Source organism: Rubripirellula amarantea (genome assembly GCF_007859865.1).
Lineage (GTDB): Bacteria > Planctomycetota > Planctomycetia > Pirellulales > Pirellulaceae > Rubripirellula > Rubripirellula amarantea.
In genome coordinates this window covers 1,324,121-1,554,806 of record NZ_SJPI01000002.1, presented here as the reverse complement: position 1 = coordinate 1,554,806, position 230,686 = coordinate 1,324,121, and the positions used below count along the sequence as shown (strand labels likewise).

Genomic DNA, 230,686 nt, shown 5'->3' with positions numbered 1-230,686 from the left:
CAGATAAGTTTTCCATTGTGCGGTCGTGCTACCACAACGCGGCGGCAGTGCACGATGCGGGCTGGCAAATGATGCAAACGGGCCGCCAGTTCACCGGTGGCGTGAACTATCCTCACGCAGGAGCGGTGGTTCAGTACTTGCGCGGCCGACGAAGTGACTTGCCCGCTCATGTGGTTCTGCCCGAGACAATGGGGCGTGGCGGTGGCAACTTGCCCAATGGTCAGGCGGGTGGGTTTCTTGGAAAGGCTTACGACCCTTTCGCATTGATGGCTGACCCGAGCGTTGAAAACTTTAAGGTTCCTGATTTGTTGCCGCCTTCAACGCTGGGCGATGTACGCATCGACCGACGTCGTCGTATGCGGGCAACGATCGAGGATCATATGGCTGCGATGGAGGCAACGGAGTCCGCCAAGATGCTTGATAAGAATTTTGAGGCTGCTTATCGACTGATGAATAGTCCGCAAGCACGAGAAGCGTTTGACCTATCCAATGAACCAATTCAGGTTCGCGAGCGCTATGGAATGAATCGTTTCGGACAGTGTTGTTTGTTGTCTCGGCGACTGATCGAAGCCGGCGTTAGATTTGTGACCGTGAATACTTTTCTCACGGTTTTTGGCGAGATCACTTGGGACATCCACGGTAGTAAGCCGTTCACGACAATCGATGGGATGAAGAATATCGTCGCGCCTATGTACGACCAAGGATATTCAGCATTGATTTCGGACTTGGACCAACGGGGCATGTTGGCGGACACGATGGTTTGCGGATTGGCTGAGTTCGGCCGAACTCCCAAAGTGAATCCGGCCGGTGGTCGCGATCATTGGCCCAACGTCTTTACCTGCACGTTTGCCGGCGGCGGTGTGCAGGGCGGACGAGCGATTGGTGCCAGTGACCCGATTGGCGCCGTTCCAGCCGACCGACCGACCAACCCTGGCGAGATCATCGCGACGATTTTCAAAAGCATGGGCTTGGATCTGCACGCCGAATTGCCGGGCCCCGGCGGACGTCCGTTCCCGTTGGTCGACTTTGGTGTGCGAGAAATCAGGGAGCTGTTTGCGTGATGCTGCGGTTAGATCCTGTGCCTCTCTTTATGAATTTCCCTTCCCTACGATTAATGCTCATGCGATTCACTCTTTCACTGTTTGGCTTGCTCGCGTTGAATGCGTTTGCAGTTCACGCTTTCGCGGTCGAGTTGCGAGTGTATCCCGAGGCAGTCACTCTGCATGGTCCCGAGGGCCAGCAACGAATCAGCGTGGTGACTACTCGTGACGGATACGCCTCGGCAACGGTCGATCTAGCAGATTTGCAGATTGAATCCACTGACGCATCGGTTGCCAAGGTGAGCGGCGGCGTCGTGTTTGCCGTCGGTAATGGCGAAGCGACCATCACCGTCTCAGCGGACGATGGATCGCGAGCGACCGCAACAGTTTCGGTCGTCGGCGCCGGGGAATCGCACGAGTGGAGTTTTCGAAATGACGTGCAAAGCGTTCTCGCTAAGCAGGGGTGCAACATGGGAGCATGCCACGGCGCGTTGGCGGGGAAAGGCGGATTCCGATTATCGCTGCGTGGTTACGACAGCGATTCTGATTACGCGGCAATTGCGTTGCAGGCTCGTGGTCGTCGTATTGAAATGGGCGATCCGGGTCAAAGCTTGTTATTAGCCAAGCCAACGGGTGCCCTGCCACACAAAGGCGGTTTAAAGCTTGATGTCAATTCGCGTGACTATGAAGTGTTGGCTCAGTGGATCGCGTCCGGTGCGAAGGCTCCCAGCGATGAGGATGCCACGCTCGAACATATTAGTGTGATGCCGGAGCTAGCCTTGCTTGCTCCCGAAGAACATTCGCAAGTTCTTGTCAGTGCCCATTATGACGATGGGCGTGTCGTCGATGTCACGCACTGGTCTCAGTTCTCGGCAACTGATGAGGCGGTTGCAAGTGTCGAAGCGGACGGAAAGGTTACCGTACGCGGAAGTGGTGAAAGTGCCGTGTTGGTGTGGTTCGGCAGTAAAGTTGCACTCGCTCGTATGACGGTTCCTTACCAGAACGACATCAGCACCGATGAATTTGATGAAGCGCCGCGGAAGAATTTCATTGATGAATTGAATCTGCAACAGCTAGCGACCTTGAAATTGCCACCTTCGCCAACCTGCAGCGACGATGAATTTCTGCGTCGAGCAACGATCGACTGTATCGGCCGATTGCCACGCGCCGAAGAAATCGAACAGTACCGGGATCAACCTGAATCCACACGACGAGACTGGTTGATTGAGCACCTGTTGTCGAGCGAGGACTACGTCGACTATTGGGCTTACAAGTGGAGCGACATGCTTGTCATCAACGGAACCCGGCTTCGTCCGATCGCGGTCAAGACGTACTACCAATGGGTTCATCAGCGTGTGCGTGACAACATGCCGTGGGACCAGTTGGTGCGTGAGGTCTTAACGGCAAAGGGCAGAAGCGACGAAAATGGGGCAACAAACTTTTACGCTCTTAATCAGTCACCTGAAGAGATGACCGAGAGTGCGTGCCAAGCCTTCATGGGGCTTTCGATTGGTTGTGCAAAATGCCACAACCACCCGCTCGAAAAATGGACGAATGATCAATACTACGCCATGGCAAACCTGTTCGCCCGAGTTCGCGCTAAGGGCTGGGGTGGCGATGGGCGAAATGGCGATGGCTTACGGACATTGTACGTGGTTACCGACGGTGATTTGATTCAGCCTAAGAATGGAAAGCCGCAACCTCCGGCCCCGCTCGATGCACCGTCGCTGGCGATCGATGACCCGAACGATCGCCGCGAACCGCTCGCTCAATGGATGACAAGTCCAGAGAATCCTTACTTCGCAAGGTCGATTACAAACCGAATCTGGGCCAATTTTTTTGGGCGTGGGTTGGTGGAACAGGTCGATGATCTGCGCCACAGCAATCCCGCTTCCAATGAGCCATTGTTGGCGGCAGCGGCCGAGCATCTTATTGATGCCAAGTTTGATCTGAAGCAATTGATGCGTGCGATCATGCGAAGCGAGACCTACGCCCGAAGCAGCGTGCCGTTGGCGATGAACCGTTCCGAAGAGAAATACATGAGCCGCTATTACCCGCGGCGGATGATGGCGGAAGTGTTGCTGGATTCGATCGATCAAGTGCTTGGTACAAGTACCGACTTCACGCGACTTGCATTTCCGGGGGCCGATTATCAAGACACGGATTTCTATGAAAAAGGCACACGCGCGATCGAGCTTTATGATGCCGCGGTGGATTCGTACTTCTTGAAAACATTTGGCCGAAACCCTCGTGAAATTGTTTGCGAATGTGAACGCAGTCAAGAACCGAGCATGGTTCAGGTGCTTCACATGTCCAACGGAGAAACGATTAATCCGAAGCTGGCCGACGAAGACAATTTCGTCAATCGAGCGATCAAAGAGGGCAAGAGCGACATCGAAATCATCGAAGCGTTGTTCGAGCGTGCGTTGGTTCGAAAGCCAACGGACAATGAACTTGAGAATATGTTGTCCATAATCGCTGAGTATGGCGACGACCGAAAAACTGCGATGCAGGACGTTGCGTGGAGTGTTTTGACGAGCACCGAGTTTACGTTCAATCATTGATCACCCTTCCTCGAAAAAGAATTCGCCATCAAATGCGCTCACTTTTTACTTTGATCTTCTGGGTTACTCTTACGTTGCCCGCACTGGCTGGTGAGCCGGTGGATTTTGTGCGTGATGTGTTTCCGATTCTGGAAACGTACTGCATTGGTTGCCACACAAGTGAAGACGCGTCAGGCGAGTTTGTGATGGAAACGCACGCAGCGATAATACAAGGAGGCGAAAACGGTGTTGCGATCACCGCAGGTGTCCCCAAAAGTAGTCGCATGTTCTTGATGGCTGCGGGCAAGATGGAACCAATCATGCCTCCCGACGATCAACCTGGACTGACCGAGGATGAATTGGCAATCCTTGAAGCTTGGATTGAACAGGGCGCCGTTGGGCCAGACGGCGACATGCCGATCAAACGAGAATTGCGTATTCCGAAGATTGCTGTGGACGAGCAAGTCGTTCTGCCAGTGACTGCCATCGCGATCGCCCCTGACGGAATGCTTCGCGCAATCGCTCGGTTTGATCGGGTCGAGATCGTGGACGCGAAGGACCATGTGGTCACGACGCTCAAAGGTGAACTCGGCAAAGTCAATTCGCTACGCTTCAATCGCGATGGATCGAAGGTGTTGATTGCCTCGGGACTTACCGGCGCCTACGGTCTAGCTAGTATCTACTCGGTGAGTGATGGCGAGCTCGTTCGCGAAATGGTCGGACATCGCGATACGATCTATGCTGCGGTCTTTGCTCCAGACGAAAAAAGGGTCGCAACGGCAGGTTACGACCACGAAATCATTCTGTGGGATGCTACGACAGGTGAACCCATTCGCAAGTTCACTGGCCACAACGGTGCAATCTACGATTTGGCGTTTTCGCCTGACGGAGAGGTAATCGTCAGCGCTTGCGCCGATGAAACTTTAAAGGTTTGGAATGTCGAATCAGGCGAGCGACTTGATACGCTGGGCCAACCCGAGGGCGAAGTTTTCGCAGTAGAAGTCACTCGTGATGGAAAGTACATCATCGCGGGAAGTCGCGATAATCGATTGCGTGTTTGGAAGTTGGTCAGCCGTACCGAACCGCGAACGAACCCACTTGTGGCGACTCGCTTCGTCGATGAATCGCCGATTGTCAACTTTGTCATCACACCCGACGGCTCTACCGTTGTTGTGCTCAGCGAGGCCGGGAATTTGAAAACAATTTCGACAAACGAATGGGTTCTTGGGCCAGCCATCGAATCGCTTCCTTCGCCCGGCAGCGACCTTTGCATTTTACCCAGCGGAAAATCTTTGCTGGTGTCCTTGATGACCGGTCAAACCGTAACCCGGGAAGTTCCCGATGTGCGATCCGACGCATTAAGCGAAGGATCGGAACTATCAAAGGTCTATCTGGACTTGGGGCCACTTGCGAAAGTCAATGAGAGCGAGCGTGCAAGTGTCGATCAATCGCCCATCACAATCCCGCGCGGTGCTGAAATCAGCGGGACCGTTTCGGAAGCTGGCGAAGTGGATGTCTATTCGTGGCATGCGAATCGCGGAGAAGTATGGGCGATTGACGCTGATGCGTTAACCGATAGTCGCATCGATCCGATCGTTTCCATTCATGACCAGCAAGGCGCGCCAGTTCTGCGAACGCGTCTGCAAGCGATCCGGGATACCTACTTCACGTTTCGGGGCAAAGATAGTGTTCAAGTCAACGATTTTCGTTTGTTCAATTACGAAGAAATTCACCTGAACGACTATTTGTATGCGTCCGGTGAGGTCACGCGGATGTGGTTGCACCCTCGGGGTCCCGATTCTGGGTTTAACGTCTATCCAAATGAGGCATCTCGTTGGACTTACTTTGGAACATCGCACACGACGCACGCATTGGGTGAACCAGCTTACGTTGTTCGCCAGTTAGCCGAAGGCGAACTGCCGGTCGCAAATGGATTGCCAGTGTTCGATATCTACTACGAGAATGACGACGATCCAAGACGCGAGGCGGGGAACGCGAGCCGAATTATCTTCACCGCTCCTGTTGATGGACTCTTCCAGATTCAGATTTCTGATACTCGGGGTGAAGGCGGCCAAGGGTACGGATATCGCGTGCAAGTTCGTGCGGCGGAACCGATGTTTGAACCGAGCGTGGAACCAATAACGGCTGAACTTCTTCGCGGAGCGGGTCGAGAATTGACGGTGCGGGTCAAGCGATTGGACGACTTCGAAGGCCCGGTTGAATTTCATGTTCAAGGATTGCCGGAAGGGCTAGTCACAAACTTTCCGCTCACCATTGAAGAAAGTCAGCGGTATGCCCATGGAACCGTTTGGGTTCCTGAGGCGATTGAAGGATGGGAAGGCGAAGTCGAACCTACGCTTGTTGCGAGTGCACGAATCAATGGACGAGTGGTCGAGCGACACGTAGGAAGTATCGGCAAATTTAAACTTGGTGGTCGACCGCAGGCAGTTCCTCGAATCGAGCCTGTCGAGAAAGAGTTGATTCAGGTGAGCGACTCTACGGATTGGACACTGCAAGTGCGACGCGGCGAAACGGTGTCGGCACGGCTGGTTTTGGATCGCCAGGAAGACTTCAACAACGAAGTCAGTTTCGGAAAAGAAGGAGCCGGGCGTAACACAGCGTTTGGCGTGATCGTTGACAATATTGGCCTGAACGGTTTGCTTTTGCTTGCCGGTGAAACCGAACGAGAATTCTTTATCACGGCCGATCCGACTTCGCCGGTCGGCAAGCGATCGTTCTTCTTGACGGCCAATGTCAACGGCGGAATCACCACAACTCCGATCACGGTTGAGGTCTTGCCTTAGTTCAACGCGTGGTTTGGAATTCCAGGACATTCGTGGACTAGGGCGCGCTTGAACGGAATAAGTGACATGCTGGCGGCGTTGAAAAAATGGTTTAACCCGATCGTTCGTCACAAGCGGACCTTAAACTGTTGCTGCAATGACATTTTGTGGGCGAGTTCATGCAATGCGACCTAGGTTTTTGAATCTGGTCCCTCCCTAATCACCGACGAAGCCGGTCATGAGCTCCAATCCGATTCCTTGGAAACACGTTCGAAACATCCTTGTCCTATTCGCACCGCTTTGGGGTGGTGCCGCAATCTTGTTCGGTTGCGTGGGATTGGTGTACGCGTTGTTCAGCAGCGATTATTACACAGCTCGGCAACCGCTTGTGGTTCGCGATGAAGCGACCAGTTCGCTAGATCGTTTGGGCCGATTCGCAAGCCAGACGGATCTGAAAGCGGCGCAAGAGACAATCTTGGAAATGACCCGAAATCCGGAAGTCGTCGCGGAAGCACTGCGTCGAATCGGACCGCCCGGCGGTGGGACGGACCCAACGTGGCCAACCACTGATGACATCGACACAATCGCCACCAAGTTCGTGAATTTGGTTGCTCCTAAGGGGTCTGAATTTGGCAACACTGAAGTCGTCTATCTGTCGGTGAAGGCCAAGAGTCAAGAACGCGCCGATGCGTTCTGCAATGCGATGTACATCAGCTTGACCGACCAACTTCGCAAAGTGCGTCGTGTTCGCGCCGACAGCGTCATTGGAGAGTTAAGCCATGCTCGCGACTTAGCCGCCAGAAACCTAAACCATGTTGCCGCCAAACTTCGAGAGATCGAGATCGAGTTCGGAACTGACCTGGGTGATCTTCGTAACTTGAACGATACGATTTCCGGCGATGGTACTAATCGCAGAACCCTGGAAGAAACCACTCGGGAATTGCAAGCCGCTGAACTGGAAATGCAGAAGCTGGAATCGCTTCATTCGCTATTGGTTGCCGGTGCGGACGATCCGCAACGATTGTTGATCAGCGGAAGTGAATTACTTGACAGCCAGCCATCGCTTTCACGCTTGAAAGACGGTTTGATTGACGCTCAATTGGCAGCGAGCCAAATGGCTGGCATCTACACCGAATCGAATCCAAAATTACGCGCCGCGATGCAGACGGAGTTGGAAATTCGCGACCGTATGCAACAAGAAACCAAAGCGGCCATTGCTGCGAACGAACCTCGCTTGGCACTGCAACGAAATCGAGTAGCAACGCTGGCTGAGCGAGCCAAGATGCTGAATAACCGTCTTGGCCACTTAGCGGTGATTCGTACCGACTATTCCAAGCTGGATGCCGATGTGAAGCATCGAACCGAAATGTTGGCTGAGGCTGAACGATCGTTGGCCGAGGCCAGTGCGACTCGTTCCGCGGCTCTGTCGACTAACTTGATCTCGCCTCTTGGGCCTCCGCAAGTCAGTGATCACCCCAATGGGCCCGGCGGATCGATCATCGCTCTAGGAAGCACGATGGCCGGATTGATCTTTGGCCTGGGTACTGTGTTCATGATCGCGCCTGGACCCACCGAAGCCAGGGGAGGTCGCCGTTGGAGCGATTACCTTGGTGCCGGTCGTCGTTCATCGGACGATACTGCAGCGGCCGGGAAGGCTAATCGTCGATCGGCTGATAACGCCATTGCGGCGGAACAACCCCGTGCTGTGCCGCCGGCCAAAAGCTAACGAATCGAGATAGCTAAAATTTCGCCTGGTTTTGGGCGATTGATGACAGCGTCTGAGAACTTGGGCGGGCCCGTCAATCCGCGGGCGTCGCGGCTGTACCCGTACCGCTCACTTGGGATACCAAAGCGGTTCCTGTTGAGTTCGCCATCCAAGTTTTCGTCGTGAAACACGGCAACTGCAAATCGCTCGGGCAGTGCTTCGATAGGCAACAGGAAAACAGTTTCACCGTTAACGATCGTGGCTGACAATTTAGCCTTCGATGCGTCGATGTCGTTGAAACTTTCTGGCGAATCATAGATCGCCAACTTCATTTCGCCCTGGTCGTTCGCAGCTCCGGCGACGCCAATCAGCAGCGAATCCTTTGGCAATTGGATATCGTCGCTCGTGTTGTTGCCACTGGCAGACGTAATCGATTCGCTGTCCGGAAAACGGGGAGGAACGAATCGGTTTTGCCGATAAAGTAGAATGCCCGAGCCGATCAAAAACACGGCAAACGCAAACGCGAGCAAAATCGAAAGGTGATTTTGACGCCAAAGTTCGCGATGGGTATCCGAATAGTCCGGCTGCGTTTCGAGGTCCGTTTGATTTACCACGCGACACCTAGGGAGACGAAAAATGGGCTCTCGGTTGAGGCTACCTAAGCCCTAACATAACGATTGAAATGGTTTGTGTCACAACCCCTTGCCGAACCCCTTACCGAGACCAGCGTTGATCCCAACCGTCCCTCTCGATTCTCCTCTATTGGAAGTCTGCGACCTCAAAAAGTCGTTCGGGTCGCGGCACGCGCTAGCGGGACTGTCGTTTTCAATCGCGCCGGGCGAACGGGTTGCCTTGTTGGGGCCCAACGGAGCCGGTAAGACAACGACCATCCGATGCGTTTCAGGACGCACCAAGCCTTCGTCGGGAGAAATCCGTTTGGCGGGTTCGCCGATCGACTCGCCGCACGCACGCAGCGCGATAGGGATCGTTCCGCAAGAGATCGCGTTGTACGGCGATCTAACCACGCGAGAAAACCTAGTCGCGTTTGGGAAGTTTCACGGTCTGCGCCGCAAGGCATTAAAGGATCGCGTTGAGTGGGCGCTAGCGTGGACCGGGCTCGATGATCGAGCGGACTCGATGGTCCAATCGTTCTCGGGCGGCATGAAGCGCCGAGTGAATTTGGCGTGCGGAGTTCTACACTCACCCCAAATCCTGCTTCTCGATGAACCGACCGTTGGAGTCGATCCGCAAAGCCGAGAAAAGATTTTTTCGATGCTGGATCAATTGAATGAGCAAGGCACTTCGATCTTGTTGACCACTCACCATCTCGACGAGGCTGAAAAGCGAAGCGACCGGATCATCATTGTGGACCAAGGACGCGTTGTGGCCGATGGCACGATCAACCAATTAATCGAGCGATCCGTTGGGTCCTCGCGAATGGTCAGACTTCGGTTGGATCGTCCGCTGCCCCAATTGTTGTCGGCTCCCCACGCTGACATAGGGCAAGTCGGTAACGACCGGTTATCCACGCGGATTGATAAAGTTTCCACGGGGCTTCCCATTCTTTTGGAAGCGGTCCGCCAACAAGGATATGACGTCTCGGATATTGAAGTTCAATCGCCATCGCTGCACCACGTGTTCCTGCACCTGACCGGTCACGAACTTCGCGACTAATAATCAATGACGGATCTGAGATGGTTTGGACAGTATTCCAAGTAAGTCTACGACGCTTGATGCACAACCGCATCGAGTTGATGCTGACGTTCGTCGTACCGATCGCCTTCTTCAGCATCTTCGCGCTCATCTTTGGCAATGGTATCGGCGGCAGCACGACTCCGAAAATTAAGGTCGTCGCGATTGACGAAGTCCAGACCGAAATCAGCGCATCCGTGATGGCTACATTGCAGCAGAGCGCGGGACTACGATTCATGCGGATGTCGGATGATTCAGGCGATGTGCCGCTCGATCGCCAACGGGCTCAGGCGATGGTCCAGGAAGGCAGCTTGACCATGGCGATCGTTTTACACAACGGTGATCGTCACGCGGTTGCGGCGCTGGATTCCGATTCGGCGAAGAACATCAGTGCCGACCTGCTGTCCGATTCCTCGGATCAAGTCGCTTCGCAAGTAGCGACCGCCTTGGTGGCTCGCGCCATCATGATGGCAAGGGCGGAAGCCGAAGCCGCAGAATTTGACGTGTTCAAGTCGCCCGTCGAGGTTTCTCAGACGGTTCCTGCATCGCATATTCCGGACCCGCCCAGCTCCATTATTGCGGACCAGTCCGGTGCCATCATTGCGGACCAGTCCGGCGTCATTATTGCGGACCCGCCAGGGGCCATCAAACAGGCCACGCACGAGTCGAGTTCCCCGTTAAGTAACCCGTCGAGTAACCCGTCGAGCACCCAGTGGGAATCAGAGATCAGTGCTGGTCCCTATTCATCACCTGCCGACGACCCACAGTCGTTGAAATCGCCGCGAGCTGAAGATCCCGTTCGCGTTGTGGACGTCATTGGGGAAGGCAAAGCGAATCCGGTTGTCAGCATGTACGCTGCTGGAATCGCAGTGATGTTCTTGCTGTTTGGAGCATCGGGTGGTGGTGGCGCGTTTTTAGAAGAACGAGAAAACGAAACCCTTGACCGGTTGCTATCCACTCAGTTGACGATGGATCATCTGTTGCTTGGGAAATGGTTCTACATGACCTCTTTGGGCACCGTGCAAGTCTTTGCCATGTTCATGTGGGCTCAGTTCGTGTTCGGAGTCGATTTGTGGGGCCACCTTGATGGTTTCATTGCAATGACAATCGTAACTTCCGCTGCGGCATCAGCGTTTGGACTGCTATTGGCTACGCTTTGTAAATCCCGAGGCCAACTCAACGGGTTATCGGTGATCTTGATCTTGACCATGAGCGCGCTTGGCGGTTCCATGGTGCCACGCTACGTGATGAGCGAGCGACTTCGCGGCTTTGGCCAATGGACATTTAACGCTTGGGCTTTGGATGGGTACGACAAAGTCTTTTGGCGAGACCTACCCATCGGGTCGCTCGCACCGCAAATGATTGTGCTGATGATCTGCGGAATCGGTTTCTTGAGCTTGGCTAGGTTGTTGGCCGTCCGATGGGAATCGAACTGAACACGCATGCTTGATCCAATCAGCGCGGTAGCGAAGGCGAAAGCCTATCAACCGTTACGCGAGGATTTCTTTCACCACGTGCGCTTCTTCGACGCCGGTGAGACGTTGGTCGAGACCTTGCACACGATAGGAAAGCTTCATGTGGTCGAGGCCCAACAAGTGCAAGATTGTGGCGTGCAAGTCGCGTACGTGAACGCCCCCGTCGACGACATTGAATCCAAGTTCGTCGGTCTCACCGTAAGTCATTCCCTTCTTGAGTCCTCCCCCAGCCATCCACATGGTAAACGCGTTGGGGTGGTGATCTCGTCCGTCGCCTCCTTCGCCTTGAGTCATCGGAGTCCGACCAAATTCACCGCCCCAGATTACGAGCGTCTCGTCCAGCAGCCCACGATCGCCCAAGTCCTTTACCAAAGCCGCACAGGCCTGATCAGTGTCTTGGCAGTTCGTCTTTAACCCACTAACCAAGGCACCGTGTTGGTCCCAGGCTTCGTGATAAAGTTGCACGAATCGAACACCGCGTTCCACCAGACGTCGGGCCAGCAAGCAATCGTTCGCGAACGATGACTTGCCGGGTTCAGCACCATAAGATCGCAAAGTTTCAGCAGTCTCGTTATTGAGGTCCATCACTTCAGGAGCCGTCGCTTGCATCCGATAAGCCATTTCAAATGAATTGATCCTGGTTGCGATTTCCGGATCGAGCGTTTTGGCTAAGTGAATTCGATTAAGTTCGTTGATCGCATCAAGCGAATCCCGCTGCAGTTTACGATCCACACCCGGCGGGTCCGAAAGATAAAGCACCGGCTCGCTTCCGCTGCGAAACTGAACGCCCTGGTAGACCGAGGGCAAGAAACCGCTTCCCCAGCACGAACTGCCTCCGCTTGGGCCTTTCTTGCCACTGCTGAAAACGACAAAACCGGGCAAGTCTTTCGACTCGTTTCCTAGTCCGTACAACGACCATGCGCCCATGCTTGGCTTGCCGAACAATTGGCTGCCGGTGTTCATCATCAATTGAGCCGGCGCATGGTTAAACGCGTCAGTCTTCATCGACTTGATAATCGTAAGCTCGTCGGCAATGCTCGCTGTATGAGGCAACAGTTCACTTATCTCGGCGCCGCACTGGCCATGTTTAGCGAACTTGAATTTGGGGCCCAACAACTTGCTGCTGGGGTCAATGAAGGCGGCACGATAACCTTCGAGCAATTCCGGGGGTGGTAGCGTCCCATCAAACTCCGCAAGCTTGGGTTTATAGTCGAACAAGTCCAAGTGGCTGGGTGCGCCCGCCATGAAAAGGCAAATCACGTTCTTTACCTTGGCAGGAAAATGCGGCGGACGCACTGCCATAGGATCGCTGACGTTTGAATTGCCAGACGCCTCCTCACTAAGGAGTGACGAAAGAGCGGCTGCGCCGACGCCCAGTCCGCATTGACTCAAGAACCAGCGACGTGCAACAGGATCGGATGAATTGTTCATTGGCAAAGTTCAGTTAACCTCGAAAGGTGAAATGCAAAACGCAGTTGGATTATTCTTTGGTGATTGCTTCGTCAAGATTGAGTACCACACGGCAGATCGCCGTCCAGGCCGCCTGTTGAGCGATCGAATCGGAATCGGAGGCGATCGTCGGGTCGCCCACCAACGACTTGGCAAGATCTTGATCTTCCTTCATTCGTTCTTGCTGTTGATCAAGCATTCGCTGCATCACCTCAATCTCGCGATCATCCGGATAGCGTGAAAGGCATCGCTGATAAAGCAACTCGAATCGTTCGACATCGCTTTGCATGTCTGCCGACAAAACCTCGATCGCCAAGTGTTGAGCACATTCAAGGTAAAGCGGTTCGTTGAGCGTCACGAGGGCCTGTAGCGGCGTGTTGGATTGGCTTCGTCGAACGCATGATACTTCTCCCGTGGGAGCGTCGAACGCTTGAAATGCCGGATAAGGCACGGAGCGGAATCGGAACGTGTAAAAAGCTCGTCGATACTTTTGTTCGTCCAACTCGTCGTTCCAAGTCTTAGGTCCGTAGCTGGCCGGCGGCTCGAACAAAAAGTCGGGTGCAGGCGGATAAACCGGGAGACCACCGATCTGAGGATTAAGCAGACCGCTGGCCGATAACGCGATGTCTCGAACTGTTTCGGCCGGTACTCGAATACGAGGGGATCGTGCTAAATAGCGGTTCTGTGGATCGCGTTGAAGTAGATCTTCGTTGAAGTCAGATGATTGGCGATAGGTCGCTGACATCACAATGCGTCGATGCAGCGACTTCAACTTCCAACCACTCGCCATCAGGTCAACCGCCAGCCAATCCAACAAGTCTGGGTGCGTAGGAGGTTCGCCCTGAAGTCCCAAGTCGTCCGAAGTGAGAGTGATGCCGTTCGCGAAATACGCCTGCCAGATTCGATTGACGATCGATCGCGCGGTCGTGGGACTTTTCTTGTCAACCATCCAGTGGGCGAAGTCAAGACGATCGAGTTTGCCGTCGGCGTCTCGATCATTAATGGCGTGCAGGAACTGAGGTACTGCCGGATCCACTGATTCACGAGGGCTCAAGAAATCACCTCGCTCGAGTCGATGCGTTTGCCGCGCTTCGTCGCGAGCTTTGAGCACAAGTTGCGAGGTTCCGCTGGGGTAGATTTCCCAGGCGTCTTCCATCCGCTTCTGCCAAGAACGAAGTGAGGTTGGTTGCGCCACAAAATGATCGAACAATGCATCACGTTGGTCGGTCGACAACCGATCTTGTTCAACCGCAGACCGTAGTTTTGGCGGCAGCGAATCGACGGCGTAGTCACCCTCGGTCACACTGACGCGAAAACATCCGATATTGAAGTTTTGGTTGTCATCGCTGTTCCACCCGCCGTGCCGTTGCCTCAGTTCCACGCGTAGCAAAATCGGTTTGCCGTTTTGTGAAGCGATCGGTTGCGAGAACTTGAACCAACCCGTTTGTGGGTCATTGCGACGCCCAGGCCCCAATGATCCTGTCCAGGCCGTGTTGTCGTCCCCATCAATGGCGTATCCGACACCACCGGTAACTCGTTTGGGATTCGGCTGTTTCGCAAAGTAACGTGGGTCAAGCCGTTGTCGAGGAGGATGGATCGTCGCGTCGGCCGCGATCAATTTCGCTTTCTTCCAGTCCTTACCTTCGTTGTGAGAATAGAAAACATTGATGTCCGTCAACGCCCAGGTGCCGTCAACGCTGCGACCGGGACCGGAATGGGGAAGATTGTCATCGTTAAGCAATTCAAGACGCATCGCCGAAACCGTTGGTAGGTGAACGATCGCGTCGCCTTGCGGATTGGCCAACGTCGGAGCGTACCCTTCGCCACGATAGCTCCCGTCGGGTTTGCGAAAGAACTTCTGGCCGCCAATGGTGTTTTCCAGAAAGTCGAACTCAAGCGGGGTCCAAGTTTGCCTTTCGGAAATTGTTTCCGATGCAAGTTCTTGTTCGTCGAGCCAAGCTTGGAACGCGTCGACTACTTCCAAGTGTTCTTGACGTAGCTCTTTGCGAATCGCAACGAGTTCTTCGTGCACGCGTTGGCGTTGCTCGTTCTCTTCCGGGGTGTAAACCGTAATGCAGGCTTCGTCGCAATCATTCAAGAACGAAAGCATCGAATAATATTCAGTGTGAGAGATCGGGTCGTACTTGTGGGTGTGACATTGGGCGCATTGAATCGTCAAACCCAAAACCGATTTCCCGATAGCGTCCATTCGATCATACAGAGCTTCCATGCGGAATTGTTCAGGATCTGCGCCGCCTTCTTCGTTGATCATCGAGTTGCGCAGAAACCCCGTGGCAACGAGTTGATCCTGAGTCGGATCATCAAGCAAATCGCCCGCTATTTGTTCGATCACAAACTGATCGTAAGGCATATCGTCGTTAAGAGCGTTGACTACCCAGTCGCGATAGAAATGGACAAATCGAGGTTTGTCTTTCTCGAATCCATCGCTATCGGCATAGCGAGCCGCGTCGAGCCAAAGTCGTCCCCAACGCTCGCCATAGTGCTTCGACGCGAGCAAGCGGTCGATGAGTCTTTCATAGGCGTTGTCAGAATCGTCTTTTAAGAATGTGTCAACTTGCTCGGGCGTCGGGGGCAGTCCAATCAAGTCCAGTGATAAGCGGCGAATCAAAGTCCGGCGATTTGCCATCGGGCTGGGCTCGAGTCCTTGATGTTCAAGTCGAGCTCGTATGAAGTGATCGATCTCGGTGAGTTTTGTCGGCGATGGTTCAGCGCCTTCGCTCACTTTGGGCAGTTCAGGTTGAGTTGGCGGCGAGAAGGCCCAGTGTTCGGAATAGACAGCGCCCTCGTCGATCCATTTGCTGATTGTTTCTACATCATTTGGGGAAAGGGACTTACCAGATTCCGGCGGAGGCATTCGAAGGTCCTCGTCATCGGACCTCATGCGAGCAAGCATCTCGCTGGCGTGGGAATCGCGAGGAACGATTGCAGCATGACCACCCAGGTCTGCCGTCGCCGCGTCGAAGGAATCCAGTCGCAGCTCCGCTTCCCGCTTCGCTTCGTCGGGTCCATGGCAGTGGTAGCAGGCATCCGCCAAGATGGGGCGAATGTCGCGGGCAAAGTCAATCTCGCCAGCCCCGGTCGCACCGGAATTTGACACGTTGGCAGTGAAAGCGATGCAACTGACAGCCAAAAAGCTAAGCGAAATCTTGGGGCGGGCGATATTTCGCAGCCTGATGAGCATGATATTCAACGTCGATAGAGACACATTCTTAGTGACGAAATACGGGTCATTAGATTCTACATGAAAGCCTTTTCCACTGCCTTAGTGCCTGAGAGGTAGAAATGATGGCGCACCGAAGCTTAGCCCGCTTCATCATCAAAACGCAGGAAAAAGACAGGCAATTGGAAAGCAACAGGTTGCCTATCTTTCCCATGTTCGTAACTTATGAGGGTCCAGAACTGAAACATTGGATGATTGGTGAGGTCTTGCCAGGACGGATCGGTTGCCTTGCTGTCTGATCGCGTCCACGTCGTTACAAGACCCAGAGCCTCCCCATGCAACAGATCACTCCACGGCATCACCTGGTTGCCAACCTGGCCCCTGCTTCGAGCTATCCCAATCCACGCTCGATTCGTGATCAGCTTCCGTCGATCGCTCGCAATGCAATTCGCTGCACTTGCTTGGCAGCGATGCTTCTTTGCATGTCGAGTTCCGCCAGTGCTCAGGAGATCTTCGACTTGAACTTTAGCAAGTACGACGAAGAACAAAGCTACACGCGTGACGATTTAGACGCCGATTGGAACGAACCGATTTGGGAAGATGGCATTCGCGAAGGGTGGGTGAACATTGTCGGACCCGAGGAAGCATTTCGCGGTCGTGGCAAAGCACTGTCGATTGATTTTCCGGCCGGCAGTGTAGGCCCTAAACAAGGTGGCGCTCAGTGGCAAATGCGTTGGGATCAACCGGCAACGATGGTTCGCCTTCGCTATCGAGTTAAGTTCGGTGAGGGTTTTGATTTTGTTCGCGGCGGAAAATTACCCGGCCTCGCTGGCGGTACTGCACCTTCGGGTTCGAAACCCGCCGATGGGTACAACGGTTGGGCGGCGCGAATGATGTGGCGAACAGATCTAAGCGGAACGCCTGGGGATCCGGTTCAACATAGCGCTAAGTTGATGCAATACGTGAAGCATCCCACTTCAGGATCCAAACTTGACGGCAAGCAAGAGGACAAGTTGTATTGGAGAGACCAGGATGACGAGGACATCGAGATCGTGGCGGGAAAGTGGTACCGAATTACCAGTTTGGTCAAGCTCAACGACGTCGGTCGTGCCAACGGCATCATCCTGGGGTGGTTAGACGGAAAACGAATGTTGGCCGAACGAGGGATTGAGTTTCGATACACGGACGACCTCAAGATCGACATGTTCTACTTCACCACGTTCTTTGGTGGCAGCACATCGGCCTGGGCTGCCTCAAAAGACGAAACGATCTACTTCGACGACTTCAACATCGAAATTCGGCAATAGACAAACGTCCCTGGCTAGACGCACCGAGACGGACCGAATGAGATCTTAGTTGTTTCCGACAAGTCAATAAAAAACGCCGACCTGGGTATTCAGGTCAGCGTTGAAAATTTTGATCGTTTGACTAGTGGCTAGCGAAGAGTGAATGGCGATTGCCAAGCGACTCGTGAACGAAGAAGCGATTAAGCAATCGACGAGTCAAGCGCTTCTTGAAGCGCCGACTTCGGACGAACTCCCACGAAGCTTTCAGATACTTCGCCACCCTTGAAGACAAGCAGCGTAGGAATGCTGCTGATGCCAAACTTTTGAGCAATGCCAGGATTGTCGTCGATGTTGATCTTGCCAATCTTGACGCCCGGATTTTCCGAGGCAAGTTCGTCGATCATCGGAGCGATTTGACGGCAGGGACCGCACCAGGGAGCCCAGAAATCGACGAGCACAGGCGCGTCGGACTGCAGAACTTCCGAGTCAAAGTTGTCGTCAGTGAATTCTTTAACGGCGTCGGAGGCCATGTTCGTTTCCTTCAAAATGGTTGTGTTATGGGCAATGGAGACACTGCTGGGGACGGGTGACCACGCACCGCAATGAGAATTGTAAACAAGCTTTCCAATTTTGGCAGCCCGGAACAATTCAAAGCTTTAATGCAACATCCGTTCCAAACCTAGCCTGATTCGGCGGGCCAGTTCGTCCAAGATGATTGCCGTGGCTCCCCATATTTCGTGGTTTACACCACTGGGAGATTCAGCAGCATTTTCACCGCTTCGTTGAGAAATCAAATAGGCAGGCGCGAAAAACGTAAATTCGCGTGGTGCCCCGGTATCTTCTAGATTGCTCAATACCGGCTGTATCCGCCGCGAAACCAGTTTTCGAGACAACGGGTGACGTCTTAGCAAATGAGCCAAGGGTAGCAAAACCACGTCTGCGACTTCCGCCGGATCGGGCTGCCATGGGTGAGGCGGCGGTTGGATGACGGCAACAATCGATGACACGCGGTGGTTGCTGGCGTACACATATTGAGGCGTCAGATTCCCACAGATCGAAATCATCTCGGGCGGTAACCCCAATTCCTCTTCGTATTCTCGCTTGGCGGCTTGAAGAACACTCTCGCCTTTTTCAATCCGTCCACCCGGCAACGATATTTGTCCCCCATGATGAGACAGCGTTGGCGGACGCATGGTCAGTGGGATCGTCCACCCCAATTTGGAATCACGGTAGATCGCGACTAAGACGGCTGCTTCGCGGACGTGATGCGGCGCTGGTCCGCGATGACGTCCATAGGCGAGTTGGGGCGCTAACCGACTGCGTGCGACACGCGATGTGGGTTTGAAACGCAACGAACGCCGAGGCCAGGCAGGCGAGCTCGGTTGGTTCGCCGATCTGCCATCGTCACCCAACCACTCGGGTAAGTGGTTGGGCAGAGATTCGTTGAAGGCAAGGTCATCCACGATCGGTCAGCAGAGATTGCGTTCTGAAAGGATTGCGATCTGAAACGATTAGGTTCTGGCGAGAAAGTCTCGACGGTTCGACTTACATCAGTGTTTCGAGCAAGCGTCGCAGTTTTCGAAGCTCGACCCGGTGGTCTAGGCCTTCCATCGGAACCATGTGAACCGTCATCGCTCGGTCGTATTTCTCACGCGATAATTGCGTGACAATTTTGCCGTAGTCAACTTCGCCTTGACCGACGCTGACCTGAAACGCATCCGGCCGAGTGTCACGCAGGTGAACGTTGCAGACAAACTTTAGGATGTTGTCCAAGTTCTTGCTGTTGGTCGAACTGGTGATGTAAACGCTTGGATCCATCGTGACACCGAGACCGTCAACGTTGTTGCAGAGCACCATTAACGTATCAACGTCTTCGCTCATGCGGCCAAGTTGGCTGCGAACACTCACTCGCACGCCTTCCTTCTCGCCGATCTCGACCAGCTTTTGAAGTCGCTCGACCTCTTCGTTGAATGGGGTGCCATGTTCGGCCGATGGGACCGTGATGTTGACGACCTTGGTGGTCTTGGCCAAATGACAGATGCTGGCGAAGTCATCGTACATTTGATCGCCGGTAGACTCCAATTCGACACTGTAGCCCGAGATATCTAGTCGGTGGGTGTAGCGAAGTAACTGCACGGCACGATCTAAGTCAGCCAGCAATTCGCTAGGTTTGACTTTACCAGATTCATGAATCGCAATTTCAACAGCCGTGAATTCCAGGTCCGACAGGACCTCGATGGCCTCCGTGAGTTCCAAATCAGGCCAGCACTCAGTTGATGCTGATACAAACACTGCGTCGTCCTTCCATTAAACGTCGTTATCAACACCCCGTTTTTTCTCTACAGGGTGAAAGTCAAAGGTAGCCGTACCAATGCGATGCCCAACCAATCTGGGCACCCTACCACGGGCCTCATAGGTTACCGTGGTTCGCTATCTTGGCAACAGACCGATTTCGCGATCACTTAATCGCAGTGATTCTGACCAAGCCAATCGACGATCTGGCGGCAGATCTCTTCGATGCTCAGGTCCGAGGTATCAATCCTCAGTTGTGAAACCTGTTGATAGAGTGGGCGACGGGTTGCCAACAAGTTTTCGACTTCTTGTTCGAGCGGTAGGTCAGTCAGGCCAGGACGCTGATGCGAACTGGCGGAATCTTTCCGCAGTCGGCCAATGATGGTGGCAGTGTCCGCGTCCAGCCAAACACAGGGGCCCGATTTCGCGATCACCGCTCGATTGACCTCTCGCAAGATTGCTCCCCCGCCTAGCGAAACAATTATCGCCCGAGGTTCTCGGCCGGAAACCCGTTCGGCAAAGCGTCGCAACTGCTCGGTCTCGAGATCGCGGAAGCCAGCCTCGCCGGACTGGGAAAAAATTTCGGCAATGGAAGCCTTCGCTGAAGAAACGATCTCGGCATCCAAATCGATCACGGGCACGCCAAGTTGTTCACCCAGTCGCTTGGCGACGGACGTTTTGCCGCTGGCTCGGTACCCGGTCAAATAAACAGGAACGGCCAAAGAGGGCGCTGGATTCAATGGTGATGGCTCGGGTGATAGTTCGTGCAGGACGAGGTGATCTCGGTTTCCACTGACATTATCGAGAAGAATGGATTCGATCAACACAGTCCCTGTCTCAACGCCACACTCCAGTGCCAGATCGCATTGCCAGATCGCAGTGCCAGACGCATTGCCAGATCGCATTGCCAGATCGCATTGCCAGATCGCGCGACACTAGCCAGCACCCGCCACGAGCGTCCGCTCCCCAGTTCTTCCGACTAAGGACGCACTTTCTTGCACGCACTTCTAAGGATGTGCTGACTATGATGCTCTGTGGACAGCGCTGCCCTGATCCTTGCGGTGCGCTGCCGCTGCGACTCGCCCTTGCTTTCGCTGCGGTTGTTACAATGGGCCGGGATACGTGCGTCTACGCTGTGGTGGTCCTGTCCTAGTTTTCCGTGTTTACTTCCTGCATTTGCCTGAGGCTGCTTCGTGTTTCGCGTCACGACTTTTCTGGTTTTGTCCTGTTTCGCTTCGTCGCTGTTTTCACAAACGCCGGACGTATTAGGGCGGATCGAACGACTCGATCCCAAATTCGACGAACTGGTTCCCGCTGGTGCAGAGATCGAAGTCCTTGCCGCTGGGTTCACGTGGACCGAAGGGCCCGTGTGGGTGAACGATGACCAGGGCGGCTACCTGCTGTTCTCTGACATTCCTCGCAACAGCATCTTTCGCTGGTCCGAGTCACGAGGCGTTGAATTGTTCATGAACCCTAGTGGTTACACCGGCGTTTCTTACTACGGGCTTGAACCGGGCAGCAACGGGCTAGCGATCGACCCCAAAGGCCGATTGACCGCTTGCGAGCACGGCGATCGTCGGTTGTCCGTTCTTACGGTGGGAGGCGGTAAACGAACGATCGTCGATGCTTATCAAGGAAGTCGGCTTAACAGTCCCAACGATCTTGTTTTTGCGAAGTCAGGTGATATCTACTTCACCGACCCACCGTACGGACTTCCCGAACGTGCCTCGGATCCAAGACGAGAGCTGGATTTCTGCGGAGTGTTTCGTTGGGACACGCAAGGCAAACTCCATTTGCTCACCAAAGAACTCACACGCCCCAATGGCGTTGGCTTATCACCCGACGAGAAGCACTTGATCGTTGCGCAAAGCGATCCTGACAAACCAATATGGATGAAGTTTCCAATCCAAGACGACAAAACATTGGGGCCAGGAACCGAGCTGTTCAATGCGACTGAGGCAATGAAGGAGTTTCCGGGGTTGCCGGATGGATTGGCGATTCATCCATCGGGAATCATCTTTGGCAGCGGACCGGGTGGTATCTATGTGCTAAACATGGACGGTCAATTGCTTGGCCGTATCATCACGGGCGAGCGAACAAGCAACTGCGGTTTCAGTCACGATTTCAAAACGCTTTACATTACCGCTGACGCGTATCTTTGTCGCGTAAAGCTGTGAAGAAGGTCTTGGACTTGTAGTGATCGTCGACGACGACTAATGGTAAACACCGTTGGTTAGTGAACAGCGATTAGAAACATCAACGATCGAGATACCGACGAACGCAAGTACAAGAGATCAACAGTACCAACGATCAAGAAAGTTTCCGCTGGTCGAATCCATGCCGTCGGCCGTGACTGCTTTTTCAATGTCAGGTTGCTTGAGTTCCTCTAGCACTCGATCGGCTTGGTGAGTGCTGGACTGCAGTCGATGCAACCATAACGACTTCAGCGCCCCGACGCTGTCGAACAAGTCAGGCCGCAGCATCATCACCACCGATGCGGCAACGTTGCGGTTGGCTTGCGGAAGAGCCGTAGTCTTGGACGTGCGACGACGCAACATATCGTTCATTGCTGAGTTCATCAGCCAGTGCGTAGTTCGCTGGGCGATTCCGATGCCCGAAGAACGATACTCTTCAGCATGTTGCCTGGTTCGATCTTGATTCATGCCGTAGCGGGCGAGTTCAGGATGCTGACTCGCCAAGCACCCGATCAATGTGTCCGTCCAACGTTCGACACCTTGGCGAAGTCGATTGAGTCGCACTGCGTCCTGGACCGAGTTGCCGCGTCCAAAGAGCATGATTTGTTGAACCCGATTGCGAGCTTCCAAGTGGTTCAAATGCACCGCATGCGTGACCGGTGACAGTTCTTCGATGCCGTACTTTTTGTCCAAGCCGGCTGCTAACGCAGCTACAACGCGGGTAAGCATCTCAGTCACCAAGACTTCTTCGAGCACCGTGACATGCTCCGTCCACCAAGCTTTCAAGCGGATCGTTTCGCCGGATTGCTGAGCGCGACGATAGCGTGCCAAGGTCTGGTGCCAAAGTTCAAAGCGATTGCTCGATGCCGACCAGTATTGCGCGATCGCATGAGACGGAATCGTGTCGCGTCCACAAAGAATGGCAGGCCCGTGTTGGGACACGAGTGCAGCGAGATCGGCAACGAGAGTACAGTGCATAGGGCAACGACAAACTAGGGCGCGGACAACCGATCATCGCGTTGACCGCAATCATCGAAACCCGTGCGGTATGTTTGAAAAGCAGTTGCTGTGCCACAAACCGTGGATTGCATCCGTGAGGCCGCAAACCTCAGCAAATCACGGGGTTCAGCAGCATGGCCCGTTCATCAGGTTGCTTTATCGCTAAATCAATGTGGTCTTTTGGCAACACGATCGTTGCCTGGGAACATCACAGAGTGTGAAAGAAGTCCGCGGTTTGGTCTCTCGCCAACCGCGGTTGCACCGGTTATGGATACAACGAAAACGGCCCAGGTTCTTGTGCCCCAACAACAATGCCCCACAGCGTTGCTATTGGAAAAACCTGGGCCGTTCGAATGACAGTTTTGCTGTCGGCTTTTGCCCCACGCATAGGCCTTGAGCGTCACCTGTCTGCACTTTGATATCGGAAGTACCTGTGGTGAACTTGGACCAAAAACAGCTAAAAGTTTATTTGCTAGTCACCGGAATCTCCCTTTCTGACGGCTGAATCACTTTATTGGGTCAACAGGTGATGCATTACGAATGTCCATTCCGTCCATTGCACTTGTTCACACCGTGAAATGAGCTGTTCGTCGTTTTTGCGAAGTGCAGATTGGCAATCGTTAACAAATTCGAACGGGTCGTCGTAGCCGCCTTCGTTCTGCGACAACGACTGCAGAACTTCGTGATCGCCGACACGCCGAAACCAATATTTCGCGTTGCTGAAATCCCCTTCACGTCGGTGCATGATCCCATGCAACAGGCTTCCGTCGGCTGTCTCGATGGACTGGCTGATGTCGTGACTGCGATCGAGGTCGCCCGCCAACAACCACATCGCACTGCGGACCAGTTCAGCGGTTTGCTCTGGTGCCGATAGCTCGTTCGATTGGATCGCGCGAACTTGCTGGGCGATCGCGGGTACATCAGGACCTTCTCCCAAACTTGGCATCGGAGCGGCTTCGATGAGTGAGAAAATGGGGTCGCCAAGTCGTTGGAACGAACTGCGAAAGTCTTTAGGGATAGCAGGCATGATAGAAAGAATATGGGATGAGGAAGGTGTAACGCGTGAGTCCAGTTAGACGTGATAGGTCAACGGACGAGATGCGTCAGCGGTAGTGTATGGCGAATAAACCGTCCGGCCAGAATCGCTGGAATTTGAACTTGCGAATTCTGATCAACCGTTTGTAGCATCCCGCCAGCACGGCAACCCGAGAGCAAAGCAACCCACGATTGTGGTAACCCACGAGTGTGTTAATCAGGGGAATCGTTGCAAGCGTTGCAGTCGCTGGACCTTGACCATGATGGTGGCAAATAAAACGATCAGGCCAAGTCCGGGTTGCTCGTTTTTTTGGAACGACGTTTGCGAGATAGAATTTTACTCGCTTATTACTTCTCAGCGTGCAATTGTTTTCTTACGCCTCTTACCTGCCGCGCGTAAGGCGACAAACCACTTTGCCAAACTCGGGAGCAACAGCCATGACGCTGAACGAAATTGCAACTCGCGATCGCCGTACCCGCGAAAAAATCGCTCAAACCTTTCGTAACGATCGCATGCTGCAAGCTCACGCTGATTCGCTGCAGATCGATGTCCAGGACTCTCGAGTGGTTATCTCGGGTGAGTTACCTTCGGAAACGCTCGTGCAGTTGCTATTGCCCGCGATTCGACGTGTCGGCGTTCTGAGCCAAGTGAGCGTGAACGTCAGCATTCGCTCACAGGCCGCCTGATGATCTTCACGTAGGGCTGATGATGCTGCGTAGCATTCGCTGCCGACAAACGGCACATGCTTAATCCGGGCTGCACCTGGCAAGTTCGGTGCCGTCGTAAACCGCCCTTTCGCTGAGTCGAGTCCGTCAGATCAGAGACCAAGATCGTGAAGGCGTGAAGGTGCAAGGTGTGCCAGAATTGATCGCACCGCTGTGCTAGTTCTGATCGCACGTATGTGCCAAAGCTGCCCGCAATGCTTGGCCCGCTGCCGCGTCTATCGAAAACAGCGAAAAAAAAGCCGAATGACAATCAGCGAGTGATTGCCATTCGGCCTTAAACTTGCTTCGAGATTTCGGCGGCAAAATGGAGCCGCTGGGAGAAACGCGTAGATCTCAGCGTGCTTCTGCACAAGCCTTTTAATGATCTAGGCGAACCCTAAAAATGATCCCTCTGCCGAAAACTACTATCTCGAAGCGCGAAGGCTTTGTTCAAAGCCAACGCCTGAAGTTTAGACACGCCTAGGCGGTCAGCAAAGTGCATCGACAGAACTTTCTGGTCAGATCACCAAATTGTAGCAGCACGCTGGATAATTCACGAAAAGACCGAATATTCAGATTGCCCAGGTTCGCAATTTTTGATCGCGATTTTCTTGGTGGCTTAGCGAACAATTAATTCGGCTGCGCCTCTTTCGATCAATCGCTCACTCAATTGAGCCGCCAATTCCAGTGCGGATGACTCATCAATTGCGTCAATCTCACCCTGTTCATCTAGTCGGGTCAGGCCATCTTGCGACAACACGACGGCTGACATCTTCAGTCGTCCATCTTCGATGACGGCGTACGCTCCGATGGGTGCAAGACATCCCCCATGCAATCGCGCTAACAATGCTCGTTCAGCAACAACGGAAATCCGAGTATCGCGATGGTTTAGGAACTGCAGCGCTTCATACGCGTCGTCGTCATCACTGCGGACCTCGATCCCCAAGGCGCCTTGACCCGGCGCAGGAAGCATTTCTTCAAGCGTGCAGTGGTATCGCGGTAAATCGTTCATTTCCAGACGCACGATTCCTGCGTCAGCGAGCATGATCGCGTCGAATTCTTGGGACTCCAGTTTCGACAGTCTCGTTTGGACATTCCCACGAATGGGTTGGACATCCAGATCACTGCGGAGCGATAACAACTGGGCGGCTCGTCGGCGGCTGCCGGTGCCCACCTTAGCGCTGGCAGGCAGTTCGGCGATCGACATGCTCGAAGGGGACACAAGACAATCTGCAACGGTCTCTCGGGTTGGTACGGCGGCCAGGCGAAAATGCTCGTTAATTTCCGTGGGCAGGTCCTTGAGCGAGTGAACAGCCACATCCGCTTCGTCATCAGCCAAGGCTTGCTGAATTCGCTTGGTAAATACCCCAACCTGTCGCGTGCCATCGATGGGGGCCATGTCCACATCGCCACCGCTAACCAACGGAACGAGAATTGATTCGATACCTTGCTGATTTAGCTGGCTGGCCACAAATTCGGCCTGCCACAGCGCAAGTGGGCTCTGGCGCGTGGCAATGCGAATGGGCGTCTTCATAAATAGCTTTCGCGAGGGGTACACTCAAAGGTTTATGCTAGAATTTCAGCAGGCAGAACCTTTTCTGTCTAGCGGCACGTAAACACCTTTTCTCGCCCGTGCATCTCGCCCGTCACTTTCTTAACACTCTTTGTGATCCAACCGCGTGACCGATTTTTCTGAAGAATCGCTGCCGATCTCCGAAGAACCTACCCGGGATTTTTCCGGGATATCAGGTTCCGAAGCGGACTTTTGCGATTTTGACGGCTTTGATTTGTCGGCGAATCTCAAGGCCACTAAGAATGATTTTGGCGATACTCCTAAACGCATCGGTGATTACGAATTGCGAGGGTTGATTGGCTCGGGCGGCATGGGCAACGTCTACCTGGCCGAACATGTCCGTATGCAGCGAATCGTTGCCATCAAAATGTTGCCCATCGAGCGAATGGACAACGAAGACGCGGTGGCTCGCTTCTATGCCGAAGTGCGAGCGGCGTCGCGATTGTTGCATCCCAATATTGTTGCTGCGTTCGACGCTGGGGAAGTGGAATCCGAAGAGTTCGGGGTCGTTCACTTCTTGGCAATGGAGTACGTCGACGGAATGACGCTAACTCAGGTCATCAGCGGAAGCGGGCCAATGAGCGTTGGTGAGGCTGCCGCAACCATTCGGCAAGCCGCCCTCGGTTTACTGCATGCTCATCGCAGTGGAATTGTTCACCGTGACGTCAAACCGGGGAACCTGATGCGGTCCAAAGACGGCACTGTGAAAGTGTTGGACCTAGGTTTGGCTCAAATGCAAAACGTGGCGCTAAATTCTAACAGCGATCCCCAAGAACCGTCCGATCCCGAATCAAAGTCCGCAACTCGTGGCCGCTTGATTGGTACGTTGCCGTTCATGTCACCCGAACAACTTGAAGATCCTGACAACGTCGATTCGCGAAGTGACATTTATTCGCTCGGCGCAACGCTGTATTTCTTGTTGACGGCCAACCCACCGTTCACGGGTGAATACTTGGATCAGGTTTACGGCCATCGTCATGGCGAAATCCCTGATCTGATGCAAGCTCGCGACGACGTCGACTTGAACTTTGCCAATATCTTTTCGCGGATGATGGCAAAGTCGCCGGACCAGCGATACGCTTCGCTTGACGAGGTGATCGACGACCTGGGGAATTATGCCAGCGAATCGGACACGCCCAATTGGCTCGCCGAGTTTGCGCAGCGTCAATCCAGGCCTGACTTGTCGACCGTGTCAGGCGGATCAACCTCCGGCGCGACTGCTACCGTGCTGGGAATCGACTTTGGGATGCAGTACGCGTCGATCGCGGTTTCGTCGCCCGATGGGACGATCACTTCGCTAGCGCCTGGACGCGACGGCCATCGGCTATTTCGGATGGCCATCGCTAGTAACCCGGGTTTGGTATTTGATGCCGACGCAATGGACCTACGCGCACGATCACCCCAGGCGATGGTGCACTGCGTTCACATGTACATCGGCAATAAGCTGGTCAACCGAAGCGTCGCGAGCCGGCAATGTCCGCCGGAAGTTTTGTTGGCAATGTTGATGAAGCGAATGCTGTCGGACTCGTCCTACAAAGGTCCTGCACCGCATGCGACTGCGATTACGGTACCGTCGAGTTACGACCAATTGCATCGTCGCAGCATTTCGCAGGCGGCCGAATTGGCGGGCTTCAGTTCGGTTCGGATCGTTGATCGATCCATTGCTGCGGTCCAATCGCTTTCCATTTCTGAGTCGACGGTCGAACCATCGACAACCGCAGATCAAGAGTCGCCATCGAACGATTCAGAGCCACGTTTGACTGTGTCTCAGGACAAGAACGAGACGATCCTGTTTATCTCGGTGACGGGATCGGCAACGGAGGTCGCGCTGATTCGACGCAGTGCATTGCGGCTGCAGCAGCTTTCAACCGCAGGACATTGGTTGCAAGGGAGCCTTCCTTGGCTGCAGCGACTCGTTGATATCGCTGCGGAGCTGATCAAAGAACAAACAGGCGTCAATCCGAAGAAGAGTATTCATTCCGCGACGCAATTGCAGATCGAATGCGAGAAGGCGATGAACGCCATGTTGTTGATGACGTCGACCAGCATCGCGATCACGATGAAAGGCAAACCGGTATCGGTCACAGTCGACAGATCGGTTTGGTTGGCATCCTGCTTGGACTTGATGGAAGCGGTCGGTCAGGCAATCGAAACGTGTTGTAAAGAAGCTTCGGTAGACCCCAGTGAGATCGACCTGTGTGCGTCGCTAGGGGCGCTGCTGCGGATCAAGCAGGTCCGCGAACGAGTCTTGCCTGAAGCGATTCAGGACATCGAAATGCAGTCGATCGATCGCGCGGACGTGGCACGAGGGGCGGCGGCTTGCTTGGCCTCGGAACTACCCGGGCGTAGTGACATCATGATGCCTCCGCGCACGGTGACGAGCCATTCGATTGGGATCCTGGTCGAGGACGCGAAGGGTCGTCGCCGGATCTTGCCGATCATTCCCAAGGGCACGTTGTTGCCCGCCCGCACCAATCGACGTCTAACCGCAAGTTCTAAACGTGAATCGATGACTGTGTCGTTGGTGGAATCCGCCGGCGTCAAAGATGACAACTGGCAAACGCTCGGACGCTATGATCTCGACGTTGGGTCAGGGGCGGGCGACCAACGAACTCGCACGATTGGCTTCGAAGTGAATGTCAACGGGTTACTAACCGTCCGCGCCCCAATGCCGGTTTCAAGCACAAAGTCCAACACTGCATCGGTCCACGCCAGCACAAAGTTGTCGCCGCTTCCCGAACCGAACTTATCGGCTCAGGAAATAAGCGAATGGAAAACGTGGATCGACAAGACGATGGATGTCTAACGCACCGAAGCTGGCAAGAACCAATCGTGCGATAACGCCGGCTCGCCTTACCGCTTGCTTCATCGCTCGCGTCACCGCCGAATCGACTTAAAGCGTCGTGCTCGATTTTAGAACTGGAACGAGTAGCGAAAGGACAACGCCTAGTACTAGAATCGCCATCACGAGCAGCATGATTGGTTCGAGCAAACGAACGAACAGGTCCAAGCGGCGGAAGGTGATCTTTTCGAGCGAATCCGCGATATCGGGCAACACGGTGTCGAGTGAATTGCTTTCTTCACCAACACTGATCATTTCGATCACCGACGGTGGAAAGTAACCGGATGCACGGAGGGGCGAAGCCAGGCTTTCACCACTCTTGATGTTCTCGGTGGCTGACGTAATCGAACGCGAAAGCAGGCGGTTGCCCGCAGCAGTGCTGCTGATTTCAAGCGACTTTAATATGGGAACGCCGTTACCCAGCAGCGTACCGAGCACGCGGCAAAATCGAGCCACTGACAAGTTCATTAAGATGTTGCCCAGCACGGGGATCTTCAACTTGAAACGATCTGCGGTGTCCCGTCCCGCATCGGTCTTCAGGTGCATTCGGATCGCAATGACAAGTCCAGCCATCGCAACCAACAAGATCCAGCCGTAACTTTGTAGGAAGGCACTGAATGATAGCAGCCATTCCGTCATCACTGGCATTTGCCCCTTGGACCGCAAGCGTTCAAAAAGCATGTCGAATTTGGGAACGAAGAAGACCAACAATGCTGACAATACGACGCTGCCGACTGAAAACAGGAAGATCGGGTAAGCCATCGCGCTGACCGTACGCCCCTTCAAGTCTTCTTGCAATTCGGTGAAAGCCCCCACGCGTTCGAGCGCGTCTTCAAGAAACCCACCTTCACTGCCCGCTCGGACCATGTTGCACCCCATGTCACTGAAGATCTTGGGGTAAGCGGCCATCGCGTCGCCAAGCGATTCACCATCTTCAACGCGTCCGCGAATTTCGCTAATCACTTCACCAAGCACGGGACTACTGGATTGTTCGCCCAAAACGTTTAGCGAGCGGATCATCGGCACACCTGCGCGCAACAGGGATGCGAGTTGCGAATAGAAAACGGCCATCACTTGACCGTTGACTTTCTTTCGCCCGCCCGACATCGTCGCGACGACACCGGTCTTGGTAGAGCTGTCCTTGACGTTAACAGGAAAGAGCGACCGTTCCGAAAGCATCACCGCCACGTCTCGTTCGTTGTTCGCTTCGAGCGAACCAGTGACCAATTTGCCGGTCATGTCGCGAGCAGTGTAAGAGAAGGTTGCCATGAAAGTTGGAACGGAAATCATTCCGTTTGAATTAAGTGGATGAATGACACAGCGAGGTTAAATCGCCGATTAGAACGAGCATGGTGAAAGAAGAATTATAGCTGAGCGATCATTTCGAAGTTCACGCGTTACTGAACGTCGCCCTTGGTCACTCGCAAGAGTTCGTCAACACTGGTGTGGCCCGCGATGACCTTATCGAATGCGTCCATTCGCAACGTTCGCATTCCATTGTTGACTGCTTCACGCCGAATGTTCCAACTGCTAGCACGGTCCTGAGCCAGTTGCCGAATCGCGTCGTTGGTGACTAGTAATTCGTAAATACCCATTCGGCCGCTGTATCCAAATCCACGACATTCGCGACAACCGACGGGTTGATACAGCGTTTCACCGTTGAAGCGATCGTGGGGGAAGTCAGGGGGCAAGTCCGCTTTGGACGGCTCAACAGGTTCTTTGCAGTGAGGGCACAAACGACGCAACAACCGTTGTGCCATCACTCCTTCGACGGTTCCGGCAACCAAAAACGGCTCGACGCCCATGTCGCCCATTCGAGTGAACGCGCTTGATGCATCGTTGGTGTGCAAGGTGCTAAACACGAGGTGTCCGGTCAGCGACGCCTGGATCGCATTTTCAGCCGTTTCCAAGTCACGAATTTCACCGACGAGGACGACGTCCGGGTCATGACGCAAGATACTTCGCAGCGAGGCGGCGAAAGTAAGGCCGATCTTAGGATGGACCTGAATTTGATTGATTCCATCAAGCTGATACTCGACCGGATCTTCCGTCGTGATGATCTTCGTTTCCGGCGATCGAATCTGAAGCAGGCTGCTGTAAAGCGTTGTCGTTTTACCAGAACCGGTGGGACCCGTAACCAGCACGATACCGTGTGGCAATTGAATGATCTTGCTGAAACGATCATAAATTTCACGCGACATGCCCAAGCTTTGCAGCTCGAATACCATCGACGCCTTATCGAGAATCCGCATGACCAAGCCTTCGCCGTGGATCATCGGAATCACACTCAAGCGAATGTCGACTTCGCGGCCGTGAACGCGAAGCTTGATTCGACCGTCTTGAGGCAATCGTTTTTCGGCAATGTTCAAGTGTGCCATGATCTTCAAACGGCTGATGATCGCAGCTTGGAACCGGTTGATCTCTGGCGGCGTGGGCTGCGTATGCAGAATTCCGTCGATTCGAAAACGAACGACTAAGCCGCTACCTTGCGATTCGATGTGGACGTCACTGGTCCGCGACTGAATGGCTTCCAACAAGATCTCGTTCACCAATCGAACCACCGAGGCTTCCTGAGCCATTTCGCTCAGTTCGCTGCCGTCGGTTTCCAACTGCTCAAGCAATTCGACTTCGCTTTCGCCCTTGGCCGCCATCATGCCTTCGATGGTTTCGCTACCGACACCGAGGTGTCGATTCATCAGGCGAGCGATTTCTTCTTTCTGGGCCACGACCGGCACAATATTTCGCCCCGTGGCCGCACTCGCTTCGTCGAGCGGGTAGAGGTCAAGCGGATCGCTGGTAGCGACGACGATCGAATCATCCGAAAAGCCGATCGGAAAAAGCGAGTTACGGTAGATCAGCTTCTGTGGGAAATCTTTCAAGGCTTCGAGGTCGATGTCACGCGTGCGCAGGTCGACGTATTCCAAACCCACTTCGTCGGCGAGCGCTTCGAGTGCCTTTTGTTCATCGATGTAACCAAGCGAAACCGCTGCCTGCAATACGCCCGAGGTATCGGCCTTGATGCTCTGCTGAAGCTGTTCGTCGTTCAGCAGTCCGCGGCGATGAAGAATATTTCCAGCTTGCATGGTTTAAAAGCTAAATGAGTTTAAAAAAGATCGAATGGTCGCCTGAGAATTGCCAGTGTGAGACGATTACTGTCCGCCTCGCCGGCCTCCTCCTCCGCCACCACCGCCAGGTCGACCACCACCAAAGCCACCACCGCCGGATCGGCCGCCACCAAAGGGACTGCCTCCTCCTCCGCCACCGCCACGAAGCGAGCGGAAGAATTCGATACGTCGTTGGATATCGGCTGCGCTTTGTTCCGTGCTGGTGCTGGATCCTGACGTACTTGTGCTAGATGCGGTGGAGCCGGACTTCGAGTCGCTGCTCGATGTCGATCCCGTTTGCTTGCCCAATATTGACTCCAACGCCGCCTTCATAACGTCTGGGTTTACGTTGCCACTGATCGTATAGGTAGTAACGGTCTCCTCGGTATTCATCCCGCCAGCATCAAGTTGCCGGACGAGTTCTTCGACATCAGCAAAATCGTTGGGTGTTGCGACAACGACAAGCGAGTTGCTCTTTGCATCGACGGCAATGTTGATCTTTGTGGGTTGGCTAGTGGTCCCTTCTTTATCTTGTCCGCCACCACCACCGCCTCCACGAAGTGCTTGGAAAAAATCTCGCGGTGAGGGTCCGCCGCCTCCGCCACCGCCACCGCCTCCTCCGCCACCACCGCTTTGCTTGGAACTTTGTCCTTCGATGCGGTCGCCAAGGACTTCTTTGATCACTTTGGCAACCTCAGCAGCATCCTGGTAGATCACGGGAATGATCCCGGGGCGACCTTTGGTTTCAATGTTCTCGGGACTTTCGGCACGGTCGATTTTTTCCAAGATCATTTCAATCTTTTGCAGGTCACCGGAATTGGCTTGCACGAATAACGCATTGAGCCTCGCATCGGGAACAATGCTGATCGAACCGGTTGCGGTCAAAATTGACTTCGCTGAACTGGATTGCGATTCACCGCCGCCTCCCATGCCCATCAAGCCGCCCAGCATCCCGCCGCCAAACCCACCAGACACGCTATCGACGGCTGATGAGATTGCGCTTTCGGTTCCGCCGAGCACCTTAGAAATCAATTCCGCAGCTTCGTCGGCTTTGGTGTACTTGAGCCAGTAAATCGTGGGCAGGTCAGAGGTCGACAAGTTGGGTTCCGCAAGTGATTTCATGAGCGACTCGAAAGCATCGAGTGCCTCTGTGTCCTCCGATGCAATCAAGATTCCGGCCGGAGTCATCTGGATCACAATATCGCCGCCACCCATGGTGCTGATCGAAGTTTCCTTACCGAGGTCTTCGTCACCTGAGGTTTGATCCGGCGATTGAGGCTCGGTGACCCAGGTGTATTGAGCGGTAGGCTGTGATGCGTACTGGGGCGAATTCTTCGTGCCAGCACGATAGCTTGCTTCGGTCGTGCCCTCGAGTTCTAGGGGCGGTTGCTTGCGAGCGGGCGCACGCCGCTTGTCGTCTTCGGGTTCCGGGCGTCGGATGCGACGTTCTTGAATTCCGCCCGAAGGATTTTCGGACTGAAACTGCGAAGGTGTGATCACGCGAATCGAGTTGGATCGTCCTGTGACGGGCCACAGACTTTGCGCATGGATCAGGGCATCTTGGCCAACACGACCTGAGTACGGCAACACGCGAACCTTGTCGCTCATTTCACCCAGAGGACTGCCGCCTTCAAGTTCGCCGATCAATCGTTCCACCGTGGCGATTTGCTCAGGCGTTCCGCGAACCCATAGTTTGCCGGTTTCTGGGTCTCCGTCGATGGTTGGTCCCACGCCGCCTTCCGCGCTGACTCCGAAGAACTTGTTGATCGTCAGCAATGCTTGTGCGGGATCGAGACGTCGCAATTCTATGATCTTGAAGTCTTGACCCTTGCCTTCCATTTCAGCGATTGATTTCGAAATCATCTCGTGCGTTTGCGGACGTGCCCACGCAACGATCGAGTTCGTCTTGGGGTCGATCGCGATACGCGCGTCGGGGGTTCCAGCCAGCAAGGTTTGCAGAACGTCAAAAACCGTCGCGGTATCGGCAATGTTGATGCGGTGAGTTCTAAAGTTTGGCAAAGCAATTTCTTCGCCATCTTCCGCCGCCGCAATCACAATCGGGGTGTCGGCTTTAACCACCAACGATTTCAACAGGCCTGTTTTGCCTGGCAAACCGGTGGCGTAGATTCGGTCGGCTAATGGGCTGACCGAAATTCGAATGTCTTCGCTGGAGTTCTCGCCGGGTTCAATCCCTAAAAGGGGTCTCGCAATCTCAAGCACTTCGTCTGCGCTTCGGTGTTTGAGAACGATTTCGATCACTTCGGTGTCAGCGGTTTCCGTTGATCGAAGCAAATCTCGGATTGCGATCAACTTCGTCGCGGTCTCGGTCACTTTGACCTGTCGAGCGCTTTCAAGCACGACCACTCGGCCCCACGGCCCGATCAACTGAGCGAGCTCCTCTCGAGCCGCTTGAGCGGTAAGGCTTCCCAGTGGAAACACCGTGCTAACAATGTCGCTGCGGCCTCTCGAATCGAGTTGGTCTGGCGGAACGAGCTCGGCAATTTCGCTGATCAGCTTTTCTGCGTTCTCGGCTTCCAGGTCGATCACCTGCAACAGTCGACCTCGACGTACAACCGAGTAGCCTCGTTTCATCAAAGAAAGGTTGAGCACATCGAGTGCATCGCCAATCGAATAGCTGCGTTGTGGATCGGCGAAGGTAAAGGTGCCCAGGGGCACTTGATCGAGCTGAAGCGATAGGTCGGCTTCCTCGGCAAACCACTCGAGAACGCTACGCCAATCGGCCCCGGAAAAATTGAATTTCAACATCCCCTCGCTGTCAGTAACCCTAGATTCAGGGGCTTGCGCGGGGGCTAGGGGGCTCGTGAAGCTTCCCCAAACGAGGATTAGCGAGAGCGCCGCAGGGACGCTAAGAGAGCAGCGGTCGAAATTCATTTTCATAAATAGAGACCAATAGGCCTTGTTTTGTGCTGTAAAGAGACTGACTTATCGTAGTCACTTGAGGTAACTTCGCAGAACGTTCTTCCCGTGATCTCGATCCCGTAGAGCTTCGAGAACGGTTGACATTCGTTCTAACCCCTGCATGCGGAACAAGTTTTGCTCCCCGCGGTTGATTTTTGACTTCTTCGGGCTCGGTTTCGTGTCGCTCATTGCAAGGCTCTGCTTTCAAATCCCTAATTTTGGCCGCCCGATTTCAAGTCTTGGGCTGTGCTCGGTCGGCTGGTACCATAGGGCCATTCGTCAACGGTGCCTGGCCGTTCGGGGTTTGGGAGCACTAGGTCCTGGAAACCGGATGCTGGGACTAACTGAATTCGGGGTTTGCCTGATATCGGGGCTGCCTGATGGCGGGGCTCGCCCGACGGCGGGGCCTGCTGGGCGGCGGCTTTGCCGAAGTCGTGCTGACCCGCCGAAGTGCCCGTTGAAGTTGAAAGTAGTCGTTAAGATTTAGTGCCCGTAATATTTGAAACTGTCACGCAGCAGCGAACTAGCGACGAACCAATGACGATGATTAGCGGGCACTGAACTGAATTGTCGGATTGCCCTTCCCTCGGATCTCCTCGAACCCTTCAAGTTGATGTTGAAGAAGCAAAAGAAGCTCATCCTCACCCCTGAGCAACAAGATTCAATGCGGCGTGCTGGACGTGTGAACGCGCAGTTGATGGACTACCTGCGACCGCATGTGCATGCGGGAGTCACGACTGGGAAAATTGACCAGCTCGTCAGCGACTGGACCCGCGATCATGGTCATGTCGCTGCAACGCTGGGATATCAGAACTACCCCAAGAGCTGTTGCACGAGCGTGAACGAAGTGATCTGTCACGGGATTCCCGATGACTATGAACTCAAGGACGGCGACATTATCAACGTGGACATCACGACCATCGTCGATGGATGGCATGGCGATCAAAGCGAGACGTTCATGATCGGTGAAGTGTCCGAAGAGAAGCGTGCCGTGATGCAGTGTGCATTTGATTGCATGCACCTTGCCATCGACGCGTTGACCCCTGGATGTCGCGTTTCATTGATTGGTGAAACGGTGGTTCCCGAGGCTCATCGCCGAGGCTTCACGGTGGTTCGCGAATACGTTGGTCATGGACTGGGCCGTCAATTCCACCTGGACCCATCCATTCCTCACTTTCCCAATCGCCAAAGCCGTATCGACCGACTGTATCCCGGCATGTGTTTCACGGTCGAGCCAATGATCAATGCCGGCAGTCGCTACACTCGCAGTGACAAGTCCGATGGTTGGACTGTGCGAACGAAAGATGGACGGCCCTCCGCCCAATTCGAGCACTCCGTTTTGATGACCGAAGACGGACCCGAAATATTGACGGGCACCCAGCACGGTCCGCAAAAAGGGCACGTGTTTCATTCCGCCGCAGCGGTATCTGAATCGTAGTGAACTCTCATCCAAGACTAGCATCCAAGACTTACATCTTCATCGTAGCTAAGTTTGACATCGCAAGAACCTTGCGATGTCTAGTTGGATTGCTTGGCAGCAGCCACAACTTGGTTGAATCGTTCATGCAGCGTGTGCATCTGATCGGCGCTTAAGTTTTGGCCGATCAAGCTGGCGACATGCAGCGTTACGATTACTAATAAACAGAATGGGATCAGTACGATTGCCCACGGGCGGTCGCCCAGGAACCACTGCACGTACGCGAAGATCGCAGCACCGAAGGCAATGATCGCCATCACGCCATACACGGCCATGAACATCGTCCAAATCTCGGGCCGAGGTGAGAAGCGTGCTCGAACCTGCGATCCTTCCTCGAGCGAATGCACTTGGACGGATAAGTGCGGTGACCAGAATCGTCGTTCCTGTGGATCGATTTTGAAGTCGATACAGGTACCAGCCGTGGATACATGATCACGGAAATCAAACTGAGGAATTGAATCGCGGATTCGTTTCGCAAAGTCGGATGCCTCATCGCTTAGCTCAAGACTAAACGTGGGTTGCATCTTTAGCAGCGATCGCCAACGCGAGGTGTCTGGTTCGTTCATCGAAGCCACCTTCGGTTGAATATGATTCGGGAGCAATCGCTAACCATCGACGTTGGCATCTCCGGTAATCTTGTCTTTGTACAACGCCAAACGACCTAACACTTCGTCGACGTCCTGAGGACTTGCCCCATGACGTTCGAGTGTCTCGGCAAAATGCCCGCAGAATTTAGCAAAGTGCTGACCGGTGATTCCACGGCCGGCATGAACCGACGTCAGTTCAGCGCCCGTGTACCCAGCAGGACCGTCCAGCGCAGAAGCCAAAAACTGAAACTGCATATGATGCAGACGCTCCATCGGCGTGTTCGCGAAGAACGGGGCGAGTTCTTCGTCGCGCAAAACGCTCTCGTACATTTCTTTAACCATTATCGTCAGTGACTCTGCGCCGCCCAGGCGATCAAAAAGCGAGTCTTTGCTATTTTCCGTCATCAATCATCACTTTCATTCGAAATCACTGGTTAAGAAAGGCAACTTTCGAGTTGGCCAATTTGATTACGGTGAAAACACCGCTAGAACTTGATCGCATCTTGGTCATTGACCATCGTTGTGCTAACTACAACATAAACGATTCTTAGCTTTAGTTCATGTACTCAAGCCCAGTCGTCGTCAAGGACAACCAAGGTATCTGCTTGGATTGAGACATTACGCACACGGGGATGCGGATGATCTGTCCCTTCATGATTCAAGCGATCGACTAAATTAGTATTCGTTCCCGCGCCATCGCTAAGAATGATCGCCTAGCCAACACTAAATTTTGACTCCTCCGACGATAAGGATGACCCTATGAATCGCACGCTCGCTTCTTTCCTGTTCAGCATCATTTTGGTGTTAGGGTTCGTTCCGGGGACTTTGCTTGGTGCGGACTGGCACCCCGAGGACGACACGTTCGATCCGACCATTCATTCGGTGGTGATTGGGAACGCGTCATGGATTGGTGATCCATCGCCGTTCGTTCACACCGGCACATCCCGCACCGGATACACGTACGTGAATTCAACGAACTACGCGGGCATGGATCCTTCGGTCCAACTTTCGCTGATGGTCCCATTGAAGCCTGGTGAAGCCGCACCTCCGGCTGGTGGAATGCTGATGCTCGATGCGAATCAAACCGAAACTTTGCTCAAGGCGTTTGCCAAAGCCATTGAGTCAAAACCGACGGACAAGGTCCAGCGATCGAAAGTTGAAACGGCTTTGAAGGACGCGGAGTGGGCGTTATCGGTTGACTCGGATCAGGACGCAAGATTTCTTCAGTTGGAGAACAAAACAAAAGATAAAGTCGATACCTATCGCTTTTCGGTCAATGCGTCGAAAAAATTGGTTGGAGCGATCGAGCACTCGCTGAAAAAGCTCACCGCCGAAGCCAACAAATAGTCTGATATGCTCACGACCAACATGCCGTATCGTCGTCAGATATCTTTCTTTCGAATCATCGCGAGCTCTATTGGTATCGCTATCAACGCGAACGAGTATCCGACACCAAACCAATCGCTGAGTGCGCAACGATGAGCATCTTGAAGGACGTCTATCCGCTCTATTTGAACAATAAAGCAGAGCAACCCAACGATGATCTCGCGGTGACTGACAAGTTTACCGGTAAGGTCGCGTTTAGAGTTGCTCTTGCCAATCGTGAAATGATCAACACCGCGATTGCAGGTTGCGTGCGAGCGGTCGAGCCAATGGCGCGGATGGCAAGCTATGAACGCCAAGACGTCTTGATGCACTGCGTCGAAAGATTCAAAGACCGGTTTGACGAACTTGCATATTCTCTTTGCGTGGAAGCGGGCAAGCCGATTAAGGACAGCGAAGGCGAAGTTTCGCGGCTGATCGATACGTTTCGGATCGCTGCTGAGGAATCAGTGCGGATGACCGGTGAGGTTCAACCGCTCGATATCTCGCAGAGATCCAAGGGCTATCAGGGCATGTGGAAGCGAGTTCCCATCGGCCCATGCAGTTTTATTTCGCCATTCAATTTTCCGCTGAACTTGGCCGCCCACAAAATCGCGCCGGCCATTGCGGTTGGATGTCCGTTGGTGATGAAACCTGCCAGCCGGACGCCTTTGGGAGCGATCATGATCGGCGAGGTACTGGCTGAAACGAGCTTGCCCATTGGGGCGTTCTCGATTCTTCCCGTTCGTCGCGAAGCAGCGGATCAATTCACAGTCGATGATCGACTAAAACTATTGTCCTTCACCGGTTCGTCGGATGTGGGTTGGGAATTGAAGGCCAAGGCGGGAAAGAAGAAAGTGGTGTTGGAACTCGGTGGCAACGCTGCCGTCGTTATTGATCAGGACGCTGATTTGGACGACGCGTTGGAACGCATCATCGTGGGCGCCTTCTACCAGTCCGGGCAAAGCTGTGTGAGCGTCCAACGCATTATCATTCACGACAATATTTATGATCAGTTTCGCGATCGGCTAATCGAGCGGACCCGCGAGCTTGTTTGCGGCGATCCCAAAGATCGTTCGACATTTATCGGTCCCATGATTGACGACAAAGAGGCCGAGCGACTGGAAGGTTGGATTAGCGAAGCAGTCGCGGACGGGGCTAAACTTCTTTGCGGTGGCCAACGAACAGGGGCAATGATGACCGCGACATTGTTGGAAGATGTGCCCGCAAATGCAAAGGTGAACCGTGAAGAAGCGTTTGGCCCGCTCGCGATTCTGTCCCGCTTTTCTAATTTTGACGCGGCCCTCGATCAAGTAAACGACAGCAAGTTTGGCTTGCAGGCAGGCATCTTCACTCGCGATCTGTTCAAATCATTGGATGCCTGGGATCGACTCGAAGTTGGCGGCGTCGTTATTAACGATGTCCCCAGCTATCGCGTGGACAATATGCCTTACGGCGGAGTCAAGGATTCGGGGCTAGGACGCGAAGGAATTCGTTTCGCAATGGAAGAAATGACAGAAATTCGCAACCTGGTAATTCGAAGAAACTCGTAAGTCATGCTGATGCCTGTTTTCCAGCGTCAGTGGCTCAACCACTTATCACCAAAAAGGATTTATCTATGGCCATCTCTGAACATGTCGACTTACCCAAATTCATGCAGGGTGTGGCAAAACGAAATCCTGGACAATCCGAGTTCATACAAGCGGTCCAAGAAGTCGCCGAAGATATCTTCGAGTTTATTGCCGATAAGGAACGCTATCACGAAGCACAAATCCTAAGGCGGATTGCCGAACCGGATCGGATCATTTCTTTTCGAGTTTGCTGGGAAGACGACAACGGAAATGTGCGCGTGCAACGTGGTTGGCGAGTGCAGAACAACAATTCCATCGGTCCGTATAAAGGCGGCATTCGGTTTCATCCCTCCGTCACGGAAAGCGTGCTAAAGTTCTTAGCGTTCGAGCAGACCTTCAAGAATGCGCTCACAGGTTTGCCGATGGGTGGTGCAAAGGGCGGTGCGAACTTTAACCCTAAGGGTAAGAGCGATCGAGAAGTGATGCGCTTTTGTCAATCGTTCATGACCGAACTCTATCGCCATGTCGGTGCGGACGTGGATGTTCCAGCAGGAGACATCGGCGTGGGGGCTCGTGAGATCGGGTACATGTTCGGGCAATACAAGCGAATTACTAATCAATTCACCGGAGTGCTGACAGGCAAAGGACTCGAATATGGCGGATCGCTGATTCGAACGGAGGCAACTGGTTATGGCGCGGTGTATTTCCTTGCCAACATGCTGAAAACCAAAGACGATGACTTGCGCGGGAAAATCGCGGTCGTCTCGGGATCAGGGAACGTTGCAACTCATGCAGCCGAGAAGTTGACGCATCTAGGTGCAAGCGTGGTAACGTTGTCCGATAGTGGTGGGTTTATTCATGACCCCGATGGCATCAACCTTGAAAAACTTCGCTGGATCAAGCAGTTGAAGAATGTCCGTCGCGGTCGAATTAGTGAGTATGTTGAAGAGTTCAAAGGAGCGACCTATCACGAAGCTAAGTCGCCATGGAACGTCCCCTGCGACGTAGCGCTGCCGTGCGCTACGCAAAATGAGTTATCGAGCGAGGACGCTCAATCGCTTGTCAAGAATGGTTGCATTGCGATCAGCGAGGGGGCAAACATGCCCACGGAACTCAAAGGCGTTCACGTCTTCAAAAAGGCCAAAGTTCTTTTCGCACCTGGTAAAGCAGCGAATGCAGGCGGAGTAGCCGTGTCCGGTCTCGAAATGAGCCAGAATTCAGCCCGCATCTCTTGGAAGGAAGAGCAACTGCAACAATTGCTTGTCGACATCATGGACGGTATCCATAAGCAATGCCTTGAGTACGGTCAGATGGGCGGCGGCTATTGCGACTACGTGCGTGGTGCGAACATCGCGGGGTTCAAGAAGGTTGCCGATGCAATGTTGGCCTTCGGGGTTGTCTGATGTTTCTAGGTCGTCTGATGTTCTGACTCGAGGTGTTGACGTCGCATGTCCTCTCGGAGCCCAGGCTAAATTCATGCTGCGGCGATTTAGGCATGAGTGCCCAAAGACCTGAATCGGAAGAGTCGGTTGATGATGATGCTGAAGTTTCGTTTACCTGTACGGGTTGTGACATAGCGATGAGACGTAGGGACTCATCCTGAGACAGTACGCACACGTCGTGTCACTGATTTGCCGCGCCCGCAGGCTATGCGCTCTTTGGCACTCGGATTGCATGCGTATTGGCTAGATTCACAACCTTATGACGCCAAACTGTGGGATAGAAAGACAATGCGCCACGTACTCCTCGCCGTCGACGGCTCACCAGCTTCCGACCAAGCGGTTCGATTGCTCGCACACTTACCCCATCGCGACCGTCTTGAATTGACCATTCTGACCGTGATCGAACCGGTCTACATTCACGGTAGTTACGCCGCTACCGAGATGATTGAGCAGGTCAATTCACATGCACGCGAACTCGCTGAAGCGACGCACGCGAACGTATGTGAGAAGTTCGATGGTGCCAATGTGCTGATCCATCACGAGTATCGCCAAGGGAATATCGGTGAAACGATTGTTCAGGCGGCCAAAGAGTTGAACGTTGATTTGGTCGTGGTCGGTGCGACGGGGCGATCTCAGTTAAGTCGCGTTCTGCTTGGCAGCGTGAGCGATCACGTGGCGACCCATGCGCCATGCAGCGTTCTGGTGGTCCGTCCGAGCGGTTTAGAAGACAGCCCGCGTCCTATTCGCGTTTGCTTAGGTTACGAAGGTGGCGAACCAGCTAAGCGAGCGATTGCCGAGATCGGTGAAATTCCTTGGACGAGCGGAACCGAATTTCATGTTGTGTCAATCGTCACCTATCTTCTTGGTGTCTACGGCGAGCTGATTCACGACGAGCAATCAGTGAAGCAACATGACGAGGATTTGAAGGAATCAAAACTTCAATTGTCCGACGTCGCCTCTGACATTCGAACTCACTTGATTGAGTCAGAGCATCGCGGAGAAAGTCTGGTTAGCTTTGCCGAGAAAAATGGAATTGATCTGATGGTGGTTGGCGAAACGCCACGTGGAAATCTTTCACGTTTCTTGCTGGGCAGCACATCACGTTACGTGCTTCGACACTCTCCTTGCAGCGTTTGGATCTCTCGCGGGATCAACACCAGCAGGCGATCTGAACAAGTCTCGCAATCAGAAATGGCATCCTCTTAACGTCGCCTCTTCTTCTCTCTTGTCTCCCTTAATCGAGTGTATCAATGAGTTTGAATCTGACGACGCACTACGGTGGCCTATGTCTGCGGTCACCAATCATTGTCGGTGCTTGCCCATTAACGGCTGACGAACAGACTCGGCGTTCATTTGAAGAAGCTGGCGCGGGTGCGATCGTGCTACCATCGTTGTTCGAAGAACAGGTGGTGCGTTGGGCAATCAAAACCGATCGACCCGTATCCCAGCGCGAACGAGAGTTGCTGAACCGAAGCAACCGTTACTATGTCCACACCGCGTGTCAAAGTGCAGAGTGCTACTTGGCGCTTGTGAACCGCGCTGCCACCTATTCAACCATACCGGTGATTGCGTCGCTCAATGGATATACCGACAGCGGTTGGCTAGATTTTGCTGGCGAGTTAGAAGAAGCGGGTGCTGCTGCGATTGAGTTAAACGTGCATCACGGCCCGGTGAGCGACTACACGGGGGCGATTGACTTAGAGAACTCGGTGGTTGACGCCATTTCCGAGATCAAGCAGTCCATCACCGTACCTTTATTCATCAAACTCGAACGTGGTGGGTTGAGTATTCCGCATCTTGCTCGGCGGATTTGTTCGGGAGCCGATGGCTTGGTGATGTATGGGCGCCAACCCAACGTGGACATCTGCCTCGACTCGTTCAAGCTCAACTCTCACTGGTCGCTCACTCAACCAGGGCGAGTTGTCGATACCATTGGCCATATCATGCAAGTTCATGGTCATTGCCCGGCAATGTCGATTGCTGCCAGTGCCGGCGTTGCCTCAAGTGAGGATGTGATCAAAGTGCTGTTGGCCGGTGCCGATGTGGCGATGGTCACTTCCGAGGTCTACCGAAACGGTGCCGATACGATCCGTCGCCTGTTGGATGGCCTCATCGTTTTTCTCGAGAAGCACCATTTGCGTTCGCTCGATGAACTACATGAGCTTCGACCTTTGGAGTTTGGCAGTGAAGAAGAACGCAGCACTTACACTGCGGCACTCTCGGTTCGCCTTACTCAGGATCCTCCGGTTAGCGAATCAGTCGACGTTAAAGGCGACGCCTTCGGACACATCACGACGCCGTAGCGTGAAGGTTCGTTCTATTGAGGCGACCGAATGTCCGCCCGCGCTGCGGACTGACAGTTCGCTTCCCGCGTCGTTCGTTGGTTTGACGGACAGCCCATGGTCATTCGGCGCGTTGGCATCTCGGTAACATGCAATCGCGAGTGCTCGTGATTGTGCGATCGGTGGTGCAACTCGATTAAAACGGGCAACCACGCGGCATTGCTTCCGGTACTATGCTTGGGGAAAGACATGCCGAAGTACCCTGCCCCGTTTGCTGTGGCCGCGAATCTTGCTTGGATCAGGCATCGGTGACCGACTAATGTTTGATCGCGAGTGAGTCCAATGTCGTGAATGTGAATGAGCTAGAATGGGTGATATCATGACTCATTCACCTAGTATCTCGTCGTTGTTTCTCGTCCGACTTCGTGAAATGAACTCGCCCGCCTGGACACGTTTGGTCGAGACCTTTTCGCCTGTGATCTACCATTGGTGCCGAAAATCGGGGCTGACCGGACACGATGCCGCAGACGTTGTTCAAGACGTTTTCGCAACGATTTCCGCTAAGATTCATCAATTCGACCGTGATCGGCCCGGTGCGAGTTTCCGGGCTTGGATGGCGACGATCACGCGAACCAAAGTTGCGGACCACTATCGACGCCGGTCACGTCAGGCTCAGCCTCAAGGCGGCACCGATGCGTTGAATTGGTTACAGGCGGTGCCCGATCTCGATGCTGACCCCTCTTCCATTTCAGCGATTGAAGTCACAGTGGCTCAGCGGGTGCTTAGTTTGATCCGCGACGAGTTTGAACCGAAGACCTGGGAAGCATTCCGCATGACCGCCATCGAAAATATGCCTGCGGCCGAAGTGGCCGACCGACTGTCGTTGCGAGTATCGTCGGTTTATCAGGCCCGTTGCCGGGTGCTTCGACGGCTGAAACAGCGGCTGGGTGAATTGCCCACATAAATGGTGTCAGACCACGACGTTCTTAACTGTAGACGTTGTTTTGACTGTCATTTTGTTCAAAAAGGCTCCCTATCATGCAAGTTTCTTTATGTCCGTCCGACGAAACACTGGTTGATCTGGTCCATGGCCGGCTCGGTGAGCTTCAAGAATCGCCAGTGGTCGAGCATGTTCAACAGTGTGAGGAATGTCGGGGAAAACTGGCGAAGATCGAATCCGACTCGAGCGATTCGTTGCTTCAGCAGTTGCGACAATCGGAATCCGCCAACCCATTCATGGAGGAACCCGACTGTGACTGGGCCACTTCGTTGGCGTTGGGAGCGATTAACCGTGACAAGGACGATGATCCTCACGCCGAGCCGTTCGCATTGCCCATGGATTTGGGTGACTACCGACTGCTCGATGCGGTCGCACATGGCGGGATGGGCATTGTTTATCGAGCCGAGCACCTTCGATTGGGACGCGACGTCGCCGTCAAAATCATTTCGGGCAAACGCTTATCTGATAAGCGAGCAACTCAGCGCTTTGAAGCGGAGATGCGGGCACTTGGGCAACTCAGCCATCCTAACATCGTCTCGGCCTTGGACGCGCGTGAACTTAGCGGTCAACCCGTGTTGATCATGGAGTACGTCGACGGACTAGACCTCAGCCAGATTGTGCAACGGCTCGGTCCGTTGTCGCCTGAAGCCGTTGCCGCGATCGGCCGAGCCGTTGCCGCAGCACTTGAGTATGCTAACCGAAACGGTCTCGTGCATCGCGACGTCAAGCCGTCGAACATCATGCTCAATCGCGATGGAGAGGTGAAGCTGCTTGATCTCGGACTAGCTCGGTTTCAGTTGACGCAAGGATCGCAGGTTGATGGTACGGCAACTGGATTGGCGCTTGGAACGGCCGACTACATGTCGCCGGAACAAATTCACGATGCGCGTGACGTTGACATTCGTTCGGATCTTTATTCCCTCGGTTGTACACTGCTGAAACTACTGACTGGTTCGGCACCTTACGATGATGCAAATCACGCCACGAACTTCGCTAAGCTGACCGCCCACGTTTCGCCTGATCCAATCACGGTGCCTGATCCGTTTCGAGGAAGATCGTCTCAGCTTTCAGCGATCATCGAAGGATTGGTTGCCAAGGACCGCGCTGATCGCCCATCGTCGGCTCAGGACGTATCTCTAGCCTTGCAACCGCTCGCCCATCAGGCTGATCTGGCTAAGCTAGTTCAATTTGCTCGCACGGTTGGGCCACTCCAACATCATGCGTTTAGCCAGCCGAACGCAAACATAAATTCCCGTTCCGATGAGTCTTGGCCATCGCGTTGGCTGCTGGTTGCTTTGGCGGCCGGTGGTATTCCCGTTGGACTGCTATTGGGAACTTGGTTAACGATTCAACGTTCCGATGGAAGTGTGAACCGTATTTCGCTGCCCGAAAATTCGTCGGCGATTGTCGATTCGAACGGCAACGTTGATGTCAGCGTGACGGCAGGTACCACTGCGTTGCCGCAGGCTCATAGGGAAACGACCTCGGGTGACTCTAACGCGATCGCTAATATGCCAAGGAGTAAGTCACGGGATCTTGCGATCAAAGGCGTAGCGATCGCGACACTCGATGGTGATCGCGAAGTGGTGGCCGCGATGCATGCGGTCACGAATGCGGAAACGCCGATCTATCGAGGTTACCCCTATAACGCTTGGATGAACCTTTTCGAGAAAGATCGCAACGTTGACATCGCAGTCTCGGCTGCGACGGCACTGGTGCAGCTCGCAGACACCAAAGAGCAAAAAGGTGAAGTTGCCCGCGCTCTACTTAAACGATGTCGTGCGTGGGGTGGCCGGATCCTTAGCGACGGAAGTGAAATGGCTTCACCGAAGTGGATGAACATGATGGTAAACCAGTACCCTAACTTGATGTCAGATAGCGACGTTGAGTTTGAGTACTTGCTGGACGAACTAGAGCACGGCAACTCGAAAAGCCGAACTGCTGTAGAGATGATTTTGTCGATGCAATTCGATTCGATTTTGCCAATGACCGCAAAACTGTCTTCGAGTTCCTCGTCGGATACGATGCGTCTTCAGTTGATCCATGCTCTGGCGAAACACGCTGAAGTTAGCTCGGATAGCCCAGGATCAACCGAAGACCTGGCGATGGCAATGGCTTTATCTTCCGGGATTCCTTATGCCGATTTGCCCGCATCGCTTCAAAAGATGTCGAAGATGCAATGGATGCAGGTTAGTGAGATGCCAACTCGGGAAGTGATACGAACGATTGACTTTGGTTCGTATCAATTCCGCCTCAAGGACGCTGCATGGCTCCCCTATTGGCAAACGCTTGCGGATGAAAATCGCAAGCCACGACACGTTTTTTATCAACTATTTGAGGATCAAGTTCACTTCGTTTCCATCTATGATGCGGCAAGCGTGTTGGCGGTAATGCCCAGGCCGGCGGATGGAGATGTGACTGCATTGAAGCAGTTCCTTGTGCAACGTCTAGCCGATTCTGACTTCGATGAACGCGGTTCGGATAGTAAGGTGTGGCCGGCCCTTTCTCACTGGCTCGTGCGTGCCGATTTGCTAACCGTCGATAAAGCTGACCGCATGTTGGCCATCATCAGTGAAACCGAAGACAAAGCGATCGACGTTATCGGTCGTGATCTGTATGTACTGAACCCACCCCGAACCATCGCTCCACCGCGACGCGGCGGTACCAATGCTGGCATCAGTGCCCGCATGTCGGGCTACAACTTAGGACGAGAAAGTGATCTCTCAGATGAGCAGAACGTACAGATCAAAAAAGCTCTGAAGGAAGGTTGCGAACATCTGGCCCAGTTGTTGGGAATTGAGATCGACTTTGCCATTGACTATCGGATACCCGGCGGAACTGATGGAAGAAAGAATTTCATCAATCAGGGTGGAATGTTCTAGGCGGACAGGTCGTTTCTCATACTGCTTTATGACTTCTTCGTGGACCTGTTCTTCGCCGTACCGTTCTTCGCCGTTCCGTTCCTTATGGGCTCGTCGTCAATCAACATCCTTACCGAGGCGCCCTCGAGGTCGTCGTACTGGCCGCCTCGGATGCACTTGATACAGGCGATCATGGCAGCGGCTCCCATCAGAATCGCAACGGGTAGGGCGACATACAAAACACTCATCGTGTTGGTTTCGAGTTGGAGGAACTTAAGTCTTCGGGAAGTCGCACGCCGGCGATGGTGGCAAGGATCACCGTGAGCGAACTGATCGGCATAAGAATCGCGGCTATCAAAGGAGTAATCATGCCGTTCATCGCTAGGGCAACCGCCACAACGTTGTAGCTTATCGACAACGCCAAGTTTCGCAAAATAACACGGCGAGTCGTCCCGGCCATCGACACAAGCGTGACCAATCCACCAAGGCGGCCGTCGCCGATGATGATGGGGGCGGCCGCAAGCGATGCATTCACACCGCCGCGAATGGCGACGCCTACATCCGCCGCCGCAAGCGCCGCTGCATCGTTGAGTCCGTCGCCGACCATCATGACAATGCCATCAAGTGATGCTTTCCTTATCGCATCAAGTTTTTCGTCCGGCATCATTTCGCCTCGCGCTCGCTCGGCATCAACGCCAAGTTTCGCAGCCACCTCGGCCACCGTCGCGCGGTGGTCGCCCGACAAGATGCCAACCTTCCAACCGAGGTCCTGGAAGTGCTTCACTACCGCACGCGATTCATCGCGAATCGCGTCGGCGGTTCCAAACACGGCTCGAATCGAGTTGTTCGCGGTGACAAAGATAGGGCTGCCACCTTCCTTGCGAATCCGGCTGGCAATTTCGTTCCATGGTTCATCAATGGCGTCGCTCACCACATTCGCGTTGCCAATTTGAATGGTGCCCATCGGCGTTCCTTGGGCCTCGATGCCAATCCCTGGAAGTACGTTGATCGTCCAATCGGAATGTTCGGCGGGATCAACGTCGCAGTCCTTCGCGTATTCGATTAATGCCGCAGCAATCGGGTGACGCACATAAGTTTGAGCGGATGCAGCGATCGCCAACCATTCGGGATCACCGTGCCAGTGAATTACCTTCATGCGACCGGTCGTTAGTGTGCCGGTCTTGTCGAAAAAGATGGTTCCTTTTCCAACGATCCGTTCTAAGCACTCACCACTACGAACGAGGACTTTTCGACTCGCAAGCCTTCCGATGCTCGCAGCTATCGCCAGCGGCGTGGCAAGTGCCAGTGCGCACGGGCACGCCACGATCAGTAGCGCCACGACATGACCAACAACAGACGACGGATCGCGGTTCCACCAGTAAACCCACGTGGCGATGGCCAGCACAAGTACGATCGCAACGAACCAGCCTCCGATGCGATTGGCGAGTTGAACAATGGGCGTTCGAGAGGCGGCCGCATCGGCTACCGCAGAAGTAAGTTGCGATAAACGAGTTTGCGAACCTACCAATGTCGCCGTGATCTCAAGGGGCGATTGCAAGTTATCGGTACCCGCTTCGACGAGGCTTCCCACCACGACTTCAACCGGCACACTTTCGCCCGTCAACAGCGAGCGATCAATGGACGACTTGCCATCGACGACCACTCCATCCACGGGAACGCTTTCCCCTGGTGCAACCAGAACCGTATCGCCAATCGAAAGCGTATCACATGTGACTCGCTCGGTTGTTCCGTCGCTCTTTCGCAGAGTTGCAACAGCGGGAGCGAGTTGAATCAGTCCTGCCACTTCGTCTCCCGCCCGACGCTGTTGCCGCATTTGCAACCAACGGCCTACGAGTAAGAAGAACACTAGGGCGGCGATGGAATCAAAGTAGATTTCACGATTCGCGTCGAGTAACCCATAAAGACTGCCGCCAAGACCCGCAGCTAACCCGATGGCGACGGGTAAATCCATGTGCGGCGTTCGTGTACGAATGGACGCCAGGGCACCACGGAAGAAGGTTCGGCCTGGAAAAAGCACCGCAATGCATCCGAGAACCACACCAGCGATTCGAAACGCGTTTGCGTGCTCGGCTTCGATACCCGTGAATGCTCCCGCATACAGGGCAATTGCCAACCACATCGCATTGGCCGCACAAAATCCAGCGATCGCGATATCGACAAGCAACTGGCGACTTTCAAGAGTCGCGGCTTCAGAATGTCCTGAATCTTTACCCAATGGGGACACTTCGTACCCGAGTTTCTGCAGCAGCGACCCAATCTTCGACAATGGTACAGTCGCGGGATCGTACGTGATCTCGATGGTGCGTTCGTGCATGCGGACTCGAGACGACAACCATCCGTCAACGCGTTCGGGCGCACGTTCAAGCAGCCACAAGCATGCTGCGCAGTGCAAACCGCTGATACACAGACGTGAACGCAGTAGTTCGTTCCCATCGGAATCATGGACGAGTACCGGTGCGGATGCGCCCAAGAGCGATGGGTGGTCTAGGTCGTCAAACCGCGAGTCCTTTTCAGTCGCGGGACTGGCACCACTATCGTCGCGAATCGCGTAATAGTCTTCCAAACCCCAGCCGCGGATTAGTTCATAAGCACCGCGACAACCGTTGCAGCAAAACGCTGGGACGTCCGGTCGCGCCGGTGGCGGCGAAGGCAGCCCGCAATGAACGCAAGCCACCGAACTACGAAGAACGCTAGTCATCGGATGTCTTTGCATGCTGGCCGCATTGGCAGCAAGGCAGCGGTTCATCGCAAAGCTTTTCGAGCGTCGCTGCACTCGGATCGGCGTTGACACCGCGAACGATTGCATCAGGATTCATCTGAGTCAAGTCTGCGGTCGCTCGCCCGGTCGCGGTGTACATACCAGTTAGAATCAAAAGCACGCTCGTCGCGATTGGAATCAACGATCGGAAACGATCACTCAGCGTATGGACACCCAAGATAAGTCCTGACAATGCGGGCAGCGTTCCGATCCAAAATGCCGTCATGACAACCAAAGAAGAAACCACGTTTCCGGTTCCTCCGGCGACCAAGACGAACAAGTACAGCCATCCACAGGGCAGCCACGTCGTTAGCAGTCCGCCCAGGTAAGCGCGACCGACGGGACCTTGCGAAGCGATCAGTGGTTTTGCGGCGTGAAGGTATCCGGCGATCTTTGACGGCTTGGGGCCTTCGGTGCTGTCAGTCGTTCGATGGTAAGCACGATAGCGACCGATCAACTGTGTAAGTCCGACGACTACCAGCGTTGTTCCAGCAATTTTGGCAGCCAACGATTGGAAGCCGGCAACTTCACCAGTGATCGTTAACGTCGAACCGATCAATCCGGCCGCTAAACCCGCCGATAGGTAAGTGGTTAGACGCCCGAAATGGTAAGCCCCGATTACTGACGCACGCTTGTCGGTGCCGGTCGCCCACAAGGCGAACGGACCGCACATGCCAACACAGTGCAGGCTGCCCAACAAAGAAGCCGTGAAGATCGCTATCCCAAAAGCCAACACTGGGTTAATCCTTATTGTTGCTATTCAAAGGGTACGAACCCATTTCTACACGATGGTCAGTCGACATGACAAAATGATCGCCCAGGTCGTTCAACAAGTCCAATCGGAACGTCCAAAGACCATTGTGGGTAACTACGTCCGCAATTGAGATCGTTCCCGATGATGATGCGGTGACGTTGCGGGTGACGACATGGTTGGCTCGCGCGTGACGAAATATTTCTACGGTTCCGCTGCGTAGTTTGATCGGTAGTCCGTCCGCGTTCCGCAAGTCAATATGAAGCGTGCCGTCGGAACCGACGCTCGCTTGAACAACCCAGCCAAGTGCTTCCGAATCACGCCGCAATTTTTCGGTTTTATCCCAGTCCAAAGCTTTCTGGTAATAGTCGGGGACAATCGCCACGGATGGGTCTTGAGTGGCAAGCGTGATGGCGGCGAATCCTAAGCACAATGTAAACGTCAAGAACCCGACCACGACACCACCCCAGCGGATTGCTGCGTTGCGATTAGCGCGGGCGTCGAAAACAATTCGTTCCGGTTCGTAGGGCATAAGTGATCTTCAAAGTGGGATAATTGTCGGTCGGCTTCTGCACACCAATCAAGTGTGCAAGCGCGTGTGCGGGTGTAGCGGCTAGCTACCTCGGACCTAGTATCTGCGCGGTCACGACACGCTCGTTCTCTAAGTCGTCCGCCAGTGTGACGGAAACGTCCGCGCGTCCATTCTTAATGACCTTGGGGTCAACCGCGATCGTCATTGACAACAATTCGCTGCCACCCTTCGGCAAACTCACTTCACCAACTTCCGTAAAGGTCACCGTCGTTCCGGCAGGCTCGAAAGCCGTGACTCGGTAATTTCGGGTTTCCTCGGTGCGGTTGGTTAATCGCAAGCGGAATCGGTTGGCGACTTGTCCATCGTTTGTTCGATAGAACGGATTGCCCGTACCACGCATCAAACGGGCGTCAAATGCGTACTTCGTTGACAGCACCGTCACGAAAGCGGCTGATAGGGCGATCAAAATAAGCGGGTAAATGATCGTCCGCAGCCGAAGGAATTTTTGAGGCTTGCCGTCAATCGCATCCTGCGATGAATAACGGATCAAGCCTCGAGGGGCACCGACGCGATCCATCACATCGTTGCATGCGTCAATGCACTGAGTGCAATTGATGCATTCCATTTGTAAGCCATTGCGAATGTCGATGCCGGTAGGACACACATCCACACATCGATTGCAGTCCACACAGGAACCAGCGCCGTCGCCGGTGACATGCTTGCCTTTCTTTCGCGGTTCACCGCGCGGTTCATCATACGCGACAATCAAGCTGTTTCGGTCAAGCATCACTGATTGAAAGCGACCATACGGACAAGCGATCAGACACATTTGTTCTCGGAAGACTAAGAAGTCAAACATCATCAATGCCGTCACGCCAGCCATCACCAAAAAGGCAACGGGGTGCGTGAATGGTGACCCGGTTAGCCAGCCCGCCAATCGGTCCGTTCCGACGAAGTAAGCCAGGAACGTGTGAGCCAGTACCGTGCAGATGACTAGATAGATCGCAATTCGAAGCACCGATCGACCCGCAGATACCTGCCCCTTAGGTTTTCCACCCTTGCCGACTGTGCCCTCGATCAATCGATCAATCGGACGAAACACGAATTCCATGTAGACCGTTTGCGGACATCCCCAACCGCACCAAAGGCGTCCCGATATGGCGGTCGTTGCGACAATGACGACGAACACGAAAAGCATTGCTAACGCAAGCAAGAGTGTGTCAGTTGGCAAAAAAGTGTGCCCAAGAATGGTGAACTCGCGCGCCAATATGTCAATCAGCACAGGCGGCTTTCCGGCGATGCGCAAATGAGGCAACGCGACAAAGAAAGCAATCAATGCATAGGCGACAATTCGGCGTCGTTTCCACAAGTCACCCGTCGATAAACGCGGACGCAACCAGCGACGCGACCCGTCTGCTTCTAACGTGCTAAGCACGTGCTCGGGTGCATCGAGTAGCGGTAGCGAAGTTGACGATTCGCGAGCCGTTGGGGAAGGTTGAGGGTCGGACGCAGTCATTTCAAACTCAGAGCTATTTTGGCATGTACAATTCGAGCAGTTAGCACAACCGCCTGATTCAATCGGTAGTGCAACTGACGAGCCAACATCACGGTTGCTTCGGATTTCGCTCGGTCGATTGTCCATCGGGTCATTCAATTGAATCACCGTTGATGCAAATCGCGGTTGTGAGGATTATGATCCGACCGCGGTATGAGTCTCTGATTGATCCAGTGAGGGAATTAGAGTTCAGGTGTCTCCGGCTCGTCACTGGATACTTCTTCGTTGGTGTCGTCGCCAGTGGCTGCTTCTTCGGGTTCTTCTTCCGATTCTTCAGCTTCTTCTTCCGATTCTTCAGCGGGTGCTGGCGGCCAAGGGGCGATCTTGTTTCCTTGAGGTGCTTTTGCTGAAGCGGGAACTGTCCCACGCAAGGAAGCCACGTATGAGGAAACCATGACGATTTCGTTCGTGGAAAGTCGATTCTTCCACGCTGGCATTGCCCCAGCACCGGCTCCGTTCTCGAGCACGTTGATGAAGTCACCGATGTCTTTCACGTTCTTGTATTCTTCGTCGGTAAGGTTGGGACCAACCAAACCACCCCCATCGCTTCCGTGGCACGATGTGCAATTGGATTTGAAGACCGCTTTCCCGATCGAAAGCATGTTGGGCTTGTAGAGGAACTTGATGACGTTAGCGCGGTCGGCTTTGAGTTCGCCGATCTCGGCAAACTGCAATCGCAGGTTATCGGCTAATGCGACTTCATAACCTTCTTCGATGGAACGGCCTTCCGCACCGCCGTGATAAAACAGCGTGTAGGGAATTGAGAACAAGATGCAAAGCACGAAAATCCACTTCCACCATCCGGGCAGCGGATTATCAAATTCTTCGATCCCGTCGTATTGATGTCCGGTCAGCGGATCATCGGGAATGCCGGTGTTGTCTTGATCGGTGAGCTTCTTACTCATCGCGCGGGTCCTGAACAGAATCGGAAAGGGGAATGGAAGCAAACTTATCGGTCGCTCGACGCGATAGTCGTAGCGTCGCGAATGTCATCAACAAAAAAGCGCCGCAGAACAACGCCAAGGCGATTTCCGCACAATCGCTGTAGTCAATCGCCCGAATGACATCTTTAAGCATGAGGGTGCTTTGAAAATGAGGAAATGAACACTAAGAAAATAACGCAGCCGCTAATTCACCAACGCGACGACCGGCTCGGCTACGGTTTCAACCTCGGCCGTGGTTTCAGCCTCCGTTGATGCCGCATCCGTCGGTACAGGATCGGTGGGTTGCAGTTCGGTGGGACCTAGTTCGGTGGGTTCCGGGGGAGCAAACAAGTCGACGCCCATCCGTTGCAGGTACGCAATCAGTGCCACGGCTTGGGAATCCATGGTCATCAATTCGCCCCGCATTACCGGACCGCCCTGGGAAACAATGTCCGCTGCGATTTGCTCGGCCTGCTTCCGAGCGATCTCGGGGGCGTTGGTCAGTTCTTCGTCGTACTCGGCGCCAAGCATGTGAGCCGCGGCAACGCGGTCGGTGATCTTCTTGAAGTCGATTGACGTGTCGAGCAAGTGCACGAAGGAAGGCATGGCCGACGCTTCGTTCACCGATTGTGGGTTTTCCAGGTGAAGGTAGTGCCACAAGCTGCTCTGGCGACCGCCTTCGCGAGCCAAATCGGGACCGATTCGGCGTGATCCCCATTGGAACGGTCGGTCATAGATGAACTCACCCGCTTTGCTGTATTCGCCATAGCGTTTGGTTTCCGCCACCATCGGACGAATCATTTGTGAATGGCAGTTGTAACAACCCTCTGAAACATAAATGTCACGACCCGCCAATTCGAGCGGCGTGTATGGCTTGACGGTGGCGATCGTCGGAACGTTTCCGCGGATCAAGAACGTCGGAATAATTTCGAACAGGCTGGCAATCACGACTGCGAGCGTTGTTAGCACAGTGAACTTGACGGGCAAGCGTTCCCATTGACGGTGCCACCCCATGCCGCTCCAAACATCCAACCAGCGAGCAAAACCAAGGACGGGTGCCTCTTCGAGCTTGCTTTTGGCGGTTGGGTCAACGCCACTGTAGGTCTTGGCCAATCGGGGTGCCTGAATCACGGGCTCTTCATAGACCGATGGTCGTGATTTCCAAGTCATGATGTAGTTCAACGCCATTAGCAGCGTTCCGCCGACGTACAGCAATCCACCAAGAACTCGAAGCCACCACATCGGCTTTACAGCGGTGATCGTTTCTACGAAGTCGGGATAGACGAGTTGGCCATTAGCGTCGATGGCACGCCACATCAGGCCCTGGGTAAGACCCGCAACGTAGATGGGAACGATGTAAAGCAAAATCGCGATGGTCGCGACCCAGAAGTGCAGCGTCGCAGCTTTCGTGCTCCATAGTTTCGTCTGGAACAATCGCGGAGCCAGCCAGTACAGCATGCCGAAAGTCATCATCCCATTCCAACCCAGTGCGCCGGAGTGCACGTGAGCAATGGTCCAGTCGGTGTAGTGGCTAAGACCGTTCACGGCTTTGACCGATAACAGCGGACCTTCGAATGTTGACATGCCGTAGAAGGTGATGCCGACGACGAAGAACTTCAAAACCGGATCAATCGAAACCTTTTGCCAGGCACCGCGAAGTGTCAACAATCCGTTGATCATCCCACCCCAAGATGGCATCCAAAGCATCACGCTGAACAGCATTCCAAGTGTGGACGCCCACTGAGGCAATGCGGTGTAGTGCAAGTGGTGAGGACCAGCCCAGATGTAAATGAAGACCAACGACCAGAAGTGCAGAATCGAAAGCTTGTACGAGAAGACGGGGCGGTCGGCTGCTTTGGGTAGGAAGTAATACATCAACCCAAGGAACGGCGTCGTGAGAAAGAAAGCTACCGCGTTGTGACCGTACCACCACTGCATGAACGCGTCTTGCACACCGGCGTAGATCGGGTAGCTCTTCCAAAGGCCGATTGGAATCACCAAGTTATTGAAAACGTGAAGCACCGTGACCGTAACGATCGTGGCAATGTAGAACCACAACGCTACGTACATGTGTCGTTCGCGACGGTTGATCAACGTCATCATGAAGTTGACGCCAAAGAATCCAAGCCAAACCACTGCAATCGCCAAGTCAATCGGCCATTCAAGTTCGGCGTATTCCTTGCTTTGCGTGATTCCCAGCGGCAAGGTGATCGCGGCGGCAACGATGATGGCTTGCCAGCCCCAAAAGTGAAGACGCGATAACACGTCGCTCCACATGCGGGCTTTGCACAACCGTTGAGTGCTGTAATAGATCGCAGCGAAGATACCGTTGCCTGCGAACGCGAAAATCGCGGCGTTGGTATGCAGCGGACGCAGTCGTCCGAAAGTAAGCCACTCAAGTCCCGCAAACATTGTCGGTAGTACGAGCAGTAACGCGACTAACAGTCCCGCGGCGGTCGCAACGACAGCCCAGACTAAAGTAGCGACTGCAAACTTCCGTGAGATGTCGTCGTCGTAAACAAACGAATCTAAAACCTCGCCGGTCGATTTGGAGTGCCCGCTTTCGTCCATGGAGTTGTGATCGGAATTAGCCTGCTCGAGACTACTGATGGATGGATCAACCGTTGACACCAGGAGTTCCCTCTGTTGGTGAGATGAAGATTACGAGTCCAACGACGAATCGCTACGAAATGAGCGTATCGCCTCGTTGAGACGGTGAAGAAATGTTTGATGGGGTGCCCTACGTTCACTCTCTGTGCCAAGGAACAGCTAGCAATTGGCATCAGCAGAATACACGGGAACGGAACATCCGCGAAAGCTGGGTTTTCCGGATAGCGCTGGACATTCCGTCGCAGTCTGATTTTGAGTCTGTGTGACGCACTGCACAGTCTACCAAGTGTGCGTGTGAGCCGGGTCGCACGTCCGATGTGCTATACTGCACGCTGTTGTGATCGCACGGTTCGGTGACCTATGCAGACAACAAAAACAAAAAGATCGCATGCGAAACGTTTGTTTTTGCTGCGCGTTATTGCATGGCTTCAACGCCGCCCTGCAAAGGTTGGTGAAGATATGGCTCGGCATTTGCCAATGGTTCGCAGCGCCAGGCTTAGGTCCATCCAAGCGAAGGTTTCACTCCCCGTCCTATCGTTACGTGTTGATGATGCAATGCGATCATGTCTGTTTCAGACGAATGGTGTATCGCCGTCGCATTGTCCACCGCAGGCGTTCGCAGACGTTTTAGCGAACGCAGGCGACTTATTGATCAGTACACGTTAAGCAGTCCACCTTTTATTCGCCCCATCGTTTGTCCCGTGGTCATAGCCCAGCGACGATCGGAAACGAGCTTGAAACGACGTTATGTACTCTCGCAACCCACGCGTTCTGATTATTGAAGACGATCCTGACACTCGATCAAACCTCTGCGACATCTTAGAGATTGACGGCTACGACATTGACGTTGCCGCAACCATTGCTGAAACGATGCAGCCACGAGATTGGGAATCGTTGTTCGCGATTATCTTAGATCGACGGCTTCCCGATGGTTCCGCAGATCTATTGTTACCGATGATTCGGGATCTGGCGCCCAAAGCCGCAGTCATCGTGGTAACTGGCAACGCTGACCTCGAGGGCGCGATCGGGGTCATTCGTCACGGGATTGCGGACTTCATTCCCAAGCCGATTGATCCTGACATGTTGCGAGCTTCATTGGCTCGTACGGTCAGACTAAGGGAGATGGAAGAGCGTGCTCGGCAAGACGAGCGTTTGGCGACGATCGGACGCATGATGGCATCGGTGGCTCACGAAAGTCGCAACGCGTTGCAGCGAATCGCCGCCTCGACGGATCTACTTGAATTGTCGGTGGCCGGTGATCAAGAGGCGCTCAGGGATGTGCACAACGTTCGTTCAGCGGCCGGCGATCTACAGGCAATGCTCGAGGAAATTCGCAGCTTTGCATCGTCCATTCATTTGCACCGCCAAGAGGTGCACCTTGACCAGATTTGGGTCAAGGCTTGGGGCCACCTTTCCCCAGAGCTCAAAATAGAGTCAACGCTCACGGTGGCGCCCAATGATTTTCCACTACGGTGCTATGTCGATCCGATGCGGATGGTGCAGGTGTTTCGCAACTTGTTTGAGAACTCGATCGCTGCGTGCTCAGGCAAATCAAACATTACAATTCGATTAGAAAAGGCGAGTCGAGGGCCAGTGAAGTGCGTCCGCATTTTCGTCACCGATGATGGCCCGGGACTTACCGAATGCCAATTGGCTCAACTTTTCGAGCCGTTCTTTACCACTAAGCCGGAAGGAACGGGATTGGGGCTAGCGATTGTGCGAAGAATTATCGACGCACATGGTGGCCGAGTGTACGCCGGTGACAATTCAGAGGGAGCAACGTTTGTGATTGAGTTGCCCTGTCATCAAGACGCGAGCAATAGCGCGGCCGACTCCTCGGATCGAACTGAGGTGGCGACGTGAAAAAGTCAAAGCCGTTTCATGATCATGGTGCAGGTGAACCCGATCCAGGTGATCCTAGTTCCGATGATCCGAAGGTTCACGCGGCGCAAGCCAATGTTGGCGATACCGGTGACCCGCGAAGGCTAGCCGAATTGAAAGCGATTCTCGACAATGCGGTTGACGCGATCATCACGATCAACGAGCGAGGCCTAATTGAATCGGTGAATCCCGCTACGACCACGATGTTTGGCTATGTGCCGGACGAATTGATGGGCCGGAACATCAGCATGTTGATGCCCGAGCCTTATCGGCACCAGCATGATGGCTACCTGGATAACTATGCTCGTACTCATGAGCGAAAGATCATCGGTATCGGACGTGAAGTCGTCGCGATGCGAAAAGACGGCAGCGTATTTCCCATCGACCTTGCGGTGAGTGAATCCAATGCCGCGGGGCGAAAGTTCTTTACGGGAATGATACGCGACTTGTCGGATCGACGTCGCATTGAATCGCAATTGCGGGTTAGTGCTCGAGCGCTCACTGCTGCTCGTCAAGGCATTTGTGTGCTCGACGCACGACAACCGAATTTCCCAATCGAGTCTGCTAATCCCGCATTGACTCAGATCACTGGGCATTCCTCGTCATGGTTGTTGGGCAAGTCCATCAGCGCAATTCTTGGTGGTGATAGCGATATGTCGCTTTCCGGCATCAACGACGCAATGGTGCGTGGCGAATCGGCGAGCCTTGTGCTGCGTTGTCAACACGCGACGGGTCGTGCCTACTGGGGCCAAGTGGATGTATCTCCGGTGCATGATGACGACGATGTGCTAACTCACTACGTAGTCCTCGTTGCTGATGTGACCGATCAACAGGAACGGCAAGCTTGGCTTGAGCGGGAAGTGCGAGAACGCACACGTGAGCTCGAAGCCGCACAGGCAAAATTGGTTCAACAAGAGCGGTTGGCCGTTTTAGGACGAATTTCCGGAAGTATCGCGCATGAGATCCGAAATCCGCTCAACGCCATCAAGACTTCCGCTTACTACCTTATTAATGCGAGGCAAGCGAGCGAGGAAAAACAGCTCGAACACCTCCGCCGAATCGATCGCCAAGTTTCTCTGATCAATAATGTCGTTTCCGTGTTGTCCGATGGTGCGCGAATGCCGCAACCCAACCGGGACCCGGCGGTCGTGCAAGCGTTGATTGACGACGCTATTTCGACAATCGAAATCGCCAGTACCATCCAGGTCAAGCGTGAGCTTTCTGGCGATCTGATGCCGGTCGTGGTGGACGCCAACCAAATTGCGATTGTGTTTCGCAATCTTCTTCGCAACGCACGCGACGCGATGTCCGGTGGCGGTACGATTACGATCCAAGCCAACAATGTTGAAGGTAGCGATGGTGAAATTCATCAGGTGTTGATCAGCATCGGTGATACCGGCACCGGAATTGCAGAAGAATCCCTTCCTATGATCTGCGAACCTCTCTACACGACCAAACCTCACGGCATGGGACTTGGTTTGTCGATCTCGTACTCGATTATCGAAAACAACCGAGGCGTGATCACGGTGGACAGCAAAGTGGGAACAGGGACTACCTTTCGAATTTGGTTGCCGACTCGAGAGATAGAATCGTCCGAGTCCAGTTCTCAATCCAGCGAGGATGATCAATGACCCAAACCTCATTAAGGAAAAGTTCGTCGAGTCTTCGTGAACCGATTAGCGTTTTGGTTGTTGACGATGAAAGCGACAACGCGGCAAACCTGGCTGATATCCTCGAAGACCTGAACTATCGCGTTGACATCGCGCACAATGGCAACGAAGCGCTCGAGCTACTTAAAAAGAAGTGCTATTCGTTCGCTTTGCTTGACTACCAAATGCCCGGCATGAACGGTGCTGAGTTGTACGAAGAGATCAAAAAGGTCCAGCCATGTTTGGTTGCCTTCATGATCACTGCCTACGCCGGTAGCGATGGAGTGCAGCGCGCACTCGATTTGGGAACTTGGAAGGTGCTTCGCAAGCCGATTGATCTTTGCGAATTGCTGGGTGCGATGGGCACCGCGTGCAATCAACCGTTGGTGTTGGTGGTGGATGACGACGTTGAGTTTTCTGCGAACGCTTGGCAAGTCTTACGAGATAGCGGTTTCCGAGTGTGCACTGCCGCGAGCGAAGCGGAAGCCGTCCAGCGTATCGGTCAGATGTCGTTTGACATCGTCCTGTTAGACCTGCGTCTTGGATCGGTGGAAGAAGGCAAGAATGTTTTTTACGCAGCGCAACAAAGCGATCACTGTCCCTCGATCTATCTCGTGACGGGGCAGTCGCGGGAGGCTGGTGGGATCATCGAGCAATTAGTACGAGACAATGCATCAGGCGTGTTTACAAAGCCCGTCGACTTGGGCCAACTGTTGAAAGAAATTAAAGGCGAGGAATCCAAATGAATAACCCACTTGTTGCCGAAAGATCGGGCGCCTTTGACGCCGGTGTTGATGCAGATGCTAAAACCTTTTCCATTTTAGTCGTTGAGGACGACAACGACTTTCGCGAATCGTGTGTCCGATGGCTATCGCGTAAGGGTTACGACACATTCGGCGCTTGTGGTGGCGCCGAAGCCTTGTCCGCGCTCGATCGTCGAAACTACGACGTCGGATTGTTCGACATGGACATGCCAGGGATGTCAGGGCTGGAGCTTTTGCAACGCTTGCGCGGTGACGCGCACGATATCGAAGTTGTGATGCTAACCGGTCAAGGGTCGATCGAAACCGCTGTGCAGGCCATGAAGCTAGGTGCCAGCGACTTCCTGACCAAACCATGTCCCTTGTCTGATTTAGAACTGCATTTGCAATTGGCGTCTCGACGTGGTCGCATTCGCAAAGAGAACCTGCAACTGCGAGAAATCATTTCCAGGTCTCGACCACGAACGGATTTGATTGGCAGTTCACCAGCAATGCAGTCCGTGGTGCGAATGGTCCAGCGGATTGCAAGCACGAATGAACCAGTGCTAATCACTGGCGAGAGCGGTACGGGTAAGGAGGTGATCGCGCAGTCGATTCACGCGCAAAGTAAACGTGCGGGAAAACCCATGGTCACGATCAATTGTGCGGCGTTGCCCGAATCGCTGGTCGAAAGTGAATTGTTCGGTCATCAAAAAGGTGCTTTCACCGGGGCTACCGAAGAAAAGCCGGGTCTGTTTGAAGTCGCCGATGGGGGAACATTGTTCATCGATGAATTCGGGGAACTGCCGCCGGCCCTGCAGCCAAAGATGTTGCGGGTTCTAGAGGACGGTTCGCTCCGTCGTGTCGGATCATCCAAGGAACGTCGGGTCGATGTACGCGTCGTTGCGGCAACGAATCGAGACTTAGCGGCGGACGTCGCCAATGGTGATTTTCGTCAAGACTTGTACTACCGAGTCAACGTGCTTCCCATTCACTTGCCGCCCCTTCGCGAGCGTGGCAAGGACGTTAAGTGCTTGATTGAACACTTCCTCGCTAAGGGTTGGTCGATTGATGATGACGCGTTGACTGCGATGATAAGTTACTCGTGGCCCGGTAACGTGCGCGAGCTCATCAACGTGATCCATCGGGCAACGATCCTGGCGGACCATCATCAAATCACGATGGATGACTTGCCCAGCGAGATCGTGCATCCGGGACAACCGGTTCACTCAGGCGGATCGCCATCGTCGCCCGTGTCGTTGCGCGTGACCGCTCAAAGCGGTAGTCTCGATGACTTGACCCGTGCTCATGTGCTCGATGTCCTGGAGCAAGAATCGGGTAATAAAAGTCGCGCTGCGAAACGTTTGGGAATCCACCGTCGCAAACTCTATCGACTGCTCGAGCGTTGGCAGGAATCCTAGCAACTCGGTCCGACTCAATGAAATTCCGGCCTAACGATTTCAACAGCGTTCAGATTCTAGCAACGTTCAGATTTCAATACTGCTCAGATGTTAACACTGCTAGGCCCAGCCAAGTTCTCGTCGAGCCGCGTTTGAGTCTGGTTGGGCCTAGCTCGGCCAATTCGATCGCCCTGTTGCTAGGCCAGTTATCTAGGCCAGTTATCTAGTGCTGTTACCAGAGCGATTCGATTCGGCCATTATCGACGGACGCGAAGTCGATGAAGACTTGTGCGTTCGGACTAGTTCTCGGATTGATTGCCTAACGCTTCTTCGAATTCTCGCAGTTGACGCAACAACGGCGGCGAGTGGGGTTCTTCTTTGATTGCTTTCTTCTGCATCGCGATCGCATTGGCTAAATCGCCGTTTGCGAAATAGCATCTTGCACACGTGTCGTACTTCGCGGCATCAGGGTCGAGCGTCAGAGATTCAAGGCTGTAGGCGAGAGCTTTGCCCATGTCGCCTTCGGTGTTGGCAACTAGCCAAGCGTAGTTGTTGAGATAGTCGCCCAGTTTTAATTTTCCTTGGAAGCCCTCGGTGCGAAGGTTACGCCGTTGTTCGGCAACCTTGCGGTCCGCAGCTTTGATCTCGCGATCGAGGGATCGTTTGACTTCGGCATCCCATTGGTCGTCCCCTTCGGTTCGGTACATCTCAATGAGGATGTCGATGTTTAACGGAGATAGTCGATACGCCAATCGCAATCGCTCACGAGCTTCGTCAAGATCTTTTTGCGCGAGTAAGACCTGAGCGGTGTGATATTCCAAATCACTGCGGATAGATTCGAGCGTGGCAAACAGATGGGTGCCGAGCCGTTGTTTGAGCTTCGCGTCTTTTTCCAAACGATTGACTAGCGGAGTGAGTGTGTCGACAACGTCTTGGTGTTGGTGCAATTCGCCTTGCATTCGAGCCAAGTCGGCTCGAGCGACGATTGATGGCAACGAATCAACTTCCATGGATCGAATGATCAATTGGTACTCGTTTTCAGCCCATGGAAAGAGTCCTCGTCGACGTAGTGTCATCGCGACATCGCGGTGCTTGTAAGCCGTTTCTTCCATTTCGCGGGGCGAAGCGTCCTTTTTATCTTCGTCGTCCGGAAACGGATTGGATTTTAAAGCTAGCGATGCGATTTCATTCGCTTGCTCCGCATGACCACTCTTTTGATGAGCCTCAGCCGCTCCATAAAGCAACACAGGCTGGGTGTCGAACATGCGTCCGAAGTTGCTGCGCAGTTCCAAAACGAAGGGGTGTAGTCCATGATCAATCGCCCAGCTACTGGCGTCAATCAAGTGACGGGTAGTCGGCTGGATCAGGTCAATGTGTTCCTTTGCTAATTCAAGGGCTTCATCAATTTGGCCATTCTTGGCGGCTCTTGCGGCGCAAATTTGAACGAGTTCAAGCACGGAAGTTTGCGTCGACGGCTTGGTCGTGCCAGCATCAATCTGTTGGCGTTGTTGTTGAATCAGTTGCTGCCAAGCTAGTTTCGAAAACCCATCGTTGACGAGGTCTTGGGCGTAGAGGCGAAGCCACTGGGCTGAGGCTCGTTGTGAGTCGCCGAGTCCATTTAAGATTTGTTGACTGTGTTGACGACGGACGGCTTCGTCGGCGCTGGATGCTTGATTCATTGCCGCAAGCGCAGCGATCTCACTAAGTCTGAGCGACGTTTCAAACCGGGTCAGTCGAACCAATGCGGCTAGGCCAATTCGTGAATCAAGTTCTGCCAATCGGTCGATACGTTTCGATCGTTCAACTTCGTCCTGGGCACCGTACTCATTCAGCGTTTCGCGAACATCCGCCGGGTCCGAATCCTTGGACCAACTCACCAACAGGCTGCTGACCAAGTACCTGGCGGCCATTTCCACTTCGATATCAGGATGAAACTGAGCTTCGCGGAGTTGCTCGAAGGCTTCGAGCCCCATCCGCTGGAGTTCATCACGAGCTCGGATCCGCGTGGCATAGCTGGGGGCACCCAACTGGTCGATCAGTCGAGCGACGTGATCAACTTCGTTTCCCGCATACTTGGAAACGTTATTGACGGTGACGCTTTCGGGTTGGTCCGCAAAAAGCCATCCGATCGGGATCAGTGGAACCGATAGAAGCAACAGCGATGCGGAAACGGCGCGTGGAAGGTTCATGGTCAAGTCAAGCGTCTTGATCGAGGCGCGGGAGCGGACCCTATCCATTGCGGCCGCTCAACTAGCACTTAGTCTAACGTGAAACGGCAGGCTGCGTGAAACCGACTTTCGCGATCAGCGTGCAACAGCGTCCAATGAACGTGAGATTCAGAGGTGCTTGGGATTGAAACGGACCTGGGAATGAGTGGACTTGGGAATGAACGGACCGTGGGAATCGTCCGATCAATGCTGACGCCGTTCGCTTCCGCCAATCCGCGTTCCCGACGGCCGGTATTAGCGAGTTCGGATCGCCCATGAGCCTGAGATGGTCGATGGTCGCAGGTGAACGCGCCACTGAAGAGCTGATTCCAATGAGCTAATTTACGTAAGCTCGTCATAGTGAGTTGATGGACTTAGCGAGCTGGCCGCAGTTTCGGGTTGGCTGATCATCTAGGTGCCAAAAATCGGATCAGGGTGGGATCTCAAGGCGGGGTCTAGACGCTGGCGGGCAGGCATCGGGCAGCTATCGGACGGCCAGGTATCGGAGCGGATCAGCCAAGTATCTAAGGCGGAGTGTCAGGCCGGTGTTCGCGTTCGCCTGCCAGTTCGCAATTGGAGTTAGCCAAGTTGAGGCTGCCAATGTGAGATAGAGTTCCGCTAAAGCCGGGATTGGGATGCATAATGTCGCCTCGCTGGTTTTCGTGATTTGGCCTTCCCGTGCCAGCAAACCTTTGCGATATTCTGCGCTCGTCAAAATCGGCGTTTGGGGGAGGAAATTGCGCTCCCATGTGTTTGGCGATGCTTGGTCGAGCGTGCTGTGACCGCTCTCACGATCCCGTTTGGTGAACTCCTGTTTTACGGAGTCTGTCATAGAATAAGGGTCTCGAGACAATCTCACCGCCAGGGTGACGTGTTTGCGTTGCCACAGTGAGCAAGTTTGACGAACGTCTCAGAAATAAAATCTAGCGTGTGAAAACTGGCCTCGTTTGGGTTTCCAAAGGGTCCAATCTCCCTGACCGATGTGGTCTGTCTGCCACATCCCCGGCGACCAGCGATTCACGTGCAATTGTTTAGGTGAAAAAGAAGTTATGAGTCTGGCGAATACGCGAAATATCGGGATCAGTGCCCACATCGACTCGGGCAAAACAACGCTCAGCGAGCGGATCCTTTACTACACCGGACGGATTCACAAGATCGAGGACGTTCGCGGTGACGGTGACGGAGCCACGATGGATCACATGGATCTTGAGCGTGAGCGTGGCATTACGATTACCTCGGCCGCAACGTCGGTCGAATGGAAGGGTCACAAGATCAACCTGATCGACACGCCCGGACACGTTGACTTCACGGTTGAAGTGGAACGCTCGTTGCGCGTTCTTGACGGAGCCGTTTTGGTGTTGTGCAGCGTCGGTGGCGTTCAGTCGCAGTCGATTACCGTTGACCGCCAAATGAAGCGTTACCAGGTTCCTCGTGTTGCATTTGTCAACAAGATGGACCGCACCGGTGCGAATCCCTACAAGGTTTGCCAACAACTTCGCGACAAGCTGCAAGCTGACGCGTTCATGATGCAGATTCCGATCGGTGCCGAAGACAACTTCAAGGGCGTCGTCGACCTGATCAAGATGGTCGCTTACACCCACGAAGGCACCGAAGGTGAAACCGTCGTTGAGGGTCCGATTCCAGACGACTTGAAGGACGAAGCCGAAGAAAAGCGAATGGAAATGCTCGAAGCACTCTCCATGTACGACGACACGTTGATGGAGATGCTGCTTTCGGAAGAATTGCCTACCGAAGAAGAGATCTACAAGATCGCCCGTCAAGCTGTGCTTAACGGAGCAACCCCGGTTTATCTTGGCAGTGCGTTCAAGAACAAGGGTGTTCAGCCCTTGCTCGACGCCATCAATCGTTTCCTCCCGAGCCCACTCGATCGCGAAATTCACGGTCGCGACCCTTCGGACGAATCAGTTCGCATTCCTTTGACGCCAGATCCCAAGGACAAGTTTGTTGGAATGGCGTTCAAGATCACCGACGACCAATTCGGGCAGCTCTCGTTCATGCGTGTTTACCAAGGCACCATCGAAAAGGGTGGCACTTATGTCAATCAGCGTACGGGCAAGAGCGAGCGTTTCAGCCGCATCGTTCGTATGCACAGTGACAAGCGTGAAGAAATCGACAAGGCCAGTGCCGGCGACATCATCGCCGTGATGGGCATCGATTCGGCTTCGGGTGATACTTATTGTGCCGAGCGAGATCAGTGCACGCTTGAATCGATGTTCGTGCCCGATCCTGTGATCAAGGTTGCGGTTGAACCTAAGAATCGTGGTGATGCCGACAAGATGAGCAAGGCGTTGCTGCGTTTCCGCAAGGAAGACCCTACGTTCCGCGTGTTCAGCGACGAAGAGACTGGCGAAATCCTGATTAGCGGAATGGGCGAATTGCACCTCGACGTGTACGTCGAACGTATCCGCCGCGAATATGGCGTCGACATCCAAGTCGGTGCTCCTAAGGTTAGCTACCGCGAAAGTCCAACCCGTGCAGTTGAGTTTGATTACAAGCACAAGAAGCAATCGGGTGGTTCGGGTCAGTACGCTCACATCAAGGGAACGCTATCGCCAATCGAATCGGACAGCGAAGACAGCTTCGAGTTCGAAGACAAGGTCGTTGGTGGTCGTATTCCTAAGCAGTTCATCCCTGCTGTGGAAAAGGGTTTCCGCGACAGTCTCAGCAAGGGACCTGTGGCCGAGTACCCCGTGGTGGGAACTCGCATCGAGTTGCTTGACGGTAGCTACCACGACGTTGACTCGTCGGAAAAGTCGTTCTACACCGCTGCTCAAGGTTGTTTCCGCGAGTACTTCAAGCAAGCTGGACCTAAGTTGCTTGAGCCAATCATGAAGGTCGAAATCGAGTGCCCCGAGTCGTTCCAAGGTTCGGTGGTGGGTGACGTTACTAAGCGTCGCGGTATCATGTCGGCTTCCGACGTCGACAACGGCGTGTGTGTCATCGTCGCCGAAGTGCCTTTGGCTGAAACCTTCGGCTACGCGACGGACCTGCGTTCGATGACCCAGGGTCAAGGGACGTTCACGATGGAGCTTGCGACTTACAACCAAGTCCCATCGAACATCCAGGAAGACATCATTGAGCAGAAGCGAAAGGCTCAATTGGTGGGAGCTAAGTAAGCTCACTCGATCTAGCTAGAAAACGAATGCGGCGGAGCGTCTTAGGACGCCCCGCCGTTTTTCGTGGACTCTCGCCCAAAGACCAAGGAAGTCGTGCCCCGGACGTGAGGCTCACCAGTTCACCAATGCGTCGATGCCAACGCTAGCTTAGGCTGACTTAGGCTGACTTAGTCCTGGCTCGGTCGATTGAGCCAGTGGAGCCTGAGTCGCGTCCAGGTGACGTAGTGATGCCAATCGCACTTGCTCGATCGCGATTGGCCTAGTCGATCGTCGCGTCACGCGGAACGATGTCCACGTGATGTCTTTGAGGAAAATCAGGCGGCTAGAACTTGTAGAGCAACAGCAGCGAGTAGTACACGTCGTTCGGCCGAGCCCCCTGAGGCGTGCTGTCGTATCGATCGGTCGCGGCAACCTTCAGGCTCAAGTTTTCGCTGCCGTCTAGCAGGATTTCCCATGAGACGTCGGCGACAAGGCGGTAGTCGGCAAAGTCTTCCCATGCGGGGAAGTAATCCAACTTGCCTTTGACCTTTTGTCGTGAAGTCAGTTGGCGTTCTGCTTCGAGCCCAAACACGGCTTCCGGCGTCCAGGCGTCATCAGGAGATCCAAATTCCTTCGACGCACCAGCACCGAAGCGGGTGACCAGTGTCGTGTCGTCGGTCCGGATCCAGTGGTATCCCAAACCAGAGTTCATGTTCAATCGAAGATCAAACGCCTTGAACTTGTCCCATTCAAGCCCCAGCTTGCCGAACACCGACCATGGCGTATCGCCAAGAATTCGGTCGTAATCGAGGTTGAAGCGGCCATTGTCTTCGGTTGTCACATCGCGGCTGCTGGCTTGTCGGTAGTCCACGTCGATCGCGAATGTGTAGGCATCGGTTTTGCGTTTTAGTTCCAAACCGGTTTGCAGGGCTAGCGTATCAGCGTTGCCGCTGCTGCCGTCGATGCCAAACTCGGCATTCGAGTCCCAGCCCTTCATCCAGCGGATCGGATACTGGTACCAGGAAACGACTTCTTCGCGTAAAGGTGGAGTCTCTACTGAAGAGTTCAGTTGATTGTTGATTTGTTCGACGATCTGGGCATCGGTAACGCCATCGTTCTGCACGGGCGGAGCCAGCGTAGGAGCGTCGCTCAATGGGCTGTATCCGGCAACTTGAGTCACCGGGGAAGGTTGCGCCGTCGTGCCGCCTGCAACAGGTTGAAGTGCCTGGGGTAGTGCGTACGGATTTTGAATCGCCGGTGGAGCTGCCGTCCCAGGTTGAGTCGGCATGGTGTACGGCTTGCTCGCTTCCGCAGCGGGCGTCGACAACGACTCGACCGGAGGCAACTCGTAACCGCTACCCGTGAACGTTGAAACGCCCGTTTGCCAAAGTGGTTGTGCGTTCTCAAGGTCAGTAGCCGTCGCGTGATTAAGCAGAGCTGGAGCAGCAATCCATGTCGCGCAAAGTAGAAGGACGCGGGTAAGCCACGGCGATGGGACGATTGTCCGAATGGAATGAGGGTGCATGATCATAGAAAGCCATCAAATCAGAACGTTGGCGTGAAACACGAACGCCCCGGAAGACGCTGTCACGATAGCTTGGATCTAACACATGAACATCCATCAAGTCATCACTGATTTTTGAATGACGTTCAGTAATCTCGATGGCTGTATGCTATTGGCGGCTCAATGCTTGTCGAAGCTTCTCGGTCGCGCCGGGGATCTCTTGATAAGGCTGGTCTTCTTCATATTCCAAAACGACAAATCCTTGGTAGCCACCGTAGCGAAGAATCCGGCCGATGCGGTCCAGGTCCGCTGGATACCGTTTCTTATCTGGGGTCTGCATCGTGAGTTTAACCTGGACATTGACTGCGTAGGGAACGCACTTCACCAAATCACGATAGGGCGTGTCCGAGAAGAAGTTGCCGGTGTCCAGGTTCATGCCGACCCAAGGGCTGTCGACTCGTTTCATGATCTCAAGCATCTGTGTCACAGTCAGGTTGCCATGGTTTTCGATTCCTAAGAAAATTCCTCGGGAAGCGGCATGCGCGGCGCAAACGTTTAGTGCATCGATAGCTTCGTCTATTCTTTTGGGATGGTTGGCCACTTCCCATCCGGTACCAGCAAAGAACCGAATGTGGGGCGCACCGAGCAAAGCTGCTTTGTCGATCCACGCGATCGCATCGGCAATCTCACGGTCAAGGTTTTCGCCTTTGCCAACGGTGAAATTGTTTCCGATCGCTGTTCCTGATATTGCCATACCGCGTATGAACGCCTGACGCTTGAGTTCGCGGAAATAGTCGTCGTCGGCATCACTTGGGAAAAAGTAGCTGGTCAGCTCTGCGGCATCGAAACCATGCTCGACGCAGTAATCAAGAAAGCCGAGCATATCGATCGCGGGACCATCGCCGCGAGGGGGTTTGCGTTTTCCTTTGTTGAATTCAAAGTAATCACGCAACGAATAGGCAGCCAAACTCAATTGAAATCTGGGCGGCCCGGAACGAACGATCGGTTCGCGAGCAAGCAGACTTTGCCCACCCGACCCGGCAACGAAGGCCATCGAGGACAAACACAGGCTCTGGTTTAAGAATTGTCGGCGTTTCATGCGGATACTTCGTGCGAAAAACAATAGTGCAAGAGAGGGAACGAATTCTAACGGATCTTAGGCGGTGTCACGACTTCATCGTTACGCGCAGCTCGCTACAATATCGAAATGAATCATCCTAAGAATTTTCGAGATCGGTTTCGCGACGGCGATTCGCTTGGTGGCTTTCAGCTCACCAGTATGTCACCGCATTGGCCTAAGTTTTTGAAAGGCAAAATCGACTTCATCTTCATTGATTGTGAGCATCATTGTTTCAGTCGCGATCAGGTGGCATGGTTGTGCACTGCCTATCGAGCGGCTGGAATTGCACCGGTCGTTCGCATCTTGGAACCTCGCGCGGCTTTGGTTCGCGCCGCGATCGACGATGGTGCCGAAGCTGTTGTCGTTCCCTATGTTGAGTCAGTTGACCAGGTTCGTGAAATTGCCGCAGCGGCGAAACTGCGACCCATTCAAGGCGAACGTGCGGCTTCGGCCATGCGTGGCAATCCTCTCGATCACGAAATGCAAGTCGTCTCGGATCGTCATTGCGGCGATGTTGGATTGATTCTTCAAATTGAAAGTGAAACCGCCGTCGATCGTTGCACGGACCTGATCGAAGTGCATGGAGTCGATGGAGTTTTGGTGGGACCATTCGATCTGACGGCAACCCTGGGCTGCTTGAACGATCATTCCAATCCTATCTTCATCCAGTTGGCGAAGAAGGTTGCTCATGAATGCCGATCCGCTGGGTTAGGCGCCGGAATATACTTTGCCGAAAGTCCCGAGAAAGAACGGAAGGCCGGCGAGTGGGGTTACAACCTGTTGGTTCACGGGTGTGATTGGTCGTTGATTGGCGAGGCGCTTTCGCTGCGTCAACCAAGTGGTTCGCGATGAATAGTTCGCTAATCACCCGTGCACGCACTGCACTCGATACGATTCGCCAAGTGCTGTTGGACGAGCGTGTTGAGGGTGGACACTGGGAAGGCAGGCTTTCCAGTTCAGCACTGAGTACTGCGACGGCCGTGAGTGCTATGTCCGCAGTGATTTGCAGCGGGAAGCAGTTTGATGATGATCTCTTGTCGCTAGTGGCTCGCGGAATCTCGCACTTGCGAGAGGCGCAGAACGACGACGGCGGTTACGGAGACACCGATCGAAGTCACTCGAACATCGCGACAAGTTACTTAGTCCTAGCGGCATCCTCGCTAAGCAAACAAGCTATCGGTGAAGGTCTAAGTGAATCGTCGCTAACGAAATTGCAAAGCTACATCGATGCAAGCGGAGGCATCGACGGGCTCCGTCGTCGTTACGGCAAGGACAAAACGTTCGTGGTCCCCATCTTGTCAAACCTTGCGATCGCGGGACTGGTGCCTTGGAAGGATGTTCCTTCTCTTCCATTTGAAGCCGCTGCCTTCCCGCAGTCGATGTATCGCTGGTTGCAAATGCCCGTGGTCAGCTACGCGGTGCCGGCGTTGGTTGCGATTGGGCAAGCCAAGCATGTGCATCACCCCACTTGGTTTTTGCCGTGGCGATGGTTGCGAGCGGGATTGGTAGAGCGAACGCTCGAAGTGCTCGGGCGTATGCAACCCGAAAGCGGCGGCTACTTAGAAGCAACTCCGCTCACTGCGTTCGTCGTGATGAGTTTGGCTTCATCGGGCAGAGCTGATCACCGCGTTTGCGATCACGGGCTTCGTTTTCTCAAAGATTCGATGCGGGAGGATGGATCCTGGCCCATCGATACCAATTTGGCTACTTGGGTTACTTCGCTTTCGATTGCCGCGCTGCGCAGTGATCCGCTTGATGATGGTCACTGGTTCAGTGACGAAATGCTTCAATGGATGCTGAGTTGTCAGCACCAAGTTCGGCATCCTTTCACCGGAGCGGAGCCAGGCGGTTGGGGTTGGACGGATTTGACTGGTGCTGTTCCCGACGGCGACGATACTCCCGCAGCCATTCTGGCGATTGAATCGGTGAAGACGCTGGCGTCGACTTCGTTGAATGAGGACATGCGGACCGCTGTTGAAAAGGGGGTGGCTTGGCTTCGGGGGCTGCAGAATCGCGATGGTGGGATGCCCACGTTTTGCAGAGGTTGGGGGAAGCTTCCGTTCGATAGAAGCAGTACCGATCTGACCGCTCACGCGATGCGAGCGATCGCAACTGCTCCTATGTCCAGCGAAGACGCATCGGTGGTCGCTCGCGGTCGACAATTTTTGATTCGTTCGCAGCAAGCGGACGGTTCGTGGCTGCCGCTTTGGTTTGGAAACCAGGACCGCGAACACGAGGACAATCCGATTTATGGAACCGCCAAAGTATTACTGGCTTCGACGAGCGAAAATCTTCGGGAATGGCAATCGGCGTGTGACCGAGCGGCGGACTACTTGGTCGGATGCCAGAATTCCGATGGTGGATGGGGGGGCGGACCGTCGGTTTCTTACGGGGATGGTGGGGGATCAACGATTGAGGAAAGTGCGCTGGCTGTGGAAGGGCTGCTGCATTATTCGCGATTTCGGTCAGAAAACGACAGAGTTTTGGGATCCGGCGACAACGGGCAAACGATACGCTTACAAGCGGCTATAATCAGCGGCGTGGAATTCTTGGTCCGAGCGATCGAGCAGCAAAATTTTCGTGTCCCATGGCCGATCGGCTTCTATTTCGCGAAACTTTGGTACCACGAACGACTTTACCCCATCATCTTCACCACATCGGCGCTCGGTCAGTTCTTGGCCTCACCGATGGCCCACCTTACTGATGATGCAGCAACTACGAACGCTGAATTGATTCCGAAGAGCCTTCACGATTGATTCCCCGAGGTACTTGGATTGTCCATCGACGTTACTGATTCCAACGGCACTTCTCGACAAACGTCACGCCGCAAAACAAGCCATCTCAAGGACGTTCCGGAAACACTGGAACTTCGTGAATCGCTGCGCGACCGATGCATCGATGTCGCATCGCGCCTCGACCACCGTTCGCCGATGAACAAGGACCAGATGGAACAGGTCGCTCGGCGGATGATCGAGGAAGCCGATCTGCCCGAAGGTTACCTGGGTTGGTTAATGGTGATGTTAAGCAGCGCGTTTTGGAAAGATGCGCTCGCTGCGGTACCGCCCGAGCGTCGTTTGTTCCTGTTGCCGCATTGTCTTAAACACGCCGAAGGTTGTCCGGCCGAGTACGATCAGTTCGGCATGAATTGTAAGGAATGTGGCGCCTGCAGCATTGCTGATTTTCGTGGTCTCGCCGAAGACATGGGCTACCGAGTTTTGGTCGCCGAGGGATCACCCGTGGTGATGAAGATCATTGTCGGCGGGTACGTCGATGCGGTGGTTGGCGTTGCCTGTCTCAACGTACTTGAAAAAGCGATCGACAAAGTTTTGCTTGCCGGTATCCCGTGCATGGCGGTGCCGTTGTTGTCGAGTGACTGCCGTAACACTAAGGTCGATGAGGCCTGGGTCAATGACATGATCCGTACGCCGTACATTCCCGCTAAGCAGCAAACACGCAGCTATGTCCACTTGATGCGTGCGGCGGGAGACATGTTTGAAAACGAATCCCTCAATCAACTCGCTCCGCGTGTCCGATCGCAAGTGGAATTGACCGATCAAGCTGTCACACTCGAAACGATCGAGTCGATGGACGCAATCGCGGCGACGGAACATATCTCGTATGACTTCTTGGCTCGCGGTGGCAAGCATTCGCGTCCGTTCATCACGCTTGCTGCGTACGACGCGATGTCCGGCGGTGAGGCAACCGGGCCGGAATCCGAGAAAGCGATTCACGCGATCCCAGCTTCCGTCAAACGTGCGGCATTGAGCATTGAAACGTTCCACAAGGCCAGCTTGGTACACGACGATATCGAGGATGACGACGCCTATCGTTACGGTCAGCTTGCGGTTCATCGCCGTTTCGGACTTCCTACGGCCATCAATGTTGGTGACTATTTGATCGGGCTTGGTTATCGGTTGCTGTCTCGACTGGACGCCGATGACCCCGTTCCCGCAGACGTTCGCGCTGATTTGGTGGACAATCTTGCGGCGGCGCACTTGCGATTGTCTGAAGGTCAGGGTGCAGAATTGATTTGGCGGGATGCGAAGGATCGCAGTTTAACACCGCTCGATGCACTCAAGATCTATGCGTTGAAGACCTCTCCGGCGTTTGAAGCTGCTTTGACCAGCGGCATGCGGTTGGCTGGCGACGTGACTCCGTACTTGGACGCCATACGCACCTTTAGTCGCAACATGGGCGTTGCGTTTCAGATCATCAATGACCTCAATGACTGGATTGGTGATTCGGACAACAAGGTCAACCTTGGTGGTGATATCATCGGTGGTCGACCGACGTTGTTGTGGGCGTTGGCGCTGGAAACGCTCTCGCCGTCTGATCGGGAACAGTTGTTGCGACTGATTGACCCGAGTTCGCAATCGAGCGACGAACTACGCGTCGCATCGATCCGCCGACTTTACGACAAAGCTGGGGTCTTCGAGACCGCGCTGACGTTGGTCGACAAACACCAAGCTCGCGCCGAAAAAGTGGCGGATGAAATCGATGTCGAACCATTACGTCGATTGCTGTACTTTTTAGTCGACACGGTACTCGAACGTCCCACGATGCCGTCACCGCCGGTTGTTAGTCTCGGCATTGTGGCACCCATGCAAACACCCATCGAGAAATAGCCAAGGAACGATCCTATGAGCCAAGCGGGTTCGCGTGACCAAGTTGACTTGTCCGAGTTGATCGAGCAGTTCTACGGTCCACCATTGGATTTTTCACAACTAGGGACCTTCACGGCGGTTTCATCCGTGCCGTCACCGTACGACCAGCTCCTGGACCACAACGAACACATGACCGTCACGGTTGAAGCCTTTCATGGGGAACCCGTTGATGTCCACGTTCACAAGCACGAGTTGCACGACAATTGGTACAGTCGCGAAATCACACTGGTCACCCAGTCGTCGCGACGGATCGTGCAGTACGGGATTGTGCGATTGAACACGAAGGAATTGGCCGAGCCGGTGTGGCGAAAGATTGAAAGTCGAGAGATCCCACTCGGTCGCGTGCTAATCGAACACAACGTTTTGCGTGAAGTGCAGCTTTGCGGGTTGTGGAAAGTGATCGCCGGTCCTTGTTTGGCGGACAAAATGCATCAAGCGATCGGTGAAACGATGTATGGCCGCACCGCGCTCATCTACTGCGATGGACAGCCGGCAATCGAGCTGCTTGAAATTGTTGCCCCGGTCTAGTCTCGCAAGCGAATCGACATCCTGATTGATCCGACTATTCGCAAAGCCGTTTGTCTGCCGTCGTTTGTCTGCCGTCGTGTGACAGCGTCTTATCAGCAACTTTGTGGCGTTTTCGTACGCTTTGGCCACTAGCGAATGCTTGCGTCGAATCTTTTCTTTTTTTATCCCACCCCCGAACTATCATCGGGCGATGGACCAATCCGTTGCCCCGCCACGCGAACGACGCACAAAGCTCAACACGCTTCAGGTTCTGCGTGCCGTAGCCGCGCTCGCGGTGCTTGTGTTCCATGCCAGCGACATTTCTCGGGTGCTCGGCTTCACGGACGGTCCGCATCCCGTGTTGCTTCACTTGGGCCCTTTGGGAGTGAACCTGTTTTTCGTTCTCAGTGGGTTCATTATCTACTACGTCCACGGCAAGGACATTGGGATTGCTGATCGGGCACGAAACTACACTTGGCGAAGGTTTTCGAGGGTGTGGCCGTTGTACGCGTTCATCACACTGGCAAACACAGTCGCCGAGCTCGCCGTGGGTGGACCGTTCGAAGGCGGCAGGATCCTATCGAGTTTGCTTTTTCTAGACGCGAAGCCTGTGGTCAATGTGGGTTGGACTCTGGTTCACGAGGCATTCTTCTATGCCATGTTTGGGGCAGCCATTGTCGGAGGACGAAAGTTTGCAGCCTCGCTAGTCGTTGGCTTTTGCGCACTTGCGATATTCGCTCAATTGTCTAGCGACGAAACGGATTCGCTTTACCACTGGGTCTTCTCGGCGCAAAAGTGGTACTTTGTGACGGGCCTTGGACTTGCCTGCGTGTTCGCAAACCAATTGCAATTAGGCGACGCTAAGGCGTCGAAGCGATTTGGAATCGGATTGTTCGCGGCACTGTTCGTTTGCTCAATCATTGCATTGCCGTTCGGCTCACTAGCGACGCGAATGGGGTGGCACTTGATGGTGGCGCTCGCAATTGCCGCTTGTGTTGGACTCTTAGTGTTTTGCGAAACGAGATTCAATTTGTGGCTTCCCCGATCATTGGTCTACATCGGGAACGCGTCGTACTCTCTGTACTTAGTCCACTCGTCCGTGCAATATCACCTCATGAAGATCGCTTCGAAGATCTCGCCAGCGCTGACGAGTGATCACCTACTTTTCACTTTGGTAGTGGTAAGCTTCGTCGCCATTCTGGCTGGAATCTTGTGTTATGAACTCGTCGAAAAGCGACTGATGAAGTGGTTTCGCTAGGCTTACTCGGCATTGGTCAAATGACTTTGTGCTCCGCACGGTAGCCCATCGTTGATTCATCGCGTGTACGATGGTGGCTCCTCGCTCATCATTCCTTCTGCACGACAATTCCCATGACTCGTTGGCCTGGCCTTTTACAGTTTCGTCTCGACAATCAAGTTGCCATTATCACGGGAGGCTCTAAGGGGCTCGGCGAAGCGATGGCGGCAGGGCTTGCCTCGGCGGGCTCGAACATTTGTCTGGTCAGTCGTCATGGTGCCGAAGCTGAGCAAGCCGCGAAACGGATTTTGGACGAGTACGACGTCAAAGCGATCGGTGTGGCAGCCGACGTGACGCAAGAAGCCGACGTTCAGCGCCTGATGGCGACCGCCCGGGAATCTTTCGGCTGTGTCGACATCCTAATCAACAATGCAGGAGTCAATATTCGCGGCTCTATCGAAGAACTTACGCTCGAAGAGTTCCGGCGTGTTCAAAGTGTAAACGTCGAAGGCATGTGGCTTTGCGCAAAGCATGTGATTTCGCTGATGAAAGAGCAAGGTCAAGGGAGAATCATCAACCTCGCCAGCACGCTCGGGTTGGTCGGACTTGCCAATCGCACTCCCTACACATCTAGCAAAGGAGCTGTGGTGCAAATGACCAGGGCGCTCGCACTAGAGCTTGCCCCGCAAAAAATTACCGTCAACGCGATATGTCCTGGGCCTTTTCTGACTCCCATGAATGTTCCCATTGCAGAAACGGACGAAGCGAAACAATTCATCATCGGAGCAACGGCCTTGAATCGTTGGGGTGATCTGAAAGAAATTCAAGGGGCGGCGATCTTCTTGGCCAGCGAAGCAGCAAGCTATGTCACCGGCAGCATGTTATGCGTTGATGGAGGTTGGACGGCACGATGATTCGCTTTCTCACTTTGGTCTTGGTTGCGTTTGCTTTTGTTTTGCCTCGTTCGGCATGTAAAGCGGAAATCGCGTCCACGCAACGCCCGAATGTGTTGTTGATTTGCGTCGACGACTTGCGCCCGGAACTCGCATGCTACGGTGCCTCACACATCGATTCGCCCAACATCGATCGGTTGGCATCGCAGGGGCGATTGTTTCAGCGTCACTATGTTCAGGCACCCACGTGTGGTGCTTCTCGTTATGCGTTGCTGACGGGAACGTATGGCCCGGCGGGAAATGAAGCTCTGTTCTCGCGAGCCAAGCAATTGTCGCAGTCGCCGGATTCGGTCAACCCAAGCATGCCAGCTTGGTTTCGCGACCACGGCTACACGACGGTGTCAGTGGGCAAGGTTTCGCACCACCCCGGCGGACGAGGTGGTCAGTTGTGGAACGACGATTCGATTCTTGAGATGCCTCATTCTTGGGATCGTCACTTGCTTCCCGCTGGTCCTTGGAAACATCCCATGGGTTGGATGCATGGCTTGGCCGATGGCGAAATTCGTAAGAGCGCCGGTGAAATGGATGTGTATCAATCTGCCGATGGTGATGACGAAACTTATCCCGATGGAATTTCGGTGAACGAATCGCTTCGGCAGCTCGATCTACTCGCGTCGGACGGCGATCAACCATTCTTTCTGGCGGTTGGAATTCTGCGACCTCATCTGCCTTTTGGAGCACCCGCGAAATACATGCGACCCTATGTCGACCGCGTTTTTCCGCCCACACCACACCCGGCGAAGCCGGAAGGCAAGACGACTTGGCACGGCTCGGGTGAGTTCATGAAGTACAACCGATGGGGTCAGGATCCCAACACTGATGCGTCGTTCGCGATGAAGGTGCGTAAACACTACGCGGCGTGCGTGACCTATGCCGACGCTCAGGTGGGCCGCGTGCTCGATAAGCTGGAATCGACTGGGGCTTCCGACAACACCGTTGTGGTTTTGTGGGGTGATCACGGGTGGCACCTCGGTGAGCATGCAATCTGGGGCAAGCATTCACTCTTCGAAGAGTCGCTGCGGTCGCCATTGATCATCCGATCGTCGAATGTTCATCGTCCCGGGGTTCCCGCCGATGCGGTCGTGGAGACCATTGACCTGTTTCCGACGCTATGCGAACTCGTTGGGATTGATGCCCCGGATTATGCCGAAGGAATTTCGCTTCAAGCAAGCCTGAGGAACCCCAGCGCGCAAGGGCATGTGGCGGTTTCATATCATCACAAGGCAAGCACGATTCGTACCGATCGCTACCGACTAGTCGTCCACCAAGATGGGTTCCACGAGTTGTACGATCACGAGCATCCGGCGAAGGAAACGATCAACGTGGCGACTGCAAATCCCAAGCTGGTGACGGAGTTGAGCGAATTGCTTGGTGACAGGTTAGAAAAAAGTCGCTAACTCGATCTAGGCAAACCTCGTTTGACATTTCGCAAACTAGGCTGCGTTATTGAGACGACGTCGGCTTTCGATCTCATCGATCTTCTGGCAAACGTGATCGACTGTAATTTTTCTCATCGCGGAATTGTCTGCTTTGCGACGCTGCTTGCGCGAACCCCGTTGATATTCTTTTTGGATCGCGATTTGTCCATAAGGACCGGAATCCCCTGGCCGAGTCGATCCGTAGAGTCCAATCGTAGCGGTGCCAACGGCCACCGCCATGTGCAATGGGCCTGTGTCACCACTGATGAACAAGTCTGCTGATTCAATCAGTGCGCCCAAGTGGTGCAAGTCGGTGTCCGGTGCAAGACTCATGGAGTCATCCGACAAGGCAACCATTTTCTCGGCCATGCGTCGCTCTTCGTCGGTGCCCCAAACGGCAATGCTGTGATATCCGTATTGGTCACGCAGGTATCGTGCGGTGGCGGCGAAGCGATCAGCTTCCCACATTTTCGATTCCCACGTTGCACCAGGATTAAGAACGGCCAACTTGGATGTGTTGATGGTTCGACGCCAACGAGTAGCCCAGTGGCGTGACGTCGCGCTGAGCGGCAGTTTCCATTTCACTTTGGGCGAGTGCACACCGAGTGGAATCAGTAGTTCCAGTGAGCGATCGGTGACATGTTTGAAGACGGGCGAAATTTTTGTGTTGTTGAGCAGGCTTGATATTTCACCGCCATGGCGTCCTTTAAAACCGACGCGCGTTTTCGCTCCGGACAATCGTCCCGCAAGTGCTGATTTGGTAAGACCTTGGCAATCGATCGAAAATTCGAAACAGTGACTTCGCAGGGCTGCGCGAGCGGTTCGAATCCCTTTGGCCGACGTGAACCATCCACGGTCAAGTTCGATTACCGCATTGAGTGCCTGGTGGCCGCGGACCATCGGGGCCGCCTTCTTTTCGACGACCCAACCAATGTAAGCGTGGGGAAACGCGTCCCGGATCGCACAGGCAACCGGCAGCGTCAAAATGCAGTCGCCGATCGCGCTCATCCGAGAAATTAGCACACGGGGTTGAGCATTTTCTGGCATCACAGCAATCCTTTGCTTGTGGCGATAGATAAGGAATCACCCAACGACTGGCGATCGAGGCGGCCAACGTTTGAGTTTGCAACATCTTGGCAAAATAAACGACCGGCATTTCTGAAGTCTACAAACGGAAAGAGTCAGAACGCCAGAGTGAAATTGCCTGGGGAATTCGCAGTTTCGAGCAAGAATACGTCACCGGCATATCGCTCGCTAGCATTTCGCTGGCCTAGTTCACTTTGCTACAATTCGCCGCATCGTCTTCTCACTCCAGCGGTTTTATGGATTTTACTGTGTCAGTTCACTCTTGCTTCTTTGCCCTGTTGATAATGTTCACCACCTCTGCGCTCGCTCCAGCAAAATTTGTCCTAGGTGATGAGGGCATGTATCTTTTCAACGATCTTCCTACCGGTCTGCTGAAGGAAAGGCATGGGTTTGAGCCGACGGCTGCATGGGCGGATCATTTGCGGTTGTCGTCGGTGCGTTTCAATAGCGGCGGGTCGGGCTCGTTCGTTTCATCCGATGGTTTGGTCCTGACCAACCACCACGTAGCAAGCGACACGCTGCATAAGCTGAGCAGCCCTGAACGAAATTTGATTGACGACGGATTCCTCGCCAAGACCAATGAAGAGGAGTTGGCAGCACCTGACCTGGAACTCAACCAACTCGTCTCGATTGAGGACGTAACTGGTCGCGTTAACGAGGCGGTGGACGATGATGCGAGTACCGAGGACGCAGCCGCGGAACGTCGCGCTATCATCGCTCGAATTGAAAAAGAATCGCTCGATCAGACCGGCCTTCGATCGGATGTGATCACGTTGTTCGGTGGAGCTCAATATCATCTGTACCGCTACAAGAAATACACGGACGTCCGTTTGGTTTGGGCTCCTGAAACAGCGGCTGCGTTCTTTGGCGGAGACGCTGATAACTTCGAGTACCCTCGCTACAACCTAGACGCGACCATCATGCGAGTTTACGAAGACGGTAAACCTGCAAAGCTTGAGCACTTTTTGAAGTGGTCGGAAGTACCGCTTAGCGAAGACGAACTTGTATTTGTAAGCGGTAACCCCGGTCGCACGCAGCGGATTTATACGGTTGAGGCACTGAAGTTTTTGCGCGACGATCGTATCCCCTACGTGCTGGACTTCCTTCGTCGCAAAGAAATCTTGATGCAGCAATTCGGGCTTGAAGGAACCGAGCAAGCCCGCCGTGCTCGCGATGAGCTGTTCGGAATCCAGAACGCTCGTAAGGCCTACACTGGCATGTTAGGCGGGTTGCAAAACCCACAGACGATCGCCACAAAATCTACCCAGCAAGCAGAGTTGTTGCGGATGATCAACAACGATGCTTCCTTGAAGCCGTTGGCCAAAGCTTGGGACGAGATCGCATCGCTGCAGGCCGAAAAGCGAGACATGCTTCGCCGCGGGGTTACTCTGCGAAGCACGCTGTTTAGTTATGCTCTCGAAATTGTCTTGCTGGCAGCCGAAGATCAAAAGCCGGACGAAAAGAGGCTGCGTGGTTACACCGACGCAGCTCGAGAATCGTTGCTGCAAGAACTGTACAGCACCGCGCCAGTCTACACGGATTTGGAACAGGTCAAGCTTGCCGATGAACTTTCGCTGCTGATCGAAAACCGAGGTGCTGAAGATGAACTAGTCTTGAAGGTGCTTGATGGTAAAGGCCCACGCGAACGTGCGGCTGAGTTGATCGCTGGCACGTCATTGGTGGATGTAGACGCTAGGAAATCACTCGTCGAAGGCGGATCGGATGCCGTCGACGCGAGCGATGATGCGATGATCGAACTCGCCAAGACGTTAGAGGCCGAGTATCGCAGCGTTCGAGAAACGAATGAGCAGATCGAAGAACGCGAACGACAAGCGTATGCAAAAATCACCGAGGCGGTCACCAAGATCAAGGGAACCGGTGGCTACCCAGATGCTACCTTCACGTTGCGTTTGGCGTTCGGGACGGTGAAGGGGTACAGCGAGGACGGAGAATTCATTGCACCGTTCACTAACTTTGCCGGAGCGTATCAACACGCAAATGATCACGCGGGACAAGACGATTTCGATTTGCCTGAATCATGGATGGAACACGAAGCCGACGTTGATGGAGATGTTCAACTGAACTTTGTCTGCACGGCTGACATTATCGGTGGGAACAGTGGTTCGCCGGTCGTAAATCGTGCTGGCGAGTTGGTCGGACTCATCTTCGATGGAAATATCCAAAGCCTGACCAGCGACTATATCTATTCTGATGAACAGGGCCGTGCCGTTAGCGTTTCCGGTGTAGGAATTCTCGAAGCCCTGCGTTCGATTTATGACGCGAAAGCACTCGCCGCTCAGATCGGAAAGTAACGACAGCCAGTTAGCAACGCTTGTGTGAAAATCAGGACGGGTCGCCCGCGTTAGGTCGCAGGCGATCCAGGGGCCATCGTCAGATGCCATGATGAAAGCAACCACTTCATCTCGATGGCTTGCAATCGCACTCGGTGTTGGCGTCAGAATTCGATAAGAGCAATGGTTGCCATAGCCGAGACGTCACGCCTTCAATTGCTTGAGCATCTCGCGTTCTGGGCGTGCTTTGTAGTATGGATCCAAAGGATAGCAGCCGCTGACCATGCCTTTGCGCGGTGCAGTCGTACAATCACTGAACGTCCGACATACCTTTTTGCGCGGCATGGTCGTTCCCGCGATCACGTCGGCTGGCAACTCGGGATACGACAATACCATTCGTCCCAAGCCTATCGAGTCGACCATGCCCGCTTTTACGACTGCTTGACCGACGCCGGGCAGCCATTCTTGAAGGTACGTGTAGCCTGAACCAACAAAAATCAGATTCGGAAACGCACGTTTGAGTTGAGCGGTGGCTTGGATCTGGCGATCGACCCCGACCAATGGGTCTTCCGGTGCTCCGTAACCATCGCTGGGCGGAAAGTATGCGGGGCGTTGAATGTGTGGGTTGTAGTAAGGGCTACCCGCGGTGGTGCAGACAAGCTTGATTCCAAGTTGCTCCATCAACCGCATCAGCTCCATCGGTTCATCGAGGTTGATGCCCTGGCCGCTACCGTCGCCCCCAAACGTCAATCTTGGGTCGCCATCGTCCGGCTGACCAATGTTGTCAGCACCGCTCACGTAGGGAACATAATCAAAAATGCTAACGCGTACTCCTAGACCAAGCGTCGGTGCTTCGGCCCGAATCCCGGCAACAATGTCACGAAGGAATCGTGTGCGGTTTTCAAAACTGCCGCCATACTTCCCGGGGCGATCAACACCGGAAAGCAATTCGTGACCAAGGTACCCATGGCAATGCTTAACGTCGACAAACTCGAAGCCACACGATTCTGCGATCCTGGCAGCGCGAACAAAATCATCGACCAGAACAGATAGCTCGTTGTCGGTTAACATCGCTGAATCGTCGCGAATGCCTTGCCGCTTATCAAGCAAGCGGTTTCTCTGTGCGGTACGTGGCTCGAGCTTGGATTTGTCGTTGGGGCGAGCCCAGCGACCAGAGTGAGTTAGTTGCAAACCGACCAAAAGGTCATCGGTTCGGCCGAACTTTTCGTGGTGAGCGTGGACGAGCTCCTTGCGTAAGCCTTCGATCTCTGACGCATTCGCATCGTTAACAATTAGCTGATTAGGGTTTGCTCGGCCATCGTGTCGAACAGCCGCAGCCTCACCACCCCAGATCAGCTTGGCGCCGCTGATGCCAAAGTTTCGCCAGCGGCGGACTGTGAGCTCGGTCGGTTTGCCATCTGTGGTGCCATCCCAGCCTTCCATCGGTAAGATGCAAAACCGATTTCCGATCGACGAACCTTCGATAGGAATGGATTGCCCCAGAGTCGAGGAATCGCCTGTTTCAACGACTTTGTCGCACGGCAAGTCTAAACCCTGGGTTCGGAGGTGGGCGATGAAGTCTTCGTGTGACTTGAAGCTGGCAACGCGAGGGTAAACCATCTTTAGAATTTCCTTCGGATCAAATGACTAAGTTGTCTGCGTTGAACTTTGGCACGTTGCCGTCTTCACTGCCCACATCACGCTTGCCTAGCAAGACAGTGGCGGGTTCAATCAAGAGGTGAGGTACTTGCGAAGTGAGCGCGGGATAGAAGCAGACTAAGGCGGGGGGAATAAAATCGGTGCGTGACAAGGTAGCACACCCAGCTTGACCTGGCATCACATCTTAAACGCCAATCAAACAGGGTCGCGGACCGTCATCGGGCACTCTCGATATGCGATCGGCCATGTGAACAGGTGGCGACGTAATATCAGGGGATTTTTCAAACGCCAGTGTAGCCACTCGCTCGGCAGGGTGGATTCGTCGTTTAGCTAAGCCACAGCAATCTTTCGCTGCTGGCATCCCTTTTGTTAGGCTGACGGTAGTTCTTTCATTAGCCCGGTTTCACGATCGATGTTTCATGCTTGGTGAGTACAAAGTCAATCGCAGCACGCGGCAGTGTCATGCCTTGAAAAGGCCGCTCAAAGAGGGTGAATGGTACTACTCCGTCATATTGGAATCAGGCGACGATTACGTTCGGCATGACTACTCAGCCGAAAGTTGGACCGAACCACCCGAGGGTGCAATCGGTTGGTGGAAGAAGCGAATGCCGAAGTCCGACGACAAGAAAGTCGTACTGGCACCGCCCGCCGTATTGGTTGATCTGCTGCGACAGATGGAACAGTCGCCTGAAAAAGCCAAAAGCCGCTACCTGTTAGCACTCATGTTGATGCGACGTCGCGTCGTACGTCCCCTCGATACGCCTCGAAGTGAAGCGGCACAAACCGATGTGGTCGCCGATAACGATGCAGACGGTGAAGGTGGGACCGAAGGCAATGCGACAGTGAAACCGCGTGTCCTTCACGTCGAAGTTGCAGCCGACAAAAGCACAATCGAGATTCCTATCGTTGCGATAAGTCGCGGCGAATCGGTAGCTCTAAGAGATGAACTCAATGAGTTGCTCTACTGTGAGGAATCTTCTGAGGAAGATGACGTAGACGAGATCAGCGCAAGTGCTGATCAGTGATGACGCGATAGATACCCGTCCCCCAATTCGAGACTCGCACGGATGCGACTAATTCAAACCTTCGGAACAACACTCGCCGTCTTGCTGCTGCTATTTGTTAGTGGCGGCGCGACTTGCTCGCGTCGGCCTGCGGTCAATCCGTTTCCGCCTCCACCGCCCGTCAACTTTGGCGAAGTGCCAACTCTGCAGGAGGTCGCTGCCGTCGTCAATCGAACGTCGTCCATTCAACAGCTTTCGACAAACACGGCGACCGTTGAGATGGAAGGGGTGCCAAAGCTTAGTGCCACGATGAACCTGTCTCGACATAAGAGCTTTCGCCTGCGAGCGAGCGTGCCCTTGTTGCTTGGTTCGGGTGTGGACATGGGAAGCAACGATCAAATGTTTTGGTTAGAGATTCCGGAGGGAATGACGATGACCAAAACCCTGTACTATGCCCGCCACGATCAATACCAGCAACAACTCAGTCGCGCGATGTTGCCGGTTGACCCCACCTTTGTGATGGACGCGCTGGGGTTGGTGCAGATTGATCCTGCCACCGTTGTGCAAGGACCGATTCGTCGAACCGATGGGAAGTTAGAAATTCGATCAACCTCAATGACGCCCAGCGGAATGTACCAACGAGTGTTATTCGTGGAGCCGACGGCAGGGTACGTGACTGACCAAATGGTCTACGATCCGTCGGGAACGTTGGTTGCTCAGGCCTCGTCGACCAACCATGTGTACTACGATGCCCAGAACTGCGTGCTTCCCCATCAAGTCAGCCTCCAGCTGAAACCCAATGGCGGAATTCCGCTCGCGATGCAGATTAACGTGAGTTCTTACACGGTGAACCAGCTTCTTAGCGGCGATCCCAATCTCTTTGTCATGCCCCAAACCGCGTCGCAAGCGGTTGATCTGGCGCAACCCAACGCGATGGTATCACCGATGTCGTCGGCATCTGGTTCGCCCCTTCCCGCTGGACCCAGCGCGTACTCGGCCGATGCGTCAGAAGCATCGCCGCTAAGCGTTTACCGTTGACCCGAGTTCGGTTTGGCAGCGACGAACATCATGGCGTCGCGCGTTCAGTTGCGAGATCAGTTGCGAGATCACGGTGTGCGTCACAGTGTTGCAGTGTCGGTCGCAGTTTTCGTCGCAGTGTCGGTCGCAGTTTCTGTCGCAGTGTCGGCAGTCCGGCTGAATTGCGTGCTTGATAGATCGAAAGTTCTCCTGAACATTGGTCTGCGTTGGCTGCGAGCAATCTGCACGTTCGGAGTGTCCGCTATAGACGGCTAACGCGAATGACCGAAGCATTCGGTTTTCTTTAACCGAAGGTGTAGTTTGCGGCTGAGTGTCGCCGAAAACTAGTTTGTTCCCTCAATCCACCTCCCCGGTTTGGGGCCGATCGTCCAAATTCGACCAGACGTTTTTCGCGCACCTCCCTTCCCCTTGGCGTGAAGATTCGATCGTTCGTCGTTCGCCTTGCCGCTTGGAAATCGGTCCTGACGTAATTTCGTGGCACTCATATGACTCAAATCGATACGACGGCACCATCCGAAGAAGCCGAACTTCGAGAAGCCGTGTCTAAAGCACGCAAACGCGCCCCTTCAAGCAGCGGATCTGCACAATCGCCGCTTGAAACCTACCTTCGAGAAATTAACGAAACCGCACTCTTGAGCGCCCAGGACGAGCAAGACCTCGCCGGTCGAATTGCTCAGGGTGATGTGATGGCTCGCGACCGTATGGTTCGCGCTAACTTGCGGCTCGTTGTCAACATTGCCCGAGGTTACACCGGCAAAGGCCTCGGGCTTCAAGACTTGATCGAAGAGGGTAACCTCGGACTGCTTCGGGCCGTTGAGGGCTTTGATCCATCGGTGGGAACTCGATTCAGCACGTATGCGAGTTACTGGATCAAGCAGTCCATCAAGCGTGCGTTGATCAACAGCGCCAAGACCATCCGCATTCCTGCCTACATGGTGGAACTGCTCAGCAAATGGCGGCGTGCGACAGCCCGCTTGAGCGAAGAGCTCGGACGCACTCCCACCAATGAAGAAGTGGCCCGTTTGCTAGGGTTGCCGAAGAAGAAGCTGCCGATCATCCGCAAGGCCATTCGCATCAACAACAGCACCCCTCAGAGCGATCAAACCGACTCGGGGTGGTCACTCGGCGAAATGGTGATGGATGAGCGGCAAAAAGCGCCTGACGATGAAATGCTCGATCACGACATTCTGCGTCATGCGATGGAGTTGCTCGGCGATCTCGAAGAGCGAGAAGCAAACGTGTTGCGTCTACGATTTGGTCTCGGCGGAAGTGAACCGAAAACTCTCAAAGAGATCGGTGCAGAACTTGGCTTGACCCGCGAGCGAGTGCGGCAGATTGAAACGGAAGCCTTGCGTCGCCTAGCCGATGGTTTGACCGACCCTCGTGATCGATTCTAAAGCCGTTAGTATCTGCTAATCGGTTGATCTATCGCGATGGAATGTCACGCGAGTGACGGATGTTCGCAAGCTATCCCGCATAGCCATTCATCGAGCTTCCGCACTCGCCGGCTTGGCCTTCGTGTCTTTCCAGTCAGACACAACATCACCGGCATGCCAAATCGTCATGTTGTCGATGTACATGGTGCCCTTGTTGGTTGCCGTGATCCCGAGGTTGTAGTCGGCGAAGTCCGCTCCCACGCCAGGATGGTTGCCATAGATCGTCGGGCCGTCCTGGAATCGAACCAGGAAATCGTTGTCCTTGATCTCCAACATCACGTGATACCACTGGTTTGGCTGCAGGACAAAATCGCTTTCCGCAATACTCGTCTTCTCATGGTCGACCAATAGGGTACTTCCCTTGGCGCCAAAATAGATTCGGCGCAAATGATGTCCCGCTTCAATCATGGGTAGCAACTTGGTTTTGTTGCCGCCCACGATTTTGAACGAGTATTTCACGATCACGTCTTTGGGAGTGTTCGGAAATTGCAGTCGCGGCGCGGTCCCCAGGTGCCCCTTGCCGCTCGCTTTTTTCTTCGCCTGATACTCTGGCGTTGATTGAGTGCCAACCAACACGCCGTCCTTGGCTTCCCAGTTCGTTCCCTGTCCCGCCGCAAAGAACTTGTGCCCACGCTTTACGACGAAATCCTTGTCAAAGTTCATGGACAGATGAATGTCCCCAGGCTGCACCATGATGGGTGTCAATTGGTTCGGCTCATCAGCGTATGCACTGACGCACGCAAGCGAGATGATCACTAGGCTCAATACAAGGATTTGCATTTTCATAGGACGTATCTTTGTCGCCATCAGTAGCGTTGGAAAGTTCGAGGCAGGTTGGTCCCTGAGTCGCGACGTAGTCAACGACTCGAGAAGGCCCAAACCATTGAGGAAGACGGCTTCGTTACGGCAGTTCGTTAATGGTGATGTTACGCCATTTGACTTGCCACTTGGCGTCCTTCTTTCCGATCCCATGGACTTGCAATGCAATGAAGCCTGACGCCGTCATGTCGTCATGGAAATCGGTAATCTTTTGGCCGTTAATCCAAGTTTGTATATGGTCGCCTTCGCAACGAATACGCATTCGATTCCATTCTTGGTTTTTGAATGCACCGCGAGTGCTGGCTGTCAAACGAGTTTCATCGTCAATCAACCAACCGCGACGAGCTTCGTCATAAATGTATCCCGCGTCACCGTAGTGCTCTGGATCCATGTCGCCATCAGCGGACGCTTCGATCTCACACTGGTATCCATAAACTCGACCGACCGGATGCTTCTTGTCTACCGATGCAAGAGATTGCTCGTCGTGTTGAGCAGATCGAAACTGGACGCCGCTGTTGAGTTCGTTGTCGACCAGGAAGACTTGGAATTGCAGGTCAAAGTTGGCATAGGACTTCTTGGTTGCCAAGAACGAGTTGGGGCTTCCCGCAACCGTTGTGCCCACGATCGCGCCGTCTACCACTTCGTAAGTTGCCGTTCCATTGACTTGCTCCCATCCGTCGAGATCTCGGCCGTTGAATAGCTGTCCGGCTTTCGCGATCGCACGAACGGCTTTGTTGATTTGTTTGACCTCGCTTGGTTCAAAGTGTTCAGCAAGCAACTCCTGCTGAATCCTATTTCCTGCTCGCCATAACTCTTGCTTGTCATCGTCCGACATTTTGTCGTTGAGGTTCGAGGAGTTGTGCTCGAACTTTGCCTGTAGCGCCGACTTCAACTGTTGTTGTTGCTCGTCTGTCAAATCAACCTCCGCAGCGACCTTCGTCGTGATTGATTGGGCACGCTTTTCGATTCGACTTTGCTTGGTTGCGTTTGCGTTCTGACCCACTGCTGTTTGAGTAGTAAGAGCAGTGGTTGTTGCGCAAAGGACTGCGAGAGTGAACGGGAGTAATCGTTTCATCATTTTCTTTACGGGACGATGGATTTTGGAAGGGATAGGGTTCGCCCGCACGAATCTGAGTCTGCCGTAAGCTACCGCCAAGAGCGACCATCAGGGTTGCGAGCGGAATATAGAATACCTTAACGGTAGAGGTGGTGTTGCCTGAGTCACCCCAATGTTGGCAACGAAACGACGTATTCACGCATGCAAGCTCACATCGTCGCAGGCTGCAGAGCTTCAATGCATCTCGCACGTACGCAGATACCGATCGTTTTCACGGCGCGGATCTACGTAACGAAATCTTCGCCTTCCGATCTGGCTACGAACGCGCAACAGTTCCGCAGAATAGACAGAACTGAGAAAGTTGTGCGACCGACGGGACGCAGCGATTAGCTAGGCAAGATCCCGTTGTGGTAGATGTCTTGGACATCATCACAATCGTTCAGCATGCTCATGAACTTCTCGAACATGGGAACTTCGTCCGCAGGAATCTCGGCATTCATTTGCGGAACAAAGGAAATTTCATCGGCGTCGAGTTGCACATCGGGAAACGCTTCGAGCAAAGCTTGTTTCGCTTTATGGTGCTCAGTCGCAGGTGCAAAGATGGTGATCTGACCGTTTTCGGACTCAACGTCGGTGACGTCGACTTCCGCTTCCAGCATCGCTTCGAGCACCTGTTCATCGTTGTCGCCTTTGAACGACAGGATCGCAAAGTGGTCGAAACTGTGCGCCACCGAACCCGGTGCTCCAAACTTGGAGCCTGTCTTAGTGAAACAATTGCGAACATCCGTGATCGTGCGATTGTTATTGTCGGTCAAGCAGTCGATGATCACGCTACAACCCCCTGGGCCGAACCCTTCGTAGCGAGCTGGAAAGTAGTCTTCCCCACCCACGCCGCTGGCCTTCTCAAGCGCCTTTTCAATCACGTGAGCGGGCACCTGATCACGCTTTGCCTTTTCGATCAACGAGCGAAGCGAAGAGTTACTGTCTGGGTCCGCACCCGAGTTCTTCGCCAGGACATAGAGCTGCTTGCCGTACTTTGAATACACCTTCGTTTTCTGCGCGGCAGTCTTCGCCATCGACACTTTACGAACTTCAAAGCTTCTACCCATGTCCCGATTCTCTTCATCGACGTATGTACGGACGTTTTTGTTGGACGTGGATCTTAGCGTTCCCGCAATCAAGATGGCTAGGGCGTCGCTTCCTCATCCGAGTCCAGAAAACCCTGATCGAATCGGCATTTAGGGGAATCTGTTAAGGGCAGTTTTTGTTGGAATTGCCAATATTCACGCATTTCAGCGAGGTGACTTGAGGCGTTCATACAGTCCATTTGCGTTTGATAGGATCTGACAGTTAATGATTGCATCCCCCATTGGGACCGGTAAGATGAGGGGGCCAGTGTCACTCTAAAGACACGGCCCTCTCATGGCTTGACCACGCCCCACGGGAGATGTTCGATCGTGGGTGCGAGTTTGATCATGACTGTCAAATCCCGGCTGGCAAAACGGCGATTGATTTGGGAAACACTGGAAGATCGGCGATTGCTTTTCGCCGCCAGCGTGCACGAGGAGCTTTCAATTGGCGGTGCTGTCTTCGAAGGGCAATCAGGTGCGTTAAAGTCCAACGTGACAAATGCGATAGCGGCTTCGAATAAGGCTCAGCAGACAACGTTGGTCACCAACAGCGGGGACCACTTCCACGGCAACAATTTCACCGGGTCCGCGGCCCAAATCAACCAGCGGTATATAAGCGCAGTCGAGGCCGCCAACCCGGACTCCCCCGATTGGGCGAATGTCGCTGCCAACTTCGGGCGAATCCTACATGCAGCCCAAGATTTTTACGCGCACTCGAACTGGGTCGACTTGATTCAGGGGGGATACATAGAGGCAAACTCATTAATTGAGACTGGCTACTCGTATTGGAACGACCTCCGTCCGTTCACGTTGCAGGCTTCAGCCGATGAGATGCCTCTGGGATACGAAGGTGTGATGTTGGCGGAGGATGCTGGCTACGAACTCTTTGGTGATTTGGAAACTCCTTTCGGTAGCGTTTCCGCGGCTGGGAAGTTTAGTCAGTCAAGTAGTCAGGGGGATCTACAGATCGCTTGGGTCGAAGCATCGGGACATCGTTACGCAGCCGTAGTCTCCGGTACGTTTCTATTGCAACCCGACAGCAGCCCCGACACGGTGTCGGTTTTCGACAGTGATCTGAACAAAAGCGATGCGACGAATCCGCTTCATGATGAAGCAAAAACGCTTGCTGACTTACAAACCAAACATGAGTTCCAGCGGCTCTTTGCGTTGGTGAAAGAGCGATGGGGAACCTACGAGCATTTACTCAAACAATGGGTCGAGCCTACGGCGCAGGAAGACTTTGCAAATTCGCTTGACATGGCCGTTGCCGACGGTCGTTCACTCAGCAAGCTAGCTGCCGAAGTCAAAGCGGGACAGATCCGTCATGTCACAGTGGTCACGCACGGTTTTCAACTCGGTGGGCTTAGTGGTGATTCGTTGGCGAGTCTAGCCGACGCAATCCAACATCGTACCGGCGGTTGGTTGGTCGACTATGACGTCCCTGGAGAAAACGCTCGAGGCTATTTTCAGCTTAGCGAGCTGCCGCAAAAGTTGGCCGACACAAATTTGGACACCGACACGAATTCTGATGGCAGCGTTGTGTTGCTGTTTGACTGGTCAGCAGAGTCCAACGAAGGAGAATCGGGTTGGACCGAGGCGGCAGGAGACGCGTTGTTCTCGATGTTGAATGAACTCGGGCTTGTCGATCCGTCCAAAGCTAGTGATCAAGAAGTTTCACTGCACTTCATTGCTCACTCATTTGGTTCTGCTGTCACGACCGAAGCGATTGAACGACTCGGTCGCTACGGCGTGAACGTGGATCAGGTGACGTTCCTGGATCCACATGATTTCGATCAACCCGGAACGCCGATCGACGATAACCAATTCGCATTGAATTTGCCGACCGGCTATGGAGCAACCGTTTGGGATAACGTTGCCTTCGCCGACGTGTACTACCAAAACGAACTAGTGGGCTTGCCTAACGGTCGTCCCATCCCTGGCGCCTACAACGTTAATGTCGAGAATGATCCGCTGGTGGTTGTGCCATTTTCGCATTCCAATGTTTGGTCAGACCTGTATCGTGGAACAGTCATCAACACCGATGCTCGGTCGTATGGCTATCGCTTTTCGAGCGTCGCTAATCCAACCCTCGGGCCGGCGGCGCTGGCCAGCACGACGGTGCGTCCGCCAGGCCGTTTTCACGACGCTACACAAGACCATCAGTACACGGTGCCTGCCGTACTGACACCGCCGATCGATGAGCAATTTCGGGCGCCGATCCAATGGCAGCCTGAGATTGTCAACGGCGATTTTCAGGACATCAGTCTGACTCCGTTTGACCCAATGATTGCCGGTTGGTCCCAACACGGTGGCGGAGGCGATGGGAAAATCGCAACCAATGGATCGAACTCCTACCTCGTTCTCGGCAACGGCGGGCTGATTGGCAGCAACTCATACCAGCGAACTCACAATGCATTCTACGTGGATCCGCAAGCCGGGGTGCTGAACTTCGACATGCGAGTCGAAACCGAATGTATCAACGACACGTTGGAAGTGCTGTTAGGTGATGCAGTTCTTGGTGAATTCTTGCTGCGTGAAGCAACGGCCGGCTTCGTTCGCCAACAACTGTTTGTCCCGACATCGCTGCGCGGCGAGTCGCTCACTCTGACTTTTCGGATCAAGACACCGATCGATGGAAATTCCAATCCACCGGTTAATGCGGCTCCCGAAGCGACGGTCCATCTTGACAATGTGGGCTTGGCTTACGGCGGACGTACCGGCGATCTGATTTCGCTCGATCTAAAACAAATTGACTCAAGTGAAACGAACTTCGCAATCGCAGGTTACGATTTGCTCTCGCCATCGACGGGAATCGGAGTTCCATTGGGTGTTAGCGAGCACGCGATACGGCTAGATCATGCGCTCAGTGATGGTTCTGGTGACATCGGTTACGTGTTGTTTTCTAATCGATTGGAAGCCGAGCAGGGGAATTTAGGCGAACTGTTTACTGCCACCGGTCGTCTCTCGATCGCTCCACCGACGTTATCGTCGATCAGTCAAGATGCAAACGCCAGCGACCGCGGGTTTCAAGGCACCATGCGAGTTTGGTATCGCGTGGGCGAAGACGCATTGCTCAGCGTCAGTCCGGCAAACTCGCCCGATTTGGTTGACGACTTAATCAATCATTTGCCCACCGATGCGTCTCGGTTAGCCGAGATTCAAGTGAGTTTGCCTAAAGATTCGCTCGGCGATGAAATCATAACTCTGCCTCTTGGTTCAACGGTGCGTGAGCGTGAGATTATGCAGGGCGCGTCGTCCCTGCAACGTCAATGGTTGATCAGCCACGAAGCCAGCGACACTTACTATGTATTAGCCGAATCGGGCGAGCAATTAAGTTTGTACGAAGGTCGTTTTGTGGATGTGCAAGTCATCCCTGGCGCCGGACGCATCAACGATTTGGAACGAGTCGCCGCCCAGGCCGCATCGCCGCGCGACATAGCCGAAGTGCAACAGCGTCTTCGTTATCATCAGTATGCTGACGAAAACGGCGAGGCGTTGGTCGTGGACGGAATCGTCGGTGTCCACACGCGACACGCCACCGGGCTGTTCGCCGCATCGTCGACCGAGATCGAATTGCGTGAACAAGACACGCTAGGCGGCGAAGCAGCGAACTACGCCAACGCGGTGAACGGGCCAGTCTGGACGTTTCTTGCCGATGGCACTCATTACGACGTCATGTCGGGCGTTTTTCCTCTCAGCACACCGCCGCGTTTCTATGCGACGAATTGGTTGACCGAAACAATCGTCGCGGCCAGCGACGCAGCCAAGACCGGCCCGGCGCCGCTGGCGATGTCGATCGAAGTTCAAACGCTGAGCGCTGACAATGGCGGCGACCCCCTTGGCGTGATCAACGGTCGGGTGGTCGCCCCAACTGTGCCAGCGGGCAGTGTGTTGAAGGTGTTTGTTGGTGAATCGACGACCAGCCAAAGCATCGCGTTTCCGTCAGCACTTAGCGGCGCAAACGCGATCGCCACGCATATCAACGCGACTGCCGACGGGTTTACGGCTTCCGTTCATGAAGGCCGATTGAAATTGCGCAGCAATGCGTCCAGCAGTGCCTTGAGAGTCGACTCAACGACGAGCGCGTCTTTGTTCAACTCAATCGGCTTGGCGATCGGGGTTCCGCATTCCGCTCATGATTCTGGCTTAGCTGCTGATTTCTCGCTTTCCGCCAGCGTTGATTCGTCAGAAGTGAAAGCGTTTGTGGAATTGCTCGAAGCTAATGCTCACGACGGAGTTGCGATCGCCGAGGTCGTCGTGGGAACCCAGGCCCTTGCCAGCGTCATCAATGCGGGGCGCAGCACACCCATCGCGGTCGCTGACGCTCAATTTGAAAATTTGTTGCACGTTCGTATTGCACCTCCCGAACCGCTCGTGGAACTGTTGCCTGAACCCGTTCTGGACGAAGAGCTACAAGACTCGCTAGAGGAAGTGCTGGAGTTCTTGGACAAGTTGATCGACACCGAACTCGACAAGCAGATTCCGGCGCTTGTGGAATCTGGCAGTGCAGACCAGTCGCAAGCTAATCCAGAAGACGCATCCGAAGACTCGCCAGCGACTTTGGCAGAGACGCTGAACCTAAAGAAACTACTGACTTCATCGAGCCCCGGTTCGATTCTGTCGACGATTCAGTCTTATGCAACCGGTGGCGGCGCAGACTTGATCTTGTTGGCCGAACAGTTTCAAAAGACAGACGTTGAATGGTCTCTGAACCTGACGAAGAACTCGCCGTCCAAGTCGGTTGCTTTTGATCCGGCTAACGCTTCGACCTTCAGCTTTACTAGCAAGATCAACATCTATGACTCCAAGACAACGGCTCACGAAGCCGACGTGTTCTTCGTGAAGACGCAAACCGCAAACGAATGGCGAGTTCATCTTGTTGTTGGCGGAATTCAAATCGGCAGCGGGCAAACGATCAAGTTCAACGCCTCGACCGACGCGATTGATACGAGTGCGTCGTCGCGATTGTCGTTCGCAGGTTTTCAGCCGACCGGTAATGACGAAGCGGTCACGATCAATCTCGATTTTGGTAAAGCAACCGCGCGACAGGATGAATTTAAGGCGGGTTGGACTTCGTGGGGGGCTTCCGCGCAATCGACATTCAATAAAAAAACCGGAATCGCTGATCTGCATTTTCGTTTGGACGGATCGGGCAGCACGGGGGATCGTAAATTCGACCTCACCGAATCTCTAGCCGAACTGAAAACTTCCATTTCCAGCGATGTGACAACCGCCGTCTCTCTTGACGGAGAACTGGATTTCAATGTGAGTTGGAACACGAAGTCGTCCTTGCCGTGGAAGGAAACGCTGTCGCTGACGCTGAACGAGTTCCGAGCCGATGTTGATGTGTTGGTCGATACGGTCACGCTGGATGCCAACGTGAGCGTTCTCGAAGGCAAGATCATCGACACGGGAACGCAAACCAACCCCGGCGACTACAACAGCTACATTGCCGCGTCCGCTGGTTTCGATGTCGAGCTGATGGATGGCGATGCGGTTACGATTGCTGACTTAAAGACACTGGTCGTTGGCGAAGACTACTCCGTCACTCTGGCTTGTGATCTTGATGGTGTCTTGTTCTATGAAACGACGATTGCTGGAAAACCAATCCCAGGGGAGTTCTGGTTAAGCCTGGGGCTTAATACAACGAAGCTTGTCGCCGAGACGCCACCGATATCGACATCGAACTTTTCCAGCAATGCGAAGTTCGCATTGACTCTGGGTGTTGAACCGACCGACACGTTCGAGGTAACGGTCCCATCTTCGTCAACGATTGGGAATTCAAACATCGTTTCGCTGGCTGCTGATGTGAACGCTGCCATTGATGCGGCGCTCGTTGGGTCCGTCTACGCCGGCAAGGTATCAGCCGTTGCGATCGGTTCCAAGCTCGCGATCGTAGGCACGGGCAACGAGATTGTGTTGGTCAAAGTTTCGGATCTTCCCGGATCTAGTTTCTTAAAGCTCGATCAGCTCGGCTTCAGCAACGGGCAAGAAGAGGGAACGCCCCAGGAGGTGGAGGTTGAGCCAAAGGGTGATCTGCTTGCGCTGTATGAGAAGATAAAGAACCTCGACATGAAGCAAGTCGCCAGCGCGGCTCAGCAGTTGGGTAGTTGGCTAAGCGGGCTCGGCAACACGGGCTCGTTCACTAACCCGCTGCCACTTGGCGGAGGTTCGTTCGGCAAGTTTGGCGATGTGGGGGAAGAATTGAGCAAAGCGTTGCTCGAGAAGTTCCTCGAAGTTCAGATGGTGGCCGAGTCGAAGCCTCAGTCGGTGAAAGCATTCTTGGATGTAACCACGTTTGTCCTGGAAGTGAATGGGCAATCGTTTGATGTCGAACTGTTGCCTTCGGTAACGGCAGGCAACCAAGCGATCGACGACTTGGCTTCGGATCTGCACGCCGCAATCACAGCCGCGCTGGACGAGTCAAGTTTTGACGGGCAAGTCACCGTCGTTGTGGTCGAAGGAAAGTTGGCTTTGCGATCGGTCGGCTCGGACGTGACAAGTTTGCGAGTGAGCAACGAAGATGGTCAAGCGACGCCTGGCGTTGAACGTCTTGGCTTCAGCAACGGGCAAGCGGTTGACCAATTGCGTTTGCAGTCGCTGCAAGACCTCGAAGAGATGTTGGCCGAAACGCTGGGCAGTCTGTCTCTGGCGGCTGATGCAGCGGCGGCTGTGTTTAGCTTTGCTAACGATACTAGCTTTGTCGTCGACATCAACGATCAAGCGTTCAGTGTCACGGTTCCGTTCGCGACCACAACCACTAACACGTCGCTGCGAGCGCTCGCGATTGATCTCAACTCGGCACTCGCAGTCGCAACTAGCAACACTTCGTATGCGGGCGGATTGGTCGCTGAAGTTGTCGACGGAAAGATCTCGTTGCGAACGACGAAGCCTGCGATTCTTTCATTTGGTGTGCGAAATGCGGACGGTCAGTCAACACCTGGCATTGAGCGTTTTGGTTTCACTAGCGGACAGGCAGCATCATGGTTGGCCTTCGAAGGCGACTTTGTCGAACTTACCGTTCCGTTCCTGCGTGAATCGGTGTTGGGAACCGTCCCCATTCAACTGAAAGATTCGTTTGGTGGATTGGCGATCGCTGATACAGATTCTGAAGTTCAGCTTTCGCGCCGCGCCGAAGGTTCATTTACGTTCGGTATTGATTTGACGCCTCTAGGGAGCGGCTACACGCTTTCGACCAACGATGCTCTTGTTGACCTTGCTAGTTGGGGGCGCGGAATTGAAACCGGCTTGGTGTCATCGCTCGACGATAACGGCGGTAGTTTTTCTGGAAAACTTGGTGCCGATGTCCCGTTTGAATTGATTCTCAACGCAACGCCATTCGCGGTCACCGTGACGAAGGCTTCGACTTCCACCAATGCGAGCTTGGCGGACTTGGCCGGCGACGTCAGCAGTGCGATTTCCTCAGCCATAGCATCTTCGTCGTTTGCGGGCGAAGTGAGCGTGTCGATGGTCGGAGGAAAGTTGACGATCGCTCGCGCCGGTGGATCCTCGATCACTGCAATGGAACTACGTGAACTCGAAACCGCCAAAGGGTCGCTTGGCCGACTAGGGTTTTCAAATGAACAGAAGTTCGGACATCACCTGCAGATCGAGCTGACCGACGAATCCACGTTCCTGGTCGACTTAGAAACTGCCACAACAATCAATGATGCGATTTCAGCGATTGAGAACGCGTCGAAGTTGTCGCCAACGAGTTCGCCGCGCGTGAGTGTCGCGATCGGGGCCGACGGGGCGAGCTTGACTCTGGCCGATACGACCCATGCAGACGAAGACAACCAGGGGCGTTTTAAAGTCACAGGTGCCAATGGATCGAAGGCGTCGATCATCTTGGGCATTTTCGGTGAAGATGATGACGACGACGGCGTGATCGGGGGGCGCCCGTTGCACGGCCGATCCATGATTGATCGGCTTTACGTCGAAGACTTTAGCGCCAAGGTACTCGTTCAGGCAACCGCATCGGACATTGACGCGACCGCAAAGTTTGGCTTCGTGGAGGTTGCCGTCGAGAATGGTCACGGACAGGCGACCGCTGAAATTGAGTTCACGTTGACGGACCCCAGCGGTGACGGTCGGTTGTATATCAGCGAAATGGTCGCTGCCACCAACGATGCCAACAACAACGCCGATGGAGTTTCGGTGGAAGACGTGCTCGGCTTGCCGGAACTCGAGTGCAGTCTGAATCTCGATTTGCCAATCACGCTGGCTAGCAATATCCCTGGGCTCACTAGTTTGCCAGGCAATGCGGGAGCGACGGTGACGTGGCAAAACATTCACCAGGGCACTGAACCCGTCGTACACCTGCGCGGCATGGATTCGCTGAAGGGTTTTAAGAACTTTTCAGGCATTGGACTTAACGACGATTTGTCGATCGAGGACGTGATTGACGAAGCAATCGACTTGAATCCGATTGCTGCTGATCCCGAGTTGACGTTCACGCTGCGTGATGGATCGACGGCCAGCGTAAATCTTGAAGCCGTGGATCCCGATGCCAACGGCGTCGCCAGGAAAGTGGTCTGGACGTTTGGGAATCTACGAGATGCGATCAGTGGCCAAACGTCAGGGCGAGTGACGGTTGACTACAGTCTTGACGGTACTTCGTTGGTGCTACGCGATAATACGACACCATCAACGGGAACGTTTTCCGTTTCCGCTGGCGGAGTTTCCGACATGCTGGAACTGCTCGGCCTGGACGTCCCCAGCGTCGACGATGGTATCGACGGCGATCCGATCTATCAGCCGAGCATGCTTGATGCGCTGCGCCGATTGGTCGATCTGTTGCGATCGTTTGAAGATACGCCTGCGCTCAACGATCCGATTCCCGGCACCAAGACCAGCATCAACGATTTGCTGGCCTTTGCTGACAAGCTGGAGTCAAGTTTGGACGACCTGCAAAATAGGGCGATCGAATCGTTGCAGGACTTGGAACAAGCCCTTGAAACAACGCTCGCAGTTCCGAGCGGTGATTTGGCGATCGCATTTGAAAACAACGCATTGAAAGTTGTATTTCGCTGGAACCGAATGACGATTCAATCGCTGGGACTGAACTTTGACTTGGGTGGTGATCTCGGACCACTCGTTGACGCGAAGGGCAAAGCAGAAGTATCCGGGGACGCGCGGGCAACGTTCACGTTGGCTCTAGGTGTCGACTTATCCAACCCCAACGACCTGCGACCGTTCTTGTACACCAACGACACCGGCACAGGGTTGCTAGACCAGGGCACAAAGTTCGATTTGACCGCCAAGGTTTCCACGCCTGGGCCAATCAACATGTCGGCATCGGTCGGACCGCTTGGCGTTCATATTCGCAATGGTTCGGTGGTGTTGGACGCCGACGGTGCTGGGCCAAGCACGTTACCAGCCAAACTGACCGCTCGAGTTCAAGACGACGCCGTGCAAGATGGTCGTCGTTACTTGACGAACCTGACCGCATCGGCATTGCAAACCAGCTTTGCCGGTGGTGCGGTAATGAACCTGCCGACGTTCTTCCCCACGGTCAGTAATCCCGTCGGATCGATCACGCTCTCGGCACCTAACCTGCTCAACCCCTCGTCGTTTACGGTCACGACGCCAGACTTTTCGACGGCGCTCGCCAATTTTAATCCTGCGACAGACTTGAGCGCTTTCTTGGACGGTTGGGAATCGCTGATCGGACTCATGGAAGCTCAGGTTTCCAAGCAGGTCAAGAAGATCAAGCTGCCTGTGATCGGTGATCAACTCTACAACGTCACTCGGTTGCTCGATAGTTTGAGCGATCAGCTCAGTGGTCTCAATCCAGCGGGTTTGAGTGCTCAGCAATTGCGTTTACAGCTCGAACAACGATTGACGTCACACTTGACTGGATCTGTCGGGCTGGACGTCGGTCCGGGCACGGTTCCTCAGTATGTCGAATACAGCCTGCCGCTGGGCGACACGATCGTGCTAGGTGACTTGAAGTTGGACTTGGGTTTGCCGGGTTTGGGTCTAAAGGTTCCCGACAACTTAAGTCTGCGAATGACGGCGAGCTACCAATTCAACGTTGGTATCGGTTTGGACAAGAGTCAGGGGGTTTACATTGCGCTCAATCCAACCAAAAACGACGATCTGAGTTTTCAATTTGATGTTGAACTTTGGGATCCGAACGCCAACGCGCCCTACAATGGATTTGACGTCGACCTTGGGTTCCTAAAGCTGATGGTCGAGAATCAAACCACGGCTGCTGGTGGTGTGTTGAAGTTTGATCTCGATCCAGGTGCCGATGGTCGTCTGAAACTGGGAGAAATTTTCTCGTCGATCCAAACGCCAACGTTCACCGGCTCGCTTGCTGGCAACAAGGCCGTGATCGTCGATTGGACGTTAACGGCCAATGTGGGAGAGGATTTCCCTCAACTTCGAACCGATTTTGGTTTGAACTGGACGATCAACGCTTTTAGCGATCTGTCGAAGGCACCGGAGGTCAGCTTCGGCGCAGTAGAAATGAACCTGGGTGCGTTCCTGGGTGATTTCTTGGGTCCGATCGTCGACCGAGTGAACCAAGTGATCGATCCGGTACGCCCGGTGATCGAAGTGTTGACGGATCCGTTACCCGTGATCAGTGACTTGGCGGGCCCAGTGACGCTGTTGGACCTAGCCGATTTCTTCGGCTACGGCGACTACAACGAATTCATTTACGCAGCACGTGACATTAGCGACTTGGCGGAACTTCTCGAAGGCGTCGATGGCGATGCTTGGATACCGATGGGATCGTTCAATGTCGATGGCAAGCTGGCGCTTAGTTCACGCGGTCGTGGCCAGATCGTGCCTCTCGACACGGTGGTCGAGGACATTTCTTCGCAGATATCTACCAGTCCCTCGGCTAGTCAATCGCAGAAAGATGCCTTTAGTAGTAGCGTTGGATTCTCTGGAGGTGGTGGATTCAAATTTCCTATCTTGGAAAACCCAGCGAGCGCATTCGGCTTGCTGCTTGGTCAAGACGTGACCCTGTTCGGGTACGACATGCCATCGTTTGGTGCAGGTTTTGAATACAGCCAGTTCTTCCCGATTTGGGGACCGATCGGAGCACGAGTCACGGGCAGCGTTGCAGCAGCGATTGATTTTAACTTCGGTTACGACACGTTCGGCTTGCGACAGTATGCAGCCAGTGGTTACAGCGAACCGAGCCTGATCAGTAAGGGCTTTTTTATCAGTGATACGGCCAGCGTCGATGGCTCAGGCGCCGACGTTCCCGAAGTTACGCTCAGTGGTGCGCTCAAGGCCGCACTTGAACTGAATCTCGGCGTCGCCCGTGCTGGCGTGGGTGGCGGTATCTTCATTGACGTGTCCTTCGACCTTCACGATCAATCGGGCGATGGAAAGATTCGCCTCGACGAACTGAAAGACAATATCGAGCTCGGTCCGATTCACGTCTTTGACGTCAGTGGCCAACTTTCCGCGAAGTTGTTCGCCTACTATGAAATTGGGATCAGGATTTTTGGCAAGTACAAAGTGATCGCCGGCGACGAGATGGAACTGGCGGAAGTAGTTCTACTGCCGTTCAATTTGGATCGTCCCGATGACCAAGGCCCGCCAGCATTCTCGAACAAGGATGGCGCGGGGCTTTTGACGTTTGTGACATCGCAGAATGCGGATCAGTTCACAGTGGCACCTGGCTCGAACCCTGGCGATGTGATCGTAACGTCGCAAGGACGACAAGAAATGCACAGTGGCGTGACGGCGATTTTGTTTGAAGGCCAGGGCGGCAACGACCGCTTGACCATTTTGGAAGGCATCACGGCGGGCGTGACCGCATACGGCGGCGATGGCAACGATCAAATTGTCATCGCCTCTGATGGTCCGGCGACTGTCTACGGCGACAGTCTGAATGAAGGCGCTGGCGACGGGCGAGACATCATTAAGCTTGGCAATCACGGTGGGTTGGTGTACGGCGGTGGCGGTGACGACGACATCACCGGTTCTGATTACCTGGATACGATCTTCGGTGGTAGCGGTCGCGATTTGATTGTTGGGCTTGATGGCAATGACTTGATTGAAGGTGGGGCCGGAGCTGACCGCATCGAGGGTGGGTTCGGCAACGATACGATCCTAGGCAATGACGGCAACGATGTGATCGAAGGGGGCCGGGGCAACGATAGCATTGATGGCGGCGAGGGCGACGACAACCTGAGTGGTGGCTTTGATGATGACACGGTCATTGGCGGACATGGGAACGACCGATTATTGGGGGATCGCGGCGATGATGTTCTTGTCGGCGACGTCGGGACTGTTGTCGACTTAAATGTCACAGGACTGCAGGGCAAGGGGGCCGACATTATCGAGGGCGATCGCGGCAACGACGTTATCTATGCAGGTGGTGGCAATGACAGAGTTGATGCGGGTGCTGGCGATGACATCGTGTACGGCCAAGACGGTGATGATGAAATGCATCTTGGTAGTGGCATTGATTTTGGTCACGGTGGTGATGGCGACGACCGCATTTTCGGTGGCGCTGGTAATGACGAGATACTCGGCGGTTGGGGTAGCGACTTAATCGCCATCGGTGCAACGATCGACGACATAGGTGCTGCTAATGAAACTCACACGATCACTAGCGATCCTTCACCGGGCACTCCACCGGCCGGCACAACGAACAACGATACCGTCTACGGCGGACAAGGTAACGACACGATCGAAACCGGCGTTGACGACGATGTGGTGTACGCGCGAGATGGCATTAATGTCGTACGACTGGGTGAAGGCAACAACCGAGCGTACGCAGGGAGCGGCAGCGATGAAATCTATGCTGGTGCAGGTCACGACACGATTGAAGCCGGTGACGGTGCCAACATCGTCTCCGTCGGTGCTGGTAACAACAGCGTAGTATCCGGCAGTGGACTGGACTTAATCACCGCGCTTGGCGGAAACGATACGATCTTTGCTGGTGACGGGGACAATGTCATTCACGCTGGCAATGGTAAGAATGTGATCAAGACGGGTGTTGGTATCGACACCATCACTACCGGCACTGGTGACGACGTCATCGATGCGGGAAGCGGAAGCGACGCGGTTGTACAAACCATCTTGGCTGGTGAAGGTAACAATCGCATCACCGGCGGTCTCGGTTGGGAAAGCATCACAACCGGCAGTGGGAATGATTCGATCTCCACCAGCGACGGTGTGAAAACAATCAATTCGGGCGATGGACTCAACGTGATCACGACGGGCTCCGTCGTTTTGGGCACGATCACCATCACCAGTGGCAGCGGCAACGACCTAATCAGCGTCGGCCACGGCACGAAAGTGATTCAGGCTGGCGAAGGAGACAACCAAGTCGCGGCGGGGAACGGTTATGCAGATGTCACGACCGGGGCGGGCGATGATGTGATTACGCTCGGCGATGGGCAAAAGGTTATCGTCGCGGGTGACGGTAACAACACACTAACGCTTGGCAAGGGCGATGCCAACGTGCTCGTTCCCAATGCAATTTCAACCGGCAGTGGTGACGATGTCATCATCACTGGGAACGGGATCGACTTAATTTTTGCCGGGGATGGGAACAACACGGTCAATGCTGGCGATGGTTGGGACTTCGTGCAAACGGGCTCTGGCGATGATCAAATCATCGGCGGCGGTGGCGACGACATCCTGCTTGCAGGTGCTGGCAACGACTTGGTTCGAGGCGAATCCGGTCGCGATTTGATCGTCGGTGACGATGGCGACGACGTGCTGGATGGCGGAGATGGCGAAGACGTGATTTGGGGCGGTTTGCCTTCGGATGCTCTGGCGGGTTGGGGCATCGGCTCGTTCACGACGGTGCCAACCATCACTGACATTCAAAACGCTTTTGGATGGCTGGTGAACTTCAATCCGAATCTTGGCAGCGGCTTTACATCGTTCACCTGGATGAAAGCTAGCGATGCAAATACCTTTGGAAACCTAGTTGAACCGAGTGGATTCACTGCAGCGGAAGACTACGCGGTCGCACTAACCGGACGAGACCGATATCAGGCGCCGCACATCACCCCAAACCTACTCGCTTCGGTCAGTGTCAACGGACGCCAAACGGGGCCGGGACAAACCGGCGATGGTGCCGATCAAATCTTTGCGGGTGAAGGCACGGACTGGGTGTTCGCCGGTGGCGATGAAGACATCGTCGATGGCGGTGGCGGTGCGGATTACCTGGACGGTGGAGTCGCCAACGACCGCCTCTTGGGTGGCGATGGCGACGATGTGATGCGAGGCGGGTTTAACGACGACATCCTGCGCGGTGGCGCTGGCATTGATCAAGTTTACGGCGATGAAGGCAGCGACTTGCTCTTTGGCGATGTTGGTGATGCAGGCGGCAAACAAGAAGGCCAACGTCTGTGGGGCGGTCCCGGCTTTGACACGTTGTACGCTTTTGCACCGTCCTACGATTCGGCAACCGAGAGTCTCAAGTGGGGCGACGAACTAATCGGCGGCAGCGACGGTGACTTGCTGTATGGAAATTTGCGTCGTGAACTGATGATCGGTGACAGTGTTTCGCAGCCCTTGGTCGGTGCCGACTTCTTGCATGGCGATTATGTCGAAGGGCCACTGTACGCGCGCAGCCAATCGGCGGGAACTAGCGGTGGTGGCGACTTCTTGCTCGGTGGTTTTGGTCAAGACCAACTCTACGGCGGTGGCGGTCCGGACGTGCTATATGGTGGGCCCGATTCGGATTGGCTCGAAGGCATGGACGGCAACGACAGCAGTTACGGTGGCAGCGGCGTCGACATCATGGTGCTGGACGTGGATACTCGCTACACGAACTTGGGCGATTCGTTCGATGGTCACTACGGCAACTTCACTCACAACGATGCGCCCGATGATGGCGCCGTCGACATTCTGCTGGTCGAAGGCGACCGTCAGTTCGTCAACGACGTTCGTCAGGAAAACGATCGCATCTGGATCACCGAAACGGCTGGCAATCCGCAACTGCAAGTTCACCTCGATGTGCTTGACGGCTCAGGCGATCCTGTCGGTGGGCTATCGCGAGATTTCAATGTCACTTGGCGAAACGCGGCCGGGAACCCCGTCGTGGAACAGTTCCAAGTCTCCGGCTTGATGGGTGACGATGATCTCGCGGTGACGTTAAGCGCGCCTTCGATCGCTCAGCTAGTCGACAGCACACCTGGCAAGCCGTGGCACACGACCATCAGCGGAGGACCCGGGGACGATTTGATTCGTGGTTCCGCCGGTCGTGACCGCATTGATGGTGGTCCGGGTAGCGATCAGCTTTATGGGTACGCCGGCGACGACCGTATTTGGGGTGACTTCTTTAACGGTGACCCATTGCTCGATACGGATGTGCTATTTGCTGGGCGAGGCAACGATGACTTGATCGGCGGCAGTGGAAGCAATCACTTGTTCGCTTGGTCGCAGCATCCCGATGTTGATCCTGTCACCGGTGACTTGAACGATTTCCTGACCGACGGTCCAAGTGAAACCTTTGGCGTGTGGGTCGATGCGGCGGGCATCCTCTACAACGAACCAGGACCCAACCGCACGTTAGAAGACACTGGCCTGAACCGGATGCTCGGTAGCAGCAATCCGTCGTCAGCTATCGGCGACAACCCAGCCATCGTTTCGCAAACTCGCTTTGGCGATGTGTTGTATGGCGGCACGGGGCTCGATTTCTTGTACGGCAATGGCGGCGGCGGTACGAACGGTGACCTCCTTGTCACTCGCCACGGCACGCCTTTTGGAAATCGTGAAGACGACCTGACGACGGATGACGCTTGGAAGCAATACGCCAAGAGCACCGATGCTGCGTGGTATCTGGCGGGTTCGGAAGGCGACGATGACATCGACATCAACTATGTCACCAACCCTTACAACCCGTTGTTCGGGCGTCACCAAGTCACGTTCAGCACGACGGGATCGTTTGATCCACGATTCAACGGATTCGATTCGTTCTCGGCGTTTGATCGTAACGACGAAGCGGTTCACAGTCGTATGGATGATGTGTTGTTGGCTGAAAACGTTCGCGTGCGTCCCAGCGCCGCGAACCCTGGTCAAGAGGTTTCAACAATCACGCAGCTTGAAAACTTTGGTGTCACGTCCACCGACATCGTCGAAAAAGTGTTCGGTCCCGAAGCTGACTTTTTGGCGATCATCATTGACTCGCTCGGCGGCGATGACACGATCACGGTTGGCGAAACCGTGCAGAAAACGGTCTGGGTGGATGCTGGAGCCGGCGACGACACCGTACAAATCGAACCTCAAGTATCATTCTTGCCCGATCGAACTGATCCGTTTGGCAATCGCAACGACACGAAAGCCAAATCGACGGCGCTAAATTCTTCAGGCTCAATCACGTTACCGCTTGATCCTATCGAGCCGCTTGATAGTAGCCGAGTGTTTGAAGGACTGACCTTTGACAGCGCGAGAAGCGATGAGCAAGACGTCGATTGGTACAAGTTCCAACTGAGCAAGGATGCGCTGATGGGCGACTTGCTCGAAGTCGAATCCGTATCGGGAATCAACCGCGTCAACTTGGACTACTCGCTCTACGACGGCAATACCTTGTTGGCGATGCGACAAACCAATCCTGGTTCGATCAATCCTAGCCTGAGCGACAGCCCGATCGACCTGGGCGACGTCGGCTTGGTCAAGGACAAGACGTATCACTTGCGAGTGTTCTCCGTGGGCGCGATACCAACCGAGTACAAGATCGGCATCGAACTGGCTCAGTCGACCGACATCGCGGAACCGAATGATTCCAAGCAGGCCGCCGCTAGTGCATCGACGAAACCACTCGCTGCCATTCACCAAATCGCTGAAGCGACAGGCCTAACGCTTTCCGACGCTGCCGATGTCGATTGGTTCCAGTTTGATTTATTGGAAGCCAGCACCGGGCAATCCCTGGAAGTTCTATCGCACACGCCTACGGCCACGGTTTCGGCCACAGTCCATGAACCTGGTGGCGCGTTCCGCACCGCTGAAATGGTCAGCGGTGCGCTGAGTTCAGTTTTGCCGTTGACCAGTCTCGTGGTGCCAACGTCAACCGATGCAGCATCACTTGATGGAACAGATTTCCAACTCGATGGAGGCAGTTACGCGCGATTGGAAATCGACGGCGCTTCGGGTGGCACGTACACGTTGTCGTATGGTGGCCAGACGACAACGCCGATCGCCTTTGACGCTGAAGCTGCGGCAATCGCGTCGGCGCTCTACACGATGGGTGGTTCGTCCGTGTTTTATCCAGGTGAGCTGGAAGTAGTACTCCGCGACGATGCGGGTCTGCCTAGTGCAGCCAACAGCAGACCCGTGATCGGCCTGCGTTCAGGGCGACGACTCGATGGGTTGACGCTCGACGCATCGGGACTTGTCGGCGCAACGACTCAACTATTGGTTGCTGAGCCCACGATCTTGATTGAGTTTTCGCAGTACACAACAACTTCGAACGAACAGAAAATTCAAGTTTCGGTGAACTCGGTCACCAAGGAAGACTTCGGCCTGACTGCGTCCGCCAGTGAGATCGCTCAGGCGATTAAGAGTTCTATTACCAACGTGAAGATTGCGCCTTGGGCACCGGATGCCGTCACCGCGATCGCGCGGCAAAATCAGGTAACGTTCTCGACCGTTCGCGAGATTGGCGGTGGAGTTGCCTTGGATGTCTCCGAAATCGGTAGCGGGACAAATTTCGAGTACTTCCAGCAAGCCAGCAGCGAATATTTCTTGCAGGTATCGGGTGGTCCAGCACGATATTCCATCGTTCCCCGTATCGGCCAGCAAAAGCCAGTCGGTAATGTGGATCGTGCTTCGGCCTATGCGATCAACAATTTGTTGACTTTCCAGCCCGAACGTCAACAGGTTGGTGTCGTTTCTAATGGTGAAAATCCATCGGCTTGGTATTCGTTAGCATTGGAAGAAACCGGCACCGTCGGCTCGGGCATCGGCATCCGCTCGGTCGCATCGCTCGACCAAGATGATCAGACACCTGACTTTAGTAACGTGCTCGAACTGCGACTCGTTGATGAAGACGGCAATGTTTTGCGCACGCAAACAATGTTGGAGGATCTGCTTCCCGACGGCGAGGACAGTGATCAGCACCCTGAGTGGGTTTCCAGCGGTCGCGCGGTTTTGGACTTTGAGGGACTGGCGAAGGGCAAGTACTTCTTGCAAGTGATCGTGGCGTCCGAAGCGTATCAAACGGACGCTGGAACAGGCGCCGAGTTTGATCTGGGTGCAGCAACCAATTTTGAAATCTTCTCGGTCACATCGCAGCGTTTGCAGCAACGTCCTGATTTTGATTACGGACGAAACAATCCAATCGACTTCAGCAACCAGTCAACGTACGAACGCCGTGACGTCATCATTGGTGGCACTGGTAACGACCGCTTAGCGGGTGGTTCGGGCGAAGATTGGGTGTTTGGTGGTTTCGGCAATGACGTCCTGTCCGGTGGTAAGGACCAACAAGCTGAAGACCTGCTTTTTGGCGGCGAAGGCGACGACACTTTCCAAATCATCGCCGACACGCTGCCCGTCAATCCTCTGACAGGTCGACCTGGTGACTCAGCGACCGCAGATCTGTTCGTTGGCGGTGCTGGCGACGATCGAGTGTTGTACGTCGGTGGTAGTTTGGACAATCAGGGCGACCCGATTCGTGATTATGTCGTCGTTGGATATGATCGATTCTTGCATCGTCACAAGTTCACGACCTTAGTTTGGGACATGCTTTCCAATTCGTTTGTGCAAGATCCTTACGACGCGGACCAATACGCTCAGGAATTCGCATTCTTCAAGGCTAAGGACGTTGAACGAACTTTAGTCGAATTGGGCGACGGAGCTGACGTGTTCCACGCCGATCCTGGTTTGATCCTTGGTGGTCAATCCTACGGCATCTATCGCGGCGACATCCAAACGAGGGCCACTGCATTCGCTTCGATCGAAGTCGATGGTGGACTGGGGAATGATTGGATCTACGGCGGTGCTAACAATGATCTCATTCGCGGCGGCGCGGGTCGCGATTTGATCTTCGGCGGCGAAGGTGACGACATCTTACTCGGACAAGATGGTGACGACATCATCGCCGGCAATTGGCAACTCGATGGCGGTGGAGTACGCAATTCTGGGGATCCTTCCAACAGCTATATGCCGTATGGTGCCCCTGGAACGCCTGACCAACCCGGTGCAATGCCGATGACTCGGCTCGAGGCATCAAGCGTTTACACTTCGACACTGGCATATCCACTCTCAGGTTCACGTCCTCGGCAAACTGGTGTCGAGTTTGGTGTGGTGGGACCAACGTTGGTAGACGACACGAGCCTTAACTTCTTCACAAGCGGAAATTGGCAATCTGTTGCCAGCGGTTATGCGTCGGGTGAAAGTAGCCCCTCACATCAATTCGCAAGAGGCGGGTTCAGCTCCCTTCCCACCGATTTGGAATACAACTTCTTAGGCGATACCCTAGTCGATTCGACAGGTCGAATCGCTGTGTCGCAGTTTGGTTATGACTTTACGACAAACGAAGTTCAGCTGAGCGTTAAGCGTTTCTTGCCCGACGGCAGTGCAGACTCGAGCTGGGGCATTGAGGGTACGGCGGCGCTGGAAAGCGTGTCTGCGTCATTCTTGATGGAGGATCAAGCGGGCGGTTACTATCTCGCGGGCGGCAAGTCGATCAATCGCATTGATGCAAACGGTGTTCGCGACAACACGTTCTCCGTCGACCTCGATCCCGCGTATACCACCGCGGGACTGTCAAATGTCACTACGCGACAGGTTCGCGTTTCGCCATCTGGAGACATTTTTGTCTTTGGCGAAGCGATGCAAAGCGGGAACAAGGTCGCGACGCTGACACGAGTGTTGTCCGATGGAACGATTTCAACGTTTGGCGGACAATCGGTGTGGACGTCCAATGGCGTCTACTCGATACCGGCGGGAAGCTTTATCCTCGATTTCCAGTTCACATCGAACGACGGTCTGGCTCTGCTGATTCAAAAGAGAGTGGATAGCCTCGACAGCGATGTCGCCGTCGTGCAACTGACTTCGGCAGGAGTTTTGGATGCCCAATTTGGAGTGGGCGGAGCCTTTGAGTTTGGCTTTGGAACGGGGCGCATGGCTCCTCGCCATCTTGAACGAGCGTCCGACGGTTCGCTCTTCGTCTCGGGTGCTTACGATGCGACTTCGTTCTCCGAAACTAGCTACCCGTTCTTGATGAAGCTAACGAGCGCCGGTGCTCTGGACACTACGTTCAACACGACTGGCTACGTGGAGTTGACGCAATACACCGGCGGCAACTTTTACAATCCTGACCTGGTGATTACCGGCGCTGCGTCTCCTCAGATAACACTCCAGTCGACCGACTTCACCAATGAAACCGCAACGAATCTTCAGCTTCGCTTTGACTCAGCCGGTCTACCTGATGTGAGCTTTGGTGACTCGGGAATCGTTGCGATCGATCAGCTCGATGGTTTTGTGGTTAAAGAAGCGGTGGTCACACCATCAGGTGGCGTCCTATTCGCTGGAAAGTTGCAATTCGATCCGGAACGCTCAGAAGAAATTGGCCTGGTTCGCATCGGCAGCAACGGCGAAGACGATGCGACACTAGGAAGTCCTTTCGCGAGCTGGACGTTTACAGGTTTACCGGATGGTCGATACACGATTCAGACAACTTGGACGGCGGAAAGCGACAGTACCGCGTCAGCAATCTATTCCGTTTCGACGGATCCGTTTGACAACGAACCCAATGGAACTAGCGCAAAGTCAGTGACTCAACTCGCGTCGCCGAGCGATCGTCATTGGGGTGGCACCTCATGGCATCAACTCAAAGAAGCGGGAACCGGAACTGCTGGTCAAAATGGCGGCAAATCCATGGTCGTCGAAGTCGTTGACGGATTCCTGCGAGTCTTCCTGAAGGCCGGCGCGATTGGACGGTTGCAAGCCGATGCCGTGCGCATTGAACCTGTCGTCGAAGATGCATTTGCGTGGGATGGGGTGACCGCAAATTCACCGCTGGCTCGATTCGTCGGCAGTGGCGATCTCAACGCCGATGGCAAAGCAGACTATGTATTCGCCGACAACGCCAACGCCTATGTGTTCTTTGGTCCTGTCGATCCACGTAGCCAATTCCGCATCGACACCACCGACCTGAACGGCGACGCCGTCAAGGACTTCCGTGTTCGTGGCGAAGACTGGACGTATGACGTCAATTTCGACAGCAGCAATGACCTGACGAATTCCAAGGAGCTTTACCGAATCGGCGGGCGAGCTGACGTGATCTACCGAGTGGGCACAGCGACCGAGGGCGCGATTGCGATTGGTAACTTCATTGGTGACGTCATTGGTGCTGCAGACATCGCGGTGTTGAGTGGTACGAACACACTGAAAATCTATAGTGGCGGTTCAGGCTTATCACGCGAAGTCCTTCAAGCGAGCCCATCAAAAACGATCACGCTCGCTTCGGGGTTGTCAGGAACAAGAATCGAGTCGGTCAATTGGAACAACGACGGACGACAGGACATTGCCTTCATCGCTAGCACTGGAAACGGATCCAATTTACTAGGTCACGTTTACAGCGGCGCGGGATTGGATGTCAACTCAGCGACGATTTTGACCACGTTGACGGCCGACACGACGGATCGAAGTAACGAATTTGGTTCCGCTAGCTTGCCGCCCAACTTCACGCTGGAACCGTCAAATTCATCCTATAGGTTTGTTAACGTCGGCGATGTGGATGCGACGCCGGGGGACGAGTTGCTACTTGTGGATTCAAGCTACGCCGAGTTCCTCCATATGTTTGGATCAGAGAGGCTTCCTAATGTCGGTCGCGCCTACTTGGTTGGCAATTCATCGGCTTCCATTGACTTGACTTCCGATGTGTTCGTTTGGCAGGACTTTGCCTTGGCTTACCCACATGCGGTTGGCGATGTGAATCAGGATGGTTTCGGTGATTTCGCGGTCAGTAAAGATCAGCAGAAAGACGACGATCTGTTTATCGGTCCGCACACTGATGGTGGTGTTTATATCATCAGTGGAACCAAGAGCTACCAATCGGCAACTCCTCAAGTATTCCACAATGCACCTGGATCTGAATTGGCTGGCGGCGGATTTGTCACTCTTAATGCTCGGTTGGCCGAGATCCGAATTGACTCGCCGCAAGACCAGTGGCTCAGCGGCCGGATTTTCGTCAACGCTGGCGACTTTGACAACGATGGGCGAACTGATGTCGCCATCGGGAGGCCGAGTACCAGCTTGGTTGATGCATCAGGCAGCGAAACGTTACTGGATGACCGCGGCAGTGTAAGCGTGTTTTACGGATTGGGTGCTGTATCACTGCAAGAGTCGGTTGAAGGGCGTGACACGTTCAATCAAGATTCTAACGGAGTGTATCGGTATCTGTCCCAAGCTGATGCAACGCTTAGCGGCGAAGCGACCGGCGATGGTTTTGGGATCTTGTCATCGACACCAATGTGGGACATCGATCAAAATGGGTTTGCGGACTTATTAGTGGCTTCGAGTGGAGCGAATTCCACGATCGGACTCTCAAACGGGTTCGATGCGAACGCCGGTCGTGTCTACACGTTCTACGGTTCACCCCGCTCGGCAGCGTTGCCTAATGCTGGGTTTGAGTGGTTGACCAACCGCGACATTCCCGAAAGCGGTTTGTACTTGGTGGAACAAGCTGACGGACAGCCGTTCCGCACAACGGAAGAACTCTTCGGCAGCGGCGATCTTGATTTCGCCGTCATGGAAACGCTCAATCGCTTCAGTCCCGTAATTGATCAAAGCGAAATCGTTGGCGAGAACTTAGAACTTGTCGGTTCAGCGGCTTCCGCTTCCGTGCGAACACTTCCCGAAACCGCACCCACAGCGACGAACCCAGGCCTATGGTTGGATTATCGCGCATTGGTGAACCTTGATTCCGTAGTCGATGGTCGTGCTGGGATCGTCTTTGACTATCGCGTGGCCAACAGCGGTCGGGTGACGTACAAGTTCGCTGGCTACGATTCCGATACCAGCAAGTTCGTCATCGCGACAGTCGTCAAGGAAACGCCTGCTAGTGATGATGAGTGGACGATCGTAGCGAGCGCGACAACTGCGCCGATTTCTGTAACCACTGAGTTGCAACTATCCACCAGCACCGATGTGGCAACTTTGTCGATTGACGGAGTTGGCGTGTTGAGCCACGATTTCGACGCTGTACTCAACCGTGGGCAGATCGGATTGCTGGCTACCGGTACGGCTCAGTTCAATCATCTTTCCGTCACCGATAGTCAGCGTTGGTACAAGTTCTCGACGCTAGGCGATGGCCAGATCGGCGACGTGCTGAAAGTTCGCAGTCGCATTGGCGATGACGGAAGCGAAGTCGAATCCACCAGCCGTCCTGCGGCACCGCAAACTTACGAAAGTTCGCAAACCGACCGTGTACGCACTGCACTGTTAGGCACAGATCAATCGCAGATTCAGACCCACAGCGGCGTGTTGGCAAGGAATCCGGACGGCTCAACCGGTCCAACGTCAGTTGCGCTTCAGGCTGGTGGAACCGACGACCTCGTTTCGATCATTGAAGTAGACCTATCACGTTTCATGACGTACACGGATGATCCCAACGGTATTGAACTTGCAGAACTCGTCCTCAACGGCATCGATCTTGGTGCTGCGGCAACGCCGTGGGACGTTGGCATTCAATCGATTGCCGTTGAAGGCGATACGATGGTTGTTGGTACAGGCGATGGCGTTGGCCCAGGTCTAGTTTATCTGTTCCAACGTACCAATGGACAATGGGAACTCGAGACGACACTGGAAGCTCCGGTCAGTGTCGCTGGTAACTTCGTGTCGTCGAACATCAATTTTGGGCAGAGCATCGCGATTGACGGTGACACGCTTGCTATTGGTGGCATCCTCAGCAATGGCAGCGATCATTCCGTCGCTATCTATCGGTTGACCAACTCCGTTTGGACGCCAACCCAGATCTTGCACCGTTCGATATTGGGCGGCAACTCCAATCAAACCAATGAGTTTGGCAACAGCGTCGCGATCAATAACGGGTTGCTGGCGATTGGTGCTCCCAAAGAGTTGAGCTTCAGCAACGAAAGAGGTGCAGTTCACTTCTACACGCTCAGTGGAAACACCTGGACGTTCCTGTCGCAGTTGCAATCCAGTATCTCGCCACAACCTGAACATTTTGGTGCTGCTTTCGCACTAACCGAAACCGATTTGCTTGTCGGTGCTCCCGATCGTGACGTTGATGTTGGCGGTGGAATGATCGTGACAGACGCGGGAGCAGTGGCGCGATACTCACGTAGCGGAACCAATACGTTTGCCCATGTTGGCTCGTTCACACAGGCCACTCCCGTTGCTGGCGGCCGCTTTGGCGCATTCGTTGTTGCGGACTCGACCCAGTGGATCGCTTCTGCTCCCGGCGACAACGGTGGGGCGGTCCTTGTTCGTGACAATGCGACAAATACGGTTTCGCAAACGATTCTTGCGGGCATGACCGGTGGAAATTTTGGCGCGACTTTGTCGCTCGATGGAGATCGACTGAGCATCGGCAGTCCGCTTGCCGACGACACCGGACTGACCGATAGCGGCGAAGCTGTGATGTTGACTCGCAGCGGTACAACTTGGTCCACCATCGACACTCAGCAAGGTATCGCCAACAACGGACAACTTGGAACGGGGATGATTGTTGCGGGTGACGAGTGGATCTATGGCGAGGCGCTTGGCAGTCTCGGTTCGCGGCTGCAAGTGCGATCCATTGGGTCTTCTTCAACAGCTCTGTCTCAAATCCTGCGAGATCAAGATTACGAATTGCAAGTTGAAGTCTTGGATCGAGAAGGTGATTTCGCGCCCGATGCGGCCGACACGACGTCACCGGCAACTCGATTCCACAACACGCTTGGTCAGCACAGTTCGGTCATGTTGTCGGACGTCGAAGTTAGCGGTTCGGCGGTACTCGATTTGACTCAACAGGTTCGCGATGCGCTATCCGCTGGTCGAACTCGACTGACGCTACGAATCTCAAGCGATACAACCGCAGGCGCAATCTCATTTAACGCTCTGGAGTTAGCTTCGCCATCCATCACGCAACCGTCCAACTTGACAATCAAGACGTCACTGCGTCATGGTTTAGTTGCTGACGTGTACGACACTGATGGAAGCCTGCTGGGTGATTCGCTCGCGATCATGGACTTGCGGAATCTGCCCGCCGGTGACTATGCGATCCGTGTTTACGATCCGTTTGAAGATGCCAACAGCATCGTCTATCGCAGGTTAACGGCAGAAGGTCGTTTCGCAGAACGAGATGCATTGATTGCCAGCTACCGGCGTGACGTACAGCTAAAATATGCGATTGAAATCGAAGCACCGAAGATGGGGGAATCCCATGCGGTGCTTGATCGCGACGAGATAAGCGGCGGCTTGGGCAACGACTTCATTCAAGGCAATGGCTACGTCGATCGAATTTACGGTGGTTTGGGCATCGACACTATTACTGCGGAAGAACTCGAAGTGCGCGACCTCGGAACGGTCTTGGGACCTTTCTACGATGGCGCTCCTTACAACTTTGGCGATGTGGAACGGAACATTCGGGTCCTGCCCGCTCAGCACGAATTCAGCAGCATTTCGGCTCGCCCGATCGACTTCGACGTGCCATTTGATCCAGACGACACCGACCGCATTCTTGAGCGCCTAATCGCTCACGAACTTGGGCTGGCAGTTTTTGTTACCGATGATACAGGCAACGAATTCCTGCAATCTCCAACGCTCCGTGCCAGCGACCTAACGCGATTGATTGAACTCGATGCAAGTGGCTTGGGTCTGGCCGACGATTTTGATGTGATTGATGTCGGTTTCCACGATTATTCGCGTGACGGTGACGGCAATTCACTGACCAGTGGTATCGGCGACACGATTCGGTCTAACCTGGCTGGGATTGAGTACGCCACGAACTTGGAGATCCTATCGCTCGCAGACAACTCGATTAGCAATCTGTCGATGTTCGAGCCTGGCATTCGACTCGGTAGAGAAGAACAGGGCGAACTGGGTTTGAAGAATTTGCAGTACCTCGATCTCGATTTCAATCCGATCATCGCGGCACCAAACGAGGCGTACCCTGCAACCGTCAATCGACCTTTGGAACCGGTATCGCGATTGTTGTACCTAAATTTCTTAAGCTTGGATGACCTCAGTGGCGAAAAACAAGTCGACGACTTGGCGACTGCTCCAGGTGCGGCAGGTACCAGTTACGACTTGCGAGACGTTAGTGGTCTGACCCAACTACGTAAATTGAGCGCGCGTGGCTTGAGCATCGGTGCGGCAGGTAAACCCGACTGGGGCTTTGGAGGACACGGCGAAAGCGGCGCTTTGGATTCGTATACCAGCATCGACGATGATTCGTTTGGCTATGCTGTTGGAGTCGACCAGAAGGATCGAATCGTGGCGGCAGGGTACAGCTTCGGCTCCTTTGGCGATAATCAATTCTCTGTGACTCGATTCAATCCCGATGGCACACTGGACGCAAGCTTTGGCACCAATGGTTCGGTCATCAAAAAGATTGGCGATGATGAAGGACTGGTTCAGGGGCTGAAAATTCTTCCAACTGGGGAGATTATTGCCGTCGGGTACACCCGTGACACTGAAAGTGGCGAATGGAACTTCGCCATGATCAAGTTACTTGAAGATGGAACATTTGATTCATCCTTCGGCACGCTAGGAGTTGTGGAAACTGATTTCCAATATCACGACATCGCGTCGGCTGTTGAGTTGCAGGGCGACAAGATTGTGGTCGCGGGTTATTCCTCGACGAGCTCATCATCAACGACGCGTGATGTCTTCCTAGCGCGTTTTAATTCGAACGGTCAACTCGACTCAACGTTTGGCAGTGGCGGCACGGTATATCAGCAGGTTGGTCCGAATCGTTCAGAAGCACGAGATATTGAGATCCGGGAGAGTGGGGAGATCGTCGTTACCGCCTACGCGTACAACGATGCTGGTCAAGCATGGCGAAACATCGCTATTTTGCAGTTTACCAGAGACGGTCAGCTAGACACCAGTTTCGGTGATGGAGGTACTGCATTTCATGTGTTTTCCGACACCTACAGTTTTGGCGAAGCAATCGAACTGACTGACAACGGTAAGATTTTGCTTGCCGGTACTATCGTCAGTTCGGACGCATCGACAATCTACCGTTCGTATGTTTCTCGATTAAACGCAGACGGATCTTTGGACAGAACGTTTGGATCGCTAGGGATCACTAACTTCAATGGTTCCGATTCACGTGTTTACGATATTGAGGAGCAGTCCGACGGAAGGATTGTGGTAGTCGGACTACAGACTCAATTGTCGATAACAGGTGCTCCATGGGACCCAACGATCCATCGTTTTCTAGAAGATGGTCAGCTTGACTCTTCGTTTGGAAAGAACGGCAGGGTTGTCGCTAGAGCAAACGATTTAGACGATCGGCTAAACGGCGTTGCATTGCAGTCCGATGGAAGTATTGTTTCCGTGGGTGGTGTTCAACCAAGTTGGCGCATGAACGTCTCTAAATTTCTCCCTGACGACGCCTATGCAGTCGATCAACTTGCCAATTTGACCAAGTTGCAGGTTCTTACGCTCAGCGACAACCAAATAAGAGACATCAGTGCGCTAGCTGGACTGAGCGGATTGCATTGGCTTGATTTGGACAACAATCGCGTTGATTCGATTGATGCTCTGCTAGGGCAGTCAATCCTGACCACGGATGATCGTGGACAAGGCTATCTCGAGAACGGCACAGGCTTTGGTGGCGGCGAAAACGCGAGTGCCTTTGAGGGACAGTACCGGTTGATTGCTTCTCAAGCGACCGAGGCGAGTGCGACATTTACTTTTGAAGATATCGCGCCAGGCGTCTACGACATCTTCACCACCTGGACTGATAATCCTCGCTTTGATTCGGAAGTCACCTATCGTGTTGGAAATCCTGCGCAGGCAACGACGCTCAGTGACCTTGGCGTGAGCCCGTTTACAACACGGTCGCTTTCCGGCGCAGAGCTGCCCAGTGAAAGTCGCACCGTCATCATTAACACGACGAATCTGACCATCGCTGGCGACGATGACTTTGCCGATCTATTCTTCGGGACGCCGTTCGTTGCGACGGTCGAAGAAGGTATCGCGCGGTTCTACGTGTTTGGTGACTTGCGTATCGGTGGCGAAACAACCATTTCAGCGGCTGGCGAAAGACCGTTGTCGATCGTGGTGGCCAACGACGTCGTGCTTGGCAGCGACGTGATTTTCAAAGCATCAGCAGACGAGCAAACCGCAGGTCCAGGCGGTGGTACGGTCGGTTCCAATGATGCAAGAGGAGGCAGTGGAGGACCGGGTGGAGACAACGCAGGTTCGCAAGGCTCTCAAGGACAGGCTTGGACTTGGGACACCGAATCTCAAAGTACGCTAACAGGGGCGGGAGGAAACGGGGGACGTGGCCCTTGGCAGCAGAATATAGGCGCAGTCGCCTTTGCTGGGCTGGCTAGTCCAAGCGGAAACTCAGGTCGAACTGGGGCAGCCGGTCTGATCGGAACGGGTGGCTTGGTGGCAACGGTGCCAGGAGAGGGTGGATTCAACAATGCAGCGGGTGGTGGAGCGTCTGGCGCCACGGGTGGTGCTGCTGCGGACAACTCGGGAATATTCGGTGATGGTGGTTCAGGAGCGGACAATTCGGGAACATTTGGTGACGGTGCGGGAGTTCCCGGTTATCGGCAATCGGGTGCGGCTGGAAAGACAGGCGAGAACGGAACAGCAGGACAAGCTGGCGAAGGCGGAAGCCCAGGTGGGGCGGGTAATCCAGGCACCAACAACCTTGCGGGTTTGTTGCTGTCCGGTGGCGGCGGCGGCGGAACCGGTCGTGGTGGTGGTGGCGGAGCTGGTGGCGGCGCTGGCGGCGGCGGCGGCGGCGGTGGTGCCAGCCCCATGCCGGGCAGTAATGGTGTCACCAACAGCACCGGCGGTACGACGTATTACCATGCGGCAAGCGGCCATGGCGGCGGCGGGGGCGGGCGCGGTGGCGACGGCGGCCAAGGACAGGCCGGTGGAGTCGGCGGTATTGGCGGTGCTGGCGCTGGCGCGTTCGAAATTTACGCCATGGGTCTACTGATCGCCAACGCAGACTTTCAATCTATTGGTGGTGACGGACTTGCCGGGCAACCGGGGCAAGTTGCCTCGGGGAGCTATTACACAGGCTACGACGGCAATGGCGGCGGAAGTCCTACAAGCAGCACGTACAGTTCTTGGGGAGACGGTAATACAAACCGTAAGGCTCCTGCGGCCGCAGGCTCTGGTGGCGTCGGCGGTAAAGGCGGTGCGGGTGGAGCTGGCGGAGTTGGCGGAGCTGGCGGTGGCGGTGCAGGCGGCACGGTGAAGTTTGTTGCGTCGGAAATTGTTTCGACAACAGGAAAAGTCAACACCGATGGCGGCCAAGGTGGAACTCAGGGTGGCGATGGACGCTTCATTCACCTCGACAACGTGCAAGGCGTCACCTCGTTTGCTGTCAGCAATTCATCAGAAATCAACGAGAACCAATTCTCCACTTCGGATGATCCGCTAGGATTTGTCCTCAGTTCGAATCCGTTTCTGGGTGTCGGAGTTGAATCACCTAATATCGTGGGCTTGTACCACGGTGCAGATGCGTTCGGATTCTTAGGTGACTATGACGATGCCTCTGGTGCAACGCTGCGTTTGTCAAGCGATCGTGTGTTCTCGTCTGACTTGCTGAACTCCGATGATCCCACGACCAAGAACCGAGTCGAAGGAATCGCGCCGAGCGATGCTTTTGCGGCTCTGCTTCGAGTTGACATGGGGCCGCTCGGATTTAGTCAGGATTACTCTGGCTATGACATGCTGTTGTTTGTCGGTTGGGATGACCTCAATGATGGTGCAGGTATTGTCAATCCGCGTCTGGGTGTGGATGGTGCGTTACAACAACTGCGTGAACGAGGCTTTGAAAACGGTGGTTCCACTACGACCGTTACAGCGTTTGGCAACGGCGTCTTCGCGACTTTGATCCCCGAAACGAGTATTGATGTTCAATTCGGTGGCGAGATCAACGGACGCTTGGTACTCAACCGAGCTGACGTCGCTAACGGGCAAGTGCTTTACCTGACCGATGGCGGTCGCGAGGTGCTGGTCGATCAATCCAAGCCCACAGCCATCGGCGATTACCAAAACCTGGGCGACGTAGCCTGGAAAGCGATCGATAGCTTAGAAGTGAAATCAGGAGAACTGGGAACCACGCAAGTGACCATCAAGGGTAGCGGCGCAGGAGCAGTCAGTATCGACAGCATCCGACTGCAGCGCCGTGGCGCTCCCCAACTCGATGTTCTCAATCTGTCAGGCAATCCTCTTGGTGAGCGAGCGCAAGCGGTGATTTTGCCTGCACTTGAACAACCCGAGCCTCTGGAATTTAAAACGGCAGATTTGGGACCGGTCGGTTCCGTTGTGGGAGTTCCCAGTGCATCGGTCAACCCAGTGCAGTTCGTGGGAACTCGTTTCTACGTCGATCAGCCGATGCAAGTTACCGAAGTTGGTGCCCATTTAAAAACCGCTGGTGGTGACGGTCCGTTTGCTACTATCGTCGCGTTGGACTCAGCCAACGATTTTCCTGACTCTACTGACTTGAGTACACCTGATGTGATTGCTCATGCAACGATCCCGATGTCCATTGGCGATTCGGTTGATGCCGTTGTTGAAATCGATGCGATTCTGCAGCCGGGTTGGTACGGACTTTTGCTCGGTAGCGGTTTGTTTGGCACGACAGGCAACTCGGTTGCTCCATTGAATAACCTCAACACTGGCAACGAGAACCTGTTCGCACTTGTCAATGGTGTCTTCATCAACGATGCGGCGTTGGAAGGCATTCGCTTGTTTGTGCATGGCGAAGCTATTGAGGAATCGGTAGTCGTTGCCGAGCCAGCGACGACACTTATCAAGGGCGTGTTGGCGGAAAGATACGATCCAATCGCTGTCTCCTCGGTCGCGCCAATTGCGATCCCAACTCAGGGCAATGGCACGGCCCAAGTTCGAGTTTCGGGCAGTGAGTATGCGAGAGTCACTGCCACAAGCAATGTTGCGGGCGTCAACCTTGACGTAATCGAAGCTCGTCCAGGAAGCTACGACATTGAAGTCGAATCAACTACCGACTACGAAGGCCTCGTGACTGTGTCGGTCACCGCAGAAGCAATGCAGCAGAACATCGATGGATACCGGCAAAACATCTTGGAAACATCTGGGCTCATTGGCTACTGGCCGCTCGATGATGTTTCTGCAGGGATTACCGAGGACATTTCAGGAAATGAAATTGATGGCGTTGTGAGTGGAGGGGTTGCAACCAGTCTTCAGACACCAATCAACGGAGATCCCGCTAGTGTGGACTTCCACGGCGGAGCGGTTGCTTTGTCGGGCCTGAACGTCACGTCGACGCCTAGTGAGTTTAATACTGTTTCGTTTTGGTTGAATTGGGATGGGACCAATGGACTCATGCCATTTGGGTTTGACGGATATGATTTGCATTTTGTCAACGCAACGACAGGAATTTACAGCGGTCAGGTTGTCTTTGGGTTCAATTCCAACCAGTCAGATTCTTGGGCGGCACCCGCAACGGAACTCTATAACAATTGGGTCCATGTTACCGCGTTGTTCGCAAACGGATCGCCCGAGTCTAGTCGTCTGTACTTTAACGGAATCGAACAAGTTCTCGTTCGATCTCGCAGTGCGCCTGTTTCGAAAAACGCCACGACAATCGCAACAATTGGCGGCTGGGCGACGTCTAGTTCGTTCCGATTCGACGGGCGTATCAACGAATTCGCGATGTTCAATCGCGCCTTAACGACGGAGGAAATTCGTGCCCAGGTTTCCGCTGGCGTCACGCCACATCATACCGGACGATCCGTCACCAAGACCTTTACGGTTTCGGTGGGACAGAGCGTGCTATCGGGAACGAAGTATCTCGACGAAAACGGAGACGGTTTCCGAAGTGGCAGCAATGATGTTCAACAAGTGGTGCAGGATCTCGATGCGTCAAAGTTCTTCCCACTCAATGAAACGCAGATTGGTGTTATCAGCGAGGTCCAAGGCAATTCGAGCGCCATCGTACCCGCGACTGGCGTTTCTCTTGGAGTCGCTGGTGCTTGGGGAAATAGTGGTGATAACGCTTATCAATTCCACGGCGGTATGATCTCCGTTGATGATGCGGTCAATGCGTACTCGTTCGACAAGACTGCTGATGGAGTCAACACTGTTTCGTTCATGATGAAGTGGGACGGCACGGCAGACGACACTGGGCGTGTGCCACTGGGCATCAGCACGCAGCATCTTATTTTTGCAGGTGGGCGCTTCGGGTTCGGCCGCGCCCCAGGAGGACACTGGTCGGCAACGGCGGAAGGCTTCGCCGATCGCTGGGTACACGTGATCGCCGAGTTCCACAATGACTCGATCGCTAACGGTCGCTTGTGGATTGACGGCATCGAACAAGAGTTGACGCTCGCCATCAACGCGGATGTCGTTCCAGCCGCTCCGACTGGTTTGCAACTGACGCTTGGTGGTTCTCCGATGAACCTGGGTTATCGATTCAAAGGATCGCTCGACGCCGTGGCAGCATTCAATCGTGGTCTCAGTGATGAAGAGATCGCTGAATTGTCGAATGCAACTAAAAACCCTCAAGTCGAACCAGGCGACGAAGGTACAACGATCTTCCTCGATGGCTACGTCGGGAGCGATTACGTTCCCGAGTTGGTCAATGGCCTGTTTGATCTCGGTGAAACACTGACGGTGACGGCGTTAGACGGCGGCTACCAATTCAACGGACTGGAATCCAATCGCAGCTACGACGTCCGCCAGCAGCTACCGGGTAACCAAACCGAAACCCAGGGCGGGAGCGAACACGACTATCGCAAGCTGTTCGATCTTGGTCCGGACTCATTCTCGGGAACGCCGGCAGATCTTGTGGAATTTAATGACGCCATCTATTTCACGGCCGATCGCGGCGGCTCGAAAGGTCGACAGTTGCAACGGTATCGAGACGGCCATGTCGAAGAACTCTCGTCGGCGAATGGATTCTCGGCTGACGAATTGACGCTTTGGAACGGCGAGATTTATGTCACTGGTTTTGAGGCGGGAGTGGGGCGACAACTTTTTCGCTTTGTCCCCTCAACCGATACGCTAGAACAGCTTACCTTTGGCGGTGCCGCTGGTTTAGACCCTCAGGGTCTGACGGTGGTGGGGTCACAGTTGTTGTTCACGGCGGAGCCAACGATTGGACGGCGAACGTTGTGGTCGTTCGATGGTGTTGAGCCTCAAGAAGTCGCGTCGCTAGTTAGTGGTGGACTCTGGGCCGTGCAACCGCAAACCGGCGATATTCTTCGCTACCATTCTGGCACGCTACAGATTGTCGATCGCTTTCCCGCACCTGGAAACTTGCAGCCTACTGATACACAGATTGGGTTGACGATTAGCGAGGCTGGCAATTCGTTGTTGTACGTCAACTCAGATGATGATCCGACAAAGCTTTATCGCCTTGACCCGGCAACGGGTTTGCAACGCAGTGTTGAAGTGATCAGTGCCCTGGGTGTTGATGGCTTAGGCGCCGACGTGTCGTTCCGCGAACTGTATTCGGCCGACATGGATACTGATCCGGGCTGGACATATACCGGCCAATGGGCTTACGGAGTTCCGCAAGGAAACAACAGTGATCCATCGAGTGGTTTCGATGGGCCAAACGTCGTTGGATACAACTTGGCGGGCGCCTACGCGACAAATTTGTCGACGACGCATTACGCAACACTGCCCGCGTTTTCAACTCGCGGCATGGTTGATGTCTTACTGGAGTTCGATCGCAAGCTATTTGTAAACTACAGCGATTTAGCCAACCTTCAAATACGCCTGGACGGTGGAAGCTGGACAAACCTTTGGTCTTCCACCGACGGTGTCTACGACTACGAGTGGTCCGCGCAACGAATGTCCCTGCCAATGGCAGCCGATCACGATCAGGTGCAGTTCAGGTTTGGCATAGGGCCTGTCAATTCATCGTTCGGGAACGCTGGATGGAATATTGACAATGTCCGAGTGACTGCTCGTCCCAATGCATTGTTTCTAAGTCGCGATGGAATCGAGCTCGTAAGGCAAACTGGATACTCCGGATCACAAACGCCTACTTGGGCTGCTGAGTCACCGACCGGCGGCGTCGGCGGCGACGATAATGGACGAACTTTTGCGTTCTTCAACGACGGAACCAATGCTGAAATTCGCGAGTTTGATCCGTATGCGGATACCGACTCTTTCATCCGAATGGTAGCGGCCCCTGCTTCAGACATTGAAGGTCTCGCTTTTGATGGGACGCAGCTGTTTGCGTCAACCGCATCGGGAACTATCTATGTTCTAGATGCTGACCCAGGTAACTTCGGAACGATTCTATCGCAGGGCTCCGCGACTCATGGCCTGTATGGACTTGCTTCTGCACCTATTGTCACGACGGGTTCCACGGTGGAATCTGTACTGAGCGGTCAGTCTGGCGTCTGGTTCGAGGGATCTAGCAATGGACTTGGCTTGGGAATAGGCGGTTCGAGTGAAATTCATTACCCGACTATCGAATCTTTCGACACCGGGCCACACGTTGCTGCTATCGATCCCGAAGGCCGAATCCTGTTTGCCATCAGCACCTATGAAGGAGATCAATTCACGCCACCGGTTCTGAGGCTCTATCGTTACGAGTCGAATGGAGTTCCAGATCCTAGCTTCGGTCGCGATGGTGAATTGCGATTGACGCTTAGCACTTACTTCAGCATTAGTGATGTGCAGTTTACTGAAAGCTCTATTGTTGTCGGTGGAAGTCTTGGCTCCGAGACATTTCTATACAAATTCGACCGCTTTGGTAATCCACAAACTGGATTTGGATCCAACGGACTAAAGACCGTTAGTATTCCAAACTTTGGAGTCACGGACTTCGTTGCGTTGGATGACGGTAGAGTGGTTCTCTTGGGAAGCATTTATCAGAACTCACAATCTGATATTGCCGTGGTTGGACTGAATGCAGCTGGAGATCTCGACACTAGCTTTGGCACTTCCGGCTACAGCTACGTTAACACAACTGCTTCTGAGTACGCGTTTGACTTATCTCGCATATCCGACGGCAGTTTCATTGTCGGTGGCTATGTGTCAGGCGCTTCGAGCAATCAAGTTCTCCTCGCCAAACTGACGAGCAATGGTGTCTTTGATGCAGCGTTTGGTTTAAGTGGCAAGCGACTGATTGACCTTGGATCTTCTTCTCGGCTACCTAGATCAATGAGGATCGATGAGAGCGGAGGTTTCGTCTTCGCAGGAGTCGACGGAAGTAGTCCGTTTTCTTTGCGAGCAACACCTGCTGGTTTGATTGACACAACTTTCGGAGTCAATGGTTTCGTTCTTTCGACGGAAGTCTACGATTATCTGTACCAAATCGGAATCGATTCGCAGAATCGAATGGTGGTCGGTGCCGACGCAGCAAGCTCCCAAGAGTTTGTTGCTCGATTGCTCGCGGATGGAACTCCAGACCTTAGCTTTGGCGACAATGGCCGATACGAATATCCGCAAACAGGAGGCGGCTTACGAAACAATCCTGTGTTTGATGCTCAGGGTAGGATGTTTCTCTCGTCGCAAGCGGACTACGGTGTCGGCGGGCCGAACAACTACGATCCTTTGCTGGTCGTACTTAATGACGACGGGGTGACTGATCAGTCTTTCAATCCGACCGCCTATGAACCAGTGGTCTGGTTTGCCGATGGTTTGACCCTCGACATCGCCATGGCGAGAATCAATGGTGAGCCGTTGGTCAATGTACGCGAACATCTGCAAATTGGCAGTACCTTGTATTCGGTTTCAGGCACACTTTCGAAACCTGACTCGCAGACACTTTATCGCTTAGATGGATATCAGGTTACTGAGCTATTCGTACCAGTTGAGGGGACGAATCTGATTAACTTGCGGGAGCAGGCGGGGCATCTCTATTTCGTAGGAACTGCTGCTGGCGAAACGGAACGCAAACTCTGGGTTTATGACAACGCAACCGTTGCCGAAGCGGTGTCGATCCCTAGCGGGTTCCAGTTGCCGGACGATCCTCAGATTTCCGTGTTCAACGGCGATACCTATCTCGTCGTGGATTCCGTCGACCAGCCTGGACAATTGCAACTGGCGTCAGTGCAACAAGGCGCGATAGAGCTTCGTGGTCGGATCAATGGATCCTACGGCGTTTGGGGCGTTCGACCTAGCACCGGTCAGATTGTTCAGTTTAATGCGGCGACCGGTGCGGAAGTAGCGAGCTTTCAGGCACCAGGAAACCTGCAGGCCTTCCACGAGAACATTGGACTTTCAATCGCAGAGGGAGGAGCAACGCTCCTGTATGTGAACTCCGACGATGAGCCGAACGCGCTCTATCGAATAGATTCGTTCACAGGAACGGTTCTCTCAAAGACATCAACTGCCGCAAGTGGTGTTGTTGATGGCATTGGTGCCAATGCGTCCAATCAAACCGTCATCGCCAATTGGAGTGATTGGTCGACCAGCAATGGTTGGTCTTTCTCTGCTCCGTGGGCCAACGGAGTTCCTCAGGGCGTCGCAGGCGATCCGGCGAGCGGTTACACCGGGGCCCAGGTGCTCGGATACAACCTGTCAGGCGCTTACGCAAATAATTTAGCATCGACCAATTGGGCAACTTCTCCTGCGTTTAGCACGATCGGTCTTAGTGACATAACACTTGATTTCCAACGCTGGCTCGGCATTGAGTTCGCCTATTACGATCATGCGTACATTCAACTGAGCACAAACGGAAGCGACTGGACAACCATCTGGGAGAACCCAGCGTTTTCAAGCGTGGTGGAGACTTCTTGGCGTTTCCAATCCATTCCGCTTCCCGCACAAGCTGCGAATGCGGGTAGCGTGCGAGTTCGGTTCGGACTCGGGACTACAGATTCCTCGGTGACATATTCAGGATGGAACCTTGATGACGTTCAAATCAAGGGTTTCCAAAGCCCGCTGTTCTACAGCGTTGATGGAACAGTTATACGCAGGCACAACGGCTACAATTCTTCTTCGGGAACAACGTTCACCGCGATCACTCCAAGTGGTGGCATCGGTGGAGACGACACCAGTAGAATGTTTGTTATTCGTGACAGCGGCCAGATTTCGGAGTTTGATCCGCAAACCCAAGCAATCATTAGCACGTTCTCGTTGTCGGGCAGCCATCCACAGGGTCTCGCGTTTGACGGTCAGTACCTCTATGCCTCCAACGCAGAAGGTGACCTCTACACTCTGGATCCCAATAGCGGCACGGTCGTCAATCGGGTTTTGCTTCCGGATGGCGCACTGTTTGGGCTTGGCGCATTAGCTGCAGGACGCATTGCTGATTCTGAACCCAAATTAACCGTCGTCGACAATCAACTTTACGTGACGGCAGGCAGTTCGATTGGTTTGCCGAAACTGCACCGTCTTGAAGGTTCCCAGCTAGTCGAGGTCGCAGACGTTCGATTAGGTCCTCTAGGCTCTAACCCCAACGACATATCGCAACTAGCATCCGAATTGATTTTGTCCGCGGATGACGGACTGCATGGGCGCGAACTGTGGGCCATCGGTCAAACTGTTGGCGGCGCTTATCGAGCCCTGCCGGGGGTTGGTCAGGCGATTAGTGGTCTGGATTTTGGTGCGTTGGACGTTGTCGTTTCGAGCCAACCGTTAACGCTGCTCGAAGGTGGCTACCACACGTTCTCGTCGACAATCTCGGCTCCCGAAGGAGCCAATCAGGCGAAGTATCGTTTTGAGTTGCTGCAGAAGATCGGCGAAGACCAATTCACGGTGGTGACATCTGCGCCATGGACCGATCTGGTGATCGGCGATGGTTCGGGTATCAACGGAACCGAAGTGTCGCAAACGTTTATCGTCCCAGACGACGGTGACTACGAAGTTCGCACGACGGTTGACTCAATCGTGGTTGGCGACGGCAGCATCTCGATTGACTTGGGTCAGGACGAGGCTGCAGCGGCCAGCGTGGAAGACTCAAGCGGACGCACGATCACGGCTGTTTATCGCACGATCACGGGTGGCGCAGCCGGAACGTCGGGCGGATATCTGGTGGCGAGACTTCCCGATGGAAGTGTCGATTCATCGTTCGGTTCCAACGGAATTGCGAGCCTGACGACGTATCAGCCCACCAGTCTGCATCTTGACGCAAACGGCAAGCTTGTCGTGGGTGCGAAGCAGGGCAGTTCGTTCATCGCGATGAGGTTCAACAGCAATGGAACGGCGGATGTTACGTACGGTAACAATGGCAAAACACTCGTTTCTCCTGGTGGTTCACTCAGTACGGTCATCACCAAATTGCTACCCGATGGTGCCACACGCACTCTTATCAACGCAAGCGGCAGCTATGCCATGATCGGGCTGGACGCCAGCGGCCAACTCGATGCAACGTTTGGTTCGTCCGGATTCCAGGCGATCGGACTCTCTGACTTCTATCCGTATGCGTTCGCGCTCGAGAGCGACGGTTCGGTTTATGTCGCCGCCATGCGAAACTATACAGCGGACGAAACCGCAAACGTTTTGAAGCTGTTGCCAAGCGGTGCCACCGACTCGACGTACGGAGTCAACGGAGTCGCCACACTCGCCGCGACGGTGGGCAATGGACGCAATGATCGCCCAACGGCCATCGAGGTTGATTCTACCGGTAGAGTGTTGTTCGCCATCCAGAGCACGCTGTCAAGCAACCGTGACTGGTTGGTCGCACGACTGCTTGCCAACGGATCGGTTGACTCGACGTTCGGAACCAGCGGAAGTGTGAATAGCTTGGGCAGCGGAACGCAGGATATCTTGAATTTGCTCGTCGACTCGTCTGACAACGCCTACCTTGTCGGTCAAGCTCTCGTCTCTGGATCGACAATCACCTGGCAACCAACGGTCAAGAAATTGACTTCCGCGGGAATCTTGGATTCTACGTTTGGAACCGCTGGAATTCTTGAACTTGGACCCGAGCGAGTCTTCAGTGTTCCGCAAACCCAACTGCTTGCCGATGATTCGCTGTTGATCACTCTGTCAGACCTTCAGAACAAAGCGACCGGCCCAGACGTCGACGCCATTTTGTATCGCTTATTGCCAAGCGGTATTCCGGATTACGGGTTTGGCGCTTCCGCCGATCCGCTTAGTTACGTTGATGCTCAACGGGTTACGGTAAATCCCGTCGCTCCGACTCTTACCTTGAACGGTCTGCCGCCTGCCAGCGAACAGGTGGACTGGTCCTACACGGTTTCATTCGGCGATCCAGGTGATGATTCTTGGCAAGCACTTGTCGATTATGGCGATGGTAATGTGGAAACGTTCGATGGCAGCGCGCTCGCATCACGATCATTCACACTCAACCATCGGTACGCAGACGACGGGATCTACACGCTGATGGTTTCCATCACGGATCTTGATGATGAACTAGCAGTGGTGGATTCATACGACGTCATCGTGGGTGCGACCGCACCGCAAATCACGACCGTGACGCAACCCAGTGGCGTGGTTGTGGACGAGGCGTCGGAGTGGACCGGTAGCGGATTTGTTCGCGACGGTTCCGACACCTTGCGAATTCAAGCCGACTACGGTGACGGAACCGTCGTATTTGTTCCACTGAAGTCAAGGGACACGAACACCGGAGTCGTTGGTTTTGATTTGTCGCACGTGTATGCCGATGACGGTGACTACACCGTAACGGTGACTGTCTTTGACGACGATGACCAATTGGTTTCTGCTCCGTCGACTATCACCGCCACGATCGCTAACGTCTTGCCAACTCTCGATGGCGAACTGGTCGTTCCAACTGGGATTATCGAAGGTGTTCCTGTTGATTTATCGGCTGTGTTTAGTGACCCCGGGGATGATACGCTCACGATCCAATGGGATTTCGATTACGACGGAACGACGTTTGACGTCGAGGCCTCGGGTGATCAAGTTCAGCACACGTTCGCTGATAACCGACCAGTCGGAGAGAGTTTCCTGGTCGCCATCCGAGCATGGGACGGTGCCTTAGACGCGCTGAGCCAACCGGTCTATTCGCAGCTTGAGTTCATCAACGTTCAGCCCGACAATGCGTTACCCGTGATTGATCCGCTGTTGATTCCGACAACAACGACCGAGGGAACTCCGTTGGTGTTTGATGCTCGGGAGTTTGTGTCGGATGCTAGTGGCGATGTGCTGGGGTTCAATTGGGTGATTAAGAATTCGGCTGGAAACGTTGTGGTTTCTTCGAGTGATCCAGACATCACGTTTAATAATCCTGACTTTACGTTCACGCCGATCAACGATGGACTGTACACACTGGAATTGACGGTCTTTGATGATGAAGTCGATGGTCGCTTTGATGCGGATACGCTGGATGATTCGGGCGAGCGACGAGGTGAAGACTTCGTGACGGTGGATTTGACGGTCGGTAACGTCGCGCCGCAGTTTTCCATCGTGGGGGCCTCGACTGCGGGTGAGGGAACTCCGCTGACGTTTAACACGGGATCGACGCTGGTTGAACCCGGTGCCCAAGATACGTTGGAATTGACCTACCGCTGGACGGTCACGACGGACAATGAAGCGGTTGTTGCGGAGAGCCTGACGAATGAGCTTTCGTTTACTCCCGATGACGACGGCACTTACTGGATCTCATTGACGGTCGACGATGACGACACGTCGGTCACCGAAACTCACCGACTGATCGTGTCCAACGAAGCCCCCGTGCTGACTAGTTTGCAAGTGTTCGACAACTTGCCCGCCAATGTGCCGGTGAGGTTTAGCGGAGCGTTCACGGATAGTGCCGCAGGTGATGATCACACCGCGGTGATCAAGATCAATCCGACGCTGCCAATCATCGTTGATGCGGATAACTTTGACTTTGAATACACGTTCCCAGGACCGGGTGTCTACGAAGTCGAGTTTGAAATTCGCGACTTCGACGGCGGTTTGACTCGTGAGATTCGAACGGTCGTGGTTGGTGACGCTGACTTGATTGCTCCGGCGCTGACGATCACGGCTCCGGTGCTGCAGGGCACGGCTTTGCCTGTATTCTCGGGAACGATTGCGAACCCCGATGGGGCGTCGAGTGATCCGTTGGATGCCGCTTCGGCGATCCAGGTCACGATCAACGGGGCAACGCTACCGGCGATCAACAACGGGGATGGCACTTGGTCGCTTGCGACGACGACGCCATTGATTTCGGGACGCTACGATATTCTGGTCACGGCCACTGACATTGCCGGCAACGAAGGTTCGGTCGTAGGGCAAACGACTTTGGTGTTGCACAGTCCTGTCGATATTGCGATCGATCAAATCGAAGTTCTTGAGAACTCTGACACGTCGGCCACCGATACGTTCTTCGGCACATTGTCCGCTGTGGACGATGACGCTTTTGATGCATTCGATTTTGCGTTGGTTGCAGGAACGGGAGACACGGACAATGGGAGGTTCCACGTCAGCGGCGGCCAAGTGTTCTTGAACCAAGGCGAAACGCTTGACTTCGAAACCAAGCCGACTTATTCGATTCGAGTTCAGACAACCGACTCGCTGGGCAACACGTTTGCCAGAGCGTTGACACTAAACGTTTCCGATTTCCCTGACGGCGCGCTCGCCGCCATTGATGACCAAGTCGTGGTTCCGCAGGATACGGCGACCACCGTCACTGTCATCGGTAATGATTCACCGAGCGGCGAAATTGTTTTGGTGGGGAATACGGACGGTTTGCATGGAACGGTGACTCGCAACGGCGACGGGACGCTGACATATACACCGGACGCCGGTTATACCGGGAATGATTCGTTTGACTACACGATCGGATTCAAAGACGTTGAACTGACGAGTCCGGAAAATACTACCGGCGACCGGTCGGGGTTCTCGGTCGACATTGCCGGTGACCTTGCCGTCGTGGGATCTTACCTTGATGATCCCGGTGGGCTGACCAATGCGGGTTCGGCGGTGATCTATCGCAGGACTGGGGACCAAACGTGGACCGAGGTTGCTCGATTAGTTGGCGATACGACAGCCAACGGTGCGCAGTCTAGCTTCGGTTCAAGTGTAGCCATCGATGGCGATACGGTGGTCGTGGGTGCTCAGTACGATCGTGGATTGGGTTTCCGAGCGGGTGCGGCATACGTCTTCGAACGAAATCAGGGTGGAACTGATAACTGGGGGCTCGTCAAGAAACTGACGGGACTCGACACGATCACTCGTGACCTGTTCGGGCGTTCGGTCGATATCTCAGGCGACACCATCGTGGTCGGTGCGAGTACGGCGGACCCAGTCGGTAGCGCTTCGGGTGCAGCTTACGTATTCAATCGTGATTCCGGTGGTATCGGTCAGTGGGGCGAAGTGAAGAAGTTGGTCGGTAGCACACAAGCTGCCGGTGATAGGTTCGGGCAGTCGGTCTCGATTTGGGGTGACGACATCGCAGTCGGAGCTTTCCGTCACGATGGCGCGGCTGGTAATGACAGTGGTGCCGTGTACCTATTTAAACGCAATCGTTATGGCACGGAGGCTTGGGGCGAACTCAAAGCCATCACCGCACCGGACGGCGCGGCGGCGGATAACTTTGGCTACAGCGTTGCGATCCAAGGAAACACAGTGGTCGTCGGCGCCCCATTGGATGACGAAGGCGGAACCAACCAGCTTGGATCGGTTTATGTTCTTAGCCGCAATCAGGGTGGATCCAACAACTGGGGCGTCGTTTCGAAACTGTTGGCCGACGATGGCAACGCTGGCGATCGATTGGGGATCTCAGTCTCGTTCGATGGCACTCGGATTGTTGCGGGTGCATCGCAAGCCGATAGTGGCGGCGATCGTTCCGGCCGCGCGTATTTGTTCGAATCCGATGGAAGTACATGGAGTCAAACGAGAGTGCTGGTCAATGACCAAGTCACCACAGCAGATGAATACGGAATCTCGGTGGCGGTCCGTGGCGATGTTTCCGTCGTGGGGGCATGGCTCGATAATCGTCCTAGCAATAACTCGGGCGCAGCGTACGTCTATGATTTGCGAACTGACACCGGCACCGTCGATGTCTACGTTTCGCCGACGTCACCAGAGTTCAACATAGAACGACGTTCAGCATCGGAAGATCAATCGTCGATGACCACCGACAACGCTACGACCGCCGATCAACTGCTGTGGTACGACGATGACGATTCAGATGAGGAAGCAGAGTGGTTGCCTGAGCTTGTTGATTCCGCGATAGATGCGATCGTGAATGATGCGGGTTGAGTGCTCCGACGGAATCACTAGACGGCTGTTCGCATTTGATTTCGCGGTAATGACGTCTACGGTTGCTCGCCGCGTCCGTGTTGATGCCCGCCAGCGATCGTGGTCGTGCTCGCCGACCAAGCGGACCAACGTGGCAACCTTGGCCAGCGAGTATGGCAATTCTGTCAAGCCGGCGGGCACTGCGTGTCAATTTGTAACGGTGTTGCGACAAGGTCGACATTGATCGACTTGAGTCGCTCAAAACGTTGAGGTTCCATGTTCGCTACTCCCAGGAAAGCGGTGCAAACAGTGCCCCAATGCACACTACATGAACTACGGAATTGATTGACAAACATTCCCGTGGGGGACGCACGTTCAGGATTGACCTGGCCACCTATGTGGGGGAACATGGCCACGCTAGCTAGCTTGCTAGTGAGGTTGGTTTTGGCTCACGTGTGTTTTTGGTTGGGGTGGCGACACGGTGACTCTAAGTGATTAGGGATCACACGTTTTTCCAAGGTACCAACCTTCATAAACGGCAATGGATTGCGCCGGCTTTGGTCGCGCACGTGTTCAGTTAATTACTTGCAAGTGCGTCTAAGAATAGGATGCAATCGTGAGTAAGTTACGGCAGGCCATTGGTTCGCGGGCTCGAAGTCTTCAATTAATTGAGAAGCAAAAGCGTCGACGTCGTCGCGGTTTTATTGAGCAGCTTGAATCGCGGCAACTGCTAGCCGCAGACCCCGGTATCAATCCGGTTGTAGTTGTTCCCGGTTTTGGGGGAACGTTTGCGGCAGATCAGACTCAAACGGGCTTAGACGAGTGGTACACACATCGTGGACTTGCTCCATCCAAACTAGCGCTTGAACCGTTAGGACAGGTGTACCAAAACCTTGTTCAGACTTTGGACAACGTTGGCTACGTCACGGCGGCCGAGGCCACCGGCGCCAATCCTCAAACGCTGTTCGTATCGCTCTGGGACTGGCGCGTTCCGATTGCACCCACGGATGCGGACGCTTTGAATTCGCCCGACGGATCGCTCGATGTCACCGCAGCGGAATTGCTTGACTCTACGTTTGATACCGGACTCGACTATTTGGCGCACACGCTTAATGAAGTGAAGGCAATTCACCCAGGCGTATCACACGTCGACATCGTTTCGCATAGCACCGGTGGTTTGGTTACGCGTGCGTATCTTCAGAGTGCGGCTTATGGTCAAAGCGGTCTGCCACAGATTGGCAATTTCGTGATGGCTGGTGTTCCTAATGAAGGAGTGGCAGCCCCGTGGAATTTGTCTTTGGATGACTGGAGTTCGTCCGCTACCACTCGCGCGGCTTCGCTAATAGTCAATCAAAGCTTCGAACGTCTGCAGGATGGTGCGACCATTTTTGGCCCCGACCCTGGATCAACCGCCGATGACATTAGCAATCCGACTTTGGATAAGGCCGACTTCGTCCAGGCGACGGTAGGTGCCTTACGACACTTGTTGCCCACGTACGAAGCAATCGACACTGACGGCGATGGAGAATTTGAGACGATTGATACCGCCGGTATGCTAGTCAACGATCTGCTCGTTGATTTGAATGCGGGGGTCGATCCCAATGGCTACATCGACAATACCGTCAAGACGTCGGTGATCTACAGCACCGAGGTGGGGACGAAAGACGTCTTCATAGAGCGATCAGGACCTAGTGACGAGGGTTTTCTCACCGACGAAGTATTGTCGTTTTCAAACTTCATAGGTCGCAGTCCAGTCGACGGCCAAACTTGGTACCAAGATTCCGAGTCGGGGCACGCGGGTGATGGCACGGTTCCAACCTATTCTTCGATCGATCCATTTCTAAGTGACACACGGATTGGAGCTTCGCTCAAACTCGTTCCCATCACTGCCGCTGCTGCTGGTCAAGACGACTCCGTAAATCATGGACAGCTGGTCATCCATCCTTATGCGCAAGGACAGATCTTAGACGAGCTTGGTGTGACGGGTTACGCGTCGTCCGATATAGAGTCGAGCCTTGAACGCAGCGAATTTGCATCAGTCGTCAAAGCGTTGGAACTTGGGATCGTGAATCCGGTCGACGCTTTCAATGAAGCTGCTTCTCGGTTCAAGGAGTTGTTAGCCGACGCAACACAAACAGGCCCACTCGCCTCCGCGATGGCATTTACCGGAGTTAGCTTGAGTGACTTCGTTGATGTTGAAGCATTGTGGCAAGAGAAAGTTGTTAATCCGTTGACCAATAGTACCAACGACACCGTCGCAGACTTAGTCACAGAACTGTCGGGGCTCGGGATCGATGTTACAGATGAGTCAGGACCAGAAGAAAAGGCTATTCGCTTCGCGTTCGACGCTAGCGACCTAGCCGGAGGCGTGCCGACGAGTACGCATACGCTTGACTTGGGCGGCGACTATGGCATCACCGGTGACGCCGATTTTGATTTTACTGGGAACCTGATTTTCGAAGTAACGCTGGGGTACGATCAAACGCAAGGATTTGATTTCAAGGAGGGACTGTTCCTACGTGATTTGAATCTTGTGCTTGGCGGTAGCGCCGCGATTGACGAATTGGATCTTGATTTAACGATTGGTGATTTGACGGCGTCAATCGAAGAGGGGTCATTCGCCATGGATGCAGAAGTGTCGTTGTCTCTGAATGATCCTGATAGCAACGGAAAGGTTACCTTCAATGAAATCTCCCGAGGGTTTTCGAGCATTGGAGATGCAATTTCGCTGACCAAAGGCGGCTCACTCAATTTACAGCTACCGTTAAATCTGACAGATACGGTCACTGGATTCCGACTCGCCGACTTCGGTACCCCGATTCTATCGGTTGCCTCGGAAGATCTGTTTCAAGGTACGCCAGATGTCATCATTGATATTGAGTTAGGGGACTCTCTGCAGGACCAAATCCTAAGCATCCTGGACTCACTTGACGAAGCAGCGGACTCCATCTCGCAAACAGCGTCACTTAATCAACAGATCCCCGGTATTGAGCGATCCCTCAACGAACTTATCGGTGGCAGTGACGTTGGTTGGGGCGACCTGTTGAAATTCCAAGCAACCGCCGCTGAATACTTCGCAACGTTCGATGTCACAAGCCTTTCCTACGATTCGATTAACGATGGATTACTTCCGACATTCACGGGACTTCGCAAGGCGATCGCTGAAAAGATTAATGCAGCAGGCGAAGGTCAATTGAAGGGACGCATAGACGCTGGACCATTAAGCATTTCTGGAGGCGTTGATTTACAAACCAATGTGCTAAGGTTCGATGTCTCACTGCATGCGGACACTACCAAATCGGTTGATCTGTCTTTGGATTCTCTGGGAGACGATTGGACGCAGTATGGAATTGACGTGAGTTCAGATTCTCAGATCGACGTCAACGCCGCAATCGATATGGACTTATCGTTTGGCATAGGATTGAGCGAAGTTGATGGCATTGATCCGTTCTTTGATCTTGAACCCGTCACGATTGCTGCATCAGTTGATGGTACCGGATCGAGTCTGGCGTTTTCGATCGGTCCGATCACTGGCGATATATCAGCACAAGCACTAGAGATCGCTGCGGGTGCGACGATCTCGTTGGCTTCCGGTTCGGGGCCGATGACCGATCGGCTCAGCTTTTCGCCGACTGGTTCACTTGATGTTGACTTCGATCTAAGTGCGACTTTGTATGGCTCTTCGATTGGGCCTTCAGCACCTAATCTTCCTAGCATTCAGATCGTTGACTCCGATTTGTTTGACTCGAATGCTCCGGTCTTCGCGGTCGATCTTGCACCTTTGGTGTTGGACTTGTCGGCGGAAAGTGTTGTGGAAGGACTACTCGCTCTCACGCGATGGCTTGACGATGCTGTCTTAGATGGGCAACTGGGCAGCACTCAGATTCCTTTGATCAATAAGTCCGTCGGGGAGTTGCTTTCGTCTGCAGCCGAGCCTCGCGATTTCTCGGCGCACGAAATCCTTGGTATGACGGCCCCGGTTGTCGAAGATGGTTTCAAAAAGTTCAGCGTTTCATTGAACACTCTAGGCAAGGGAGTGTCCGCGTTCGGTATCAAACCGGGTGACGTCATGAAATTTTTGTCCACTAGCGGGGACCGTTTTGAAGCAATCGTCGATTCAGTCGATGGTGAAGAGGTCACGATTCGTTACGACGCGGCACGTGAGGATTCTCCCGAGTTGGCACAACCGGCCATGACATTCCTAACCGGTGGTTCGATTGGGGATCAGTTACGAGCCGCGCTGGCAAACTACAACAAGCCGGGCGAGGTGGCATCGTCAATTGGCGAGCTGCTAGAAGATCTTTCCGGACCACTCGGAATTGATCTCGGCGACATCGCGTACGACGAATCCACGCAGACTCTCACTTTTACTCCAGCGTTCGAACCCGAGCCGGTTGAGTTTGAAACAAGTCTCGACTTTGGCGATCAAATCGCAGGCTTGGAATTTGAGGCATCTGGCAAGTTTATGGTGTCTGCCGCCACAGCAATTCGATTGCCGCTCGGTATAAAACTTGGGAATGGGATTGAGGCAGGAGACCGCGTCTTTGTGGTGGATGATGTTGATCCGGAGGTAAGTGTCGAACTTTCCGCGAACCTAGATGATCCCCGAGCGCGTGCTTCGATTGGTTTCCTCAGCGCGGTGCTATCCGAGGATACGGCAATCTCGTCCAACGATGGCATAAATTTTACAACCATGCTTTCGATTGATATTGATGACCCGCAAGCAGTACCGGACGGGCAAGTCACAATCAACGAGCTAGTTGGCGACTTATCAAACGCACTCGATGCTAGTTTCAGTGGTGCATTCGAAATTGACGGTTTGCTAATCAAACCGGAAGTTGCCGGAGTCACAATCCCTGGTCAAATTGAAATTTTCACCGAAGTTGGTGGCTCCCGTGGGCCCGCAACATTCTCGAGTTTTAGTGAATTAGGCAATCTGTTCGATGATATCACCATCACAAATACGATTGGTGATTTTGACGCGCTGACACCCGAAGCCGTCGTGACGATGTTCATACAGCTAGGTGATTCAGTTCAAGCGATTGCCAGCGAACTGAACGTTCCTGAAGGCATTCCGTTTGTCGACGATGCGATTAGTCAGGTCGTTAACTTTGTTGACACGACACAAGACTTCGCTCGACAGTTGTACTTCAACCCCAAGATGGTTGGCGACAGTGACATTTCAGTGACCGACGGTAGGCTTAGCGCTGATGCGACGTTTGCTGTCAGTATCGAAGGTGGTGATCCAACCTTTGTGACCATTTTGGCGGCGGACACGGCGGATAACAGCTCAATTGACGATCTGTTCGAAGACATCAATAGTGTCTTCGAAGAACTGTTCTACGACGAAGAATCAAACACGGTGCTGATTGTCGCTGAGCGGCAAGCGGCATTCGAAGCAATTTCCATCCCATCAATTGCGGATGTCACGAACGACCCGCTTGCTCCCGCAGTTGCTCCACTTGACGGCTATGACCGTTACCAAGTCGACCTGGACGCTGAACTGAACCTCTTCAGTTTAGGAGTTAATGTAGGCGACGTCGTGGTCTATCGAGATACCTCAGGCGTCGATCAGAAAGCGTTTGTAGATCAGGTAACCTTGCACACGATGTGGATTCGTTTTGATGCGACGAATCAAGCCGCTCCTGAAACTGGTGATCTACGCAGCATCAATATCTTTGATCCGGCTGACGCGAACCGACTAGCATTCCGTACTGTTGATCCGACCGTCGGAATCTCGATGGATGTTAGCACGGTTCAAATCACCGCTGCTTCCGATGCGCCGGCTCAGTTGGTCAGCGACGTTACGTTGCAAATCGCGATTAACGACGACGTGACTGATGTTGCGATTACAGCGGCGCAAACCAGTGATTCGCTGCAAGCAGCTGACTTGGTAGCTATCATCAATCAAGAGTTTGACAAAGCAGGAATCGATTCCCTTGTCCGAGCGATGATGGTTGGCTCGGTTATGCGATTAGTGGTAGTCGATAGTGCCACTCAAACACTATCGATAACGGGTGGTACAGCTCTTGGTTTTACGGATGGCCAGGAAGCGGATGCAAATCCAGCGAATAGCGAGCTAGGTTTATCAGCCGGTCAATTGGTAGGCGCTACGTTTCGTGCTGGAACGATTCAAGAACTCGTTCACACTCTCAACGGGTTGATCCAGCAAGAGTTTGATGGTCAGCCGTTTACAGCATCGCTGGGCTATACCGAAACGCCAGTTCGGTCGGTTACCTTCAACGTAGCTCTGGGGACCGAATTCACACAGTCAATTGACTTGGATTTTGGGACCGGCTTTGACGTTGGCTTTGCGGAGCTTGGTATTGCCGGAGGCGGACGTGCGTCGTTCACAGCTCAAGCGGGCATTGAACTCGGTGTTGGCATCGACCTTGATCCACCGGCAACGCAGTCGGTGAATGGCAGCACCCTACTTAGCAGCCTCGATGATGGTCGAGGTGCTGCCGTTTCGGTAGGAATGACGGGCGGATCGCTTCCGTCGAGCGGACGAAATGATCCTGCGACTCCCCTGACTCTCGCCTTTAATGTCAAACGTTATGGCGCGCCGGCTGAGTTGGTGAGCGTGACCGTTCCTGCATCAGACGTTGCCGACAACACGAGTTTGGACGATTTAGCAAGTGATTTGAATGCTGCTTTGGTCACATTCTTCACCAACAACATCCCAGAGTTGGGTGTCGACTTGGACGTCGACCCATTGGACCGGGTTAGTCCAATTGAAGTTCAAGTCGACGATGGAAAGCTGATGCTGGTATCTAACGCTCGAAATGTAAATGGGCTGACGATTGCAGGCGGAACATCAGGCTTCCTTGGATTTAGCAATGGTCAGACGAGCGATCTGGATGACTTGATGATTCAGCTTCGCAATGGAACTGAGTTCTCAGTCAACCTAGATTTTGCAGAAACGCTAGGTGATGTTCGAAACGCAATTCAGCTAGCCGCTGGCGGTTCATCAGTGCTCGCCGTTTCATTCACGGAAGGACGCGTGCAATTAGTCGATAAGTCGAATCCGGATGGCGAAAGTCACTTCACGATCTTAGCTGTTAATAGTGCGGGTGGTGTGAGCCCAATCGGTGCAGTGTTAGAGATTCTTGGCGAAGAACTTCCCGTTGAGGATGATCCAGATACTGCTGAGGATGAAACGTATTCGGGTGATACGGTTTTAAGCGAGCCGTTGTTTGTAGGTGACTTGGTCGATCAGTTCTATGTCGATGTTGCTGGCAGTAAGATCTTTGCCGATGTCACCATCGAAGCAGACGACATAGATCTGATTGCTTCGCTAGGCATATTGGATCTTGGAATCGTTGATGGCACGATGAATTTCACCATTGACGCGGGACTTGACCTCAATGATGTGGATAATCCTGACACATCGGGAATTGATGAGAGTCTCGATGGAAAGTTGCGTCTTCGAGATTTTAGAACGGCTGGTTTTGGCGATATACTTGAGCCCACGTTTGATTACGGTGGCGCAGCGAGTCTACCGATAGACGGATCATTGCTAACATTCTTGCCGCCGGAATTCCAGCAAGGCGGCTCATCGCCTATGTCGATCGACGTTTCACTTGAGAACGTCCCAGGATCGTTAAGGCCAGATCTAGACTTTAGTGTGAGCAATCTTGAAGCGGCGTTGGGCAGCTTTAAAAACTTCTCGATCGAAGATCTGGTCCGGGTTATTCAGCAAGTTGTAGATCTGCTGCAGAACAGTGACATTGATGGCTTGAACACCCCCATCCCAATCGTCAACAAGACGCCAAACGATATCTTAGATGTCGTCGATGGATTGGCTGCGGCCGCAGAGAAACTACTTGCTGGTCCAGACATCGAAGCTCTGCAAGAAAAGGTTGGTGAATTAGAAGCTATTCTTGATTCTCTTGCCGCAACACCAGACGACAAACGTAACGTCGAAGAACAACTGGCCATTGTCAAAGGCTTGCTTGATCCCAACCACGTTTACACGCTGTCTCTAGATCAAGGCGCTAGTGATCCTGATACGACGTTAGAGATCGTAGAAGAGGCGAGTGCTATCGAAGTGGAGAATGCGCTTAACGCGGCGCTCGGCGCCGGGATCATTGATAATGTCACTGGGGATCGTGGTGGTCCCTATTTCGTGACCTTCAATGCCGCGCAGGGAGACGTAGCCGAACTTGATGGACTCAGTGCTACAGGGCTCACCGTTCAAACGAAAACAGAAACGCAAGGGGTCACTGGGACAACGTCAGAGGTTCAGCGCATTAGTTTTGTGCGAACTAGCCGTCTCGTCGGTGCAATCACGCTGCTGCGCGACACGGTTGACGGTCTGCCTTCGGACGTCCTTGGCAAAGCGGGTGTGCTGGAGGCCGTGACTGGGATCCAAGAGGGAATTGCAACAAGTCGCAATTTCGGAAAAGTGCTAGGCGATGCGATCAAGGATCAACTCGGGCTTTCAGATGATGCCTTCGATCTGACGCTTGACTACGTCGATGCAGATACGTCGCTCGCCGGATTCCAAGGAACCGTGATCGTCAAGATCGATATCGAGAAGTCAGTTACCGAAACGGTAGGGTTTGATTTCGATTTGCCGGATCTTGGCCCGGTTACCGTTTCGACGGGTGCCGACATCGACTTCACCGTTGGCGGCAATCTTGATCTCGACTTCGGGTTTCGCTTTGGAACATTCACGCCTTACTTGCTTAATTCGACAGCATTAACGTTATCGGCATCGATAGATTCAAACCTCAACGTGATGGCGGGGATTGCCGGTATTGAAGGTGCGTTGACAGGCAACTTGCAATTGCAGGGAAGCGTTACCGAGACCGTTGGTTCAGGCGTTTCCAATTTCGTTTTGGCAGATGTTCCCGACGCAAATCTCGTCATAGTGTCGGATGCGTCGGGCAATGTACTTGATCCTGCTGTCGACTACACGTTGAATGTTTCAACCAATCCACCGACCATCGAGTTTGCGAGTGCTACTAGCGGTGGCGTGACAGTGGAATATGCCACTAGTGGCTCACCTAGCGCGGCGATGATCTCTGTGGGCGTTGACGCCGGTCTTGTTCCAAGTGACGGAAACGACATTGGTGGAATTCCGTTCTCGCAGGTGTTCTCTACCGCGACTCCGCTCAGTAGCAAGCTTGACTTCGATATTTCTGGCATCGCAACGGCGTCTTTGGATGCAAGCTTAGCGGGACTATCCGTAGATGATGCGATCACTGTCGTTGTTAGCCTGGATCATCCCGGTTCGCCACAGATTGATTTCACAGGCATCACGGACTACCTAAGCAACTTGACCGACATGAGTCAGTTAAGTCTGGGACAGATCATATCTGGGACCAAGGCAGTTCTTTCGCAAGTCGAATCAGGATTGAAGTCGGACTTACTTGAAAAGTTGCCTCTCATCGGTGACGTTGCAAATTTGGGTGGTACGTTCATCGGTGACTTGAACGAGATGATTGCCGACTTAGAGGCGCTTATCAATTCCTCGTCTAGTGGGATTCAGGCACTGACGTCTGAAGTGCAGCAATCTATTTTCAATACGCTTGGCCCCGCAGGGGCGAATATCTTAGCTCTTGATTCCCTGTTTGATGACGATCCCAACGTCGCAAATGCTAGTGAAATTGCGGAGTACGCGGACGTTGAAGTGTTTCTTTCAGATCCGCTTACCACACCCGCTGACGAACTAGAGTTCTTCATCAACCTCAGTTTGGCAGGACGCGACACGTTTGATGTTGATTTTGATCTTGGCCTCGATGCCTTTGTCTTCAGCGTTGAAACGAGTGGAGGCGTCGAAGTTGCTTGGGACTACAACTTTGATTTTGGTTTCGGTGTCAGCTTACAAGAGGGATTCTTTTTCCAGCTTAATGAGGACGTCGTTTATGAGGACGGTCTGCCATCGAGCGGTACGCCGGAAATTGGGCTGTCCGCCGAGGTGAATTTGAAGCCGGGAACAAACTTGAAGGGCGAGTTGTTCTTCTTGAATTTGCTGGCTGAAAGCAATGCGACCGAAGATCTCAACCGCGACGGCGTATTGAATGATGGTGGCACTGGGATAGATTCCGCGACGGGACTTCCGCGAGGTCCGCGATTGAGCGAATCAGCCGACGGCATCGACTACAACGGCGATGGCGACATGGTGGATTCGGTCGCCGAACGTGATTTTGACGGTGATGGTCGTCTGTCCAAAGGCACGGGGCTTAAAGGCGACATTTTTATCGACATAGATAACCCCGATGACGATGCAAAGAATCGCTTGCAGTTCAAGGAAATCACTGCGACACCGATCAAAGAGTTGTTCAATGCTGGGATCTCAACTGAAGCCTACGTAGACCTTGGTTTTCGAGCCGATACCGATTTGGCTGGATTGCCCGCGCTGACTGCTGACCTGACCGTTGATTGGGCGATTGGTCTTACTACTCGTGACGGTTTGATCGGCGGTGGACTGCCTGATGTTGCCATTCACGATGTGACGTTGGACGTTGGAAGCTTCTTGTCCAGCGCGATCGTGCCGGTCTTTGACGCCTTCGACACGTACGTAGGCCCAATCCGACCGCTGGTCGATTTCTTGGCGTCGCCGGTTCCGGGACTAAACGATCTTTCAGAGCTATTGTCCGGACCTCGAATTACGTTCTTGACCCTGGGAATTCTCGGTACGAGTACCAGTGCAAAATCGGTCGAACTGGCGAAGAAGGCTGAGCGGGTTGTGGGGTTGATACAGGAAATCTTTAAGATCTCCGACACCATCAACGCGTTAGCCGAGGATGGCAACGACATCAAAATTAACTTCGGAACTTTCTACCTAACTGGAAAGCCCGAGGCCGCGAACAACGTGTCGACGACCGGGTCAGGCACTCAACGTGAACTTCCGAGTAATCCTCGTACGGGGACGGCAGTCAAAGTATTTGTTGATGGAGTAGAAGTTCCCAAGAGTACTTACAAGGTGGTGAAGTACACCGCGGGCAGTGCTAAGAAGACGAGGATCGTATTCACGACGGCTCCGACAGGCGTAGTCACCGCGACGTACACGACCACTGCTGGTGGCACGATGGACGTGACCGATAAGAACGCACCGATTCAAGTCAAACAGGACATGCTAGATACTGTGCCGATGGGTTCAGGAGGCGGGCTGTCACCGGGCGTGCTCGATCAAACCGGCAACTCAGGCATGGCCAATGCCGGGAAGACAAAGTCGCTTTTGAAGAAGCTCACCGGGTCGGCCAACAGCAAAGGTCAGGGAGGTTTCGGAATCAAGATCCCATTGTTGTCCGATCCATCGAACATATTCAAACTGTTTACGGGTGAAACAGCAGACATCATTCAATGGGACATTCCGCGATTTGACTTGAATGTGCCGTTCAAGCTGAAGTTTGGACCCATTCCTTTTCCTCCGGTTCCTCTGTATGCCACGTTCGGTGCCAACCTCGATGCATTCCTGGACTTTTCCATTGGTTTCGACACTCGGGGCATAGCAAAAACGGGCAACTTCTTCGATGGGTTCTACTTCGGTGATCTGGAAGATGTGACCAGCGGTGAAGACATCGACGAGTTTGGTATTGGTCTAGAAGCCTTTGTCGGTGCGTCCGTTGACGTAGGGATCTTTGAGGCTGGTATTGAGGGCGGGTTACGCGCTGATCTTGCATTTAATTGGAATGACACGGACGACGATGGCAAGATTTACCTGGATGAATTAGCAGACCTGTTCCGTCTCAATCCAACTCCATCGACAGGATTCGATTTCCCTGGAATCTGCGTGTTTGACGCTCACGGTTCCATATCAGCGTTTGTGCGTGCCTATTACGAGATCAACTTGCTGTTCTTTAGTAAGGGTGGATCTATTGACATCTTCAATGCCGAACTATTTAGTTTCAGTCACTCGTGCACACTGCCGCAAATCGCGGAAGTATCCGGCGATGGGACACTCTCGTTGTACGCTGGCGATACAGCTAGCAACCGCGGCAACGGATTCTATGGAAACGACCCCGATGAATCATTCCACGTTGAACAGTACCAAGACGAAAACAACGAAACGGTGACACAGGTCACGTTCGACTACACCAATCGCGATAACGAACCCGACAGCACCATTCGAACCTACACCGGTGTAAAGCGAATCTTGTTCTCCGGTGGCAGTGGGAATGACTCGATCGTTATCGACGAGAGCGTCACTGTACCGGCGCGGTTGATAGGTGGTGCTGGTAACGACACCTTGATCGGGGGTAGCGCGGCCGACTTTATTGCGGGCGGTTTAGGGGACGACTCGATGATGGGCGGGGGCGGCAATGATCGCTATGTTTTCGCCGACAGTTGGGGACGAGATATTGTTACGGAATCCAAAGATGGGCCAGATACCGACGATGTGTTTGACTTCAGTTCACTCAGTCGATCCATTGCGGTGAACTATGGCAGTGTTTCGGTCGTGAGTGGGTCAAATCGCGTTGACGGTGGAGTCAATGGACTAGGCGAGCCGATTCAAACTCAGGGCGTTGAACGCGTTATTGGCGGACGCGGGATTGACACGTTAACCGTATCTAGTCTCGTCGGCACCGCGTCGGAAAATCGTTGGAACTTGACCGCTCCTGGAAAAGGAAACGTCAATGACAAGTTCTATTATGAAGGAATGGAGCACTTAACCGGTGGTGATCAGGACGACGTTTTCTTCGTCCATCCGGGCGGCAGTTTGTCCGGTAAAGTTGATGGTAAGGGTGGGCGGGACACGCTTGACTACACCAGCCTTTCAACCGCAGTGATTGTCAATCGTCAAACCGGCAAAGCTAATCAGATTGGAAGTTTTGCAAACATCGAAGTCGGTCTGGCAGGAACAAGTAACAATGATGTGTTGATCGGACGCAATGTCAATGCTGGTTGGACGATAGCAGGAATCGACGTTGGAACCGTTCTTGATGATGGCGCGGCGGTGGCGTTTGAGTTCGACCGTTTTGAAAATCTAACCGGTGGCGATTCGGATGATGTTTTCACGATTAATTCGGGCGCTAAACTTACTGGGCAATTGCTAGGAACGGCGACGGCCGGTCGAGGTGATTCGGATCGGTTGAATCTTGCTCCTCAAAACGTTGCCTTGCTTGTAAACGTTTCGGCTCGAGACCGTGGTACTGCCGACGCAGCAGCTTCGCGGCTCGCGAACTTCGTCTCTATCGAAAACATTACGACAAGTACCGCCGACGATCATGTAGTGATTGCCCCATCTGCTCAGATCTCGCAGGAACTGGACATGGGTGGTGGCTCACATGACCATCTCGACTATTCCGCTTGGCAAACCAGCATTTCGGTGAACTTGGAAGCTGGCACTAAGAACCGGGGGACAGTGGTCAATGTTGAATGGGTTACCGGGAGTACTGCATCCGACACCATTATCGGAAACTTTGCGAACAACCGACTGATTGGGCTCGGTGGCAGTGACTCGATCGATGGTAAGAATGGCGACAACTTGATCATTGCTGATGCTGCAATTGTCACTGAAAGTAACCATGTCGTTTCAGCGGTGCGAACCACCACTTTGTATCGTGACAACGACACAATTTTTGTTGGCGATGGCGATAATCTTATTTTGCCTGGTTCTGGCAACGATCGCGTAACCACTGGAAATGGAAACAACTTCATCGCCGGTGATCAAGCGCTAGTGACGCTTTCGGGTGGCGAGATTGTGGCAATGCAAAGTCTGCAACCCGCCGACGGTGGTTCGGACACGATTAACGCTGGCGCAGGCAATGATGTCATCATCGCAGGGAATGGAGCCGACGAGATTGTGGACACCGGCGGTAACAATGTGATCATTGGTGATCGCGGTGTTGTACAAATGTTGAACGGACAACCGACTCGCGCAACTAGCCGATTCTCGGTGCTGAGCGGTGTCGATACGATTACCGGTGGTAGTGGCCGAGATGCAATTATCGCAGGTGGTAAAGGTGATCAAGTCAACGCGGGAGAGGGCAACAACTACATCCTCGGTGACGACGGCGAGATAACCTTTACAAGTGGTGCTGCAACGGCATCTCAACTGCGACTTTCAAATTTCGATGGTGACGACACCATTGTTTCCTTGGGTGGACGCGACTTCATCTACACAGGCAACGGTGACAACGTTGTATTGGCGGGTGATGGAAACGATGATGTGATCGGCGGAGTCGGAATTGACGATTTGAGTGGACAAGGTGGAAACGACTTTATCGTGGGTCTCCTTGGCGATGACACCATCGATGGCGGTTCTGGCAACGACGTGCTGTTCGGTGGTTCAGTAATCGGCACTCGCGCCAACTACGAACTTGGGACCAATGATTTCACGCTGCCTTTGGACTTCATTGCTAAGGAAGTTCTCTATTCTTCGAATCCCGGTCTGGCTGAGTTTGGACAAGCCGGAATCACGACTGGCGGTTACTTGCCGGCTGTCTTGATTACACCAGCTTTGGTCAATGGCCTATCAATTGATGGCGACAACAATGATGGTCGTGACTTACTACGGGGACGTGCTGGAAACGACGTGATCTTTGGCGGATCCGACTCTGATAACTTGCAGGGGGGCGATGGCGTCGATTACTTGGATGCGGGGGCAGGCAACGACGAGTTAGTATCCGGTGGCGCAGGCGATGACGTGGTGCGCGGCGGTGAAGGTCGCGACTTAGTTCATGGCGATGAAGACATTGATCAGGTCTACGGCGATGGTGGTGATGACATTGTCTACGGCGATGCTGGTGATGCATCTGGCAACCAAGCTGGACAACGGTTGTACGGTGGCGACGGTCGTGACCACCTTTACGCTTACGCTCCCGATGTTTCGACGGCCGTTGAGTTTGCCGACCAACTTGTAATCGCCGGAGATCAACTGTTTGGCGGATCGGGCGGTGACTTCTTGCACGGCAACATCCGCCGTGAAGTCATGGTCGGTGATGGAGGCAATGACTACATCGTTGGTGATGAGTTCGTTGGTGCGGGATACGATGACCATGTAGACGTTGGACTTGGAACAGAAGCTGACGTCGATGGTGCGAACGACATCCTGGCGGGCGGGTCGGGTGAGGATCAACTCTATGGCGGAGGTGGCGACGATACGATCTGGGGCGGGGCAGGAACCGATTACATCGAAGGTCAAGAGGGCAGCGACAAGCAGTACGGTGGTAGCGGAATTGATTTGTTTGTATTGCCTACCGCACTTGGCAGTGATGCGCACTTCGATTCGGGAACGGACGTCATTGATGGTCACTTTGGCAATGAGCGAGAAGGTGACTTCGTTGATGACAATGCAACGGATATCTTGACGGTCAACGGGACGACAGCCAACGACACAATTTTGATTGGCAAGCAGAACAAGTTTAATGGCTTGGGCGAACAGGCATCGGTCTTGTACAACGGGACCGCGATTCAAGTCGTTATGTTGGACTCGAACGGAGATTTGTTAATTGAACAATTCCGGATCGCGGGTCTCGCAGGTGACGACACCATCGGTTTCTACACTGAAGCCGCGATCGAGTCCGGCGAAATTCTAGAGATCTTCGATCCGCCAGGATTTGAACCGCTTGATGTCGGTCCGTTGGCGGAACGTTCGCGAGATTTCGCGGGTGTGTTCGACGGCAACAGTGGCAATGACGTGCTCCTTGGTTCGAGTGGTCGCGATCAACATGATGGAGGCATTGGCAGTGACCGTTTGTTCGGTTTCGGTGGCGACGACCGCTTGTGGGGTGACCTTGGAACGGGTGCCGCGAGCGACAACGACGTTCTGTTCGCAGGTCAGGGCAGTGATGATCTGATCGGTGGTCGTGGCACCAACGAACTCTATGCGTGGAGTTTTGACCCTCGTAAGACTTTCAGTGAACTTGAAGACGAACAGTTTGGGGTCTATGTCGACGAGCTAGGCCGTTTGTTCAGCAACGATGGTGACTTGAACAACAACGGCGTTCTGGACCTCGACGATGGATTGCCGGTAGGACAGTATCGTTTGCCCTACGTGCTTGAATCCACCGGACTTAACCGCATGCTTGGAAGCGAGCGAGACGATTTTCTCTATGGTGGTACGGTACTGGACTTCTTGTACGGCAACGGGGGTGACGACACGCTCATTCGTAGTGATGGATCGACGTTTGAATCTCTTGACAATGGTGAGATTGGCGACGAATGGAAAGACTACGCTCGCGAATCGGATCAAGTTTGGTATGTGGGCGGGACCAACGCGTCGGATCGCATCAATGTGGACTTTGTCACCGAACCCGGGCTGCTGACAGATCATCACCTTATTACTCGGTTGACCGAGAACAATGGGAATTTCAGCTTCGCAGCTCAGGTGCGTTTGGACTTCGATGCCACCGACGGTCAGGGAAATCCGATCTGGAGTGATGACGGGCTGAGGTTCCGACTTGATAAGGTGCTGGTTGACGATGACGCTGAAACCCGCCGCTTAAACCTCGAGGAGATTGCTGCCTCAGACGAAGTAGGCACACCCGAATCTGACTTGATTGCAAGCTTGGTTCCACCGGAAGGTGATTTCCTTGTCATTCTGATTGATGCGCTTGGCGGCAACGATCAAATTACGGTTGGTCCGACAGTCCAAAAGTCGGTTTGGATTGATGCGGGCGACGGAGATGACGTCGTTCAGATTCAGGCTGGAAACGCGATTCTTGTCGACCGCGCTGAAACGTCTTCCAGCGAAAGTGGTCTTCGTGGACGAAATGATATTGTCAGTCAAGCGTTCCCGTTGTTGGGAGGTCAAACACTTTTAGGTGATGACATAGAAGCAGACTTCGTTGCATTCGACGGTACGGTGCCAAACGCAAACGGGGTTGAATTTAACGGGCTTACGATGGATAGCCCCGATGACAACGATTGGTATCAGTTCCAAGTCGAAAGTATGTCGTCAGCCGGCTTAATTGAGTTGGCGAGTGCATCGCCGATAGATGGTTTGACGTTGACGATCTTTGAAAAGGGCGTCGACGTTTCCGACGACGGTAACGCGATTAATCCCTCGGTTGATAATACCATTGATGATAATACCAGTGTTTCGATTGCCAATTTGGACCCGGCGAAGATTTACCTGTTGCGAGTAAGCAACCCCATCAAGGTGCCGACGATCTATGATTTGCGGTTCAACTTCACCGAAACCACAAGTCAATCCATCCTTGACGACATCCCCAAAGTGAGTCTTGCGCTTCGCGAAGACTTGGTGCGGCGCGACGTTATCTTAGGTGGCAAGGGTAACGATGTTCTGCAGGGCGGTGCAGGTGAAGACTGGATCTTTGGTAACGAAGGCAACGACGTTTTGACCGGTGGTTACGATCGCCAATCAAGTGACTTGCTGCTCGGCGGCCCAGGCGATGACACATTCCAAATCATTCCTGATGCCAAACCGTTGAAGGGCAATCAGCCTAACACTCAATTTGATCCTGCCACGCAAACCATACTCACGACTCAAAGTGATCAGTTCCTAGGTGGTGAAGGCAATGACCGCATTCTGTTCCTCGGTGGCGACAAAGATCGACGCGGGTTCGATGTGCCAGACTATGCGGCGATCAAATACAACACGGGACTGCATCGCTACGAGTTCACCAGTTTGGTTTGGGACATTGGTACTCAGGCGTACCGTACGACGACGGACGGGAACGGACTTGAGGTGCTCGAACAGGAGTACCTGTACTACCAAACTCGCGACATCGAGAGCACTCAATTCGTGCTGCGAAGCGGGGATGATGTTGTTCACGCGGATCCAGAATTTCAGTTTGTTCCGCTGCTAACCACTTCGCTGATTCATCGTTACAGCTTCAACGAGACGGATGGCAATTTCAAAGACTCGGTCGGTGATGCGGATGCGGTGCTCGTCGATTTGACGGGAAGTTCGACGACGTCCAATGGGGGCGGCAACACTCAAAGTGGTGGTGAAGTCCGTTTGTTTGGTGGACCGCACGCATCATCGGACTACATCGAGTTGCCCGATACTGTACTGGGCGGGTTAACTTCGGCAACTCTTGAAATGTGGGTCACGCCGTTCAACACTCAGTCTGGTGCTCGGATCTTTGACTTCGGTGGTGATACGGCCGATCGCTTTGCGGCGGCGTTTAGGGATGGTGGAACGGATTCGGTGTCTTGGCGAGACGATGGCGTGGGCGGCGACAACAACAATTCCGTCACCGGGACTCTAAGCCCGTTAACCAATGGTCAGGAAGTGCATCTTGTCTTCGTAATCGACGAAGGGGCTGGCGATCAAGGTAAGACGGTTGTGACTTGGTTTAAGGACGGGGTTGAAGCTGGCAGCTTTGATACCGACGCCACTCTGGCGGACTTGACCGCTGATAATCAATGGTTGGGTCGATCGAAAGCGACGACTGAGGCCACGTCCGATGCGGCGTACCGTGAAGTTCGTATCTACAACCGAGCACTGACCAGCGGCGAAATTTCTTTCAGCAACGCACAAGGAGCGAACGCAAATTTCTCGGGTAGCTACGAAGAGTTCGGCATCGACTTAGGCGATTTCGAACAAGGTGCTTCAGAGGCAGCGCTGGCGATTGATGCTGGCGCGGGCAACGACTTTATCTTCGGTGGAGTGCTATCAGACACGATTGTGGGCGGAACCGGTAACGACTATTTGGTTGGTAACCTTGGCAATGACCGCATCAGTGGAGATTCAGGTGATGACCAACTCTTTGGCAACGAACCCGATGAGGCGTTCGCCGACGATGCGTACCCGATTTACTTTGCCGAGCCGGCGTTGTTCCCGCAAGACACAATTCCAGAAGCCTACATCTACGATCTTGCATCCCCATTCTTGGATCTGATTGTTCCTGGACGAGCGGGAGTCGATATGAATGACAGTAGCCTTGACGTTGGTGCGAGCGAACCCTTCGACTACGTCAACAACGTGTTTGGGCTCGCTGGCACGACTGGCCTTGGCGGATTGTCGTCCATGCAATCCATCGGCGACTTCAATGGCGACTCACGCGAGGACTTCATCGTTAGCGGATTCAACAGCAGCTACCTGCTGTTTGGTCCGGTGGAACTGGACGACTTGTCCTCGGTATCCGATCGAGCTGAGGTCATCATTGATCATTCGGCGATCGGACAACCCGCCGAGCGATTCGGCGACGTCGATGGCGATGGCTTCGGCGATCTTGCGTTCATTCGATCCGAGCAGGGCGATGCGGTGATCACGGTGGTGCTTGGCGGACCCACGGGCGGCATTCAGTCGGGCGTCGCCGTTCCTTGGCCGCGATTGTGGGGCACCAGTTTTGTTAATGACTACTTGGTCACCGCAGGTGCCGGCAACAACGCACGAACGATCGCGATTCCTGAATCGGGTGTGTCTTCCTACGCCGATGCTCATGTTCAACTGCTTGAGATGACCGGTGATGCACGCAGTGAGATCATGGTCACTTGGGATTCAATGTATGACGCTCCTTCGACCACGTTCGGTTATGTCTTCACGGGGCAAGCGGTGACGGAGCATCAGCTTGGGACGCCGCTGGGAACAGCCGGTCACTTCATGGAGATTCGGGCGGCTTCAGGCGTTGACTTCAAGCATTTGGAAACTCGTGTGGCTGGCGATGTTGATGGCGATGGGCTCGAAGACATTTTGTTTGGCAACGCCGGCATCAGCGCGAAGGTTGATCTCTTGAGTCCCGCCGAAACGGTGTCGGACAACTCGCCGATCGCACCCGGTCAACCAGACACAGGTAGCACTTACCTGGTAACGATCTCCACCAACTCTCTGCAAAGCTTCCGGCCCGTTGCTTTAGGTGACTTGAACAACGATGGCTATGACGACATTGGTTTCGCCGGCCCTAACGGGCTCGATGTCCACTACGGTGCCGAGTCAGTTTCGACCATTGTCGATCCGTCCAACGTCGACGCGCGGATATCCGGCGCCGATCTAATTGCGACCGGCGGTGATTTCAATGGCGACGGCAAAGGCGACATCGCGGTCACCGGTCGATCGAGCTACGCGATTCCCCTGGGGAACTTGTTTGATGATGCAAGCAGCGTGCCTCTTGCCGAGGCACTGCTAACGGACACAGCGAAAACGATAGCAACCACATCTTCGCTTGGAGTCGACAACATTGTGCAAGGCGGCTCGAGTACGTTGTCCCTTGATTCTAACTCCAACATCACGTTCAACTTTGCTGCCTCGACGGGATCGCTCGGGTGGCCAGGTCATGACGTTTCAGCTGGACCCAGAAACGATTTCTCTGACTATGAAGATGTTGCCATCGAGTCGACAGGCGACTTTGGCTTTGATTCGACTCGAGAACATGAGGAAGGAATTGGACTGCATGCCGATTCGCTCATCACGTTTGACCTTGACGAGATTCGACAAGCTGGCGACTTAGGAAGTGCAGCGATGCGTTTCATCGCTGATCGTGCCGGATTCAATGATGGCACATTCGACTTCGTCTCCGAAATTCGTACCGTTGCGATCGTTAGCGACGCGACGGGTGTTTTGGAAGGTTACGTCAATGGCGTGAAGGTAGACATCGTCAATACCGGTGGCGTCTGGGGATTCAATGGAACCATTCCAGCAGCAGAAGATGACTTTGACAAAAGTCCTGCTCGCTTTGACGTGCCAGTTCCCTCGAACGCCAGATACTTGACTCTAGCCGTCGTCGGTACTGGATCGAGCTCATTTGACAACGACGGCGTTTTCTCTGGCGCGAGACTTGAAATCGACGGTGTCGGCGGTCGTGCTGAGGCACCGCAAACGTATGTCTTCAACTCGGTGGCTGAGCAGTTTGCGACGAGCCTCGGGTTTGGGGCGACGTCCAAGACCGTTGTGTCGCTGGACGTAGCGGATGCGGTACTTCCAACGAGTAACGCGGATCGTTCGTTCCAAGGCGTAAACTTTGACGGGGATGAAGCGGTCGTTCGATTACCAGCCACGGCGGTGGACGGGCTCGCAAGCATGACCACCAGTCTTTGGTTCCGCACTTCGGCTCGGGAGAATCCCTCGGCCAGTCGGCAAACGCTTGTCAGTGGCGGCAAGAACTCCGATGGATCGTTCTCGGGAGAGCAGTACGGCATTTTCCTCGAGCAAAGTTCACGGATTCGAGTCTTCGTCAACGAGAGCAGCACCTTCGTGAACGTGCCAAATCTGCTTGATGGCGAGTATCACCACTTAGCAGTCGTATCCAACGATGCGACGAACGCACTGGATATCTATGTTGACGGAAATCGAGTGGGAGGCACAACCTTATCCTCGATCGGCCCCATAGAAATCTCCGATGGCGGTTTGGCGCTTGGGCAAGAGAAAAATGGCGTTGCCGATGACAGCTTTGTCACCGACCGTGCGTTCCAGGGCGACATGGACGAAGTCTCAATTTGGAATCGTGCGTTAACTGCTGATGATGTTGCACTGATCGCTGAACAGGGAATCGCCGGCAATGAGAACGGACTGCATGCCTGGTTCCGATTCAATGAAATTTCGGGTGTTGCCGTCTTTGATTCGACGAATGTCCACGCCGATGGGACGCTTGGCAGCACCAGCGGAAGCGGCGCCTCGCCGGTTCGGCAACGTATCTATCAGCCCGGCAGTGGGCTCTCGGTCACTCCTAACTTTGACTTGGATCAGGACGGCATTTCGGATCTGATCATCGGATCGGTTTCCGCATCGCCCAACGGTGCTAGCCAGGCCGGTCAGGTTGACGTGGTCTACGGATCACTTGCTCCGCGTACGATTCCCGAAACGATCACCGTCTTGGAAAACTACTCCGTCTCAGGCAGCGGCTCGTTCGTGGAAGCTCGCGGTGGCACAGGACGCGCCGCGATCTTCGATGACGGGGGAGCACCGTTCTCGTTGACTGAATTGACACTGGCATCGGAAAGTGATCCCGCCGACTCCCTTCAAGCAGGCTACATCGACCTGACCAATATTGCGATTTCAGCGATCACGCAGACGACGATCGCAGTCACGTTCACAACCGATCAGGCAATTCTTGATCCGTCTAGCGGTGCCGCTCAGGGCGTGAATTACGTTCTGGGAATAGACACCGATGGCCCATTGATGACGACGCCGGATTTCTTTGATGTTGATATCTTCTGGAGCATCAGTCCCAACGCGAGCGGTCAGTACGTAGCCACTGGATTTGGCGTCGATTCGCTTGTCACGTACAGCGGCAACACAATCACGATGACGGCAAACCTTGCGGCGCTTGGCGACATTGATTCGTTCTCCGCTTATGGCATCGCACTCGACTCGGTTGGGACTCCTGCAGGTTCAGGCAACGACGAGAGCAGCGTCTTGACGGTCACAACGCCTACAACGTCCCAGCTTGCGACCGCAACAGAAAAGTGGTTTGAGTTTACGACTATCGGCGATGGGAAGGCAAAGGATTCGGTCCGGGTTAATGGTCCACTCTCAATTCGGATGGATTTGATCGACACGAATGGCGGCGTTGTGAAGGCGAATCAGGGTGCGATTAGTCTTCGCGACGTGCCCGCGGGTCGTTACTTCGTGCGTGTTTACGATCCCGTGAAAGCCGACTCGCTATTCAAGATCGAATTTGACGCCCCGATACGCGGAGTCACGCACGAGACATCGTCATGGCCTGATCGCGATCGTTTAGAAGGCGGCGAGGGAAGCGATCTGTTGGTGGGCAACCACGAACTCGATGAATTGTTCGGTGGTAGTGGAACTGACACCTTTGCCGGAGAACCGGTTGAAGTTCGTGACCGCGATATTTCCGATACGGCGGATATCGCCGTTCCATCCAGCCAAGCAAGCTTCGGGAATGATGCTCCCATCCTGGATCCAATTATCGGCGACTTTGCCGTTGAACTATTTTTCGATGACTTCGAAAAAGGCTCGTTTGATACCGGCAACCGTTGGTCCCCACTTGTAGGAACTCCTCAGGTCAGTGAGACGGGTATCAGTGAGCCGAGTGGAGTCAAATCGGCTCGACTCAATGGCAACGCCGATCAACTCATCACACAGGCACTGGATCTGTCTCGGGCATCGTCCGCAGAGATCAGTTACGCCTACCAGCAGACCGGCGGTGGCGAATCACCCGATCCTGGTGATGACTTAATCGTCGAGTACAGCGTCGATGGCACCAATTGGACGCCGATCGATCAACAACGCGGCAGCGATCCCAATATGACGGTCTTCGTGAAGCGTACTTTGGTCGTTCCAGCTCAGGCTTTGCGCAACAATTTCCAAGTTCGCTTTCGAGTCACGGGTACTCCCACTACCTATGACGATTGGTTTATCGACGACGTCAAGATTAGTGCCATTGATCAGGGCTCCGTTCAACTGCGAACCGCCATCAATGATCAACTTGGCCGGCCAGTCACCAGGTCGGTCAACCTTGGTTCTTTCGCGGTCGACTTTGATGGCAGCAACGACTTCATCGAAGCGCCGTTCCACGCGTCGAATAACCCAGTGGGAAGCTTTAGCGTCGAATTGTGGGCTAAAGTCGAAGGTGGCACGGGAAGCTATCGATCCGCCATCACATCGCGTGAGGCGTTCTCGACATCAACGGGATACGATACGCGAGGCTACATGCTGTATGCCACGCCGCAGGACACATGGCAGTTCTGGACTGGCAACGGGAGCGGAGGCTGGGACGTTACCGCAGGACCTGCCATTACGCCGAATGCTTGGACACACGTCGCAATTGTTTTCGACAGTATGAGTGGTCCCGATTCCAATGGTGCATACACGGGAACCAAGAAGCTCTACCTTGACGGCGAATTAGTAGCGGAAACGATTGGCAAATATGAGCCGAACCAAACCCGACCGCTACGTATTGGCGGTGGTGCTACGGAATTGTCGACAAGCTACTACAACTTCGATGGCAAGTTGGATGAAGTTCGTATTTGGAACACCGCACGAACTGAAGACGAGATCGATCAGTCATTCCGATCGACCGTTTCGTCTAGCGAGACCGATCTGGCCAGTTATTTCCGCTTGGATGAAGGATCGGGCACTACAGCCAGCGATATTTCCGGAACGCTAACCAATGGAACTTTTAACAATGGGCCTTCCTGGACGACGGATACGTTTGAAATTACACCGGAATTCCACGCCCCGCTTACCGCATCAGAGATGGCCTCTCTGACGGTCCTGGATGCATCGGACCGTGGCATCTCGAACCTTGATCTGGGCGAATATTTGGTCAATTTGGTCTCGCTGGATCTGTCCGGGAACAATGTTAGCGACGCGGACTTCAGCCAGTTGCGTCCCAGAAAACTCACGTCGGGACCGCAAGCGACCGAGAAGGTTGGACTGTCCCACCTGCGTCAGTTGGACCTTAGTGGCAACATTCAAATTCAAGAGATCGGCCAACTGGCTTCTTTCCCAGAACTGACTTCGCTGAAGCTGGAAAACACCAGCGTCGACGCGATTTCAACGTCAACCATTCGAACGATCCAGGCTCTAGAGGACCTCGACACCCTGACCCTTCCCACGCGAGTTCTCGATCCAGGTCAGAATTTGGTCTTTCAGGAAGGTCAACGTGTTGAGGTTCCATTCTCAATCGACGCGCTCAATTTTGATGGTACCAACGATCGCATCAGCCTCGATGCAGTGGATGCCCTCGGTGCATTGACTGATGACTTCACGATCTCTGGCTGGATCAAACTCGACTCGCTATCCGGCGAACATCCTATTCTTGCGTCGTCACCTGGCTTCCCTGCGTGGAAGTTGTCGGTGGTCAACGGAGATGTTCTGTTCCAGAACTCGGCTGATACTTACATCAGTAATATCACGCCAACGATTGGTCGGTGGACTCATGTGGCCATGACGCTGAATTCAGATTTCACCGTTGATTTTTATGTTGATGGGGCTTTTGCCGAGACCGTCGATCAAGGGACGACAAACCCTGGCCTTCCCGTGGGAACGCTACCATTCGCGATCGGCGAGTTCGGCGGACAATTCCTTGACGGTTCGATTGCTGATCTCGCGGTTTGGAATCGTAGTCTTACGATCCAGGAGGTTGCCAAGGTCTTCCGTGGGGATATCGCAGCGACGAACGAATCTGGAAATTCAGGAAGCCTGATTGCTCATTGGGAACTTGATTCCGGCTCGGGAATCCTTGCGGTCGACAGCAGTGGCAACGGCGTGGACGGCGATCTTGAGGGCGCGACATGGTTTGTCGACAATACAGCTCCTTGGTCCGTCGAAGGCGCCACCGACGCACTTGGCTTGGCTTCGCCGGCATCCTTTGTTGCTAATGACAATGGGACCGCCATCGTGGCGGTTCGTAACTATCGCTTCCCCATACTGATTCGAAATACCGCTCCGGTCATTGCCGCCGCTGTTGACCTTGATCTCGCCAATGGTGGTTCAGGTGTTACCGAAGGACAAACGATCACGCTCGGTGCACCAGAGTTCAACGGGCTCAACGAATTTTGGTTCGATGGAACATTCGGCGATGGAAATTTGAATCCTATCGATGAATCCGTCAATGCGACGAGTCTATTGTCGGTCGTGCCGGATAGCTCAAGACTCCTTGACACCGAACTGAACTATAACGCCTCCGATGCTGACTCGCGTTCAGGACTAACCCTTGGTCCAGACTTCTTTGCGGGTGCATGGGTGGGAACGGTCACGGTTGGCGAAGTTGGTAGCGGGAGTCTGCTTGAGGCGGGTGATGTTTCTTTTGGGACGCGCAGCGATGATGGCAGTGCCATTTGGATCGACGCCAATCAAGACGGCACGTTCCAAGGCAGCGAATTGATCGTCGATAACCTAGGGGTTCATGGCCTTCAAAACCGTGTCGACTCTATCAACCTTGCAGCAGGCGATTACGAAATCGCGATTGTTTACTACGAATTTGGCGGTGGCGAGTTGATGCAGGCCAAGTTCTCGCAAGGTGCGCTTACGAATTCGAATTACGGATCGATGACGTTCATCGACCCGAGTGACCCTGCCCAGAACGGCCTTTGGACTCCGCTTAGCAATGTACGCGTCGAAGTACCGATTCTTGTTGGCGACGGTAACAGTCAAGTCGAAGTGGATCGCTTCATCATTGACGAAGCCAGTGGAAGTGACGCCAAAGAATTGGCGCGTCGGTTCAGCATCACAGATCCCTCGGGCCGATCAACCGATCTGTCACGCGGATCAATTTCCATCAATGGGACTGGATTCGTCGATACGGGCTGGGCGCTCGATCAAAGTGACACGTCGAGCGGTGCTACTTTTGAAGCGTGGGTCAAGCCGACCGCATCATCGGGTTACGTGTTTGATAGCGCGAATACTGGGGGTGGCGGGTGGTCATTGCGACACGACGGAGTCAATTGGATCGTCGACACGGGCCTAAGTGAATTGGTAACGTCCGAGCCCGTCGTCTTTGACCAATGGCAACACGTCGCCGTAGTGATGGACCCGACCAGCGGCACTCGCTTGTATATCAACGGCGACCTGGAACCCAAATTTGAAACCTCCGATATCGGATACCGCGACGATGGCGGACAACTTGTCATCGGTGCTGACTTCTCTGGTCAATCTTCGTTCTTTGGCGGCATCGACGAATTCCGAGTTTGGAACCGCGCATTGCGAGCCGCTGAAATCGCGGACCTGGATGATGGCAGCGTGCCGAACAATTCGCCGAACTTGGTTGGGTACTGGTCCTTCAATGAAGGAAGTGGCCCCGTCGCGAATGACTTGGCCGCTGGTGGTTATGACGCGAAGATCTTGGGGGTCGTCACTCCTAGTCCGGCATTTGCTACCGCTAGCAGCATCCTTAACTTTGCCAACGCGGCATCCCGAACGGTGGATGGCAGTGGTCTGAACCTTCAGTCTCCCATCGGCAGCAGCACGCATGACCAAGTCTTCCTCGACGGAATGTGGGCGACGTCACCCTATGTTGGTGTTAGCGGTGACGTTGAGGATGCCTACATTCAATACGATCTGGGATCGACGTTCGATTTGGACGAACTTCTGATTTGGCAGTTCAATGAAAGTCTTGTCGGAGTTGACAATACCCGATACGGCGTCCAGCAGTTCGACGTCTACGTTGGTGAAACCGAAGCAGAGCTCGAGTTGATCGTTGCGGATGCGATACTGGAACGGGCCGGTGGTTCGGACGCCGAACCTTCGCAATCGTTCAGCTTGAACGGACTGGCCGACGGCGTTCGATTCGTTCGTATCGAGGTGGACAGCAATTATGACGTTAGTGGAAACGCGTCGTTCGTCGGGCTAAGTGAAGTTCGATTCTTGGGCGCCCCAAGCCTGTGGTCCGATGATTCACCGGACGTGTTCACGCCGATGTATGTTCCGATTGACGACGGGGTGTACACACTTTCGGCAACGATTTCGGACCAAGACGGTGGGCAAGACGCGGTTTCGACGACCTTTACCGTTGGCAACGCCGCTCCGTCGATTAGCGGTCTCAATACGCAGCCCGGCCCTTACGTTGTCGGTTCCGCGATTTCGTTTGACGCGTCAGGTGCATCCGATGCCGGCATCGATGATCGTTTGATTTATCACTGGGAAGTGGTCGCGAACAACGGGCAGCGGATCTTGGCGTCAAGTGACACCGAGTTTGAGTTTATCCCGCAGTACAGTGGCAGCTACGAGATTACTTTGTCGGTGCGAGACGACTCGTTGGTTACGACTAAGTTCACCGAACGCATCAACGTTTCACCGTCCGTCGTGATCACTCCAAGTGAAGGTCAGCTTCAGCCGGCCGCACTGATGTTTGATGATGATCAATTGACGCTTGATTCAGTAACATTAGACGGCGCCGCGGACTTTACAGCGACGTTCTGGATTACTTCCGATGGTACGGCCAATCAAGCTATCTTGAGTGCTGCTTCGGCGTCTGGGGCTAACGAACTCTTGGTCCGTTTGCCGTCTAGCAACGCGGTCCGCGTCGTGCTCGGCGGATCGTTAGGTCGCACTTGGTCGGTACCTGATTTAGGCGATGGCGACTTTCACCACGTCGGAGTCGTTCGAACTACCACCGACGACATGGTTGAACTTTTCGTCGACGGAGTTTCCTATGGTAAGAAGGCTTTTGCTGGAGTCGGGAATCTGTCGATTCCGGTCGGCGGTTTTGTCGTTGGGCAAGAACTAGTTTCCGCTGGCGGTGGCTTTGTAGCCGGACGTTCCCTGCAGGGTTCTTTGGCCGACCTGGCCATTTGGACGCGGGCGCTTCCCTCAACGGACATTAATGCATCAGCGGGAGGTGCGATTGACCTTGAGGATTCGCAACTTGAGTTGTGGTTGCGATTGGATGAAGCCGAGGGAACTTTGGCCGCCGATGCCAGCATGAATGCCCGTGATGTCACGCTTGGTGCGAACGCACCGCTGTGGCAGTCATCTGACATTGATGTGTGGGAACAAGAGTTCCTGGCTGGCAACGTCGTAACAGTGACTGCCGATGAATCGAGTCCGACTGGGCCAGATGGTTTGCTACGAGGGACATCGGATTCCGTCGAGCGGTCTTATGCATGGACCGTTGGTTCCAACGCAGGAACGTTGGTCACCGGCACTGATGAAACGCTAGACTTCGTTCCGGTGGTTCCTGGTGTCTACGATGTTGATCTCACAATCACCGATGTGTTCACATCCGATTTGTTCGCCTGGAGCGGGCTTAACAACGACGAAGACGCAAACGACTATGCCGCCATTGATCCGGTCAGAGTGGGCGGACAATTCCAAGCCAGGTCGCCTGGTGCATACTTGGCGGACACGGGCTTGGACACTTTTCTGGATGTTGCCACCGACAGCTTCTCGGCATCGGGTACGGTTACTTTTGACAATCCCGATAACGCGTTGACCAACTTGCGGTTTGGCTTCTTTGATAAAGACGACTTCACGGCTAACGCGGACACCTTTGGCGTTGGTTGGCGAAACCTTAGTGGCAACCGGCTTCGTGCGGGCAATTCCACTGGTACACCAGCCTTTACACTCGATGCGGGTTCCTACGCTTGGTCAATTGACTATGACGCCAATGTCGGCGGTGGAACGCTAGCAGTCACTATCGACGGAAACACCGAGACCGTGACTGGACTAGCCAGCAGCGGACGTGTGTTCGATTCCTTTGGGTTTGTTCAGCCAAGCGGTGATGATTCGTCAACTGTGTTTTCCATGGAGCTAACGGATCTACAGTACACCGGTGACACAACAACCCTGTCGTCGTCACAGTCGCTATCCATCAGTGTTAGCCCACCCGACGTCATCGCAATCGTGGCTCCGACGGTTGCCGCCGAAGGCGACGCGATGCGTTTCTCTTTGGCAGGACTTCCGCCCGTTACTGAGTTGGGATCACGAGTGGTTGTTTGGACGGTGACGCCTAGCGGTTCAGAAACCTTTACGACCGACGTTGTAGAAAACCCTGAGGCGTTCGGCTTTACAGCGACAGCGGATGGCTCGTTTACGTTGTCTATCACAGTGACCGACACGTTTATGGGTGAAGATTTGGTCCGGTCTGCGAGCCAGACAATTGTCGTTGACAATGCGGCACCTACCGTCGCTGTCGATAGCGTTGGAGGCGAAGAGAATGCGGCAGTGACGCTGACGGCAACTGTGGTCGACGCCGGAATTAATGACACACACGACTACAGTATCGATTGGGGTGATGGCACCGTGACCGAAACTGGCAATGTCGCCAGTGGAATGCTGTCGGGCACTCACACGTATCCTCAAGATGGAACCTATCAAGTAACCGTTACCGTCACGGATCAAGACGGAGGCGAAACGATCGTGTTGGTTGATGCAATCATCGTCGATGTTGCACCCGTGGCGGTTGATGACGTCGCTCTTGCTACCGATGAAGATTCAACGTTGGTAATTTCGCGTGATCTAGGTTTCCGGCTGACTTTCGATGAAGGCAGCGGCAATACGACACTCGATAGTGGACCCGACCAACTTAGTATTACGGTTGACGCTGGCATTGGGCCAGCCTGGGATACCGATCTAAGTGGCAACACCGCGTTGGTGTTCAACGATGACTACGTCGAACTTCCGCGAAGCGTCCTCAATGGTGCGGACGATATTACAGCGACGTTCCGAGTTAGAACGACCAAGACGGGCTATCAAACGCTAATTAGCGCCGCTAACACCACCGAGTTTGAAGAATTCTCAGTGGCGTTGGCCAGCAGCACCGCCGTGCGTTTGTTTGCCAATGGCTCTAGTGCCATTTGGACCATTGATGATATTGCGGACGACGAGTTCCATCACGTTGCTGTGGTTCGTGATCTGGTAGGCAGCCAAGCCGAATTATTTGTCGATGGGGTCTCGCAAGGATTCCGCGCTTTGAGCAACCAAGCGTCGCTATTGATCAGCAACGGCGGTACCTTCTTGGGTCAAGATCAAGATAGCCTCGGTGGCGGATTCCAAGCAGGACAATCTCTTGTCGGTAGCTTGGATGACGTTTCCATTTGGAATCGAAAACTCGATCCGCTCGAGATTCGTCACCTAAGCAATGGATCACGCTCGATCTTGGCACTTAACGATACTGATCAAGGCATTCTTGACCGGCTTACGTTAGCCAGTTTCACCGGCGTCACGACCAGGGGTGCCATCGTTTCGGTCGACGCAAACGGATTGCTCCGATACGACCCATCCGGCTCCGCCGATCTGAATGCCCTTGCCGATGGTGACACCGTGGTGGACACGTTCACCTATGTTATTGCTGACGAAGCTGGACTGATGGACGAGGGAACGGTGTCGATTGCGGTCACGGGGGTCAATGACGTTCCCGTCGCTCTGCTCGAACGTGCTGAAATCGTGGCCGATCAGCCAACCGTCAGTGGCAACATCTTGGAAAGTGTCACGGATGTTGATGAGGGTGCTACCAAACGGATTCGTAAACTCAATGGCGAGACGAGTGATTCCGTCGACATCATCGGGGTCTACGGTTCGCTAGATTGGGATCGATTGACCGGTGACTACGTTTACACGCTGGACCTGAATCACCCAGCGATAGAGCAGCTTTCCGCGGGCGAAACTCTGTCGGAAACATTCGACTACATCATCACTGATGAACTGTCCAATGTAACCTCGACATTGACGGTCCAAATTCACGGTGTGAATGACGCTCCCGAAGCGGGCGACGACATCGCGACGGCTTCGGCTTCGGCTCCTCTGGTCGTTCGTCAGGGTGGATATGACGATCAAGTGCTCGCGGACCAACCCGTTGCTTACTGGCGTTTCGGCGAACAACAAGGGACAGTTGCTGCTAACGAACTGTCACCAATCTCGCCTGATGGAGTGTACGTCGGCAGTTCAAAGACGATGGCTAGTTTGGTCGGCGCAAGCCAGGATCGTTCGCGCTACTTCAGCAACAACGGTTTTGTTGCCGTCGAGGATAGCGATCTGATCAACACCTACACCGGTGATGCACTTGAGAAGTCGTTTGAAGTGATCTTCCGTGCTGATGACGTTAGATCGCGACAAGTTCTTTACGAACAAGGTGGAACGAACATCGGATCTAGCTTGTACATCGATGGTGGGAAGCTTTACTTCGGTGTCTACGACGGATCGCCGGTGTTTATCAATACCGATGTGGATAGCAATATCAAGTATCATGTCGTGGCTGTTTTCGACAGCCCTGAAATGTCGCTTTACGTCAATGGTGTATTGGTTGCTTCGGCCGTTACCAACTTTGGTGGGGGAGGCGGATTGAGTCCCAATGGTGGCGATATTGGGATCGCTGCTTACCGAACCAACACTCGGTTCCATGATGGATCGGTATCAGGTGTCGAAGGTGCTTACTTCACAGGCGTGATCGACGAAGTCGCGTTGTACAACAGAGCGCTTAATCTGGATCGTGTTTCGGCGCACTACCGTGCGATGGGCCTGTTAGCCAATGATGTGGAGAAAGACCTCGACGACCAAACCTTCGTCATCGCGGTCAACGGTGACGCGACCGTCGTCGGCAAGCAAGTCGTCTTGCCCTCTGGTGCTTTGGTGACAGTACATTCGGACGGAAGTTACGAATACGATCCCAATGGTCAGTTCGACAACTTGGATTCCAGCGAAACGGCAACGGATTCATTCGAGTACACGATACGTGACCGTGATGGAATCGAATCGACTGCGACCGCCTCGGTGGTTGTTGTGGGCGAAAGTGATTTGCCGCTCGCTAATCCTGACAGTGTCATTACACCGGTCAATACATCCGTGATGATTCCGGTCTTAGATAATGACTTGCCGACCGGCGAGATCGAAGTGCTAAGTGTAGGCAGTGCTGCCAACGGAACCGTGACGGATAACGGCGACGGGACGATCACCTACACACCCAATGCTGGATTCACCGGTTCAGATTCGTTTGAGTACACCGTTGCGATTCAAGACGTTGAATTGACCAACACTGGCGCGAGTGCTGGCGACCGTTTCGGATACGCGACCGCGGTGGATGGTGAGTTTGCCGTCGTAGGATCGTTCTTAGATGACCCGGACGGAATTAGCGATGCGGGTTCAGCTTACGTCTATCAGAAAACAGGAGAATCGACGTGGACTGAGGTCGCTCACTTGACCGGGTCGTTGGATGCGTCAGGGCTTCGTGGTCACTTCGGTAGTAGTGTGGCTATTGACGGGGACACAATCGTAATTGGCGCAGAAACGGATCCAAGTAATGGATTCCGATCAGGTGCGATCTACGTATTCCAGCGCAATCATGGCGGTGCCGATAATTGGGGCTTGGTTAAGAAGTTGTCTGGAAATGACACTTTTAATCGTGACCTGTTCGGTCGCTCGGTAGCACTATCGGGCGATACGATCGTTGTTGGTGCTAGCGTTGCAGACCCTGTCGGCACGTCATCCGGTGCCGCCTATGTGTTTGAGCGAAACCAGGGCGGAATCGATAATTGGGGCCAAGTGAAAAAGATTACTGGCAGCACCCAGGCCGCGGGAGACCGCTTTGGGCAATCCGTTTCAATCGATGGTGATCTGATTGCTGTGGGAGCGTTTCGTCACGATGGAATTGGCACGGACACCGGTGCGGTCTACGTGTTTGGCCGCAATGCAGGTGGCATTGGCAATTGGGGCGAACTGAGTGCGATCGAGCCTGCTGATTCAGTTGTCGCAGATCAGTTTGGATACTCGGTATCCATAAGCGGTGGGACTCTTGCCGTGGGAGCAAGGCAAGACGACGAGAATGGTAAGAACCAACTTGGTTCGGTGTATCTGTTCGAACAGAACCTCGGCGGCACCGATAACTGGGGGCAATTGCAAAAACTTCTCGCCAGCGACGGTTTGCAAGGCGACCGATTTGGTTGGTCGGTCTCGCTCGAAGGAACGCGACTTGCCGTGGGAGCCACTCAGGCGGACCAAGGTGGTGACAGTTCAGGACGCGCGTACCTGTTCGAACAATCGAATGGCGTGTGGAGTGAAACTCGCATTCTGATCAATGAGCAAGTCACCACGCGTGATGAGTATGGAATCAGCGTTGCTCTGGGCGGTGATTCAGCGGTGATCGGCTCTTGGCTCGACAACCGACCCAACAACAACACCGGTGGCGCCTACTTGTTTGATCTACGCACATCGACCACGACGGTGGACATCATCGTCGGAAGCGGGGCATCAGAACTGCCGCTTGCAAGAAACGAAGACGCAGCCGTCAGCGAAGTACTCTCGCAGCAGGATGCTGAAGAAACCGTAAATCGAATACTTCGCGTATCTGCGGAATTACCAGCGATCGACTTGAAGATGGAAAGTCATCTTGTCAACGTCCCCATCGATGTCGCTGCGCTTCCGACCTCTGTCGCACCGGTCGACCAAGAGAACATTTCGTTCTGGATGAACGAGAGTGACGCCAGCCCTACCGATAAAGCCATCGCTGCGCTTTTAGCGAACGATCCTCGCACCGAGTCAGATAGTGACTTCGATGCTCTACCACTAAGCCGTGTTACGTCCGACCTAGCCGTCGACCAAATTTTCGAAGATTGGAATCCAGATGAGTAAAACGCAACGAAGTCTCCGCCAACGCCTTCGTCAAGCTTTTCGCAAACGCAAGATGATCGTCGAATCGCTTGAGTCACGACGGTTGCTCGCATCGGTGCAGGTGGACCTGAACAACGATGTTGTCGACGGCAACACGACGGCTGGCAACGTTTCGTTGCGGGAAGCGATCACTTTGGCCAACTCGATGGCAGGGGCGGACGAGATTGTATTTGGACCGCTGTTTGATTCTCCGCAAACAATCAACATCACCAGCCAGCTACCCACAATCACCGATGCACTGACGATCACGGGAACCGGGGCCAACAACCTGACCATCGACGCGGGTGATGGAACGGACAACACGTTCAACACAGCCGATGGATATCGGATTTTGGAAGTCAACGATAGCACGGGAACGTCGATCAATGTATCGATCAGCGGGATCACGTTCACCGGTGGTGACGCAGTCGCCAGCGGTGGCGCGATCCTGAACAACGAGACGCTGACACTGACTGAAAGTGTGGTCGATACGAACGCATCTCAGACCAGCGGTGGTGGCATCGCCAACACAACCTTGGGTGTCTTGTCGATCGTCGCCAGTACGTTGTCAGGTAACGCGGTGGATGATGGTGTCACCATTGGTGAAAATGGTGGCGCGATATTCAATCAGGGGACAACCACCGTCCAACGCAGCACGGTATCGGGCAACTTTGCCAACGGTGGTGGCGGGATCTTTAATGCGAATGGCAGCGCAGCGATCATCGAGCAAAGCACACTGGCCGCCAACACGGCGCTGGGTGGATCGACATTCGCTAGTGTCAGCGCGACGACAACCGTGTCGAATTCGATCTTCGATGGTTCCGCATCGGCCAGCGGTGGATCGCTTAGTGGTGACTACAACATCTTTTCATCGTCGGTCGTCATTTCAGGCACCGGCAACCAAACTAGCACGCCACCTGGGCTTTTGCTGTTGGCGGACAACGGTGGACCGACAAAGACTCACGCCATTTTGTCGACCAGTGCGGCTTTAAATTCTGGCGACCCAGCAATTACATTTAGCGCCAGCGAGTTCGACCAACGCGGTAAACCGTATCGGCGCGTGGAAGGAACCAGAATCGACATTGGTGCCTACGAGTTCCAGTTGGTCGTCGATTCGACCTCGGACACTGATGATGGCGACTACTCGCTGGGGAACCTGAGCCTTCGTGAAGCGATCAACCTGAGCAACACGATCGCCGGTGACAACGCAATCACGATTGGCCCGCTATTCCAATTTGCCGAGACGATCTCGCTGGCCAGCCAGCTGCCCACGATCACCGAAGATGTCACGATCACCGGCCCGGGTGCCAACCGATTAACGATCGATGCGGGTAACGGCACCGACGGAATCTTCAACACCCAAGATGGCTTTCGCATCTTTGACGTCGACGATTCGACGGGCACCGACTTGAACGTCAGCATCAGCGGTGTGACGCTGACCGGTGGTGACGTGACTAGTGGCGATGGGGGCGCGATTCGAAGTGTCGAAGATCTAACGCTCCAACAAATTGAGATCACAGGCAGCGCCACGCAATCTCGCGGGGGAGCTATCTACAGCACCGGTACTCTCACATTGAGCGAAAGTACGATCGCTGACAACGCTGCGGCAAATGGTGGCGGTTTCTACAACGGTGACGTCGTCGACATCGTTCAAAGTACCTTTTCGGGGAACGAGGCTACCGATCGCGGCGGCAACCTGTTCACTTCCAATGGCTCCGCGCTTGACATCGACCTTTCGACCATCGTTGGCGGATCGGCGGGAACCGAGGGTGACGCGATCCATCGCGGCAATACGGCATCAACGACCATCGATAACTCAATCGTCCAGGGCGATGTCAGCGGGGGCGGTACGTTTATCGGTGACTACAACCTGTTCACCATAACCAGCACCATCAGTGGCACGAACAACCAAGTCGTCACCGATCTCGGCCTGACAGACCTGGGGAACTTTGGCGGCCCGACCCGCACTCACGCGATTGAGGCAGGCAGCCCGGTAATCAACGCGGGTAACCCAGCGATCGTGTACAGCCCAATTGAGTTCGACCAACGCGGTGAGAGTTTCAAACGGGTTCACAACGACGTCGTGGACGTCGGTGCGGTGGAATCACGCTATGTCGATGGTGCGTTCGAATTGTTGTTGGACATCAACTCGCTGCCTGAAATCTCGGGTTCAAGCATCAGTAATGTGACGGAGGTCGGTAGCCTGCTGTTTTTCACTGCTTTCACGCCCGACACGGGCAGCGAGCTTTGGAGCACCGACGGTACCGCGGCCGGAACGACGTTGGTATCCGATATTTGGCCGGGTACCTCCAGCTCCTCTCCCGCTTTCCTGACCAATGTGGGAGGAACGCTATTTTTCCGAGCCAGTGATGAAGCCAATGGTAGCGAGCTTTGGAAATCAGACGGAACCGAGGCGGGCACCAGTCTGGTCACCGACATTCGGACGGGAAGCAATTCGTCTAGTCCAGGTCAACTTACTAATTTTGGTGGAACGCTGTTCTTCACGGCCATTGATGACACCCATGGTCGAGAACTATGGAAGTCCGATGGAACCGAGGCGGGCACGACCTTAGTCAGTGACATTCGTGCCGGTTCAAGCGGTAGTTACTCCTACAACGTCACCGAAGTTTCCGGCTCACTCTTTTTCACGGCAAGCGATGGGATCAGCGGCACCGAGCTTTGGACCACGGACGGAACCGCAGCGGGCACGACCTTGGTTTCCGACATCCGTCCCGGCAGTTACTCAAGCTATCCGAGTTACCTGACCAATGTCGGTGGCACGCTTTTCTTCCGCGCCAGTGATGGAACCAGCGGATTCGAACTGTGGAGCAGTGACGGGACCGCAGCGGGAACCACGCTGGTATCCGATATCTTCGCGGGCAGCTCCAGTTCATCGCCGGTGCAGCTCACGAATTTTGGCGGAGCTTTGTTCTTTAGTGCTTTCGATGGTACCAACGGTCGCGAATTGTGGACCAGTGACGGGACCACGGCGGGCACCACATTGGTGGCTGATATTCGCACCGGCAGCAGCGGCTCATACGCCTATAACTTCACCAGCTTTGGTGGCTCGCTTTTCTTCACGGCCTCGGACGGTACCACCGGTACCGAGCTTTGGAGCACTGACGGCACGGCAGCGGGAACCGTCCAGGTCGCCGACATCCGCAGTGGCGCTAGCAACTCGTCCCCGAGCTACCTGACCGAAGTCGGCGGAACGCTGTTCTTTCGAGCCAACGATGGCATCAATGGCAGCGAACTGTGGAGCACCGATGGAACCACGGCCGGTACCACTCTGGTCGATGACATTCGCAGCGGATCATCATCGTCATCCCTAACTCGTCTGACCAACTTTGGCGGAACGCTGTTCTTCCGAGCCGATGATGGAGTGTACGGCGATGAACTTTGGACCAGCGATGGAACGGCGGCTGGAACCAACATGCTGGTCAACATTCGCACGGGTACGGGGAATTCTTACCCGAGTCAGTTTACCGAAGTAGGCGAGACCACGTTCTTTGTCGCCAATGACGGCGCAAGCGGCAGTGAGCTTTGGAAGACCGACGGGACTGCCGCAGGAACCAGTCTAGTTCTGGACATTCGACCAGGAATTGATAGTTCCAGTATCACGGACATGACCAATGTGAGCGGCGTGCTCTTCTTCCGAGCCAACGATGGAACCAATGGCAGCGAGCTGTGGAAGTCCGACGGCACTGCCGCGGGCACAACCATGGTCTCGGATATTAGGTCTGGCAGTTCAGGCTCATACCCCGACGATTTGGTGAACGTGGGTGGAACGCTCTTCTTCGAGGCCAACGATGGAACCAACGGCCTTGAATTATGGAGCAGTGACGGCACGGCGGCTGGCACGAATCTGGTGCTGGACATTCTTAGCGGCAGCTCGAGCTCGAGTCCAAGGTACCTGACCAATATCGGTGGCACGCTGTATTTCAGCGCTTCCGATGGGACCAACGGACGCGAGCTTTGGACCAGTGACGGCACCGCCGCGGGAACGACTTTGGTCAGCGACATCCGATCGGGAAGTAGCAGTTCCTATCCCAGAGACTTCACCGAAGTGGGCGGTTCGGTATTCTTCCGAGCCTTTGACGGTACAAGCGGCACGGAACTGTGGAGCACCGATGGCACGGCGGCAGGCACAACAATGGTGAGCGATATTCGGCCGGGCAGCAGTTCGTCATATCCGACACAGCTAACTAACGTGGACGGCACTCTGTTCTTCCGCGCCAGCGACGGTGTCAATGGCTATGAGCTTTGGTCCAGCGACGGCACGACGGCGGGGACAACTCTCGTCGCCGATATTCGTGAAGGAACGAGCGGTTCTAACCCGTACAACCTCACCGAGGTCGGCGGAACCTTATACTTCGCGGCTTCCGATGGACTCAGCGGCACCGAGTTATGGTCCAGCGATGGCACGGCAGTGGGAACGGTCCTGGTCGAAGACATTCGCGGTGGTTCCTATAGCTCGTACCCCAACACGCTGATGAACGTGGACGGGCGTTTGTATTTCGAGGCCAATGATGGCATCGGTGGCGCCGGGGTTTGGAAGATCGACCCAACCATCATCGGAGTCACCCAGGTCGCGGATTCGACCGGCACCCGGCCGTCAATCAACACCCTGACCCAAATCAACGGACGGGTGTTCTTCAATGGATCAACGGGAGCCGTGGGCCAAGAGCTGTTCGAAGTCGTCGAGGATCGCACACTGTTAGTGGATGCGCTGGGTGATACCGATGACGGGCTTTACACACTGGGCAATCTAACGCTTCGTGAAGCGATCATTCTGTCCAATGAGACTGAGGTCGTTGAGTCCATCGAATTTAGCTCACTGTTCGACACCGCGCAAACGATCGACATCGCCAGCCAACTGCCCACGATCACGCAAAGCGTCACGATCACTGGCCCAGGCGCTGACCTGCTGACCATCGACGCCGGTGACGGAACCGATAACACGTTTAACACCCAGGATGGTTACCGCATCTTTGAAATCGTTGATGGTAATGCGTCAGACATCTCCGTTGTCATCAGTGACCTGACGCTCCGAGGGGCAGACGCTACTGGTAGCGGCGGGGGTGCGATTACCAATGATGAGGACCTCACCGTTCTTCGGTCCGTCATTACTGGCAACGCGACCTCAAACTTTGGCGGCGCGATTCGAACATCACCGCTAGGTGAATTGCAGGTCGTGGACAGCTTGCTTTCCAATAATGCAGCGTCGTTTGGTGGTGGCATCCTGACATACGGCCCGGCGGATATCCAGCGAAGCACCATTTCAGGCAACTCCGCCACTAGTCGCGGCGGAGGAATTTACAACGCCAACACAACCTCCACGATTTCCCAAACCACGTTCTCAGACAATACAGCTGCAAGCTTCGGAGACGCGATTCAGAACGCCTTTGGTTCGCCAGTACTAACGATTTCTAATTCGATTGTTGATGGTAGTGCGGAAGGATCTGGCGTGTTCAACGGCAGCCACAACATGTTCAGCGATGGGGACCCCGGCATCACCGGATCGGACAACCTGTTTAGCACTGATCCACTCCTCGGGCCGCTCGCCGATAACGGTGGCCCGACACCAACCCACGCACCGCTTCCCGAAAGCCCGGCGATCAACGCGGGTGACCCAAGTATCACAGCCAGTTCAACCGAATTCGACCAACGGGGCGAAGGCTTTGACCGAGTTCGCTTCGGCCGAATCGACATCGGTGCTTTTGAATCTCGCTACGAACCAGTTGCGATCAGCCTGGTTGCCGACATTCGCGCCGGAGTGAACGGATCAAGCATCGACAACCTGACCAACGTGGACGGCACATTCTTCTTTACCGCCAACGATGGTGTTAACGGTAACGAACTTTGGAAGAGTGATGGAACCACCGTTGGTACGTCGCTAGTGGCCAACATTCGATCGGGTAGCGGTAGCTCGAACCCATCAAACTTTGTCAATGTCGATGGTACCTTGTTCTTTAGCGCCAACGACGGCGTCAATGGCAATGAGCTTTGGAAGAGTGACGGAACCGCCGCGGGAACCACGATGGTGTCGAACATACGACCGGGTAGCGCCAGTTCATCACCGCAAGAAATGCTTAATGTCGGCGGAACGCTGTACTTTAGCGCCACCGATGGAAGCAATGGACGTGAACTATGGACGAGCGACGGTACCGCGGCGGGCACGACACTGGTTGTCGATATTCGACCAGGATCGGGCAACTCGTTCCCAGCCGACTTGGTCAACGTCGACGGAACGATCTTCTTCAGCGCTAACAGCGGCAGTTCGGGTGTGGAGTTGTGGTCCAGCGATGGGACCGCCGCGGGAACCATGTTGGCGACCGACATCGTTGCGGGCTCAGGAAGCTCTTACGTGAAGGAGCTAACGAATGTGGATGGTACTTTGTTCTTTGTGGCTCATGATGGGGCCACCGGATACGAACTTTGGACCAGCGACGGCACGGCGGTCGGAACGTCACTTCTAACTGAGATCAAACCGGGACTCGATGATGGTTCGCCAACTAGCTTAACCAACGTCGGGGGGACGTTGTTCTTCACCGCCATGGATGACGCCAACGGACGTGAGTTGTGGTCTAGTGACGGTACGCCAGCGGGCACGGTGCTGGTTGATGACATTCACGTCGGAGCAATCGGCTCACAGCCAGATCAGTTGGCCGAGCATGAGGGCAGCTTGTACCTATTGGCCGATGATGGCGTCACGGGCACCGGACTTTGGAAGTGGTCGCCGTTAGTGGGCGAACTGCAGCACCTGGCCGATGGATTAAATCTTGATCTGGGCCCGGGCAGTTTTGTCGGCGCTGCGGGGGCGGTTTATATCGTCGGTAGCGAAGCGACGTTGGGTGACGAGTTGTACAAGATCATTGAAACCGAGCCGAACTTGTTGGTCGACTCGCTGGGCGATATTGACGATGGAAACTACACCCCTGGCAACTTGACGCTGCGAGAAGCGATCACCTATGCCAATGAAACAACGTTTGCGGAGCAAATCACGTTTTCAGAGGTTTTCGATGGCAACCCAACGATCAACCTGGATAGCTCACTGCCTACAATCACTCGCGATGTCACGATTACGGGGCCGGGTGCGAATCTGCTAACACTTGATGCTGGCAACGGAACTGACGGGCTGTTCGGTACCGGTGATGGTTTTCGAGTGATAAATATTGATGACGGAACCAGCGCGGACATCAGCGTGGGAATCAGCGGTGTGACGATCACCGGTGGCGATGTGGTCGGTGATGGGGGAGGAATTCTTAACGGAGAAACGCTCGATCTGTCCAACGTTGAAATCACGGGCAACGCGGCAACCTCGCGTGGTGGTGGTATCTCCACCAATGGGCTTTTCATGACGCTAGTTCGTAGCACAATCGCCGACAACTCGGCGGCTAATGGTGGCGGGATTTACAACGCAGGCGAAATCGATGTCTTGTTAAGTACGATATCGGGCAACGATGCAAGTGTTCGAGGGGGGAACCTGTTCATGGCGGGAAGCACCCTGGCCGCGATCAACCAGTCGACGATCGCCAACGGTTCAGCGGGGACCGACGGGGATGCGATCCGGGGCGGTGGTGGATCGAACATCTCAATTTTCAATTCAATCGTCGACGGATCTACCAGCGGATCAACAGCGTTCTCCGGTGACTACAACGTCTTCGCATCCTCGTCTGGAATCACGGGCACTGGCAATCAAGTTTCGGCAGATGTCGGGCTCACCGACCTTGGCGACTTTGGCGGCCCGACTCGCACTCACGCGATCGAAGCGGGCAGTCCGGCGATCAACGCGGGTGACCCGGGGATCGCATATAGTCCAAGCGAGTTTGACCAGCGTGGCGCAAACTTCATTCGCGTCCACAACAACGTGATCGACGTTGGTGCGGTGGAATCTCGCTACGTCGAGGCGCAGTTCAATCTGCTCAAGGACATCAACGCGCAACCGGAAACCTCCGGATCGAGCGTTTCGAACCTCACGCAAGTCGGTTCGTTGTTCTACTTTACTGCGTCAACGCTTAACGAGGGCACCGAGTTGTACGTCAGCGATGGAACGATCGCGGGAACCACGATGGTGGCCGACATTAGGCCAGGAAGCTCATCGTCATATACCAGTTCCTTGACCAATGTCAACGGAACCCTGTTCTTTCGTGCGAATGATGGCGTTCACGGTAACGAGCTTTGGACCAGCGACGGCACGGCCGCCGGTACCCGAATGGTCAGCGACATTCGACCGGGGACGTCTTCGTCGTCTCCCGACATTTTGTTGAACGTCGGTGGGACGTTGTTCTTTCGTGCCACGGATGGTTTTAACGGCACCGAGCTTTGGACATCGGACGGTACATCCGCCGGCACCACGTTGATAGCTGACATTCGACCGGGGGCCTCTAGTTCCTATCCAAGTGGATTGACCGATGTTGGCGGCACGCTGTTCTTCCAAGCCAATGACGGCGTCAACGGAAGCGAGCTTTGGAGCAGCGATGGCACCGCAGCGGGAACGACACTGGTCAGCGACATTCGCAGCGGAAGTTTTAGTTCGTACCCGAGTTACCTAACCGCCGTTGGCGGGAATCTGTTATTCCAAGCCAACGACGGCAGCACTGGCAACGAGCTATGGGTCAGCGACGGCACCGCAGCAGGAACGACCATCGTCAGTGACATTGTCTCTGGAGCCTCGAGTTCCTATCCTGCCTACTTCACCGAAGCGAACGGTCTGCTGTACTTCTCAGCGTCTGATTCAACCAACGGTCGCGAAATCTGGATCAGCGACGGTACCAGCGCGGGCACCACGCTGCTGAGCGACATTGGGCCCGGTAGCACTAGTTCTTTCCCGGGTGAGTTCACCAATGTGGGCGGCACCGTCTTCTTCCGCGCGAGTGACGGCACCACGGGATCCGAACTCTGGAGCACCGACGGAACGACAGCGGGCACGGCCATCGTCAGCGATATTCGCAGCGGTGCTTCCAGTAGCTATCTGTCCGAGTTCACGGAGTTTGGCGGTAACCTTATCTTCGAAGCTAACGACGGAACCACGGGGACGGAATTGTGGATCAGCGACGGCACGGCGGCGGGAACGACGCTGGTGGCCGACATTCGTGCGGGTTCACTCTCGTCGTACATTTCTAGCATCGTGAACTTCGGCGGCACGCTGTTTTTCCGCGCCGATGATGGCGTGTACGGCGACGAATTGTGGACCAGTGATGGCACTACCGCTGGCACCAGTCTGTTTGCCAACATTCGTGGCGGAACTGGGAATGCTTCGGCCAGCCAAGCCGTTGACGTCAGCGGAACCACGTTCTTCGTCGCCAACGACGGCACCAACGGTAGCGAGCTTTGGAAGACCGATGGCACGGAAGCGGGAACCACGCTGGTCGCCGACATTCGACCCGGCAGTGACAGCTCAAGTATTTCTTACCTGACCAACGTCGGGGGAACGCTTTTCTTTCGTGCCAATGACGGCACCAACGGTAGCGAGCTCTGGAAAAGCGATGGCACGGCGGCCGGTACGGTCCTGGTATCGGACATTCGCTCGGGTGCTTCATCCTCCTTTCCCAGGAATCTGACCAACGTGGGCGGCACGCTGTTTTTCAGTGCCAATGACGGAACCAACGGAACGGAACTTTGGAAGTCCGATGGTACTGCCGCAGGAACCGTTCTAGTTTCCGACATTCGATCGGGTAGCTATAGTTCTAACCCAAGCTTCCTGACGAACGTTGGAGGCACGCTATTCTTCCGCGCCTTAGACAACACCAATGGATACGAACTCTGGACGTCCGATGGAACCGCGGCGGGAACGACCCTGGTCGCGGACATCCGCACGGGTTCCTCGAGTTCTTATCCCCGCTACTTAACCAATGTCGATGGCACGCTGTTCTTTACCGCTTTTGACGGCGTCAACGGAACCGAATTGTGGACCAGCGATGGGACAGCGGCGGGCACGAGCTTGGTGAGCGATATCCGAGCAGGAAGCGGTGGTGCCTCCCCCACTGATTTGACGAACGTCGACGGCACGTTGTTCTTCGGCGCCCTCGACGAGATCAATGGTCGTGAATTGTGGAAGAGTGATGGAACTGCTGCGGGCACGAGTCTGGTTCTAGACATTCGCCCGGGATCGAGCAGTTCTTTTCCTGATGAGTTGATCAATGTTGGCGGCACGCTTTACTTCGAAGCCAATGACGGCGTCAGCGGCTATGAACTTTGGAAGTCTGACGGCACCGCTGCGGGCACCATGCTGGTCGAGGACATTCGTGGGGGAGCATCCAGTTCGTTCCCATCGCAAATGACCAACGTCGATGGCCGCTTGTATTTCCGCGCCTCCGATGGGATCGGCAACACATCGGTCTGGAAGATCGACCCAACGGTGATCGGCGTCCAGAATATCTTTGATGGCGGTGGGTTTAACCCGAGCGTCGGTTCGCTTCTCGACATCAACGGTACCGTGTTCGTCACGGCGACGGATAATACCGTCGGAAATGAGCTGTTCGAGATCGCCGAAGATCGCACGCTGTTGGTTGATACGATCGGTGACTCCGATGATGGCATCTATACGCCGGGCAACCTGACGCTTCGCGAAGCCATCAACTTGTCCAACGAAACCGAAGCCGTCGAAACGATCGAGTTCGGTTCGCTGTTTGATACGCCGCAAACCATCGACATTGCCAGCACGCTGGACATCACTGAAAGCGTCACGATTAATGGCCCCGGCGCGAACCTGCTGACGATTGACGCAGGCGATGGAACCGATGACACGTTCGACACTCAGGATGGATATCGGGTCTTCAACATTGACAATAGTGATTCGACCCTGCTGGATGTTTCCATCAGCGGGCTGACCATCACCGGGGCTGATATCAGTGGTGATGGTGGTGGCATTCGCAGCGTTGAGAACCTAGCGATCAACGGTAGCCGTATCATTGCCAATGCATCCAACTATTACGGCGGAGGCATCGATAGCAGCGCGGGCTCACTGACGATCACGGGAACCACCATTTCGGGCAATAACGCCAACTATGGTTCTGGATTCAATAGCCGGACAGGGCTAACACTGACGGGATCAACCGTTGCCCTCAACAATGGTGTCTCAGGAGTCGGAGCGGTCATCTCCGGTGGCGGCACGATTTCCAATAGCACGTTCTCAGGGAATATTGCGAGCGATCGTGGGGGAGCATGGTTCCAGTTCAGTAATCCCGTCACGGTGACCCAGAGCACGGTCACAGGCAATACCGCTGCGACTGGTGGATCCGCAGCCTATGTAAACTCGCCGGTAACCCTCAACGGTTCGATTTTGGACGGCACCTTCGGAGGCAGTTCTAGCAGCACACTGTCAGGCAACTACAACCTGTTTTCGGGTTCCGTCACGATCACGGGCAGCGGCAACCAGACCAGCACTGCACCGATGCTGGACGTGCTAGCCGACAATGGTGGCCCGACGATGACGCACGCATTGTTGATTGGCAGTCCGGCTTTCAACATGGGCGATCCGACGATCGTGTTCAGCCCCACCGAGTTTGACCAACGCGGCGACGGCTTTGCCCGCGTCGTCGATGGCCGCATCGACATCGGTGCCTTTGAAGCGGGCGAGAACGTGCCACTAGCGGTTGCCGATTCGGTTGTCACGACTGAAGACACCGCTATCACCGTTTCGGTCTTGGGCAACGACACACCGAGCGGCGAAGTTCAGATCATCGGCCACAGCGATGGAACCGACGGGACTGTCGTTGATAACGGTGACGGCACGTTGACCTACACGCCCGACACGGGCTTCACCGGCAGCGACTCGTTCGACTACACGATCGCGCTTAACGACGTTGAACTGATCAATTCCGCCACCTCGGGCGGTGACCGTTTCGGTAACTCGGTCGCCATCAGTGGTGACTTTGCCGTGGTGGGATCGTTCCTGGATGATCCCGGTGGACTCAACAGCGCCGGTTCGGCGTTCATCTATCAACGCACCGGAGATACGAGTTGGACTCAAGTGGCGCAGCTCACCGGTGACGCGGCCCCCAACGGTAGCGCTGGTCAATTCGGTTACTCCGTCGCCATCGACGGTGATACCGTTGCGGTCAGTGCGCAAAGGGACCGTGAGAGCGGATTCCAAGCCGGTGCCGTGTACATCTTTGATCGCAACGAAGGCGGAGCCGACAATTGGGGACGTGTGACCAAGCTCATCGGCAGCGACACGATCAAACGAGATCTGTTTGGTCGTTCGCTCGCGCTCTCTGGCGACACGGTTGTCGTCGGTGCCAGTGTCGCCGATCCGCTGGGTCTATCTTCCGGTGCGGCCTACGTGTTTGAACGCGACCTAGGAGGCGTCAATAACTGGGGCGAGGCCAAGAAGCTGATCGCTAGTGACGGTGGAGCCGGCGACCGGTTTGGTCAAACCGTTTCGATAGATGGCGATCTAATCGCCGTTGGAGCCTTCCAGTACGACGGTAGCGCTAGCAACACCGGCGCTGCGTATATCTTCGCTCGTGACCTTGGTGGCGCGGGCAACTGGGGCGAAGAAACCATCATCGAGGCAGCGGATGGTTTGGCTAATGACCAATTCGCTTACTCGTTGTCCATCGACGGAACGACCGTAGCAATTGGATCGCGATTCGATGACGAAGGTGGTCTGAACCAACTCGGTTCGGTGTATCTGTTTGATCAGGACGAAGGCGGAGCGAGCAACTGGGGTCAAGTCACAAAGATCCTAGCGGACAACGGCGTTGCCGGTGATCGACTGGGATGGTCAGTGGACCTATCGGGTAACCGTCTCGTGGCCGGTGCGATTGGTTCGGACATTGGGGGCTTAGCTTCGGGCAACGCGTACCAGTTTGAAAACGTCGGTGGCACCTGGACACAAACACGCGTGCTTAACAACGACGAAGTGACCACGGCGGACGAATACGGTATCTCGATCGCGGTCGATGGCGATGTCGCGGTGGTCGGATCGTGGTTGGACAATCGTCCGTCCAACAACACGGGCGGCGCGTACGTGTTCGACCTACGAACGAGCACGGTAACAGTCGGTGTCACCGTTGATCCAAGTCCATCTGAATTGGCGTTCTCAAGCGAAGAATTGCTCTGGTGGGAAAGTGCCATGCCTTCGGTGTCTGATCAAGAAGACGCGTTGTTGTTGGCTAACAACGTATCTAGCCTTTCATCTTCGAAGGCGGAAAGAATTTCGATTGATGATCGATGGTTTGCCGAGAACACCAATCTCACAAATTCGCCTCGGGGTTTGGATGAGTTAGAGGTTTGGGATGGAGAAGATGATGAGCTTCTAGATCGGCAATCGGATTTGCATGCCGGAGTTGTCGATTCGGTGCTCAATGCATTGTTGCATGAAATGAACTAGGCTCACCAACCAAATTTCGAAGCGGACCAAGCAACGAGCGACTGGTGCTTCTAGCACCAAATAGCCTGTGCGTCGTCCGCTATGATGAAATTGGGCTTGGTGTTGTCGCTGGTTAAGAAAGTAGCAAACCGTCGTTGCTGTTGGGGTCGATGTTCTCTTCCCATTCGCGGCGGATTTCTCGTAGGCCGTAGGCGCACATTTCGAATTGCTCACTCATTCGATGGAGCACTTCGCAGGATGGTCGATCTTCGCCGCCTTCAATTGTGGCTGCGATCGCGTAGGCTCGCTTTCCTTGCCGACAATAGTCGAGGAATCCATCCGGGGAATTCGCTTTGTGGGCTTTTCGCAAACTCTCGGGATACATTCCGGACCAAAACAGCGTGAAGTCGCCGATGTGGCGATGAACCTCGCGTTTGGCCAATCCGATTCGCTGTTCAGCTTCGCACAGCATTTGAAAAACCTCGGTGACTGGTTTTCCATTCGTGCGTCGCACGCGGTAGGTTGCATCCAGTCGAGTGAACCGGAGCAACAGGTCGCTGATGTAGTCGACCATCTGGACGTCGGCCACGCCGAGCTTAGAGTGAAAAATGCACTCGCTCAGGCCTCGGAAGAAACGATCAATGGTCGATCGACCATTGTCGTTGTCATTGGGACTTGGTTGTTCAGGCGCCATCGTTTTGCCTCCTTAAACTTTTGACAAGGAAGGGCCCGTTTGCCTGAATTCCACAACTAGTAGCACTCAGGCGATGCGTCAAGAGATATTTTACATGGGAAAACGAAGGGCGGCGAATACGCGATTAATTGCCTGGTGGCAGCGCACCATCAGCCTTGGCTGCCATTTGTTCCAAAATTCTTTGATCCATGGACTCGCCGCCAAAGCGAACCTCGCCGCTGCCGAGTAATAAATGAACGCCCGCTGGATGGTCGCTGACCAACCCGCCTACGTACAAGGGAGGCGTCGGCACGTCGCTGGCAAGTGTCTCTTGCAATCGCTTTCGTTCGGCGTTGATGGCGTGGCCCGTGTTTCGAAGCGAGCTTCGCGTGCCGCTAATCCATCCCAAGTCTTCTTCGTAACGCGATAGCTTTTCGCCAACGAACAATGTGTACGACAACCCATCGGTGATGTCATCGGTCGTGGTAGGGCGATTCAAGATGAACACGCCGTCGTTGGTTTCATCGATCGGGGTTTCAGTTGAAGCGTGAATTCCAGCATAGCAAGTTGTATTTTCTCGGATCACCGAAGCCGACGGACACAGCAACCTAGGCATCCGTAACATCCGAACTGGCGTATTCTTTACGTCGTAGACGCTGACGCTACGGTCGACGGCTTGATCAATCGGCTGTGCGTCCATGGTTTCAAGCAAGCCCGAAATCCAGTTGTGGTGAAATCCTTCGGCGACGCTTCGAATCGGAGCCGAATCGTTCACCGTGCCTGCGGGCAGGTGCCCGTGACGAGCGTCGTAGGCCGAAATCGCCAGCGAAAGTTCGGCAAGGTTGTATTGACAATTGCTGCGACGCGAAAGCTCGCGCATGTTTTGCATTGCAGGGACGGCCATGCCCATCAGCACGCCGATGATTGCGATCACCACCAATAACTCCACAAGCGTGAAGCCGGTGTATGAACGGCAATGGGTGGGTGAGTGAGAAGATTGCATGGTAAGTCTATTCTTTCGGTGAGGTTGCTTCAGTTTTAATTCTATCTCGCCGGACAATGGCGTCGAGTTCTCGATCGCCCATCATCCATTTAGCGGAAACGGAATCGGAATCTGGATCTCTTGTAACTACGATTCGAACGTGATTGAGTTCGTCCAGTGGCAGTGTCCAGCGTGCGGATTGGCTGGCCGTCACTGTTTCGATGGCACGCTCGAGCAGCCTGATTCGCTCGCGATTAGCCTCAGCACGGCGGTCGGCAAGTTCAGATCGAAGTGTCAACTGCATGCCTGTGATCACGACCACGAGCAGGGACATTACGATCATCAGAAAGGCGATGCCTCGACGATACCGGGGTTGTGACTTCATTGAATCGCCTCCACAGTCCAGTGCGTTTGATCATTCTCGCTCAACTTCAATGAAAAGCGATTGGCTTCCTTCGACATCGCGGCGGTAACGTCCCGGTGAATCAGAAACTGATCCGCTGATTTCTGGTCGCGCTCGATTTGCGTTCGGTCGATTCGCTGTTTTTCTGGCACGAAACGGTACTTTACTTCGGTTTCGTCACGCTTGATCACAAGCGTTGAATCGTTCACGTTGAAGCTTTCACACCCGCGGATATCGCTACGAATCGAATCGGCAAGGCGAGCGATCGACGATCTTCCGCTTCGCGACTCTTGATGCTGTTTGCTGACAAGGGTGAAGGAAGAGATTAATTGGAATGTGGACGAGGCAATGAACATCAGCAATCCAAGAACTGAAATGACTTCAATCAGTGAACTGCCGCGACGTTTTTGTGAGCAACGAATAGTCATAGTGCATCCTCGCTCTCAGCGCTGCTTTCATCATTCGTTTCGGCGGTTGGTTCAAGAAGTGACCAAGCATGAGTTCGATAAACAATATCGCCATGGTACCGAGCCAAGATTTCAGCATGCTGACCTCGTGAGTCATTTGTTTCAAACTCAGAAACGTCGATCGTCATCGGTAATCCTGCTGCGTCACTAACCTGCTCGGCGATATCGGATGCTGTGTCCATCCATTGGTCCGCCGGAGTCGTTCTTAAGCGTTCCACAGTGTTGTCGCATGCAAGTTTCGCTGCGATTGTAACGTCCGCATTGCGGTCTAGTTTGCGGACGTCCTTGGCGTATTTCGCTACCGCAATTCCTGCGGTGAACAACAACGCAGCCGCCAGCACGGCTTCCATCGCTATAGCACCTTTGCGAGTTCCGCGATGGAAGTAGGTTGGTCGGTTCAGGTATGAAGAATGACTCACTGGATGGCTCCATAGTTAATCAGTTCCATTAGCGCTTGCATGAATCCTACGGCGTAGGTCCCTACCAATGCTGCAAGAGTGAAAATGCAGACGGGAAACAAGATGCTATTGATCCATCCTCTTCGGATCATTGAATCGCGAAGGTTGCGATCGCCGATCATTCGCAGAATGGACGTAATTCGTGACGGTGCTGCTCCATCGATCCAGGGGACATCGGCGTTGTCAATCCAACCGGCCTGCGCAATCGCTTGCCCCGGCGTTTTCCCTTGCTCAATCCATTCCATCGCCTGTTGAAGTCGATTCCGTTGACCAGGGTCGATTGCGATCACATGGGCAACCGTCAAAGCGCGGCCGATGGGCCAACCCGAGTCCACGGCGTCAGCAAGTCCATGTAGCAGTTGCGACTGGTTGCGAGCGACTGTCGAGCTCTCTGGGATCCATCGTGGGAGCTTCAATTTACCGATTCTGCCACGTCGCAGTACGGGACGGATGACAAGGAAGAAAGCCGCCATCGCGACAAAGGCAAGGGAAATTGGAGTGGTCGTCAAGAATTCAATGTACTTCGGATCGCCGATTTCGAACTCTTCGAGTAGCTGCACAATGGTTGGACGAACGAAGACTTCCAAAAAAGATGTTACCAGCAACGCGACAAGTACCGTGATGAACAAATACAAATTGCGGCCAACACCGTTAACGCTGGAACCTACTTCACGACGGTACCGGTCGAGCGATTGGTCAAGATTGCCATGGATCAAGTCAGTGCGTGTCAGGTCCGTTGAGATCGCTTCACCATCGTCGGCCTGTTGCATCCCTCCCTGCAACGCCACTGCGGTTGACAGTTGCAACGGCACGCGAGCTCTTGCTGCGGCTTCGAGAGGTTCCTGGCCCATCATCAATCGCCTCGCAAATTCATAGCAACGACCACTTAGTGGTCCTTTGCGGGAAAACGAGACCGCTACCGAAGTAACGTCTCCGCCATGTCGAGCCACGGATTCCAAAACGTCATTGAATGACTGCACCGTATGACGAAACCGATGCCCTTTGTATTCGAAGATTGCCGAAAACGTGAGCAGCGAAAGAATCCAGCCCATCAACGATGGGAAGATAAACGTGAATACGCTTAACACGCCCAGCAGTGCTATGACCCAAATTGCAATTCGAATGGGGCGATTGATCATCGAAAACCTCCCAACGTGCTTCCCATCGCGCGCCACATCCAACCCAGCGATGCGGAAAGCGCAATCCAGACCAAAAGACCAGACATGAGCGTGGCAGCGGGAGGAATGAAGTGTGTCATGATGCCCAAGCGTCGTTGCGAAACCGATTCGAAATGATTGGCGGCTGTGGTCCAGCGTTCGGGAAGGCTGCTCGCAGGAACCTCAGTGTGTTCGTCGCTAGAAACTAAAAGCCGCAACATCGCCGCATCACCTTCGATCAGTTGCTGTGAAGCAAAGAATGGCTGCCCTCGATTCGTTCGCGCAGCAAACTCGGCAAACCAATCTCGAACGATTCCGTCGCGAAGAATTCCCGCAGTTAATGAAAAGGATTCGCTGTAGGTACATCCTTGGTGCAGAAGTCGCGCGACCGCATCGCATCCGGTTGCCCAATCCAGTGAATCGATGACGGACTGGATCCCGGGCAATCTTCGGCGCAGCAAAGTGATTGCTCCTGCCGCGAGAACCATAATCGCGATTGCCAACAATAACCCAGGCACAACGTTTGAAAAGCCGCGATCGGGAAGAGGATGTGGATTAGCATAGGGATCGTGAAAGTTATTGAGCGACGCGGAGTTTGAATCAAAGATCGCAGCGATATTGTTGGCCATCATGTAGGCCGTTGCCGCACTAGCGACCGCCGCGATCGCGATCGTCGACCAAGCCATCATCACGCATACCCAGGCGCGACGTCGCATTCGGCTACGTTGAACCTGGCCAGCGAGCCAGTGCATCGCGAGGCGTTGAGCTTCAACAGAGTCGTTGCGGTTTTCCGAGTTCGTTATCAATCGCTTAGCGACGGGGTCACTCTTGATATCAGCGATCTTAAGATGCTTTACCACTGCTCGACCTCCAGATAGATAGGTCGCAGGACGGAATAGGCGTAAGCCAAAATAAAACCTGCGCCGAGTACGAGAGTGACGATTTGCGGAATGATTGTCGTTGACCAACGCTGTCGCGCGTGCGATTTGTCATCGTACTGCAAACTTAAAATGCGTAGCCCCGTGACGATGCCTTCGGTGTGTTCCACTGGGCCGATGTCGGTGCCAATACCGGTGGCTTGGCGAATCAAAGTGGCCGTGGGAGCATCAGACAATTTGGGTGCGTCGCCTTTGATAATCTCTTGTTGGTTTGACAGTTTTGCGGCTGCGATGATTGCTTCGGATTCAGGAACGCCCACTTCCAATTGATCGGCGAGTGAAGCGCAAAACAGGCTCGTGCGAGAAGGCTGAGAAACAAACACCCGTCGACGCAGCAATTTGGCGAGTGCAAAGACGACGACAACGAGAATGATCGGAGGCCACCACGCATTGTGATGAAAGAAGTCAGCCATCCGGTTCAACCACGGTGCCCAGATCTCATTCGCATCCAAACTGTTTCGAACCAAAGGTGCAATCACACCGACTAATACTGCATAGGCGGCAAGCAATAGGATGACTGGGTAGGCCCATGCCAAGCGAGTGAGTTGGCTCAGGTGCGAGCGGCGGCGCAGGTGATCGCTCAATCGACTCAGCAGACGGTGATCGAGCGCATGGGATACTGAATGGGTGGCGTCACGCGTCCTCCGGCAAACGCTTAACGCTGTTTGCACTGAGCCCGTCATTGGTGAATCAACGATTGCAATCGCATCGTCCAGTGCGACGCCCTGCTTCAGTCGTTCGGAAATCGCTTCAGCAGCCTTGGCCACCTTTCCCAATCGCTGATCCCGTAGCCGGTCTAGGGTTTCGGGCAACGGCAAGTCATGCGCCGCCGCATAGGCCAACTCGTCGAGTAAGTTCGCGAACTGTTGATCGTTGAGTCGAACCATCTACCGCCCTCCGCCACGTTTAAGACAATACGTCTATATTACGGATGCCGGCCGTGCGATGCAAGCGGAAAATGAAGATGCGAACAGAAGCGGTGACCGGCGTCGACTAACTTCGACCGGAAACAGCTTACGCAAACGGAAGAGTTACCTGAGCGAAAGAAGCTTCGCGGGGACAGAACGCGCTAGGGCCTGGTTGATCCGCCTAGTCAATCCCCATCGTTGGTCTGCGTCGTCAGTAAGGACGAGTCAGCTAGCTCGATTTTGCGGCGATGATTTGATCGAGTTCAAGTCTGAGTCGGGGAAGGATCTCATCGTAGCCGAAGGCACCAAGGGCTTCGGTCCCCTTCTTAAGGTTCACCTTGGCCGGACCGCACCACAGGCCCAAATCGGCTTCATCGGTTTCGCCGGGACCGTTGACTCGGCATCCCATTACTGCGATCGTGATTTGATGATCCTTCGCGTACTCGGTCATCTCTTTGACGCTTTCCGCCAGGTCGATAAAGGCTTCGTTCTCGACGCGTGAACAACTTGGGCAACTGATGATGTTCAATTTTGTATCGTCGAACACCACAACGCTACGCACTCGGCCTGCATGAATGTCATCAATGATCGATTGACCAGCAACGACTTCCTCGGGCTTGCGATCGTTGGGAAGCGTTAACGAAACTCGAATCGTATCGCCAATTCCTTTTCCAATCAGTTGTTCAAAGGCGATGCGAGTTTTGACGATGCCATCGGGCGGCATTCCAGCTTCCGTGACCCCGAGGTGCAGCGGAACGTCAGGACGTCGTTGAGCGAACTGTTTGTTGACGTCGATCACTAAGCGGGGGTCGCTGTCTTTGAGCGAGACGACATAGCGATCAAAGCCCAACGAATCGACGAAGTCGCAGTGTTCCAACGCACTTTCAAGCATCGGCGAAATCGAATCGCTATGGTCGTACTTCTCTTTTTTCGCGGGGTCCACGCTGCCGCAATTGACACCAATGCGGATCGCGCAATCGTGTTCTTTGGCTTGGTTGACAATGAATGTCACCTTCTCTTGCCAAGTCTTGTCTTTTTGATGGTGATACAAGTGACCGGGGTTGTACCGGATCTTGTCCACATACGGCGCCACGAGTTCGGCGAGCTTGAAATTCTCTTGCAAGTCAACGGCGAGGTTGGCCGTTGTTTGAGCGCGAATTTCAGCTAGTGCCGCAGCGTCTTTGTCGCTATCGACCGCAATTCGAACCACGCCAGCGCCGGCTTGTCGGTAAGCTTCCGCCTGGGCGACGGTGGCATCGATGTTCTGGGTTTTGGTCGCCGTCATGCTTTGCACCGCAATGGGATTGCCATCGCCGATGACGATGGAACCGATGGCGACGGCGCGGCTTGGATTGCGGGTGATCTTCATGTTCGGGTTCGTTCAAAAAGAGGTCAGGCTTTGCACCGCAACAATGTACATCGCTTGATTGAGTTCCCGTAGCCCTGCCAAGGTCTTGAATCCGGTCTCGGTAATTCTTGACCCAGGCGGGTGATCGCTAAGCCACTTCGGACGAATTTGCCGAAGCTTCCTCGGCCGCCTTCGCTTCATCCATCAAGGTGCTGGGTTTAATCGACAGGGCTGATTTGTGAACCGGCCCCATCGCGCCGGCTGGCATTCGGACGTGGACGATGGTGGATTCGTCGCCAAATTCGCGGGATAGCACCTCGCCTTTGGACGACAAATAACCAAGAAGTTTGCCATCCGACGGAGCCACTTCCACGGCAATGTCAAGAAACTCGCGGCCCAACGCTTCGCCGACCGCTTCAATCAGGCAGCCAAGTCCTTTGTTGCTTCGTGCCGAAACCGGAATCGCATTGGGATATCGGTCGAGCACTCGGTTGAGGATGGCTGGATTGTGAATCGCGTCGATTTTGTTGAGCACCAAGAGCGTGTCTTTTTCTTCAATGCCAAGTTCTTTTAGCACTGCGTAGACGGCTGCGATTTGGTCGAACACAGTTGGGCTACTTGCATCAGCAACGTGAAGCAACAGATCAGCTTGACGAGTCTCTTCGAGCGTAGACTTGAAGCTTGCAACCAGCGAGTGAGGCAAGTCACGAATGAATCCAACCGTATCGGAAAGCAATACCGTTCCCCAGCCAGGCAGGTTCCAACGGCGAGTTCTTGTGTCGAGCGTTGCAAACAGTTTGTCTTGCGCAAGAACGTTCGCGTCGGTCAACGCGTTCATCAAAGTGCTTTTGCCCGCGTTGGTGTAACCGACCAGCGAAACCGTTGGCGCTTCCTTGCGGGCAGAAACTTGGCGTTCGCGACGTTCTTCAACTTGCTTGAGTTCGGCCTTCAAGTCCGAGATGCGCTTTTGAGCTAAACGACGGTCAACTTCAAGTTGCTTTTCACCCGGACCCCGCATGCCGACACCCATCGCCTGACGCGACAGGTGAGTCCACATTCGCTTCAAACGTGGCAGCGAGTATTCAAGCTGCGCCAACTCGACCGCCAATCGAGATTCGTGAGTGCGAGCACCGGCAGCAAAGATGTCGAGAATCAATTCGGTTCGGTCAATGACCTTGGCACCGGTTGCTTTTTCGAGATTTCGAATTTGCGCGGGCGTCAGATCGTTGTCGAAGACGATCAGATCAGCATCATGCTTTTGAACCATCAAGCGAAGCTCTTCTACTTTGCCCTTCCCCATGTACGTTGAATGATCAGCGCTGCTACGCCGTTGAACCAATTCGTCGACAACATCGGTTCCTGCGGTAGTGGCCAATCCATGGAGTTCTTCGAGAGGGTCATCGCCTGGATTCTGGTCAGGCGTAATTAACCTTGCCAAGATGCTGCGTTCCGGCTCGTCATCTTGGACTTTGTATGTTTTCTGCACGTTGAGGGGTGGTCTCCTGGCGATTCGCCGCGAAGGGAGGCAAATGAATCAGTGCGTTGGAATCGGTGAAATGTGATTTCACAGGTCTCTCTTATTATAGTCTCTCCACCAAGACCACCAAGACGGGCGGTGGGTTCGGGAGCGGAAGAGAATCTCTGGTTTTTGGAAATCGGCAAAATCGTTTTTGTGGGTGTGACCAGACTTGTCACGAGGGTCGCGAAGAATACTCGCATCGCTCAAGCGGCATTGGTGCTTGCTCAGCGAGTGAATGTTTCGCTCCTTTTGACCCCCGGCGTTTCGATGACCCAAATGCTTCTTTTCGACGCGGCCACCACGGACCCTTCGGCAACTTCCCTGACTCCTTCGTTGACCACTGCGGTGATCGCGACTGCGGCAGTGGTTCCTTCTGTTTCCTCAGCATCCGCTGTTCGTTCGCAAACTGCTGTTCGTTCGCAAACTGCTGCTCGTTCGCAAACTGCTGCTCGTTCGCAAAGCTCTGCTCGTTCGCAAAGCTTAAGTGCAGAAGAATCGACGGCACTCAATGATGCTGCTTTGAATGGCAACGATCCAGGGCTGAACCACATGGGTGATTTGGCTCGTTTGGTGCTGCTGCGCTACGATTTGTTGGCTGCTCGCAAGGCGAAACGCGTCAATCGAGCCCGGTAATATTACGTCTTTCCCGCTGTTGACCTTGCTCCGTTCGTTTTGCAGTCGTTAACCGCTAAAGCGGCTATCCCTGAAGCGGTGTGGGTTCGGCGTTGGGTTCTTGGCTGGGCTTGGCTGATTTAGGTTCCGATGCCCGTGCGGCATCGGCCTCGGCTTTCGCCCGCTCTTTCTCTTTGCGTTTGGCCGCCGTTTTGCGGCTGCGCAGCATGGATGCTGTCATGATTGCCCCTATTAAGAATCCGGTCCCGGTTGCCAGCAATAGCAGCACCGACAGCGGCAAAGCGCGAGTCCACAGCAGCACGCTGATATCGGTCTCGGTTGGGTTTTGGACCGTGATGGTAAGCCCCAGCCCGATCAACAGGATCAAAAAGAACCAGCGGATTTTCTGCATTTGGGTTGCCTCTCAGGCCGAATTGGGTAGTGTACGTAGGTGCATTTTCTATGCTAGCATTTTGTTCAGGGCTTCCGAGCGACTGTATTTCGGAAGTGAGCAAAAGTCAGCTTGGACGTCGTGGTTAAGCCAAAATTTCTCGGCCAGCACGTGGGATGTTCGTACTGCAACGTATCACAGCATGCAAATTGCCGCCTGTTGGCCATCTTGGCAGGTCATAAATACCTCGCAGGTCGTTAATAGCAGGTGGTTTGGGTGTGCCGGGCAGGCTGCGATTACCGGGCAGGCTGCGATTACCGGGCAGGCTGCGATTGCAGGGCAGGCTGCGATTGCAGGGCAGGCTGCGGTTATCGGGCAAACTGCGGCTGAGGGGCGGACTAAGAGTGCTGAGCAGATGCAACTTGCTTGCTTAGTGAATGCACGTCGATTCAGTAGTCATTCATGGGTCAGTGGTCATTCTTGGGACCAAGCGTAGAAAAGGAAAGGAGATTGGGAATGTCGACTCAGCAAACCTTTGAATTTCTTGCTCCTCCGATCGCACCGACGAAGCCTCAACGAACTCGGTTGACTGATTTACCAGGAAAGCCTCGGTTCCGAGCCCCGTCGCAAGCCGAATCGCAAACCCCATCGCAGGCCCAGTCGCAAACCCAGCCGCAAACCCAGTCGCCGGCTCTTTCGTCTGTGTTCAGTGCTCCAGCACCGTCGCCTGACGCTCTGATGCGATCGCATGGCGCTTCGACACGTCCTTCTGGCGCTTTGACGCGGGCTTCGGGTAACCAGGTAGCTACTCCTGTTGACCGTTCGGCGGTGCTTGCGGACCTTCGCAAGCGAGCCGGTTGCCTTTCCTCAGCGGCGACCCAGGTTCATCGTGCTGATATTTATTCCACCGGATGTTCAGGCATCGACGCAATGTTGCCGCAAGGTGGATTACGAATCGGCACTGTCACCGAGTGGGTGTCCGAGCACGATTCGAGCGGTGCGTCAGCGATTTCGCTCGCTACGATTGCGGCCAGGATGAAAGATACGAACGTTCAAGGTCCGCTGGTGGTGATCAGCGAAGCCAACTATTTCTATCCACCCGCCGCCGAAGCGATCGGAATTGATCTTAAGCGAGTCATTTGGGCAAAAGCGCAAACGCACGCTGATACGGTGTGGGCAATCGATCAAGCACTGCGTTGTCCTGCGGTTGCCGTCGTTTGGGCGCGAGTGGGCGGTGGGCTCGACGATCGCGATGCCCGGCGTTTTCAGTTGGCGGCCGAAGAGGGACAAACTTCCGCTGTCCTTGTCCGCCCTCGCACCGTTCGCGGTCGACCGACGTTCGCGGATGTGCGACTGCATGTTGCACCTGAGATGCATGTGTCGCAGCAAAACAAGACCAACGGAGTGTTGACAACGAATCAATCCCCCTTTGTTTCCCGAGTGACATTGGACCGGTGTCGAGGGTCCGCGAGTGGTTGCTTCGTGGATGTCATGATCGACGACCACGGTCAATTGCAAGCTGTTAAAGTTCCAAAGTCGACGATCTACCATGCCCCCATCTCAACGTCATCTGTGCATCTGGCTTCCGAATTGGCCCATCCAAAGACGTCGTCAGGAACAGGTTCAAAGAGCCGCCGAGCTTAAAACGCAATCGGAACAAGATGACTCGTCGAGTCAAACCAATCCGCCTTTGCAAACTGGCCTGCCTTCAACTGACTCGGACGCAGCTGACTCGTGCGCAAATGACTCGTGCGCAACTGATTCGGGCGCAAAAGAATTGAACGCGGGGGATCGCCCCGTTTCAAACGCTCCGTTTTTGCTTTGGAACGAAAAGCCGCCCCGCGGACGGTTGGTGGTGGCTTGTTGTCCGGTGGCAAGGAAATTGGGTATCCGAGTGGGGATGCCGATCGCTCAGGCGTCAGAGCTTTGCGCCATCAAGCAAGGTGATGTCGTGCCGCTCGTGGAAAAGCATGATCCCGATGCCGACCGAGAAGTGTTTGGTCGGTTGGCGGAAACCTTTCAAGACATCCTAACGCCATTGATTGCGGTCGAAGAACTCGACGCAAAGCCCTGGGCTGGGCATCCACGCCAGCAGAGCGAATCGCTTTGTTGCGATATCACCGGGGCGGCGCATTTATTGGGCGGTGAAGCTGGGGTGTTGCGTCACGCTACTGAATCTCTTCAGGCGATGAATTTGGCGGCTTGCATGGCAATCGCGGATCACTGGGGGACAGCTTGGGCGGTGGCGCACGAAGGGCCATGGTGCCTTCGGCCGGCGGACAATTTGCCGCCGCGGAGTTTTATCGTGCCATCGGGTGAGGCTGAATCGGCGATCGTCGAGTTACCCGTTCGAGCGTTAAGGATTGAACAGGCGACGGTCGATACGTTGGCCCGATTGGGAGTCGAACGGGTTGGGCATTTGCTAAAGCTTCCTCGCAGCGGCATCGCACCAAGACTCGGGATGCCTCTTGTGCGACGGATCGAGCAAGCGCTAGGCGAAGTCGCTGAGCCGCTCGGGGTGCATCACGCCGAGGCCGAGCATTGTGAATCATGGGACCTAGAATACCCCACGATGGATCAAGAGATTCTGGTGGACCGAGCTCGCCGATTGCTGGAAAGGATCAAGGGCGGGTTGGCAACACGAAAGCGTGGGGCACAACGCTTAACGTGTCGCCTGGACCTTTCGGTCCACCCGCCACTGATCCTAGAAATCGGTTTATTCGCACCGACCACAGACGTGGATCATCTTGGTGGTCTGTTTGCGAATCGTTTAGAGTCACTCCGTCTTCGCAGCGATGTTACTCGTTTAACCATTTCGGTGTCTCTGTCTGCTCCTTTGCGAACGACTCAAGTTTCTCTGTTTTCTCATGATCCGCTTGCACCTCAGTCGCCTCTTGAAATCTCCGGTGCAAAATCCGGGTCTTCACTCGGTCGGTTGGTGGATTTGTTGAGCGGTCGATTGGGCCGTGATCGTGTGGTTGAAGTTCGCCTGTGTCGCGACCCGCTTCCCGAGAACGCGTTTGACACTAGCCCCTTAGCGGGAACACGGCGTTTGACTCTCAAGACAGCTTCTCGTTCACATCATCGACGTCGTTCGTCGTCTCGTTCGTCGTTTCATTCCTCGGATAGTTCTGGTGATTTATCAGGAGACCGTTTGTTAGGCGGTCGGTCAAAAAGTTTTAAAGGTGTCACCCAGGATCACGACTTCCGCGATTCGGGAATTGAGTTTGATGATTCAGGTGGCCGTGAGGCTAGTGGGATTCGGTATCGAGGCGGTGGCGTTAGTTCAAAGTCGGCGGATGATGCGGCATTGCTAGGACCATCACCCAGTGACGCGATGCGTCGTCCGTTGTCATTGTTGGCCACGCCCGTGGCAATGGAAGTCGCGTTGGTTGGTGGTTCGTTCTGTCGTGAAGTCTTTTCGCCGCAGCTACCCGAACGTTTCAAAATCAATGGCACCGTGTACAGGATAAAGGACCACTGGGGACCAGAGCGAATTGAAACGGGATGGTGGAGTGGGGCATTGATCTGTCGCGATTACTACCGCGTGCTTACCGCAGGTCATCAGTGGTGGTGGATTTATCGTGGAACAGAGCGACACAGAAGTTTTGAAACGGATCTAGCTGACGATAGTACTTACGCAAGCGAACAAAGATTCCGTTGGTTCTTGCACGGACGCTTTGCGTGATCTGAGCAAACCTTAGGTACCTAAAACGTGGGAATCTCCACCAACCAATGCCCTGTTTAGCAAAAGAAATATTCGGTTCATAGGCATTGTATACCTGTGATCTCAATCAACAGGCCACATAGATGCGAGATATCCCGCGTTAATTCTTCCGCCTGCACCATAGATTCGGCGAGTTGCTATCCGATTTTGCGAGGCAAAATGTCGGTTCTTCAACCCGATATCGTCTTCGTTTACAACGAACGCTCAATTCAGTTCAGGACCTCGACAACCAATCGCTGTTGATTCTTGACTTCTGGTTCATCACCGCCTTGCCTTCTGGGGGTTGTGTTGTCTCCCCAAAGTATCGAGATCCAGAGTCCTCAGATCCACGATCTTGAGACCCACGATCTTGAGGTGAACTAGCTGCAAATGGCGGCACCCTGATGTAGCGACGTCTCACGCTATCGGTGCCGTATGCTCGGCTCACAAGGGCAGGTTCCTTGCGATGTCAAAACGCGAGCACACATGAATTCCGACACCGATTTCTTCTCGCCACCAATGAATCGCGAACCTTGATCGGGCGACGTTGCTTTGGCGATAGAAGTTCGCCAGCGACGCCGTGGCATTTCGCTGCGCTTGGAACCGGCAAAGGGGCATCGCGCCCCCGTTGTGAAGTCAAAGGTTCGCTCACATGCTTACAAAACCGCCAAAAAACGAATTGGCACGCGACCTGCTTTGTCCTTGAAGCGACTTCTTGAACCAATCAATTGAGGTCGAGATTCGCATCTTCACTCTAGACACTTCGACAGGGCAAAACTCCATGCAAGAAACATTGACGAAATCCACTTCGACGCGAACACGACGAACCAGACTTGCCGCTCTCGTGCTGGCGCTTACAACGACGGGTGTGGCGGTGAGTGGCTTCGCAATTGGCGAGTCGAAGGTTGATCTGAACAAGCCACGACCTTCGATCGTGCAGAACCTTTCTCCCGATGTGCAACGCGCACTCAACAATGCATCGGATCTCTCCACCGCGTTTCGTGCGGTCTCTGAATCACTGCTGCCATCCGTGGTGGCGATCGAGAACCGAGTAGACGTCGCTAAGACCGTTTCAAAGTCCAATGGTTCTACTCAACCATCGGCGGACCCTTTCGCCCATGGAAATCCATTCAAGGGCACTCCGTTTGAAGACTTTTTCAGCGACAAGTTTGACTGGAATGCTTTTCCCATGCCTCACGGCAAACTTGCTCCGCGACAGCTCCCTAAACGAATGCCAAGTTCAGGTATTGGTTCAGGAGTCGTGATCGACGAATCTGGAATCATCCTCACAAACAATCACGTGGTTGAAGGTGGCGGAAAGGTTGTCGTTCGCACCGCCGACGGTACGAAGTACGAAGCCACGGCGGTCTGGACGGATCCGAGTACTGATATTGCGGTGGTAAAGATTGAAGGTGCCACCGATTTGGTTGCTGCGCCACTTGGCGATAGCGATCAAATGGGCATCGGCGACTGGGTACTTGCGTTAGGGCAACCATTCGGGCTCGATAGCACCGTTACCGCTGGAATCATCAGTGCCAAGAACCGCGGCATTCGCATCACCGACCGCGAGAACTTCTTGCAAACCGATGCTGCTATTAACCCCGGCAACAGCGGTGGGCCGTTGGTGAACTTGAAGGGCGAAGTGATCGGCATCAACACGGCAATTCACTCTCGCAGTGGTGGTAATGAAGGAATCGGTTTTGCCGTTCCGTCGAACATGGCTCGGTGGGTTGCCAGTCAGTTGATTGACAATGGCAAAGTGCAGCGAGCTTACCTGGGCGTTGGTATTCAGCCCGCGACTCATGAACTCGCCAAACAAATGAATGTGAAGCCCAATAGCGGCGTTGTGGTCACGGATGTATTCCCCGATACGCCTGCGGCAGAGGTTGGTCTTGAAAGTGGCGATGTGATCGTAAAATTCGATGGCCAACCCGTTCGCAAACCGCTGGAACTTCAGTTGTTGGTGGAGCGGTGCGAAGTCGGCAAAAAATTCCCAGTTGAGATCGTTCGCAATGGCAAGACCATCGAGCTCAGCTACACGGCAACATCACGACCAGATGAATTTGGTTCCCTGCAAGCGTCGAGTTCTGCAAGTCAATCGGATTCGCCATCGGCAACCGTTTCGGATTGGGGAGTAGAAGTCGCCGACGTTAACAGTTCGATTGCAAATCAACTCGGCGTTCAAGAGGATTCCGGGGTGGTCGTCACGTCAGTGATGGACGGCAGTGCGGCAGCGGAAGCGGGTCTAGAGCCGGGCATCGTCATCAAACAAGTCGATCGCCAGGCGGTTGACTCTGTTGCTGAGTTGAAGCAAAAGCTGGCGGAAGCGGACGACGACGTCTTGTTGTTGGTGCGGACGAAGAACGGATCACAATTTATTGTGATGACGAAATCGTAAACACCCGTGAAATCAGCGGCGAAGGAATCGTCGCTGACTTCAAATTCGTGTTACTCTTAAGAAGGGGACTGTTTCGGATTTGACACGCACACCGCCGCTTGCCCCGGTTAGCTCACGCGGGGTTTGATCAGCTCACGCGGGTTTGATGTGCCAACAAGAGATCTGAACCGTTTCCCAAGCCTAAGCGTTCGATGAACGCTTCCCAGCCTTGGCTCCGCGATCTTTCTAGCGAGGATTGCGGAGTTTGGCATTTGATTCCCCTGCTAATGACGCCTCATGCGACTCGCTGCCAAACTTGTGCTTGTCTATCTGATCGGTCTGCTATTGATCGTTGGATTGTTCAGCTATTTGACGATTCAAAATGAACGTCGTTTGGCGGCAGCTTTGCACCAACAACAGGCAGCCGACATTATCGCTTCGATGAGTCGCAAGTTGGAAAGCGTCTATCGCAGTGTTCATCCGCGTGAAGAGCTGCAGCAAGTATTAAGACAGACAACTAGCTTGCAGACCAAACGTATGAAGATGCGTTTGGTAGAACCGGGAGGCTCTGGCAGTTCGGCTCCTCCGCCCGGTGTGCCCATCGACGTGATCGTGACACAGCGAAGCATGACAACCATTTCGATGCCGGACCCCAGTGGCGAGGAACGCCTCTACACTTATGTTCCGATCGCGGGAACGAAAGAATTTCCGCGAGGAACTATCGAGGTTTCGGCGCCCGACAATACGGCGAAAGATCGGTTGCACCGTTCGTTGATGCGATCGGCGATAGCGATTTTGGGCGTAACGGTCCTGTCCGGTGTCGTGGTGTTGTTCGGCGGAATTTTGATGGTGGGAAAACCGCTCAAGCAATTGATCTCGAAAGTGCATCAAGTAGGAGAAGGCAATTTTGACGGCCCGCTCGATGTAAAACAGAATGACGAGTTGGGACGTTTAGGAGTCGCCATCAACCAGATGTGTGAACAACTCAAGAGCCAGCGTCAAAAAATCGACGAAGAGACAGCCGCTCGAATCGCGACGGTCGGGCAACTTCGTCACGCTGATCGCTTGAGTACGCTTGGTAGACTCGCGGCGGGAGTCGCGCACGAAATGGGGACGCCCCTGAATGTCGTGTCCGGACGAGCCGAGTTAATCGCTAGTGGGGAACTTAGCAGTGATCAAACTCGCCGAAGTGCCTTGACTATTAAACAAGAGAGCGACCGAATTGCCGGTATCATTCGTAGTTTGCTCGACTTCGCTCGTCGAGGGAATCCGAATCGAGATCGAGCAGACTTGGCCGCTTTGGTTGATGAAACCGTGACGATGATGCGGCCACTTGCTGAAAAGAAGAACGTCGACATCCGTTGGACTCGCACCGAGTCCCCAATGATCAGCAAAGTGGATTCGGGCCAGATCCGCCAAGTTTTGACGAATCTAATCGTCAACGCGATCAGTGCAATGGATGGACAAGCGGGGGACACCATCACTATTTCCGCTCGGTCAGCAAAGAGCGATGACCCTTCGGTGGCTCCCATCGAGATGCATCAAATCGACATCGTTGACAATGGTCACGGAATTGAGGAAGAACATCTCGAGAGCATTTTCGAGCCATTCTTCACCACGAAGGACGTCGGTGAGGGAACGGGATTGGGGTTGTCGATCGCTCACGGAATCATCGAAGATCACGAGGGCAGAATCGAAGTGAGCAGCGTCCTCGGTGAGGGAACTCGATTCAGTGTTCTCTTGCCCGTCGACGAAGCTGACGAAATACTTCTGAACCAAGACAGCCAGCAACTGCTCGAGAATGCGTCGACGGATCGCGTGGATCCGTTACCCACGCCTGGTTCATCTCGATCCGAATACAACATCTAAGTGCCCATCATTCTATGAGTAAGCAGGAAACCCAGAGCCGAGGGTGCGTGTTAGTCGTCGACGATGAACGCGCAATGTGCGAATTGGTCGAAACCACATTGACGATGAAGGGATTCGAAGTGTCGTGGTGCCAAAACGCCGCCGATGCTCTCGAGCGAATCCAGCAGGTGGACATCGACGCTGTCTTAACTGACGTCAAAATGCCTGGCACAAGCGGCATTGAGTTGTGCGAACAGATTCACAAGATTCGTCGTCAGCTTCCCGTGGTGGTGATGACGGCGTTTGGTAGTCTCGAGACCGCGGTTTCGGCGCTGCGAGCAGGCGCTTACGACTTTGTCACGAAACCCTTTGAGATTGACCTGCTTGTAGCGACCCTGTCACGAGCGGTTGACTATGGCCGATTGCAATCCCAAGTTCGTTTACTCACTGACCAAATTGCAAAAGCGGAATCTTTTGGTGAATTGATTGGCCAAAGCAAACCCATGAGAGCTCTCTACGAGCAACTGGGGCGGGTCGCAGATTCAGAATCGTCAATCCTGATCACGGGTGAAAGCGGCACGGGGAAAGAAGTGGTCGCCCGTTCGATCCATCAGCAGTCCAAGCGAGCATCCAAACCGTTCGTGGCTGTCAATTGCGCCGCGTTGAGTGAGTCACTGCTCGAAAGCGAGTTGTTTGGGCATTCCAAAGGAGCCTTTACCGACGCGCGTAATGAACGAGCAGGTTTGTTTGCAGAGGCCAACGGCGGCACTCTGTTGCTTGACGAAATGGGCGATATGCCCATGGCTTTGCAAGTTAAGTTGCTTCGAGCGCTTGAAGAAGGAAAGATTCGTCCAGTTGGCAGCGATAAGGAAGTTGAGGTCGATGTCCGAGTATTAACGGCCACGCACCGGGACTTAGAATCGGCCGTGGAAGAAGGGCGATTCCGAGAAGACTTGTTCTACCGAATTAACGTGATTCAATTGCACCTGCCGCCGTTGCGTGCGCGAGGCAATGATATTTTGTTGATTGCCAATCACTTTGTGACCATCTTTGCAAAACGAAGTGGTAAGTCCGTTAACGGGTTATCAGAATCGGCGGCGGAAAAGTTGTTGTCTTATTCGTGGCCTGGCAACATTCGGCAGCTTCGCAATGTCATTGAACGAGCGGTTGCTTTGACGCGGTTTGATCAAATTAGCGTAGAGGATTTGCCGGAAAAAATTCGCGACCACCGGCAAACATCTGTTTTCATCGGCGGTGATGATCCTACCGAACTGGTGACGATTGAGGAGCTTGAGCGGCGGTACATTGACCATGTACTCGGTTGCGTCCAGGGGAACAAGACTCTGGCGGCACAAATTCTTGGGGTGGATCGCAAAACCTTGTATCGGAAACTCAAGCGAGATTAGGAATTCTCGTTTGTGGCTCGGTCCCACGCTGAATTTGACGCGGTATACTTGGATGATCGTTGCCAGGCGAGGGAACTAATGGGTTTCCCGCTGGCTAGTCAATCTTCCCAGTTTTATTCTCGCCACATCACGGCTAACGGATTTATGCCCGTCAAGATGCAACTCGCTCGGATCATCATTTCCGAGTTGACCGAAAATCAAGTGATCTACCTCCAAGAGGTGGATGGCACTCGTGAGTTTCCGATTTTGATTGGGATCTTCGAAGCGACGAATATCGATCGTCGGGTTAAAGAAGACTACGAACCGCCTCGGCCATTGACTCACGATTTGATCGTGGAAGTGGCGCAGTCTCTTGGTGCGTCGATCGACCGGATCGTCATTAACGATCTGAATCAAAGTACGTACTTCGCCAATTTAGTTCTCGTGCGAGAAAATGGTGAAGAGATCGAAATTGATTCGCGTCCGAGTGACGCGATCGCCGTTGCTGTCACGTTCTCGCCTCCGTTACCGATTTACGTTGCTGAGCACGTGCTCGAAGAAGCCACGTCAAAGATTCCTTAGTGGCAACATCGATGCAACTTTTTAGAACGTGCGCTACGATGCACGAGGCGGTAGTGAAGGCTCGCGCGCGCGGACGTAGGGTTGGCGTTGTCCCGACCATGGGCGCCCTTCATGAAGGCCACCTATCGCTAGTGCGAGCCAGTGTTGAGCGCTGTGACGAGACGGTCGTCACGATCTTCGTCAATCCAACTCAATTTGGGCCTGGTGAAGATCTCGCGAAATATCCGCGAACCTTCGACGAAGACATCGCGAGAGTCGAGGCCGCGGGCGCGACCATGGTGTTTGCGCCATCGAACGAAGAGATGTACCCGAGCGGTGCGAGTACGTTTGTTGAACCGCCATCGGTAGCCATTCCTCTTGAAGGCAAGTTTCGCCCCGGTCATCTACGCGGTGTCGCCACGATCGTTTTGAAGCTTTTTCACGCCGTTCCCGCCGATGTCGCCATCTTTGGTCGCAAGGACTACCAACAATTCAAAGTGATCGAAGCCATGGTGCGAGATCTGAACGTGGCAATCGAATTGGTGGCTGGCGAAACGGTGCGCGAATCAGACGGGTTGGCGATGAGCAGTCGCAACCGGTATCTATCATCCGATGATCGGGTTCGAGCGTTGTCGTTGTCGCGAGCCCTGTCCATCGCCCATGAAGCATATCGTCAAGGTGAGCGTTCGACTGCGGCGCTAGAAGCGTTGATGAGTGAAGAGTTGCGCGGCGTCGATTCGGTCGACTATGCCTCCGTCGTGGATGCCGATACGCTTCAGCGGTACGACATTGTGCCACCGAAAGCGGTCGCGTTGATCGCGGCTAGAGTGGGTGGCGCTCGATTAATTGACAATCGCACGCTAAGCTAACCCGCTGCATCCTCGAACTCTAAATACTTGTAAACCAATCATGATTCAACGAATCCTTGTCACTGGCGGTGCCGGTTTTCTTGGCTCTCATCTTTGCGAGCGACTGGTCAATGATGGTCATGATGTGATTTGCTTGGACAACTTCTTTACCAGTCAAAAAACGAACGTTGTCCATCTGCTCGATCGTCCCAATTTCGAATTGATCCGACACGACATCACGTTGCCGATTTTTTTGGAAGTGGACCAGATCTACAACATGGCTTGCCCGGCGGCCCCCGGACACTACCAATACAACCCCATCAAGACGATCAAGACGAGCGTTCTTGGGTCGATCAACATGCTTGGTGTTGCCAAGCGGTGCGGAGCTCGTATCTTGCAGGCCAGCACGAGCGAAGTTTACGGGGACCCGGAAGTTCATCCCCAGGTGGAAAGCTATCGAGGCAGCGTTAATCCAATCGGGCTGCGTGCGTGTTACGACGAAGGCAAGCGAGTTGCCGAAACGTTGTTCATGGACTACCACCGCAGCAACAACGTCGACGTTCGCATTGTGCGGATCTTCAATACCTATGGACCTCGAATGCATCCCTATGACGGGCGTGTCGTTTCGAATTTCATTCGCCAAGCATTGGTGGGCGAAAACATCACGATCTTTGGTGATGGGAAGCAGACTCGATCGTTCTGTTACCGCGATGATTTGTGCGATGCCATTATCGGAATGATGAATGTCGACGATTTTGTGGGGCCAGTAAACATTGGCAATCCTGTGGAGTTCACCATTCGTGAACTAGCCGAGGAAGTTATTCGAATCTCGGGCGCCAAAAGCAAGCTGGTCGAGCGTCCCTTACCTTCCGACGATCCCACTCGCCGTCGCCCTGACATATCGCTTGCCAAAGAAAAGCTGGGCTGGGAACCCAAGGTCCCGCTTGCTGAAGGGTTGCAGCGAACGATCGAATGGTTCCAAAGTATCAACCTGGATGACTACCGAGCCCCAACACCGAACTACGTCTAATTGGACGTTAGTTTTGCCATCGGGTGGGAACGCGGCGAACATCGTCCGGATCCGTTTGAGGGCCATCGGCATAGACGCTGGCTCCTGGGTCGACGCCGATTGGTCGAGCCAACCATTTGCCCAAGACGCTGCACATCAGTGCGGGCAATAGGAAGGTAACGCCCAATAGCGCGCTCATCAGCAGTCCGAACATGAACAGCGAAAATCGACTTGTTGGAACAAAATCACTGAACCAATAAGCCATCAGCGCCACGCCGCAGACGAGCGTTGTTTGCACCATCGCCATCCCGCATTGTGCCAGAGCTCCGTAGGCGGCTCGGATCTGCCCGATACCACGTGCGCGTCGCGAACCGAAACGGCTGAGCAGGTGAACGGTGTCATCGACCGCAATCCCCAATGCGACACTGGCTGACATGACCGAGCCTATGTCCAGCGGAAGTCGAATCAATCCCATCATGCCAAACAGAGCAACGGTGGGGAAAAGGTTCGGTAGCATGGCAATCAAGCCGCCAATCACGCTTCGTAGCATGACAACCATCACCACGGCGATCACGCCAAAGGCAGTTACGAAGGACCAAAACAAGTCACGTAACAGAATCTCTTGCGATTTGTGAACGATCGCAACTCCGCCGGTGAACGTTGCTTGGACGGGGATCGATGCGTCCTCTATCGCTTCGTCCGCTGATGCCTTAATCGCGTCGATCTGGTCACCGATGTCGGTAAATTCGTCATGAGGAATTCGGATACTGATTCGCCAGAGTTGCCGATCCGGATCATTAGCGATGAAGCCGAGTTGTCCGAGCGCGGATTCGGGGTCGCGAAGTTGCTTGATGAGTCCACTACGCGTGATCGTGTCGCGAATGCTTCGGCCTCGCGGAATCGAACGAACGAACGTTCGGGGCGACAAAGTACCACCGACTTCCGATTGGTGATTGATTGCGATCTGAACTTTTTCAACGATCGCAAAACGCTCGATCAAATCGTCTTCCTCGGTCATGGCTGGAAATGTCAACAACAGCTCACCGGTGATGGTCGGGCCAATGTTTCGCTCAAACCATGCGTAGCTCGTGCGTATGTCGCTGTCCGGCAAGAACATTCGAGGCACGTTAACGCTACTTTCAAGCCGACTTAGTCCAACCGACAAAAAACCCGCGATGGTCAAGAACGTCACGATGATGGGCCACGGTCGGGCCATTCGACGGCGGAACCAAATCTTTGCGGTATTGCGCTCTTCAATAGCGCTGTCTTGATTGAGTGCTCGCTCGATGTACTTTTTGCGAGGCTTGGTTAGCACCATCGCCCCGGGCAACACCAAGACCAGCAATCCGAGTGTCAGGATGACGCCGAGCGAAGCGACGGCGCCAAAGATTCGGACCGGACCAAGACGCACCAAGATAAGCGACATCAAGCCAATGACCGTGGTTCCGGTCGCCAGCATGCACGGCATCACGCCAGCTCGCATTGCTCGCGATGCTGCTTCACTTCGCGATGTATGGGGGAATTCTTTCGTGATGTCGAGGTAGTAATTGCTGAGGTGAATACCGGCCGAGACCGTTAGCACAAAGACCAATGGCGGTAGCACGATAAGCACCGCATTCATGGGTGTTCCCGTGTAGTAGACCGCGGCCAAGACGAGCCCTTCGCCGATCACAGCGACGGCGACAATGGCAGTGGTCAGCGGAACGGAACGAAGGCAAAATAAACACAAAATCGCCGCTATGATCGCTGACGGCGGCGAGAACGTTTTGATTGAGCGAATGCTTTCGGCGTCGACGACTGCGCCTTCAAAAGGGCCGCCGACCACTGCGACATCCAGCGCAGAACGATCGACTAGGCGACCTACCATTTCACGGATGGCGGGAATCAGTTCGCGACGCTTCGATAGTCCGCTTTCGTGAAGCGAAACGACAAGGCAGGTGTGTTCGCGATCGGGGCCGATCAATGTCCCCACCAATCGCGAAATGGCCATCTCGCGAGGAATGCTTGCTGGCGAGGAAGTCATCGTTTGCAACGTTTCGTCGCCACTACGCGCCCACTGCAACGGATGAGGGTCGCCACAAATGGTTTGCATTTCAGCTATCCACTCATCGGCCCAATCGGGAAGGACAACGTCCTCGCTCGGCTGGCCTTGATCTACCGACAATGGTTGCAGAATTGCGGATGCCTGCGCGAGGCTAGGCGAACCGAGCGTCGATTCTTCCCACGCGACCATGATCAGGTCGGCGACGGAAAAGTGTTCGGCGAAGTCGTTGAACTCGGCTTTTTCGGCAAGCGAATCAGGCACCCAATCCGATGGCCGATTAAAGAGAGACCGGATGGCGGCGTCGGAATGAATGATTGCCGGTATCGCTAACACCACCAAAACGGCGACACCCACCCAAAGTCGGCGTAAGTAACGCCGCATTAGCGGATCAGTCTCTTGCTTGTCGCTCTCTTCGCTCGCTGTTTCCATCACTCACTGACATCTTGTCGGGGAAGAAGCTACACACGCAACGTTTCAGGATTGGTCGGTTCTGACTTTGCCGCTGGACTCTTTCATCAGTCGATCCAGAACACCGTTGACGAAACGAGGGCTGTTCTTGTCACCATAACGTTTAGCCAACACGATCGACTCATTCACTGCAACTCGACCTGGGGTGTCAGCGAAAAGAATCTCGTAGGCCCCCAAGCGTAGTACGTTTCGATCAACAACCGCCATTCGTGGCAATGCCCAGTGCGATGACAGTTTGGAAAGGTGCTCGTCAATTTCGACACGATGTTCAATTGTGCCGGTGAGTAAATCACATGCGAAATCAGTAAGCGCCTTCCGTCCTTGCATTCGTGATCGGATGAACTTCTTAGCCGACTCTGCTTCACGAAAGTCGTTGACATCTGCCTCGTAGAGCAGTTGCAGGACAATTTCGCGGGCGCGGCGACGCGTGGACATAGACGTTCTAGGTGAGTGGATGCTGCTGGGTCAGCTAAGATTGTACGCCCAAGACTTAGGATCGACGAAGGGGGGGCAGTGCGATTGGAAATGGAGACCCAAGAAGACGCAATTCGCTAAGGAACCGGCGTTCCGGCCTCTTGCTTAGCCAAAAGGTTTGATGCCCGAACAAGGCAACGTTTGTCCGCCTTGAGATAACGACTAATGGCAGAATCCTGGTCCAACCGTACCGCGAAAGAATCAGACACGTCGTCGTAGCCAATCAGGGTTGCCGGCAAGAGTTCTACATTGGATTCGCAATAATGTTGCACCGTCACCGGAAGATTCGCTTGAGACCCTGCCAATTGCCGCCAATGGTGGTCCGACTCCGTTTCGTCGATCATCTCGCCATCTTCATCAACGCGGTATCCGTAGATTGACGCGGCCAGACGTTCGTCGTCGCGTTCCACTTTGTTTTGCCACCGCAAGCGCTCGGCAAGGTTGTCGCCAATCCAGATGCGCGAATTGTCGTTCCATGCCACGCAAACAACGGACTGTGTTGCGTTGGTCAACGCGGCAACGCAGTCAAAGAGCCTTTGCTTGGCCAAAGGTTCGTAATCGAGCACGCTGAGAGTGACAACGTCAAAGCGGATCGTGTTTGTTTCGCGATCATACTCGCCCGCCCGTTGGTCAATCACACCACGAAGATCTGAGGCCGATGCTGCAATTCGCGAAACGCCGACGACAAAGGAATCGCCGGATTGTGTTGTCAACGACCATCCCGACTTATCCGCGAAGTTGTCCAGTTCACGTACTTGAACCGATTCACCAAGTGATTGCGAAAACGCGGACTGCAGATTCTTCGTTCCCCACTCGTGCCACTGAAGTTTGGTCAGGTTTGCGTTGACCACAATGCGTAGCGTTTGTTGAGCACCGTGGTACCCAATGGTCATCGGGTAAGCTTCAAGCAGAGTGTCGAAGTGAGGATTATTGGACTGCAACTCAAACAGTCGTCGACGAGGAGCACTGATCAACCAATTAGCCACTTCGTCTGGTTTCTCGGTCGCAAAGTGCTCAGGCAAAACCGATAGATTCCCTTCAGCCAAGTCAGCCAGCAGTTCGGCTGGGACGTCAATCGAAGCGTATCCGACGGGTTCGCTCGACTGAGCGAGAAGTTGACGAGCTTCGTCGAATCGTTCTGCTGCTAACAACGCCAAGATTCGAGCATTTTGCAGGCTGGAAAGATCGTTGTTGTCTGAGTCGCTTTGACGGTTTTCGGCAATCTTCAACCCTCGTTCGCAAAGGGCGATCGCTTCATCCCAACGTCCGGCTTCCGCGTGTATCTCCACTGCACTGGTAAACGAGTTGGCAAGCGATGCAACGTCCACGCTGGAATCGCGTTGGACGTCGGCTAGCCAGGCTTCGGCGAGTTGCCAATCTGAAAAACGTTCTGACTCGGTGATCATGGATTGCCGCAATCCGAGGTCACCTGCGATTTCGTCGCCAGAGTTTGAAGCCGTCAAATCGGCTGGCAGCAGGCGTAAACTCGCGAAGTACTGGTTGCGTTCGTTGCTGGCAAAGTAAGAGTAGAAGTCGTCATTCGACTCTGCAATCTCGTCAGCCTTAGAAACAACTTCCTGGTGTAGTTTGATGCTGGTATCGCGATCGTCCGAACGTTGGGCCAGATGAGCCTTCACCCGCAGCGATTGAAGCTGCATCATCGCATCGCCATCGGCGTATCGATCGGCAAAGGACCGCAGTTCGGCGTCGGTGGCGTTATCAATCATCCAGCGACCGATTTGAATCGATAGATACGGATCGTCACCAAATCGTCGAACGACTAAATCGGTTTGCCCGGTTTCCTGAATCGCTGCGGCCAACAGTTCTTTGACTGTCCCGTTCCACCAAGATATGTCTTCATCGGACGCTTGTTCGGGTTCTTCTAGCCACTCGTGGAAGACGCCAAGCTTTGCGGCAGCGGCTTCGTTCTCGTTGAGCAACATATGTGCGAGCCCGATTAGACCCTGGGCAACTGGAAGTTCAGAAACGTCCGGGCGGTTTGCGAAAGCCGTGATCAGGTTAGCGGGTTTGGAAATGGTGATGTCCTCGAGCACATAGTCCATCAGCATTCTTAACGTTTCATCTAAATCCTTCGACTCAGCGAGAATCGCATCATAATTCTCTTGGCCGATGCGAACGTGAAACCAGTCACGTTTGGACGACCGACGCCATAGCTCGGATTCGGCAATCTCGTTGACTTTAAGGTACGAAGCAGCAGCGGCATCGTGGTCGTCCCGTGCCCATGCCGCGTTGGCGGCTAGTAACTCGACCATTCCGATGGGAACAGATTCGAGTGCTTTGACCGCGTCAATTGAGGCGGATGCTAGTTCAGGATGATAGTACGCGTTGTCGGCAAACCGTTCCCAAACTTGATCATCGTTTTGGGAAGCGGCGGAACGTGCCGCATAGATCATTGCCGGAATGTCTTTGACCCGCTCGTAATCGGCGAGAACCGTTAGCTGGCCAGTATCTCGTGCCATCATCTTCAGAGCGTTTGCACGTGCATCGGCGGACTCGTCGTCGCGATCCTGCTGGGCAAAGATCTCGGCTGTCAGCCAGTCGTGGTTGGGGTGTTGCGGCGATTGTGATTGAGCACGCTTCAGAGCCTCGATGGCTTTGTCGTGGTTGCCCAAGCTCGTTTGGCACAAGGCAACCATGGGCCAAACTCCCCAAATTGCGTCGGGGTTCTTGATGGAAGCGAGCACTCGAATTGCTTCGGTGTTTTCTTCTTGTTGATAGTACACATAGGAAAGCTTCAGCATTGCCAAGTCGCGATCGCTCGGCAGCATGCTTGCACGTTCGCACTCTCGCAAACGCTTGCGCGCATCGTCGATTTTACCGTCAGCCCATAATTCGCTCGCGGTGTTCATCTTTAACAACGTTGACTCGTATCCATCGGCGAACATGATGTCACCGCGAGCGTAGGCAGCATACTCATCTGAGATTCGCCGCCCTTCCTCGAGCATTGCGTGGTCATAGACTCGCCAGCGATCGGGCTCGTGAATACTTTGCGCAGACCAATCGCCAACCTCGTCGTAAACCAGAAACCAGCGAGCCGATGTAGCTTGGTCGGAATAGGAATAGAACAAGATGTCGACTTCGGCGAGCGGTTGATCATCGCGAACGGTAACGTTCAGAACTCGCCAGTAATCAGCGTGCCTGGGTGGAAGTGGCGTGTATTGCTTGATCCAGCTTGCGATTTGTAATCGCTCGATCATTCCGATCTCATTGTCGCCCCATGGGCTCTTGGCAACCGCTTCGACAAACATGCCTGAATGAAAAGGGATTTCGTCTTCAGCTTCGTTTTCCAGGGCCGCGTTCACAAAATCGAGAACGGATGGATCCCAATTGGAATCGGGATCCACGGAACCCTGTTCCACCTGAAGCTTCGCAACACGCAGCGCTTCGTTGAACGCGCTTGCATCGTCTTCGAACACGCTTTCTCTTTCGGGCAACTCGGTTACCACGCCCTGGTTCGCGATCGAGCGAAAAGCGACGAAGGACAGACCAGCAAAGCCACTGCAAACAATGAACAAGCTGGCAACGATCAACCCGATAACAAGCAAGCCCGACCGTTGGTTGGTAGGGTTGGGCCGAGGACCAAGGTTGTTCGGCCCGCCCAACGGAGACGTGCTAAGGGACGAAGCGGTTTGGTTGAGGTGCGACGGACCTGGGTCCACAAATGGATTTTCAGACACGGTTGCCGATCGTCGTGATGGGGAACGGTTGAGATTGGGGTTAGACCGAAGGGATCAGGCTTGCTTGGCACGGCTGGCTAATGACGTGCTCGGTCACGATGTTTCCGCCGATCAAATGTTCGTCAATGATGCGGTCGATCACGTCGGGTGTACAACCGCCGTACCAAACACCATCGGGGAACACGACCACGATCGGACCGCCTTTGCATAATCCCATGCAGCCCAGTTTTAGCCGCATCAGTTTGCCCTGTCGCTTACCCAACTTCGCCGAATCTCGATTGAACTGCTTAATTCGCTCACGAAGATGCTTCCAAGTTGCCTGCATGGACTTCTTACTGGCACACTTTGCGGTCCGAGTGTCGACACACATCCCGATAGAACGGCTGACTTGGTCCAAACCTGCTTTCTTGGCCTTCTTGCGTGCTTCTTCGATGGAGTCAGAGAGTTTCTTGGGTTTGGACATGCTTGAGAGGATATTTCCAGTTGACGAGGTCGGTGGAACGAATAGACTGGCAGCTATTGAGAATGAGTTGCAACAAGCAATCTCCCCCCACCTGTCTCAGTGTAAGCTCTCAAGGCTCGACCCAAGTGCATTCACAAACGATTTTGAACGTATTTCCAGCGTCCGACGGCCATTCTCGACTCGTCGTCGCGGTTGAGAAAAGTGACAGCAAGGCGGGCGACGAACAATCGGGACGCTTGGTGCTTCGACAAGAAACGTTCTCGTCAGCGGTGGGATGGTTCACACAGAGCTGCATTCCGGTTGAACCGGAACAGGTCGCAGGGTTGAAAATGATGCTCACGAGCACTCATGGCGGCGTTGAAAACAAGCAATCACTGACCAAGCAATCGGTGCCTCGGCCGCGAGTTCGGGGTACTGGCCCATCAGTTTTGGCGTTTGACCAAGCAGTCCATGCGGCTGGTTAAGGCCAGGTTCGCCCTTTGAGCTGCCCCAGTCGAGGTGCCCCAGTCGAGGTGCCCCAGTTGAACTGCCCCAGTCGCCGAAGTTGGCGTTTCAAACGAGATCGTTAACCCACCGAACTGACGAACCCAGTGGGTCTGAACATGTCAGACGCTCGAAACCCGCACGGGTTCTCTGGACTCCCACTTGAGAAACTTGATAGCGTCAGGTAGACTCCCGCAAAATTCACCATAAATTAGCGGTGAATCCACCCCAGAATTCACTGTTTGTAAGATTTGTAAGGCACACGGAAATGGCACATAAGAAGGGACAGGGATCGAGCCGAAACGGTCGCGATTCCAATGCACAACGTCGCGGCGTTAAGAAGTTTGGTGGCGAAGCTGTAGTCGCCGGTAACATCCTCGTTCGTCAGGTTGGCACCAAGTTCCACCCTGGACGCGGTGTTGGCCAAGGCAACGATTACACCCTGTTCGCGTTGATCGACGGTAAGGTCATGTTTGACCGCAAGGGACGACGTATCAACGTGGTTGCGTAGTTTTTGACTCGCACTGAAAATCAAGAAAAGCCTCGTCATTTGACGAGGCTTTTTTCGTTTTCTGATGGATGGCTGCTGCTAGGAAGCCTAAACCAATCTCGCTTCGCCCCATAAACTGGGGTCTTCCATGACGGGGTACTCTGGCCCAAGCGACAGCGTTTGCCAGCCGAGTTCGCGATCAATCACCGCGTAGTACAGACTGATTCTGGGTTGCTGCTTGGGTTCGTACCCAGTCAATGCCTCGCTGGGAACAATTCCAGAGAGTTCATATCCATCGTGACGTGGGAACGCGACGACCTTGATGGCCGAATTTGAAATCGGCTTGGGAAAGTTTCGAGCACGGTTGATTGGAACCAGTGCCGAGACGGGGCGTTCTCGTTGTGGTCCGCCGCCTGATGGCATCCAAAGAAACCGGTGACAATACTGCGTCGCTCGGTGAATATTGGGACTGCAACGCGTGTCGATCCACAAGTGAAACCCGTCACTGTCCTCGGGCCTTGAATCGCGGCACCACGGCAATTGGCGTTTACCGTTGACGTTAAGGTGCACACCAATGCCTTGCTCGGACCACGCCATTCGCACGTCCGCGAAAACGGGCCGCCCCGCCAGACCACCGAACGATGGTAACCGACAAGTTTCGGGCAGTTTTAACCCCTTGGTCGACCAATCGAGTTTCTGCTTCTTCAAGTCGATTTCAAACCGAAACAGAAACGTTGGGTCGATGAACGTTGTTTTCTTGGCAGCAGGCGTGCTGGTGGGGTCGCTCAAAAGTGGGCTCAATTTTGGGAAAAACGAACAATCCAAATGACAGAGATGTCCGACGCCAGTGTGTAAGTTGGCAGCCGATTCGCCAACCCCTGATCGTTGCATGCCAATTGAGATGTCAGATCATAAGTCCCAAGAATACGTTTCCTCCCATCCTCAACCCAACCCTCAACGCAGTTCACAATTATCGTGGAATGCTGGAGCTTGGTTCGGTCCCATGATTGGAGGAACCGCGTGGATGGCCGCGTCAGGGCTCATGTTGTTGAAGGACGGCATCTTGTTTCCCGGGATCATCTCCATAGGCGGGTTCGTGCTCGTTTGTACTGTCACGGCATGGATGTGGGCTCAACGTCACCATCGCGATTACTTCACGTCGTTGATGCAGGCTCTAGCGTTGGTCGCGATTTTGACGCCCCTAATATTCTTTACGTTCAAAGCCAGCCTGGACGATCAAGCATTGCGGAAAGTTGGCGTTCCGGAAAACCTTTACGGTTCCCTGTTTATCTGCGGCTTGGTCCCCGCCATCATGATCTTCCTTGCATTGACGATCGGCAGGCGACAAAGACCTGAGCCGCCTCAACCATAGCGTTGATACCACCGCCGAACCCACTACCGATCGCTACGCCGAACCCACCGCCGACTGCTGCCTCGACTGCTGCCTCGACTGCTGCCTTGACTTCTGCGCCGACCGTTCTAGGCTTGTGACGCGTGGTCATCCGGAATTGGTGTGGATGAAACTAGCGCAATGATCGTCTGGCCGGCTTGAGGGTGCAGATCATCGCCCACGGTTTTGAAGATCACGTGCTTGTCTTCGTCGATCGCACACATGAGCGTCGCGCCGCCTTGGTGACGTTTTAAGAAATCTGCGTATGAAAATTCTTCGCTAAGCGTCGTCGAACGGAACGTGGACCCAATTTCGACTTGCCCTTTGATGCTCGAAAACGTTGTACCTTCGTTGAAAAGTTCTCTTCCCATCAAGTTCTTGGTCATGCCGCGGCGGCTCTTCGAATTTTGCTTGGTAAAGGACAATTGGTACGCTCCGGACCGCCCAAAGATGTGCTGACATTCCTTAACCGCCAACGTGTTGACCTCATCGTTGGGCGTCATTGCCATGAACGAGCCAATCCCGGCTAGCGGAAGTTCTTCCCGCGCGTGTTCGTTGAGGATGTTGGCACAAACCGCAGTCAAACCCGCAACCTTGGCCTGGGTCACTTTGTTGTAGTTGGTGTCGACCAGGACAACAGGAATCTTGGACTTCTGCAATTGCAGAGCAAATTCGCGAACCCAGGCGTCGGCGCCCACAATCAGCACACCATTCGACTTTGAATCCGCAAGCCCAAGCCAACTCGCCAGCGGTGCTGCCGAAAGCCCATAGACCGTAACCGTTCCGACAATCACCAAGAATGTAACGGTCGCTAACTGGTCAGCGCCGGGCAACGCAAATCCTTCAAGCTTTCGTTCCAATTCCAACGCAAAAACGCTACTGACCGCAGCAGCCACGATTCCTCGAGGAGCCAAACCGGCAACAAATGCCTGTTCCGCATAGGTCAGTTTGGACCCAATCAACGAAATGAAAACCGCCAGTGGGCGCACCAATAAGATCAGGATCAACAAGAACGCGAGTCCTGGCCATCCAATCGCAGCAACGTCCGCCAAATCGACCCGCGATCCAAGCACAATGAACAGGCAGCCGATCAGAAGGGTTCGAAGATTCTCTTTGAATTCGATAATGTGCGCGATCTCAAAGCCGTGCTGGTTAGTCAGCCATAGGCCCAGAACCGTCACCGTGATCAAACCCGATTCGTGCGCCATGGTGTTGCTGATCGCGAACAACAACAAGCCGACCGACAAGGCGCCCACGCCCTGCAATTGATCGGGAACCCAGAACCGCTTGAACGCCGACGTCAGCATCCAACCGCCTGCGACGCCCAGCAGTGTTCCAATGGCAGTTGTTTTCGCGAGCATCACCATTGCTGACCCAAACGTAGCCTCGCCGGCATGCAATAAGGCTTGCTCGAACACCAGCACCGCTAGGATGGCTCCGATGGGATCGATGACGATGCCTTCCCACTTTAATGTCGCCGAAACGCGCTTGCTTGGTCGGACTTGTCGAAGAATCGGGCCAATCACCGTCGGGCCAGTCACAACCAGGATGGCTCCCAACAAAGAACTCACCTGCCACGAAAAGTTCAGGCAGTAGAATGCTCCGATCGTGGCACCAGCCCACGTGATCAACGCCCCGATCGTGCACAGCCGCAGTGCCGCACCGCCAGCCTCGCGAAGTTCGCTCAACTTCAACGACAAGCCGCCCTCGAACATAATCACGGCGACCGACAGCGATACGATCGGAAAAAGGATCTCGGGCCCCGCTTGCAGACCACCGCCGGTAAGTTCCGCGAAGTAAGAATCAGGTTTAACGAACTGCCCCAGAGCGACACCGAAGAGCAGCAGCAAGAGAATGCTCGGCAGATTCGTTCGCCAAGCGAGCCATTGGGCGGCGAGTCCCAGAGCTGGGATAATCGACAGGTAAAGCAGAAATTCCATCAGCGCGAAAGCTTTGGGAAAAGAAGGACGGGCAAGCGATGCTGAGCAAAAGGTAACGAGGTTGAACGCTAGGTGGTAGCAGGTGGCCGCACACCCGAGCATCGGCGGCTTTCTGCGAGCCACAGTCGGCACGCGTACGGGACTTTCTGACATACTACAATTGTCGAACTGTTCTCACCTCTCTAGATGGAACCTGATGTCCAAGACGGATTCTCCTAACGACTTTGAAGTACCTCAGGTTGCCGATTGGTTTCAGAATGGATTTCACCGCTTCTTGTCGCCGTATCTGGCGAGGCATTTTCATGCGATTGCGGTTGCCAAGGGAACGAAACCCGTGGAGCCATCCGATGCGGCTGTGTCTAGTCAGCACCTCAATCGCGATCTCAAAGAAGATCGATCAGGCTTACAGCTATCAGGCTCAGATCCTATCGGCACCGAACAGTCCGCTCGCGACCTCGTCGTCGGTGCCGTCGAGCCGGTGATTGTCTTTGGAAATCATCCTGGATGGTGGGATCCCTTGATTGCCCATTTCCTGAATCAACAACTCCTGGGAGGCCGCCAGTTCTATGCCCCCATCGATGCTTCTGCGCTAGAAAACTATCGCGTGTTCGCCAGGCTGGGATTCTATGGGGTCGACCTGAATCGAACCTCCGGTGCGGCTGCGTTTTTGAAGTACAGCAACAAGATCTTGGATCAGGGGCGTGCCGCTTTGTGGATCACACCCGAGGGTCGATTTTCTGATGCACGTGATCATTCAGCGGAACTGATGCCCGGACTGGCTCACCTGTGCCATCGACGACGCACGGGCTACGCGATCGCAATGGCGATGGAGTACGTGTTTTGGGATGAACGCTTGCCGGTTTGCTTGGTTCGATTCGGTAGTCCCATTTCACTCGGCCAACATGACCAATGGTCCAAGTCCGATTGGTCGATTCAGCTAACCAAACAACTTCGTGACAACCAGAAAGAATTGGCCGCGTTGGCGATTCGTCGTGATTCATCGCACTTCGAGAACCTGTTAAAAGGACGAAAGGGTGCGGGAGGTGTTTACGACTTCTTTCGGCGAACAAAGTCTTGGATCACCAGGACCGAGTTTCAATCGCAGCACGGAAAGCAGTTTCAATGATCTGGCTGACCATCGCGATCATTGCTCTCGTGCTGTCGTTAATCGCGGTCGGCAACTGCTGGGCAAACCTGCCTCAATTCATCGTCGATCTGACGCACGATGAATCGGCAAGCACAAGCGTGTCCGTGTTAATCCCAGCTCGTGATGAAGAAGCCGGGATCCACGCGAGCGTGACCGCTGCCCTGGCCAGTGAGAACATCGATGTCGAAGTGATTGTGATGGATGATCAATCGACCGACCGAACCGCGGAAGTCGTAAAAAATCTTGTTGACGTCGATCCTCGCGTTCGATACGCACAAGGAAAACCGTTGCCGGACCGATGGAATGGAAAGCAGCATGCCTGTTACCAATTGTCGTTGTTGGCATCGAACGATCGTTTGGTGTTCATGGACGCCGACGTGCGATTAGAACCCGATGCGATCGCGAAGTTGGTGACCTACCAGGACACGCATCAAGCAAAGCTACTCAGCGCGTTTCCTCACCAAGAGACGGGCACTTGGCTTGAGAAGTGGATCATTCCCATGATGTACTACATCCTGCTGTGCTATTTGCCGATGGGACGAATGAGGCGATCAACATCGCCAGCATTCGCGTCGGGCTGCGGACAACTTTTTGTCACTCGTAAGTCTGACTACGAGCTCGCCGGCACCCACCGCGCGATTCGCGGTTCGCGGCATGACGGGATCAAGCTTCCGCGGGCTTATCGTGAAGCTGGTCTATCGACGGATGTGATCGACGGTACGAATCTGGCCAAGTGCCGGATGTACCGAAATGCTCGAGAGGTGGTTCGAGGAGCACTTAAGAATGCGACGGAAGGCATCGCCAGTACCCGGCTGATTGTTCCATTCTCGGTTCTATTGATCGGTGGCAGTGTGCTTCCCCTGATCGTGATGTCTTCTGCTGCACTGAACCGCCCAGCGTTCTTGGTGGCTTCGGCAGCGGCGTTTTTAGGGCATTTGCCGCGAGCTTGGGTGTGCAAGAATTTTCGGCAATCGGGCTGGGGGTTGGTCTTCCACAGCGCGTCAGTTTTGGTATTCGTCGGGCTGCAGTGGCTGGCGCTTCTGCAATCGTGGGTGGGCGTTCGGGTGAAGTGGCGCGGGCGAGATTGACTAGAAAGAGGTCGTCGAGATCGAGATTCGCTGGGGCAAGTCCGCTCGGGTGATCCCCCGATTTGTCCGAATAAGCCGCAGAAACGGTCATGGATTCTAGGGTCTGGATGATGTGTACAGGCATATTTGTTTTTGTAGCAAATTGCCGTAGAAATCAACTAAACTACCAATAATGGCCATTCATCGCCGTCACCCCTACAAATCGCCTTTTCCACCTCTCTCGTTCGAGAATACGTTCATGCAACGCCCTTTTGTTGCCGCTTTCATCACAGCGCTCGCCCTTGTCCCTAGCCTCGTTTGGGTGCCATCATCCGCGGTGGCCCAGGAACTAATGCCATCTCACGTGGCTGCCAAGCTTGGTTTGGTCGAGAGTTGGACGCGCACTGTCACCGCTCCGATGGGAACTCAGTCGATTTCGGACTTGCTGTTGCATGTTCACGACGCGGATCCCAATGAGTATGTCGAAGTGGTCGCTAGCCAACCCGGTGCCAAAGCGTCGCCCGCTACTGGCAAGAGTGCGGCTGATGAAACGAAGGAGGGTGGAGCGGAAAGCGACGTGGACAACGTTCGCGTGATGAGCCGCATTTGGACCAATCAAGCCGATCGTCTGGGCGAACCGATTGGACTAGCCGAGGCCGAGCGACTCGCCAAGAATGAAGTTCGCAGGTTAAAACGCTATGGCATCGAAGCGAGCATTCGAACCACCCAATCGCCTCGCGTTCGTTTGTATTCAGTATCAAACGACGGAACACTTGAGGCCCGGGACGCTGAAACGGGGGCAGTGATCTGGATGACTCGCGTTGGCAATCGGAAGTTGAATTTCGGTGGGCTAGGAGTCGATGATCAACTGCTTACCGTTATCAACGGAACTAACCTTATTGTCGTCGACGCCACCAACGGTGAAGTTGTTAAAGAGCTGCGTCTGCGACGACCACCACTCTTTGGCGCCATCAACAGCGGCGACTATGTGATGGTGCTAGGTATCGGTGGAGACGTTGATTCGTACCTGTTGAGTGACTTAGAACGCGATATTTTCTATTCGAGCTTTCAAGGCCGCGCTCTCGCACCACCAGTAAAAGCACCTGGCGATTCCACTAAAGTCGTTTGGGCAACTGACGCACACTTCATCTACGGAATGGAATTGCAGGGCAAACCATCCATCCAGTTTCGCTTTGCGACCGACGGGATGGTGTCTGGCAAACTGGCTCGTGCTAGCGGCGACCGCTTCTTCTTCGGTACCGACAATGGTCAGGTCTACGGGATTCGAGCGAACCGCACAGGCGAGGTCTTGTGGAGCCAACCGTTTGGCGAGCCGTTCTATGACGAACCGGTGATCTTTGGTGATCAGCTTTTCATTCGGTCGGCCTATGGAACGCTTTACTGCGTGTCGGTCGCGACGGGTGAGCCAATTTGGGATCAACCCGCGAAATCTGTTGATGAGCTGATTGGTGCGGTTGGCAAGGGTTTGTTTGTGCGGAGTACATCCGGAGCAATGGCCGTGATCGACCAAAAGACCGGTGACCGCGTTGAACTATTCCGCAGCCTCAGACCCGGGCGTTTGCTGAAGAATACGCTGACCAATCGTTTGTATTTGGTGAGCGAAAATGGCGTCATCCAGTGTTTGCGACCCGAGGACGCTGAGCTGCCGACTCTTAACATTCAGCCCGATAGTTCGGAAGAAGAAGCCGCGGATGCTGGTGAAGGCGATGCGAAGCCAGAATCCGAAGAGGCAGCTCAGCCCGATACGATGGACCCCTTTGGTGCCGGTGCAAGCGATCCCTTCGGCGCCGGTGCGAGTGACCCATTTGGTGCTGGCGATGGCGGAATGTCGGATCCGTTTGGAAGTGGAGCGGGTGAATCATCCGACCCGTTCGCGGATCCGTTCGGAGGCTAGGAATCTCAGTCGCAATGACGATGGCGTTGGCCATCGCCACAGCGAATCGGCATCGAGCGTATTGAAACGAAAAAACCTCGGCTAGCAAACTTGCTAACCGAGGTTTCGTTTTGTAGAGCTAGTCGTTGCCGACGTGGTGAAGACAGCGACCTGGAACGCAGGATTACATTCCGCAGCCGCAGCTTGGCTCGCAACCGCATGCTGGTTCGATGTACTCGCAACCGCAAGCTGGTTCGGTGTCACAGCAGTTGTTGTGCTTGTGGAAAAGCTTCGAGAACAGACCCTTGATCTTGCTTCCGCAAGCAGGAGCTGAATCGCAGCAAGGATCAACTTCGCAACCGCATGATGGTGCAGCTACTTCGCAACCGCAAGCTGGTTCCATGATTTCGCAGCCACATGCTGGTTCCATGATTTCGCAACCGCTGTCACAGCAATTGTTGTGCTTAGCGAAAAGCTTTTTCAGAAGACCGAACTTTGGCTTGCCACATGGCGAGTCACAGCAAGGATCAACAACTTCGCAGCCACATGTTGGGGCAGCAAATTCGCAACCACAAGCTGGCTCGACGTCACAACAAGTGTCGCAGTCGTTGTTACATAGTTTGTCAAGGAAGCCGAATGCGCTAGCGCTCGATGAGCTAACAGCGAGCATTGCAACGGCCAACAGAGCAGGAATAAATACACGACGCATCGTGAATCTCCATAGATTGAAGTTTTTGGGAAGGGTTGCCACGCACGAGCCGCTACACGTCTGAGTGGCCGAGGCTACTCAAGAACTGTTGTTCCAATCGTTGAAGCTGCGTGTCCGCGAGGATTCGTAGCGGCGACTGGCGGGTGGCGACACCGGTGGTTGAACACCGGAGGGTTGGCGTTCAAGGTAAGGTATCGGTCGCGATTACGAACTACTCTCAGCGAATGACCTGAATTCGCACCAGGAGATTTCGGTTGCGTGAGCGTTGTGCAGCCTGTGACGGAAAGTCCAGTTGAAACCCGCGTTTGGCCAGTCCTGCGGTTACAAACCCGCCAAGCAAGGCGTTCGAAAGGGGGGGCGACTGCCGAAAGCGAGTGCGTAGCACTAGGTCCACTGCTCGCGTACCGTTAGCACTGTTCGCGTATAAAAACAGCCGACCGCATGGTTGCGATCGGCTGTTCGTTGATAGATCGAAGTGCGAAGAGGCTTACTCTTCTTCGCGGTCTTTTTCTTTCTCGACTTTGTTTCCTTCTAACGCAGCGTCGTCATCGTACTTCGCTTCAGGAATCTCGCTGGTGTCCTTCGTGGCTAGCACGCTGTGGTAGACCGCAAACTCGCTGCCTTCTTCTCCCGTCTTCTTCTCGACAGGCTCTTCGGTAACCTTGGCAGCTTCCACGATCAGTGCGATGACCTTGCGTTCCACGATTTGGTTTCGCAGTGCGTCCATCTGGCCTTGCTTTTCGAGGCGTGATCGAACGGCGCGAGGTGAAGCGTCTTCTTGTTGAGCGATCAACTCGATTTCGGCTTCGTAATCTGCTTCCTCAGCGTCGATCTTTTGCTCTTCAGCAATTTGCTCGAGAACGAAGTGTTCACGCAAAGCGGCTTCGGTGGACGTTTGAGCGTTTTGACGCGACGCGTTCACGAATCGCTTGATCATTTCATCATCGAAACCGCTGCGTTGCAGTTCCATGACTTGGCGACGCATTTCGCGATTGGTTTGTCGCTTAACAAGCGTTGGTGGCAGTTCGAATTGCAAATTCTCGGTCAACATGCCGACAATCGTTTTGCGAATCGCTTGCTCGGTTCGGTAATCAGCTTGGCGTGTGAGCGAGTCTTTGACAAAGCTGCGAAGTTCATCCTCGGACTCGAAATCACCGAGTTCTTCCAAGAACGAATCGGTCAGTTCAGGCATTTCAAGCTTCAAGACTTCGACGACCGTGAATTCGACGTCGACTTCCTTACCACGCATTTCTTCGTCATCGACGCCATCAGCGATCTTGATCTTGCCCTTCTTGACGTCACCTTCCATCACGCCGGTCATCAATTCGCCGAAGTTCTCGCACACGCCATCGGTGAGGCTAAGGCGATCTTCAAGCGTGACACGCTCTTCATCCATCTCGGACAACTTCTTGCCGTCAAGCGAGAACTTCGCGGTCAGCAGAAGCTTATCGCCTGCGACAGCGGCTTCGTCGGTTGCTTCAAGCGTTGCATAACGCGAAAGGACTCGCTTCAAAGCCTCATCGACGTCGGCATCGGAAACCGTTTCGACAGGCTTGGCAAACTTGATGCCTTTCCAAGTCGGGGTTTCAAATTCAGGTCGAACTTCAATTTTGAACTGGAACTTGAAGTCGCCGGTGTCTGGGATTTCAATTGCGTTGTAATCGAAGTCAGGTTCGCCGATCGCCGAGAACTGGTCGGTATCGGTGACTTGCCCGAGGCTGTCCATCAGCAGTGAGCCTTTGACCTGCTCAACGACGCGGTCCTTGAATTGCTTTTCGACAAGTTTGCGAGGAGCCCGACCACTGCGGAAACCTGGCACTTGAGCTTCAGGAACGAGTTCATCGTACGCGTTCTTCATGTAACGCTGAACTTCGGCCTGAGGAATCGTGACGATCACCTCGCGGAGGCAAGCTTGCGGGCTTTCGACCTTCACGTCCAATTGAATGGACGGCTTTTCGTCAGCGGCAGCTAATTCGGGGGTGGATTCGGTGGAGGTGGACATCCTGCGAATGACCTCTAAGGGAAGGGTAAGAGAGGAGTTGAGTTGTATTTAGCCCGGTAGTCTAGCGATTGTCAGTGAAAACGGGCAAGCGGGGACTCTCCAAACTCTAATTACTGCGTGAATGTTCACCCAAACGTCGAGAATTTGCATTGGTCCGCTTGGTAACGTATTCTCTGAACCCCACGTTATTCCCTTTATGTACCCCCGCTTCTACCCCCACTTTAAGCGAGTCAGATTGCCATGGCGATTCAACCTCAAGTGAAGGCACTGCTGTGCTGCGCAGCTCTGGTGGCGTTCACATTGAATATGTCGAGCCGAGCCGAGGCGTTTTCGTTTATTTTCGCGGGTGAAGCAAACGGACATGATATCGTTGCTCATCCCGAAGGCTACAACGGCGTGGGAGGAGTTCTGAATGTGACTGTCGGAATCGACGCTTCCTCTCAAGCCAATTCCGTTTCCAACACAGCGCTCATGGCGGTATCCGTTCAGAATGTGATCAACACGTTCAATAGTCTGACGCCTACCACTGGCAATTTCATTTCCGACTTTGTCAACATTCCAGTTGGGGCTTACGACTTTGAATCCGTCTTGTTGCACGAAATGGGGCACTCACTTGGGTTGGCCCACACCAACATTGCTGGTGGCGGTGCCAATAGTGACTACAGCAATTCGTCCGCAGGTCCAGACACATCATTCAACTTTAGCCCTGGCGTTGATGGAGTGATTGGGACGCGCGACGACGTTCGTGGCGACGATGTCAACCTGTCATACTTTCGCACCAGTGGTACGTCAGCGGAGGTGAATAATCCGTTTACCATCGCGTCGGTCGTGGATTCAACGACCTACTCCCGTGACCTAGCTGATCTACCCGCAGGTGACTTGTATGCAGGAAACGCCAGTCGTCAAAACGCTGGCACGTTCGCTTCAGTTAGCAATCAAACTGAAGCGGTCATGAATCAAGGAACATTCAACAACGAGATTCAACGTGAACTCGGCCACGACGACGTTGCAGGTCTACTGTACGCTCAGTCTGGACTTGATTCGATCGCCGGGACAGCCGACGACTACACGCTCAACCTCGTCTTCGCTGGTAACGTGGCAACCAACGGAGCGGACATTGTGATCGACTTCGATAACGGGCAGACAGGTTTTGCGGTCTCGGGTTCGTCCGGCACGTTTCTAAGCGCCGATGACATTGCGATCACGAGTAATAACATTTACTTCAACGATAATTTCACCTGGCATTACAATCAAGTTTCCAACGCCGTTGCCGTTCCCGAGCCGAGTGCGACGTTGATCGCACTCGTGGGCCTAATCGCGGTGGTTCGCCGTCGAAAGCGTAACTCCTAGACGCAGCAAGTGATCCCAGACGCAGCGAGCGAAGTGTTGAGACTTCGCCAGCATGGCGTCTCGCTGCTTGTCGGCGTGTTTACCGAGGTAACCACTGGACCGCGTCAGCGACGACATAGCCGTCTGCATCTGACGTTTCCACTCGGACGGAACCGCTTTCACCAAATTTGAACTTGCCTAACGAAATCCAGCCGCCTGGCAATGGCGGAACCTTTCGCTGATTGATCGCGACGGTTGTCGTGCCTTCGCTGTGCGAGATGGAAAGTCGCGTGTTCGTCGCTCGATTCGCATTGGGTGGGTAGCTGAACCTGACCTCGTAAACGCCGGGTTTTAACTGCGAGTCAAACACGATCGCCGTTTCGGGATCGTGTTCATTGCCGTCGTGGTGGTACCCACTGTCAAGATAGGAGGCACTGCTTGTGGAGTGAGTCCACTTGCCCAATCGCTTGGCGTCTTCATCATCGACGACAATTCCTGGCAACTTGCTCGTTGGGCGTTCGTAAGCAACTTCGTAGGTCAGCACTTGGCCATCAGAAATTAAACGTTCCGAAAGTTCCGAGTAGGGTACCGATTGGACATCGCAATTCGCATCGATTGCCATCACCGCAGCAGTGGCGGCCGATTGTCCAAGCACCATGAATACGGGTTCCATCCGAATCGAACCAAATGCCATGTGCGATGACGAGATGCAGACGGGGACGAACAAGTTCCTGCACTCTTCTTGCTTGGGAACCATGGATCCGTAGGCAATTTCGTATGGCCTTGGTGTATGAATTCCGATGTCGCCTTCGTTCTGGACGAAACCTTCTTCCGTGACATAACGCTGCACGTTATGGGAATCAAGAGTGTACGACCCCATTCCCACTGAATCTGGTGTTGGCACTCGATCGAGACAATCATGTTCGGTCATCACATAGTGTCCGATCATTCGACGTGCTTCGCGAATGTAAAGCTGGTGAGGCCAACCGCCATTGTCTTGGAACTCGTCTGCCGCCAAGCCCCACGTTTGCATCCGGTTTCGGATGGCTTGGGGAACGCTTGGATCATGGGACATGAAGTACATCAAACCCTTCTGGTACGATTCATGTTCGGCAATGATTTCTTGACGTCGTTCGTACGTCGCTTCGGGGTAGTCGTAGTTCATCCCGATATTGTCGGTGCTGAACGGCCCATGGTTGTTCGTATCCGTTTTACGATTGGGCATGAGGTCAAACTTGCTGAACAAGTCGTGCGTTTCGACGGCGAGCGCGCGAGATAGTAATGCGTAGTCGCCCGCGTTGTAGTCGGCGGGTTTAGCGAACGGAATTCGATTGTCCGGATGATTGCTCAAACACATTCGAAAGCAGTACGCCTGGATACGCTTGTCACCCGAGCCCTTTTCGCCCGGCGGTTGGTCACTGATTTTAGGGAGAAGCCCAGAACTCGGGTCACCAGGAACCACGTACGGATCTACTTTTTGGGCAAAGTAATGGGGGTGATGAAAGACGCCCGTTTGAACCCCGTTATAGCGTTCGTTGTATACCGAGTTGGCTTCGCGTCCGACGTGATACGAAACGCCTGCCGCTGCCATCAGGTCACCTTCATACGTGGTGTCGATGAACATCTTGCCCCGATACGTTTTTCCATCAAGAGTTTTAAACGAGTGAATGGTCGCGTTCTTCACATCAACACCGCCCGCAGAGCGATCTAGATAGGCCTCTCGGACCAGCGGAATGTCGTACTCGTTGATCCATGCGTCGAAGATGGATTCGGCCACCTGAGGCTCGAACACCCACATTGTGGGAACTCCGCCCGCACGCGGAGGCGGTCCTTGGCTGCGTTCGCCAAATTCGGCCTTCGTTTGGCGGGTCCACACGGATGGATTTTGGTAGTGTTCCCAAACTCGGTGGTAGAACTCTTGGCTCAGTCCACCCACGACGTCTTTATTGCCAGAATCCGTGAATCCCAGTCCGCTCGATGAGAGCCCTCCCAAGTGCTTGTCGGGTGACACGATGATGACGGACTTGCCCATCACTTTCGCCTGAATGGCTGCGGTGACAGCGCCGCTGGTGCCGCCGTAAATGACTACGTCGTAGGATTGGTCGGCAAACACATTGGTGCAGCAGAGCACGAACAAGAAACACAAGTACTTCACGAATCGACTCACAAGGGGTTGAGGGACTTTGCACCAAGTACTTTAGGTCAAGTACTTGCTTACCCAATCGCTTGGGCGAGATCGGCTTGAAGATCTTCCACCGATTCTAGTCCAACCGAAAGGCGGATGAGGCCATCGGTGATTCCAAAACGGGCTCGGTCTTCAGGTGCATAAGAGGCATGGGACATGGTGGCGGGTTGTTCGATTAAGGATTCTACCGCGCCAAGACTAACGGCAAGGTGGAACAGCTTGGTGGATTCGCAAACCTTCGCCGTTTCTCGCTCGGTTGCGTCGAGTTCGAAGGTGACCATCGCACCGAAATTGTCGCAGAACGACTGCTTGGCCAAATCATGCTGGGGATGCGATGGTAAGCCGGGGTACAAAACGCTGCGGACCTTGGGATGGCCCTGCAACCAAAGCGATAGTGCCATTGCTGTTTTGGATTGTTCACGAATTCGCAATTCGAGAGTCTTGAGTCCTCGCGAAACCAAAAAACAACTCAACGGATCCAGAACCGCACCGGTGGCATTTTGTACAAAGTAAAGATCCTTCAATATCGTTTCATCGGCGACCGCAAGGGTTCCGCCGAGACAGTCGCTGTGGCCGCCAAGGTATTTGGTCGCCGAATGCATGACGATATCGATGCCTTGTTCGAGCGGGCGAATCAACGCGGGTGTGCCAAACGTGTTGTCGACTCCCGTTAAGATGCCCCGAGACTTTCCGATTGCTGAAATGGCGGATAAATCGGGGATGCTCAACCTTGGATTGCCGATCGTTTCCGCCCAGATCAGTTTCGTCTGCTTGGTGATTGCGGCTTCGATCGCAGCGACGTCGGTCATGTCGACCAGCGTGACCGTGATTCCGCTACGGTCACAAATCTGATGCAGCAAACGGTACGCGCCACCGTAGAGGTCACAACCCGCGATGACATGATCGCCTGCGCGAAGCAGCATCGTGACGCAGTGGATCGCCGCCATGCCTGACGAGAAAGCCAAAGCTCCGCAACCGCCTTCGAGCGAGGCTAAGGTCGTTTGCAGGTTGGTTCGTGTGGGATTGCCGCTGCGGGAATAATCAAACTCACCCCATTCGCCAGCACCAGGTTGGCGAAACGTGCTGGCGAGATGAATCGGCGGGACGACGGCACCGGTGGAAGGATCAACTTCGTTGCCGACGTGAATGGCGCGTGTGCGAAAGGAATGATCAGATTGAGCCATGGTGGTTGAATCAAGGGAGATGAGCGGCTAGCAGGCTGATGTCTGGGACCAAGACGGCAGGCAAATCGCTGGGAATGAAATCGGATTCGGTGGGGCTGTATTGAACATGTTGGGCCGGCGACAAAGCGTCAACGGTTCCGCCCACTGCCCCGGGGATACTGATGCAAAGCGGCTCGTTCCTAACATGGCCGGCTGCGCATGACCGTGAACCAACTACTCTCGATCAAGCGTCACGTGTGCCACTTCCGCACCACGCTATATTCGGTGTGCGAAAATGCCGTAAACAGCGAGCGCCTATGCGTCGAGCGCCTGCTTTAAGTCAGCGATTAAGTCTTCGGCGTTCTCGATACCGCAGGACATACGAATCATGTTGTCGGCGATACCAAAACGGATTCGCTCTTCCGGTGTACAGCTAAAATAGCTCATCACCAACGGCTGCTCGATCAACGATTCCACACCGCCCAAACTCGGCGCGATCCGTGGGATGCGAGCGGCATCAACCACGCGAGAGGTCTCTTTCCAATCAGCGTCCTTGATCGTGAATGTGATCAACCCGCCGAAGCCCCGCATTTGCAAAGCCGCCGTCGCGTGAGTCGGATGAGACGCAAGGCCCGGATAATAGACACGCTCGACTCGGGGATGGGCTTCCAGGAACTCAGCGATCCGTTGGCCATTTTCGTTGTGCCGCTGCATCCTAAGTTCGAACGTCTTGAGCCCACGTTCGAGTAAGTACAGATTGTGGGAGGAATTCACGCTGCCGAGAATTCCCCGCAATTTGCGAACGGGTTCGAGTTGTTCCTTGGATCCGCAAATCGATCCGGCGAGCAAGTCGTTGTGACCGCCAAGATATTTGGTGGCCGAATGAAGCACGTAATCAACGCCGTATTCAATCGGGCGGATGTTGAACGGCGTCGCCAACGTCGCGTCGATCAACGTTTCAACTTCGTTAGCTTTGCCCACCGCCACAAATTTTTCGAGATCAACGACCGTCAAATGAGGATTGGTTGGCGATTCGCTCACCAACATCTTCGTGCTCTCGTTAATCGCGGCTTCCATCGCGGCGAAGTCTCCGGTGGGGACTTGTCGCGTGACGACGCCGAAACGAGCGAGATGCTTTGCGCAAAACTCACGACTGCGGTGGTAACACTGGTCAAAGAATACGATCTCATCACCAGCGCTTAGTTTGGTCATCAACAAGCCGACGATAGCCGCCATGCCACTGCTATAAAGAATCGCTTCTTCGGCACCATCGAGGGCGGCTAGCTTTGCTTCGACGCTTTTTTCGTTGGGCGTGCCGTAGCGACCATACTCCGGACGGTCTTCGTGTCCTTCGACAAAGCGAAGCAGATCGTCAGTGGATTCGAAGGTGAACGTCGAAGCGGTCACAATCGGAGCACTGATTGACCCGCCTGCTTTTTGTCTTGGTTCACCCGCGTGAACTGACTTTGTCGATAGGCCTGCGTTGGCCAAGATGTCCGAATGAGAAGGACGCGGACGATTGGAGTCGACGGCGTCGGAATCGGTTGTATTTGAAGAGATATCCAGTGTCATGGCTCTTTAGCAGAAAAAAGGCTGCAAGCGGCCGCAAATCCCTCGAAGGGGACGCGTGGTGACGAACGATTCGTCAGCGTCAGCACTCAAGAGTAGCTGTCAGTTCCAAGATTGACAATGGTTTATCGACTCAAGAACTGCAACACACCGGGCGGCTGGGATTTCGATTGGCATGACCCGCTCATTTTCACATGACGCGTTCGATCCGAAATTCCAGCGTCGGAAACCTTAGCGTCCGAAACTTAAGCGTCCCAAACCCAACGCTTGGGCAATCATGGCGAAGCCACGCTGGCGAACAGGGTTAGCGAACAGGGTTAGCGAAAAGGGCGGCATCGTGCCTTGGGCCGGCCAGTTTGTTCTTTTGACGAGCGGATGCCCCTGACGCACCATTGGGGGGCCCCCGTTGTCTACAATAGTTGCCATTATCAAGACGTCTTCCATCGATAGGTGCCATTATGCCTAGGTCCACATCCCGCCGTTCTTCGATCGGCAAGCCTTTCGCACACAAGCCAAACCGCCAAGTTCGTCGACGAATGATGTTTGAGTCGCTTGAACAGAAACGGCTCTTTGCCGGGGATGTCGGAACGGGTGGACTTGTGTTCGAGACTCCACCTAGTCAGGCAGAGGCGGTTGGTGAATTGTTGGAACTGCAGCTCGACGTGACTCGTGATGGAACGTCTTTGTTGGATTCCAATCGCGCGTTCACGGCGAACGTTGGCGACCGCTTTGACTTTGAGATCCGTTACGACGACTTGAGGGTCTTTGACGACCGGCTGGGTGCCTATTCCGTTTACGCGGACATCTCAAGCAGCATTGAAAACGCTCCCGTCGAACCGCTGCTCACGGAGACTCAATTCTTGTTCATCGACGATCCCGGTAGCGGTGGATCGTCTTCTGAAATATTGATTTCGATGGATGGACGCGGTTCATCGACGATTGCTTATGACGATTTCGCAGGCGATGCCGTGGACGCTCTTGGTAATGCGCTGCAAGGATTAGGTTTTGATTCCTCGGAATTCTCCGTTGAGCAAGTCTCTACGAGCGTTGCGGACCTTGCTTATCAAATTCGTTTCTTGGGCGAGGATTTTTACAACGTTGACGTTCCCCCGCTTTCGGTTGATCTGATTGGCTTTGGTGTCGACGCGGACTCAAGCGTTGACGAAGTTCCCGCCAGACTTGCCGACGGGTCGGTCAATTCTGATGCGATTCAATACAACTTGATCACGGCGAATCCGACCTTCAACAATTCGGAAGACTTCTACAAGTTCGTCAACGAAGGTGCCTACAACTCAACGGACTTTCTTGTGGGACTTGGCGGTTTAGGTCTGGCGGATACCTCTGGGTTGGGTATTCCAGGACTATCCGATGACGGAGTCTTTGTCGAACCATTCTTCGTCGTAGGACTTCCGGTCGAGGTTGTCGCGACGGGCGTTGACGTTGAGTTTGAAGTCGGACCTAGCTCGACTGCCTCTTCTATTCTGCTTTATGGAGAGAGCGAGGCTTTGGCATCGGACTTTATTCTGCTTGATGAGGACGCAGTGGTCACCGGCACGTTCGTTGCATCTCACCCGATCGCTCAGAATCCTGTGCTCCGTGAGGATGTGAATGACGATGGAACCATTTCGTTGGCTGATGCTCTAGCGGTCACCAACCAACTGCCTGCGATCGGCACGGTCGGATCTCCGTTTGCTGCGCCGTATCTAGATGTCGACGGTGATGGCAGCGTAACACCGCTCGATGCCAATCGTGTCATGACCGCGTTGGACGCGTTAGACAATGGCGAGCCGATCGACGAATTCGTTACCTCCGATGCTCCGTCACTTTTGGCCTTGGGACTCGACGCTCGCAAGGACGGTGTCTCGGTCTTGGATGGCGGCAACTCAGGGATGTTACAAGTCGGAGACATTTTCGAACTGGAAGTGTTCTACGAAGACCTGCGCGCCGAATCGGATCGCTCCGGAGCCTTTTCGCTATTTGTTGACATCACTGCATCGCAACCCGACAAGTTCCGGCCTGTCGTTTCGGAAACTCAGCAAATCTTCTTCTCCGAAGAAATCAGGAGTGCCAGCGGAGGCAGCATCGAAGTTGCGTTGCAAGGCGAGTCCGGTACAGTCCAAGTCAGTTTGGCGGACATTCAGATCAGTCCTAGCGACGCTCTGTCAACGGCCCTCGAAAGCCTTGGGTTTGGACCCGATCGCGTTGAAGTAACCCGGATCGATATGCGAGGCGCAGACGCGATTGGTTTGCAGCTTCGCTTTACCGACAAGATGGTTGACATTCCTAATGTCACGATCGACACAAGTGGTTTGACCGGAGCATCGGTTGTCGCTGATGTTGTCGAGACTGCGGCGTTCTTGTCCGATGGCGAGACGGTGAATCCGGCGGCGATTGAGTTCAATATCAATTCGTTCTCTCGTACGCTCAACGGCGGGACCGAGTTTTATTCTCCGATGCAAGGCGCTACCTATTCGCTCGATGAGGGGAGTCTGTTTCAAAGCATCGGTGGTGTCGGCGGATTATCGACCGGTGAAGGCATCCGCGGATTCTCAAGCGACGGTACACTCGTCCAACCGTTTGCCGCATTTAGTATTGAGCTTGAAGTCATTGCCGATGCCGACGATGTGGAATTTGAAGTCGGTCGGGCAGCGTCGCCGGATCATCCTATCGCGTTGTATGGTCTTGATAACGCACTTGGCCCCAATCAAGTCATTGGTGGAAACTACGAACGGATCACTCTCGATTTTCAGGCTTCAGAATCTGACTTGGTGGCGGGTAACGAGAGCCTAACTCTTGTCGAGGACGCGTTTGCGGGGATCGACCTTTCCACGCTTGTCACCGGCGGTATTCCCGACACTTACGCCATCGAAGTTGAGCCTGAGTCTGGTTTCACCCTCTTAAATGGGTCGTCGGTGCAGTACTACCCGAACTCGAACTTCTTTGGTTCCGACAGTTTTGTTTATCGAGTCTCAAACGCGTCCGGTTCGGCAACCGGAGTGATCTCGCTAACGGTTTCGCCCGTCAATGATACCCCCGTTGCGATCGACGATGCCGTGTCGACGACGCCCGACACCGAGCTAACTATTTCCGGATCGTCGCTGACGGCGAACGATAGCGCCGGGCCAAACGAGGATGATCAAACGCTAACGGTGGTCGGAGTTGGCGAAAGTGCCGCGGGTGCGACTGTCACTCTCGAAGATGGTGATATCACTTATGTTCCCGCCACTGGTTTCAACGGAACGGACACCTTCACGTACGAGGTGAGCGACGGAGTTCTGCAGTCAACCGCTACGGTTGTCGTGTCGGTGGGGAATGGCGAACTCATTGAACTTCAACTCGATGTGACCCGAGATGGAACTTCGTTGCTTGACGAGGATCGCAACTTTTCCGCAAAGGTTGGTGATCGGTTCAACTTCGAAATTTACTACGACGACCTGCGCGTGTTGGATGAGGAAATCGGCGCCTTTGCAATCTTCGCCGACATCATGAGTAGTGCAGAGGCCCCGCTAAAACCTTTGATGACTGAAACGCAATTGCTCTCCATCGGCAGCGAAGTGGCTGACGAGTCCACCGAGGAAAGTGAGTTGCTATTTTCAATGGAGGGTCGGACCGGGGTGTCGATCGCGTACTCTGATTTCTCGGACGACAAAGTTGGCTCGCTCGAAAGTGCATTCGTGGCGATGGGATTTGAAGTCGATGAGTTTTCAGTCACCGAGTACGAAACGAGCAGTGGGAACCTCAATTTTAGAATTCGCTTTCTCGGCGATTCTTTCA

Annotated in this window: 108 protein-coding genes and 2 pseudogenes (2 of these 110 cut by a window edge); 56 read left to right on the top strand and 54 right to left on the bottom strand. The window is 54.1% G+C overall.

Features of this window, described 5'->3' with window-relative positions; genetic code table 11:
• The 4 genes from Pla22_RS19250 to Pla22_RS19235 all read left to right on the top strand — a co-directional run.
• Positions 1-1,061 carry the 3' portion of a DUF1501 domain-containing protein gene (locus Pla22_RS19250; RefSeq protein WP_146516356.1) on the top strand. The gene continues 316 nt to the left of window position 1, outside the view, so the window shows 1,061 of its 1,377 coding nt (coding positions 317-1,377); its start codon lies beyond the left edge, outside the window; the stop codon is at positions 1,059-1,061.
• 53 nt (positions 1,062-1,114) lie between these two features.
• Positions 1,115-3,604 carry a DUF1553 domain-containing protein gene (locus Pla22_RS19245; protein WP_146516355.1) on the top strand — a complete coding sequence of 830 codons (2,490 nt, stop codon included), beginning with the start codon at positions 1,115-1,117 and terminating at the stop codon, positions 3,602-3,604.
• Positions 3,605-3,636: 32 nt separating this feature from the next.
• A complete protein-coding gene (locus Pla22_RS19240) occupies positions 3,637-6,387 on the top strand; it encodes a c-type cytochrome domain-containing protein (protein WP_146516354.1) in 2,751 nt (916 codons plus the stop codon).
• A gap of 217 nt (positions 6,388-6,604) precedes the next feature.
• Positions 6,605-8,092: a GumC domain-containing protein gene (locus Pla22_RS19235; protein ID WP_146516353.1), complete on the top strand. Its 1,488-nt coding sequence runs from the start codon at positions 6,605-6,607 to the stop codon at positions 8,090-8,092.
• Here Pla22_RS19235 and Pla22_RS25550 read toward each other — a convergent pair.
• A complete protein-coding gene (locus Pla22_RS25550; protein ID WP_207310415.1) occupies positions 8,089-8,685 on the bottom strand; it encodes a DUF2141 domain-containing protein in 597 nt (198 codons plus the stop codon). The two genes, Pla22_RS19235 and Pla22_RS25550, sit on opposite strands and share 4 nt — an antisense overlap.
• A 115-nt stretch (positions 8,686-8,800) precedes the next feature.
• On the opposite strand from Pla22_RS25550, the gene Pla22_RS19225 reads away from it, so the two are divergent.
• Positions 8,801-9,745: an ABC transporter ATP-binding protein gene (locus tag Pla22_RS19225; protein ID WP_242632161.1), complete on the top strand. Its 945-nt coding sequence runs from the start codon at positions 8,801-8,803 to the stop codon at positions 9,743-9,745.
• 20 nt (positions 9,746-9,765) lie between these two features.
• Positions 9,766-11,199 carry an ABC transporter permease gene (locus tag Pla22_RS19220; protein ID WP_146516351.1) on the top strand — a complete coding sequence of 478 codons (1,434 nt, stop codon included), beginning with the start codon at positions 9,766-9,768 and terminating at the stop codon, positions 11,197-11,199.
• 54 nt (positions 11,200-11,253) lie between these two features.
• Here Pla22_RS19220 and Pla22_RS19215 read toward each other — a convergent pair whose 3' ends face one another.
• Positions 11,254-12,669 carry a DUF1501 domain-containing protein gene (locus tag Pla22_RS19215; protein ID WP_146516350.1) on the bottom strand — a complete coding sequence of 472 codons (1,416 nt, stop codon included), beginning with the start codon at positions 12,667-12,669 and terminating at the stop codon, positions 11,254-11,256.
• Between the two features lie 49 nt (positions 12,670-12,718).
• A complete protein-coding gene (locus tag Pla22_RS19210) occupies positions 12,719-15,889 on the bottom strand; it encodes a PSD1 and planctomycete cytochrome C domain-containing protein (protein ID WP_146516349.1) in 3,171 nt (1,056 codons plus the stop codon).
• A gap of 314 nt (positions 15,890-16,203) precedes the next feature.
• On the opposite strand from Pla22_RS19210, the gene Pla22_RS19205 reads away from it, so the two are divergent.
• Positions 16,204-17,175 carry a polysaccharide lyase gene (locus tag Pla22_RS19205; protein ID WP_146516348.1) on the top strand — a complete coding sequence of 324 codons (972 nt, stop codon included), beginning with the start codon at positions 16,204-16,206 and terminating at the stop codon, positions 17,173-17,175.
• Positions 17,176-17,354: 179 nt separating this feature from the next.
• Here the strand turns inward: Pla22_RS19205 and trxA are convergent, their stop codons facing one another.
• From trxA to Pla22_RS19185, 4 genes are all read right to left on the bottom strand, one after another.
• Positions 17,355-17,684 carry a thioredoxin gene (gene trxA, locus Pla22_RS19200; RefSeq protein ID WP_146516347.1) on the bottom strand — a complete coding sequence of 110 codons (330 nt, stop codon included), beginning with the start codon at positions 17,682-17,684 and terminating at the stop codon, positions 17,355-17,357.
• Between the two features lie 126 nt (positions 17,685-17,810).
• A complete protein-coding gene (locus tag Pla22_RS19195; RefSeq protein WP_242632160.1) occupies positions 17,811-18,617 on the bottom strand; it encodes an NUDIX hydrolase in 807 nt (268 codons plus the stop codon).
• Between the two features lie 82 nt (positions 18,618-18,699).
• Positions 18,700-19,446 (bottom strand): sugar phosphate isomerase/epimerase family protein, encoded by a 747-nt coding sequence (locus tag Pla22_RS19190; protein ID WP_146516346.1) that lies wholly within the window; start codon positions 19,444-19,446, stop codon positions 18,700-18,702.
• Positions 19,447-19,616: 170 nt separating this feature from the next.
• Positions 19,617-20,351 (bottom strand): shikimate kinase, encoded by a 735-nt coding sequence (locus Pla22_RS19185; protein WP_242632159.1) that lies wholly within the window; start codon positions 20,349-20,351, stop codon positions 19,617-19,619.
• Positions 20,352-20,639: 288 nt separating this feature from the next.
• On the opposite strand from Pla22_RS19185, the gene Pla22_RS19180 reads away from it, so the two are divergent.
• Entirely contained in the window at positions 20,640-21,623 is a 984-nt protein-coding gene (locus Pla22_RS19180; RefSeq protein WP_146516345.1) for an SMP-30/gluconolactonase/LRE family protein, read from the top strand.
• A 117-nt stretch (positions 21,624-21,740) separates the two neighbouring features.
• Here the strand turns inward: Pla22_RS19180 and Pla22_RS19175 are convergent, their stop codons facing one another.
• Positions 21,741-22,619 (bottom strand): hypothetical protein, encoded by an 879-nt coding sequence (locus Pla22_RS19175; RefSeq protein WP_146516344.1) that lies wholly within the window; start codon positions 22,617-22,619, stop codon positions 21,741-21,743.
• Positions 22,620-23,151: 532 nt separating this feature from the next.
• Complete coding sequence (locus Pla22_RS19170; RefSeq protein ID WP_146516343.1) at positions 23,152-23,667, bottom strand: hypothetical protein; 516 nt, start codon at positions 23,665-23,667, stop codon at positions 23,152-23,154.
• Positions 23,668-24,113: 446 nt separating this feature from the next.
• Here Pla22_RS19170 and Pla22_RS19165 point away from each other — a divergent pair, with 446 nt between their 5' ends.
• The gene (locus Pla22_RS19165) at positions 24,114-24,362 is read left to right on the top strand and encodes a hypothetical protein (RefSeq protein WP_146516342.1); all 249 of its coding nucleotides are present in this window, start codon (positions 24,114-24,116) and stop codon (positions 24,360-24,362) included.
• A 637-nt stretch (positions 24,363-24,999) separates the two neighbouring features.
• On the opposite strand, the gene hemC is transcribed toward Pla22_RS19165, so the two are convergent.
• Entirely contained in the window at positions 25,000-25,914 is a 915-nt protein-coding gene (gene hemC / locus Pla22_RS19160) for a hydroxymethylbilane synthase (protein ID WP_146516341.1), read from the bottom strand.
• A gap of 145 nt (positions 25,915-26,059) precedes the next feature.
• Between hemC and Pla22_RS19155 the strand changes: the two genes are divergently transcribed.
• Positions 26,060-28,759, top strand: a complete 2,700-nt coding sequence (locus tag Pla22_RS19155) for a protein kinase domain-containing protein (RefSeq protein WP_146516340.1) — start codon at positions 26,060-26,062, stop codon at positions 28,757-28,759.
• 87 nt (positions 28,760-28,846) lie between these two features.
• Here Pla22_RS19155 and Pla22_RS19150 read toward each other — a convergent pair whose 3' ends face one another.
• From Pla22_RS19150 to Pla22_RS25995, 4 genes and pseudogenes are all read right to left on the bottom strand, one after another.
• Positions 28,847-30,064 (bottom strand): type II secretion system F family protein, encoded by a 1,218-nt coding sequence (locus tag Pla22_RS19150; protein WP_146516339.1) that lies wholly within the window; start codon positions 30,062-30,064, stop codon positions 28,847-28,849.
• Between the two features lie 128 nt (positions 30,065-30,192).
• Complete coding sequence (locus Pla22_RS19145) at positions 30,193-31,878, bottom strand: GspE/PulE family protein (RefSeq protein ID WP_146516338.1); 1,686 nt, start codon at positions 31,876-31,878, stop codon at positions 30,193-30,195.
• Between the two features lie 66 nt (positions 31,879-31,944).
• Positions 31,945-32,961, bottom strand: a pseudogene (locus Pla22_RS26000) (secretin N-terminal domain-containing protein); the annotation flags it as partial.
• A gap of 579 nt (positions 32,962-33,540) precedes the next feature.
• Positions 33,541-33,738: pseudogene (locus Pla22_RS25995) on the bottom strand (secretin N-terminal domain-containing protein); the annotation flags it as partial.
• 1,693 nt (positions 33,739-35,431) lie between these two features.
• On the opposite strand from Pla22_RS25995, the gene map reads away from it, so the two are divergent.
• Positions 35,432-36,256 carry a type I methionyl aminopeptidase gene (gene map, locus Pla22_RS19135; RefSeq protein WP_146516336.1) on the top strand — a complete coding sequence of 275 codons (825 nt, stop codon included), beginning with the start codon at positions 35,432-35,434 and terminating at the stop codon, positions 36,254-36,256.
• 80 nt (positions 36,257-36,336) lie between these two features.
• Here map and Pla22_RS19130 read toward each other — a convergent pair whose 3' ends face one another.
• Positions 36,337-36,861, bottom strand: a complete 525-nt coding sequence (locus Pla22_RS19130) for a hypothetical protein (RefSeq protein WP_242632158.1) — start codon at positions 36,859-36,861, stop codon at positions 36,337-36,339.
• A gap of 39 nt (positions 36,862-36,900) precedes the next feature.
• Entirely contained in the window at positions 36,901-37,287 is a 387-nt protein-coding gene (locus Pla22_RS19125; RefSeq protein ID WP_146516335.1) for a group I truncated hemoglobin, read from the bottom strand.
• Between the two features lie 354 nt (positions 37,288-37,641).
• Here Pla22_RS19125 and Pla22_RS19120 point away from each other — a divergent pair, with 354 nt between their 5' ends.
• The 7 genes from Pla22_RS19120 to Pla22_RS19090 all read left to right on the top strand — a co-directional run bounded on the left by Pla22_RS19120 (position 37,642) and on the right by Pla22_RS19090 (position 47,421).
• On the top strand, positions 37,642-38,229 hold the full coding sequence (locus Pla22_RS19120; RefSeq protein WP_146516334.1) for a hypothetical protein: 588 nt from the start codon (positions 37,642-37,644) through the stop codon (positions 38,227-38,229).
• Between the two features lie 131 nt (positions 38,230-38,360).
• Positions 38,361-39,797 (top strand): aldehyde dehydrogenase family protein, encoded by a 1,437-nt coding sequence (locus Pla22_RS19115; protein WP_146516333.1) that lies wholly within the window; start codon positions 38,361-38,363, stop codon positions 39,795-39,797.
• Positions 39,798-39,862: 65 nt separating this feature from the next.
• The gene (gene gdhA, locus Pla22_RS19110; protein WP_146516332.1) at positions 39,863-41,218 is read left to right on the top strand and encodes an NADP-specific glutamate dehydrogenase; all 1,356 of its coding nucleotides are present in this window, start codon (positions 39,863-39,865) and stop codon (positions 41,216-41,218) included.
• A gap of 327 nt (positions 41,219-41,545) precedes the next feature.
• Positions 41,546-42,463, top strand: coding sequence for a universal stress protein (locus Pla22_RS19105; protein WP_165440749.1), 918 nt, complete (start codon positions 41,546-41,548; stop codon positions 42,461-42,463).
• 44 nt (positions 42,464-42,507) lie between these two features.
• Positions 42,508-43,560, top strand: coding sequence for a beta/alpha barrel domain-containing protein (locus Pla22_RS19100; protein ID WP_146516330.1), 1,053 nt, complete (start codon positions 42,508-42,510; stop codon positions 43,558-43,560).
• A 358-nt stretch (positions 43,561-43,918) separates the two neighbouring features.
• Positions 43,919-44,503 carry an RNA polymerase sigma factor gene (locus tag Pla22_RS19095; protein WP_165440748.1) on the top strand — a complete coding sequence of 195 codons (585 nt, stop codon included), beginning with the start codon at positions 43,919-43,921 and terminating at the stop codon, positions 44,501-44,503.
• 74 nt (positions 44,504-44,577) lie between these two features.
• Positions 44,578-47,421, top strand: a complete 2,844-nt coding sequence (locus Pla22_RS19090) for a serine/threonine-protein kinase (protein WP_146516328.1) — start codon at positions 44,578-44,580, stop codon at positions 47,419-47,421.
• A gap of 26 nt (positions 47,422-47,447) precedes the next feature.
• Here the strand turns inward: Pla22_RS19090 and ccoS are convergent, their stop codons facing one another.
• From ccoS to ccoN, 8 genes are all read right to left on the bottom strand, one after another.
• On the bottom strand, positions 47,448-47,648 hold the full coding sequence (ccoS, locus tag Pla22_RS19085) for a cbb3-type cytochrome oxidase assembly protein CcoS (RefSeq protein WP_146516327.1): 201 nt from the start codon (positions 47,646-47,648) through the stop codon (positions 47,448-47,450).
• Entirely contained in the window at positions 47,645-50,167 is a 2,523-nt protein-coding gene (locus Pla22_RS19080) for a heavy metal translocating P-type ATPase (RefSeq protein ID WP_165440747.1), read from the bottom strand. Before Pla22_RS19080 ends, ccoS begins: the two co-directional genes overlap by 4 nt.
• Positions 50,112-50,912, bottom strand: a complete 801-nt coding sequence (locus Pla22_RS19075) for a sulfite exporter TauE/SafE family protein (RefSeq protein WP_146516325.1) — start codon at positions 50,910-50,912, stop codon at positions 50,112-50,114. The genes Pla22_RS19080 and Pla22_RS19075 overlap by 56 nt, the downstream gene beginning before the upstream one ends.
• A 7-nt stretch (positions 50,913-50,919) precedes the next feature.
• Positions 50,920-51,462 (bottom strand): FixH family protein, encoded by a 543-nt coding sequence (locus Pla22_RS19070; RefSeq protein WP_146516324.1) that lies wholly within the window; start codon positions 51,460-51,462, stop codon positions 50,920-50,922.
• An 85-nt stretch (positions 51,463-51,547) separates the two neighbouring features.
• Complete coding sequence (ccoG, locus tag Pla22_RS19065) at positions 51,548-52,978, bottom strand: cytochrome c oxidase accessory protein CcoG (protein WP_146516323.1); 1,431 nt, start codon at positions 52,976-52,978, stop codon at positions 51,548-51,550.
• Between the two features lie 221 nt (positions 52,979-53,199).
• Positions 53,200-53,922 (bottom strand): cbb3-type cytochrome c oxidase N-terminal domain-containing protein, encoded by a 723-nt coding sequence (locus tag Pla22_RS19060; RefSeq protein ID WP_146516322.1) that lies wholly within the window; start codon positions 53,920-53,922, stop codon positions 53,200-53,202.
• The gene (locus tag Pla22_RS19055) at positions 53,915-54,094 is read right to left on the bottom strand and encodes a hypothetical protein (protein WP_146516321.1); all 180 of its coding nucleotides are present in this window, start codon (positions 54,092-54,094) and stop codon (positions 53,915-53,917) included. Before Pla22_RS19055 ends, Pla22_RS19060 begins: the two co-directional genes overlap by 8 nt.
• Positions 54,095-54,144: 50 nt before the next feature.
• Positions 54,145-56,511 carry a cytochrome-c oxidase, cbb3-type subunit I gene (gene ccoN, locus Pla22_RS19050; protein ID WP_146516621.1) on the bottom strand — a complete coding sequence of 789 codons (2,367 nt, stop codon included), beginning with the start codon at positions 56,509-56,511 and terminating at the stop codon, positions 54,145-54,147.
• A 786-nt stretch (positions 56,512-57,297) separates the two neighbouring features.
• Here ccoN and Pla22_RS19045 point away from each other — a divergent pair.
• Genes Pla22_RS19045 through Pla22_RS19030 form a run of 4 tightly spaced genes read left to right on the top strand, consistent with a single transcriptional unit; the run spans position 57,298 to position 62,241 of the window.
• The gene (locus Pla22_RS19045; RefSeq protein WP_165440746.1) at positions 57,298-58,413 is read left to right on the top strand and encodes an ATP-binding protein; all 1,116 of its coding nucleotides are present in this window, start codon (positions 57,298-57,300) and stop codon (positions 58,411-58,413) included.
• Complete coding sequence (locus Pla22_RS19040; protein ID WP_146516320.1) at positions 58,410-60,062, top strand: PAS domain-containing sensor histidine kinase; 1,653 nt, start codon at positions 58,410-58,412, stop codon at positions 60,060-60,062. The genes Pla22_RS19045 and Pla22_RS19040 overlap by 4 nt, the downstream gene beginning before the upstream one ends.
• A complete protein-coding gene (locus Pla22_RS19035; protein ID WP_146516319.1) occupies positions 60,059-60,826 on the top strand; it encodes a response regulator in 768 nt (255 codons plus the stop codon). The genes Pla22_RS19040 and Pla22_RS19035 overlap by 4 nt, the downstream gene beginning before the upstream one ends.
• Positions 60,823-62,241, top strand: coding sequence for a sigma-54-dependent transcriptional regulator (locus Pla22_RS19030; RefSeq protein ID WP_146516318.1), 1,419 nt, complete (start codon positions 60,823-60,825; stop codon positions 62,239-62,241). Before Pla22_RS19035 ends, Pla22_RS19030 begins: the two co-directional genes overlap by 4 nt.
• Positions 62,242-62,519: 278 nt before the next feature.
• On the opposite strand, the gene Pla22_RS19025 is transcribed toward Pla22_RS19030, so the two are convergent.
• Positions 62,520-64,409 carry a hypothetical protein gene (locus Pla22_RS19025; protein WP_146516317.1) on the bottom strand — a complete coding sequence of 630 codons (1,890 nt, stop codon included), beginning with the start codon at positions 64,407-64,409 and terminating at the stop codon, positions 62,520-62,522.
• 1,067 nt (positions 64,410-65,476) lie between these two features.
• Here Pla22_RS19025 and fusA point away from each other — a divergent pair.
• On the top strand, positions 65,477-67,564 hold the full coding sequence (fusA, locus tag Pla22_RS19020) for an elongation factor G (RefSeq protein WP_146516316.1): 2,088 nt from the start codon (positions 65,477-65,479) through the stop codon (positions 67,562-67,564).
• A gap of 147 nt (positions 67,565-67,711) precedes the next feature.
• Here the strand turns inward: fusA and Pla22_RS25885 are convergent, their stop codons facing one another.
• From Pla22_RS25885 to Pla22_RS19010, 3 genes are all read right to left on the bottom strand, one after another.
• Positions 67,712-67,843, bottom strand: coding sequence for a hypothetical protein (locus Pla22_RS25885; protein ID WP_261343152.1), 132 nt, complete (start codon positions 67,841-67,843; stop codon positions 67,712-67,714).
• Between the two features lie 43 nt (positions 67,844-67,886).
• On the bottom strand, positions 67,887-69,068 hold the full coding sequence (locus Pla22_RS19015; RefSeq protein WP_146516315.1) for a DUF481 domain-containing protein: 1,182 nt from the start codon (positions 69,066-69,068) through the stop codon (positions 67,887-67,889).
• A 148-nt stretch (positions 69,069-69,216) separates the two neighbouring features.
• A complete protein-coding gene (locus tag Pla22_RS19010) occupies positions 69,217-70,146 on the bottom strand; it encodes a sugar phosphate isomerase/epimerase family protein (protein ID WP_146516314.1) in 930 nt (309 codons plus the stop codon).
• 108 nt (positions 70,147-70,254) lie between these two features.
• On the opposite strand from Pla22_RS19010, the gene Pla22_RS19005 reads away from it, so the two are divergent.
• From Pla22_RS19005 to Pla22_RS18975, 7 genes are all read left to right on the top strand, one after another.
• On the top strand, positions 70,255-71,019 hold the full coding sequence (locus Pla22_RS19005) for an HpcH/HpaI aldolase family protein (protein WP_146516313.1): 765 nt from the start codon (positions 70,255-70,257) through the stop codon (positions 71,017-71,019).
• Positions 71,016-72,923 carry a prenyltransferase/squalene oxidase repeat-containing protein gene (locus Pla22_RS19000; protein ID WP_146516312.1) on the top strand — a complete coding sequence of 636 codons (1,908 nt, stop codon included), beginning with the start codon at positions 71,016-71,018 and terminating at the stop codon, positions 72,921-72,923. Before Pla22_RS19005 ends, Pla22_RS19000 begins: the two co-directional genes overlap by 4 nt.
• Positions 72,924-72,941: 18 nt before the next feature.
• Positions 72,942-74,792 carry a polyprenyl synthetase family protein gene (locus Pla22_RS18995; protein WP_146516311.1) on the top strand — a complete coding sequence of 617 codons (1,851 nt, stop codon included), beginning with the start codon at positions 72,942-72,944 and terminating at the stop codon, positions 74,790-74,792.
• Between the two features lie 15 nt (positions 74,793-74,807).
• Positions 74,808-75,359 (top strand): hypothetical protein, encoded by a 552-nt coding sequence (locus Pla22_RS18990; RefSeq protein ID WP_146516310.1) that lies wholly within the window; start codon positions 74,808-74,810, stop codon positions 75,357-75,359.
• Between the two features lie 190 nt (positions 75,360-75,549).
• Positions 75,550-76,596 (top strand): acyltransferase family protein, encoded by a 1,047-nt coding sequence (locus tag Pla22_RS18985; protein ID WP_146516309.1) that lies wholly within the window; start codon positions 75,550-75,552, stop codon positions 76,594-76,596.
• Between the two features lie 113 nt (positions 76,597-76,709).
• Positions 76,710-77,489, top strand: coding sequence for an SDR family NAD(P)-dependent oxidoreductase (locus tag Pla22_RS18980; RefSeq protein ID WP_146516308.1), 780 nt, complete (start codon positions 76,710-76,712; stop codon positions 77,487-77,489).
• Positions 77,486-78,925, top strand: coding sequence for a sulfatase (locus Pla22_RS18975; RefSeq protein WP_146516307.1), 1,440 nt, complete (start codon positions 77,486-77,488; stop codon positions 78,923-78,925). Before Pla22_RS18980 ends, Pla22_RS18975 begins: the two co-directional genes overlap by 4 nt.
• A 36-nt stretch (positions 78,926-78,961) precedes the next feature.
• Here Pla22_RS18975 and Pla22_RS18970 read toward each other — a convergent pair whose 3' ends face one another.
• Complete coding sequence (locus Pla22_RS18970; protein ID WP_242632157.1) at positions 78,962-79,993, bottom strand: glycosyltransferase family 9 protein; 1,032 nt, start codon at positions 79,991-79,993, stop codon at positions 78,962-78,964.
• A gap of 323 nt (positions 79,994-80,316) precedes the next feature.
• Here Pla22_RS18970 and Pla22_RS18965 point away from each other — a divergent pair, with 323 nt between their 5' ends.
• Positions 80,317-82,344, top strand: a complete 2,028-nt coding sequence (locus Pla22_RS18965; protein ID WP_146516306.1) for a S46 family peptidase — start codon at positions 80,317-80,319, stop codon at positions 82,342-82,344.
• Positions 82,345-82,527: 183 nt separating this feature from the next.
• Here Pla22_RS18965 and Pla22_RS18960 read toward each other — a convergent pair whose 3' ends face one another.
• A complete protein-coding gene (locus tag Pla22_RS18960) occupies positions 82,528-83,943 on the bottom strand; it encodes an oxidoreductase (RefSeq protein WP_146516305.1) in 1,416 nt (471 codons plus the stop codon).
• A gap of 506 nt (positions 83,944-84,449) precedes the next feature.
• Between Pla22_RS18960 and Pla22_RS18955 the strand changes: the two genes are divergently transcribed.
• The 3 genes from Pla22_RS18955 (at position 84,450) to Pla22_RS18945 (ending at position 87,421) form a co-directional block, all read left to right on the top strand.
• On the top strand, positions 84,450-85,007 hold the full coding sequence (locus Pla22_RS18955; RefSeq protein ID WP_146516304.1) for a hypothetical protein: 558 nt from the start codon (positions 84,450-84,452) through the stop codon (positions 85,005-85,007).
• A 42-nt stretch (positions 85,008-85,049) separates the two neighbouring features.
• The gene (locus tag Pla22_RS18950; RefSeq protein ID WP_146516303.1) at positions 85,050-86,024 is read left to right on the top strand and encodes a hypothetical protein; all 975 of its coding nucleotides are present in this window, start codon (positions 85,050-85,052) and stop codon (positions 86,022-86,024) included.
• A gap of 485 nt (positions 86,025-86,509) precedes the next feature.
• Positions 86,510-87,421, top strand: coding sequence for a sigma-70 family RNA polymerase sigma factor (locus tag Pla22_RS18945; protein WP_146516302.1), 912 nt, complete (start codon positions 86,510-86,512; stop codon positions 87,419-87,421).
• Between the two features lie 87 nt (positions 87,422-87,508).
• On the opposite strand, the gene Pla22_RS18940 is transcribed toward Pla22_RS18945, so the two are convergent.
• The 3 genes from Pla22_RS18940 to Pla22_RS18930 form a co-directional block, all read right to left on the bottom strand.
• Positions 87,509-88,246 (bottom strand): hypothetical protein, encoded by a 738-nt coding sequence (locus Pla22_RS18940; RefSeq protein ID WP_146516301.1) that lies wholly within the window; start codon positions 88,244-88,246, stop codon positions 87,509-87,511.
• 115 nt (positions 88,247-88,361) lie between these two features.
• Complete coding sequence (locus Pla22_RS18935; protein ID WP_165440745.1) at positions 88,362-89,282, bottom strand: 3-keto-disaccharide hydrolase; 921 nt, start codon at positions 89,280-89,282, stop codon at positions 88,362-88,364.
• A gap of 440 nt (positions 89,283-89,722) precedes the next feature.
• Entirely contained in the window at positions 89,723-90,445 is a 723-nt protein-coding gene (locus tag Pla22_RS18930; protein ID WP_146516299.1) for a YebC/PmpR family DNA-binding transcriptional regulator, read from the bottom strand.
• On the opposite strand from Pla22_RS18930, the gene Pla22_RS25880 reads away from it, so the two are divergent.
• From Pla22_RS25880 to Pla22_RS25545, 4 genes are all read left to right on the top strand, one after another.
• Positions 90,444-90,578 carry a hypothetical protein gene (locus Pla22_RS25880; protein ID WP_261343151.1) on the top strand — a complete coding sequence of 45 codons (135 nt, stop codon included), beginning with the start codon at positions 90,444-90,446 and terminating at the stop codon, positions 90,576-90,578. The two genes, Pla22_RS18930 and Pla22_RS25880, sit on opposite strands and share 2 nt — an antisense overlap.
• 233 nt (positions 90,579-90,811) lie before the next feature.
• Positions 90,812-133,663, top strand: a complete 42,852-nt coding sequence (locus Pla22_RS18925; protein ID WP_146516298.1) for a LamG-like jellyroll fold domain-containing protein — start codon at positions 90,812-90,814, stop codon at positions 133,661-133,663.
• Positions 133,664-134,258: 595 nt separating this feature from the next.
• Positions 134,259-167,471, top strand: a complete 33,213-nt coding sequence (locus Pla22_RS18920; RefSeq protein WP_146516297.1) for a LamG-like jellyroll fold domain-containing protein — start codon at positions 134,259-134,261, stop codon at positions 167,469-167,471.
• Entirely contained in the window at positions 167,464-180,828 is a 13,365-nt protein-coding gene (locus Pla22_RS25545) for an ELWxxDGT repeat protein (RefSeq protein ID WP_207310414.1), read from the top strand. The genes Pla22_RS18920 and Pla22_RS25545 overlap by 8 nt, the downstream gene beginning before the upstream one ends.
• A 112-nt stretch (positions 180,829-180,940) precedes the next feature.
• Here Pla22_RS25545 and Pla22_RS18860 read toward each other — a convergent pair whose 3' ends face one another.
• The 10 genes from Pla22_RS18860 to hflX all read right to left on the bottom strand — a co-directional run bounded on the left by Pla22_RS18860 (position 180,941) and on the right by hflX (position 189,627).
• Complete coding sequence (locus Pla22_RS18860; protein ID WP_146516296.1) at positions 180,941-181,501, bottom strand: hypothetical protein; 561 nt, start codon at positions 181,499-181,501, stop codon at positions 180,941-180,943.
• A gap of 124 nt (positions 181,502-181,625) precedes the next feature.
• Positions 181,626-182,483: a DUF1559 family PulG-like putative transporter gene (locus Pla22_RS18855; RefSeq protein ID WP_146516295.1), complete on the bottom strand. Its 858-nt coding sequence runs from the start codon at positions 182,481-182,483 to the stop codon at positions 181,626-181,628.
• 7 nt (positions 182,484-182,490) lie between these two features.
• Positions 182,491-182,847, bottom strand: coding sequence for a hypothetical protein (locus Pla22_RS18850; protein WP_146516294.1), 357 nt, complete (start codon positions 182,845-182,847; stop codon positions 182,491-182,493).
• The gene (locus tag Pla22_RS18845; protein WP_146516293.1) at positions 182,844-183,293 is read right to left on the bottom strand and encodes a hypothetical protein; all 450 of its coding nucleotides are present in this window, start codon (positions 183,291-183,293) and stop codon (positions 182,844-182,846) included. The genes Pla22_RS18850 and Pla22_RS18845 overlap by 4 nt, the downstream gene beginning before the upstream one ends.
• Positions 183,290-183,751: a hypothetical protein gene (locus Pla22_RS18840; protein ID WP_146516292.1), complete on the bottom strand. Its 462-nt coding sequence runs from the start codon at positions 183,749-183,751 to the stop codon at positions 183,290-183,292. The genes Pla22_RS18845 and Pla22_RS18840 overlap by 4 nt, the downstream gene beginning before the upstream one ends.
• On the bottom strand, positions 183,748-184,929 hold the full coding sequence (locus tag Pla22_RS18835) for a type II secretion system F family protein (RefSeq protein WP_146516291.1): 1,182 nt from the start codon (positions 184,927-184,929) through the stop codon (positions 183,748-183,750). The genes Pla22_RS18840 and Pla22_RS18835 overlap by 4 nt, the downstream gene beginning before the upstream one ends.
• Entirely contained in the window at positions 184,926-185,807 is an 882-nt protein-coding gene (locus Pla22_RS18830) for a hypothetical protein (RefSeq protein ID WP_146516290.1), read from the bottom strand. The genes Pla22_RS18835 and Pla22_RS18830 overlap by 4 nt, the downstream gene beginning before the upstream one ends.
• Positions 185,801-186,772, bottom strand: coding sequence for a type II secretion system F family protein (locus tag Pla22_RS18825; protein WP_146516289.1), 972 nt, complete (start codon positions 186,770-186,772; stop codon positions 185,801-185,803). Before Pla22_RS18825 ends, Pla22_RS18830 begins: the two co-directional genes overlap by 7 nt.
• 250 nt (positions 186,773-187,022) lie before the next feature.
• Positions 187,023-188,162: a (E)-4-hydroxy-3-methylbut-2-enyl-diphosphate synthase gene (gene ispG / locus Pla22_RS18820; RefSeq protein WP_146516288.1), complete on the bottom strand. Its 1,140-nt coding sequence runs from the start codon at positions 188,160-188,162 to the stop codon at positions 187,023-187,025.
• Positions 188,163-188,289: 127 nt separating this feature from the next.
• Positions 188,290-189,627 (bottom strand): GTPase HflX, encoded by a 1,338-nt coding sequence (gene hflX, locus Pla22_RS18815; protein ID WP_146516287.1) that lies wholly within the window; start codon positions 189,625-189,627, stop codon positions 188,290-188,292.
• A 162-nt stretch (positions 189,628-189,789) separates the two neighbouring features.
• Between hflX and Pla22_RS18810 the strand changes: the two genes are divergently transcribed.
• Entirely contained in the window at positions 189,790-190,293 is a 504-nt protein-coding gene (locus Pla22_RS18810) for a hypothetical protein (protein WP_165440744.1), read from the top strand.
• 64 nt (positions 190,294-190,357) lie between these two features.
• Here Pla22_RS18810 and Pla22_RS18805 read toward each other — a convergent pair whose 3' ends face one another.
• The gene (locus tag Pla22_RS18805; protein WP_146516285.1) at positions 190,358-190,684 is read right to left on the bottom strand and encodes a lipopolysaccharide assembly protein LapA domain-containing protein; all 327 of its coding nucleotides are present in this window, start codon (positions 190,682-190,684) and stop codon (positions 190,358-190,360) included.
• 181 nt (positions 190,685-190,865) lie between these two features.
• Between Pla22_RS18805 and Pla22_RS25350 the strand changes: the two genes are divergently transcribed.
• The 9 genes from Pla22_RS25350 to Pla22_RS18765 all read left to right on the top strand — a co-directional run bounded on the left by Pla22_RS25350 (position 190,866) and on the right by Pla22_RS18765 (position 202,418).
• Positions 190,866-191,159, top strand: coding sequence for a hypothetical protein (locus tag Pla22_RS25350; RefSeq protein WP_165440743.1), 294 nt, complete (start codon positions 190,866-190,868; stop codon positions 191,157-191,159).
• A gap of 20 nt (positions 191,160-191,179) precedes the next feature.
• On the top strand, positions 191,180-192,307 hold the full coding sequence (locus tag Pla22_RS18800; protein ID WP_165440742.1) for an ImuA family protein: 1,128 nt from the start codon (positions 191,180-191,182) through the stop codon (positions 192,305-192,307).
• Positions 192,213-194,351, top strand: coding sequence for a Y-family DNA polymerase (locus Pla22_RS18795; protein WP_146516283.1), 2,139 nt, complete (start codon positions 192,213-192,215; stop codon positions 194,349-194,351). The genes Pla22_RS18800 and Pla22_RS18795 overlap by 95 nt, the downstream gene beginning before the upstream one ends.
• A gap of 733 nt (positions 194,352-195,084) precedes the next feature.
• Positions 195,085-196,767, top strand: a complete 1,683-nt coding sequence (locus Pla22_RS18790; protein WP_146516282.1) for a Do family serine endopeptidase — start codon at positions 195,085-195,087, stop codon at positions 196,765-196,767.
• 276 nt (positions 196,768-197,043) lie between these two features.
• Entirely contained in the window at positions 197,044-198,615 is a 1,572-nt protein-coding gene (locus tag Pla22_RS18785) for a sensor histidine kinase (RefSeq protein WP_146516281.1), read from the top strand.
• A 14-nt stretch (positions 198,616-198,629) separates the two neighbouring features.
• On the top strand, positions 198,630-200,000 hold the full coding sequence (locus Pla22_RS18780; protein ID WP_146516280.1) for a sigma-54-dependent transcriptional regulator: 1,371 nt from the start codon (positions 198,630-198,632) through the stop codon (positions 199,998-200,000).
• Positions 200,001-200,144: 144 nt separating this feature from the next.
• Positions 200,145-200,561, top strand: a complete 417-nt coding sequence (locus Pla22_RS18775) for a bifunctional nuclease family protein (protein WP_146516617.1) — start codon at positions 200,145-200,147, stop codon at positions 200,559-200,561.
• Positions 200,562-200,572: 11 nt separating this feature from the next.
• Positions 200,573-201,409, top strand: a complete 837-nt coding sequence (gene panC / locus Pla22_RS18770) for a pantoate--beta-alanine ligase (protein WP_146516279.1) — start codon at positions 200,573-200,575, stop codon at positions 201,407-201,409.
• Between the two features lie 40 nt (positions 201,410-201,449).
• Positions 201,450-202,418: a UDP-glucuronic acid decarboxylase family protein gene (locus Pla22_RS18765; protein WP_146516278.1), complete on the top strand. Its 969-nt coding sequence runs from the start codon at positions 201,450-201,452 to the stop codon at positions 202,416-202,418.
• Positions 202,419-202,425: 7 nt separating this feature from the next.
• Here Pla22_RS18765 and Pla22_RS18760 read toward each other — a convergent pair whose 3' ends face one another.
• The 4 genes from Pla22_RS18760 to Pla22_RS18745 form a co-directional block, all read right to left on the bottom strand.
• Positions 202,426-204,870 (bottom strand): efflux RND transporter permease subunit, encoded by a 2,445-nt coding sequence (locus tag Pla22_RS18760; protein ID WP_146516277.1) that lies wholly within the window; start codon positions 204,868-204,870, stop codon positions 202,426-202,428.
• 45 nt (positions 204,871-204,915) lie between these two features.
• On the bottom strand, positions 204,916-205,344 hold the full coding sequence (gene nusB / locus Pla22_RS18755) for a transcription antitermination factor NusB (protein WP_146516276.1): 429 nt from the start codon (positions 205,342-205,344) through the stop codon (positions 204,916-204,918).
• A 116-nt stretch (positions 205,345-205,460) separates the two neighbouring features.
• Positions 205,461-209,081 carry a tetratricopeptide repeat protein gene (locus Pla22_RS18750; RefSeq protein WP_146516275.1) on the bottom strand — a complete coding sequence of 1,207 codons (3,621 nt, stop codon included), beginning with the start codon at positions 209,079-209,081 and terminating at the stop codon, positions 205,461-205,463.
• A 40-nt stretch (positions 209,082-209,121) separates the two neighbouring features.
• Positions 209,122-209,544, bottom strand: a complete 423-nt coding sequence (locus tag Pla22_RS18745; RefSeq protein WP_146516274.1) for a (2Fe-2S) ferredoxin domain-containing protein — start codon at positions 209,542-209,544, stop codon at positions 209,122-209,124.
• Between the two features lie 125 nt (positions 209,545-209,669).
• Here Pla22_RS18745 and Pla22_RS18740 point away from each other — a divergent pair, with 125 nt between their 5' ends.
• Positions 209,670-210,008, top strand: a complete 339-nt coding sequence (locus Pla22_RS18740) for a hypothetical protein (RefSeq protein WP_146516273.1) — start codon at positions 209,670-209,672, stop codon at positions 210,006-210,008.
• A 287-nt stretch (positions 210,009-210,295) separates the two neighbouring features.
• The gene (rpmA, locus tag Pla22_RS18735) at positions 210,296-210,538 is read left to right on the top strand and encodes a 50S ribosomal protein L27 (protein WP_146516272.1); all 243 of its coding nucleotides are present in this window, start codon (positions 210,296-210,298) and stop codon (positions 210,536-210,538) included.
• Between the two features lie 87 nt (positions 210,539-210,625).
• Here rpmA and Pla22_RS18730 read toward each other — a convergent pair whose 3' ends face one another.
• Positions 210,626-211,306, bottom strand: a complete 681-nt coding sequence (locus tag Pla22_RS18730; protein WP_242632155.1) for a DOMON domain-containing protein — start codon at positions 211,304-211,306, stop codon at positions 210,626-210,628.
• Positions 211,307-211,418: 112 nt separating this feature from the next.
• Between Pla22_RS18730 and Pla22_RS18725 the strand changes: the two genes are divergently transcribed.
• Positions 211,419-211,889, top strand: coding sequence for a hypothetical protein (locus Pla22_RS18725; RefSeq protein ID WP_146516271.1), 471 nt, complete (start codon positions 211,419-211,421; stop codon positions 211,887-211,889).
• A 107-nt stretch (positions 211,890-211,996) separates the two neighbouring features.
• On the opposite strand, the gene Pla22_RS18720 is transcribed toward Pla22_RS18725, so the two are convergent.
• On the bottom strand, positions 211,997-213,847 hold the full coding sequence (locus Pla22_RS18720; RefSeq protein ID WP_146516270.1) for a cation:proton antiporter: 1,851 nt from the start codon (positions 213,845-213,847) through the stop codon (positions 211,997-211,999).
• A 196-nt stretch (positions 213,848-214,043) separates the two neighbouring features.
• Between Pla22_RS18720 and Pla22_RS18715 the strand changes: the two genes are divergently transcribed.
• From Pla22_RS18715 to Pla22_RS18705, 3 genes are all read left to right on the top strand, one after another.
• Complete coding sequence (locus tag Pla22_RS18715) at positions 214,044-214,973, top strand: lysophospholipid acyltransferase family protein (protein ID WP_146516269.1); 930 nt, start codon at positions 214,044-214,046, stop codon at positions 214,971-214,973.
• Positions 214,970-216,082 carry a glycosyltransferase family 2 protein gene (locus tag Pla22_RS18710; protein ID WP_146516268.1) on the top strand — a complete coding sequence of 371 codons (1,113 nt, stop codon included), beginning with the start codon at positions 214,970-214,972 and terminating at the stop codon, positions 216,080-216,082. The genes Pla22_RS18715 and Pla22_RS18710 overlap by 4 nt, the downstream gene beginning before the upstream one ends.
• Before the next feature lie 238 nt (positions 216,083-216,320).
• On the top strand, positions 216,321-217,976 hold the full coding sequence (locus Pla22_RS18705; protein ID WP_165440739.1) for an outer membrane protein assembly factor BamB family protein: 1,656 nt from the start codon (positions 216,321-216,323) through the stop codon (positions 217,974-217,976).
• A 1,175-nt stretch (positions 217,977-219,151) separates the two neighbouring features.
• Here Pla22_RS18705 and tig read toward each other — a convergent pair.
• On the bottom strand, positions 219,152-220,666 hold the full coding sequence (gene tig / locus Pla22_RS18695) for a trigger factor (RefSeq protein WP_146516265.1): 1,515 nt from the start codon (positions 220,664-220,666) through the stop codon (positions 219,152-219,154).
• A gap of 240 nt (positions 220,667-220,906) precedes the next feature.
• Between tig and Pla22_RS18690 the strand changes: the two genes are divergently transcribed.
• The gene (locus Pla22_RS18690) at positions 220,907-222,016 is read left to right on the top strand and encodes a hypothetical protein (protein WP_146516264.1); all 1,110 of its coding nucleotides are present in this window, start codon (positions 220,907-220,909) and stop codon (positions 222,014-222,016) included.
• 79 nt (positions 222,017-222,095) lie between these two features.
• On the opposite strand, the gene Pla22_RS18685 is transcribed toward Pla22_RS18690, so the two are convergent.
• The 3 genes from Pla22_RS18685 to Pla22_RS18675 form a co-directional block, all read right to left on the bottom strand.
• Complete coding sequence (locus tag Pla22_RS18685) at positions 222,096-224,150, bottom strand: FAD-dependent oxidoreductase (RefSeq protein WP_146516263.1); 2,055 nt, start codon at positions 224,148-224,150, stop codon at positions 222,096-222,098.
• A 59-nt stretch (positions 224,151-224,209) separates the two neighbouring features.
• Positions 224,210-225,364, bottom strand: a complete 1,155-nt coding sequence (locus Pla22_RS18680; RefSeq protein ID WP_146516262.1) for a trans-sulfuration enzyme family protein — start codon at positions 225,362-225,364, stop codon at positions 224,210-224,212.
• A 294-nt stretch (positions 225,365-225,658) separates the two neighbouring features.
• Positions 225,659-226,915, bottom strand: a complete 1,257-nt coding sequence (locus Pla22_RS18675; RefSeq protein WP_146516261.1) for a trans-sulfuration enzyme family protein — start codon at positions 226,913-226,915, stop codon at positions 225,659-225,661.
• Positions 226,916-227,370: 455 nt separating this feature from the next.
• On the opposite strand from Pla22_RS18675, the gene Pla22_RS18670 reads away from it, so the two are divergent.
• Positions 227,371-230,686, top strand: partial view of a tandem-95 repeat protein gene (locus tag Pla22_RS18670; protein WP_146516260.1) — the 5' portion only. Its footprint extends 4,235 nt past the window's final position; only the first 3,316 of its 7,551 coding nucleotides appear in the window; its start codon is at positions 227,371-227,373; its stop codon lies beyond the right edge, outside the window.

Coding starts and splice junctions, on each gene's coding strand:
- Pla22_RS19045 (WP_165440746.1), top strand. CDS start 57,298: ATGTACTCTCGCAACCCACGCGTTCTGATTATTGAAGACGATCCTGAC.
- Pla22_RS19100 (WP_146516330.1), top strand. CDS start 42,508: ATGAGTTTGAATCTGACGACGCACTACGGTGGCCTATGTCTGCGGTCA.
- Pla22_RS19240 (WP_146516354.1), top strand. CDS start 3,637: ATGCGCTCACTTTTTACTTTGATCTTCTGGGTTACTCTTACGTTGCCC.
- rpmA (WP_146516272.1), top strand. CDS start 210,296: ATGGCACATAAGAAGGGACAGGGATCGAGCCGAAACGGTCGCGATTCC.
- Pla22_RS18990 (WP_146516310.1), top strand. CDS start 74,808: ATGAGCCAAGCGGGTTCGCGTGACCAAGTTGACTTGTCCGAGTTGATC.
- Pla22_RS25880 (WP_261343151.1), top strand. CDS start 90,444: ATGTCCCGATTCTCTTCATCGACGTATGTACGGACGTTTTTGTTGGAC.
- Pla22_RS19185 (WP_242632159.1), bottom strand. CDS start 20,351: ATGCGATCTGGCAATGCGTCTGGCACTGCGATCTGGCAATGCGATCTG.
- Pla22_RS19245 (WP_146516355.1), top strand. CDS start 1,115: ATGCTCATGCGATTCACTCTTTCACTGTTTGGCTTGCTCGCGTTGAAT.
- Pla22_RS18960 (WP_146516305.1), bottom strand. CDS start 83,943: ATGGTTTACCCTCGCGTTGCCAGCTTCAAGTCACACGAAGACTTCATC.
- Pla22_RS18760 (WP_146516277.1), bottom strand. CDS start 204,870: ATGGAAACAGCGAGCGAAGAGAGCGACAAGCAAGAGACTGATCCGCTA.
- Pla22_RS19055 (WP_146516321.1), bottom strand. CDS start 54,094: ATGCTTAAAGATGTCATTCGGGCGATTGACTACAGCGATTGTGCGGAA.
- Pla22_RS18765 (WP_146516278.1), top strand. CDS start 201,450: ATGATTCAACGAATCCTTGTCACTGGCGGTGCCGGTTTTCTTGGCTCT.
- Pla22_RS19165 (WP_146516342.1), top strand. CDS start 24,114: ATGACGCTGAACGAAATTGCAACTCGCGATCGCCGTACCCGCGAAAAA.
- Pla22_RS18690 (WP_146516264.1), top strand. CDS start 220,907: ATGGCGATTCAACCTCAAGTGAAGGCACTGCTGTGCTGCGCAGCTCTG.
- Pla22_RS18845 (WP_146516293.1), bottom strand. CDS start 183,293: ATGACTATTCGTTGCTCACAAAAACGTCGCGGCAGTTCACTGATTGAA.
- Pla22_RS18930 (WP_146516299.1), bottom strand. CDS start 90,445: ATGGGTAGAAGCTTTGAAGTTCGTAAAGTGTCGATGGCGAAGACTGCC.
- Pla22_RS19130 (WP_242632158.1), bottom strand. CDS start 36,861: ATGAACGAACCAGACACCTCGCGTTGGCGATCGCTGCTAAAGATGCAA.
- Pla22_RS19175 (WP_146516344.1), bottom strand. CDS start 22,619: ATGCACTGTACTCTCGTTGCCGATCTCGCTGCACTCGTGTCCCAACAC.
- Pla22_RS18985 (WP_146516309.1), top strand. CDS start 75,550: ATGGACCAATCCGTTGCCCCGCCACGCGAACGACGCACAAAGCTCAAC.
- Pla22_RS18835 (WP_146516291.1), bottom strand. CDS start 184,929: ATGATCAATCGCCCCATTCGAATTGCAATTTGGGTCATAGCACTGCTG.
- Pla22_RS19210 (WP_146516349.1), bottom strand. CDS start 15,889: ATGCTCATCAGGCTGCGAAATATCGCCCGCCCCAAGATTTCGCTTAGC.
- Pla22_RS18970 (WP_242632157.1), bottom strand. CDS start 79,993: ATGCCAGAAAATGCTCAACCCCGTGTGCTAATTTCTCGGATGAGCGCG.
- panC (WP_146516279.1), top strand. CDS start 200,573: ATGCAACTTTTTAGAACGTGCGCTACGATGCACGAGGCGGTAGTGAAG.
- Pla22_RS18715 (WP_146516269.1), top strand. CDS start 214,044: ATGTCCAAGACGGATTCTCCTAACGACTTTGAAGTACCTCAGGTTGCC.
- Pla22_RS18825 (WP_146516289.1), bottom strand. CDS start 186,772: ATGGTTCGACTCAACGATCAACAGTTCGCGAACTTACTCGACGAGTTG.
- nusB (WP_146516276.1), bottom strand. CDS start 205,344: ATGTCCACGCGTCGCCGCGCCCGCGAAATTGTCCTGCAACTGCTCTAC.
- Pla22_RS18800 (WP_165440742.1), top strand. CDS start 191,180: ATGTCGACTCAGCAAACCTTTGAATTTCTTGCTCCTCCGATCGCACCG.
- Pla22_RS19125 (WP_146516335.1), bottom strand. CDS start 37,287: ATGACGGAAAATAGCAAAGACTCGCTTTTTGATCGCCTGGGCGGCGCA.
- Pla22_RS19145 (WP_146516338.1), bottom strand. CDS start 31,878: ATGCAAGCTGGAAATATTCTTCATCGCCGCGGACTGCTGAACGACGAA.
- Pla22_RS19070 (WP_146516324.1), bottom strand. CDS start 51,462: ATGCCCTACGAACCGGAACGAATTGTTTTCGACGCCCGCGCTAATCGC.
- Pla22_RS18780 (WP_146516280.1), top strand. CDS start 198,630: ATGAGTAAGCAGGAAACCCAGAGCCGAGGGTGCGTGTTAGTCGTCGAC.
- Pla22_RS19025 (WP_146516317.1), bottom strand. CDS start 64,409: ATGAACCTTCCACGCGCCGTTTCCGCATCGCTGTTGCTTCTATCGGTT.
- gdhA (WP_146516332.1), top strand. CDS start 39,863: ATGGCCATCTCTGAACATGTCGACTTACCCAAATTCATGCAGGGTGTG.
- Pla22_RS19090 (WP_146516328.1), top strand. CDS start 44,578: ATGCAAGTTTCTTTATGTCCGTCCGACGAAACACTGGTTGATCTGGTC.
- ccoS (WP_146516327.1), bottom strand. CDS start 47,648: ATGAGTGTTTTGTATGTCGCCCTACCCGTTGCGATTCTGATGGGAGCC.
- Pla22_RS18680 (WP_146516262.1), bottom strand. CDS start 225,364: ATGGCTCAATCTGATCATTCCTTTCGCACACGCGCCATTCACGTCGGC.
- Pla22_RS19035 (WP_146516319.1), top strand. CDS start 60,059: ATGACCCAAACCTCATTAAGGAAAAGTTCGTCGAGTCTTCGTGAACCG.
- Pla22_RS19095 (WP_165440748.1), top strand. CDS start 43,919: ATGACTCATTCACCTAGTATCTCGTCGTTGTTTCTCGTCCGACTTCGT.
- Pla22_RS18950 (WP_146516303.1), top strand. CDS start 85,050: ATGCGACTAATTCAAACCTTCGGAACAACACTCGCCGTCTTGCTGCTG.
- Pla22_RS19120 (WP_146516334.1), top strand. CDS start 37,642: ATGAATCGCACGCTCGCTTCTTTCCTGTTCAGCATCATTTTGGTGTTA.
- Pla22_RS18775 (WP_146516617.1), top strand. CDS start 200,145: ATGCCCGTCAAGATGCAACTCGCTCGGATCATCATTTCCGAGTTGACC.
- Pla22_RS18855 (WP_146516295.1), bottom strand. CDS start 182,483: ATGCAATCTTCTCACTCACCCACCCATTGCCGTTCATACACCGGCTTC.
- Pla22_RS19060 (WP_146516322.1), bottom strand. CDS start 53,922: ATGAGTAAGAAGCTCACCGATCAAGACAACACCGGCATTCCCGATGAT.
- Pla22_RS18925 (WP_146516298.1), top strand. CDS start 90,812: ATGACTGTCAAATCCCGGCTGGCAAAACGGCGATTGATTTGGGAAACA.
- Pla22_RS19010 (WP_146516314.1), bottom strand. CDS start 70,146: ATGAAACGCCGACAATTCTTAAACCAGAGCCTGTGTTTGTCCTCGATG.
- Pla22_RS18795 (WP_146516283.1), top strand. CDS start 192,213: ATGCCCCCATCTCAACGTCATCTGTGCATCTGGCTTCCGAATTGGCCC.
- trxA (WP_146516347.1), bottom strand. CDS start 17,684: ATGGCCTCCGACGCCGTTAAAGAATTCACTGACGACAACTTTGACTCG.
- Pla22_RS18710 (WP_146516268.1), top strand. CDS start 214,970: ATGATCTGGCTGACCATCGCGATCATTGCTCTCGTGCTGTCGTTAATC.
- Pla22_RS18860 (WP_146516296.1), bottom strand. CDS start 181,501: ATGGCGCCTGAACAACCAAGTCCCAATGACAACGACAATGGTCGATCG.
- Pla22_RS19205 (WP_146516348.1), top strand. CDS start 16,204: ATGCAACAGATCACTCCACGGCATCACCTGGTTGCCAACCTGGCCCCT.
- hemC (WP_146516341.1), bottom strand. CDS start 25,914: ATGAAGACGCCCATTCGCATTGCCACGCGCCAGAGCCCACTTGCGCTG.
- Pla22_RS18675 (WP_146516261.1), bottom strand. CDS start 226,915: ATGACACTGGATATCTCTTCAAATACAACCGATTCCGACGCCGTCGAC.
- Pla22_RS18705 (WP_165440739.1), top strand. CDS start 216,321: ATGCAACGCCCTTTTGTTGCCGCTTTCATCACAGCGCTCGCCCTTGTC.
- fusA (WP_146516316.1), top strand. CDS start 65,477: ATGAGTCTGGCGAATACGCGAAATATCGGGATCAGTGCCCACATCGAC.
- Pla22_RS18805 (WP_146516285.1), bottom strand. CDS start 190,684: ATGCAGAAAATCCGCTGGTTCTTTTTGATCCTGTTGATCGGGCTGGGG.
- Pla22_RS19170 (WP_146516343.1), bottom strand. CDS start 23,667: ATGCCTGCTATCCCTAAAGACTTTCGCAGTTCGTTCCAACGACTTGGC.
- Pla22_RS18720 (WP_146516270.1), bottom strand. CDS start 213,847: ATGGAATTTCTGCTTTACCTGTCGATTATCCCAGCTCTGGGACTCGCC.
- Pla22_RS18745 (WP_146516274.1), bottom strand. CDS start 209,544: ATGTCCAAACCCAAGAAACTCTCTGACTCCATCGAAGAAGCACGCAAG.
- Pla22_RS19015 (WP_146516315.1), bottom strand. CDS start 69,068: ATGCACCCTCATTCCATTCGGACAATCGTCCCATCGCCGTGGCTTACC.
- Pla22_RS18980 (WP_146516308.1), top strand. CDS start 76,710: ATGACTCGTTGGCCTGGCCTTTTACAGTTTCGTCTCGACAATCAAGTT.
- Pla22_RS18975 (WP_146516307.1), top strand. CDS start 77,486: ATGATTCGCTTTCTCACTTTGGTCTTGGTTGCGTTTGCTTTTGTTTTG.
- ispG (WP_146516288.1), bottom strand. CDS start 188,162: ATGAAGATCACCCGCAATCCAAGCCGCGCCGTCGCCATCGGTTCCATC.
- Pla22_RS19005 (WP_146516313.1), top strand. CDS start 70,255: ATGAATCATCCTAAGAATTTTCGAGATCGGTTTCGCGACGGCGATTCG.
- ccoG (WP_146516323.1), bottom strand. CDS start 52,978: ATGACTGCGTCCGACCCTCAACCTTCCCCAACGGCTCGCGAATCGTCA.
- Pla22_RS18965 (WP_146516306.1), top strand. CDS start 80,317: ATGTTCACCACCTCTGCGCTCGCTCCAGCAAAATTTGTCCTAGGTGAT.
- Pla22_RS18850 (WP_146516294.1), bottom strand. CDS start 182,847: ATGAAGTCACAACCCCGGTATCGTCGAGGCATCGCCTTTCTGATGATC.
- Pla22_RS19115 (WP_146516333.1), top strand. CDS start 38,361: ATGAGCATCTTGAAGGACGTCTATCCGCTCTATTTGAACAATAAAGCA.
- ccoN (WP_146516621.1), bottom strand. CDS start 56,511: ATGGACGAAAGCGGGCACTCCAAATCGACCGGCGAGGTTTTAGATTCG.
- Pla22_RS19000 (WP_146516312.1), top strand. CDS start 71,016: ATGAATAGTTCGCTAATCACCCGTGCACGCACTGCACTCGATACGATT.
- Pla22_RS19150 (WP_146516339.1), bottom strand. CDS start 30,064: ATGGCAACCTTCTCTTACACTGCTCGCGACATGACCGGCAAATTGGTC.
- Pla22_RS19235 (WP_146516353.1), top strand. CDS start 6,605: ATGAGCTCCAATCCGATTCCTTGGAAACACGTTCGAAACATCCTTGTC.
- Pla22_RS19030 (WP_146516318.1), top strand. CDS start 60,823: ATGAATAACCCACTTGTTGCCGAAAGATCGGGCGCCTTTGACGCCGGT.
- Pla22_RS18945 (WP_146516302.1), top strand. CDS start 86,510: ATGACTCAAATCGATACGACGGCACCATCCGAAGAAGCCGAACTTCGA.
- Pla22_RS25545 (WP_207310414.1), top strand. CDS start 167,464: ATGAGTAAAACGCAACGAAGTCTCCGCCAACGCCTTCGTCAAGCTTTT.
- Pla22_RS19215 (WP_146516350.1), bottom strand. CDS start 12,669: ATGAACAATTCATCCGATCCTGTTGCACGTCGCTGGTTCTTGAGTCAA.
- Pla22_RS19105 (WP_165440749.1), top strand. CDS start 41,546: ATGCGCCACGTACTCCTCGCCGTCGACGGCTCACCAGCTTCCGACCAA.
- Pla22_RS18725 (WP_146516271.1), top strand. CDS start 211,419: ATGTCAGATCATAAGTCCCAAGAATACGTTTCCTCCCATCCTCAACCC.
- map (WP_146516336.1), top strand. CDS start 35,432: ATGTTGAAGAAGCAAAAGAAGCTCATCCTCACCCCTGAGCAACAAGAT.
- Pla22_RS18785 (WP_146516281.1), top strand. CDS start 197,044: ATGCGACTCGCTGCCAAACTTGTGCTTGTCTATCTGATCGGTCTGCTA.
- Pla22_RS25350 (WP_165440743.1), top strand. CDS start 190,866: ATGCAAATTGCCGCCTGTTGGCCATCTTGGCAGGTCATAAATACCTCG.
- tig (WP_146516265.1), bottom strand. CDS start 220,666: ATGTCCACCTCCACCGAATCCACCCCCGAATTAGCTGCCGCTGACGAA.
- Pla22_RS19220 (WP_146516351.1), top strand. CDS start 9,766: ATGGTTTGGACAGTATTCCAAGTAAGTCTACGACGCTTGATGCACAAC.
- Pla22_RS18940 (WP_146516301.1), bottom strand. CDS start 88,246: ATGAAAATGCAAATCCTTGTATTGAGCCTAGTGATCATCTCGCTTGCG.
- Pla22_RS19080 (WP_165440747.1), bottom strand. CDS start 50,167: ATGAACCGCTGCCTTGCTGCCAATGCGGCCAGCATGCAAAGACATCCG.